The sequence below is a fragment of the Nocardiopsis sp. M1B1 genome (assembly GCF_052466615.1).
The window spans coordinates 1-229,057 of sequence record NZ_CP196194.1; the positions used below are offsets into that span (position 1 = coordinate 1).

185 protein-coding genes, 5 tRNA genes, 6 rRNA genes and 1 pseudogene (1 of these 197 cut by a window edge) are annotated in these 229,057 nt (G+C 71.4%); 105 read left to right on the forward strand and 92 right to left on the reverse strand.

All coding sequences use genetic code 11. The features are described from left to right. Positions 1-27 precede the first annotated feature (27 nt). From dnaA to ACSTA4_RS00045, 9 genes are all read left to right on the forward strand, one after another. Positions 28-1,944 (forward strand): chromosomal replication initiator protein DnaA, encoded by a 1,917-nt coding sequence (gene dnaA, locus ACSTA4_RS00005; protein WP_444964307.1) that lies wholly within the window; start codon positions 28-30, stop codon positions 1,942-1,944. Between the two features lie 1,148 nt (positions 1,945-3,092). Continuing rightward, entirely contained in the window at positions 3,093-4,232 is a 1,140-nt protein-coding gene (gene dnaN, locus ACSTA4_RS00010) for a DNA polymerase III subunit beta (RefSeq protein WP_274975588.1), read from the forward strand. A gap of 98 nt (positions 4,233-4,330) precedes the next feature. Next, a complete protein-coding gene (gene gnd, locus ACSTA4_RS00015) occupies positions 4,331-5,230 on the forward strand; it encodes a phosphogluconate dehydrogenase (NAD(+)-dependent, decarboxylating) (protein WP_416026025.1) in 900 nt (299 codons plus the stop codon). Between the two features lie 104 nt (positions 5,231-5,334). Continuing rightward, on the forward strand, positions 5,335-6,468 hold the full coding sequence (recF, locus tag ACSTA4_RS00020; protein ID WP_444961978.1) for a DNA replication/repair protein RecF: 1,134 nt from the start codon (positions 5,335-5,337) through the stop codon (positions 6,466-6,468). Positions 6,469-6,547: 79 nt separating this feature from the next. Next, on the forward strand, positions 6,548-7,021 hold the full coding sequence (locus ACSTA4_RS00025; protein ID WP_444961979.1) for a DUF721 domain-containing protein: 474 nt from the start codon (positions 6,548-6,550) through the stop codon (positions 7,019-7,021). A gap of 466 nt (positions 7,022-7,487) precedes the next feature. Beyond that, positions 7,488-9,425 carry a DNA topoisomerase (ATP-hydrolyzing) subunit B gene (gyrB, locus tag ACSTA4_RS00030; RefSeq protein ID WP_130395903.1) on the forward strand — a complete coding sequence of 646 codons (1,938 nt, stop codon included), beginning with the start codon at positions 7,488-7,490 and terminating at the stop codon, positions 9,423-9,425. Between the two features lie 88 nt (positions 9,426-9,513). Continuing rightward, positions 9,514-12,126 (forward strand): DNA gyrase subunit A, encoded by a 2,613-nt coding sequence (gene gyrA, locus ACSTA4_RS00035; RefSeq protein WP_444961980.1) that lies wholly within the window; start codon positions 9,514-9,516, stop codon positions 12,124-12,126. Positions 12,127-12,237: 111 nt separating this feature from the next. Next, on the forward strand, positions 12,238-12,996 hold the full coding sequence (locus ACSTA4_RS00040; RefSeq protein WP_444961981.1) for a DUF3566 domain-containing protein: 759 nt from the start codon (positions 12,238-12,240) through the stop codon (positions 12,994-12,996). A 182-nt stretch (positions 12,997-13,178) separates the two neighbouring features. After that, positions 13,179-13,252 (forward strand) — tRNA-Ile (locus ACSTA4_RS00045). A 166-nt stretch (positions 13,253-13,418) separates the two neighbouring features. On the opposite strand, the gene ACSTA4_RS00050 is transcribed toward ACSTA4_RS00045, so the two are convergent. From ACSTA4_RS00050 to ACSTA4_RS00060, 3 genes are read right to left on the reverse strand one after another with little or no spacing between them, the layout of a single operon-like run. Next, positions 13,419-14,816, reverse strand: coding sequence for an extracellular solute-binding protein (locus ACSTA4_RS00050; RefSeq protein ID WP_444961982.1), 1,398 nt, complete (start codon positions 14,814-14,816; stop codon positions 13,419-13,421). Positions 14,817-14,845: 29 nt separating this feature from the next. After that, positions 14,846-17,410 carry a trypsin-like peptidase domain-containing protein gene (locus tag ACSTA4_RS00055; RefSeq protein ID WP_444961983.1) on the reverse strand — a complete coding sequence of 855 codons (2,565 nt, stop codon included), beginning with the start codon at positions 17,408-17,410 and terminating at the stop codon, positions 14,846-14,848. Next, the gene (locus tag ACSTA4_RS00060; RefSeq protein WP_444961984.1) at positions 17,410-17,733 is read right to left on the reverse strand and encodes a trypco2 family protein; all 324 of its coding nucleotides are present in this window, start codon (positions 17,731-17,733) and stop codon (positions 17,410-17,412) included. The genes ACSTA4_RS00055 and ACSTA4_RS00060 overlap by 1 nt, the downstream gene beginning before the upstream one ends. A gap of 526 nt (positions 17,734-18,259) precedes the next feature. Here ACSTA4_RS00060 and ACSTA4_RS00065 point away from each other — a divergent pair. Beyond that, the gene (locus tag ACSTA4_RS00065) at positions 18,260-19,630 is read left to right on the forward strand and encodes an MFS transporter (RefSeq protein WP_444961985.1); all 1,371 of its coding nucleotides are present in this window, start codon (positions 18,260-18,262) and stop codon (positions 19,628-19,630) included. Between the two features lie 113 nt (positions 19,631-19,743). On the opposite strand, the gene ACSTA4_RS00070 is transcribed toward ACSTA4_RS00065, so the two are convergent. After that, positions 19,744-21,558, reverse strand: coding sequence for a glycoside hydrolase family 15 protein (locus ACSTA4_RS00070; protein WP_444961986.1), 1,815 nt, complete (start codon positions 21,556-21,558; stop codon positions 19,744-19,746). A gap of 52 nt (positions 21,559-21,610) precedes the next feature. Beyond that, positions 21,611-23,410 carry a thiamine pyrophosphate-requiring protein gene (locus ACSTA4_RS00075; protein ID WP_444961987.1) on the reverse strand — a complete coding sequence of 600 codons (1,800 nt, stop codon included), beginning with the start codon at positions 23,408-23,410 and terminating at the stop codon, positions 21,611-21,613. A 383-nt stretch (positions 23,411-23,793) separates the two neighbouring features. Here ACSTA4_RS00075 and ACSTA4_RS00080 point away from each other — a divergent pair, with 383 nt between their 5' ends. Then, positions 23,794-24,258, forward strand: a complete 465-nt coding sequence (locus ACSTA4_RS00080; RefSeq protein WP_444961988.1) for a DUF4383 domain-containing protein — start codon at positions 23,794-23,796, stop codon at positions 24,256-24,258. Positions 24,259-24,417: 159 nt separating this feature from the next. On the opposite strand, the gene ACSTA4_RS00085 is transcribed toward ACSTA4_RS00080, so the two are convergent. Both ACSTA4_RS00085 and ACSTA4_RS00090 read right to left on the reverse strand, forming a co-directional pair. Continuing rightward, positions 24,418-24,885 carry a hypothetical protein gene (locus ACSTA4_RS00085; RefSeq protein WP_444961989.1) on the reverse strand — a complete coding sequence of 156 codons (468 nt, stop codon included), beginning with the start codon at positions 24,883-24,885 and terminating at the stop codon, positions 24,418-24,420. Positions 24,886-24,895: 10 nt separating this feature from the next. Further along, positions 24,896-26,554: a catalase gene (locus ACSTA4_RS00090; RefSeq protein ID WP_444961990.1), complete on the reverse strand. Its 1,659-nt coding sequence runs from the start codon at positions 26,552-26,554 to the stop codon at positions 24,896-24,898. A 364-nt stretch (positions 26,555-26,918) separates the two neighbouring features. Between ACSTA4_RS00090 and fdh the strand changes: the two genes are divergently transcribed. Genes fdh through nrfD form a run of 3 tightly spaced genes read left to right on the forward strand, consistent with a single transcriptional unit; the run spans position 26,919 to position 32,160 of the window. Beyond that, positions 26,919-30,173 carry a formate dehydrogenase gene (gene fdh / locus ACSTA4_RS00095; protein ID WP_444961991.1) on the forward strand — a complete coding sequence of 1,085 codons (3,255 nt, stop codon included), beginning with the start codon at positions 26,919-26,921 and terminating at the stop codon, positions 30,171-30,173. Further along, positions 30,170-31,060 carry a 4Fe-4S dicluster domain-containing protein gene (locus tag ACSTA4_RS00100; RefSeq protein ID WP_274975614.1) on the forward strand — a complete coding sequence of 297 codons (891 nt, stop codon included), beginning with the start codon at positions 30,170-30,172 and terminating at the stop codon, positions 31,058-31,060. Before fdh ends, ACSTA4_RS00100 begins: the two co-directional genes overlap by 4 nt. Then, positions 31,060-32,160 carry an NrfD/PsrC family molybdoenzyme membrane anchor subunit gene (gene nrfD, locus ACSTA4_RS00105; RefSeq protein ID WP_444961992.1) on the forward strand — a complete coding sequence of 367 codons (1,101 nt, stop codon included), beginning with the start codon at positions 31,060-31,062 and terminating at the stop codon, positions 32,158-32,160. The genes ACSTA4_RS00100 and nrfD overlap by 1 nt, the downstream gene beginning before the upstream one ends. Before the next feature lie 77 nt (positions 32,161-32,237). On the opposite strand, the gene ACSTA4_RS00110 is transcribed toward nrfD, so the two are convergent. After that, positions 32,238-32,735 carry a phosphoribosyltransferase gene (locus ACSTA4_RS00110; RefSeq protein ID WP_444961993.1) on the reverse strand — a complete coding sequence of 166 codons (498 nt, stop codon included), beginning with the start codon at positions 32,733-32,735 and terminating at the stop codon, positions 32,238-32,240. A 280-nt stretch (positions 32,736-33,015) separates the two neighbouring features. On the opposite strand from ACSTA4_RS00110, the gene pdhA reads away from it, so the two are divergent. From pdhA to ACSTA4_RS00125, 3 genes are read left to right on the forward strand one after another with little or no spacing between them, the layout of a single operon-like run. Further along, positions 33,016-34,101, forward strand: coding sequence for a pyruvate dehydrogenase (acetyl-transferring) E1 component subunit alpha (gene pdhA, locus ACSTA4_RS00115; protein WP_444961994.1), 1,086 nt, complete (start codon positions 33,016-33,018; stop codon positions 34,099-34,101). Position 34,102: 1 nt separating this feature from the next. Further along, positions 34,103-35,095: an alpha-ketoacid dehydrogenase subunit beta gene (locus tag ACSTA4_RS00120; RefSeq protein WP_444961995.1), complete on the forward strand. Its 993-nt coding sequence runs from the start codon at positions 34,103-34,105 to the stop codon at positions 35,093-35,095. Next, on the forward strand, positions 35,092-36,507 hold the full coding sequence (locus ACSTA4_RS00125) for a dihydrolipoamide acetyltransferase family protein (RefSeq protein WP_444961996.1): 1,416 nt from the start codon (positions 35,092-35,094) through the stop codon (positions 36,505-36,507). Before ACSTA4_RS00120 ends, ACSTA4_RS00125 begins: the two co-directional genes overlap by 4 nt. Before the next feature lie 187 nt (positions 36,508-36,694). Here the strand turns inward: ACSTA4_RS00125 and ACSTA4_RS00130 are convergent, their stop codons facing one another. Together ACSTA4_RS00130 and ACSTA4_RS00135 are read right to left on the reverse strand one after the other, a co-directional pair. Then, positions 36,695-37,852: a M20 family metallopeptidase gene (locus ACSTA4_RS00130; protein ID WP_444961997.1), complete on the reverse strand. Its 1,158-nt coding sequence runs from the start codon at positions 37,850-37,852 to the stop codon at positions 36,695-36,697. A 58-nt stretch (positions 37,853-37,910) separates the two neighbouring features. After that, a complete protein-coding gene (locus ACSTA4_RS00135) occupies positions 37,911-39,431 on the reverse strand; it encodes an AbgT family transporter (RefSeq protein WP_444964308.1) in 1,521 nt (506 codons plus the stop codon). Positions 39,432-39,633: 202 nt separating this feature from the next. Between ACSTA4_RS00135 and ACSTA4_RS00140 the strand changes: the two genes are divergently transcribed. Beyond that, complete coding sequence (locus ACSTA4_RS00140; protein ID WP_444964309.1) at positions 39,634-40,650, forward strand: Lrp/AsnC family transcriptional regulator; 1,017 nt, start codon at positions 39,634-39,636, stop codon at positions 40,648-40,650. Between the two features lie 161 nt (positions 40,651-40,811). On the opposite strand, the gene ACSTA4_RS00145 is transcribed toward ACSTA4_RS00140, so the two are convergent. Both ACSTA4_RS00145 and paaZ read right to left on the reverse strand, forming a co-directional pair. Further along, on the reverse strand, positions 40,812-41,801 hold the full coding sequence (locus ACSTA4_RS00145) for an MBL fold metallo-hydrolase (protein ID WP_444961998.1): 990 nt from the start codon (positions 41,799-41,801) through the stop codon (positions 40,812-40,814). 209 nt (positions 41,802-42,010) lie between these two features. Then, positions 42,011-44,044: a phenylacetic acid degradation bifunctional protein PaaZ gene (gene paaZ, locus ACSTA4_RS00150; protein WP_444961999.1), complete on the reverse strand. Its 2,034-nt coding sequence runs from the start codon at positions 44,042-44,044 to the stop codon at positions 42,011-42,013. A 262-nt stretch (positions 44,045-44,306) separates the two neighbouring features. On the opposite strand from paaZ, the gene ACSTA4_RS00155 reads away from it, so the two are divergent. Continuing rightward, positions 44,307-44,900, forward strand: a complete 594-nt coding sequence (locus ACSTA4_RS00155) for an RNA polymerase sigma factor (RefSeq protein WP_444962000.1) — start codon at positions 44,307-44,309, stop codon at positions 44,898-44,900. Beyond that, a complete protein-coding gene (locus ACSTA4_RS00160; RefSeq protein WP_444962001.1) occupies positions 44,897-45,994 on the forward strand; it encodes a CU044_5270 family protein in 1,098 nt (365 codons plus the stop codon). The genes ACSTA4_RS00155 and ACSTA4_RS00160 overlap by 4 nt, the downstream gene beginning before the upstream one ends. A gap of 195 nt (positions 45,995-46,189) precedes the next feature. On the opposite strand, the gene ACSTA4_RS00165 is transcribed toward ACSTA4_RS00160, so the two are convergent. Together ACSTA4_RS00165 and ACSTA4_RS00170 are read right to left on the reverse strand one after the other, a co-directional pair. Beyond that, the gene (locus tag ACSTA4_RS00165; RefSeq protein WP_212642032.1) at positions 46,190-46,708 is read right to left on the reverse strand and encodes a YbaK/EbsC family protein; all 519 of its coding nucleotides are present in this window, start codon (positions 46,706-46,708) and stop codon (positions 46,190-46,192) included. A gap of 78 nt (positions 46,709-46,786) precedes the next feature. Beyond that, positions 46,787-47,749 (reverse strand): ADP-ribosylglycohydrolase family protein, encoded by a 963-nt coding sequence (locus ACSTA4_RS00170; protein ID WP_444962002.1) that lies wholly within the window; start codon positions 47,747-47,749, stop codon positions 46,787-46,789. Positions 47,750-47,870: 121 nt separating this feature from the next. Between ACSTA4_RS00170 and ACSTA4_RS00175 the strand changes: the two genes are divergently transcribed. Beyond that, entirely contained in the window at positions 47,871-49,739 is a 1,869-nt protein-coding gene (locus ACSTA4_RS00175) for a PASTA domain-containing protein (RefSeq protein ID WP_444962003.1), read from the forward strand. A 144-nt stretch (positions 49,740-49,883) separates the two neighbouring features. On the opposite strand, the gene ACSTA4_RS00180 is transcribed toward ACSTA4_RS00175, so the two are convergent. After that, on the reverse strand, positions 49,884-50,726 hold the full coding sequence (locus tag ACSTA4_RS00180) for an SDR family oxidoreductase (RefSeq protein WP_444962004.1): 843 nt from the start codon (positions 50,724-50,726) through the stop codon (positions 49,884-49,886). 287 nt (positions 50,727-51,013) lie between these two features. On the opposite strand from ACSTA4_RS00180, the gene ACSTA4_RS00185 reads away from it, so the two are divergent. From ACSTA4_RS00185 to ACSTA4_RS00210, 6 genes are all read left to right on the forward strand, one after another. Then, positions 51,014-52,189, forward strand: coding sequence for a substrate-binding domain-containing protein (locus ACSTA4_RS00185; protein WP_444962005.1), 1,176 nt, complete (start codon positions 51,014-51,016; stop codon positions 52,187-52,189). A gap of 2 nt (positions 52,190-52,191) precedes the next feature. Then, a complete protein-coding gene (locus tag ACSTA4_RS00190; RefSeq protein ID WP_444962006.1) occupies positions 52,192-53,079 on the forward strand; it encodes an ABC transporter ATP-binding protein in 888 nt (295 codons plus the stop codon). Then, entirely contained in the window at positions 53,076-53,969 is an 894-nt protein-coding gene (locus tag ACSTA4_RS00195; RefSeq protein WP_444962007.1) for an ABC transporter ATP-binding protein, read from the forward strand. The genes ACSTA4_RS00190 and ACSTA4_RS00195 overlap by 4 nt, the downstream gene beginning before the upstream one ends. Then, complete coding sequence (locus ACSTA4_RS00200; RefSeq protein WP_248772929.1) at positions 53,966-54,865, forward strand: branched-chain amino acid ABC transporter permease; 900 nt, start codon at positions 53,966-53,968, stop codon at positions 54,863-54,865. Before ACSTA4_RS00195 ends, ACSTA4_RS00200 begins: the two co-directional genes overlap by 4 nt. Next, the gene (locus tag ACSTA4_RS00205; RefSeq protein ID WP_444962008.1) at positions 54,862-56,124 is read left to right on the forward strand and encodes a branched-chain amino acid ABC transporter permease; all 1,263 of its coding nucleotides are present in this window, start codon (positions 54,862-54,864) and stop codon (positions 56,122-56,124) included. Before ACSTA4_RS00200 ends, ACSTA4_RS00205 begins: the two co-directional genes overlap by 4 nt. Positions 56,125-56,192: 68 nt before the next feature. After that, on the forward strand, positions 56,193-57,218 hold the full coding sequence (locus ACSTA4_RS00210) for an alpha/beta fold hydrolase (protein WP_444964310.1): 1,026 nt from the start codon (positions 56,193-56,195) through the stop codon (positions 57,216-57,218). Positions 57,219-58,121: 903 nt separating this feature from the next. Here the strand turns inward: ACSTA4_RS00210 and ACSTA4_RS00215 are convergent. Both ACSTA4_RS00215 and ACSTA4_RS00220 read right to left on the reverse strand, forming a co-directional pair. Then, complete coding sequence (locus ACSTA4_RS00215) at positions 58,122-60,098, reverse strand: helix-turn-helix domain-containing protein (protein ID WP_444962009.1); 1,977 nt, start codon at positions 60,096-60,098, stop codon at positions 58,122-58,124. Continuing rightward, positions 60,083-60,916: a 3-hydroxybutyrate dehydrogenase gene (locus ACSTA4_RS00220; RefSeq protein WP_416025958.1), complete on the reverse strand. Its 834-nt coding sequence runs from the start codon at positions 60,914-60,916 to the stop codon at positions 60,083-60,085. Before ACSTA4_RS00220 ends, ACSTA4_RS00215 begins: the two co-directional genes overlap by 16 nt. A 300-nt stretch (positions 60,917-61,216) precedes the next feature. On the opposite strand from ACSTA4_RS00220, the gene ACSTA4_RS00225 reads away from it, so the two are divergent. Further along, complete coding sequence (locus tag ACSTA4_RS00225; RefSeq protein WP_444962010.1) at positions 61,217-62,398, forward strand: extracellular catalytic domain type 1 short-chain-length polyhydroxyalkanoate depolymerase; 1,182 nt, start codon at positions 61,217-61,219, stop codon at positions 62,396-62,398. Here ACSTA4_RS00225 and ACSTA4_RS00230 read toward each other — a convergent pair. The 5 genes from ACSTA4_RS00230 to sigK form a co-directional block, all read right to left on the reverse strand. After that, entirely contained in the window at positions 62,395-62,628 is a 234-nt protein-coding gene (locus tag ACSTA4_RS00230; protein ID WP_061083424.1) for a hypothetical protein, read from the reverse strand. The genes ACSTA4_RS00225 and ACSTA4_RS00230 overlap by 4 nt on opposite strands. A 207-nt stretch (positions 62,629-62,835) precedes the next feature. Continuing rightward, positions 62,836-63,330, reverse strand: coding sequence for a MarR family winged helix-turn-helix transcriptional regulator (locus ACSTA4_RS00235; protein WP_444962011.1), 495 nt, complete (start codon positions 63,328-63,330; stop codon positions 62,836-62,838). 374 nt (positions 63,331-63,704) lie between these two features. Further along, positions 63,705-65,345, reverse strand: a complete 1,641-nt coding sequence (locus ACSTA4_RS00240; RefSeq protein ID WP_444962012.1) for an AMP-binding protein — start codon at positions 65,343-65,345, stop codon at positions 63,705-63,707. Between the two features lie 377 nt (positions 65,346-65,722). After that, positions 65,723-66,448: an anti-sigma factor gene (locus ACSTA4_RS00245; protein ID WP_444962013.1), complete on the reverse strand. Its 726-nt coding sequence runs from the start codon at positions 66,446-66,448 to the stop codon at positions 65,723-65,725. Then, positions 66,445-67,050 carry an ECF RNA polymerase sigma factor SigK gene (gene sigK / locus ACSTA4_RS00250; protein WP_444962014.1) on the reverse strand — a complete coding sequence of 202 codons (606 nt, stop codon included), beginning with the start codon at positions 67,048-67,050 and terminating at the stop codon, positions 66,445-66,447. Before sigK ends, ACSTA4_RS00245 begins: the two co-directional genes overlap by 4 nt. A gap of 134 nt (positions 67,051-67,184) precedes the next feature. Here sigK and ACSTA4_RS00255 point away from each other — a divergent pair, with 134 nt between their 5' ends. Together ACSTA4_RS00255 and ACSTA4_RS00260 are read left to right on the forward strand one after the other, a co-directional pair. Then, a complete protein-coding gene (locus ACSTA4_RS00255) occupies positions 67,185-68,768 on the forward strand; it encodes a molybdopterin-dependent oxidoreductase (protein ID WP_444962015.1) in 1,584 nt (527 codons plus the stop codon). 69 nt (positions 68,769-68,837) lie between these two features. Then, positions 68,838-69,152, forward strand: coding sequence for a hypothetical protein (locus ACSTA4_RS00260; RefSeq protein WP_444962016.1), 315 nt, complete (start codon positions 68,838-68,840; stop codon positions 69,150-69,152). 141 nt (positions 69,153-69,293) lie between these two features. Here the strand turns inward: ACSTA4_RS00260 and ACSTA4_RS00265 are convergent, their stop codons facing one another. The 3 genes from ACSTA4_RS00265 to ACSTA4_RS00275 all read right to left on the reverse strand — a co-directional run bounded on the left by ACSTA4_RS00265 (position 69,294) and on the right by ACSTA4_RS00275 (position 71,190). Further along, positions 69,294-69,965 carry a hypothetical protein gene (locus ACSTA4_RS00265; RefSeq protein ID WP_444962017.1) on the reverse strand — a complete coding sequence of 224 codons (672 nt, stop codon included), beginning with the start codon at positions 69,963-69,965 and terminating at the stop codon, positions 69,294-69,296. A 164-nt stretch (positions 69,966-70,129) separates the two neighbouring features. Then, positions 70,130-70,498 carry a DUF6114 domain-containing protein gene (locus ACSTA4_RS00270; RefSeq protein ID WP_444964311.1) on the reverse strand — a complete coding sequence of 123 codons (369 nt, stop codon included), beginning with the start codon at positions 70,496-70,498 and terminating at the stop codon, positions 70,130-70,132. Between the two features lie 71 nt (positions 70,499-70,569). Then, positions 70,570-71,190 carry a DUF6230 family protein gene (locus tag ACSTA4_RS00275; protein ID WP_248772942.1) on the reverse strand — a complete coding sequence of 207 codons (621 nt, stop codon included), beginning with the start codon at positions 71,188-71,190 and terminating at the stop codon, positions 70,570-70,572. Positions 71,191-72,146: 956 nt separating this feature from the next. On the opposite strand from ACSTA4_RS00275, the gene ACSTA4_RS00280 reads away from it, so the two are divergent. From ACSTA4_RS00280 to rrf (ACSTA4_RS00290), 3 genes are all read left to right on the forward strand, one after another. Continuing rightward, positions 72,147-73,679: ribosomal RNA gene (locus tag ACSTA4_RS00280) — 16S ribosomal RNA — on the forward strand. Between the two features lie 318 nt (positions 73,680-73,997). Continuing rightward, positions 73,998-77,095: ribosomal RNA gene (locus ACSTA4_RS00285) — 23S ribosomal RNA — on the forward strand. 104 nt (positions 77,096-77,199) lie between these two features. Continuing rightward, positions 77,200-77,315 (forward strand): 5S ribosomal RNA (gene rrf / locus ACSTA4_RS00290). Together the 16S, 23S and 5S rRNA genes form the textbook arrangement of a ribosomal RNA operon. Before the next feature lie 929 nt (positions 77,316-78,244). Here the strand turns inward: rrf (ACSTA4_RS00290) and ACSTA4_RS00295 are convergent. Continuing rightward, complete coding sequence (locus tag ACSTA4_RS00295; protein ID WP_047869472.1) at positions 78,245-78,553, reverse strand: hypothetical protein; 309 nt, start codon at positions 78,551-78,553, stop codon at positions 78,245-78,247. Positions 78,554-79,337: 784 nt separating this feature from the next. On the opposite strand from ACSTA4_RS00295, the gene ACSTA4_RS00300 reads away from it, so the two are divergent. From ACSTA4_RS00300 to ACSTA4_RS00320, 5 genes are all read left to right on the forward strand, one after another. Then, the gene (locus tag ACSTA4_RS00300) at positions 79,338-80,195 is read left to right on the forward strand and encodes a helix-turn-helix domain-containing protein (protein WP_444962018.1); all 858 of its coding nucleotides are present in this window, start codon (positions 79,338-79,340) and stop codon (positions 80,193-80,195) included. 183 nt (positions 80,196-80,378) lie between these two features. Beyond that, entirely contained in the window at positions 80,379-80,501 is a 123-nt protein-coding gene (locus ACSTA4_RS00305) for a DLW-39 family protein (protein ID WP_014912962.1), read from the forward strand. A gap of 259 nt (positions 80,502-80,760) precedes the next feature. Beyond that, a tRNA-Ala gene (locus ACSTA4_RS00310) sits at positions 80,761-80,833 on the forward strand. Positions 80,834-81,737: 904 nt separating this feature from the next. Continuing rightward, positions 81,738-82,184: a WhiB family transcriptional regulator gene (locus tag ACSTA4_RS00315; protein ID WP_444962019.1), complete on the forward strand. Its 447-nt coding sequence runs from the start codon at positions 81,738-81,740 to the stop codon at positions 82,182-82,184. A 241-nt stretch (positions 82,185-82,425) separates the two neighbouring features. Continuing rightward, a complete protein-coding gene (locus ACSTA4_RS00320; protein WP_444962020.1) occupies positions 82,426-83,067 on the forward strand; it encodes a DUF1707 and DUF4870 domain-containing protein in 642 nt (213 codons plus the stop codon). Positions 83,068-83,315: 248 nt separating this feature from the next. On the opposite strand, the gene ACSTA4_RS00325 is transcribed toward ACSTA4_RS00320, so the two are convergent. Further along, complete coding sequence (locus tag ACSTA4_RS00325; RefSeq protein ID WP_444962021.1) at positions 83,316-83,948, reverse strand: hypothetical protein; 633 nt, start codon at positions 83,946-83,948, stop codon at positions 83,316-83,318. A gap of 407 nt (positions 83,949-84,355) precedes the next feature. Here ACSTA4_RS00325 and ACSTA4_RS00330 point away from each other — a divergent pair, with 407 nt between their 5' ends. Next, a complete protein-coding gene (locus ACSTA4_RS00330; RefSeq protein WP_444962022.1) occupies positions 84,356-84,880 on the forward strand; it encodes a peptidylprolyl isomerase in 525 nt (174 codons plus the stop codon). Between the two features lie 37 nt (positions 84,881-84,917). Further along, the gene (locus ACSTA4_RS00335; protein ID WP_444962023.1) at positions 84,918-85,838 is read left to right on the forward strand and encodes a rhomboid family intramembrane serine protease; all 921 of its coding nucleotides are present in this window, start codon (positions 84,918-84,920) and stop codon (positions 85,836-85,838) included. Positions 85,839-86,140: 302 nt separating this feature from the next. Here the strand turns inward: ACSTA4_RS00335 and ACSTA4_RS00340 are convergent, their stop codons facing one another. The 8 genes from ACSTA4_RS00340 to ACSTA4_RS00375 form a co-directional block, all read right to left on the reverse strand. Beyond that, on the reverse strand, positions 86,141-86,395 hold the full coding sequence (locus tag ACSTA4_RS00340) for a cell division protein CrgA (RefSeq protein WP_013156232.1): 255 nt from the start codon (positions 86,393-86,395) through the stop codon (positions 86,141-86,143). A 246-nt stretch (positions 86,396-86,641) separates the two neighbouring features. After that, positions 86,642-88,483, reverse strand: coding sequence for a Stk1 family PASTA domain-containing Ser/Thr kinase (gene pknB / locus ACSTA4_RS00345; protein ID WP_444962024.1), 1,842 nt, complete (start codon positions 88,481-88,483; stop codon positions 86,642-86,644). A gap of 78 nt (positions 88,484-88,561) precedes the next feature. Then, the gene (locus tag ACSTA4_RS00350; protein ID WP_444962025.1) at positions 88,562-90,067 is read right to left on the reverse strand and encodes a protein kinase domain-containing protein; all 1,506 of its coding nucleotides are present in this window, start codon (positions 90,065-90,067) and stop codon (positions 88,562-88,564) included. Next, positions 90,067-91,521 carry a peptidoglycan D,D-transpeptidase FtsI family protein gene (locus tag ACSTA4_RS00355; RefSeq protein ID WP_444962026.1) on the reverse strand — a complete coding sequence of 485 codons (1,455 nt, stop codon included), beginning with the start codon at positions 91,519-91,521 and terminating at the stop codon, positions 90,067-90,069. The genes ACSTA4_RS00350 and ACSTA4_RS00355 overlap by 1 nt, the downstream gene beginning before the upstream one ends. Further along, positions 91,518-92,927: an FtsW/RodA/SpoVE family cell cycle protein gene (locus tag ACSTA4_RS00360; RefSeq protein WP_444962027.1), complete on the reverse strand. Its 1,410-nt coding sequence runs from the start codon at positions 92,925-92,927 to the stop codon at positions 91,518-91,520. The genes ACSTA4_RS00355 and ACSTA4_RS00360 overlap by 4 nt, the downstream gene beginning before the upstream one ends. Before the next feature lie 6 nt (positions 92,928-92,933). Further along, the gene (locus tag ACSTA4_RS00365; protein WP_444962028.1) at positions 92,934-94,283 is read right to left on the reverse strand and encodes a Stp1/IreP family PP2C-type Ser/Thr phosphatase; all 1,350 of its coding nucleotides are present in this window, start codon (positions 94,281-94,283) and stop codon (positions 92,934-92,936) included. After that, complete coding sequence (locus ACSTA4_RS00370; protein WP_200904095.1) at positions 94,280-94,795, reverse strand: FHA domain-containing protein FhaB/FipA; 516 nt, start codon at positions 94,793-94,795, stop codon at positions 94,280-94,282. Before ACSTA4_RS00370 ends, ACSTA4_RS00365 begins: the two co-directional genes overlap by 4 nt. 257 nt (positions 94,796-95,052) lie before the next feature. Next, the gene (locus ACSTA4_RS00375) at positions 95,053-95,820 is read right to left on the reverse strand and encodes an FhaA domain-containing protein (RefSeq protein WP_444962029.1); all 768 of its coding nucleotides are present in this window, start codon (positions 95,818-95,820) and stop codon (positions 95,053-95,055) included. Between the two features lie 230 nt (positions 95,821-96,050). On the opposite strand from ACSTA4_RS00375, the gene ACSTA4_RS00380 reads away from it, so the two are divergent. After that, positions 96,051-96,133, forward strand: a tRNA-Leu gene (locus tag ACSTA4_RS00380). Between the two features lie 567 nt (positions 96,134-96,700). Here the strand turns inward: ACSTA4_RS00380 and ACSTA4_RS00385 are convergent. Then, positions 96,701-99,121, reverse strand: coding sequence for a beta-xylosidase/alpha-l-arabinosidase (locus tag ACSTA4_RS00385; RefSeq protein ID WP_444962030.1), 2,421 nt, complete (start codon positions 99,119-99,121; stop codon positions 96,701-96,703). Between the two features lie 341 nt (positions 99,122-99,462). Between ACSTA4_RS00385 and ACSTA4_RS00390 the strand changes: the two genes are divergently transcribed. Beyond that, positions 99,463-100,086 carry a TenA family protein gene (locus ACSTA4_RS00390; protein ID WP_130395953.1) on the forward strand — a complete coding sequence of 208 codons (624 nt, stop codon included), beginning with the start codon at positions 99,463-99,465 and terminating at the stop codon, positions 100,084-100,086. 321 nt (positions 100,087-100,407) lie between these two features. On the opposite strand, the gene ACSTA4_RS00395 is transcribed toward ACSTA4_RS00390, so the two are convergent. Continuing rightward, complete coding sequence (locus ACSTA4_RS00395) at positions 100,408-100,935, reverse strand: SSI family serine proteinase inhibitor (RefSeq protein WP_444962031.1); 528 nt, start codon at positions 100,933-100,935, stop codon at positions 100,408-100,410. Positions 100,936-101,013: 78 nt separating this feature from the next. Here ACSTA4_RS00395 and ACSTA4_RS00400 point away from each other — a divergent pair, with 78 nt between their 5' ends. From ACSTA4_RS00400 to pheA, 7 genes are all read left to right on the forward strand, one after another. Next, positions 101,014-101,346: a rhodanese-like domain-containing protein gene (locus ACSTA4_RS00400; RefSeq protein ID WP_274975643.1), complete on the forward strand. Its 333-nt coding sequence runs from the start codon at positions 101,014-101,016 to the stop codon at positions 101,344-101,346. 74 nt (positions 101,347-101,420) lie between these two features. Next, positions 101,421-103,406 (forward strand): PAS domain S-box protein, encoded by a 1,986-nt coding sequence (locus ACSTA4_RS00405; protein WP_444962032.1) that lies wholly within the window; start codon positions 101,421-101,423, stop codon positions 103,404-103,406. A gap of 124 nt (positions 103,407-103,530) precedes the next feature. Further along, positions 103,531-104,145 (forward strand): ATP-binding protein, encoded by a 615-nt coding sequence (locus ACSTA4_RS00410; RefSeq protein WP_444962033.1) that lies wholly within the window; start codon positions 103,531-103,533, stop codon positions 104,143-104,145. A 108-nt stretch (positions 104,146-104,253) separates the two neighbouring features. After that, positions 104,254-104,610, forward strand: a complete 357-nt coding sequence (locus ACSTA4_RS00415) for an STAS domain-containing protein (RefSeq protein WP_013156254.1) — start codon at positions 104,254-104,256, stop codon at positions 104,608-104,610. Positions 104,611-104,621: 11 nt separating this feature from the next. Beyond that, complete coding sequence (locus tag ACSTA4_RS00420) at positions 104,622-105,470, forward strand: glycosyltransferase (protein WP_444962034.1); 849 nt, start codon at positions 104,622-104,624, stop codon at positions 105,468-105,470. A gap of 36 nt (positions 105,471-105,506) precedes the next feature. Next, positions 105,507-106,805, forward strand: coding sequence for a DUF4446 family protein (locus tag ACSTA4_RS00425; protein WP_444962035.1), 1,299 nt, complete (start codon positions 105,507-105,509; stop codon positions 106,803-106,805). Positions 106,806-106,906: 101 nt separating this feature from the next. Then, on the forward strand, positions 106,907-107,854 hold the full coding sequence (pheA, locus tag ACSTA4_RS00430) for a prephenate dehydratase (protein ID WP_444962036.1): 948 nt from the start codon (positions 106,907-106,909) through the stop codon (positions 107,852-107,854). 128 nt (positions 107,855-107,982) lie between these two features. On the opposite strand, the gene ACSTA4_RS00435 is transcribed toward pheA, so the two are convergent. Further along, the gene (locus ACSTA4_RS00435; protein WP_444962037.1) at positions 107,983-108,156 is read right to left on the reverse strand and encodes a mechanosensitive ion channel; all 174 of its coding nucleotides are present in this window, start codon (positions 108,154-108,156) and stop codon (positions 107,983-107,985) included. 111 nt (positions 108,157-108,267) lie between these two features. On the opposite strand from ACSTA4_RS00435, the gene serS reads away from it, so the two are divergent. Continuing rightward, entirely contained in the window at positions 108,268-109,539 is a 1,272-nt protein-coding gene (gene serS / locus ACSTA4_RS00440; RefSeq protein WP_444962038.1) for a serine--tRNA ligase, read from the forward strand. A 98-nt stretch (positions 109,540-109,637) separates the two neighbouring features. Here the strand turns inward: serS and ACSTA4_RS00445 are convergent, their stop codons facing one another. Next, positions 109,638-110,183 carry a bacterial proteasome activator family protein gene (locus tag ACSTA4_RS00445; RefSeq protein WP_444962039.1) on the reverse strand — a complete coding sequence of 182 codons (546 nt, stop codon included), beginning with the start codon at positions 110,181-110,183 and terminating at the stop codon, positions 109,638-109,640. Between the two features lie 33 nt (positions 110,184-110,216). Further along, on the reverse strand, positions 110,217-111,191 hold the full coding sequence (locus tag ACSTA4_RS00450; protein ID WP_444962040.1) for an NAD(P)H-quinone oxidoreductase: 975 nt from the start codon (positions 111,189-111,191) through the stop codon (positions 110,217-110,219). A gap of 180 nt (positions 111,192-111,371) precedes the next feature. Between ACSTA4_RS00450 and ACSTA4_RS00455 the strand changes: the two genes are divergently transcribed. From ACSTA4_RS00455 to ACSTA4_RS00465, 3 genes are all read left to right on the forward strand, one after another. Next, positions 111,372-113,447, forward strand: coding sequence for a nucleotide-binding protein (locus tag ACSTA4_RS00455; protein WP_444962041.1), 2,076 nt, complete (start codon positions 111,372-111,374; stop codon positions 113,445-113,447). 107 nt (positions 113,448-113,554) lie between these two features. Beyond that, positions 113,555-114,463, forward strand: coding sequence for a universal stress protein (locus ACSTA4_RS00460; protein WP_416030037.1), 909 nt, complete (start codon positions 113,555-113,557; stop codon positions 114,461-114,463). A gap of 190 nt (positions 114,464-114,653) precedes the next feature. Further along, positions 114,654-115,580, forward strand: coding sequence for a universal stress protein (locus tag ACSTA4_RS00465; protein WP_444962042.1), 927 nt, complete (start codon positions 114,654-114,656; stop codon positions 115,578-115,580). Positions 115,581-115,667: 87 nt separating this feature from the next. Here ACSTA4_RS00465 and ACSTA4_RS00470 read toward each other — a convergent pair whose 3' ends face one another. The 3 genes from ACSTA4_RS00470 to ACSTA4_RS00480 all read right to left on the reverse strand — a co-directional run bounded on the left by ACSTA4_RS00470 (position 115,668) and on the right by ACSTA4_RS00480 (position 116,593). Further along, the gene (locus tag ACSTA4_RS00470) at positions 115,668-116,042 is read right to left on the reverse strand and encodes a VOC family protein (RefSeq protein WP_444962043.1); all 375 of its coding nucleotides are present in this window, start codon (positions 116,040-116,042) and stop codon (positions 115,668-115,670) included. Positions 116,043-116,116: 74 nt separating this feature from the next. Continuing rightward, entirely contained in the window at positions 116,117-116,320 is a 204-nt protein-coding gene (locus tag ACSTA4_RS00475) for a hypothetical protein (protein WP_444962044.1), read from the reverse strand. A gap of 27 nt (positions 116,321-116,347) precedes the next feature. Further along, complete coding sequence (locus tag ACSTA4_RS00480; RefSeq protein WP_026338583.1) at positions 116,348-116,593, reverse strand: GntR family transcriptional regulator; 246 nt, start codon at positions 116,591-116,593, stop codon at positions 116,348-116,350. A 208-nt stretch (positions 116,594-116,801) separates the two neighbouring features. Between ACSTA4_RS00480 and ACSTA4_RS00485 the strand changes: the two genes are divergently transcribed. Both ACSTA4_RS00485 and ACSTA4_RS00490 read left to right on the forward strand, forming a co-directional pair. Continuing rightward, a complete protein-coding gene (locus ACSTA4_RS00485) occupies positions 116,802-117,104 on the forward strand; it encodes a hypothetical protein (protein WP_444962045.1) in 303 nt (100 codons plus the stop codon). Next, positions 117,101-117,334 (forward strand): hypothetical protein, encoded by a 234-nt coding sequence (locus tag ACSTA4_RS00490; RefSeq protein ID WP_444962046.1) that lies wholly within the window; start codon positions 117,101-117,103, stop codon positions 117,332-117,334. Before ACSTA4_RS00485 ends, ACSTA4_RS00490 begins: the two co-directional genes overlap by 4 nt. 194 nt (positions 117,335-117,528) lie before the next feature. On the opposite strand, the gene ACSTA4_RS00495 is transcribed toward ACSTA4_RS00490, so the two are convergent. Next, on the reverse strand, positions 117,529-117,753 hold the full coding sequence (locus ACSTA4_RS00495; protein WP_444962047.1) for a hypothetical protein: 225 nt from the start codon (positions 117,751-117,753) through the stop codon (positions 117,529-117,531). Between the two features lie 136 nt (positions 117,754-117,889). Continuing rightward, positions 117,890-118,384, reverse strand: a complete 495-nt coding sequence (locus tag ACSTA4_RS00500; RefSeq protein ID WP_444962048.1) for a hypothetical protein — start codon at positions 118,382-118,384, stop codon at positions 117,890-117,892. Positions 118,385-119,100: 716 nt separating this feature from the next. On the opposite strand from ACSTA4_RS00500, the gene ACSTA4_RS00505 reads away from it, so the two are divergent. Beyond that, entirely contained in the window at positions 119,101-119,961 is an 861-nt protein-coding gene (locus tag ACSTA4_RS00505) for an abortive infection family protein (protein WP_444962049.1), read from the forward strand. A gap of 509 nt (positions 119,962-120,470) precedes the next feature. Here ACSTA4_RS00505 and ACSTA4_RS00510 read toward each other — a convergent pair. From ACSTA4_RS00510 to ACSTA4_RS00530, 5 genes are all read right to left on the reverse strand, one after another. Then, positions 120,471-121,376 (reverse strand): HNH endonuclease, encoded by a 906-nt coding sequence (locus tag ACSTA4_RS00510; protein ID WP_444962050.1) that lies wholly within the window; start codon positions 121,374-121,376, stop codon positions 120,471-120,473. 107 nt (positions 121,377-121,483) lie between these two features. Next, entirely contained in the window at positions 121,484-121,870 is a 387-nt protein-coding gene (locus tag ACSTA4_RS00515) for an NUDIX hydrolase (RefSeq protein ID WP_444962051.1), read from the reverse strand. 116 nt (positions 121,871-121,986) lie between these two features. After that, complete coding sequence (locus ACSTA4_RS00520) at positions 121,987-122,535, reverse strand: flavoprotein (protein WP_444962052.1); 549 nt, start codon at positions 122,533-122,535, stop codon at positions 121,987-121,989. After that, positions 122,528-123,766, reverse strand: a complete 1,239-nt coding sequence (locus ACSTA4_RS00525; protein ID WP_444962053.1) for an XRE family transcriptional regulator — start codon at positions 123,764-123,766, stop codon at positions 122,528-122,530. Before ACSTA4_RS00525 ends, ACSTA4_RS00520 begins: the two co-directional genes overlap by 8 nt. A gap of 563 nt (positions 123,767-124,329) precedes the next feature. Then, positions 124,330-124,418 (reverse strand) — tRNA-Ser (locus ACSTA4_RS00530). Positions 124,419-124,562: 144 nt separating this feature from the next. Between ACSTA4_RS00530 and ACSTA4_RS00535 the strand changes: the two genes are divergently transcribed. After that, complete coding sequence (locus ACSTA4_RS00535) at positions 124,563-125,021, forward strand: hotdog fold domain-containing protein (protein ID WP_444964063.1); 459 nt, start codon at positions 124,563-124,565, stop codon at positions 125,019-125,021. A gap of 259 nt (positions 125,022-125,280) precedes the next feature. Beyond that, positions 125,281-126,423 (forward strand): DNA polymerase III subunit beta, encoded by a 1,143-nt coding sequence (gene dnaN, locus ACSTA4_RS00540; RefSeq protein ID WP_444964064.1) that lies wholly within the window; start codon positions 125,281-125,283, stop codon positions 126,421-126,423. A 212-nt stretch (positions 126,424-126,635) separates the two neighbouring features. On the opposite strand, the gene ACSTA4_RS00545 is transcribed toward dnaN (ACSTA4_RS00540), so the two are convergent. From ACSTA4_RS00545 to ACSTA4_RS00555, 3 genes are all read right to left on the reverse strand, one after another. After that, positions 126,636-127,439: a DUF2786 domain-containing protein gene (locus tag ACSTA4_RS00545; RefSeq protein ID WP_013156283.1), complete on the reverse strand. Its 804-nt coding sequence runs from the start codon at positions 127,437-127,439 to the stop codon at positions 126,636-126,638. Between the two features lie 87 nt (positions 127,440-127,526). Beyond that, positions 127,527-127,946 (reverse strand): hypothetical protein, encoded by a 420-nt coding sequence (locus tag ACSTA4_RS00550; RefSeq protein WP_248772971.1) that lies wholly within the window; start codon positions 127,944-127,946, stop codon positions 127,527-127,529. A gap of 196 nt (positions 127,947-128,142) precedes the next feature. Further along, a complete protein-coding gene (locus tag ACSTA4_RS00555) occupies positions 128,143-128,655 on the reverse strand; it encodes an NUDIX hydrolase (RefSeq protein WP_444964065.1) in 513 nt (170 codons plus the stop codon). Between the two features lie 865 nt (positions 128,656-129,520). Between ACSTA4_RS00555 and ACSTA4_RS00560 the strand changes: the two genes are divergently transcribed. Together ACSTA4_RS00560 and ACSTA4_RS00565 are read left to right on the forward strand one after the other, a co-directional pair. Then, positions 129,521-129,700 (forward strand): hypothetical protein, encoded by a 180-nt coding sequence (locus tag ACSTA4_RS00560; protein WP_248772973.1) that lies wholly within the window; start codon positions 129,521-129,523, stop codon positions 129,698-129,700. A gap of 132 nt (positions 129,701-129,832) precedes the next feature. After that, the gene (locus tag ACSTA4_RS00565; protein ID WP_444962054.1) at positions 129,833-132,820 is read left to right on the forward strand and encodes an AfsR/SARP family transcriptional regulator; all 2,988 of its coding nucleotides are present in this window, start codon (positions 129,833-129,835) and stop codon (positions 132,818-132,820) included. 9 nt (positions 132,821-132,829) lie between these two features. On the opposite strand, the gene ACSTA4_RS00570 is transcribed toward ACSTA4_RS00565, so the two are convergent. Both ACSTA4_RS00570 and ACSTA4_RS00575 read right to left on the reverse strand, forming a co-directional pair. Next, positions 132,830-133,687, reverse strand: coding sequence for an oxygenase MpaB family protein (locus ACSTA4_RS00570; protein ID WP_444962055.1), 858 nt, complete (start codon positions 133,685-133,687; stop codon positions 132,830-132,832). A gap of 216 nt (positions 133,688-133,903) precedes the next feature. Then, a complete protein-coding gene (locus tag ACSTA4_RS00575) occupies positions 133,904-134,959 on the reverse strand; it encodes a DUF4037 domain-containing protein (protein WP_444962056.1) in 1,056 nt (351 codons plus the stop codon). A gap of 601 nt (positions 134,960-135,560) precedes the next feature. Between ACSTA4_RS00575 and ACSTA4_RS00580 the strand changes: the two genes are divergently transcribed. Both ACSTA4_RS00580 and ACSTA4_RS00585 read left to right on the forward strand, forming a co-directional pair. Next, positions 135,561-136,079 carry a lytic polysaccharide monooxygenase auxiliary activity family 9 protein gene (locus ACSTA4_RS00580; RefSeq protein ID WP_444962057.1) on the forward strand — a complete coding sequence of 173 codons (519 nt, stop codon included), beginning with the start codon at positions 135,561-135,563 and terminating at the stop codon, positions 136,077-136,079. A gap of 253 nt (positions 136,080-136,332) precedes the next feature. Then, positions 136,333-137,874, forward strand: a complete 1,542-nt coding sequence (locus ACSTA4_RS00585) for a serine hydrolase domain-containing protein (RefSeq protein ID WP_444962058.1) — start codon at positions 136,333-136,335, stop codon at positions 137,872-137,874. A gap of 237 nt (positions 137,875-138,111) precedes the next feature. On the opposite strand, the gene ACSTA4_RS00590 is transcribed toward ACSTA4_RS00585, so the two are convergent. Both ACSTA4_RS00590 and ACSTA4_RS00595 read right to left on the reverse strand, forming a co-directional pair. Beyond that, positions 138,112-138,185, reverse strand: a tRNA-Pro gene (locus tag ACSTA4_RS00590). A gap of 73 nt (positions 138,186-138,258) precedes the next feature. After that, positions 138,259-139,179: a metallophosphoesterase gene (locus ACSTA4_RS00595; protein ID WP_444962059.1), complete on the reverse strand. Its 921-nt coding sequence runs from the start codon at positions 139,177-139,179 to the stop codon at positions 138,259-138,261. A gap of 158 nt (positions 139,180-139,337) precedes the next feature. Here ACSTA4_RS00595 and ACSTA4_RS00600 point away from each other — a divergent pair, with 158 nt between their 5' ends. Then, positions 139,338-139,793, forward strand: coding sequence for a GatB/YqeY domain-containing protein (locus ACSTA4_RS00600; protein ID WP_061082867.1), 456 nt, complete (start codon positions 139,338-139,340; stop codon positions 139,791-139,793). Between the two features lie 103 nt (positions 139,794-139,896). On the opposite strand, the gene ACSTA4_RS00605 is transcribed toward ACSTA4_RS00600, so the two are convergent. Beyond that, positions 139,897-142,266: a penicillin-binding protein gene (locus tag ACSTA4_RS00605; RefSeq protein ID WP_444964066.1), complete on the reverse strand. Its 2,370-nt coding sequence runs from the start codon at positions 142,264-142,266 to the stop codon at positions 139,897-139,899. A 440-nt stretch (positions 142,267-142,706) separates the two neighbouring features. On the opposite strand from ACSTA4_RS00605, the gene ACSTA4_RS00610 reads away from it, so the two are divergent. Next, a complete protein-coding gene (locus ACSTA4_RS00610; RefSeq protein ID WP_061083180.1) occupies positions 142,707-143,030 on the forward strand; it encodes a WhiB family transcriptional regulator in 324 nt (107 codons plus the stop codon). A 14-nt stretch (positions 143,031-143,044) separates the two neighbouring features. Here ACSTA4_RS00610 and ACSTA4_RS00615 read toward each other — a convergent pair whose 3' ends face one another. Together ACSTA4_RS00615 and ACSTA4_RS00620 are read right to left on the reverse strand one after the other, a co-directional pair. Then, a complete protein-coding gene (locus tag ACSTA4_RS00615; protein WP_444962060.1) occupies positions 143,045-144,190 on the reverse strand; it encodes an ArsA family ATPase in 1,146 nt (381 codons plus the stop codon). Further along, positions 144,187-145,233, reverse strand: a complete 1,047-nt coding sequence (locus ACSTA4_RS00620) for an ArsA-related P-loop ATPase (RefSeq protein ID WP_444962061.1) — start codon at positions 145,231-145,233, stop codon at positions 144,187-144,189. Before ACSTA4_RS00620 ends, ACSTA4_RS00615 begins: the two co-directional genes overlap by 4 nt. A 151-nt stretch (positions 145,234-145,384) precedes the next feature. Between ACSTA4_RS00620 and ACSTA4_RS00625 the strand changes: the two genes are divergently transcribed. The 4 genes from ACSTA4_RS00625 to ACSTA4_RS00640 all read left to right on the forward strand — a co-directional run bounded on the left by ACSTA4_RS00625 (position 145,385) and on the right by ACSTA4_RS00640 (position 147,872). Beyond that, the gene (locus ACSTA4_RS00625; RefSeq protein ID WP_013156298.1) at positions 145,385-145,558 is read left to right on the forward strand and encodes a DUF4177 domain-containing protein; all 174 of its coding nucleotides are present in this window, start codon (positions 145,385-145,387) and stop codon (positions 145,556-145,558) included. Next, positions 145,558-146,019, forward strand: a complete 462-nt coding sequence (locus ACSTA4_RS00630) for a RidA family protein (RefSeq protein WP_444962062.1) — start codon at positions 145,558-145,560, stop codon at positions 146,017-146,019. Before ACSTA4_RS00625 ends, ACSTA4_RS00630 begins: the two co-directional genes overlap by 1 nt. Positions 146,020-146,090: 71 nt before the next feature. Continuing rightward, positions 146,091-146,984 (forward strand): NUDIX hydrolase, encoded by an 894-nt coding sequence (locus ACSTA4_RS00635; RefSeq protein WP_444962063.1) that lies wholly within the window; start codon positions 146,091-146,093, stop codon positions 146,982-146,984. 81 nt (positions 146,985-147,065) lie between these two features. Further along, positions 147,066-147,872 carry an MBL fold metallo-hydrolase gene (locus ACSTA4_RS00640; RefSeq protein ID WP_444962064.1) on the forward strand — a complete coding sequence of 269 codons (807 nt, stop codon included), beginning with the start codon at positions 147,066-147,068 and terminating at the stop codon, positions 147,870-147,872. Positions 147,873-148,241: 369 nt separating this feature from the next. Here the strand turns inward: ACSTA4_RS00640 and ACSTA4_RS00645 are convergent, their stop codons facing one another. Beyond that, entirely contained in the window at positions 148,242-148,928 is a 687-nt protein-coding gene (locus ACSTA4_RS00645) for a Crp/Fnr family transcriptional regulator (RefSeq protein WP_013156302.1), read from the reverse strand. Positions 148,929-149,217: 289 nt separating this feature from the next. On the opposite strand from ACSTA4_RS00645, the gene nth reads away from it, so the two are divergent. The 3 genes from nth (at position 149,218) to ACSTA4_RS00660 (ending at position 152,197) form a co-directional block, all read left to right on the forward strand. Continuing rightward, complete coding sequence (nth, locus tag ACSTA4_RS00650; RefSeq protein WP_444962065.1) at positions 149,218-149,964, forward strand: endonuclease III; 747 nt, start codon at positions 149,218-149,220, stop codon at positions 149,962-149,964. 379 nt (positions 149,965-150,343) lie between these two features. Then, positions 150,344-150,997: an NUDIX hydrolase gene (locus tag ACSTA4_RS00655; protein ID WP_444962066.1), complete on the forward strand. Its 654-nt coding sequence runs from the start codon at positions 150,344-150,346 to the stop codon at positions 150,995-150,997. A 21-nt stretch (positions 150,998-151,018) separates the two neighbouring features. After that, on the forward strand, positions 151,019-152,197 hold the full coding sequence (locus ACSTA4_RS00660) for a MarP family serine protease (protein ID WP_444962067.1): 1,179 nt from the start codon (positions 151,019-151,021) through the stop codon (positions 152,195-152,197). A gap of 302 nt (positions 152,198-152,499) precedes the next feature. Here ACSTA4_RS00660 and ACSTA4_RS00665 read toward each other — a convergent pair whose 3' ends face one another. Next, positions 152,500-153,048, reverse strand: a complete 549-nt coding sequence (locus ACSTA4_RS00665) for an ATP-binding protein (RefSeq protein WP_017568447.1) — start codon at positions 153,046-153,048, stop codon at positions 152,500-152,502. A gap of 13 nt (positions 153,049-153,061) precedes the next feature. After that, entirely contained in the window at positions 153,062-153,409 is a 348-nt protein-coding gene (locus tag ACSTA4_RS00670; protein ID WP_013156307.1) for an STAS domain-containing protein, read from the reverse strand. A 233-nt stretch (positions 153,410-153,642) separates the two neighbouring features. On the opposite strand from ACSTA4_RS00670, the gene ACSTA4_RS00675 reads away from it, so the two are divergent. From ACSTA4_RS00675 to ACSTA4_RS00695, 5 genes are all read left to right on the forward strand, one after another. Further along, positions 153,643-155,937 carry a DEAD/DEAH box helicase gene (locus tag ACSTA4_RS00675; protein ID WP_444962068.1) on the forward strand — a complete coding sequence of 765 codons (2,295 nt, stop codon included), beginning with the start codon at positions 153,643-153,645 and terminating at the stop codon, positions 155,935-155,937. Positions 155,938-156,176: 239 nt separating this feature from the next. Beyond that, positions 156,177-156,314, forward strand: a complete 138-nt coding sequence (locus ACSTA4_RS00680) for a DUF4244 domain-containing protein (RefSeq protein WP_071623111.1) — start codon at positions 156,177-156,179, stop codon at positions 156,312-156,314. Then, positions 156,292-156,642, forward strand: coding sequence for a TadE family type IV pilus minor pilin (locus tag ACSTA4_RS00685; RefSeq protein WP_444962069.1), 351 nt, complete (start codon positions 156,292-156,294; stop codon positions 156,640-156,642). Before ACSTA4_RS00680 ends, ACSTA4_RS00685 begins: the two co-directional genes overlap by 23 nt. 5 nt (positions 156,643-156,647) lie before the next feature. Continuing rightward, a complete protein-coding gene (locus ACSTA4_RS00690) occupies positions 156,648-157,004 on the forward strand; it encodes an Rv3654c family TadE-like protein (protein ID WP_212641949.1) in 357 nt (118 codons plus the stop codon). Positions 157,005-157,468: 464 nt separating this feature from the next. Beyond that, positions 157,469-157,657 carry a hypothetical protein gene (locus ACSTA4_RS00695; protein ID WP_444962070.1) on the forward strand — a complete coding sequence of 63 codons (189 nt, stop codon included), beginning with the start codon at positions 157,469-157,471 and terminating at the stop codon, positions 157,655-157,657. A 48-nt stretch (positions 157,658-157,705) separates the two neighbouring features. Here the strand turns inward: ACSTA4_RS00695 and ACSTA4_RS00700 are convergent, their stop codons facing one another. From ACSTA4_RS00700 to ACSTA4_RS00720, 5 genes are all read right to left on the reverse strand, one after another. Beyond that, a complete protein-coding gene (locus ACSTA4_RS00700; RefSeq protein WP_444962071.1) occupies positions 157,706-158,416 on the reverse strand; it encodes a type II secretion system F family protein in 711 nt (236 codons plus the stop codon). Positions 158,417-158,752: 336 nt separating this feature from the next. Further along, a complete protein-coding gene (locus tag ACSTA4_RS00705) occupies positions 158,753-159,433 on the reverse strand; it encodes a type II secretion system F family protein (RefSeq protein ID WP_444962072.1) in 681 nt (226 codons plus the stop codon). Next, entirely contained in the window at positions 159,418-160,569 is a 1,152-nt protein-coding gene (locus ACSTA4_RS00710) for a TadA family conjugal transfer-associated ATPase (protein WP_444962073.1), read from the reverse strand. The genes ACSTA4_RS00705 and ACSTA4_RS00710 overlap by 16 nt, the downstream gene beginning before the upstream one ends. Further along, positions 160,566-161,960, reverse strand: coding sequence for a septum site-determining protein Ssd (gene ssd, locus ACSTA4_RS00715; protein ID WP_444962074.1), 1,395 nt, complete (start codon positions 161,958-161,960; stop codon positions 160,566-160,568). Before ssd ends, ACSTA4_RS00710 begins: the two co-directional genes overlap by 4 nt. Positions 161,961-163,012: 1,052 nt before the next feature. Continuing rightward, positions 163,013-163,825: a hypothetical protein gene (locus ACSTA4_RS00720; protein WP_026115380.1), complete on the reverse strand. Its 813-nt coding sequence runs from the start codon at positions 163,823-163,825 to the stop codon at positions 163,013-163,015. 241 nt (positions 163,826-164,066) lie between these two features. Here ACSTA4_RS00720 and acs point away from each other — a divergent pair, with 241 nt between their 5' ends. From acs to rrf (ACSTA4_RS00765), 9 genes and pseudogenes are all read left to right on the forward strand, one after another. Next, positions 164,067-166,037 (forward strand): acetate--CoA ligase, encoded by a 1,971-nt coding sequence (acs, locus tag ACSTA4_RS00725; RefSeq protein WP_416029976.1) that lies wholly within the window; start codon positions 164,067-164,069, stop codon positions 166,035-166,037. 246 nt (positions 166,038-166,283) lie between these two features. Then, positions 166,284-166,760: a phage holin family protein gene (locus ACSTA4_RS00730; RefSeq protein ID WP_047867802.1), complete on the forward strand. Its 477-nt coding sequence runs from the start codon at positions 166,284-166,286 to the stop codon at positions 166,758-166,760. 114 nt (positions 166,761-166,874) lie between these two features. Continuing rightward, positions 166,875-167,624 (forward strand): annotated as a pseudogene (locus tag ACSTA4_RS00735) (alpha/beta fold hydrolase); the annotation flags it as partial. 96 nt (positions 167,625-167,720) lie between these two features. Beyond that, entirely contained in the window at positions 167,721-168,254 is a 534-nt protein-coding gene (locus tag ACSTA4_RS00740; protein ID WP_444964067.1) for a DUF309 domain-containing protein, read from the forward strand. 608 nt (positions 168,255-168,862) lie between these two features. Next, positions 168,863-171,283 carry a sodium-translocating pyrophosphatase gene (locus ACSTA4_RS00745; protein WP_248774751.1) on the forward strand — a complete coding sequence of 807 codons (2,421 nt, stop codon included), beginning with the start codon at positions 168,863-168,865 and terminating at the stop codon, positions 171,281-171,283. Positions 171,284-171,483: 200 nt separating this feature from the next. Beyond that, positions 171,484-171,957 carry a SixA phosphatase family protein gene (locus tag ACSTA4_RS00750; protein ID WP_444962075.1) on the forward strand — a complete coding sequence of 158 codons (474 nt, stop codon included), beginning with the start codon at positions 171,484-171,486 and terminating at the stop codon, positions 171,955-171,957. Positions 171,958-172,528: 571 nt separating this feature from the next. Continuing rightward, positions 172,529-174,061: ribosomal RNA gene (locus ACSTA4_RS00755) — 16S ribosomal RNA — on the forward strand. A 318-nt stretch (positions 174,062-174,379) separates the two neighbouring features. Continuing rightward, positions 174,380-177,475 (forward strand): 23S ribosomal RNA (locus tag ACSTA4_RS00760). Between the two features lie 104 nt (positions 177,476-177,579). Then, a 5S ribosomal RNA gene (rrf, locus tag ACSTA4_RS00765) occupies positions 177,580-177,695 on the forward strand. 231 nt (positions 177,696-177,926) lie between these two features. Here rrf (ACSTA4_RS00765) and serB read toward each other — a convergent pair. Together serB and ACSTA4_RS00775 are read right to left on the reverse strand one after the other, a co-directional pair. After that, the gene (serB, locus tag ACSTA4_RS00770; RefSeq protein ID WP_444962076.1) at positions 177,927-179,186 is read right to left on the reverse strand and encodes a phosphoserine phosphatase SerB; all 1,260 of its coding nucleotides are present in this window, start codon (positions 179,184-179,186) and stop codon (positions 177,927-177,929) included. A 101-nt stretch (positions 179,187-179,287) separates the two neighbouring features. After that, the gene (locus ACSTA4_RS00775; RefSeq protein ID WP_248772997.1) at positions 179,288-179,941 is read right to left on the reverse strand and encodes a DUF1707 SHOCT-like domain-containing protein; all 654 of its coding nucleotides are present in this window, start codon (positions 179,939-179,941) and stop codon (positions 179,288-179,290) included. Between the two features lie 366 nt (positions 179,942-180,307). On the opposite strand from ACSTA4_RS00775, the gene ACSTA4_RS00780 reads away from it, so the two are divergent. Further along, entirely contained in the window at positions 180,308-181,885 is a 1,578-nt protein-coding gene (locus tag ACSTA4_RS00780; protein WP_444962077.1) for a serine hydrolase domain-containing protein, read from the forward strand. Between the two features lie 8 nt (positions 181,886-181,893). Here ACSTA4_RS00780 and ACSTA4_RS00785 read toward each other — a convergent pair whose 3' ends face one another. Next, positions 181,894-182,673, reverse strand: coding sequence for a hypothetical protein (locus ACSTA4_RS00785; RefSeq protein ID WP_444962078.1), 780 nt, complete (start codon positions 182,671-182,673; stop codon positions 181,894-181,896). 56 nt (positions 182,674-182,729) lie between these two features. Between ACSTA4_RS00785 and ACSTA4_RS00790 the strand changes: the two genes are divergently transcribed. The 3 genes from ACSTA4_RS00790 (at position 182,730) to ACSTA4_RS00800 (ending at position 185,832) form a co-directional block, all read left to right on the forward strand. After that, the gene (locus tag ACSTA4_RS00790) at positions 182,730-183,515 is read left to right on the forward strand and encodes an ABC transporter ATP-binding protein (RefSeq protein WP_212641937.1); all 786 of its coding nucleotides are present in this window, start codon (positions 182,730-182,732) and stop codon (positions 183,513-183,515) included. A 402-nt stretch (positions 183,516-183,917) separates the two neighbouring features. Further along, entirely contained in the window at positions 183,918-184,841 is a 924-nt protein-coding gene (locus ACSTA4_RS00795; RefSeq protein ID WP_444962079.1) for an SPFH domain-containing protein, read from the forward strand. A gap of 232 nt (positions 184,842-185,073) precedes the next feature. Next, on the forward strand, positions 185,074-185,832 hold the full coding sequence (locus tag ACSTA4_RS00800; protein ID WP_416027362.1) for a sulfite exporter TauE/SafE family protein: 759 nt from the start codon (positions 185,074-185,076) through the stop codon (positions 185,830-185,832). Positions 185,833-185,917: 85 nt separating this feature from the next. Here the strand turns inward: ACSTA4_RS00800 and ACSTA4_RS00805 are convergent, their stop codons facing one another. The 3 genes from ACSTA4_RS00805 to ACSTA4_RS00815 all read right to left on the reverse strand — a co-directional run bounded on the left by ACSTA4_RS00805 (position 185,918) and on the right by ACSTA4_RS00815 (position 188,206). Further along, on the reverse strand, positions 185,918-186,541 hold the full coding sequence (locus ACSTA4_RS00805) for an HD domain-containing protein (RefSeq protein WP_017563491.1): 624 nt from the start codon (positions 186,539-186,541) through the stop codon (positions 185,918-185,920). A 211-nt stretch (positions 186,542-186,752) separates the two neighbouring features. Beyond that, complete coding sequence (locus ACSTA4_RS00810) at positions 186,753-187,622, reverse strand: alpha/beta hydrolase family protein (protein ID WP_444962080.1); 870 nt, start codon at positions 187,620-187,622, stop codon at positions 186,753-186,755. After that, positions 187,616-188,206, reverse strand: a complete 591-nt coding sequence (locus ACSTA4_RS00815) for a TetR/AcrR family transcriptional regulator (RefSeq protein WP_444962081.1) — start codon at positions 188,204-188,206, stop codon at positions 187,616-187,618. Before ACSTA4_RS00815 ends, ACSTA4_RS00810 begins: the two co-directional genes overlap by 7 nt. A 400-nt stretch (positions 188,207-188,606) precedes the next feature. Here ACSTA4_RS00815 and ACSTA4_RS00820 point away from each other — a divergent pair, with 400 nt between their 5' ends. Beyond that, positions 188,607-190,064, forward strand: a complete 1,458-nt coding sequence (locus ACSTA4_RS00820) for an aldehyde dehydrogenase (NADP(+)) (protein WP_416027366.1) — start codon at positions 188,607-188,609, stop codon at positions 190,062-190,064. 234 nt (positions 190,065-190,298) lie between these two features. On the opposite strand, the gene ACSTA4_RS00825 is transcribed toward ACSTA4_RS00820, so the two are convergent. Further along, positions 190,299-190,979, reverse strand: coding sequence for a hypothetical protein (locus ACSTA4_RS00825; RefSeq protein WP_444962082.1), 681 nt, complete (start codon positions 190,977-190,979; stop codon positions 190,299-190,301). A 94-nt stretch (positions 190,980-191,073) separates the two neighbouring features. Here ACSTA4_RS00825 and add point away from each other — a divergent pair, with 94 nt between their 5' ends. After that, positions 191,074-192,132, forward strand: a complete 1,059-nt coding sequence (add, locus tag ACSTA4_RS00830; protein WP_444962083.1) for an adenosine deaminase — start codon at positions 191,074-191,076, stop codon at positions 192,130-192,132. Between the two features lie 274 nt (positions 192,133-192,406). Here add and ACSTA4_RS00835 read toward each other — a convergent pair whose 3' ends face one another. Beyond that, entirely contained in the window at positions 192,407-193,531 is a 1,125-nt protein-coding gene (locus ACSTA4_RS00835; protein ID WP_444962084.1) for a CapA family protein, read from the reverse strand. A 994-nt stretch (positions 193,532-194,525) separates the two neighbouring features. On the opposite strand from ACSTA4_RS00835, the gene ACSTA4_RS00840 reads away from it, so the two are divergent. The 3 genes from ACSTA4_RS00840 to ACSTA4_RS00850 all read left to right on the forward strand — a co-directional run bounded on the left by ACSTA4_RS00840 (position 194,526) and on the right by ACSTA4_RS00850 (position 197,685). Continuing rightward, positions 194,526-195,578: a chaplin family protein gene (locus ACSTA4_RS00840; RefSeq protein ID WP_444962085.1), complete on the forward strand. Its 1,053-nt coding sequence runs from the start codon at positions 194,526-194,528 to the stop codon at positions 195,576-195,578. A 202-nt stretch (positions 195,579-195,780) separates the two neighbouring features. Beyond that, positions 195,781-196,728, forward strand: coding sequence for an SURF1 family cytochrome oxidase biogenesis protein (locus ACSTA4_RS00845; protein WP_444962086.1), 948 nt, complete (start codon positions 195,781-195,783; stop codon positions 196,726-196,728). A 129-nt stretch (positions 196,729-196,857) separates the two neighbouring features. Next, a complete protein-coding gene (locus tag ACSTA4_RS00850) occupies positions 196,858-197,685 on the forward strand; it encodes a class I SAM-dependent methyltransferase (RefSeq protein ID WP_416027377.1) in 828 nt (275 codons plus the stop codon). A gap of 51 nt (positions 197,686-197,736) precedes the next feature. Here ACSTA4_RS00850 and ACSTA4_RS00855 read toward each other — a convergent pair whose 3' ends face one another. Further along, entirely contained in the window at positions 197,737-198,285 is a 549-nt protein-coding gene (locus ACSTA4_RS00855) for an RNA 2'-phosphotransferase (RefSeq protein WP_444962087.1), read from the reverse strand. 184 nt (positions 198,286-198,469) lie between these two features. After that, positions 198,470-199,099: a MerR family transcriptional regulator gene (locus ACSTA4_RS00860; protein ID WP_444962088.1), complete on the reverse strand. Its 630-nt coding sequence runs from the start codon at positions 199,097-199,099 to the stop codon at positions 198,470-198,472. Between the two features lie 110 nt (positions 199,100-199,209). Here ACSTA4_RS00860 and ACSTA4_RS00865 point away from each other — a divergent pair, with 110 nt between their 5' ends. The 4 genes from ACSTA4_RS00865 (at position 199,210) to ACSTA4_RS00880 (ending at position 202,179) form a co-directional block, all read left to right on the forward strand. Beyond that, positions 199,210-200,244: a hypothetical protein gene (locus tag ACSTA4_RS00865; protein WP_444962089.1), complete on the forward strand. Its 1,035-nt coding sequence runs from the start codon at positions 199,210-199,212 to the stop codon at positions 200,242-200,244. Between the two features lie 108 nt (positions 200,245-200,352). Then, positions 200,353-200,808, forward strand: coding sequence for a GNAT family N-acetyltransferase (locus tag ACSTA4_RS00870; RefSeq protein ID WP_444962090.1), 456 nt, complete (start codon positions 200,353-200,355; stop codon positions 200,806-200,808). Between the two features lie 111 nt (positions 200,809-200,919). After that, complete coding sequence (locus ACSTA4_RS00875; RefSeq protein ID WP_013156341.1) at positions 200,920-201,171, forward strand: Smr/MutS family protein; 252 nt, start codon at positions 200,920-200,922, stop codon at positions 201,169-201,171. Between the two features lie 210 nt (positions 201,172-201,381). Next, the gene (locus ACSTA4_RS00880) at positions 201,382-202,179 is read left to right on the forward strand and encodes a VOC family protein (RefSeq protein ID WP_444962091.1); all 798 of its coding nucleotides are present in this window, start codon (positions 201,382-201,384) and stop codon (positions 202,177-202,179) included. A gap of 64 nt (positions 202,180-202,243) precedes the next feature. Here ACSTA4_RS00880 and ACSTA4_RS00885 read toward each other — a convergent pair whose 3' ends face one another. The 3 genes from ACSTA4_RS00885 to ACSTA4_RS00895 all read right to left on the reverse strand — a co-directional run bounded on the left by ACSTA4_RS00885 (position 202,244) and on the right by ACSTA4_RS00895 (position 205,817). Beyond that, positions 202,244-203,815 (reverse strand): long-chain-fatty-acid--CoA ligase, encoded by a 1,572-nt coding sequence (locus tag ACSTA4_RS00885; protein WP_444962092.1) that lies wholly within the window; start codon positions 203,813-203,815, stop codon positions 202,244-202,246. Between the two features lie 133 nt (positions 203,816-203,948). Beyond that, positions 203,949-204,932, reverse strand: coding sequence for an amidohydrolase family protein (locus tag ACSTA4_RS00890; RefSeq protein WP_444962093.1), 984 nt, complete (start codon positions 204,930-204,932; stop codon positions 203,949-203,951). Between the two features lie 45 nt (positions 204,933-204,977). Then, positions 204,978-205,817: an EamA family transporter gene (locus ACSTA4_RS00895; protein WP_444962094.1), complete on the reverse strand. Its 840-nt coding sequence runs from the start codon at positions 205,815-205,817 to the stop codon at positions 204,978-204,980. 565 nt (positions 205,818-206,382) lie between these two features. Here ACSTA4_RS00895 and ACSTA4_RS00900 point away from each other — a divergent pair. Then, positions 206,383-206,679, forward strand: a complete 297-nt coding sequence (locus tag ACSTA4_RS00900; RefSeq protein ID WP_444962095.1) for a DUF4287 domain-containing protein — start codon at positions 206,383-206,385, stop codon at positions 206,677-206,679. A gap of 556 nt (positions 206,680-207,235) precedes the next feature. Beyond that, positions 207,236-208,528: an MFS transporter gene (locus tag ACSTA4_RS00905; RefSeq protein ID WP_444962096.1), complete on the forward strand. Its 1,293-nt coding sequence runs from the start codon at positions 207,236-207,238 to the stop codon at positions 208,526-208,528. A gap of 170 nt (positions 208,529-208,698) precedes the next feature. Here ACSTA4_RS00905 and ACSTA4_RS00910 read toward each other — a convergent pair whose 3' ends face one another. The 4 genes from ACSTA4_RS00910 to ACSTA4_RS00925 all read right to left on the reverse strand — a co-directional run bounded on the left by ACSTA4_RS00910 (position 208,699) and on the right by ACSTA4_RS00925 (position 212,664). Then, a complete protein-coding gene (locus ACSTA4_RS00910) occupies positions 208,699-209,439 on the reverse strand; it encodes an anti-sigma factor (protein WP_444962097.1) in 741 nt (246 codons plus the stop codon). Continuing rightward, the gene (locus ACSTA4_RS00915; RefSeq protein WP_248773016.1) at positions 209,436-210,047 is read right to left on the reverse strand and encodes a sigma-70 family RNA polymerase sigma factor; all 612 of its coding nucleotides are present in this window, start codon (positions 210,045-210,047) and stop codon (positions 209,436-209,438) included. Before ACSTA4_RS00915 ends, ACSTA4_RS00910 begins: the two co-directional genes overlap by 4 nt. 246 nt (positions 210,048-210,293) lie before the next feature. After that, positions 210,294-210,944, reverse strand: a complete 651-nt coding sequence (locus ACSTA4_RS00920) for a fasciclin domain-containing protein (RefSeq protein WP_444962098.1) — start codon at positions 210,942-210,944, stop codon at positions 210,294-210,296. A 76-nt stretch (positions 210,945-211,020) separates the two neighbouring features. After that, the gene (locus ACSTA4_RS00925; RefSeq protein WP_444962099.1) at positions 211,021-212,664 is read right to left on the reverse strand and encodes a molybdopterin-dependent oxidoreductase; all 1,644 of its coding nucleotides are present in this window, start codon (positions 212,662-212,664) and stop codon (positions 211,021-211,023) included. 351 nt (positions 212,665-213,015) lie between these two features. Between ACSTA4_RS00925 and ACSTA4_RS00930 the strand changes: the two genes are divergently transcribed. Continuing rightward, a complete protein-coding gene (locus ACSTA4_RS00930) occupies positions 213,016-214,620 on the forward strand; it encodes an OmpA family protein (protein WP_444962100.1) in 1,605 nt (534 codons plus the stop codon). A gap of 90 nt (positions 214,621-214,710) precedes the next feature. On the opposite strand, the gene ACSTA4_RS00935 is transcribed toward ACSTA4_RS00930, so the two are convergent. The 5 genes from ACSTA4_RS00935 to ACSTA4_RS00955 all read right to left on the reverse strand — a co-directional run bounded on the left by ACSTA4_RS00935 (position 214,711) and on the right by ACSTA4_RS00955 (position 221,601). Continuing rightward, entirely contained in the window at positions 214,711-215,424 is a 714-nt protein-coding gene (locus ACSTA4_RS00935) for a hypothetical protein (RefSeq protein ID WP_444962101.1), read from the reverse strand. A 186-nt stretch (positions 215,425-215,610) separates the two neighbouring features. Further along, entirely contained in the window at positions 215,611-217,014 is a 1,404-nt protein-coding gene (lpdA, locus tag ACSTA4_RS00940; RefSeq protein ID WP_444962102.1) for a dihydrolipoyl dehydrogenase, read from the reverse strand. A gap of 198 nt (positions 217,015-217,212) precedes the next feature. Then, positions 217,213-218,160, reverse strand: a complete 948-nt coding sequence (locus ACSTA4_RS00945; protein WP_444962103.1) for a VTT domain-containing protein — start codon at positions 218,158-218,160, stop codon at positions 217,213-217,215. A 222-nt stretch (positions 218,161-218,382) separates the two neighbouring features. Beyond that, complete coding sequence (locus ACSTA4_RS00950; RefSeq protein ID WP_444962104.1) at positions 218,383-220,368, reverse strand: hypothetical protein; 1,986 nt, start codon at positions 220,366-220,368, stop codon at positions 218,383-218,385. Between the two features lie 117 nt (positions 220,369-220,485). Beyond that, positions 220,486-221,601, reverse strand: coding sequence for a winged helix DNA-binding domain-containing protein (locus ACSTA4_RS00955; protein WP_444962105.1), 1,116 nt, complete (start codon positions 221,599-221,601; stop codon positions 220,486-220,488). A gap of 215 nt (positions 221,602-221,816) precedes the next feature. Here ACSTA4_RS00955 and ACSTA4_RS00960 point away from each other — a divergent pair, with 215 nt between their 5' ends. Further along, positions 221,817-222,413: a GNAT family N-acetyltransferase gene (locus ACSTA4_RS00960; RefSeq protein WP_416027405.1), complete on the forward strand. Its 597-nt coding sequence runs from the start codon at positions 221,817-221,819 to the stop codon at positions 222,411-222,413. 260 nt (positions 222,414-222,673) lie between these two features. Further along, a complete protein-coding gene (locus tag ACSTA4_RS00965; protein WP_444962106.1) occupies positions 222,674-223,339 on the forward strand; it encodes a hypothetical protein in 666 nt (221 codons plus the stop codon). A gap of 113 nt (positions 223,340-223,452) precedes the next feature. Here the strand turns inward: ACSTA4_RS00965 and ACSTA4_RS00970 are convergent, their stop codons facing one another. Next, positions 223,453-225,813: a trehalase-like domain-containing protein gene (locus tag ACSTA4_RS00970; protein ID WP_444962107.1), complete on the reverse strand. Its 2,361-nt coding sequence runs from the start codon at positions 225,811-225,813 to the stop codon at positions 223,453-223,455. A gap of 489 nt (positions 225,814-226,302) precedes the next feature. Next, the gene (locus ACSTA4_RS00975) at positions 226,303-226,959 is read right to left on the reverse strand and encodes a response regulator transcription factor (protein WP_444962108.1); all 657 of its coding nucleotides are present in this window, start codon (positions 226,957-226,959) and stop codon (positions 226,303-226,305) included. A gap of 102 nt (positions 226,960-227,061) precedes the next feature. On the opposite strand from ACSTA4_RS00975, the gene alr reads away from it, so the two are divergent. Further along, complete coding sequence (alr, locus tag ACSTA4_RS00980) at positions 227,062-228,270, forward strand: alanine racemase (RefSeq protein WP_444962109.1); 1,209 nt, start codon at positions 227,062-227,064, stop codon at positions 228,268-228,270. Continuing rightward, positions 228,263-229,057: the 5' portion of a D-alanine--D-alanine ligase family protein gene (locus tag ACSTA4_RS00985; protein ID WP_444962110.1), read on the forward strand. It continues 258 nt past the right edge of the window; the window shows 795 of its 1,053 coding nt (coding positions 1-795); it begins with the start codon at positions 228,263-228,265; its stop codon lies beyond the right edge, outside the window. The genes alr and ACSTA4_RS00985 overlap by 8 nt, the downstream gene beginning before the upstream one ends.

Genomic DNA, 229,057 nt, shown 5'->3' on the forward strand with positions numbered 1-229,057 from the left:
TTGGCTGACGCGCAGGTCAACCTCGCAGTGGTCTGGTCCAGCGTCCTGGACGGGATCGACAACGACTCCCTCCCCGCGCACCAGCGCGCATGGCTGCCGCAGACCCGCCCGCTGGGCCTGATCGAGGACACCGCGCTCATCGCGGCGCCCAACGAGTTCACCAAGAAGGTGCTGGAGACACGCCTGTACCCGGCGATCAGCAAGGCGCTCTCCGCCCACCTGGGCCGGGAGATCCGGGTCGCGGTGACGGTCGACCCGACCGCGGTGCCGACCCCGCCGCCCACCCCGACGCCGCCCGCCGCCCCGGGGCCGCAGGGCCCGCGGAGCGTGGAGGGGCACACCGCGCCCGCATTCTCCCCCGTCGTGCCGGGCACCGCCCCGGGCCCGGCCCGGCCGACGGCTCCCCAGGCGGCGCCCGCGGACGCCCAGCGGACCGCGCCCGCCTCCCGGGGACAGCACGCGCGCCCGTCCGCCGAGACCGCCGAGCCGCCCGCCCCGTGGCCCCCGGCCCCTGAGCAGGCCGACCTGCTGGGCCCCACGCCCCCGGCCGACCCCCCGCCCGCCGACGAGGAGCCGCACACGGTCCGCGACGCGCCCGCGCCCTGGGTCCAGCAGACCTTCGCCTCGCCCCAGGAGACGCCCACCGCGCCCCCGCTGTGGGAGCAGCCCTCGGCGCTGGAGCGGCCGCAGGAGCCCGCGGGGTGGCAGCAGCAGGCCTGGACCGACCCGGAGTGGGACCGGCCCAACCGCTGGGAGACCCCGCGGGAGGAGGCGCCCGCGCCGGGGCCCGAGGCGGCGGAGGAGGCCACGCCGCCCGCTCCGGAGGCCGCGGAGGCCCCCGTGGAGGACGAGGCCCCGAAGGCCCCCTCCTCTCCCCCGGGGCGCTCGCAGGAGGTCCCGCCGGGCGAGCACGCGCGACTGAACCCCAAGTACACCTTCGACACCTTCGTCATCGGCTCCAGCAACCGCTTCGCGCACGCGGCGTCGGTGGCGGCCGCCGAGGCCCCGGCCAAGGCCTACAACCCGCTGTTCATCCACGGCGGCTCGGGGCTGGGCAAGACCCACCTGCTGCACGCCATCGGGCACTACACGCACCGCCTCTACGAGGGTTCGCGGGTGCGGTACGTCAGCTCGGAGGAGTTCACCAACGAGTTCATCAACTCAATCCGGGACGGCAAGGCGGACGGGTTCCGCCGCCGGTACCGGGACATCGACGTGCTCCTGGTGGACGACATCCAGTTCCTGGAGAACAAGGAGCAGACGCAGGAGGAGTTCTTCCACACCTTCAACACGCTGCACAACTCCGACAAGCAGATCGTCATCTCCAGCGACCGGCCGCCCAAGCAGCTGACCACGCTGGAGGACCGGATGCGCAGCCGGTTCGAGTGGGGCCTGCTCACCGACGTCCAGCCGCCCGAGCTGGAGACCCGGATCGCCATCCTGCGCAAGAAGGCCGCGCAGGAGGGCCTGGCGGCCCCGCCCGAGGTGCTGGAGTTCATCGCGAGCAAGATCTCCACGAACATCCGGGAGCTGGAGGGCGCGCTGATCCGCGTGACCGCCTTCGCCAGTCTGAACCGGCAGTCGGTGGACCTGGACCTGACCAGCCAGGTGCTGCGGGACCTGGTGCCCAGCACCGAGGTCCCCGAGGTCACGGCGGGGGCGATCATGTCCCAGACGGCCGCCTACTTCGGCCTGACGGTCGAGGACCTGTGCGGGACCTCGCGCTCCCGGGTGCTGGTGACCGCCCGGCAGATCGCCATGTACCTGTGCAGGGAGCTGACCGAGCTGTCCCTGCCCAAGATCGGGCAGCAGTTCGGCCGCGACCACACCACGGTCATGCACGCCGAGCGCAAGGTCCGCGGGCTGATGGCCGAGCGCCGGTCCATCTACAACCAGGTGCACGAGCTCACCAGCCGGATCAAGGACCAGCCCTCGCTGACCTGATCCGCGTACTGCGCGCGAACGCCGTGGGGCGGCCTCCGGGACGGGGGCCGCCCCACGGCGTTCGCGCGCAGTACGCGGCGGCGTGTCGGCCTGTGGACACGTCCACCTGTCGACACGTCCACAAGGCGGCACAGCCGCAAGACGGCCCGGTCCCGAGGCGGCACACGTTATCCACAGGGCTCCACCACGCCCGCGGCCGAGTTATCCACAGGCTTGTGCGCACGAACGCCCGCCTCTGGAGGGGTTCGCCGCCTCTGCCGACGTCCGGGCCGGTTCGTGCCCGGCACGCCCTGTTCTCCCTGTTCTCCAGGCCTTCCGAGGACGCTGTTGCCCTTCCCACACCTGGTCGGAGGCCTTTGCGCAGGTGTTCGGCGCGCGGAACGGGAGAAGCCCCTGTGGACAAACCTGTGCACAGACCCTTTGTCAGGGTTCGGGGGATCTGTGGAGGGGCCCGGAAAAAAATTTTGGCGTTCTCTCGCCCAAGTTATCCACAGGAGGGGGGTCAAATCTGTGGACAACCCTGTGGACAACCTGTGGAAAAGCGCGTCGAGCCTGTGGGTAACCACCCCTGTCCCTGTGGACGCCGCGGTGGGTCACCCGGTGACCGAACCACCGATCCCTGTGGAGAACCTGGGGAAAACCTGTGGACGACGCTGTGGACGGAGTGTGGAAAACCTGGGGACGGCCTCGTTCGTCCACAGGCGGGCCAAGTTACGCACAGGGTTACCCACAGGCCCTGTGGACAAAAATTCGCATGTTGACCTGCGAAAACAAGGGTTATCCACACTATCCACAGGCCCTACTACTACTGCGCACCTTCATTAACCAAGATGTGGCTTCACAACCGCTCCGCGGAAAATCTGTGGACAACTCTCCGAGACTGGCGCGACGACAGCCCGGTGCTGAGCTGTCAGCGGCAGCGGGTGAATCCGGGTAACGTGTGGTCTCGCCCCTGTCCTCCGCCGCCCGGATCCGAGCGGTGACCCCATACGGGATCCGAGGCAGCTCCCGGCGCCACCGGCGGTGCCCGCGCACCGGCGCGGCCTCCACAGCCCTGTGGACGGAGCCCTCGGCAGACCCACAGATCCACGAGCTGCAACGTTGAGGCTTCGACCGGCACGCCGGTCGTGCGGAAAGTGAGTCGGAAAGTGAAGTTCCGGGTCGAACGCGACGTACTGGCCGAGGCGGTCGCCTGGACCGCGCGCACACTCCCGACGCGCCCCTCGGTGCCGGTGCTCGTCGGCATCCTGCTGGAGGCCGGTGAGTTCGAGGGCCGCCAGCAGCTGCGCCTGTCCGGCTTCGACTACGAGGTCTCCACCCAGGCCGCGGTGGACGTCGATGTCGAGGAGCCGGGCACGGTCCTGGTCACCGGCAAGCTCCTGGCCGAGATCACCCGCAACCTTCCCGCACAGCCCGTGGAGATCTCCACCGACGGCGCCAAGGTCGTCGTCACCGGCGGCAGCGCGAAGTTCACCCTGACCACCATGCCGGTGGAGGACTACCCCACGCTCCCGGAGATGCCCGGTGTGAGCGGGACCGTCGGCAGCGACGCCTTCGCCGCCGCGGTCAGCCAGGTGGCCGTGGCCGCCGGGCGCGACGACACCCTGCCGATGCTCACCGGCGTGCGCGTCGAGATCGAGGGCGAGACCATCACGCTCGCCTCCACCGACCGCTACCGCCTGGCCGTGCGCGAGCTCACCTGGAAGCCGGAGAACCCCGACCTGTCCGCGGTCGCGCTGGTCCCGGCCAAGACCCTCCACGACACCGCCAAGTCGCTCACCTCGGGCGCCGAGGTCTCGATCGCCCTCTCGGACGGCGGTTCCGGAGAGGGCATGATCGGCTTCGAGGGCGGCGGCCGCCGCACCACGACCCGCCTGCTCGACGGCGAGTTCCCCAAGTACCGGGCGCTGCTGCCGGACACCTTCAACTCGGTGGCCGAGGTCAGCCGCTCCGAGTTCGTCGAGGCGGTCAAGCGCGTCTCGCTGGTGGCCGAGCGCAACACCCCGCTGCGGCTGTCCTTCAGCCAGGGCCAGCTGGTCCTGGAGGCGGGCACCGGCGAGGAGGCGCAGGCGGTCGAGGTCCTGGAGGCCGACCTGGACGGCGACGACATCCAGATCGCCTTCAACTCCGGGTTCCTCCTGGACGGGCTCGGCGCCATCGGCACCGACGTCGCCCGCCTGCACTTCACCACCTCGACCAAGCCGTCGATCCTGACCGGCAAGCCCGCGGAGGAGGGTTCCTCCCCCGAGTACCGCTACCTGATCATGCCGGTGCGTCAGCCGGGCTGATCCGCGACCGGTCCGATTGACTGGCACCTGCCGGATCCGGTCCGCGACCCGGGCCGGCCGGCGTCCATCCACAGGCGGCGAAGGGGAGCAGAGCAACCATGCAGCTCGGAATGATCGGTCTCGGCAAGATGGGCGGCAACATGGCCGCCCGGCTGCGGGAGAAGGGCCACGAGGTCGTCGGGTACGACGTCGCCTCGCCGGAGCGCGACGTCGACACCCTGGCCGGACTGGTCGAACGGCTGGCCGCCCCCCGGGTGGTCTGGGTGATGGTCCCCGCGGGCGACCCCACGGCCGCGACCATCGCCGAACTGGGCGAGCTCCTGGACGAGGGCGACCTCGTCATCGAGGGGGGCAACTCCCACTACGCGGACGACCGCGTCCGCGCCAAGGCACTGGCGGAGAAGGGCGTCGGCTACCTCGACGCCGGTGTCAGCGGCGGTGTCTGGGGCCGCCAGAACGGCTACGGCATCATGGTCGGCGGCCCGGCCGAGGACGTCGAGAAGGCCCGCCCGGTCTTCGCCGCCCTCGTGCCCGACGAGGGCGTGGGCTTCGTCCACGCCGGAGCGGTCGGGGCCGGGCACTTCGTCAAGATGGTCCACAACGGCATCGAGTACGGCATGATGCAGGCCTTCGGCGAGGGCTACGAGCTCATGGTCGCCTCCGGCCTCGTGGACGACGTCCCCGGCACGTTCGAGAGCTGGCGCGAGGGCACCGTGGTGCGCTCCTGGCTGCTGGACCTGCTCTCGCGGGCCCTGGAGGAGGACCCCGAGCTGTCGCGCCTGCGCGGCTACGCCGAGGACTCCGGCGAGGGCCGCTGGACCGTCCAGGCCGCCGTTGACCTCGCGGTCCCGGCCCCGGCGATCACCTCCTCCCTCTACGCGCGGTTCGCCTCCCGCCAGGACGACAGCCCGGCCATGAAGGTCGTGGCGGCCCTGCGCAACCAGTTCGGCGGGCACGCCGTGCACCGGGCCGAGACCTCCGACGACATCGACGTCTGAGGCGCCCCTCCCGCCCCGCCCCCCGACCCGGGGACGCAGCCCACAGGGCCGTCCCCGGGAGCGACCCCTTCCCCCGACCGCCGCCGCCCCAGGAGGAAGGCCGGATGTACGTATCCCACCTGCAACTGGCCGACTTCCGGTCCTACAGTGAGGCCCTCGTGGAGATGGGCCCCGGCGTGAGCGTCTTCGTCGGCGCCAACGGCCAGGGCAAGACCAATCTGGTCGAGGCGGTCGGCTACGTGGCCACCCTCGGCAGCCACCGGGTCTCCTCCGACACCCCGCTGGTCCGCCAGGGCGCCCCCCGCGCGATCGTCCGGGCCAAGGTGGTGCGCGACGAGCGGTCCATGGTCGTGGACCTGGAGCTCAACCCCGGCAAGGCCAACCGGGCCCGGATCAACCAGGCGCCCGCGGGCCGCCCGCGCGAGGTCCTCGGAATCCTGCGCACCGTACTCTTCGCCCCGGAGGACCTGGCCCTGGTCAAGGGCGACCCCGGCGAGCGGCGCCGGTTCCTGGACGACCTGCTGGTGGCGCGCGCGCCCCGGATGGCGGGCGTGCGCTCGGACTACGACCGGGTGCTCAAGCAGCGCAACGCCCTGCTCAAGTCGGCCTCCGGCCGGATGTTCCGCCAGCGCTCGGCGCCCGACCTGAGCACGCTGGAGGTGTGGGACTCCCATCTGGCGGAGACGGGCGCGGAGCTGCTGGCGGCGCGGCTGGACCTGGTGGAGGAGCTGCGGCCGAGGATCGCCGAGGCCTACTCCGGGCTGACCGACTCCGGGGGCCCGGCCGTCCCCGACTACCGCTGCGGCGCGGTCCCCGAGGGCGCCGAGCCGCCCACCGGCCGTCCACAGCTTGTGGAAACCCTGCGCGCGGCCATGGCCGAGGCCCGCGACCGCGAGCTCCAGCGCGGCGTCAGCCTGGTGGGCCCGCACCGCGACGACCTGGTCCTGCGGCTGGGCGGGATGCCCGCCAAGGGCTACGCCAGCCAGGGCGAGTCCTGGTCGTACGCGCTCTCGCTCAAACTGGCCGCCTTCGACCTACTGCGCTCCGACGGCGACGACCCGGTGCTGATCCTGGACGACGTGTTCGCCGAGCTGGACAGCGAGCGCCGCCGCAGGCTGGCCGAGCGCGTCGGCGACGCCGAACAGGTCCTGGTGACCGCGGCCGTGCCCGAGGACATCCCCAAGGAGCTGGACGGGGCCCGGTTCGGCGTGCGCGAGGGGGTCGTCACGGGTGAGTGAGCGTTATCCACACCCTGTGGACCGGGGCTCGGCCTCCGGCGCGGCCGACCACGGCGGCGGAGGACTCCGTCCACAGCCTGTGGACGGAGCGCGGCGCCCGCCGGAGTCGGGGCCGTCGGCCCCCCCGGCCCCGTCCGGGGCCGACCTGGCCCGCCAGGCGCTCGCCCGCGCCCGGGCCGAGGCCAAGGACCGCGGCGCGGTGCCCCGGGGGCTCCAGCGCTCGCGTCGGCGTGGCCGGTTGCGGTCACGCAACGAGCCCCAGATGTTCGGTGAGGCCGTGCGCACGTGGCTGATCGAGCACGGCTGGCAGGAGCAGGTGGCCATCGGCGGCGTGTTCGGCCGCTGGGCGGACATCGTGGGCGATTTCAACGCAGAACACCTCCGTCCGGAGAGCTATTCGGACGGGGAACTGGTCGTGGTGGCCGATTCGCCCACCATGGCGGCCCACGCGCGAGCGATGGTGCGCGATCTCATGCGCCGTCTCAACGAGGAGCTGGGCGACGGCACGGTCGTCGCCATCAAGGTCCGCGGCCCCGGTTTCCGGCGCCGCTGAGGCGCGCCCGCCCGGGCCGCGGGGCCGGGGTGCCCGTTTCCTCCACTTTCGCGGCCTGTGGATATCCCCAGGTGAACGCCGTTCCCGCGGGTGTCCGCCGATCCAGAGGAGGGGCCCGGGCCGCGTCGGGGCCGCCGGTCGCCGCAGGCGCCACTCAACCGCACCGGGACTTGCGCGCAGCCCCTCCCGCGTGTAGGGAGTCGTCTCCCTCCCTGAACGTTCGTTGTGAGGCGGCACAGGGCCGCCAATGCCACTTTGTCGCACCGTGCGGGGTATCATGGAGACGGTTCTTCAGACGCCTGTAGCCGGTCCCACGCCCCCAGAAGAGGGTGGGCGGACGGCCCCTGTGGCGAACGGTGATCCCCCAGGTGTCGCGGCACGCAGACCCTCCCGATCACCGTGTCACGGGTGACCGTCGCCGCTCGGCCGCGGTCGGCAGGCGTCCCCAGCAGGAGGGTGTTCCCACTTGGCCTACGACGCAGGTTCAATCACGGTTCTGGAGGGGCTTGAGGCGGTCCGCAAGCGCCCCGGAATGTACATCGGTTCCACAGGGGAGCGGGGCCTGCACCACCTGGTCTACGAGGTGGTCGACAACTCCGTCGACGAGGCGCTGGCGGGCCACGCCGACGCCATCGAGGTGACCCTGCTGGCCGACGGCGGCGTGTGCGTGGCCGACAACGGCCGCGGCATCCCCACCGACCTCCACCCGGTGGAGAAGCGCCCCGCCGTCGAGGTCGTCCTCACCACGCTGCACGCGGGCGGCAAGTTCGACGGCAAGTCCTACGCGGTCTCCGGCGGTCTGCACGGCGTCGGCGTCTCCGTGGTCAACGCGCTGTCCACCGCGCTGGAGGTGGAGATCCGCCTCCACGGGCACGTGTGGCGCCAGCGCTACGAGATGACCGCGCCCACCGGAGAGCTCGTCAAGGGCGAGAGCACCGACGAGACCGGCACCCAGATCACCTTCTGGCCGGACGGCGGCATCTTCGAGACCACCACGTTCTCCTTCGAGACGCTCGCCCGCCGCATGCAGGAGATGGCCTTCCTCAACAAGGGGCTGTCCATCACCATCCGCGACGAGCGGCCCGAGCACACCGACGGCGGACCGACGGTCAACACCTTCCACTACGACGAGGGTCTGTCGGACTACGTCCGCCACATCAACGCCAAGAAGGAGCCGGCGCACGCGTCGATCATCTCCTTCGAGGAGGAAGGCGAGGGCATCTCGGTCGAGATCGCCATGCAGTGGAACCAGTCCTACACCTCCTCCGTGCACACCTTCGCCAACACCATCAACACGGCCGAGGGCGGCACGCACGAGGAGGGGTTCCGCTCCGCGCTGACCACCCTGGTCAACCGGTACGCCCGCGACCAGAAGCTGCTGCGCGAGAAGGACGACAACCTCACCGGCGACGACATCCGCGAGGGCCTGACCGCCATCATCTCGGTCAAGCTGGCCGACCCGCAGTTCGAGGGCCAGACCAAGACCAAGCTGGGCAACACCGAGGCCAAGTCCTTCGTCCAGAAGGTCACCAACGAGCACCTGCGCGACTGGTTCGAGCGCAACCCCGGCGAGGCCAAGGACATCGTGTCCAAGGCCAGCCAGGCCGCCCGCGCCCGCGTGGCCGCCCGCCAGGCCCGCGACCTGACCCGCCGCAAGACCCTGCTGGAGACCACCTCCCTCCCGGGCAAGCTGTCGGACTGCCAGTCCACCAACCCGGAGGAGTGCGAGGTCTACATCGTCGAGGGCGACTCGGCGGGCGGCTCCGCGAAGGGCGGCCGCAACCCGCACAACCAGGCCATCCTGCCCATCCGGGGCAAGATCCTGAACGTCGAGAAGTCGCGCATCGACCGCATCCTCAAGAACGCGGAGGTCCAGGCGATCATCACCGCCCTGGGCACCGGCATCCACGAGGAGTTCGACGCCGAGAAGCTGCGGTACCACAAGGTCATCCTGATGGCCGACGCCGACGTCGACGGCCAGCACATCCGCACGCTGCTGCTCACCCTGCTGTTCCGCTTCATGAAGCCGCTGGTCGAGGCCGGGAACGTCTACCTGGCCGCGCCGCCGCTGTACAAGATCAAGTGGGACCAGAAGGGCAGCGACGCCAGCTACGCCTTCTCCGACGCCGAGCGCGACCGGGTCATCGAGGCCGGGATCGCCCAGGGCAAGAGGGACCCGCGCCCGCGCGACATGGTGCAGCGCTTCAAGGGTTTGGGCGAGATGAACGCCAACGAGCTGTGGGACACCACGATGGACCCGGACCGCCGCGTCCTGCTCCAGGTCAGCCTGGAGGACGCGGCCCAGGCCGACGAACTGTTCAGCGTGCTCATGGGTGAGGACGTCGAGTCGCGGCGCGCCTTCATCCAGCGCAACGCCAAGGACGTCCGCTTCCTGGACATCTAGCGCTCCGCGGATGTCCAGGGCCTCCCGGAGGACCCGGGCCCCGCTCCCACCCGTGCTCAAGCAAGCTTCGTAGAAGGGACCGACATCCGTGACGGATGCGAACAACCCCGACGCCCCTGAGGGCGGGGACTCCAGCGTGGAGGCCCCGCCGCGCGTGACCGACCGGATCGAGCCCGTCGACATCCAGGTCGAGATGCAGCGCAGCTACCTCGACTACGCGATGTCGGTCATCGTCGGCCGCGCCCTGCCCGACGTGCGCGACGGCCTCAAGCCGGTCCACCAGCGCGTGCTCTACGCGATGTACGACGGCGGCTACCGCCCCGACCGCGGCTACTTCAAGTGCGCCCGCGTCGTCGGCGACGTCATGGGCAACTACCACCCGCACGGTGACAGCGCCATCTACGACACCCTGGTGCGCCTGGCCCAGTGGTGGTCCATGCGGATGCCGCTGGTCGACCCCAACGGCAACTTCGGCTCGGCGGGCAACGACCCGGCCGCCGCCATGCGCTACACCGAGTGCAAGCTCGCGCCGCTGGCCATGGAGATGCTCCGGGACATCGACAAGGACACCGTCGACTTCCGGCCCAACTACGACGGCCGCTCCGCCGAGCCCGTCGTGCTGCCCGCCCGCTTCCCGAACCTGCTGGTCAACGGCTCCTCGGGCATCGCGGTCGGCATGGCCACCAACATCCCGCCGCACAACCTGCGCGAGGTCGCCGACGGCGTCAACTGGTACCTCGACAACCCCGAGGCGCAGGACGAGGAGCTGCTCGACGCGCTCATCGCGCGCGTCAAGGGCCCCGACTTCCCCACCCGCGGGCTCATCGTCGGCAAGCGCGGCATCGAGGAGGCGTACCGGACCGGGCGCGGCTCCATCACCATGCGCGCCGTGGTCGAGGTGGAGGAGGACAAGCGGGGCCGCCAGACCCTGGTCGTCACCGAGCTGCCCTACCAGGTCAACCCGGACAACCTCGCGCTCAAGATCGCCGACCTGGTCAAGGACGGCAAGATCACCGGCATCGCCGACGTGCGCGACGAGAGCAGCGGCCGCACCGGGCAGCGCCTGGTCATCGTGCTCAAGCGCGACGCCGTCGCCAAGGTCGTGCTGAACAACCTCTACAAGCACACCCAGCTCCAGGAGACCTTCGGCGCGAACATGCTCGCGCTGGTCGACGGGGTGCCGCGCACCCTGCGCCTGGACCAGATGATCCGGCACTGGGTCAAGCACCAGGTCGAGGTCATCGTCCGCCGGACCCGGTACCTGCTGCGCAAGGCCGAGGAGCGGGCGCACATCCTGCGCGCGCTGCTGCGGGCCATGGACCGCATCGACGAGGTCATCAACCTCATCCGGGCCAGCGCCTCCGCGGACCAGGCCCGCACCGGCCTGATGGACCTGCTGGAGATCGACGACATCCAGGCCCGCGCCATCCTCGACATGCAGCTGCGCAAGCTCGCCGCCCTGGAGCGCAACGCGCTGACGGCCGAGTACGACGAGCTCATGGCGCAGATCGCCGACTACAACGACATCCTCGAATCGGACACGCGCCAGCGGAGCATCATCCGCGAGGAGCTGGGCGAGATCGTGGAGAAGTACGGCGACGAGCGGCGCACGCACATCATCCCCTTCGAGGGCGACATGCGCATGGAGGACTTCATCGCGGAGGAGGACGTGGTCGTCACGATCTCCCGCGGTGGATACGCCAAGCGCACGCGCATCGACAACTACCGCGCCCAGAAGCGCGGCGGCAAGGGCGTGCGCGGGGCCCAGCTCAAGCAGGACGACATCGTCCAGCACTTCTTCGTCACCACCACCCACAACTGGATCCTGTGCTTCACCAACCAGGGCCGGGTGTACCGCACGAAGGCCTACGAGCTGCCCGAGGCCGCCCGCGACGCGCGCGGCCAGCACGTGGCGAACCTGCTCCCGTTCCAGCCGGGCGAGGAGATCGCGCAGATCATGGCGCTGCGCGACTACGAGGCCGCCCCGTACCTGGTGCTCGCCACCCGTGAGGGCCTGGTCAAGAAGTCCCGCCTGGAGGACTTCGACTCGGCGCGCGCGGCGGGCATCATCGCGATCAACCTGCGCGAGGGCGACGAGCTGATCGCCGCCCGGCTGGTCTTCCCCGACGACGACCTGCTGCTGATCTCCAGCGACGCCCAGGCGATCCGGTTCCCGGCCTCCGACGAGTCGCTGCGCCCCATGGGCCGCGCCACCAGCGGCGTGATCGGCATGCGCTTCCTGGAGGACGACTACCTGCTGAGCATGGACGTCATCCGGCCGGGCGACGGCTCCACGGACGTCCTGGTCACCACCGAGAACGGCTATGCCAAGCGCACCCCGTCCGACCAGTACCCGGTGCAGAACCGCGGCGGCAAGGGCGTGCTGACGGCCAAGGTGGTGGAGGCCCGCGGCAAGCTGGTCGGCGCCCTGATGGTCGACCCCGAGGTGGACGAGGTCTTCGCGATCACCTCCGTCGGCGGTGTCATCCGCACCGGCGCCGACGAGGTCAAGCGGTCCGGCCGCACGACCATGGGCGTCCGCCTGATGAACCTGGACAAGGGCAACAAGATCGTGGCCGTGGCGCGCAACGCCGAGGCCGCCGAGGAGGAGGCCGTCGAGACGGCCGAGGACGCGGGGGAAGCGGCCGCCGACACGGCCGAGGACGTGAACGAGAACGCCGAAGGCAACCCGGAGGCCTAGACTTCGCGTTAGGCCCCATATGGGCCGCGGGGTTCGTTTTGCGCGGACCCCGCGGACACCCTGGTCGCGCCAATCACCCGTTCTCAAGGAAAGTCCAGCGGTAACGTTTCTATGTCTGACAACCAGCGGAACACCACCACGAACGAAACCGACCCGGACACGGCGGAGAGCGCCAAGGGCGGGGACGTGGAGACGACCGAGAAGGACACGGCAGAAGCGGGGGCCGCCGTGACCACCGAGGTCGACGACAAGGCCGAGGCGGCGACGGGCGCCACCGAGGCCGACACGGCCGAGGAGTCCGGCGAGGAGTCGGGGAACAAACCCGGCGACGAGGACGAGGGTTCCGCCGACAGGGCGGACACCGGATCCGAGGCCGCCGCCGGACCGGCCGAACCCGTGGCGGAGGACCGCGCCGAAGCGGGGGGAACGCCAGTGTCCGAATCGAAGACCTCGGTGCCTGAGGGCCCGAACGCCGTGAAGGCCAGCCTGTCCAGTCGTAAGGCACACCTGTCGGTCTCCCGCGTGGAGCCGTGGTCGGTGATGAAGTTCAGCTTCGTCGTCTCCCTGGTGTGCTTCATCATCCTGTTCGTGGCGATCGCGGTGATCTACGCGACGCTCTCGATGCTGGGTGTCTTCGACGAGCTGACCAACATGCTCACGGCGCTCCTGGAGGGCGACGGGACCGAGGACGAGCTCGGCCTCGACCCGGCCTCCTGGTTCTCGCCGGGTCGCGTCCTGGGGTACACCGGCGTGGTCGGCGCGCTGAACATCGTGCTGATCACCGCCCTGTCCACGGTGGGCGCCATGCTGTACAACCTCGTCGCCGACCTGGTCGGCGGCGTCGACGTGACGCTGTCCGAGGCCGAGTAGCACCGCCGTGAGGGCCCGGTCCCCGCTGGGGCCGGGCCCTCACGCGTCGGTTCCGAGCACTTCCGCGCCCGGGTAAAATGGGAGGTGGAAAGGGACGCGTGCGCCGCGTCCCGCCTCGCGTCCGCCCCGGATCACCGGTTCGCCCCGGTCCCGCCGATGCGGTAGAGTTCCACACGCAGCAAGGGCGTATAGCTCAGTCGGTTAGAGCGCATCCCTGATAAGGATGAGGCCCCAGGTTCAAGTCCTGGTACGCCCACACACGAGAAGGCTCCCCACGGGGGGCCTTTTCCCATGTCCGGGCGTCACACGTGTGTCAGCACCGTCCGGCGCGCGGCCCGGACGAGTCGCCGTGTCGACAACGGGACGTGTCGACCTGTCGACTCGTGCACGTATCGACTCGGGGACCTGCCGCCCCGGGGCCGTCAGCCGCACGTGCTGACCCTCCCGGTGAGCGCGGCGTTGAGCTCGCACACCATGTCCTCGGGGTGCGGGTCGGTCGAACCCGGGCGGATCTGCGTGTCCACGTGGTCCCGCAGCACCTCGCTCACGTACGGGTAGTAGGGGGTGCGCGGCCGCAGCAGGCCTTCGCCGACGGCGTCGCGCAGCTCCTCCCAGTACCGCACGTCCCTGTCCTCGGCTCCGCTCAGCCGGTAGCCGCTGCCGCGGGCGGGGAGCAGCCCGGCCTCACGGAACTCCGCCTGGACCTCCTGCCCGGTCATGGCCGCGACCAGGCTCCAGGCCTCGTCCCGGTGCGGTGAGTCCCCGGTGACCGCCAGGCTGTTGCCGCCGAGCACGGCCGCGGGCAGCCGGAGCACCCCGAAGGCGGGGTCGCCGCCCTCGGCCTCCCCCGCCCAGCCGACCCAGCGCAGCCCCTCCCGGAGCGTCTCGGCGCTCTCGGAGTCGGCCTGGAGCTGGGGCACGACCCGGGGCCAGTGGCGCATGAACACCACCTCGCCGCCGCGGAACCGGTTCAGGCTCTCGGTCTCGGTCTCCTCCAGGGCCGCGCGCGGGATGACGCTCCCGGCCTCGGGGTCCAGCCCCGCCTCCAGCACCTCCAGGCCCTGGAACTCCCCGCTCGCACCGGCGGACGTGGCACAGCCCTCCTCCGCCCCGCCGCCGTCCGCCCAGCCCGCTCCGTCCGCACCGTGGAAGGTCCCCCGGCTGTCCGCCTCCAGGCCGGGGTGCCCGCCCAGGACGAACTCCAGGGCGTTGACGGTCAGGCCCTCGTAGTCGCCGAACTGGCCCGTGTACCCGTGGTCCAGGCCGTGCTCGTCGCGCACCTCGCCCGCGAGGCCGAGCAGCCCGCGCCAGCCGTCCTCCTCGATCCGGGCGGTGACCTCCTCGGGGCCGACCAGGTCGGCGCGGTAGTAGAGCAGGCCCACGTCCATGTGGAACGGCACCGCCCGCGCCCGGCCCTCGTAGCACACCGCGTCCCGGGCGCGGCCCAGGAAGCCGTTCCACGCCAGCGGGCCGTCTCCCCCGGTGTCCACATCCGCCAGCCAGCCGCGTTCGTGGAACTCCGGCACCCACTGGTTGTCGAGGAGGAGGACGTCGTAGGCCGCCGGGTCGGCCTGCATCGCCACGACCATCTGCGAGCGCTGCTCGTCCGCCCGGGGCGAGAGCCACTGGACGTCGACCTCCCACCCCTCGTTCCGCGCCTCCCAGCGCTCGATGAGCCGCGTGTACACTCCGCCCCCACCCGCGTCCCCCGTGGCGGTGACGTCCACCGGGAGGGCGACGCGCAGGACCCGTTCGTCCCGCTCGCCCCGTGCGTCGCAGGCGGCGGAGCCCAGCAGCAGGAGCGACAGGAGCGCGCACACGACCGGCCTCAGCGGCCCCGGGCGGGCCCTCACGGGGTCGCCGCCCTGGTCCCGGCCACGATGCCGTAGACGACCTGTTCGAGTTCGTCGGCGCGCGGATGGTGGCACTCGGCCCCCGCTCCCGCCAGCCGGCTGAGCAGCCCGTCCCCGCCGCACCCCTCGTTGCCCACGGACACCACGTGCACCCGCACGCGCTCGTCGAGGTCCTCCAGCACGGCGGCCACGTCGTCAGCCCGCGCGCCGCCGCGCGGTTCGGGGAGGGCGACGCCGTCGGTGAGGACGACCAAGGCGCAGGCGCCGGGCTCCCCCGGCCGGTCGGCGCAGGACTCCAGCTCCTCGGCGCCGTCGCGGATCGCGTCGGCCAGCGGGGTGGCCGGGAACTCGGCGCTCAGCGCGTCGACCGCCTCGCGTGCCAGCTCCTCCCGGCGCGAGTCCATGCCCGGTTCCGGGGGCAGGACGCGCTCCTGGCCGGTGACGTCGTTGCCCGGCCCGCCCTCGGGGAAGGTCCAGACCCCCACGGTGTCCTGCTCCCCCAGGAGGCCGACGGCGGTCCGCGCCAGCCGCTGCGCGGTCGCCAGCCGGGTGCCGCCCGTGCCGGGGCCGCTCATGGAGTCGGAGCGGTCGACCACGAGCAGGACCTCGACCGGGGCGCGGGAGCGCTCCTGCTGCCGCAGCCCGGACTCCAGCCGCTCCCGCCACCGCTCGTCCCCCAGGGCCGAGTCCAGGTGCGTGACCTCCATCAGGGACCGCTCCGCCTCCCCGCCGATCATGGCGCCCTCCACCGTCCGGTAGCCCTGGAAGGCCGCCGTCCCCCGGGGCTGACGCATCCACTCCCCGAACGCCTCCACCTCCCGTTCGACCCCGTCGCCGCCCCAGTCCAGCCGTACGAACGGGTGGTCCAGGCCGGGCGTCTCGGAGAAGTAGACCGGGACCAGGGGCTCGTCCGGTTCCTCGCCCGCCGGCCCGCACCCGGGGCCGAGCTGCCCGCCCGTGTTGTAGGCGTCGACCGCGTACTCGGTGCTGAACACCCCGACGGAGGAGGGGTCGGCGCTCCCGCCGCGCAGCGCGCACAGCAGGCCCAGGTTGCCCTCGGCGTCGAGCCCGGCAGAGGTCGCGCGGGCCTCCGCGATCTGGATCTCCTCGGCGCCCCCGTCCCCGTACGCGGAGTACAGGGCCTCGGTCTGGATCAGCGCCGAGACCGAGTCCTCCGGCGAGGGGCGGGCCAGGAGGAGCCCGGCCTCCGCCGCCGCAGCCGTGCAGACGACGAGGTTCGAACGCGCTCCGCTCGGGTCGGTCCCCGAACACGCGGGGATGTCACCCGCGGACTCGGGCAGCCCCAGCACCACGGGGGTGAGCCTGGTGGCGCTCCCCTCCCCCGCCTCCAGGCCGGGCGCGTCGCCCGGGTCCCCGCGCAGCAGGGCGACCTCCGCGCTGGAGTCCGGCAGCCACACGTGCGGGCGGGGCCCCGCCCGCAGGTCGGTCCACCCCTCGCGCAGCAGCTCGCGCGTGCGCGCGGCCCCGCCCGCGACGGTGACGCTGACGCGCACGGGCACGCAGCCGCTCCTCTCGTTCCGGCCGCCGAGGTGGGCGGAGAAGTCGTCGGCGGCCCGCTGGACGACGGCGTGCTGGTCCGGGGTGGTGAGCACGGTGAGCTCGGTGGGCGGGGCGCACGGCAGGCCCGGCCCCAGGTGTCCGTTGGCCCGCAGCCAGTACACGCCGTTCGGGACGAGGGTGAGCAGCGCGACGGCGGCGACGGCCAGGGGCCACACCGGCCGCCCGGCCCCGCGTCCATCCCCAGACGGCCTCGTGGGGCCGCCTTCCCGGGCGGAAGGGCTTCTCATCTCCTGCCCGCCCTCGTTGTGCCTACGCGCGGGCCTGCGGACGGCTCGTTCACGCCAGGCCTCCCTCACAAAGGAGCGTCGCGCGTAGTAGAAGCGCATGGCGGCGGCATGCGCCCTCTCGTAGCGCGAGGGGTCGTCCGCGGTCTCGATCAGCAGCGGTTCCCCGGTGTCCTCCTCGACCAGGCGGACGAAGTCCGGGTGTGCGGCGAACCGCGAGGCGCACCGGGCGTGCAGGTAACCGGTTTTCTCCTGGTGTCGGAAGACCACACCCACCAGCAGGCCATGGGTGAACACGGCGGTGCCGGAGAACCCCTCCCAGGAGACCTTGTTGACGTACTCGTGCTGGATGTCGAGCCTGAGTTCCCTGTTGATCTCGCCCTCGAGGGGGCGCAGGGTCCCGTTGAGGTGTTTCAGCTCCGGAATCCGGTCACTCAGCACGAGGTCGGGATAGCCGGGCGCGTCGTACTCCTGCTTCCTGTACCCGGAGAACCCGCCCCAGCGCACCCGGGGCCGCGGCTGCCGTACATCCAGCCGCAGCAGGGCGATGTCCATCGTCTCGTCCGACCAGAGGACGGTGCACCCGACGAGCTTCCTGGGGTGTGCGGTGCCCAGGTACACGCTGACACGGGCGTGGTCGACGACCACGTGCGCCGCGGTGAGGACGAGTGTGGGACCGACGAGGTAGCCGGTTCCGCCACCCCCCTCTCCTCCGCGCGTCGTGACGCGGACGTCCGCGATGAGCTTCTTGTCCACTAGCGGTCCGAGGTCTCGTCGCCCTCCGGAACGGGCCTGTTCCGGGAGGAGATCGCGAGGTTCCCTCCGTCCGCGTCGGTCAGGGCGAGCTTCAACGTGATCCTGTGCGTGTTCTTGCGGCTGACCTTCCCGTCAGCCCCGAGGGAGACCACGCCGAAGCTCACTCCGGCCTTCCCCGCTCCCTCCCCGCGCGCCTCCAGGAGAAGCTCGACCTCGGCCTCGACGATCTCGATGCCGATTCCATTCTCCTTCTTCTCCCTCTGCGCCGCGGTGAGTTCATCGCGTAGTTCCTTGATGGCCTGGGACAGTCCGATGGTGGGCACCTGATGACTCCCTGGGGGGCGTTTCGTCGTGGGGACGGCGGGAACAGAGCCGTGGCCTAGATCACATATCGGGTGTGATAGTCAGTTTTCCACGCCGGTCCGTCGCTAACCGGGTGTTTTCCGCTGTACATAACCGCTCTCGGACGGGGTGCCCCGCTTCTCCCTGCTCACGGCGCCCCTCTGCCGGGAAGCCGACTCGGCGCCATGTCGACTCGTCGATCCGCCGACATGTCGTCCGACCGGCGCGGGGTCGTGGCTGGTCACGGGCCGCGAGCCACCGACAGTGCCATCCATCTAACCGACCGTTCGGTCAGGACATGGCTTTCGAGCTGGGAAAAGTAGCCCCCGGTGTAGAAAGTGCCTTGGGTCACATGGCATGGTGTCCTGGGGCTCAGTCCGGTGTCGGACATGTCCTTCCTGCCGCTTGTGCGACTGGAGGGGCGGGTGGTCGTCACCGTGACTGCCGATACCAGGAGCCCACGAGCGGAATCCGACCCCCGGTCGGCAGAGAACATACGGAGCACCAATGGCAACTTCCGACTCGACGGCCCCAGGGCCGGGCGGCGCGATCGAGACCAGGGAGCGGCGGCGCGTCCTCGCCGGGACCATGGTCGGCACCACCATCGAGTGGTACGACTTCTTCATCTACGCGCAGGCCGCCGGCCTCGTGCTCGCGCCCCTGTTCCTGTCGCCGCTGACCGAGGACAGCCCGGGCCTGGCCCAGATCCTGTCCTTCGCGACCATCGGCATCTCCTTCCTCTTCCGGCCGCTCGGCGCGATCGTCGCGGGCGCCCTCGGAGACAGGTTCGGCCGCAAGCGCGTGCTCGTGGCGACCCTGGTCATGATGGGACTCGCCACCTGCCTGATCGGCGTGCTGCCCACCTACGCCCAGATCGGCGTGGCCGCACCCGTCCTGCTGATCGTCCTGCGCATCCTCCAGGGCTTCTCCGCGGGCGGCGAGTGGGGCGGCGCGGCGCTGATGTCGGTGGAGCACGCGCCGGTCGGCAAGCGCGGCTTCTTCGGCGCCTACCCGCAGATCGGCGTTCCCTGCGGCATGATCCTGGCGACCTTCGTCGTCTGGGTGATCACCGCGTCCATCGGCCCGGAGGCGTTCCTGGAGTGGGGCTGGCGCATCCCCTTCCTCCTGTCCTTCCTGCTGATCATCGTCGGCCACCTCATCCGCAAGTCCGTGGAGGAGTCCCCGGTCTTCAGGCTCATGCAGGCGCGCAAGGCCGAGGCCTCCGCCCCGCTGGGCCGCCTGTTCCGCAAGCACACCCGTGAGGTCGTCCTCTCCGCGCTGATCTTCATCGCCAACAACGCAGCCGGGTACCTCGTCATCGCCTACCTGGCGACCTACGCCTCCCGGCCGGTCGAGGACTTCGGCCTCGGCATGGACCGCGGCCCCGTGCTCCTGGCGACCACCCTCGCCTCGTTCGGCTGGCTCATCTCCACGCTCTACGGCGGCATCCTGAGCGACAAGCTCGGCCGGGTGCGGACCTTCCAGCTCGGCTACGTGCTGCTGGCCGCCTGGTCCGTGCCGATGTGGTTCATGGTCGACACCGGCAACATCTACCTGTACTTCGCGGGCGTCTTCGTCTTCACGCTCACCCTGGGCCTGAGCTACGGCCCCCAGTCGGCGCTGTACGCGGAGATGTTCCCGGCCGAGGTCCGCTACTCCGGCGTGTCCATCGGCTACGCCCTCGGCGCGATCCTCGGCGGCGCCTTCGCGCCCACGATCGCCGAGCTGCTGCTCACCGAGACCGGCGCCTCGTGGTCGATCGGCGTCTACATCGTCGTGGCCTGCGCGGTCTCCTTCCTGGGGGTCACCCTGGTGAAGGAGCCCAAGGGCGTGGACCTGTACGCGGACGGCACCAAGCCGACCACGATCGGCACGTAGGCGGCGACGGGGCGGCGGACCGGTCCGCCGCCCCGTCCCCCGTCCCCTGTCGCTTTGTCGCCGCGTCTCCTTGTCGCTCCGTCGCCTTGTCGACCCGCCGCCCCGGGACGCGGTCACCGCCCCCGCGACTCCGCGCGCTGGCTCGCCGGGCCCCGGCGGCCCCGGTCCAGCTCGTAGGCGGTGTTGACCAGGGCGATGTGGGACAGCGCCTGGGGGAAGTTGCCGACCAGCCGCCGCGCGCCGGTGTCGTACTCCTCCGCCAGCAGCCCCACGTCGTTGCGCAGGCTCAGCAGGTGCTCGAAGATCCCCCGGCCCTCGTCCACGCGGCCCTGGAGGACGAGGTTGTCCACCAGCCAGAACGTGCAGGGCAGGAACACGCCCTCACCGGGGGGCAGGCCGTCCACGTGCCGGGTCCCCTCGTCCATGGAGTAGCGCTGGACCAGGCCGCCGCTGCACAGCTCCTGCTGGACGGCGTCCACCGTCCCCCGCATGCGCTCGTCGGTGGCCGGGAGGAAGCCGACGGCGCTCGCCATCAGGAGCGAGGCGTCCAGGGACTCGGAACCGTAGTACTGGGTGAAGGTCCGCCGACCGGGGTCGTACCCGTGCTCGCACACGTCCCGGAAGATCTCCTCCCGCAGGCGCTTCCAGTCGTCCACCGGGCCCTCCAGCCCGAACCTCTCCACGGCGCTGACGGCCCGGTCCGCCGCGGTCCACGCCATGATCTTGGAGTGCGTGAAGTGCCGCCGGGGTCCGCGCATCTCCCAGATCCCGTTGTCGGGCTCCCGCCAGTGCGACTCCAGGAAGTCCATCAGGTGCCGCTGGAGCCGCCAGGCCGGCTCCCGCGGCGGGATGCCGTGCTCCCTGGCCTGGTGGAAGACGTCCATCACCTCGCCGTAGACGTCGAGCTGCCACTGCTGGGCCGCCTCGTTGCCGATCCTGACGGGGCGGGCGCCCTGGTAGCCGGACAGCCAGCCCAGCTCCAGCTCGGGCAGCCTGCGCTCCCCCTCGATCCCGTACATGATCCGCATCTGCGCGGGCTCACCGGCCACCGCCCGCAGCAGCCACTCGCGCCATTCGGCCGCCTCCCGTTCGTACCCCGACTCCAGCAGCGAGAGCAGCGTCAGCGTCGCGTCGCGTATCCAGCAGTAGCGGTAGTCCCAGTTGCGCACGCCGCCCAGCTGCTCGGGCAGCGAGGTGGTGGCCGCGGCCACCATGCCCCCGCCGGGCGCGTGCGTCAGGGCCTTGAGGGTGATGAGCGACCGGACCACCGCGTCGCGGTACTCGCCCCGGTAGGTGCACCTGGACGCCCACTCCCGCCACACCTCCTCCGTGTGCCCGATGAGCGCGCCCACGTGGGGCGGGTCCGGCTCGGGGGCCCGCACCGGCGCCCACACCAGGGAGAAGTCCACGCCGTCCCCCGCGGCGACCGTGAACTCCGCGACCGGCCTGGACGGGGCCGCGACCTCGAACTCCACGTCGGAGTCCAGGTAGCAGCTGTCCGGACCGGCCACCATGTGCAGCCGCCGCCCGTCCTTGCGCACCCACGGGACGATGGACCCGTAGTCGAAGCGCGGCACGGCCTCGGTCCGCATGCGAACGCGGCCCTCCACCCCCTCGACCCGGCGCACCAGACCGGTCCCGTGCGCGCCGATGGGCATGCAGTCCACGACCCGCACCGCGCCGTCCGCGCACCGGAACTCGGTCTCCAGCACCAGGCTGTCGGAGCGGTACCGCCGCGCCGAGACCCGGTGCTCCCCGACCGGGGCCATGGTCCAGCGCCCGTTGCCCCCGTCGCCCAGCAGGGCGGCGAAGCAGGCGCCGGAGTCGAACCTGGGCAGGCACAGCCAGTCCACGCTCCCGTCCCTGCCGACCAGCGCCGACGTCCGCATGTCGCCCAGAAACGCGTAGTCCTCGATGGGCGGAGCCACGTCCCGCCTCCCTTCCGTCCCCGGGCGGATGCCCGCGTCCCCCGATCCCGCGTCAGCGGTCTCCCCGCCCGCCTCCGGGCAGGAACTCCTGCGCCTTGGACACGACGCCCCGCTTGACCACGGACCACGCCTCGGGGTCGCCCTTGGCCAGGGCCTTGGCCACGCTCTCCATCTGGTCGAGCGTCGCGTGCGGCGGGATCGGCGGGACGGCGGGGTCGGTGACGAACTCGACCACGCAGGGCCGGTCCGCCGACAGCGCCCGCTGCCAGGCGTCGCGCACGTCGGAGGGGTCTTCCACCCTGATCCCCCGCAGGCCGATGCTCTCGGCGAACCCGGCGTAGGGGAAGTCGGGGATGCGCTGCGAGGGGAGGAACTGCGGCGCGCCGCCCATCGCGCGCAGCTCCCAGGTCACCTGGTTGAGGTCGCGGTTGTTGAGGACGGCGACGACCACCCGCGGGTCCTCCCACTCCCTCCAGTAGTGACCGATGGTGATCAGCTCGTTGATGCCGCTCATCTGCATGGCGCCGTCCCCGACGAGCGCGACCACCGGCCGGTCGGGGTGGGCGAACTTCGCCCCCGTGGCGTAGGGGACGCCGGGGCACATCGTGGCCAGCGTGCCCGACAGCGACCCCCGCATGCCCTCGCGGAACACCAGGTGGCGCGCGTACCAGTTGGCCGCCGAACCGGAGTCCGCGGTCACCATCACGTCGTCGGGCAGCAGCGGGGACAGCTCGTGGAAGACGCGCTCGGGGTTGACCGGGTCGGCGTCCACGTGGGCGCGCCGTTCGAGGACCTGTTTCCACCGCGCGACGTCGTCCTCGATCTTCTCCCGCCAGGAGCGGTCGGTCTTACGGTCCACGAGCGGCAGCAGCATCCGCAGCGTCTGCGCGGAGTCGCCGACCAGGTTGCACTCGAACGGGTAGCGCATGCCGACCATGGTCGGATCGATGTCGATCTGGACGGCGCGCGCCTGGTCGAACTCGGGCAGGAACTGGCTGTACGGGAAGCTGGAGCCCACCACGAGCAGGGTGTCGCAGTCCCGCATCATCTCGTAGGAGGGCCGGGTGCCGAGCAGACCGATCGACCCGGTCACGAAGGGCGGGTCGTCGGGGAGGACGTCCTTGCCCAGCAGCGCCTTGGCCACCCCCGCGCCGAGCCTGTCCGCCATCTCGACGACGGCGTCCGCCGCTCCCCTGGCCCCCTGCCCGACCAGCATGGCGACGCGCTCGCCGGAGTTGAGGATCTCGGCGGCCTCGGCCAGCCCCTCCGGGGACGGCGTGGACCGCGGAGAGGGGAGGCCGAGGCTGGAGGGCACCATCTTGAACTCGTGCTCGGGCGGTGAGTACTCCAGGTCCTGGACGTCGGCGGGGATGATGACCGCCGTGACCGTGCGCCTGCTCGCGGCGATCCGGATCGCCCGGTCCAGCACGTTGGGCAGCTGCTCGGGGACGGTCACCATCTGGAGGTAGTCGCTGGCCACGTCCTTGTACAGCGACATCAGGTCGACCTCCTGCTGGTAGGAGCCACCCATCGCGCTGCGCGCGGTCTGGCCGAGGATCGCCACCACCGGCACGTGGTCGAGCTTGGCGTCGTAGAGGCCGTTCAGCAGGTGGATGGCGCCGGGGCCCGAGGTGGCCGCGCACACCCCCACCCGGCCGGAGAACTTGGCGTACCCCGTGGCCTCGAAGGCCGCCAGCTCCTCGTGCCGTGACTGGATGAAGCGGGGCTGGTCGCCGGCCCGCTCCCACGCGGCGAGCAGGCCGTTGATGCCGTCGCCCGCGTAGGAGAAGACGCGCTCGACCCCCCACTCGCGCAGACGTTTCAGTACGTGGTCGGACACCAGTTCCGCCATGACCGCTTCCCTCCCGGGTTCGACGCCGTCGGCCGGCACCGTTCCCCGCGGCGCCGCGTCCGCCGCGCGCGGGGCCCCGCCCCGCCGGCTCACGGCCCCCGGTCCACCGCGGGAGTGCCTCGCTGGCGCGACTACCCCGACTCCCGCGTCCGCACTCACCGCGCCTGCGGCGCCCCGCCCGCCCGCTCCCGCGCCCCGGTCACCGCTCCCCCCCGTGCCGGGGGCCGGACGTTTGTCCCTGCCCGGGGCCGGTCAGTGGCGTGTGGCGGTGGGCGGCACCGCCCGTCAAGGTGAGTGATCTGCATCACATCGGGTAATGGTTCACCATCAGCCCCTTGCATCACAGGGACCCATGAAACGGACGCGACACGGTGGAGGTGACCATGTCCAACCGGACATCGGCCCAGGGCGTGACCAGGATTCCCGGAAAGCCGATCCGTATCGCCGCGCTCGTCTACGGCATCGTCTTCCTGCTGGTGGGCGTGCTGGGCTTCATTCCCGGACTGACCACGAACTACGACCAGATGCAGTTCGCCGGACACCACTCCGAGGCCATGCTGCTGGGGATCTTCCAGGTGTCGATCCTGCACAACCTGCTCCACCTGATCCTCGGCGTGGCCGGGGTGGCGATGGCGCGCACCGCCGGTCTGGCGCGCGTCTACCTCATCGTCGGCGGCCTGGCCTACCTGGTGCTGTGGGTCTACGGGCTGCTGGTCGAGTCCGGCGACCCGACGAACATCGTGCCGCTCAACAACGCCGACAACTGGCTGCACCTGGTGCTGGGGGTGAGCATGCTGGCGCTCGCCATCGTCCTCGCACCCTCCCGGCGCAGCCGCGCCGGGCGCTGACGCGTCCGCGCGGCTCCCGCCCGGAGCGGGAGTGACACGGTGACGGCCGCCGCCCCGCACGGGGCGGCGGCCGCGTCGCGCGGGGCGGCCGCGCCCGCGCCGGGGACGCACGCGTCCGGCCCCGGTCCCTCACGGGGACCGGGGCCGGACGACCGCGGGTCAGCGCCGGTCGAGCCACTCGTAGGCGGCGCTGGTGGCGCAGGCGTACACCGTGTGGTGCAGCAGGTCCACGCCGACCTCCTTGGCGCCCCACTTCCAGGCCGGGGGCGCCGTGCCCGTGGCCGGGAGGGCGACCTGCTCGCCGCCCCACACCAGTGCCAGGTGCGCGGCCGCCGCCGCGGTCCCGTGCAGCCCGATGGCGCCCAGCAGCCCCCGGACGGCCCCCCACGAGGCCCCGTATCCCCAGTGCACCGCGGTGTTGAACCGCTGCTCGCCCGAGGGGCCCTCCGGCCGCACCCCGAGCACCTTCCCGGCGGCGTCGGCGGGCGAGGTGCTGCCTCCCCTGCCGCGCAGCTTGGCCTCGGCGGTGCTGGAGACCGTCATCGCCGCCGTGCCGACCACTCCCGCCAGCAGTCCCCTGCCGACGGCGGACGAGGCGTGCGCGAGGGCCCGTGCCAGCCGTTCCACCACGCCCGCCTCAGCGCTCCACCACGTGCCGCTTGTTGGGCACGCAGTGGGTCATCGTCAGCCCCGACACGTCCCGGGGGCCGTTCTCGCCCAGGTTGGCCATGCGCTGGCGCTCCCCCTCGTCCAGGGTCTGACTCTGCAGCGGCTCCAGGTGCGCCACGTCGCCCGGGCCGATGCCCAGCCCCTCGCCGACGCGCAGCCCCAGGTCGTCGTCGACCATGAGGAAGTGCCAGACCATCCGCTCCTGGATCGGCCGGTCGCACTGGGAGAGCTGCCCGGTGAAGTTGCGCACCAGGTCGTCGCGCTCCCACTCCTCCATCAGCGTGTACCGCTGTCCCGCCTGCTGGTAGTCGTTGGTGCGGGAGATGCGCTTACGGGTCATCCGCCCCCGGATCTCCGGCCCCTGCTCGTCGTGCGTGGGGTACTGCCCCTCGCGCAGGCCGCCGTTGATGGACGGCTCGTAGTTGACGTGCGGGTTCTCGCCCCCGGAGTCCTGGTGGTAGGCCATCAGGCCGTCGCGCTGGTTGGTGCGCACGCCGGCGTTCTTGGCCTGGTTCACCGGCAGCTGGAGGTAGTTGGGCCCCACCCGGTAGCGCTGCGTGTCGCTGTAGGAGAAGGTGCGCCCGACGAGCATCTTGTCGTCGGAGAAGTCCAGGCCGTCCACGAGCACGCCGGTGCCGAAGGAGATCTGCTCGTTCTCCGCGAAGTTGTCCGACACGTTCCGGTCGAGCACGATCCGCCCCACCGCCTTGGGCGGGAAGTCCTGCTCCGGCCAGGTCTTGGTGTCGTCCAGCGGGTCGAAGTCGAGCTCGGGGTGCTCCTCGTCGCTCATCATCTGCACGAGCAGCTCCCACTCGGGGTACTCGCCGCGGTCGATGGCCTCGTGCAGGTCCTTGGTCGCGTGCCCGGTCTCGTCCGCCTGGAGGTTGGCGGCGTCGGCCTCGGTCATGCTGCGCACGCCCTGCTTGGGCATCCAGGTGTACTTGACCAGGACGGTCTCGCCCACGTCGTTGACCCACTTGTAGGTGTTGACGCCGAATCCCTGCTGGTGCCGGTAGTCCGCCGGGATGCCGCGCGGGCTGAACAGGTTGACCAGCATGTGCATGCACTCGGGGGTCTGCGACATGAAGTCGAAGATGCGGTTGGGCTCCTGGCGGAAGGTCACCGGGTCCGGCTTGAGGGAGTGGATGACGTCGGGGAACTTGATGGCGTCGCGGATGAAGAACACCGCCAGGTTGTTGCCCACCAGGTCCCAGTTGCCGTCCTCGGTGTAGAACTTGATCGCGAACCCGCGCGGGTCGCGCGCGCACTCCGAGGAGTCCCTGCCCCCGATGACCGTGGAGAAGCGCAGCGCGATGTCGGTCCGCTTCCCCTTGCCCTGGAAGAGCTTGGCCCGCGTGTAGCGGCTGATCGGCTCGTCGCCCCACGCGCCGTAGGACTCGAAGTAGCCGAACGCGGTCGCCCCGCGCGCGTGCACCACCCGCTCCGGGATGCGCTCCCGGTCGAAGTGGCTGATCTTCTCCAGGAACTGGTAGTTCTCCAGCGTCGCCGGCCCCCGCTCGCCGACCGTGCGCTGGTTCTGGTTGTCGTAGACCGGGTGTCCCTGCCGGTTCGTGAGCACCTCGCGGTCGTCTCCCGGCGCGGATCCCTGGCTGGATACGTCGGTCATGGAACTGGTCCCCCACCACGTCGTCATGATCCCTGTCCCGGTGCCCCCTGCCCACTGCCGCGGTGCCGGACGCACGGCGGGGGAAGTTCTTACCAACTGGAGGGAGTACCGCAACCCTTCCCCCGCCTGGGAAGTCCGTAAAGGGGGATTTTCGGTCCTCTCCTCCCCCGGTGTTTCACGTGAAACACCGCCGCCCGGGCCGCGTCACAAAAGCCCCATGGAACCGCCACGGGCGGCGTGTCCCCGTCCTCCCGGAGTCGCGCCCGGCGCACGGTGGGAATCCGGACCCATGCTCCCCCTCGTCCGTGGGTAGCGGCAGACCTGGAGACCATCGACGGGCCCCGGGCCCGGGGCGGAGGCGAGCATGGGCGTACGCACGTGGATCGAGTCGTGGCCGGTGTACCGGCAGTTCACAGGGGACGACCCGACGGGGCGCGGGGCCGCCGCGAAGTCCCGACGGTCAGAGGACCTCAGGTCCCGCACCGAGGAGGCCGACCGGGTCGTGAAGTCGGTCTGCCCCTACTGCGCGGTGGGATGCGGGCAGAACGTCTACGTGAGGGACGAGAAGGTCGTCCAGATCGAGGGCGACCCGGACTCGCCGATCAGCCGCGGGCGGCTGTGCCCCAAGGGGTCGGCCAGCCTCCAGCTCACCACCGGCTCCGCGCGCGAGGAGAAGGTCCTGTACCGGCGCCCCTACGGCACCGAATGGGAGGAGATCGACCTCGACACCGCCATGCGGATGGTCGCCCACCGCGTGGTCCGCACGCGCGAGCAGACCTGGGAGCGGGAGCACGAGGGACAACGGGTGAACCGCACGCTGGGGATCGCCAGCCTCGGCGGCGCCACACTGGACAACGAGGAGAACTACCTCATCAAGAAGCTCCTGACCTCGCTCGGCGTCGTCCAGGTGGAGAACCAGGCCCGCGTGTGCCACAGCTCCACGGTCGCCGGGCTCGGGACGTCCTTCGGGCGCGGCGGGGCGACCATGTTCCTCCAGGACCTGCAGAACTCCGACTGCATCATCATCGAGGGGTCCAACTTCGCCGAGGCCCACCCGGTCGGCTTCCAGTGGGTCATGGAGGCCAAGGCCCGCGGCGCGGTGGTCATCCACGTCGACCCCCGCTTCAGCCGCACCAGCGCGCTCGCCGACATGCACGTGCCCATCCGCGCGGGCACCGACATCGCCTTCCTCGGCGCGATCATCAACCACGTCCTCACCGAGGAGAAGTACTTCCTCGACTACGTGCGCACCTTCACCAACGCCGCCACGATCGTCGGCGAGGACTTCCAGGACACCGAGGACCTGGACGGCCTGTTCTCCGGCTTCTCGGAGAAGGACAAGAGCTACGACGCCAGCACCTGGAGCTACGAGGGCGCGGAGGTCGCCGCCGCCTCCGGCAACCGCGACCAGTTGTTCAAGGAGCGGCTGGAGGAGAACCTCGGCACCAGCCACTCCGGGCGGCCCGAGCAGCAGGGGGCGGGCGGCGCGGTCATCCGGGAGAAGCCCAGGGAGGACCCGACGCTCACCGACCCGCGCTGCGTGTTCCAGGTCCTCAAGCGCCACTACGCGCGCTACACGCCGGAGCTGGTCGAGCAGGTCTGCGGCATCCCGCAGGAGACCTTCCGGAGGGTGTGCGACCACCTCACCGAGAACTCCGGCCGGGACCGCACCAGCGCCTTCTGCTACGCCGTGGGCTGGACGCAGCACACGGTCGGCTCCCAGTACATCCGGGCCGCCTCCATCCTCCAGCTGCTGCTCGGCAACATCGGCCGTCCGGGAGGAGGCATCCAGGCGCTGCGCGGACACGCCAGCATCCAGGGCTCCAGCGACGTGCCGACCCTGTTCGACCTGCTGCCGGGCTACCTGCCGATGCCCCACGCGCACGAGGAGCAGTCCCTGGAGACCTACGTCCTGGCCGCGGGCAAGCCCAGGAAGGGGTTCTGGGACGGGATGCAGGCCTACACCGTCAGCCTGCTCAAGGCGTGGTGGGGCGAGCACGCGACGGCCGAGAACGACTACTGCTTCGACCACCTGCCCCGGCTCACCGGCTCCCACAGCCACTACGACACCGTGATGGGGCAGATCGCCGGGAAGTGCAAGGGCTACTTCCTCATGGGCGAGAACCCCGCCGTGGGTTCGGCCAACAGCAGGGCCCAGCGCATGGGCATGGCCGAGCTGGACTGGCTGGTCGTGCGCGACTTCTCGCTGATCGAGAGCGCCACCTGGTGGAAGGACGGGCCGGAGATCGAGTCCGGTGAGATGCGCACCGAGGACATCGGCACCGAGGTGTTCTTCTTCCCGGCCGCCGCGCACACCGAGAAGTCGGGCACCTTCACCAACACCAACCGGCTGCTCCAGTGGCACGATCAGGCCGTCAGCCCGAGCGGTGACCAGCGCAGCGACCTGTGGTTCATGTACCACCTGGGCCGCGAGATCCGCGGCATCCTCGCCGGCTCCGACGACCCCAAGGACCGCCCCGTCCTCGACCTCACCTGGGACTACCCCCTGGAGGAGGACGGCGAGCCCGACGCCGCCGCGGTCCTGCGCGAGATCAACGGCCATGACGCCGAGGGCCGCCCGCTCACCGTCTACACCGAGCTGCGCGACGACGGGTCGACCTCGTGCGGCTGCTGGATCTACTGCGGAGTCTTCAAGGACGGGGTCAACCAGGCGGCGCGCAGGAAGCCCCACACCGAACAGGACTGGATCGCCGGGGAGTGGGCCTGGGCGTGGCCGGACAACCGGCGCGTCCTGTACAACCGCGCCTCCGCCGACGAGAACGGGGAGCCCTGGAGCCCCCGCAAGAGCCTCGTGTGGTGGGACGCGGAGCGGGAGCGCTGGGTCGGGCACGACACCCCCGACTTCGAGAACCGCAAGGCCCCCGACTACGTGCCGCCGGAGGACGCCGAGGGCGTCGCGGCGCTGACAGGCCGGGACGCCTTCGTCATGCAGGCCGACGGCAAGGGGTGGCTGTACGCGCCCGCGGGCCTCAACGACGGCCCGATGCCCACGCACTACGAACCGCAGGACACCCCGTTCGAGAACCCGCTGTACGGGCACCAGCGCAACCCGACGCGCCTGCTGTACCCGCACGAGTACAACCGCTACCACCCCGCCCCCGGCACGCCCGGCTCCGACGTCTTCCCGTACGTGGTGACGACCTACCGGCTCACCGAGCACTTCACCGCGGGCGGGATGACCAGGTGGACGCCCTACCTGGCCGAACTCCAGCCCGAGTTCTTCTGCGAGGTCGGGCCCGAGCTGGCCGAGGAGCGTGGGCTGGAGCACGGCGGCTGGGCCACCGTCGTCACGGCGCGCAACGCCATCGAGGCACGGGTCATGGTCACCGACCGGATGGCGCCGCTGCGGGTGCAGGGGCGGGTGGTCCACCAGATCGGGATGCCCTACCACTGGGGGCCCAACGGGTACACGACCGGGGACGCGGTCAACGAGCTGATGCCCATCGCGCTCGACCCCAACGTGCACATCCAGGAGGTCAAGGCGATCACGGCCGACATCCGGCCGGGGCGCAGGCCCCGGGGCGCCGAGCGCCTCGACCTGGTGCGCGAGTACAGGGAGCGGGCCGGAATCACGGAACAGACGGGACTGGAGGTGTGAGCGTGTCCGCGGAGAGCAACGGGGACGGCAGGCACGAGAGGGTCGGCTTCTTCACCGACACGAGTGTGTGCATCGGCTGCAAGGCCTGCGAGGTCGCCTGCAAGGAATGGAACATGGTCCCCGAGGACGGCCTGGACTTCACGTCCATGTCGTTCGACAACAGCGGCGGACTGAGCGCGGACACGTGGCGGCACGTGGCCTTCGTCGAACAGCGCGAGCCCCTGGGCCACCAGGACCCGGGCGTGGGACGCCCCGGGGCCGTGGACCTGGGCATGCCGTCCTTCGAGCTGCCCGGCGCCGCCACGGGCGCCGACGAGCGCGGCGAGTTCCGTTGGCTGATGTCCTCGGACGTGTGCAAGCACTGCACCAGCGCCGCCTGCCTGGACGTGTGCCCGACCGGCTCGCTGTTCCGCACCGAGTTCGGCACGGTGGTGGTGCAGGAGGACATCTGCAACGGCTGCGGGTACTGCGTTCCGGCCTGCCCCTACGGGGTCATCGACAAGCGCGAGGAGGACGGCCGGGTCTGGAAGTGCACCCTGTGCTACGACCGGATCGGCGACGGCCTGGAGCCCGCCTGCGCCAAGGCCTGCCCCACCGACTCGATCCAGTTCGGCAACCTCGACGAACTGCGTGCGCGCGCCGAGGCGCGGGTGGCCGACCTGCACGAGGCCGGGGTGTCCTCCGCCCGCCTGTACGGCGAGGACCCCGAGGACGGGGTGGACGGCGCGGGGGCGTTCTTCCTGCTGCTGGACGAACCCGAGGTCTACGGGCTGCCGCCGGACCCGGTGGTGACCACCCGGGACCTGCCGTCGATGTGGCGGCACGCAGGTGTCGCTGCGGCGGCGCTGGTGGTCGGAGCGGCCGCGACGTTCGTGGGGAGGCGCTGATGAGCTCGTCGGACGTGACCAAGGAGGGCATGCGCGGGCAGCGCCCCGGGCGGGAGGCCGTCACTGGGGCCGCCGACGTCGTCGGGGAGGAGCAGCGCCGCGAACACGGGGAGGGGCGGCGCAGGAAGAAGGGGCGCGGCGAGCCCACGCGGGTGCCCGACGCCGAGTTCCGCTCCTACTACGGCAAGCCGGTCCTCAACCAGATCGTGTGGAAGGCCTCCGACATCGGCGGCTACCTGTTCCTGGGCGGGCTCGCCGGGGCCTCGTCGGTGCTGGCCGCCGGCGCCGAGCTGACCGGCCGCCCGGAGCTGGCCCGCCCCCTCAAGTACACGGCCCTGGGCGCGATCTCCGGTTCGACGGCCGCGCTCATCCACGACCTGGGGCGCCCCGAGCGCTTCCTCAACATGCTGCGGGTGGTCAAGCCGACCTCGCCGATGAGCGTCGGGTCCTGGATCCTCATGACCTACGGCCCCCTCGCCGGGGTCGCCGCGGTGACCGCCGCGACCGGGTGGTTCCCGCGGATCGGCCGGGCGGCCACCCTGGGCGCCGGGATGGTGGGCCCGCTCGTGGCCACCTACACGGCGCCGCTGGTGTGCGACACCGCCGTGCCGTCCTGGCACGACGGCTACCGGTACATGCCGTTCGTGTTCGCCTCCTCGGCGGCCTCGGCCGCGGGCGGGATGGGCCTGGTCACCGCGCCCCTGGCGCAGAGCGGTCCCGCGCGCCGCGCCGCGGTGGGCGGCGCCCTGGTGGAGACGGCGGTCTCCGGCGCCATGGAGCGTCGGATGGGGCTGTCCGGCGAGCCCTACCGGCAGGGGAAGGCGGGCGCCCTCATGCGCGCGGCCAGGACGCTCACCCTGGCCGGTGCGGCCGGTGCGGTGCTGGGCCGCCGCAGCCGGGCGGCCTCCGCGGTGAGCGGCGCCGCCCTGCTGGCCGGTTCCGCGTGCACCCGGCTGGGCGTCTTCCAGGCGGGCAAGCAGTCCGTGGCCGACCCCAAGTACACGGTGGTGCCCCAGCGCCGCAGGCTGGCCGAGCGGGAGGCGGAGCGCGGGGGCTCCGACGCGGCCGCAGTTCCGCAGGCCCGTACGGCCGGGGACTGAGGAGCGGCCGTCCTCCTCCCCGCGGCTCGGGCGGGGGAGGAGGACGGCCGTGCGGCGGTCGGGGCCGCCGGGTGCGGTCAGGCGTCGCGGACCTGGTCGGGGCGGCTGACCACCGGGGGCTCCACCGACCAGGGGAAGTTGATCCACCGGTCGGTGTGCCGCCACACGTACTCGCACTTGACCAGGGACCGCGGCTTCTCGTAGATGACCGCGCTGCGGACCTCGGCGACGTGCTCGGCGCAGAAGTCGTGGACGAGCCTGAGGGTCCTGCCGCTGTCCGCGACGTCGTCGGCGACCAGGACCCTCTTGCTGCCGAGGTCGACCACGTTGGGCACCGGGGGGAGCATGACGGGCATGTCGAGCGTGGTGCCGACCCCGGTGTAGAACTCCACGTTCACCACGTGCAGGTTCTTCACGTCCAGCGCGTACCCCAGGCCGCCCGCCACGAAGAGGCCGCCGCGCGCGATGGAGAGGATCATGTCGGGCTCGAACCCGTCGTCGGCGATCGCGCGGGCCAGGTCGCGGATCGCGGTGCCGAAGAGCCCGTAGTCCAGGTTCTCGCGCTCGTCGCTCACGAGGTCCCCTCTTCCCGGTGGTGTGGTGTGCGCAGCGGCTCGGTACCGCCCCAGGCTAACCACCGCGGCGCCGCTCCGTGCCCGCGCGGGGACGCGGCGCGGCGGTTCGGGCCACTTGTCCACACCGGGGGGTGTTCTGGGTCACACGATTGGACGTGTGGCCAGGAATCCGGGCGAAATCCTCGACGTTTTCTTGAGTTTTGCGTGGTTGTGGCGAACAGATGGCAATGAACAGCACCATGTGTCTGAACACATCTTTCTGACACAGGAGGCTGGCGCCATGGCTGATGACCGGGACCTTCTCCCCTCCGAGCAGCCGGTCCGGCTGCTCGACGAGACCGGAAGCCCGGTGGACGGGGCCGCCCTGCCGTTCCCGGACCGGGAGCGGCTGCTCGCCGCGTACACATCCCTGGTGATCGGCCGCCGCGTCAACGACCAGGCCAGCGCCCTCGTGCGGCAGGGCCGCCTGGCCGTGTACCCCTCCTCGCACGGGCAGGAGGCCTGTCAGACGGGCGCGGCCATGGCCCTGGCGGAGGGCGACTGGCTGTTCCCGACCTACCGCGACACCGCCGCCGTGGTCGCGCGCGGGGTGGACCCGGTACAGGTGCTCACCCTGCTCAAGGGCGACTGGCACTCGGGCTACGACCCCTACGCGCACCGCGTCGCCCCGCAGGCCACGCCGCTGGCCACCCAGCTCCTGCACGCGGTGGGCGTCGCGCACGCCGCCCGCCTGCGCGGTGAGGACACCGTGGTCATGGCGCTGTGCGGCGACGGCGCCACCAGCGAGGGCGACTTCCACGAGGCGCTGAACTTCGCGGCGGTGTTCCGGACCCCGGTCGTGTTCTTCGTGCAGAACAACGAGTACGCCATCTCCGTCCCCCTGGCCCGCCAGACCGCCGCCCCCTCGCTCGCCCACAAGGGCGTCGGCTACGGGGTGAACGCGGAACGGGTGGACGGCAACGACACCCCCGCCGTGCTCGCCGTGCTCGACCGGGCCGTGGCCGCAGCGCGGGCGGGCGAGGGCCCCCAGCTCGTGGAGGCGCACACCTACCGCATGCAGGCGCACACCAACGCCGACGACGCCACCCGGTACCGCACCCAGGAGGAGGTGGACCCCTGGGAGGCCCGCGACCCCCTGCTGCGCATGGAGGCCTACCTCACCAGGAAACGCGTCCTCACCAAGGCCCGCAAGGCGCGCATCGCCGAGGACGCGGAGGCCGTGGCCGCCGCCATGCGCGAGGGCGTCGCCCGGGACACCGACCCCGAGCCCGCCGAGCTGTTCGCGCACGTGTTCGCCACCCCCACGCCGCAGCTGGACGAGCAGGCCGCCTTCCTGGCCGACGAACTGAGCAGAGAGGGCAACTGACATGGCGACCGACCCCACCAAGCTCTCCATGGCCCAGGCCCTCAACCGGGCCCTGAGCGACGCCATGGCCGAGGACCCCGCGGTGTACGTCTTCGGCGAGGACGTCGGCCCCCTCGGCGGCGTCTTCCGCATCACCGACGGCCTCACCGCCGAGTTCGGCGAGGACCGCTGCTTCGACACCCCGCTCGCCGAGTCCGGGATCGTGGGCATGGCCGTGGGCATGGCGATGAACGGCATGCGCCCCGTGGTGGAGATGCAGTTCGACGCGTTCGCCTACCCGGCCTTCGAGCAGATCGTCAGCCATGTGGCCAAGACGCGCAACCGCACCCGCGGCCGGGTCGGGCTGCCCATGGTCATCCGCGTCCCCTACGCGGGAGGGATCGGCGGCGTCGAGCACCACTGCGACTCCTCCGAGGCCTACTACGCCCACACGCCCGGCCTGACCGTGGTCACCCCGTCCACGCCCGCCGACGCCTACTTCCTGCTGCGCGAGGCGATCGCCTCCGACGACCCGGTCGTGTTCATGGAGCCCAAGAAGCTCTACTGGGGCAAGGACGAGATCGACCTGGCCGCGCCCGAGCCGCCCATCGGCCGCGCCGTGGTGCGCCGCCCCGGCACCGACGCCACCCTCATCGCCTACGGCCCCTCGGTGCCCACCGCGCTGGAGGCGGCCGAGGCCGCCGCCCAGGAGGGCCGCAGCCTCCAGGTGGTGGACGTGCGCTCCCTCGTCCCCTTCGACGACGCCACCGTGTGCGAGGCGGTCCGCTCCACCGGGCGCGCCGTCGTGGTCGCCGAGGCCAGCGGGTTCGCCAGCGTCGCCTCGGAGATCGTCGCGCGGGTGACCGAGCGCTGCTTCCACTCCCTGGCCGCGCCGGTGCGCCGCGTCACCGGCTTCGACATCCCCTTCCCGCCGCCGAAGCTGGAGCGCTTCCAGCTCCCGGGCGTGGACCGGATCCTGGACGCCGTCGACGACCTTCAGTGGGAGGACCAGTGACGACGCAGACCTTCGACCTCCCCGACCTGGGAGAGGGGCTCACCGAGGCCGAGGTGGTGCGCTGGCTCGTGGCCGTCGGCGACACCGTGGCCCTGGACCAGCCGATCGTGGAGGTGGAGACCGCCAAGTCGATCGTGGAGGTCCCCTCCCCCTTCGCGGGCACCGTCAGCGAGCTGCACGGCGAGGAAGGCCGGGTCGTGGAGGTCGGGCGCCCCCTGATCAGCGTGACCGACGGTCCCGGGTCCGACGCCGCGTCCGGGTCCGACGCCGCGAGGGCGTCGGCGGAGGGGGAGCGCTACCGCGAGGAGGAGCGCGCCGGAACGGGTTCGGGCAACGTGCTGATCGGCTACGGGACGCCGGAGGCAGCGGCTTCCGGGCGCCGTCGGCGTCCGCGTGAGCGCCCGCCCGCGCGCCCGGCGCAGCCCGCCGCACCCGCCTCCGCCGCACCGGCCGCCGCGGCCCCGGTCCGATCCACCGCACCCGCCGCTCCCGCGTCCGTGCGGCCGCCGCTGGTCACCTCGCCCCTGGTGAGGCAGATGGCCCGTGAGGCGGGGCTGCGGATCTCCGAGGTCTCCGGGAGCGGCCCGGGCGGACTCATCACCCGGCGCGACGTGCGCGAGGCGATAGATGCCGCGCGGGCCCCGGCTGCCGACCCCGCCGCCGACCCCGCCGCTCCCGCCTCTGGTCCGGAGCCCGTCGCACCGGGGTTCGTGGACGCCCGCACGGGACTGGCCGAGTCCCGGCGCGTGGCCATGAGCGGGTTCCGCCGCAGCGTGGCGGCGTCGCTGTCCCGCAGCCGCAGCGAGATCCCCGAGGCGACCGTCTGGGTGGACGTGGACGCGACCGAGCTGGTCCGCCTCCGGCAGTCCGACCCGTCCGGACCCGGCTTGATGTCCTACGTGGCACGGTTCGTGGTCGCGGGCCTGCGGGCCCACCCCGAGCTCAACGGCAGGGTGGACGCCGAACGCGGTGAGCTGGTCCAGTACGACGGGGTCAACCTGGGCCTGGCGGTGCAGACCGAACGGGGCCTGGTCGCCCCGGCCGTGCTGGGCGCGCACCGGCTCACCACGACGGAGCTGGACGGCGAGATCCGGCGGCTCACCGCCGCCGCACGGGAGGGCAGGGCCTCCTCGGCCGAGATGACCGGCGGCACCTTCACCCTCAACAACTACGGGTCGCTGCGTGTGGACGGCAGCGCCGCCATCATCAACCACCCGCAGGTGGCGATCCTGGGCCTGGGCCGGATCATGGACCGCCCGTGGGTGGTGGACGGAGAGCTGACCGTCCGCAAGATCACGCAGCTGTCGTTCGCCTTCGACCACCGCGTGTGCGACGGCGGGGCCGCCGCGGGCTTCATGCGCGTGGTCGCCGACGCCATGGAGAACCCGGCCGCGGCCGTCGCCCGCCTGTAGGCCGGGACGGAGCGGGCGCCCCGGGACCCGGTGTCCCGGGGCGCCCCCGCGCGTGCCGGTCCGGCCGCCGCCGGAGCGGTCGGTCCCGCGCTCGTCGGACCGCCGCGTGTCGACTCGTCCACATGGCGACTCATCCCCATGGCGACCCGTCCACATGTCGTCCCGGGCGGGGCCGGGCGCTGCCGCCCTACCTGCCCGCGATCCGCGCCATCAGGCCCGCCACCAGGGCGACCTGGTGCGGCGTCCCGCCGACCAGGACGTGCTCGTCGCGCGAGTGCGGACCGGCGCCCACCGCGCCCAGTCCGTCGAGCACCGGGCGGCCCAGCGCGGAGACGAAGTTGGCGTCGCTGGCCCCGCCCACGGAGACCTCCTCCAGGGACGCGCCCAGTTCCCCGGCCACCTCGCGCAGCAGACCGAACGCCTTCTCCGAGGGCGGGTTGGGGTTCATCGGAGGACGGTTCCACCCGCCCGTGACCGCGACCGCCACGCGCGGGTCGGCGGCGGCGAGCGCGGCCAGCCCGGCGTCCACGCGGGCCATCTCGGCGGGGTCCTGCACCCGCACGTCCACCCCGCAGCGGGCGTGCCCGGCGACGACGTTGTACCCGGTCCCCCCGGAGACCAGGCCCACGTTCACCGTGGTGCCCGCTTCCGGCGCGGACAGGGCGGTGAGCGCGGGCACGACCTGGGCCAGGGCGTGCACGGCGCTCGCCCCGGCGGCGGGGTCCAGGCCCGCGTGGGACTCCACGCCGCGCACGTCCACGTCGAAGATCCCCATGCCCTTGCGCCGGGTCTTGGGCATGCCCTCCCGGCTGGGTTCGAGGACCAGGGTCAGGTCCACGTCCTCGCTGGCCCGCTCGATGTGCGGGCGCGACGCGGGGCTGCCGATCTCCTCGTCCCCGGTGAGCAGCATCCGCACGGTGGGCCGGGGCAGGTCCAGTTCGCGCAGGAGCCGCAGAGCCCAGGCGCTCTGCACGATCCCGGCCTTCATGTCGAAGCAGCCGGGGCCGCTGAACCGGTCGCCCTCGACCGTCACCGGCCACTCGGCCAGGGTCCCGGCGGGCCAGACGGTGTCGTAGTGGCTGACGAAGAGCACGGTCCCCGCCCCGGTGCCGGGGTAGGACACCTCCAGCACGTCGCCGAAGGAGCCGCCGTCGTAGCGGACCCGGGTCTCGGGCGCGCCCAGCCGCCGGGCCAGCCACCCCTCGATGCCGTCCAGCCCGGCGGACAGCAGGTCCCTGTCGCCGCTGGGGGTCTCCAGCTCCACGAGGGCGCGCAGGTCGTCGATCATGCCGGGCAGGGCGCGCTCGGCCGCGTCCGCCAGTCTCGCGGTCACCGTCTGGCTCATCTGTCACTCTCTTCGTTGCGGTGGGCAGGGGACCCCGCCCGGGGCGGGAGGGAGGTGGTCAGCGCACCGGGACACCCGGTCCCAGCGGGATGCCGAGCGTCCACCAGCCCAGGAACAGCAGGGTCCAGCCGACCAGGACGGTGAGGCACAGCGGCAGCGTCAGGGAGATCAGCGTGCCGATGCCCGCGTCCCGTCGGTAGCGCTGGAGGAAGCCCAGCGCCATGACGAAGTACGGGCTCATCGGGCTGATGACGTTGGTGCTGGAGTCGGCGATGCGGTAGACGGCCTGGGTCGTCTCGGGCGGTACGTCCAGGAGCATGAACATGGGCACGAAGACCGGCGCGATGAGGGCCCACTGCGCCGAACCGCTGGTGATGAGCAGGTTCAGCACCGTGGAGAACACGATCATGCCGAGGAAGAGCACCAGGGGGTGCACCCCCGCCGAGTCCAGCAGCGCGGCGCCGCGGATGGCCACGACCTCGCCGATCCCGGTCCATCGGAAGTAGGCGAGGAACTGCGAGGCCGCGAAGAACAGCACGACCACCGGCGCCAGGTCCCGCACTCCCGCGGTCATCGCCTCGGGGACGTCCCGCGCCGAGGCCACGGTGCCCGTGGCGCGCCCGTACACGACTCCGGCGAGCAGGAACAGGATGCCCAGCACGTAGGCGACCCCGGTGATGATCGGCGAGCCGAGGACCGTTCCGTCCTCCCCGCGCAGGGGCGAGGCCGGGGGCGCGAGCGCCGCCGCGAGGACCGCCACGGCCGCCAGCACGGTCAGCCCGGCGTTGCGCAGCCCCCGGCGCTCGGCGTCGGTGAGGGTCATGGAGCCCAGCTCCCGCGCCTCCCGGTCCCCCTCGCCGTCGCCGTCTTCGGTCAGGCCCTCGGAGCGCCTGCTCAGCAGGAACTCGGTGACGAGGGTGATCAGGGCGGCGAGCACGACGGCGGAGACGACGCTGAAGAAGTAGTTGTCCAGCGCCGTGACCGTGTAGCCGGGGTCGATGATCGAGGCGGCCTCGGTGCTCAGGGCGGCCAGGAGCGCGTCGGTGGGCGTGATGAGCAGGGACGCGTTGTATCCGGCGGAGACGGAGGCGAAGGCCACGACCAGGCCGAGGACGGGGCTGCGGCCCGCGGCCTTGAAGAGCAGGGCGCCCAGCGGGATGAGCACGACGTAGGCGGCGTCGGAGGCGACGCTGCCGGTGATGCCGGTCAGCGCCACGGCGAAGGTCAGCCACCGGGCCGGGACCCTGGTGACGCTGCCGCGCAGCATCGCGTTGAGCAGGCCGCTGCGTTCGGCGACCGAGACCCCGAGCATGACCACGATGATGATCGCCAGCGGCGGGAAGGTCGCGAAGTTGTCGATCGCGTCGCCGACGATGGTCTGCACGCCCTCGGGCGAGAGCAGGCTGCGGACCGCGATGCGCTCGCCGTCCACCGGTGAGACCGCGGAGACGCCCAGCGCGTTGAGCAGGGCGCTGAGCGCGATGACGATCCCGGCCATGATCGTGAACAGCCAGAACGGGTGGGGCAGCTTGTTGCCCACCCGCTCGACCACCTGGAGGGAGCCCAGGAGCAGCCGCATCGGCAGCCTGGGGCGTGTGGAATCGGTCGTGGTCACCCGTGCTCCCCTGACGTCCGGGCGGGCTGGCGCCCCTCCCTCGCTGCGTTGACCAGTACATTGCATGTGTGGTGGATGGATATGTCAACCACCAGCGATAAAGTGGTGGAATCATTCATCCCATGCGGCATATTTGGTGACAGCGGTCTTGGCGAAGGCGGAAGCGGTGCTGGACGAACTCGACATGGACCTGGTCGCCGCCCTCCAGCTGGCGCCCCGGGCGCCGGTCAGCGCCCTGGCCGAGGCGGTGGGGAGTTCGGCGAGCACCGTGGGGCGGCGGCTCCAGCGCCTCCAGTCCGAGCGGTCCGTGCGCGTGGTCGGCCAGGTGGACTGGCCGCTGCTCTCCGACGCCCACCCGCACCACGTGTGGATCACCACCGCCCCCGGCCACTCGCGGCGGGTGGCCCGCCGCCTGGCGGAGCGGCCCGAGACGCAGTTCACGGCCGTGACCAGCGGCGGGTCCGACGTCTACTGCGTCGTCCACCCCTTCCGCCGCGACCGGGCGGCGGACCTGCTCGCCGACGGGATCCCCTCGGTGGAGGGCGTGGCGGCCACACGGTCCGACCTGGTCCTGCGCGCGGTGAGCCGTGCCGACTCCTGGCGGCTGGGCCGGCTCGACCCCGCGCGGTCCCGGGCGCTGGACCCCTACACCGACACGGGGGAGAACGGGGCGGCGGAGGGGCCCCGCGGCCCGCTCGGCGCGCAGGAGGCGCTCGTGGTGCGGATGCTGCACCGCGACGCGCGCGCCGGTTCGGGAGAGGTCGCCCGCGCGCTCGGGGTCAGCCAGTCCACGGCCTACCGCCTCGTCCAGTCCGTGCTGGAGCGCCGCATGGTGCGCCCCCGGGTGGAGGTGGAACCCGCCCTGCTGGGCATGGGCGTGGAGGCGGTGCTGGCCCTGGAGGTCAGCCCGCGCGAGATCGGCGGCGTCGCCGACGCGCTGGGGGCGCACCCCTCCGCGCGCTACGTCTCGGTCGTGGCCGGGACCTCGTCCGTCATCCACCACGCGGTGTTCCGCGACGAGGCCGGGCTCGCCGACTTCCTCTCCGCGGACCTGGGGCGCCTCTCGGGCATCACGGGCCTGCGGGTCTCGGTGGTGCTGGACGTGCTGCGCCGCTACTGGACGGCGCGCGAGGGGGCGCGGCTCGGGCCGCCCGGCCCGTCGGCGCTGCTGGACGGGGAGTGAGCGGTGCCCCCGGCCACGCCACCGCCGGGGGCACCGCCTGTCGGCTAGTCGACATGTCCGTTCGCCGCCGCGTCTGTTTGACGACGTGTCTACTTACCGACATGCCTGTCTGACGCTGTTCCTGCTTGCGGGCGCGTCCGTTCGCCTGTACGGCGACGGACCTACTCCTCCCCGCCGTCCCGGGCATCGGCGATCCAGCCGCGCAGCATGAGGTCCAGTACTGCCATGAACCGGTCCGTCCGTTGTCGGCCGATCACGAAGGGGTTGTCTGCGCCGGGCTCGTTGCGGACCTGCTCGGCACGCGCGAGTCCGTCGTCGATGGGGTGGTTGGCCAGTTCCACGTCCACCCCGGCCCTGCGTATCCGGGTGCGGAACGAGTGGATGGACGACAGATAGGTACGCAGCTCCGTGAGAGTCCCGGGCGGTCGGGTACCGCCCCACAACATGGCCGTGTGGCTCTCGGAACCCGCCCGTACCGGGAAGACGGGCGAGACGGTACCTGCGGTGTGCCCGGGGGTGTCGTACAGGCGGATGGTCGTGCCCCCGAGCGTGAGGCGTTGGCCGTCCGTGGTCTCCAGGTCCCGGACGGGGGCGTGGTCCGGGCGGGTGCGTTCGAGCAGATCCCAGTCGGCCGGTGACATCAGCACGCGTGAACCGTAGCGGTCGGCGAGATACTGCGCTCCGCCGAAGTGGTCGTAGTGGCCGTGGGTGACGACGACGTACTTGATCGTCTCCGGATCGGCTCCCAGTTCGCGCAGCCCCGGGACGATCACGTTCTCGGCGTCCTCGGGGGACCTGAGCGCGTCGATCAGCACGATTCCGTCGTCGGTGAGCACGGCCATGGCGTGTACGAACCCCACACTCAGCATGGCCAGGTCGTCGAACAGCTTCACCGGGGCCGGGGCGGGCAGTTCGGGAGGAACAACGCCGGGGGTCAGAGCCGTCACGAGTTTGCTCAGCACCGGGTCGTCCCCGGCGAGTCTGGCCGCGCGGTCGAAGTGGACCCGGCCGTCCGTTCGTGCGGCCGCAGGTGACGATGGGACGAGAGCGGTCGCTCCGATGCCTGCCGCGAACCCGAGGGACGCGATCCGGGCGAAGCGGCGCCGGGAGAGGGGTGGGTTGCCGTACTCACGGTGGGGCGATGGCGTCATGGCGGTCCTTCTGTCTGCCGGTGAACGGGAGGGGACGAGGGGAGCCGGTACGGCCCCTCGCCCCCGTCGCTGTCTGATGCCGTCCGTCCGCCCCCGGTTCGGTTCCGGGGGTTTTCCGCCCGGCCGGGGCCCTGGCATGACGCGGCGTCCTGTCGGCAGGACGGGATGACGACAGGACACCTTGTCGACAGGCCGACTCGTCTCCCCGCCTACTCCTCGCCCTTGGCGACCAGCGTGAGCACGTCGTAGGTGGCCACGGCCTCGCCGTCCTGGTCGGTGACCAGGGCGTCCCAGCGCACCTCGCCGTAGTCGGCGTTCGTGCGCGGGGTGATCTGCTTGGCGGTCAGCGTCACCCGGATCGTGGCGTCCTCCTTCACGGGGGTGAGGAAGCGCAGGTTGTCCACGCCGAAGTTGGCGAGCACCGGGCCCGGGGCCGGGTCCACGAACAGGCCCGCCGCCAGCGACACCACCAGGTAGCCGTGCGCCACGATCCCGCCGAACAGCGGGTTGGCGGCGGCGGCCTCCTCGTCGGTGTGCGCGTAGAACGTGTCGCCGGTGAACTCGGCGAAGTGGTCGATGTCGGCCCGGGTGACGGTGCGCTCCGCCGACCGGATCGTGTCGCCGATCCGCAGCTGCGACAGGTCCTTGCGGAACGGGTGCACGTCGCCCACGGTCCGCTCGGAGCCGGTGGTCCAGTGGCCGGTGATCGCGGTGACCATGTCCGGCGGGGCCTGCACGGCGGTGCGCTGCATGTGGTGCTTGACGCCGCGCACACCGCCCATCTCCTCGCCGCCGCCCGCGCGGCCGGGGCCGCCGTGCACCAGCACGGGCAGCGGCGAACCGTGCCCGGTGGACTCCTTGGCGTCGTCGCGGTTGAGCACCAGGATGCGCCCATGCCAGGGCGCCAGCCCCAGGACGACCTCGCGCGCCACGTCGGGGTCGCGGGTGACGAGCGAACCCACCAGGCTGCCGCTGCCCCGGGCCGCGAGCTCCACGGCCTCGGCGACGCCGTCGTAGGTGATCACGGTGCTGACGGGACCGAAGGCCTCCACCTCGTGCGGCTCCCGCGCGCCGGGCTCGGCGCGCAGCAGGATCGGGGACATGAACGCGCCCGTCTCGTCGTCGGCCCCGGCCACCTCCACGCTCTCCGGGTCGCCGTAGACGACCTCGCTGGTGGCGCGCAGGGCCTTGACCGCCTTGCGGACCTCCTCGCGCTGGTCGAGCGAGACCAGGGCGCCCATCCGCGTGTCCGGGTGGTCGGCCGCGCCGACCACCACCTTGGCCAGGCGCTCGGTCAGGGCCCCGGTGACGGCCTCCGCCATCGCCGCGGGCACGATGACGCGGCGGATGGCGGTGCACTTCTGTCCGGCCTTGACCGTCATCTCGGTGACGACCTGCTTGACGTAGAGGTCGAACTCGGGGTCCTCCTCGGTCACGTCCGGGCCGAGGATCGAGCAGTTGAGGGAGTCGGCCTCGACGTTGAGCTGCACGCCTCCGCTGACCACGTTGGGGTGGTTGCGCAGGATGGCGCCGGTGGCGGCGGACCCCGTGAAGCCCACGACGTCCTGCGGGCCCAGGGCGTCGAGCAGGCCCCGGTGACTGCCGACGAGGAGCTGGAGGGAGCCCTCGGGCAGCAGACCCGACTCGACCATGCGCCGCACGACCGCGACGGTGAGGTAGGCGGTCTGCCCGGCGGGCTTGACGATGCTGGGCATCCCCGCGAGGAAGGCGGGGGCGAGCTTCTCCAGCATGCCCCACACCGGGAAGTTGAAGGCGTTGATCTGCACGGCCACGCCCGGTCGGGACGTGTACACGTGCTGGCCCACGAACGTGCCCTGTCTGCCGAGCGGCTCCAGGGGCCCGTCCAGGATGACGGTGGAGTTGGGCAGCTCGCGGCGGCCCTTGCTGGAGAAGCTGAAGAGCGTGCCGAAACCGCCGTCCACGTCCACGGCGGTGTCCCGGGCGGTCGCGCCGGTCCGGTGGGAGAGGGCGTAGAACTCCTCCTTGTACCCCGTCAGGTGCTTGGCGACCTCCTTGAGGATGTTCGCGCGCTGGTGGAAGGTGAGCGCGCGCAGCGCGGGGCCGCCGACGGTCCGCGCGTGGTCGACCATCCCCGCGACGTCGGGGCCGACGGACGAGATCCGGGCGATGGTCTCACCGGTGTTCGCGTCGGCCAGGGGCGCGCCCTCGTCCGCGGGGGTGAACCATGCTCCCCGCGCGTAGCTCTGGAGTGTTTCGGGCACCGGACGGTCCTCTCCTCGGGCTGTGCTCTCTGACGAACAGTATTACAGACCGATCGGTCAGTAAATAGTCCCGGGGGAACCGCGCCGCTTCCCACCTGCCCTTTCCCCCCCGTTGTCCACAGGTCCGCGCGGAGGGCTGGCCCGGACCCCCGGATCGCCGACGGGAGAACCCGTGCGCCCGCGCGCGCAGAACCCCGGTCCGACCCTGTAATACGGAGGCCCCACCGGACAGAAGGGGGTGAGACCGCACGGAAGGAAGTCGATGAGCAGTGAGGACACGGACACGGAGGAACCCGCGAAGAGCGAGTTCACCCGGTTCTTCGAGCGCTACCACGGCGACGTGTACCGGTACGCCGTGCGCCGCCTGGGCCCGGACCTCGCGGACGACGTCGCCGCCGAGACCTTCGGCGTCGCCTGGCGCAGGTACGACCGCCTGCCCAAGGAGCAGCCCCTGCCCTGGCTCTACGGGGTGGCGCGCAACGTCATCCGGACCCGGCTGCGCGGCGAGCGCCGACGAGGCGAGGTGCTCAGCGCCGAGACCGCCGCGGACGTCCCCGGCACGGCCGACACCGTCCACCAGGTGGAGGAGCGCGACGCCGCGCTGCGCGCCCTGGACCAGCTCAGCGCCACCGACCGCGAACTGGTGATGCTCCTGGCCTGGGAGGGCCTGGAACCGGCCGAGGCGGCCCGGGTGCTGGGCTGCACCACCGCCACCGTGCGCGTGCGCCTGCACCGGGCCCGCCGCCGGATCGAGCGCTTCCTGGACTCCTCGTCCCCGACCGGCCGGGACCAGTCCCCACCGCGTCCGGCGACGCCGGGCCCCACGCACGTCCGAGTTCCCGTGGAGGAGAAGTGAACCGTACCCCCGCCAGCCGCGGCTTGCGCGGCGACACCGAAGCCGTGCGCGGGATGCTCGCCGCGCACGACCCCGCGGCCTCCGTCCGCCCCGACCCCGTGGCCCGCGACCTCGCCCGGATCGAGGCGATCGCCTCGGGCGACCGCCTCCGGGTCCGCGGCCTGACCCCCCGGCGCACCGCCCCGCGCCTGGCGCTGGGCGCCGCCGCCGCGTTCACCGCCGTGGCCGTGCTCGGGACCCTGGGCTGGAACTCCGTCCAGCCCGCGTACGCCGGTCCGCCCCCCGCGCCGCTGGAGGTCCCCCTGGCCGCCGACGCGCCCGCGGGCCGCGAGCACCTCCTCGCCCTGGCGGAGGCCGCCGAGGAGCAGCCCCCGCCGCCCGTCGGGGGAGAAGTCGCCTACGTGCACACCGCGGAGTGGACCTTCACCTACTCCCAGGACGCCGACACCGGCGAGGCGGGCTGGGGCGTCCTGCCGACGGACGAGCAGGTCTGGCGCACCCCGCACCAGTCCGGGCGCAGCGTCTCCACCCCGAGCCTCCCCGAGCACGGGGGCGGCGACCCCGCCCCGCTCCGGTGGCTCTTCGAGAGCGGGCCCGAGGAGTTCGAGTGGGGCGGCGGCGAGGGCGGGAACGGCATGTTCTTCACCTTGGAGCCCGGCAGCCTCACCGCGGACCCGGACCAGCTCGCTGAGCAGCTCCTGGCGGTCGGCGGCCAGGCCTCCGGGGCCACGCGGGACCCCTCCCCCGCGGTCGGGCTCGTGTACGCCCTCCAGTTGCTGTACGAGGAGGCCCCGGTCGGCCCCGACGTGCAGGCCGCCGCGCTGCGCGCGCTCGCCGCGCAGGAGGACGTGCGGTACGCGGGCACGGCCAGGGACCGCGAAGGGCGCGAGGGCGAACTGTTCCTGGTCGAGGAGGACGCCGGGGACGGCATCGTCCTGGAGCGCAGGATCATGTTCGACGCCGACACGGGCGCACCGCTCTACCACGAGACGGTCGCCGTGGAGTCCCCCGGAGAGGAGGGGCTGCCGAGGGTGAACAACTACACCGTGCTCGTGGAGACCGCCTGGGTGGCGGAGGTCGGCGCCGCCCCCTGACCGGCGCTCCCGACGCCGGGACCGGCACCGGACGCACACCGCTCGGTACCAGCTCGGAACCAGCCGCAAACCGGGGCGGAGCACGCCGAAACCACACATCGATTTGTCGACATTCGTGCCCGCACGGAGACGAATCCGCATGTGGACGTGTCGACACGCGGCCGGGCGACCCGCCCGGCCGCGTGGCCGCTCCCCCTACCTGGTCAGCGCCAGGACCTCGGCGCCCGGCAGGTCCGCGAGCAGCTTGCCGGGCACCAGCAGCTTGGAGCGGCGCACCCCGCTGCCCACCACGACCTCGGCCTCGGCGGCGACCGCCTCGTCCACCAGGACCGGCCACCCCTCCGGCAGGCCGAGCGGCGTGATGCCGCCGTACTCCATCCCGGTCAGCCCGGTGGCCTCGTCCATCGGCGCGAACGAGATCTTGCGGGCGCCGAGGCGGCGGCGGACGATCCCGTTGACGTCGGCGCGCTGGGTGGCCGGCACCATGCACGCCGCGTAGGACACCTCGCCGCCGCGCCTGGCCGCGACCACCACGCAGTTCGCGCTGGTGGCCAGGGGCATCCCGTACCGTTCGCAGAACTGCGCCGTGTCCGCGAGCTCCGGGTCGATGGGCGCCACACGCGCGTCCTCACGGCCGCGCACCGCGGCCAGGACCGGGTCGGCCAGCAGCTCCGGGTGCTCGTCCGCACGTACCCAGTTCAGTCCACCGGACATGGCACACCTCGATGTCGTCGTGAAGGTCGTTCGGAGGGGGTCCTCCGACGAGGGGACACCGCCAGGCTAACCGCCGCCTCAGCGGCGCCCGGCGATCCGCAGCGCCAGTTCGGCCAGGTCCCCGGCCCGGTAGCCGGGCCACCCGTGCACCGCCTCCAGGTACTCCCCCGGGATCGCGCCCGCGCCCCACCGGGCGCCGAGCAGCGCCCCGGCGATCGCGGCCACGGTGTCGGTGTCGTCGCCCGCGCGCACGGCGGCCCGCAGCGCCGGGGTGAACCCGTCCGGCTCGCGCACCACGGCCGACCACGCCGCCTGGAGGGCGGTGACCACGAACCCGTTGGGGTTGAAGGCCCGCGGCGGGCGCTCCTCGGCCTCGTCCAGCCACGCCGCCCACGCTCCGCGCCGCTCGGGCGGCAGCAGCTCCAGACCCGCGCGCACGCCCGCCAGGTCGCCGTGCGCGACCGCGTGCCGGATCCCCTCGCACCACAGCACGCAGGCCTCGGAGGCCAGCGGGTCGCCGTGGGTGAGGCGGCTGTAGCGGTCGGCCGCCGCGGCCAGGCCCCGCGGGTCGTCCGGGTAGGCCAGGGCCAGCGGCCCCGTGCGCATGAGCGACCCGTTGCCCGCGCTCGGCACCCCCTCGGCGAAGCGCTCCGCCGCCGCCCGCTCCATCACCTCGGCCACCTCCGGACGCCGGTAGGCGTGTCCGGCACGGCGCATCACCCACGCCGTCTGGTTGCCGATGTCGGTGGCGCCCTCGTTCCTCCAGCGCAGGAAGGCGTCCGCCGTGTGCCGCAGCGCCTCCGCCGACAGCGGGTCGCGGTGCTCGCGCAGGGCCTCGGCGATGCACACGGCCATCTGGGTGTCGTCGGAGTACTCGCCCGGGGCGTAGGGGCCCAGACCGCCGCCGACCATCTTCGGGACCCTGTCCTCGGCGAGCGGCGGACCGAACTCGTAGGGAACGCCCAAGGCGTCGCCGCACGCCGCGCCGAGCAGGACGCCGACCGCGCGGTCCTCGCGGGTTCCGGGGGAGGGGAGGTTCACAGGGGCCTCACAACGTTTCGGTACCAGGGGTGCTGCGAGTCGACCCTACTGTTCGGCGCATGTCCGCATATGACCCGGGAACGTGGGATTCGGAAGGGTGTGGGGGAATAGAATCCGTCCCATGGAGACCCCCACTCCCGATCCCCTCTTCGGCATCACGCTGCACGAGCGCTACATCCTCGGGAAGCGGCTGCGCAGCGGCGCCTCGGGAACCGTCCACGTCGCGCACGACCTCGGCGGCGACCAGACCGTCACGGTCACCGTGCTGCACCCCTGGCTGGTGGGCGACCACGGCGCCGTGCACGCGTTCCTGGACCGCGCCCAGACCCTGGAGAGCCTGTCCCACCCGGGGATCGCCCGGGTCCTGGGCCACGGCCGCGACGGTGACCACGTGTACGCGGTCGGCGAGTACCTGTCGGGGCACACCCTCGCGGAGGCGCTGGGCGAGGGCGGCGGCGGGCTGCGCTACCCGGTGCAGGCGGCGCTGGCCATCGTGGCCGGGACGCTCACCGCGCTCGACGCCGCCCACGGCGCGGGCGTCGTGCACGGCGCGCTCGACCCCCACACGGTCGTGGTGGACGGTGCGGGAGGCGTGCGGGTCACCGGTTTCCCCCTGCTCTTCGACGCGGAGGAGGACGCCGGTCCCGAGACCCGTACCGACGTGCACGCCGTCGGGCGGCTCCTGTACACGCTCCTGACCGGCGTGCCCGCGGACCCGGAGGCCCATCCTCTGCGGCCCTCGGCCGTCGTCCCCGGCCTGCCGTCCGACCTGGACATGCTGGTCGCCAACGCCACTGACCCCAACCCGCGCTACCGCCCGCGCGACGCGGGACAGTACCTCACCGTGGTCGAACAGGTGCTGCGGTCGCTGCCCGGGGCCCCGGTGAACACCGCCGACGTCGACACCCGGCCCATCCCCGTGATCACCGACGCCCCGCCGGAGCTCCGGGAGGAGCGCGCCGCGCCGGCCCCGCTGTGGCGGCGCGTCCCCGTGCTGGTCACCGCGGGCGTGCTGGTCCTGGTCCTGTTCGCGGCCGGGTGGGCGCTGGTCCCGGACGGCCGCGTCGCGCTGCCCGACCTCGTGGGCGCCTCCAGCGAGCAGGCCGAGGAGCGGCTGGCCGGGCTGGGCATGGACCTGGCCGTGCGCTTCGAGGACGCCTACAGCGACAGCGTCGGCGCCGGGGCTGTCGCCGACAGCACGCCCGCGCCCGGCAGCGACGTGGCGCGGGGGGCCGAGGTCCTGCTGCACGTCTCCACCGGGCCGCGGCACTCCGAGGTTCCCGACGTGGTCGGCGGCACCGAGAACGAGGCGCGCGAGACCCTGCGCCAGGCCGGGTTCACCGGTATCGAGATCGTCCAGGAGCACTCCCCCGACCAGCCCCCGGGCACCGTCCTGTCCACCGAGCCCGCGGCGGGCGAGGAGGGCGACCGCGAGGAGCCGGTCGTGCTCAGCGTGAGCGAAGGCGTCATCGTCCCCACGCTGGTCGGTATGGGCCAGGAGGAGGCCGCGACCGCCCTGGCCGGGCTCGGCCTGGTCGTACAGGTCACCGAGGAGCACCACGACACCGCGCCCGTCGGCGAGGTCAGCGGGCAGACCCCCGAACCCGGCACGATCCTGCCGGAGGAGGCCGCCGTCTCCCTCACCGTCTCCCTCGGCCCGGAGCCGGAGGAGGAAGAGGAGGAGTCCGAGGAGGAGGCCTCCCCCTCCGACGAGGACGACCCCCGTGCCGACGAGGAGGAGCAGGACGGCCGGGGCGGCCAGGACGGCTGGGGCGGCCGGGGAGATGACGACGACGGCCGCGGACGCGGCGACGGAGGCGGCGGAGGCGGCGGCTCCTGCGACGCCCCCCAGTGGAACGAGGGCACCGTGTACGACACCGGCGACCGCGTCCAGCACGAGGGCCGCGAGTACGAGGCGCGCTGGTGGATCCATGGCTACCCGCCGAGCAGCGACCAGTGGGGCGTGTGGGAGGACAAGGGCTCCTGCTGAGGCGCGCCGCCGCCCCGTGCCGGGGCGCTTCCGGTGCCGGGGCGTTCCCTGTCCCGGCGGCAGTCGGTCCCGGCGGCCGTCACCGGGCCGTCCCCGGGCTGTTTGGCGCGACGCGTGCCGGGCCCGGGGCCCAGGGCCCGGGGATCAGGCCGACGAGCCCGCGGTGAACTCCCCGGCGCGCTCGCGCGCCCACGCGCGGAAGGTCAGCGCGGGCCGGCCGGTGACCGCCTCGACGTCCCCCGAGACCGGCTCGGGGGCCTCGACGAGGGAGGCCCAGTAGGCGAGCCCGGCGGTGGCGAAGTCGGCGCCCATGGTCTCGGCGATCTCGGCACGGGCCTCCTCCTCGGGCTGCTCCTCCCAGCGCACCGGCCGCCCCGTCTCCTCCCCGAGGATCCGCACCTGCTCGGCCTGGGTCAGCGACTCGGGCCCGGTCACCGTGTAGGCCCTGCCCGCGTGCCCCTCGTCCAGCAGGGCCCGCACGGCGACCGCCGCGACGTCGCGTTCGTGCACCAGCGAGCGCGACGCACGGCCGTAGGGAGCGCGGACCGCTCCGGCGCGGACCTGTTCGGCCCAGACCAGGGTGTTGGCGGCCATGCCCGTGACGCGCAGGAAGGTCCACTCCCGTCCGGAGGCGCGCACGGAGGCCTCCACCCTCCCCCACACGCTGTCGGCGTCCTCCCCTGCCGCGACCGCCGAGAAGTAGACGACCCGGCGCACGTGCCCGGTCAGGGCGGCCACGGTCTCCTCGATCCCCTCGGTGCCGTACCCCGGCCAGAGCAGGTACGCCCCCGCCGCTCCCCCGGCGGCGGCGGACACGGCTCCGGGATCGGTGATGTCTCCCTCGACGACCTCGACGCCCTCGGGCAGCCGCGCCCTCCCCGGATCCCGCACGAGAGCCCGCACGGCGACCCCCTCCGCGAGCAGCCCCGCCACCACGTGGCGGCCGGTGTTGCCCGTGGCCCCGGTGACCAGGATCGTCTCGGCCATGGTTCTTCTCCCGTTCACGACGGCGGCCCGGAACCCGGTCCGGGCGGGCCCCGGCGCGGCGCCCGGAGGCCACTCTTCTACCTCAACAAATATTGAGGTCAAGGGGGAGGGTCGGCGCTCGTACGGCCGTGCGGCGCCTGTGGGCTCCCCGTACACCGATTCGGGACCGAATGTATGTGCCCGCTACATGTGAAACGGGTCACCCCGGTTCTACCTTCGGGTTGGCACCCCATCCCCCAGCTCGGGCGGTTGTGTCGGACAGGCGGGTGCCGACTGGAGGAACAGTAATGCGCAAGACCCCCCTGACCGCCGCCTCCTGCGCGGTCGTCCTCGCCGTGACCGCCTGCGGAGCCCCCGGCGAGGCCGCCGGGGGAGGCGGGGACGCGCCCATCAGGGTCGGCATCGTCTACTCCGCCACCGGCCCCCTCGCCACCTACGGAGAGCAGTACCGGCAGGGCTTCGAGGCCGGGCTCGACCACGCCACCGGCGGCACGATGGAGATCGACGGCCGCCCGATCGAGGTCGAGTACATGGACGACGCCGGCGACCCCACGAAGGCGGTCACGGCCACCCGCGACCTCATCGGCACCGGCCACGACATCATCGCCGGGTCCACCGCCTCCGGCATCGCCGTCCAGGTCGCCCCGCTCGCCGAGCAGAACGACATCCTCTTCATCTCCGGGCCCGCCGCCACCGACGCCGTCACCGGCGTCAACGACCACACCTTCCGCTCCGGGCGCCAGACCTACCAGGACATCCTCACCGCCGGAACCTTCATGGACGACCCCGAGGGCGCGGAAGTCCTGGTCCTGGCCCAGCAGAACGCCTTCGGCCAGGACAACGTCGCCGCCGTCACCGACGTCCTCGGGGCCGAGGGGGCCGATGTCGACAGCGTCCTGGCCCCGCCGGAGACCACCGACCTCACCCCGTTCGCCGAGCAGGTCAGCCAGGCCGAACCCGACCTGGTCTTCGTCGCCTGGGCGGGAGAGACCGCCTCCGCCATGTGGCGGGCCCTGGACCAGCAGGGCATCCTCGACTCCACCGAGGTCGTCACCGGACTGGACATCAAGCCGTCCTACCCGGTCTTCGGCGAGGCGGGCGGCAGCATCTCCTTCCTCTCCCACTACTTCGACGGCGCCTCCGACACCGAGCTGGCCCGGACCATGAAGGAGTCCGTCGAGGAGGCGGGCGGCACCGTCGACCTCTTCACCCCCGACGGCTTCACCGCCGCGCAGATGGTCGTGCACGCCGCCGGGGCCGGGGACGGCGTCCGGGAGCGCATCGACGCCCTGGAGGGCTGGACCTTCGACGGCGTCAAGGGCGAGCTCACCATCCGCGCAGAGGACCACGCCCTCCTCCAGCCCATGTACCAGGTCGAACTGGTCGGAGAGGGCGAGGACGCCCATCCCGAACTGGTCGCGGAGATCCCCGCCGCGGACGTCGAGCCCGCGGTCGCGGAGTAGGCATGGCCACCGGACACACCGGTTCCACCGGTCCCATCGGATCTGCCGGACACACCGGTTCCACCGGACCTGCCGGGCACACTGGTTCCACCGGGACCGCGGTCGCCGAGGCCGCCGCCTCTCTTCCTGCCCCCGCCCCCGGCGCCGTCCCGGTCCTGGCCCTGGAGGACCTGACCTGGTCGGTCGGCGGCGCCCTCATCGTCGACGACGTCACCATGGCCGTGGACGAGGGCGAGTTCGTCGCCCTCATCGGGCCCAACGGCGCGGGCAAGACCTCCCTGTTCAACCTGGTCTCCGGCCTCACCCGGCCCACCGGCGGCAGCGTCCGCCTCGCCGGGACCGACATCACCCGCCACGCGCCCCACCGCCGCGCCCGGCTCGGCATGGGCCGCACCTTCCAGACCTCCAGCGTCTTCGGCGACCTCACCGTCGGCGCCAACGTCGGCCTGGCCGTCCAGGCCCGCACCGGGGAGTCGCGCCGCTTCTGGCGCCCGGCCACCCCCGACGGCGGCCCCGAGGCCGCCGCCGTCCTGGACCTGGTCCGCCTCTCCCACCGGGCCGACGCCCTCGCGGGCGACCTCTCCCACGGCGACAAGCGCAAGCTCGAACTCGCCCTCCTCCTGGCCCGCCGCCCCCGCCTCATCCTCCTGGACGAGCCCATGGCCGGGGTCAGCGCCGGAGAGGTAGGCGAACTCACCACCGTCATCCGGGACGTGCACCGCGAACAGGGCTGCACGGTCCTCATGGTCGAACACCACATGGAGGTGCTCCTCGACATGGCCGACCGCCTGGCCGTGATGCACCACGGCGCACTACTGGCCCTCACCGACCCGGACTCGGCAATGGCCGACCCCGAGGTGCAGGCCGCCTACCTCGGGGACGGGGCGTGAACGCCGGGGGGCCGCTGCTGGACGCGGCCGACCTGCACGTGTGGATCGAGGGCTCGCACATCCTCCAGGGGGTGTCCCTCGCCGTGCCCGGCCGGGGCGTCACCGCGCTCCTGGGCCGCAACGGCGTCGGCAAGACCACCACCGTCAAGGCGCTGCTCGGCCTGGTTCCCCGCACCGGCCGGGTGTCCTTCGACGGCGCGGACATCACCGCTCGCCCCACACACGCCATCGTCACCATGGGCATCGGCTACGTACCCGAGGAGCGCGGCGTCTTCTCCGCGCTCACCGTCGCCGAGAACCTGCGCCTGGCCGAGCGCCGCCCCGGCGAACCGCGCTACGGCCTCGTCCACGAGCTGTTCCCCGAACTCCGCGAACGGGCCGACCAGCCCGCGGGCACCCTGTCCGGCGGCCAGCAGCAGATGCTCGCCATCGGCCGCGCCCTGCTCAACGACAACAAGCTCCTCGTCGTGGATGAGCCCACCAAGGGCCTCGCCCCCCGCATCGTCCGCGAGGTCGCAGACGCCGTCGCCCGCGCCGCCGAACAGGTGCCGGTCCTGCTCGTGGAGCAGAACCTGTCCCTGGTCCGCCGGGTGGCCGAACGGGCCGTGGTGCTCGACGCGGGCCGCGTGACCCACACCGGACCCGCCCGGGAGCTGCTCGACGACGCCGACCGCGTCCGCGGGCTGCTGGGCGTCTCCCGTACCGCCGCTGCCACTGCTACCGCCACTGCTACCGCCACCGCCACCGCCAGCGCCACCGCCACTGTCGAAGCCGAAGCCGGAACCGAACCCGCTGAACCCGTCGAAGCTGAACCCGCCGAAGCCGGACCCGCCGAAGCTGAAGCCGCCGAAGCTGAAGCCGTCGAAGCCGAAGGGAGGCGGACCGCGTGAGCACCGTCGTCCTGCTCGTCATCACCGGGCTCGGCCTGGGAGCCCTGTACTTCCTCATCGCCTCCGGGCTCTCGCTCATCTTCGGCCTGATGGACGTGCTGAACTTCGCCCACGGCGCCTTCCTCGCCCTCGGTGCCTACGGCACGTGGTGGGCGGCCGAGCACCTCCCCGGCGCCGGGCCGGACGGGTTCGGCTTCCTGCTCGCCGTCGCCTTCGGCGTCGGCGCGGGCACCCTGGCCGCCACCCTGGTCGAACTCTGCGTCATCCGCCCGCTCTACGGCAGGCACCGCGAGCAGATCCTCGCCACGGTCGGCCTCAGCCTGGCCGTCCCCGCACTCATCCAGGCGGTCTGGGGAGCCGACCCGCTCACCTTCCCCAAGCCCGAACTGGTGAGCGGCACCGTGGCGGTCCTCGGCGTGAACATCCCCCGGGACCGGTTCCTGCTCATCCTGGCCGCCGCCGCCGTGTTCGCGGCCCTGTGGCTGTTCAACTCGCGCACCCGCTACGGGCTCGTCGTGCGGGCGGGCGTGCAGGACCGCGCCATGGTCACCGCGCTGGGCATCGACGTGCGCAGGTCGTTCACGCTGGTGTTCGCCATCGGCGGCGCCGCCGCGGCACTGGCCGGGGCCCTGGGCGGACTGTACTTCGGCGTGGTCACCCCCACCCAGGGGATGTCCCTGCTGGTGTTCGCGTTCATCGTCGTGGTGATCGGCGGCACCGCCTCGCTCACCGGCTGCGCGATCGCCGCCGTCGCGGTCGGCCTCATCCAGCAGTTCGCCAACTACTACACCGTCGCCGGACTCGGCGACATCGCCGTGGTCATCGTCCTGGCGCTCGTGCTGCTCACCAGGCAGGGCGGCCTGACCGCGAAGAAGTCAGCGGAGAGGGTGGCATGATGACCGACACCGACGTGGGTTCTCGGGGCTCACAGGGTTCTCGGGGTTCACAGGGTTCTCGGGGTTCTCGGGGCTCTTGGGGTTCCTGGGGTTTCCGGGGTCCCTGGGGTTCCCGGGGTTCTCAGGGCTTCCGGGGCACCGAGTCCCCCGGAGCGGCCTCCGGGGGGAGCGCACGCGTGCGCCGCCTGCCCCGCTGGGCGGTCCCGGCCGCCGTCCTGGCGGCGGCGCTCTGCCTGCCCTTCTCCACCCTGCGGGTCCCGGGACTGTTCGAGGGCGCCCTCAACAGCCCGCCGACCCTGCACCTGCTCGCGTTCTGCCTCGTCTTCGGCGGCCTGGCCACCAGCTACGACCTGCTGTACGGCAGGGTGGGCCTGCTCTCCTTCGGGCACGCCCTCTACTTCGCCTGCGGCGCCTACACCGCCGCCCTGCTCATGCGGGTGGTCGAACTCCCGCTCGTGTGGGCGGCGCCGGTCGCCGTCGCGGGCGGCACCCTGCTGTCCCTGCTCCTCGGCGCGGTCTCGCTGCGGGTCAACGGCATCGCCCTGGCCATGGTCACCCTCGCCTTCGCCCAGGCCGGGTCGATCCTCATCTCCCGCGACCCCGGACGCCTGACGGGTGGAGAAGAGGGGCTGTCACTCAACACCGACATGGTCCCGGACGCGTTCGTGGGCGTGGCCAACACCGTCAACCTGTACTGGGCGGCCGTCGCCTTCGCCGCGTTCGCCGTCGGCGTGGTGTGGTGGCTGACCTCCTCCCCCGTCGGCCGCGTCTGGCAGGGCATCCGCGTCAACGAGCAGCGCGTCGCCGTCCTCGGCGTCAACCCCTACCCCTACAAGCTGGCGGCGTTCACCGTCGGCGGCGGCCTGGCCTCCCTGGGCGGCGTCGTCTACCTGCTCGTCACCGGGGGCGTCACCCCCGGCATCACCACCGCCGAGTTCACCCTCACCCTGCTGGTCATGGTGGCCCTGGGCGGGGCGGGCACCCGCTGGGGACCGCTGCTGGGCGCGGCCCTGTACACCTACGCCGACCACCGCCTCCTCCAGTTGGGCGGCTCCGAGGCCTTCGCCGCCCTGCCCGCGTGGATCGCCGCGCCGCTGTCCCAGCCCCTGTTCATCCTCGGCACGCTGTTCGTGCTGATGGTGTTCTTCTTCCCGGGCGGTCTCGTCGCCCTCCCCGGGCGCGTCCGTTCGGTACTGCGCGTCCGTTCGGTACTGCGCGACCGCTCGGCACTGCGCGACAGGAAGGACGCACGGACATGACGGACGGCACGGGCATGGCGGATGGCACGGATATGGCGGATGGCAGGGGCATGACGGACAGCACGGGTATGACCGACGTCTGGACCGACGGGGACGAGTACACCGTCCCCGTCGCCGGAGGAGACCTCGCCGTCACCCGCTGGGGCGGCCGTTCCACGATCCCCGTCCTGGCCGTCCACGGCATCACCGCCAACGGTCATTCGTTCGCCCGGGTGGCCGCGGAGTTGGGAGGGGCCGGTCTGGCTGCTCCTGAGTTGGGCGGGGTTGGTCTCAGTGGACACCCGGGCGGGGTTGGTCTCAGTGGACACCTGGGCGAAGTCGGTCTGGTCGCCCCCGACCTGCGCGGGCGCGGCTTCAGCGGACACCTGGGCAAGGTCGGTTTGGTCGCCCCCGACCTGCGCGGGCGCGGCCTCAGCGGACACCTGGGCGGACCGCGCGGACTGGCCGCGCACGCCGACGACATGATCGCCGTGCTCGACGCCCACGGGGTGGAACGGACCGTTCTGGTCGGCCACTCCATGGGCGCGTTCGTGGCCTGCCTGGCCGCCGTCCGCCACCCCGAACGGGTGTCTGGACTGCTGCTGGTCGACGGCGGGTACGGGCTGCCCGTCCCGCCGGGGACCGACATCGACGCCGTGCTCGGACCCGCCATGGCCCGTCTGCGCATGACCTTCGAGGACCCCGACCACTACCGGGAGTTCTGGCGGGGGCATCCGGCCTTCGCCGGACGCTGGAACACCTGGACCGACCACTACGTCCTGCGCGACCTGGTGGGGGAGCCGCCCGCCATGCGTTCGGCCTGCGACGAGGAGGCCGTGCGCGCGGACGGGGCCCAGGTCCTGGCCGACCCGGACGCGCTCGGCGCCGTCCACAGGTTGCCTTGTCCCGCCCGCCTGCTCTGGACGGCGCGGGGACTCCTGGACGAGAGCCCGGGGCTGTACACGCCCGAGCGCCTCGCCGGGCTCCCCGAGGGCGTGGTGACCGTCGAGCTGCCCGACGACAACCACTACAGTCCGCTGTTCTCCCCGACCGCCGGTCTGGTCGCAGAGCACGTCCGAGCGCTCGTCGGGGGTGGTTCGCCCGGTGTTCCGTAGCGCGGGCTGGTGGTGCGCCGCGCCGGTTGCCCTGAAACCCTGTTGGGTCCATCGTCAGACCGGGTTCTACGGGCGGGTGGTCGCTGACGCAGGCACCGTCACCGGCAGGCTCTACGCCAACCCCGTTGTCCCCAGCGCCAGCCCGGGCTCTACGGGTGCGTGGTTGCTGACGCAGGGAGGCTCTACAACGTGCGGACCCCCTACGACGCGCGGTCACGCGCGGGGCTTCATGGTCGCTCTTGGCCGGAACCGTGTACCCCCCACCCCAGATGGCTGAGGGAGATTCCCGGTGGGCGTTCCCACCGGCGACCTCCCGAACCCCTTCGTGACGCCCACCAGACACCTCAAATGACCGGCGTGCAGGGATCTCCTTCGGCAAGTTCGCTGGGCGAACTTGCTCTCAGTCGGTCCCCGCCCCCAGCACTCAACCTCGAAGCCAGAACCCACCACGACCACCCACCCCCCAGGGGCGGATGGGGAACGCGCACGCCCTACGGGTGCCTGGTCGCCGTCACCGGCACGCCCTACGCCAACCCCCCAGGGGTGAACGACCACAGGACGCTCCACCCCGACCCCTACGGCGCACCGCCACTGTGCGCTCTACGGGCGGGTGGTTCGGCTTTGCGAAGGGCTCAACCCCCTGCGGCGCACCACCGCGGGATGCTCTACCCCGTCTTCGGCATGCCGCTGCTGTGCGCTCTACGGGCGGGTGGTTCGGCTTTGTGGAGGGCTCAACCCCCTGCGGCGCACCACCACGGGACGCTCCACTCGACCCTCTACGGCGCACCGCCGTTGTGCGCTCTACGGGCGGGTGGTTCGGCTTTGTGGAGGGCTCAACCTCCTATGGCGCACCACCGTGGGAGGCTCTACCTTGACTTCCTAGGGCATGCCGTCGCTGTGCGCTCAACCGCTGCTCTGGTCGCCCAGAAGGTCCACGCCCCGGTCCAGTAAACCGTGCAGGTGCAGGGCCAGCTGGAGTTCCAGCGCCCGGCCGGGGCGCTGCCAGTCAGCTCCGATCAGCTGGCCGATCCGCTCCAGGCGCTGCGCCACCGTGTTCACGTGGATGTGCAGGTCCTCCTTGGCACGCGACAGGTTGCCCCCGGCCGCGAAGTACGCCCGCAGCGTCTCCACCAAAAGCGTGCCCCGTCTGGCGTCGTACTCCAGCAACGGCCCGAGTGTCGCCGACACGAACCCCGGCACGTCCCGGTCCTGGCTCAGCAGCAGTCCCGAGAACCCCAGGTCCCCCGTGGTCGCCACGTCTCCCTCCCGTCCCAGCGCACGCAGCGTCTGGAGGCACCGGGCCGCCTCGGTGAACGCGTCCCCGAACGAGGCCGGACCCGCTGTCGGACCGGCCGATCCCGCTGTCACCGGGCCGTTCACCGCACCGGAGAGCTCGTCGGCCACCCGTCGGCCCACCGCCGACGGGTCCCTCCCGGGCAGCGCCAGCACCAGGCGGCCCGACCGGCTCCCGGCCAGCCCACCGGTGGTCTCCGCGACGTGGGTCGCCGCCGAGCGCAACCGCCCCGGGTCTCCGCCCGGGGCCTCGGCCACCACCAGCACGTGCGGCGCGTCCAGGTCCGCGTGCAGCAGCGCGGCCCGCTGGCGCAACGACGCCGGATCGCGCGCGGGCACCTCCAAGAGCTCGTCGAGCAGGTCCCCGCGCAGCCTGTGCTCGGTCTCGCTCACCGAACGCCGGATGAGCAGCAGCAGCGCCGTCACCATCGCCGACCGCTCCAGCACGCGCTGGTCGGTGGAGTCCAGCTCCACCCCGCGCAGCACCAGCGTTCCCAGCGGTTCGGTCCCGGCCGCCGCCGTCGCCACCCACGCCCGGCCCGCCCGCACCGCGCGGCCGCTGGCCAGCGACGAGCGCACCGCCTCGGCCAGGTCCCCGTCGCCCGCGTCCCACGGGGCGCCCTCCCGCATCACACCCTCCGGGCTGGCGGTCACCGAGGAGTCCGAGGTCGTGTCGTGGATCAGCACCGTGCCGCCCAGCACCTCGGCCACCGCCGCCGCCACCTCGCGTACGCCTCCGCCCCGCAGCACCAGGTCGGTCAACCGGTCGTGCGCCGCCGCCGACCGCTCCACCGACGCCGTGTGCCGCTGCAACCGCTCGTTGACGGTGTGCAGTTCGTCCAGGGCGCGCCGGGTGTCGTCGATGAGGTTCGCGCTGTCGATCGCGATCGCCGCGTGCGCGGCCAGCGACGACAGCAGCGCCACCTCAGAGTGGGCGAAGGGGCGCTCGCGCCGGTTGGCGGCGAACAGCACGCCCACGTCGCGCCCGTTCATCTTCAGCGGCACGCCCAGGATGGCCACCAGGCCCTCGTCGCGCACCGCGTGGTCGATGTTCTCCGCGTGCGTGAACCGCGGGTCGGTGAAGTAGTTCGCCGTCACGTACGGCAGGGCCGTGGTCGCCACCAGCCCGCCCAGCCCCTTGCCCGGGGCCAGCCGCAGCCGCTGGAACGCCGCCGACACCGACCCCGACGTCACCCGCATGTACGTGCCGCCCGCCTCCGGGTCGCTCAGCGTCAGGTACGCGGTGTCGGTGCCCAGCAGGTTGCGGGCCCGCTCCACGATCGCCCGGAGCACCTGGTCCAGGCTGCGCATGCCCGCCAGGTCGTTGGCGGTCTCGAACAGCGCGCTCAGCTCCGACTCGCGGCGCCGCCGGTCGCGCATCACCGACCGCACCCGCAGCGCCGTCATCTTCGCGGCCTCCAGGGCGGCGACCACCTCCGGGTCGTCCCCGCGCGCCCGCGCGCGCAGCACCGGGCGCTCGTACTCCACGGCCGGGGCGTCGCGCAGCAGCAGGTCCAGGAACAGGGCTTGGCCGTCGGCGGGGGTACCGGTCGAACCGGAAGCGGTGGTGTTCAGCTCGCGCTCCATGCTCCGTCCACGGGCAGGGACGCGCCGTTGACGAACGACGCGTCCTCACCGCACAGGTAGGCGACCAGCTCGGCGACCTCGGAGGGCTCGATCAGCCGCTTGAGCGGGCTCCGGGCCAGCAGGACCTCCGAGAGCACCCGCTCCTCCGGAATGCCGTGCGCCGCCGCCTGGTCGGCGATCTGCCTCTCCACCAGCGGCGTGCGCACGTATCCGGGGTTCACACAGTTGGAGGTCACCCCGTGTGCGGCGCCCTCCAGGGCCACCACCTTCGAGAAGCCCTCCAGGCCGTGCTTGGCGGTCACGTAGGCCGACTTGTAGGCCGAGGCGCGCAGCCCGTGCACCGAGGAGATGTTGACGACGCGGCCCCACCCCCGCGCGTACATGTGGGGCAGGGCGCCGCGCACCACGCGGAACGGCGACTCGACCATGAGACGAAGGATGAGGGAGAAACGTTCCGGAGGGAAGTCCTGGACGGGCGCGACCGTCTGGACGCCCGCGTTGTTGACCACGACGTCCGCGCCCCGCGCGGCCTCCTCGGCGGCGTCCAGGTCGGTCAGGTCCAGCTCCACCGCCTCGCCGACGCCCCGGTCGGCCAGCTCGCCCAGGGCCCGCCCGTCGAGGTCGACCATCCGGACCCGGGCCCCGGCTTCCGCCAGGCGCAGGGCGCACGCCCTGCCGATGCCGCTGGCCGCACCGGTCACCAGCGCGGTCCTCCCGGTGAGGTCGACCCGGGTGGTGTGGGGGTTCCCCGCCGTTCCGGGAACGGGGGGCTGGGTGGCCTGCCGCGCCGTGCCCGACAGGAACTCGTGCGTCGTCATGGCAGCAAACTAGGCGCGCCTCCGCGAGCGGGGGATAGGGGCGCCGGACACACCCCCGGGCGCGGACATGTGTCCCGCGCCCATGGGCCGGAGGGCGGCTGTGGGTTCCCCACCGACGGCGGGGCTGTGACCGTGGTCTCCGCTACATGTCGCTTGGGTCACATCGGGGCTAGGCTCCCGGCCAGATCCCCCGCTCACCGACCGGATCACCGGAGGCAACCCCCATGGACTCCACGGCACCCCCCCGTCGGCCGCCCCCTGCCGGCGACCGTCCTCTCCCTCGCCGCGACCCTGGCCACCGTGGCCGTCGTGGTCGCCGCCCTGCTGATCGCCCTGGCCCCGCGCGCCTCGGCGGCCACACTCACCCCGGTGCCCTCGTTCGGCACCAACCCCGGCAACCTGGCCATGTACGCCTACGTCCCCGACGGCCTGCCCGCCGACGCGCCCCTGGTCGTGCTCCTGCACGGCTGCGCGCAGAACGCCGCCGCCTACCACGACCACTCCGGCTGGGCCGGGTACGCCGACGAGCACGGCTTCGCCCTCGTCTACCCCGAGCAGAAGTCGGCCAACAACGCCACCGGCTGCTTCAACTGGTTCCAGCCGGGAGACACCGCGCGCGACTCCGGCGAGGCCCGGTCGGTCCGCTCCATGGTCGAGCACGCCGTGTCCGCCCACGGCCTGGACGCCGACCGGGTGTACGTCTCCGGGCTCTCCGCCGGAGGCGCCATGGCGGGAGAGCTCCTCGCCGCCTACCCCGACCTGTTCGCCGGAGGCAGCATCGTCGCGGGAATCCCCGTGGGCTGCGCCGACAGCATGATCGACGCCTTCGGCTGCATGAACCCCGGCAAGACGAGGACCCCCCAGCAGTGGGGCGACGAGGTCCGCGCCCAGAACCCCGGCTGGGACGGGCCCTGGCCGCGCGTCGCCGTCTGGCACGGCACCGCCGACACCACGGTCGCCCCCGCCAACGGTGAGGCGGGCGTGAGCCAGTGGACGAACGTCCACGGGCTGTCCGGCACCCCCGACGCCACCGAGCAGTTGCCGGGCTCCACCACCGCCGCCTACCACGGCGGCGACGCGGCCACCGCTGCCGTCGCCCACTACACGGTCTCCGGCATGGGCCACGGCACCCCCGTCGACCCGTCCGCGGGCTGCGGCGCCGCGGGCGCCTACTTCCTCGACACCGTCTGCTCGACCGGGTACACCGTCGACTTCTGGGGCATCGGCGACGGCAGCGGCGGCCCCGGCCCGGACCCCACGGACCCGCCCACCGAGGAGCCGACCGACCCGCCGACCGACCCGGGGACGTGCGTGAGGGACAGCAACTACGACCACGTGTCGGCGGGCCGCGCCGTCCAGCGCTCCGGGCTGGTCTACGCGGTCGGCTCAGACGACGCGCTCGGCCTGTGGAACGTCTTCGTCACCACGTCGCTCACCGAGACCTCACCGGGCCACTGGGAGCACACGCCCGGAGCCTGTTAGGCCCCGCTCCCGCCGCGCGCCAGTCGCCCGAAGTGGCTCACCGCCGCGCCCAGGGCGAAGTGCGCGGCCTGGTGCTCGGTCATCGGGACCACCCCGGCCGGGACGGTCACCCGGAAGGGGAACTCCTCGTCCGGCCGGATGCGGAAGTCGTCAATCACTCCCTGGGACAGGAGCATGGTCAGGGCCTCACGGACCTGCCCGCTGCGGTTGTCTGACGCCCAGATCGACATGTCCCCAACCCTAGCCCGGCGGCGGCCCTCCCCCGGGTGGAACGGTGAACACTCCCCCGGGCCGACAACGGAGACGGGCGGGCCGCGACCGCGACCCGCCCGTGCTCCGGAGGACGGACACGACCCCCGTGGTGTCCGTCCCCGCCGCCCGCCGCTGCCGTCCGTCGTCCCCCGACGGCGGACGCGGCGGACGGAGTCCGTGGCGCCTCAGCCGCCCTCGGGCAGCTGGGCCTGTCCCGCGAGGACGTTCGCGGTCAGGCGGCGCAGCGCCAGCCTGGTGGCCTCGAACTCCTCCTCGGGGAGGTCGATGACCCTCCCGATCGCCTCCGGAATCCCCTCGGCGCGCTCCCTGAGCCGCCCGCCCTCCTCCGTGAGGGCGACGAGGACGGAGCGCTCGTCCCGCGGATCGCGTCCCCGGACCAGCAGTCCCCGGGCCTCCAGCCGCTTGAGCAGCGGCGTGAGGGTCCCGTAGTCCAGTTGGAGCACGGAACCGAAGTCCTTCACCCAGCACTCGCCGCGCTCCCAGAGCAGCATCATCACCAGGTACTGGGGATAGGTCAGCCCCAACGGCTCCAGCAGCGGCCGGTACAGGTTGGTGACCGCACGCGACGCCGCGTAGAGGGCGAAGCACATCTGCTCGTCCACTGCGGGAAGAGGGAAGCCGCCCGCGGGGGCGGGGGATCGGTCGGCCATCGCCACCATCGTAGTTACCCCGCGCCCGATTTCCAAAGCCCGCAATTACCTTGCGCACAAAGAAAAGTGGTACGGGGTCCCCCATATGCGCCGAACGGGATCGTCGCAGGTCGGAACGGGCGCCGTCACCGCGTACCGGAGTCCCAGCCGCCACCCGCCGTCGCACGGGCACCTCCGCGCGAGGACGGCACGCGTCCATGGAGGGCGGTGCGCCCCCGGCGGACGCCGGCGGCGCGGTGTCCCCCACCCCGTGTCCGTCCCCGCGCCCGCGCACCCGGCTGTCCCCGAAACCGTGCGGTCGGCCGGGCGGTCACGCGCTCCACCCGCGTGGAGTCCTCCGCACCCGCGCGTCCGGCCGGGCGGGCACGAGGACCCCCACCGGTCTATCCGCGCTCCTCCCGGCGGGGCAGCAGGCGCTTGACCACCTTGCCCGTAGCGTTGCGCGGCAGCTCGTCCACGACCACCACGTCGCGCGGCACCGAGAACCGCCCGAGCACCCGCCGCACGTGCATCCGCACCCGGTTCGGGTCCACTCCCCGGCCCTCGTGCGGCACCACGTACGCCGCGAACCGCTGCCCGAACTCCTCGTCGGGCACACCCGTCACCACGACCTCACGCACCTCCGGAAGCGTCACGATCGCCTCCTCCACCGGCCGGGGGAACACGTTCTCCCCGCCCGAGACGATCATGTCGTCGTCCCGCCCCGCCACGTGCAACAGCCCGCTCGCGTCCACGTGACCCCGGTCGCCGGTCTCCATCAACCCGTCCGCGACCCTCCTGCTCCGACCGTCCGTGTAGCCGTCGAAGAGCATGTCGTTGCCGACGTGGATCGACCCCTCCGTCCCCGGAGGCACCTCCGCCCCGCCGGAGTCCAGGACCGCGATCCGCGTCCCCAGGGGCGGACGGCCCGCCGTCGTCGGCGACAGCCGCATCTCCCCGGGCGTCGCGATCGTCGCCCACGACACCTCGGTCGACCCGTACAGGTTGTAGAGCACGTCACCGAACGCGTCCATGAAGCCCGTGATCAGCTGCGGGCTCATCGCCGAGCCGCTGCACGCCACGATCCGCAGCGACGACGTGTCGTACCGCTCGCGCGTGGACCGGGGCAGGTCCATGATCCGCCGCAGCATCACCGGCACCGCGAACAGCGCCGTGCACCGCTCCTCCTGGACCGTGCGCAGCGCGTCCTCCGGCTCGAACAGCCGCCTCGTCACCAGCGTCGCCCGCATCGACATGCCCAGCTGCACGCCCGCCAGCCCCCACGTGTGGAAGATCGGCGCCGACACCAGGATGCGGTCCGAGGAGCGCAGCGGGATGCGCGACAGCACCGACGCCGCGTCCTGCGGACCCCTCGGAGTGGGCCTTCGCGCCCCCTTGGGCGTGCCCGTCGTCCCCGACGTCAGCACGACCAGCCGACCGGGGCGCTCCGGCGGCTCCGGATCGGCCTCCGAGACCTCCCGCGCCCGCCACGGCAGCCCCGGGCCCCCGTCGGAGGGCTCACCCCAGGCCGTCACCCGCACGACACCGGGACCGAGCTCGGCGCACACCCCCTCGAACTCGGCGTCGGCGACGACCACCGACACCCCGTTGTCCCGCACGGTCGCGGCCAGCTGGCCCGACGACAGCCCCGTGTTCAGCAGCACGGTGTCGGCTCCCAGACGCCCGCAGGCCACCATCGTCTGCACGAAACCGCTGTGGTTGCGGCACAGCACGCCCACGCGCGCACCCGCGCCCACACCCGTGCGGCGCAGGTCCCGGGCCAGTTCGCGGCCGCGCAGGTTCATCTCCCGGAAGGTCGTGGGACCCCGCTCGTCGACGACCGCGACGGCGTCGGGCACGCGCTCGTTCGCGGCGGCGTAGCCCCCGGCGATCGTGGCGCCCCACACGCGCAGCGCGCGGAGCTGGCGGACGACCCTGTCGGGGCGTCCCGGGCTGAGCACACCGGCGCGGACGAGCACCCGCACCGTTTCCAGGACGTGTCGCGTGCGGGAGGGGGCGGGCGGGCCTTCGGCGTTGGGCGCCATGGTGTCTCCGAGGGGCCGACGGGGACGGGCGAAGCGTTCCGCGCCTCACCGGGGAGCCTTCGCCGCGTGACTCCCCGGAAGTACTGCGACCGTAGGCGAGGAACCCCCGCCGTTTCTCCGTCCCCGGATGAGTCCCCGCCGGCGCGCGGTTGTCACCCCCGTACGAAGGACGGGTGCGCGGGAACCCCTCGGGCACCGCGGCGGGCCGCCGCGCGCACCGGGCGCCCGCGAACCCCGGCCGCCCGGCGGCGTTCCTCCCCGTCCCGGGCGGCGTCGCCCGCCGCGCACGGTTTCCGAGAGCCGAGGGGACCCCGCCCGGTCCACCGGCCGACGCGCACGGGCTCCGGCCCGCGGGAGGAGTACGAGACCCGCCCGGTTCACATGTCGATGACCATCTGCTCACCGGTCGGCTCCGCGCTCCCCGCCTCCGCCTCCAACGACACGCGCAGCTCGTCCGGGTGCCCCATGTCGTCGGCCATCCCCGCGTGCCTGCCCTCCGCCGACGGCTCCAGCGTTCCCGCGGGGCGCACACCGCCCTCGTCCGCCCACCACATCCGGTAGGTCATCCCGGACGGAGCCGACGGCAGTCCCTCCACCATCAGCACCGCCGCGTCCTTCTCGTAGGAGGCGAAGACCGTGGCCCGCGCGTCCCCGAGCGGAGCCTCCATCATGTTCGTGTCGGAGGCCGCGAGCAGCGCCTCCAGTTCCGCCGCGTGCCGGGTCTGGGATTCCAACCGCTGACTCACGGACACCAGGGAACCCGCCAGCACCACCGCGACCAGAGCGCACGCCGCCGCCAGGGTCCACGGAAGCCAGCGGGCCCGACCGCGCAGCGGCACGACCCGGGCGCCCGCGGGCCGCTGCGCGGCGGGCGGCAACTGCCGGGTCCGCAGGGCGTCCGAGCGGATCGCCTCCCACACCCGCGGACGCGGCTCCCGCGTCTCGGCGGCGGCCAGGAGCAGCGCGGTCTCCCGGAAGTCCGCCAGGTCGCGGCGGCAGTCCTCGCACGCCGCCAGGTGCCGCTCCGCGGCCTCGGCCTCCTCACGCTCCAGGGCGTCGACCGCGTACCCCGCCGTCAGCCCGTGCACGTCCGCCTCGTTCACACGCCCACCCCCAGGCAGTCGCGCAACCGGATCAGGCCGTCGCGCAGCCTTCCCTTCACCGTGGTCAACGGAACCTCCAACAGGTCGGCGGCCTGCCGCTGCGTGTATCCCGTGTAGTACGTGAGCCGGACCGCCTCGCGCTGGGCCTCGGTGAGCCCGTGCAGGCACCTGCGCACCCTCTCCCGCTCCAGACGGTGCTCGACCTGGTCGGGTACCGCGTCCGGGGACGTCGCCCCGGACTCCAGGCGCCCGGCGGCGGCGAGCCGGGACGACGCCGCCTGCTCCGAGCGCACCCGGTCCACGGCCCGCCGGTGCGCGATGGTCAGGACCCACGCGGCCACGCTCCCCCTCGACCGGTCGTAGCGGGAGCAGGTCCGCCAGACCTCCAGGAACACCTCCTGGCAGACCTCCTCCGCCTGGGCCTCGTCCAGCACCACCCGCCGGGCGATCCCGAACACCCGGCCCGACAGCTCCCGGTAGACCCCCTCGAAGGCCGCGAGATCACCCGTCGCGGTCTGCTGGAGGAGCCGCGCCAGGGGATCGCCCTCCGCTTCGTCGGGGAGACCGGGCTCTCCCCGGTCCCACTCGGCCGTACGCTCCATCGGCCACCACCTCTTCTCCGACCTCCCCCCGCATTCGGTACCGGAGGGAGCCCGGCGACTCCAGCCTGGCGTACGTTATGCACCCGTTATGAGCATTGCCGTCGCCTCCTCCGGACCGGCGCCGAACCGGGGGCATGCCCGACACCACACGCAGCACCCGCCGGGGACCGGCCGCGCTCGCCGGACTCGTGGCCGCCGCGTCCGCGCTGGCCGTGGCCGAGGTCGTCGCGGCGGCTCTGTCCCTCCCCGCCAGCACACCCCTGCTGGCCGTCGGGGACGCGGTCGTCGACCTGGCCCCGCCGCCCGTGAAGCAGTTCGCCGTGGACACGTTCGGCACCGCGGACAAACCCGCCCTCCTCCTGGGGACCGCCCTCCTCCTGGCCACGGCGGCCGCCCTCCTCGGCGCGGCCTGCGCATGGCGCAGGGCCGTCGGACCGGTCGGCGTCACCGTCTTCACGGCCGTGGGCCTGGCCGCCGTGCTCACCCGCCCCGCGAGCGGCCCGCTCGACGCGCTGCCCACCCTGGCGGGCGGCGCCGTCTGCGTCGTCGTCCTGCTCCGGCTGGTCCACGCCGCCACTCCCAAGGGAAACGCCGCGAACCCGGTCACCGGGACAGCGGACGGCAGCGGATTCGACCGGCGCCGGTTCGCCCTGCTCGCCGGAGCCGCGGCCGCCGCCTCCGCGGGCGCGGGGGTCGGCGCCCGCCTCCTGACCGCGTCCTCACCCACCGCCCGGCTCACCCCCGCGGACGTGGTGATCCCGCGCCCCGCGGACCGGGCCGCCCCGCTCCCCGAGGGAGCCGACCTGGAGCTGGACGGACTCTCGTCCTTCTTCACGCCCAACGTCGACTTCTACCGGATCGACACCGCGCTGTCGGTACCGCGCGTCGACGCCGCCGCGTGGTCCCTGCGCGTCCACGGCCTCGGGGTCGAACGGGAACGGGTGTTCACCTACACCGACCTGCTCGACCACCCCGGGCTCAGGGAACGCGACATCACCCTCGCCTGTGTGTCCAACCCGGTCGGCGGACCCTACGTCGGCAACGCGCGCTGGATCGGCGTGCCGCTGGCCGCCCTCCTCGCCGAGCTCGGCGTCCGTCCCCCCGCGGACGGCGGCCCGGCCGACCAGCTCGTGGCGCGCTCACAGGACGGAATGACCATCGGCACGCCCGTCGCCGACGTCATGGACGGCAGGGACGCCCTGCTCACCGTCGGCATGAACGGCCATCCGCTTCCCTACGAGCACGGGTTCCCCGTCCGCATGGTCGTCCCCGGCCTGTACGGATACGTGTCCGCCTGCAAGTGGATCACCGACATCGAGCTGACCACGTTCGACGCCTTCGACGCCTACTGGGTGCCCCGCGGCTGGTCCGAGCGCGGCCCGGTCAAGACCCAGTCCCGCGTCGACACGCCCCGGGACGGCGCCGCTCTGAGGCCCGGTCGCGTCATGGTCGCCGGGGTGGCGTGGGCCCAGCACACCGGCGTCGACCGGGTCGAGGTGCGTGTCGGCGACGGCCCGTGGACCCCCGCCCGGCTCGCGGAGGAGGACAGCGCCGACACGTGGCGGCAGTGGGTCCTCGACTGGGACGCCGAACCCGGCGAACACCGGATCTCGGTCCGCGCCACCGACCGCGACGGCGTCACCCAGACCCGCGTAGGGGCGCCGGTCGCTCCCGACGGGGCGACCGGCCACCACACCGTCACCGTGACCGTGGCCTGAACCCGGTCGCCACAGCAGACCCCCGGGCCGCACCGGTCCGGTCCACCCATCACGAAGGAGAAGGACGACATGCGCACGATCACCAGGGGACGGCTCAACCGGCTTCTCGCGTCCGGGGCGCTGAGCCTCGTCGCGGCGTTCGGCCTCGCGGCGTGCAACGACGGTGCCGCTGGGGAAGGCGACACCGTGGAGAGCCAGGAGATGTCGGAGGAACCCATGGAGGAAGGGGCGTCCGAGGAGCCGATGGAGGGGGAGATGTCCGAGGAGCCGATGGACGAGATGGACGAGGAGTCCATGGAGGAGGGGATGTCCGAGGAGTCCATGGACGAGATGTCCGAGGAACCCATGGACGAGGACATGGAGATGGAGGACGAGGGGATGTAGGGCGCTCCCTTCGCACCCGCGGCGGGGGCGGGGGCTGGCGGTCGCCGCTCCCGCCCCCGCCGCTTGGGGCACCGGGCGCCTCGGCGGGGCCGCCGCGCGCACCGCGCGGCGGCCCCGGGCAGCTGCCACGGTCGGTGGGAGCTAGCCGGTCACTGTGATGGGTGAGGACGGGTCGTCGGCGTTGGTCACCTCGTAGACCGCGCTGAAGGGGGCCTCCGTCGCGCTCGTCGGGCAGCCGAACCCGCCCGTCACCTCGACCGGGGCCGCGGTGTCGAAGGCCAGGGTCGAGGAGGGAGAACCGTTGGTCCACGTGCCGCCGATGGCGGCGGGCGCGTCAGGGCTGACCGTCGCGGTGCACGAGGCCAGGCCGCTCGTGTTCACCACGATGCCCCCGGCGGGGATCACCATGGTGCCGACGGTCGGCGACCCGTGCTGCATGGTCATCTCCCACACGGGGTCGGCCACGGTGACCGTCGCGGACACGAAGGGGACGTTGGTCGAGCAGTCCGTGAAGCCCGGCGCGTTGATGGTCGAGGAGACCGCGCCGCCGGGGTTGTGGTTGCCGGGAGCCGCGGGAACCAGGTTGTTCCCGTTGCCCGGAGAGGTGGACGACGCGTCGCAGGTCACCACGACGCCGCCGGCGGTGAAGGTGGCGCTGCCGCTCAAGGCGGCCTCGAAGGCCGCCCCGGCGGGCGTCACCGTGGTCGGGCCCTGCTGGGCGGAGGCGCTGCCGCCCCAGGCCAGGGCCAAGACAACCGCCGCGGCCGTCGCCAGGAGGGCGCGGGCGGGGGATATCGGTCGCGGAACCGACATGGGTACTCCTTGTGTGTGACGGCCGGACGGCACACGGATGCGCCGCACGGCGGGGTCGGGGGGTTGTACGCGCCGAATCGGTAGACGTGGTTTTCCTGTGGCCTCCGGGAACACACGGGCCCGTGACGCTCTCCGCGCGTGTCCCCGGTGGTACGGGGGCCGGTTCAGTCCCCGGCGCGGGGGTCCGGAGGGGCCTCCGCGCCCTCCTCCTCCCGGCGCCTCCGCCCTCTTCCCCTCCGCCGGGGCGGCCGGGCGACCGGCCGCCAGGAGAAGGCCAGACCGCCACCGGCCAGCGCCAGCAGGGTGCCGACCACCAGACCGCCCAGGTTGGACAGGATGAGCGCGCCCAGACCGAGGAACCCCGCCAGCGAACCGGTGATGACGTGCTGGTTCGGGGTGAACCAGGTGACCAGGCCCAGAACGGCGAGCATGCCGCCGAACATCAGCGAGGAGACCCCGCCGACACCGGTCTGGATCATCAGCTCCACCGGCATCGCGACGAGCGAGGCCATGACGGCGCCGGAGAGGATCATCAGGAGCCCTCCCGCGAAGGGGCGGCGCTTGCGCCATCCGCGCCAGCGCGCACCCGCGCTCCGCGACGGCTTCAGAAGCACTCGTCGTCCCCCATGCTGATGCCCAGGCTCAGGCCGGAGAGGCGGAAGGTCCCGGCGCTGGCGGCCCTGGCCGTCTGCTCCAGGTCCTCGATCACGATGGTGTCGGACTGCATGCCGAACAGGTCGTTGAACCCCCGCGACCCCTCCGGGCCCTGGTCGAGGGTGCCCGCGTCGCGGCCGATCTCGATGTTCTCGAAGGAGGCGTTGCCGTCCATCTGCGACATGTCGATCACCAGGTTCTCCGCGACGACCGGGGTGCCCTGGTCACCGGCGGTCAGCCGGAGCGAGATCTGCCCGACGATGGGGAACTCGGTCAGGACCGACTGGCACAGCCCCTGGATCTCGGCCTCCCGGATCCCGGCGACGGCCACCGGCACGGCCTCCTCGCGGACCGTCTGGTCCAGCCAGCCGTACTGGACGAAGCCCTCGCCGTTCAGCTCCTCCGCGGAGATCTTGAAGTCCTGACCGGAGACGGTGAAGGAGGCGGCGAGGGCGCCCTGGGCCATGGCGACCAGGATGCCGCCCACGGCCACGCCCGCCGGGATCGAGAAGAGCGCGAAGCGCTTCCAGCTGGTGTGGCTCTCGGGGGTGTCGGGGGATGTGGTGTCCATGCGTGTCCTTCCGTGTGTGCATGGCCGCGCTGCGCCTGCCGTCCCCCCGAACCTTCGGCACGCGGCCTGGTCGCGGTCGTCCCCGCCTGTCGGGGCGCCGGACCAGAGTCCGTTCCGGTAACGCTGCACATCATGTATTGCATCCGAGGGGATTTCAAGGGTGTTCTCCGAACTTTCCCGCCTTTTCCGATTTTCACGCCAAACACGGGTATGGCACTGTTGGCGGCTGTCCTGAGCTGCGCGAACGTGCGAATGTGCTTGTCGGGGGCGCGGCGCGGCATTTGTCGGGGAGCGCTCTTTGTCATTCCGGTGAGCGTTCTTCCGCGCCCGTCTTCTCAACCGGGTGAGTCGTCGGTGGCTGCTCCCGTGTCCGTGCCCGGGTGCGCGCGTGGGTCGATGTGTGAGCGGCGACACGTGGGCTGCGGTTTGCTCGGTGTTCACGAGGGGGGTAGTGTTCTCCGAGTCGCCACGGGACGGCGAGCGGCCCTCGGGCCGACTCGGAACCGGACCGGGTCCGGCGACAACCCTCCTCCTCTCAACCGAACCGGTTCGAGCACTGCTCTTCATCGGCTAGGCTTCGGGAGGCGCTTCCAAGGAAACACGGAAGCGAAACAGGAAACGGGCTTTACCCCGATCAGAAACACCACAAACCGCCGATTTGGCGGGGCGCGGAACACCTGATAAAGTAAAGACACAACAAAGCGGAAACGCACAACGCCTTCGGCGGAAAAGCTCACAGCAGCTTGTACACGAAGAGCGGTTGTTTCTTGAGAACTCAACAGCGCGTGTTTGATTTTCTTTAAGCCATGTTTGTTTTGGCCCCGTCACGCAGAACCATCCCGGTTCGTGTGCGGAGGTTCCTTTGATTAGCCGGGGTAACCCGGTTGGTCAGGATTACTTCTAGGTTTACCCGCCCGAACGGACCCTCCGGGGGACGCGGGTTGGGTTGAGTGACCTTTATGGAGAGTTTGATCCTGGCTCAGGACGAACGCTGGCGGCGTGCTTAACACATGCAAGTCGAGCGGTAAGGCCCTTCGGGGTACACGAGCGGCGAACGGGTGAGTAACACGTGAGCAACCTGCCCCTGACTCTGGGATAAGCGGTGGAAACGCCGTCTAATACCGGATACGACCCGCCACCTCATGGTGGAGGGTGGAAAGTTTTTCGGTCAGGGATGGGCTCGCGGCCTATCAGTTTGTTGGTGGGGTAACGGCCTACCAAGGCGATTACGGGTAGCCGGCCTGAGAGGGCGACCGGCCACACTGGGACTGAGACACGGCCCAGACTCCTGCGGGAGGCAGCAGTGGGGAATATTGCGCAATGGGCGAAAGCCTGACGCAGCGACGCCGCGTGGGGGATGACGGCCTTCGGGTTGTAAACCTCTTTTACCACCAACGCAGGCTCGAAGTTCTCTTCGGGTTGACGGTAGGTGGGGAATAAGGACCGGCTAACTACGTGCCAGCAGCCGCGGTAATACGTAGGGTCCGAGCGTTGTCCGGAATTATTGGGCGTAAAGAGCTCGTAGGCGGCGTGTCACGTCTGCTGTGAAAGACCGGGGCTTAACTCCGGTTCTGCAGTGGATACGGGCATGCTAGAGGTAGGTAGGGGAGACTGGAATTCCTGGTGTAGCGGTGAAATGCGCAGATATCAGGAGGAACACCGGTGGCGAAGGCGGGTCTCTGGGCCTTACCTGACGCTGAGGAGCGAAAGCATGGGGAGCGAACAGGATTAGATACCCTGGTAGTCCATGCCGTAAACGTTGGGCGCTAGGTGTGGGGACTTTCCACGGTTTCCGCGCCGTAGCTAACGCATTAAGCGCCCCGCCTGGGGAGTACGGCCGCAAGGCTAAAACTCAAAGGAATTGACGGGGGCCCGCACAAGCGGCGGAGCATGTTGCTTAATTCGACGCAACGCGAAGAACCTTACCAAGGTTTGACATCACCCGTGGACTCGCAGAGATGTGAGGTCATTTAGTTGGCGGGTGACAGGTGGTGCATGGCTGTCGTCAGCTCGTGTCGTGAGATGTTGGGTTAAGTCCCGCAACGAGCGCAACCCTTGTTCCATGTTGCCAGCACGTAATGGTGGGGACTCATGGGAGACTGCCGGGGTCAACTCGGAGGAAGGTGGGGATGACGTCAAGTCATCATGCCCCTTATGTCTTGGGCTGCAAACATGCTACAATGGCCGGTACAATGGGCGTGCGATACCGTAAGGTGGAGCGAATCCCTAAAAGCCGGTCTCAGTTCGGATTGGGGTCTGCAACTCGACCCCATGAAGGTGGAGTCGCTAGTAATCGCGGATCAGCAACGCCGCGGTGAATACGTTCCCGGGCCTTGTACACACCGCCCGTCACGTCATGAAAGTCGGCAACACCCGAAACTTGCGGCCTAACCCCTTGTGGGAGGGAGTGAGTGAAGGTGGGGCTGGCGATTGGGACGAAGTCGTAACAAGGTAGCCGTACCGGAAGGTGCGGCTGGATCACCTCCTTTCTAAGGAGTCTTTACAGGTCGGCATTACTTCTACAGCCGGCCGGACTCGAAAGTGGACCTGGTGCTGCGTGCAGTATCCAGGATGGCTCAAAGACGAATCGAACTTGACCTCGGGCGACTAGAAGCGTCCGGGGGCGCGCTGTTGGGTGTCTGAGGAAACAACCTCTGCTCCGGTTTGGAGTGGGTGTTGGTTCCCGCGGACCGCCTCTGAGAACTCTCGGTTCCTTGCCGTTGTGGCTGAGGATGTGAGTGGTGTTGGGGTATGCGGTTGGTGTTTTGATTTGTGAATAGTGTGCGCGAGCATCTTATTATCTGTAGTGGCCAAGTGATAGTGGCACACGGTGGATGCCTTGGCACCAGGCGCCGATGAAGGACGTGGGAGGCCGCGATAGGCCACGGGGAGCTGTCAACCGAGCTGTGATCCGTGGGTGTCCGAATGGGGAAACCTAGCCCGAGTTGTGTCGGGTTGCCGCCATCTGAATGTATAGGGTGGTTGGTGGTGACGCGGGGAAGTGAAACATCTCAGTACCCGTAGGAAGAGTAAACAACAGTGATTCTCCTAGTAGTGGTGAGCGAACGGGGAAGAGGCTAAACCGTAGGCGTGTGATAGACGGCAGTCGTTGCGTTTGCGGGGTTGTGGGATGCGTCTGTCTGGGTCTGCCGATCCAGAGCGCTGAGTGGTTCTTGTAGCTGAAACCGTTGGGAAGCGGTACCGGAGTGGGTGAGAGTCCCGTAGGTGTAGGAAGAACCTAGGTGTTGGATGTATTCCCGAGTAGCGCGGAGCCCGTGAAAGTCCGTGTGAATCTGGCAGGACCACCTGCTAAGCCAAAATACGTCCTGGTGACCGATAGTGCACTAGTACCGTGAGGGAAAGGTGAAAAGTGCCCCGGTGAGGGGTCGTGAAATAGTACCTGAAACCGTGTGCTGTCAAGCCGTCAGAGCTGAACTTCGTGTTTGGTGATGGCGTGCCTTTTGAAGAATGAGCCTGCGAGTCATGGTGTGTGGCGAGGTTAACCCGGGTGGGGTAGCCGTAGGGAAACCGAGTCTGAATAGGGCGTTTGAGTCGCATGCTGTGGACCCGAAGCGGAGTGATCTACCCATGTCCAGGGTGAAGCGGGGGTAAGACCTCGTGGAGGCCCGAACCCACCAGGGTTGAAAACCTGGGGGATGAGGTGTGGGTAGGGGTGAAAGGCCAATCAAACTCCGTGATAGCTGGTTCTCCCCGAAATGCATTTAGGTGCAGCGTCGCGTGTTTCTTGCTGGAGGTAGAGCTACTGTTTGGCTGATGGGCCCGACAAGGTTACTGACGTCAGACAAACTCCGAATGCCGGTGAAGTGAAGCGCGGCAGTGAGACTGCGGGGGATAAGCTTCGTAGTCGAGAGGGAAACAGCCCAGATCATCAGCTAAGGCCCCTAAGCGTGTGCTAAGTGGGAAAGGTTGTGGAGTTGCTGAGACAACCAGGAGGTTGGCTTAGAAGCAGCCATCCTTTAAAGAGTGCGTAATAGCTCACTGGTCAAGTGGTTCTGCGCCGATAATGTAGCGGGGCTAAAGCACACCGCCGAAGCTGTGAAGCTCAAGACTAGATTCTTGGGTTGGTAGGGGAGCGTCGTGCGTCCGGTGAAGCTGCCGAGTGATCGTGTGGTGGAGGGCGTGCGAGTGAGAATGCAGGCATGAGTAGCGAAAGCAACGTGAGAAACGTTGCCGCCGATTGACTAAGGGTTCCTGGGGCAGGTTAATCCGCCCAGGGTGAGTCTGGACCTAAGGCGAGGCCGACAGGCGTAGTCGATGGATAACGGGTTGATATTCCCGTACCCGTGCACGAGCGTCCAGTACTGAATCAGGTGATGCTAACCACGCTGACTCCTTCTTCGACCTTCGGGTTGAGGTTGGTTGTTGGTCTGGGAACCGAGCTTGTAGTAGGTAAGTGATGGGGTGACGCAGGAGGGTAGCTCTACCCGGCGGTGGTTGTCCGGGGGTAAGCGTGTAGGCCGGTGTGTTGGCAAATCCGCACACCATGAAGGTTGAGACGTGATGCCGAGCCGTTTTTGGTGAAGTGAGTGATCCCATGCTGTCGAGAAAAGCCTCTAGCGAGTTCGTGTGTGGCCAGTACCCTAAACCGACGCAGGTGGTCAGGTAGAGAATACCGAGGCGTTCGGGTGAACCATGGTTAAGGAACTCGGCAAATTGTCCCCGTAACTTTGGGAGAAGGGGAGCCCTGTCTGGTGACGGATCTTGCATCCTGAGCTGGGTGGGGTCGCAGATAGCGGGGGGAAGCGACTGTTTATTAAAAACACAGGTCCGTGCGAAGTCGTAAGACGCTGTATACGGACTGACGCCTGCCCGGTGCTGGAACGTTAAGAGGACTGGTTAGTGGGGGTTTACCCTTGCGAAGCTGGGAATCTAAGCGCCAGTAAACGGCGGTGGTAACTATAACCATCCTAAGGTAGCGAAATTCCTTGTCGGGTAAGTTCCGACCTGCACGAATGGCGTAACGACTTCCCCACTGTCTCAACCATGGGCCCGGTGAAATTGCACTACGAGTAAAGATGCTCGTTTCGCGCAGCAGGACGGAAAGACCCCGGGACCTTCACTATAGCTTGACATTGGTGTTTGGGATGGTTTGTGTAGGATAGGTGGGAGCCGGTGAAGCTGTCACGCTAGTGGCGGTGGAGGCGTTGGTGAAATACCACTCTGACTGTTTCGGGCATCTAACTTTGGACCGTGATCCGGTTCGGGGACAGTGTCTGGTGGGTAGTTTAACTGGGGCGGTTGCCTCCCAAAGAGTAACGGAGGCGCCCAAAGGTTCCCTCAGCCTGGTTGGTAATCAGGTGTTGAGTGTAAGTGCACAAGGGAGCTTGACTGTGAGACGGACGTGTCGAGCAGGAGCGAAAGCTGGGACTAGTGATCCGGCACCGGCGTGTGGAAGCGGTGTCGCTCAACGGCTAAAAGGTACCCCGGGGATAACAGGCTGATCTTCCCCAAGAGTCCATATCGACGGGATGGTTTGGCACCTCGATGTCGGCTCGTCGCATCCTGGGGCTGGAGTTGGTCCCAAGGGTTGGGCTGTTCGCCCATTAAAGCGGCACGCGAGCTGGGTTTAGAACGTCGTGAGACAGTTCGGTCCCTATCCGCTGTGCGCGTTGGAGACTTGAGAAGGGCTGTCCCTAGTACGAGAGGACCGGGACGGACGAACCTCTGGTGTGCCAGTTGTCCTGCCAAGGGCATGGCTGGTTGGCTACGTTCGGGAGGGATAACCGCTGAAAGCATCTAAGCGGGAAGCTTGCTTCGAGATGAGGTCTCCTGCCTCCTTTGAGAGGGTAAGGCTCCCTATAGACGATGGGGTTGATAGGCCGGGTGTGGAAGCCCTGTGAGGGGTGGAGCTGACCGGTACTAATAGGCCGAGGGCTTGTCCGCTGCAGATAATTGGATGTTCGCGCACATTGTTCACGGAGCTTGCTGCTCGCTGTGATTCCCTGCCCTTGTGGGGTGGGTGGAGTCGGGTGGGTGGTGTGTGGTTTCCGTGGTGGTTATTGCTGGAGGGTCACACCCGGTCTCTTTCCGAACCCGGTCGTTAAGTCTCTTTGCGCTGATGGTACTGCCCTGTGGTGGGGTGGGAGAGTAGGTCGCTGCCACGGTTTTTCTTGAAGGGGGTCGCCTGTGGGCGGCCCCCTTTTTTTTGCTGGTGTTTGTGCGTTTGTGAACGCGGGGGTGGGCGTGTGGGGGTGTGGGTGCTTGGGTGGGCCCCCCTTGTTTCCAGTCAACCGGATGCGGGCCGGGCAGGGCTAGAGCCTGTTCCGTGCTGTGGACAACCCACACCAGCCCCTCGTCGGGAGGCGCGCGGGCTGACGCCGCACCCGGGAGGCGGGACATAGCAGCCTCCGCCTACTGCGCCGTCCAGGTGAGGAACGGACTCTCGTCGCGGCACGGACGGCCGCTGGGCGCGCTCGTCCTCCTCGCCCGACCCGACGACAGGCACGCCGGGGAGCGCAACACGGAGGCGCGAGTCACGGAGGCCCCTTCGCGGCGCACGCTGAGCACCGCGGTCACGGCCTCGTCGTGCGCCTGGGGGTGAAGGGTGGAGGACCCGCGTCGGGGGGACTGCCTCTGGTTAGTCCTCGTCGGCTTCCGGAATGTCGATGAGCTGCCGCAGCAGCGCAAAGAAGTCTTCTTCGCTCATCGCCGACCAGTCCACGTACTCGTTCATGGTCTGCGATTTTCCCCAACCCGGGGCTGATAAGCCTGTGTTCGCCGTATTGGTTCGGGAAGTCTCGGTTAACGAGCCGTTAGCGCAGGTGGTCGGCTTGGTCCTCGGAAGCCTGGAGGACCTGCCGGATCGACTGGAGGGCCTACCGGATCACACGCACGACCCCGGCCGAAAGAAACCGAAACCTGTCCCCGACCGCTCCCCCCGGCGATGCGCCCAGACGTACGGGACACCAGGACGCGGCGCGGGAACGGTCGGCTGTTCGATCGACACGCCGTTCGGACTCCCGCCGGTCAGGTGTTCGCTCCCGCCGCTGCTCTCCGCCGCCGGTGGTGCCTCCGAACCCCCCTCGACACCGCCTCAGACGCGCTGCTGGAGCGCTCCCCGGCACTCGGGGCACCGGCACCGCTTGTTGTACCCGGTGACGGTCCCGTGCGGCAGGGAGGGGTCACGCTGCTCGGTGAGCGTGAAGTCGAGCTGGTCGCCGAAGGCCGTGAGGATACGGCCGGTCGAGAAGACCTGGGCCGGGCTGACGTCGAGTTCGGCCGCGGCCTCGTCGATGTGCTTCCCCATCCGGAGTTTCGCGATGAGACGGGAGCGGGTGCTCGGCGGCATCTCCGCCTCCGCGTTCGCGATCAGCTGCTCGGCGTCGTCAATGGGGTAGCTCATGGGTTTCCTCTATGTGTACGGTTACGCCCGCCGAAGCAGGCACCTCAAGCATCGTACGCGGTTTCTCCACGCTGGCATCAAGGTGAGACATACAGGACAGGAGTAAGCAGGCGCCCCTGCCATCTCTTCGATCACCGCGCCTCTGGGGCACCGCGGCTCTCAGTTCGCCGTTCACCGCTCCGCCGAGGACACCGGGTCCGCCGGATCGCGGTCCCGGAACAGGCCGACAGAGCCGGGGCATACCGGCGGTCACGACCCTCCCCGGAGTTTCGGTCGTGTTCTGGGAACCCGGATTTCACGAAGGCCCCAGAACCCGGCGGCCGATGTGATTCCTGGTGCACTGGCCTGGTGCGCTTGTTATTACTGTTACCCCTGTTGTTCCCGTTGCTCCTGTTCCTCAAGTTCCCAGAGAAACACCCTTCCATCCTCCTCCTCCAGCCTTCCACGTCCTTGCCGCCACTCGTCCTCGCCCCCACCGCTGTTCCGCTCAGGCCTTCGCCGCCACTCGCCGTTCCGTTTCCCTCCGCAGCTCCGCTCCCCTGTCACACCCACCGGGACCTCGTCCGCCTCCGACCCCGCTCCACTCTCCCCCCGCTCCCCCGCCAGGGCTCCCCCGCTCCCCGCCCTCATGACGAAAGGTGGGTTTGCCGTTCCACCGCCCGGGTTTCCGCCCTCCGTAATGCATCGAATCGGCAGCTGTTTTCTAGAAACTCATTGCTAGATGCTAGGTGGCGTGTTTCGCTGGTGGTACACCTCCGCCACTCTGCGTCATGGGATCATCGTTATGGCCAGTCCCACGGTCCGTCGTCGACGGCTGTCCGCCGAACTCCGCCGCCACCGCGTACGGGCGGGTATGACCCTCAGCGATGTCGCGGACGAGCTGGAGTGGTCCCCGGCCAAGCTCGGCCACATCGAGACCGGCATCCGCAAGTGGCCGTCGGTCATGGAGATCTCCGCCCTCCTGCGCCTGTACGGCGTCACCGGAGGGCAGCGGGAGGCCATCCTGACCCTCGTCCGGGAGTCGCGCCTGCGTCCCTGGTGGACCGAGTACGAGGACGTCCTGTCCTCCGCGTACGTGGGCAACGAGGCGGGCGCCGTCTCCGTGCAGGCCTACGCGGGCATACTCGTCCCCGACCTCCTCCAGGTGCCCGACTACACCGCGGCGGTGGCGCGGGCCCTGGGCCACGGCGAGCGCACCGTCGAACGCATGGTGGCCGCCTACCTCAAGCGCCAGGAGGTCCTGGACCACGGCGGCCCCGACCTCGGCTCCTCCGGAGGCCTCGTCCGCTACCACGCCATCGTCGAGGAGGACGCCCTCCAGCGGGTGTCCGGGAACCGCGAACTGCTGCGCGCGCAGACCAGCCGCATCGTGGAGCTGGCCACGGGCTCCGATCGGGTGACGGTCCAGCTCCTGCCGACCTCGGCGGGCCCGCACCCCGGCGTCGCCGGGCCCTTCTCCGTCCTGGAGTTCGACGAGGACGAGGCGGCCCTGGTCTATGTCGAGGCCACCCAGGGCGGCTCCATCGTGGAGGCGGAGGAGTCGGTCGCGGCCTGCAAGCGGGTGTGGTCCGAACTCACCCGGATCGCTGCTTCTCCGCAGGCCAGCCTGGGTATCCTGCGCCGGATGGCACTGCTGACCTGAGGTCCCGCCTGCGCTCCTCACGTATCGGGCGCAGAAGTTGGTGGAAATCGGTCCACTGTGGCGGGGACCGCTCCCGACGGCTTGCTAGTCTGCTTGGTGACAACCTCATAAAGTTCTCTGCGGAGCCCCCGTCCCGGACGGGAGCCCGCGTTGACGCACCGGATTAACGAAAGGGTCCAGACAGTGAAGAAGATCATCGTTCTGGCGCTGGTGGCCCTCGGGGCTTTCGCCGTCTACCGCAAGATCCAGGCGGACCGCGCCGAGCTCGACCTGTGGACCGAGGCCACGGCGGCCAGCGAGAGCTGACCGACGGACCTCCTGGCCGCCCGAGCGGCCATGGGGCTTCCACAGGGCGAACCGGGGACCGGCGTGAGCCGTCCCGGCCCGCTCGTGAGTGACACGAAGACGTGGGTGGGCCGATGATCCCGAGGTGCGACCCACGGCTTTGTGCTGCTCCCGAGCTGCGAACCGTGGCTCCGCGTGCGGGATCCCGGCCGGGTGAGCGGGACCGCCCTCCGATGAAGGTATGCTCTCCAGAGTGACCAGGGCTCGCGCCCGGGTTCATGGGGCCATAGCTCAGCTGGCAGAGCGCCGGTTTTGCATACCGGAGGTCAGGGGTTCGACTCCCCTTGGCTCCACCCAGGAAAAGCGCGGAACAGGCGTTGTGACGGGGACTCCCTACGGGGGGTCCCCGTTTTCCGTTGCGGACGGCCGGGCCGGACGCGGGCCGTGTGGCGGCGGTGCCCGTCGTCCCCGGAGGCCTCCGGGATCTCCCTTCCCCCGCGCTCCGGGGAACCGCGGGTGCTCACGCGGCGCCGGGTCCGCGGACACGGCCGGGTCCTCGTCGTGCTCCCGACGGAGGACCTTCCGGCCCTTCCGCGCGGGCGGCGCGGCTCTTGGAAGATACGTCACGAAAAAGCGGAATGGGCGTTTCGCGCTGACCCGTAAAGGCCCTTCCGCCGTCGAAGTCCACGCAACTGATTTTGTTACTAATCGGTAGTCCCGGTTCGTCCGCCAAGGTGGGAAATGGGGGGCGGGTGTGGTCGCACGGTACGTACGACCGAGGGGTCCGTATAGCCCGTTCGGATGACATGGATGACGCAGAGTCCACTTCGCCCGGTCGCGCCCGGGTACCCGGTCCCACCGTGTCAGCACTATGAATCCGCAGGTCATCACCCATGTAATGGAAAGCCGGGGAGGTGCCTTCACGTCTTCGCGCATCGGGCTCGCCTCTACCATATGCAGTTACTCTGCGTGTGTGTATGATGACACTTCCCCTTAGTGCAATGGTCCTACTGGGCCATATGAGAAATAGGCCTCTTGGGGTCTGTTGGTGAACTGGGACGAACCGTAGTTTCGACACCAGCGACAACGAGGAAGACAGCGCGCCGAAACGATCGACCCCCGAAGGCGAGCCTGGCGGCCCCCGCCCGGCCTCGTAACACCGTCCTCGGATCGGCCCGCTTCTCCTCACCCGCCGGCGGTCGCGCCAGCCGGCGGATTTCCGATCACCACACATGCTGATCTTGGGAGTGGGGCAACATGTGGAATGAGAAGATGGCGGCCCGTGCCAAATGCCGCGAGATCGACCCGGACGCGCTGTTCGTGCAGGGCGCTGCGCAGAACCGCGCCAAACTGATCTGCCGGGGCTGTCCGGTCCGGACACAATGCCTGGCGGAGGCGTTGGACAGCCGTATCGAGTTCGGTGTCTGGGGAGGCATGACCGAACGCGAGCGCCGCGCCCTGCTGCGCCGGCGCAAGGACGTCGCCAACTGGTACGAGCTGCTCACCAGCGCCGAGCGCCAGTACGAGCGGGAGCAGGCCGAGCAGGAGCCCCCGTCCCTTCCGAGCCCGGTCGAGGCCCCGGCCCTGACCTCCTCCCCCGCTCCGGAACCGGCGTCGGTTCCCGCCCCGGACCCGGTCGCGGACCCGGCCAGGGCCGTCGCGCCGGTCCCGACCCGGATCGCCTCCGCCGTCGCCGCCAGGTGACGACGGGCTCCCGGGGAGGGGAGCCCCAGCGACCCGGGGCACCGGGCCGTGGCGGCCCGGCGGCCCGGCGGCCGGGCCGCCACAGACGAAAGTCGATGCGGCCTCCACCGAAAGGGGGAGGACCGGATCAGGGGAGGATCAGGGACGGCCCCGATAGCCGTAGCCGTTCCTATGGCGCATCATGAGGGGAGTACGGCCGATCCGTGCCGTACTCCCGTCGCCGTTGGGAGTGGGAGTGGCTGTGCAGGACCCTCAGTATCCGGCGAGGCGCCCCTGGGAACCGCAGGCCAGGCCGCAGATCCGCCTCACCGACGCCGAACGCGACGCCGCGATCACGGTTCTCCAGGAGGCCTTCGGCCGCGGCCAGCTCGACGAGGAGGAACTCGACGAGCGCACCGACAGGGCCATGCGGGCCAAGTTCGGGGCCGATCTGGCCCCCCTCACCGAGGACCTGGGCGTCACCCCGGCGGGGACGCCCCAGGCGGCCCCCGGCCCCTTCGGCCGGTTCACCGGTCAGGGCGGCCGCCAGAAGGCGGACTCACGTGAGCCCCTGCCGAGCACCCCGGTCGACCGGGTCGTGGCCGCGGTCGGGCACGCGGGGAACTACTTCCTCCCCGTCATCGCCCCCCTGCTGCTCCTCCTCGTGAGCGACAGGATCTCGCCCTACGTGCGGCGCCAGGCCATGGAGTCGCTCAACTTCCAGCTCTTCTGCGTCATCGCCGGACTCACGAGCCTGGCCCTGTTCTGGCTCGTCGCGCCGCTGCTGGTGACGCTGGCGGTCGCCCTGGGCTGGGCGATCCTCCCGGCCATCGCCAGCATCTCCAGCCTCTTGGGCAACAACTGGCGCTACCCCTTCATCGTGCGCGTCCTCAAGGACTCCTGAGAGCCCGGCCGGAGGCGGGCCGGGGGCGCGTCGGGGAACAGCCTCCGAACGCCCCGGAGCCGCGCGCTGCGGACCGCACGGACGCCCGGGGCCGGGCTCCTCGGTCCACGCGCACCCCGCCCGCGGACACGCCCCCGACACGACGAAGCCGGGACGGAAGGATCCGTCCCGGCGGAGGGAGGGTAGCCAGTCCGGGGTCGGGGTCTCCCCCGCACGGCACGGCTGTCCGTCTCTCGTCGCTCCCGCGGTCAGCCCTGGTGTCCGGGCTTGCCGTTCTCCTTGGCCCGGTTCTCGCCCGCGGCGGTGCGAACGGTCTCCTTGGTCTTGTTCTTCGCGGTCTTGGCCGCCTTGGCGGTCTCCTCCGCGGCCTCCGTGGCCTTGTCCGCCGTCGCCGAGGCCCGCTCCTCCAGGTTCTCCCGCGTCTCGCGGACCTGGTCGCGCGCCTGGTCCAGGTGCTCCTGCCACTCGGCGTCCTGAGCCGCCTGGCGCATGCGGACCAGCGAGTACACCACGATGCCGCCGACCACGGCGGCGCCGCCGATCAGGACTCCCCGGGGGACCCGGCGGTTGCCCCGCCGGAGCAGCATGAGCCCGCGACGACCCGGGTTCGGGTCCACGCGGTGGGCGGCCGCGGTGAGCACCTCGGCGACCCGCGGAGCCACGGTGTCCTCCACGCGCAGCGCGGCGTTCTCCAGCCGGGGTGCGGTCCAGCCGCGCGCCTGGAGGAGCTTCAGAGCGGCCTGGTCGCGTGCCTGGTCGGCGTACGGTCCCAGCCGTTCGGCCTGTTCCCGGGCTTTCTCCCGGGCCATGCCCTGCAGGCGAGCCAAGCTCGCCTCAGTCTCTTTCTTGCGTGCCTTGAGTCGCTTGGAAGAGGTAGGCACGTCGTCAGCTCCTTCGGTCGTTCACCGGTTCTGCGGTCTCCACCCGGTGCGGCCGACGCTCGACGCCACACGGATGGTTCCTCCGTCGTCCTTACCCGTTACCCGGGTGTTATCTCAACATACGTCCTCTCCGGGTGTGATCTTCGTTTCGACACCGGCCGAGGGTTTTTCTCCTGTCCGCCCGCCGCGAACGGAGGGCCCGGGAGGAGGAGTCACCACCCTCCGGTTCCGAACGGACGCCCGGAGTGAGGGAGGAGTCCGTCCCGAGGCGGATGGAGTCCCGGGCGCCGCGGGCGGAGGAGGGGCGAGCTGCCCGGACACCGCGCGGCCGCGGCGGATCCAGGACGAGCCCGGGGGACGGACGGGTAACGTGAGCACGTAAACGAAGTCGACCGAAAGGCACGTAGGTGTCCGACTCCACGGCTCAGCCCACCGCGCGGCTGAACACCTCCAAGGGAACCATCGTCATCAGGCTGTTCGAGAAGGAGGCGCCGGAGACGGTCGCCAACTTCATCGGCCTGGCCGAGGGCTCGAAGCAGTGGGTGGACCCCACCACGGGCAAGCCCTCCAACAGCAGCCTCTACGAGGGCACGATCTTCCACCGCGTCATCGACGGTTTCATGATCCAGGGCGGCGACCCGCTCGGCACCGGTCGCGGCGGCCCCGGCTACAAGTTCGGTGACGAGATCCACCCGAACCTGCGCTTCGACCGCCCGTTCCTGCTGGCCATGGCCAACGCGGGTCCCGGCACCAACGGTTCGCAGTTCTTCGTCACCGTGGACAAGCCGTACTGGCTCGACGGCCGCCACACCATCTTCGGTGAGGTCGTCGAGGGTGACGACGTGGTCACCGCGATCTCCAAGGTCGCCACCGACTCCCAGGACCGTCCCACCGAGGACGTGGTGATCAACAGCGTCGAGATCACCCGATAGCGGTGACGGCGCCCCGGCTCCGAGGAGGAACCCGCCCATGACCGCATCCCCACCGCCGTCCGGAGCGGCTCCGGAGCCGGAGCGCCCGGCCCCGCGCACCTGCTACCGCCACCCCGACAGGGAGACCGGGGTCAGCTGCAGCAGGTGCGAGCGGCCGATCTGCCCGGACTGCATGGTCGAGGCGTCCGTGGGCTTCCAGTGCCCCGGGTGCGTCTCGGAGGGGAACCGCGGGGTGCGCCGGGCCAGGACCGCCTTCGGAGGCAGGGCCGTCGCCAAGCCGTACGTCACCTGGACGATCCTCGGCATGATGGTGGCCGGGTTCCTCGCCCAGCTGGGTACGTCCACCCCGATCGGGCAGGCAGGCGCCTCACCGCTGGTCTGGGAGTTCGCCATGCTCGGCATCGGCCGGGTCGAGGACGGAACCCTGCTCGGGGTGATCCCGGGCGAGTGGTACCGGCTCCTCACGGCCGCGTTCCTGCACGGCAGCGTCTTCCACCTGCTGTTCAACGGGTACGCCATGTACCTGCTGGGCACGCAGCTGGAGCGCTGGCTGGGACACGTCCGCTTCCTGACCCTGTGGGTGCTCGGCGCGCTCGCGGGATCGGTGCTCAGCCTCCTGGCGGAGCCCAACCAGTTCTCAGTCGGCGCCTCCGGAGCGATCTTCGCCCTGTTCGGGGCGGTGCTCGTCATCGGCAGGCGGCTGCGCCTGGACCTGCGCATGATCGGCGTCCTGCTGGCGGTCAACCTCGTGCTGACCTTCGTGGTCCCCAACATCTCGTGGACCGCGCACATCGGCGGTCTGGTCGCCGGGCTCGTGCTCGGCGCGGTGTTCGCCTACCTGCCCGGAAAGTCCGCCGGGAACCGGGCCCGTACGGTCACGCACGTCCTGCTGGCGGCGGCGTTCGCCGCCCTGCTCGTGGCCCTGGTGGCCACGGCGCCGCTGATCATCCTCCGCTGAGGGCGGAGGGGTCGGGGCCCGGAGGAAGCCTCCTCCGGGCCCCGACGTCCGCGGACACCCCGCACCGTCCCGGGCGAGGGGCCGCGCGACGACTCCTGCCGGTCCCGACGTCCGCGGACACCCCCGCGCGGCCTCCGGCCCCCGGTGTGCGGGCATGACGAAGAGAGCTACCCACAGCCTGTGGATAACTCTGTGGAAAACTCGTGTCGCTGCTGTTCACCCGGGTGCGGACATGCCAGTGGAGAGCACCCGGAGGGAGGGTCCGCCGTCGTCGCCGGGCGATCCGACCGCCCGGCCGGGGGTCAGTGCCAGCGCGTGGACAGGATGACGGCCACGATGATGCCGCTGAAGCCGATCAGCAGGTTCCAGTTCTGCCAGTCCTGCATGTAGGGGATCTGGCTGCCCGCGATGTAGTAGACGGCGATCCACAGGATGCCCAGCGTGAAGAAGCCGAGCATCGCCGGTGCCAGCCAGCGCGGACTGACCTTGGGCTTCTCCTTCGAAGGAGGCGGCGTGTAGACGGCCTTCTTCTTGCGATCGCTGCGGGACTTGGGCACGGTCGCTGCTCCAGTACGTGGGGCGGGTTCCTGAACGAGAACACAGTCTACGCCCCGGGGGGAGCCCCCGTCACCGGCGGGAGGGTACCGGTTCCGCGTCGGCTTCCGGAGGCGCCGGGTCGCTCCCGCACAGCCCGGGGGAACCCGCCCACGGCGGCTGCCCCTCCTCCCCGGACGGGCCCCGCATACGACGGCGGGCCGCCCCGTGCTGTCGCACGGAACGGCCCGCCGTCACGTCCGGTCCGCTCAGTCCCTGCGCATGGACGGGAACTCGAAGCCGTCGTCGCCGCCGGGCGGGGTCTGGCCCCCGTCCTCACCGCCGGGAGGGGTCTCCCCGCCCTCACCCGGAGGGGACTCGCCGCCGTCGTCGCCGCCGGGCGGCGGCTCCTGCGTGTTCGGTTCGGTGGCGAGCACGACGTTCACCGTGCTCCCGGGAGCCACGTTCTGCCCCGCCCCCGGCTCCTGCCGGATGACCGTGCCGACAGGGCCCTCCCCGCTCGGCTCCTCGGAGAAGGAGGCGCTCAGGTCCCTCTGCGCCAGCGCCGACTCCGCGCCCTCGCGGGTCATGCCGACCAGGTCGGGCACCTGCACCTGGTTGGGGCCCGAGGAGACCAGCAGCGTGATGTCGGTGTCCGGTGCGACCGACTCCCCGGCGGCCGGGTCGGTGCCGATCGCCTGGCCCTCGGGCACGCTGTCGTCCGCCCTCTGTTCGGAGGTGACGTTCTCGAAGCCCGCGTCGTTCAGGGCGCCGGTCGCGTCGGACTCGGACTGGCCCTGCACGGACGGGATCTCCAGGGCGTCCGGGCCGCTGGAGACGTACAGGACGATCTCCTCGTCCACCGGGACCTCGTCGCCGGCGGGCGGGTCGGTCTCGATGACCTGGCCCTCCTCGACGTCCTGGCTCGCCTGCTGCTCCTGGGTGACGCTCTCGAAGCCCGCCTCGCTGAGGGAGGACTGGGCCTCCGCGACGGTGGACCCCGCCACGTCCGGTACCGCGGCGGTCTCCGTCTCGGGATCCCCTCCCTCCAGGTTCATCAGCACGAACACCAGGATCAGGGAGGCGATCACGCCGACGCCCAGCAGGACCCACAGCGCGGCCTTGCCGCGGCCGTCCTTCCCGCGGTCGTCGTAGCGGTCGTCGTAGTCGTCGTCGTAATCGTCGTAGTCGTCGTACCGCTCGGCGGGCGCGGGCGGCATCGCCGTCGTGGCGCCGGCGGCGGCCATGGCCATGGTGCCCGCCTGGGTGGGCATCCCCGCCAGGCCGCGCTGGATGTCGGCGCGCATCTCGGCCGCGTTCTGGTACCGCTCCTCGCGGTTCTTGGTCATCGCCCGGAGGGTGACGTCCTCCAGCCAGTGGGGAATCTGGGGGTCGATATCGCTCGGCGGGACCGGCTCCTCCCGCACGTGCTGGTAGGCGATCGAGACGGGCGAGTCGCCCGTGAACGGCGGACGGCCCGTGAGCAGCTCGTAGAGCACGCAGCCGGTGGAGTAGATGTCGCTGCGCGGGTCCACCCGCTCACCGCGCGCCTGCTCCGGGGACAGGTACTGGGCGGTGCCGATGACCTGCGAGGCCTGCGTCATCGTCGCCTGGTTGTCGTCCATGGACCGGGCGATGCCGAAGTCCATCACCTTGACGTCGGCGTTGCGGGTCAGCATCACGTTCGCGGGCTTGATGTCGCGGTGGACGATCCCGTTGTCGTGGCTGTACTCCAGCGCCTTGAGGATGCCGTCGACCAGCTCCGCCGAGCGCTCCGGCAGGAGGCGTCGGTCGTCGTCCAGCAGCTCCTTCAGGGTCCGCCCGTCCACGTACTCCATGACGATGTAGGGGATGGACACCCCGTCGATCATGTCCTCGCCGGTGTCGTACACCGCGATGATGGCCGGGTGGTTCAGGGAGGCGGCGGACTGCGCCTCCCGTCTGAACCTGGCCTGGAAGATGTGGTCCCGGGCCATGTCGTGTCGGAGGGTCTTGATGGCGACGAGCCGGTCGAGACGCAGGTCGCGTGCGCGGTAGACCTCGGCCATGCCGCCGCGCCCGACGATGGTGTCGAGCTCGTAGCGTCCGCCGAGGAGCCGGGGCTGGGACATGTCGTGTAGTGATCCTCGTGTCTTCCGGAGGCCGCCCGCGGGCCGCCGCCTACCCTGAACGTCTCTCGCTCACGGTCTCTAGGTGGTGCCTACTTCTTCTCCGCCGCCGTTTCCGCCGCCGCTGCCGCCCTCGTTGCCGCCACCGTCACCGCCGCCGTTGGCCGGGGGAGTCTCCTCGCCCCCTGGCGGTCCCGGGGTGCCGTTGTCGGGCGGAGGGCTCTGGCCGCCCTCGGAGTCGTCGTCCTCGCCGTCCTCGGGAGCGTCGCTCTCCTCGTCGTCATCCTCCGGGGAGGGGGGCGGGCTCTCCACCGGGTCCTGCGGCTGTGTGTTCCAGCCGGTGTCGCCCTCCGGAGCCGCGGGGACGTCCGCCGGGGCGGACTCCACCGGCTCCTCGGTCTCCTCCGGGGAGGAGGAAGGGGTCGCCGCGGGAGGGTCGACGGTGTCGCGCATGTTGCCCACCTCGGACCTCCCGTTGGACAGGAATCCGGCCACCACCGCGGCCGCGATGATGATCGCCGCGGCCGCGGCCGCGAGGATCACGGGCACGCTGACGCGGCGGCGCTCCGGTGCCCCGGCCAGCCTAGCCGACGCGTCCTCCTGACCGGCGACGGCGGTCGGCTGGCCCCCGGTCCGGTACGTCATCGCGCCCGAGCCGGGCCCGGTCACCGCTCCCACCACGGCGGTCTGCGCCATGCCCTGGAACCCGGTGGAGGGCGTGGGCGGACCGGTCCCGGCGTTGGAGCGGATCACCGCGGCCGTGTGCGCGACCTCGCTGGCCGACGCGGGCCTGTCCTCGGGCTCCTTCAGCAGAAGGGAGGACACCAGGTGGTCGACGTCGTCGGGCACGTCCTCGGGTAGCTCCGGCGGCTCCTCGCGGGTGTGCGCCAGAGCGAGCGCCACCGGGGTGTCGCCGGTGAAGGGCGGTGTTCCGGCCAGGCACTCGTAGGCCACCACGCCGAGGGCGTACAGGTCCGAGGAGGAGGTCGCGGGCCTGCCCGAGGCCTGCTCGGGGGAGATGTACTGGGCGGTGCCCATGACCATGCCGGTCTGGGTGAGGGTGACCGACATGTCGCCGCGGGCGATGCCGAAGTCGGTGAGCTTGAGCTGGCCGTCCGGGGTGACCAGCAGGTTGCCCGGCTTGATGTCGCGGTGCACCACGCCGCGCGCGTGCGCGGCGGCCAGGGCCTTGGCCGCCTGGTACACGAAGTCCAGGGTCTGGTCCGCGCTGAGGTGGCCCTGCTCTCGCAGGACCTGCGAGAGCGGTTCGCCGACCACGAGTTCCATGATCAGGAAGGCGCGGCCGTTCTCCTCGCCGTAGTCGTAGACCTGGGCGATCCCGGGGTGGGATAGGCCGGCGGTGATCCGGCCCTCGGTGCGGAACCGCTCCCTGGCCGTCGGCTCGGCCATCTGGGAGGGGTGCAGCAGCTTGACCGCCACGGGCCGGTTGAGCAGGGTGTCGGTGGCCTTCCAGACCGTGCCCATGCCACCGGAGCCCACCTGCTCCTCCAGGCGGTAGCGGTCGCTCAGAACGGTCCCGGTGAGGTCACCGGGACCGTTCTGGGAAGACGGTTCGTAGGCGCTCACTACTGAACCACTGCCTCCATCATCTGCCTGGCGATCGGCGCGGCCAGCTCGTTGCCGCTGCCGCCGCCGAACTCGACCACGACCGCGACCGCGACCTGCGGGTCGTCAGCCGGGGCGAAGCCGATGAACCAGTTGTGGGTGGGGTTTCCTTCGCCGGTCTCGGCCGTACCGGTCTTGCCCGCGACCTCCATACCGGAGATGGCCGCGTTGGTACCCGAGCCGCCCGGGCCGGTGACCAGGGTCATCATCTCGGTGAGGTCCTCGGCCGTGCTGGCGCTGACCGCCTGCGAGTAGCTCTCCGGGCTGGTCTGGGTGACCACGGACAGGTCCGAGTCGCGCACGGTGTCCACCGCGTAGGGCTTCATGACCTCACCGGAGTTGGCCACGCCCGCGGCGACCATCGCCATCTGGAGCGGGGTCGCCTGCACGTTGGACTGGCCGATGCCGGCGCGGCCCAGGATGTTGCGGTCGGTCTCCACCGGTGCGCTGCTCGGGATCACCGACAGCGGGACCGTCAGCTCCTCCTCGCGGTTGAACCCGAACGCGGTGGCCTGCTCCGACAGGGCCTCGCCGCCCATCTCGATCGCCCAGTTGGCCATCGAGGTGTTGCAGGAGATCTGGATCGAGTGCGCCAGGGTGTCGGGCTGACCGCCGTTGCAGGTCCCGCCCGGGGTGGCGTTGGGCAGCGTGCCGCCCAGCTCCAGCACGTCGGGCGCCTCCTGGGTGGTCTCCGGGGTGGCGCCCATGTGCTCCATGGCCGCCGCGGCGGTCACCACCTTGAACGTCGAACCCGGCGGGTAGAACTCGTGGAGGGCCCGGTTGAGCAGCGGCTTGCGCGGGTCGGCCTCCAGCTCCGTGTAGTTGGCCACGGCCGCCTCGGTGTCGCTGATGCTGACGACCTCGTTGGCGTCGTAGGACGGGTAGGACACCGCGCCCAGGATCGCCCCCGTGCTGGGGTCGAGCGCCACGGCCGCGCCGTTCTTGTCGCCTAGGCCCTGGAAGGCCTCGTACCCCGCCTGCTGCACCTCCGGGTCCAGGGTGAGCTGGACCTGGGCGCCCTCGGGCTCGCGGCCGGTGATGATGTCGCGGAAGTTGCGCACCGCGAGCCGGTCGTCTGTGCCGTCGAGGAGCGAGTTCTCGGTGAGTTCGATGCCCGAGGCGCCGTAGGTGCGGAAGGACCCGACGATCGGCGTGTACACTCCGCCGCCCTGGTACATGCGCTGGTACTCGGGGGACTGGCCCTCGTCGGCGACGTTCTCCGAGTAGGCCACGTTGTCGTCCGCGACCAGGATGGGGCCGCGGGCCTCGCTGAGCCGTTCGGTGAACTGGCGCCGGTTGAGCGGGTCGTCCTTGATCGCCTGCGCCTGGAAGCCCTGGAGCCAGGTGACGTTGGCCATCAGGATCAGGATCAGCAGGAAGGCGAAGATGCTGAGTCTGCGGATCGGTGTGTTCATCGTTGGATCACCTGTGTCGCGCCCTCGTCCTGGATGGCCTGCGGTGCCGGGCGCCTGGCGTTGTCACTGATGCGGAGCAGGATCCCTATCATGACCCAGTTCGCCATCAGCGCGGATCCGCCCGCCGCCATGAAGGGCGTGGTCGAGCCGGTCAGCGGGATCACCCGGGTCAGGCCGCCCAGGACGATGAAGACCTGGTAGGCCAGGAGGAAGGCGACACCGCTGGCCAGCAGCTTGTTGAACGCGCCGGTGGTCGCGAGCGCCATGCGCATGCCGCGCTCCACCAGCAGGCCGAGCACCATGAGGATGGCGAGCAGGCCGGTCAGGCCCAGCTCCTCGCCGACCGTGGCGAGGATGAGGTCGCTGTCGGCGGCGAAGGTGTCGTACAGGGCCCCCGCGCCGAGGCCGGTGCCGAAGAGGCCGCCGTAGGCCATGGCCACCAACCCCTGCACCAGTTGCGCGCTGCCGCCGACGGCGTCGTAGACCTCCTGGTCGAAGGCGTTGAACCAGATGTTGACGCGGGCCTGGACGTGCCAGAAGAGCAGGTAGGCCACGAACGCGCCGCCGACGAACAGGACCAGGCCGATGGTCACCCACGAGGAGCGCTGGGTGGCCACGTACAGCATCGCCAGGAACGTGCCGAACAGCAGCAGCGAGGTGCCCAGGTCGCGCAGGAGCACCAGCATGCCGATGGCCAGCACCCAGCCGACCAGGATCGGCGCCAGGTCGCGCGCCCGGGGGAGTTCGATGAGCGTGAAGCGGCCGATCTTGATCGGCTTGCCGACGATCTGCAGGACCTGGCGTTTGCTCATCAGATAGGACGCCAGGAAGATCACCAGGGCGATCTTGGCGAACTCCGACGGCTGCATGGTGAACGGTCCGATGCCGATCCACAGCCGGGCGCCGTACACCTCCTGGCCCAGGCCGGGAACGATCGGCAGCGCGAGCAGGATGATCGCGACCAGGCCGCTGATGTAGGTGTAGCGCTGGAGGACCCTGGGGTCCTTGAGGAAGATGATGATGAGGAAGCACAGGACCAGGCCGACCGCGGTCCACATCACCTGCGAACCGGCCCCGGCGCGCTCGATGTCCTCGGCCTCGCCGGCCTGGATCCGCCAGATCATCGCCACGCCGATCCCGTTGAGGAACAGCGTGCAGGGCAGGATCAGCGGGTCGGCGTAGGGCGCCACGAAGCGCATCGCCACGTGCGCGGCGGCGGACAGGGCCGCGAAGGTCAGGCCCACCGTCCACATCGCGCCGGGGACCTGGCCGTTGAGGTTGACGCCCGCGATCGCGATGCCCGCCATGGTGATGACGATGGCGAAGAGGATGAGGACCAGTTCGGCGTTGCGCCTCTTGACGGGCGGCAGCGCGGTGGGCGCCTCGGGTTCGGAAGCCTTACTCACGCGGGCTCACCCGGACCCTTCCTCGGTCCGGGCCCCGGACGTGCCCTCGCTCAGCACGTCCACGCTCGCCCGGGCGTCGTCCAGGCTCTCGGCGGGCAGGGTGTTCTCCACCGAGCCGCGGTCGGCCTCCGAGAGCGAGTCCAGGGTGATCCGGGTCTCCTCCACCTCCTCCGACAGGCTGAAGCCCGCGATGTCGGTGTTGATGCCCTGGTAGATGCTGACGGTGTCCCCCGAGGGGGAGGGGCCCACGTAGTACTGGCTGTTCACGTAGCGGCTGCCGAAGTAGTACGTGGCTCCCGCGACGACGGCAACCACGACCACGAACACCAGCACCATCGGCCACCAGCGCCTGCGGCGGTACTCGGGTTCGGGACGGCCCCGCCGGTCGGCCGGCGGGGCCTCGTAGTCGTCGTATTCGCCGTTGTAGGGCTCCTGGTAGGCGCCGCCCGCGGCGTAGGCGTCCGGGCCGGGCTCGTCGCGGACGGGGTCCATCTCGGCGGTGTCGCCGGATCCCCCGCGCAGTTCCTGCGCCCGTCTGGCGGGTGTGTCGTTGCCCTGGTCGACGTTCTCGCGGCGCTGGTCGGCGGCACCGACCACCTGGGAGGTGCGGGTGGGCCCCTCGCTGTCGGTTTCGGCCTCGATGACGTCGGCGACGACCGCGGTGATGTTGTCCGGGCCGCCTCCGCGGATGGCCAGCTCGATGAGCTTCTTGGCCGCGCCGCGCGGGTCGGCCTCGGTGGCGAGGGTCTCGTGGATGGTCTTCTTGCTGACCACGCCGGAGAGCCCGTCGGAGCAGAGCAGGTAGCGGTCGCCCGCCTTGGCCTCGCTGATGGAGATGTCGGGGTCGACCGGGCTCTTGCCGTCCAGGGCGCGCAGGATGAGGGATCGCTGCGGGTGGGTGGCGACCTCCTCCTCGGTGATCTTGCCCTCGTCCACCAGGGTCTGCACCAGGGTGTGGTCGTGGGTGATCTGCTCGAAGCGGGGGCCGCGCATGAGGTAGGCGCGGGAGTCGCCGATGTGGATGAGCGCCACCCGCGGACCGGCCCAGAGCATGGCGGTCAGGGTGGTGCCCATGTTCTCCAGCTGGGGCTCCTCCATGATCCTGCGCGACAGGGAGGCGTTGGCCTGCTCGACGGCGCGCTGGAGGACCTCGGCCATCTCGTCGGACCGGGGCGGCTCGGAGTCGAGGCGGCGGATCGAGGAGATCGCGATGGAGCTGGCCACCTCGCCGCCCGCGTAACCGCCCATGCCGTCGGCGACCGCGAGGAGGTTCTGGCCGGCGTAGCCGGAGTCTTCGTTGCCTTCGCGGAGGCATCCTACGTCGGAGTACGCCGCGTATCGGAGAGCGATTGTCATTTGCGCAGTTCCAGGACGGTTTTGCCGATACGGATGGGCTGTCCCACCGTGATGGGCTGGGGGCGGTTCAGCTTCTGCTGGCCGAGGTAGGTGCCGTTCGTCGAGTTCAGGTCCTCCACGAACCAGCGGCCGTTGTCGGAGTAGACGCGCGCGTGGCGGCCGGACGCGTAGTCGTCGGTGATGACGAGAGTGGAGTCCGGGGCGCGTCCGATGAGGATGGGCTGCGAGGCGAGGTCGACGCTGGTGCCCTTGAGCGACCCCTGGGTGACGACCAGGGCCGTGGGCTCGTTCCGGCGCGCGCGGGGCTGCCGTGGCGGCCGGGCGGGCTGCGCCGACGAGTACGACGCGGAGGGGTCCTGGTCCCGGCGCGGCGCCGCCGGGCGCGGTTTCCTCCGGGGCTTCTTCTTGGAGCCGAAGAGATCCGTGCGGATCACACCGATCGCGGTGAGGACGAACAGCCAAAGCCCCGCGAGATACACGATCTTGATCAGTATGAGGGTCAAGTTGGACATCGAACTGCTCTTCAGCCCCTGTCGTGCTTCGGCCGGGATGGCGGTCATCTGCGCCGCCACCGTGTCTGCCCACCTTCGGGTCGGTGAGTCTCGAGGTCGCTGGACGCGGCCTGCGGCCGCGGCCATTGTGCCCGATCGGTCAGGTCTTCGCGGAGACTACCTTCCCGGCCGGATATCCGACAGCGGGCCTGAGCCCGGCCCGCCCCTTGTCAGACGCCGGCGGAACCGCGTTGGTTTTCCGGTTCCGCCGCCGGTCGTCAGTCGCGGCGGAACGTCATGGTGGTGCGGCCGAGGCTGATCCTGCTGCCGTCCACCAGGCGGGCCTGCCTGACCTGCTGTCCGTTGACGAAGGTCCCGTTCGTGGACCCCTTGTCCACGAGGATGGCCTCGTCGCCGTCCAGCCGGATCTCCACGTGGTGACGGGAGACGCCGTTGTCGACCAGGCGCAGGTCGCAGTCGGTGCCGCGGCCCAGGAGGGTGACCGGGGTGGTCAGCTCGAAGGACTGCTGCATCCCGTGGCTGGCGATGGCGCCCTCGGCGGCGGCGCCGCCGGGGGAGATCAGCAGGCGCGGACGCCCGGCCTGCTGCTGGCCCCCGCTCGGACCGGGGTCGCCGACGGGCTGGCGGACCTCGCCGTCCTTGCCGACCATGGTGCCGCGCACGACGCCGGAGCGGATGCGGAAGCGGCCGGTCTTGAGGCCTTCGTCGGACCTGAAGTGCACGCGGACCGGACCGACGAAGGAGTAGCCCTGCTCCGTCGCGTAGTCGCGTGCCAGCTTGGACAGCTCCTGCCCCAGGCTGTCGGCGTAGACTTCGAGGCGCTCCTTGTCGCTGCTGGCCAGCTCGACGATGAAGTCGTTCGGAACCAGGGTGCGGCCCTGGGCGACGATGGCCGCCCGCTCGTCCATCTCACGCTGGACGGCGCTCGCCACCTCGACCGGTTGGAGCTCGGACTTGAAGGCCATCGCGAAGGTGCCTTCGATCATGCCCTCAAGCCTGCGCTCGAAGCGTTGGAGCACTCCCACGAGGTACCTCCCTTTGTACTCCACTTCGTATGTGTAGACGATCGTAACCGGGTAAAGGTGCCCCTGGTTTCAGGCGCACCCCCGGGACGGCCGCCTGAGGGCCGCGGACCGGTGGTCCGAAAAGCGTGTGCGACCCACCTTCAGACCGTGCTAGCCTTATGCATGTCGCCAGGGGGAAACGGACGAAAAGCCCGGTTCACTTGGCAACACAACTGAATGGCATGTCACTCGGGCGGGTGGCGGAACGGTAGACGCGCACGGTTCAGGTCCGTGTGTCCGAAAGGATGTGAGGGTTCAAATCCCTCCTCGCCCACGTTGCGCGGGTTGCTGCTCGCTGACCTTCGGTCAGCTCGCGGCAGCCCGCGGTTTGTTTTTCGGGGGGCGACCCCCGTACCCCCGACTGGCGCGGGTCGCTGCTCACCGGCCTCCGGTCAGCTCGCGGCAGCCCGCGGTTTCTTTTTCGGGGGGCGACCCCCGTACCCCCGACTGGCGCGGGTTGCTGCTCACCGGCCTCCGGTCGGCTCGCGGCAGCCCGCGGTTTGCTTTTCGGGGGGCGACCCCCGTACCCCCGACTGGCGCGGGTCGCTGCTCGCGGTCAGTCCTGGGGCACGACTTCTTCGTACCCCGGTGGCGTCAGGTTACCCGGCGAAGGTCGTTCGACCCCTCCACCGGTTTCCCGTTCCTCCTGGTCTCCTCCCCGGCCCCGCGGTCGGACCGGGAGCGCACCACGGGCCGGAACCGGGCGGCGTCCCCGCCCGGCCCGGTCCCGGTGCCCGTGTCCTCAGCCCCGGTCCTCCCTCTCCCCTCGGTCACCCACTCCAGCCGTTCGCGGATCGAGACCCGTTCCGGTGAGGCCTCGATCCGGTCGAAGGAGCGGCGCTCAGCCGCGTGCGGCGACCTCCTCCCGGTCGGACCCGCCGGGCCGGTCGACGGGGTCGAGCTGGACACCGCAGGCCAGGCGCCGGGTGTGGTCCACGACGCGCGTGGGCCCGTCGAGCAGGACCGGCACGGTGTGCCGGACGTCCTCGCTGGACGCGGACAGCAGCAGCTCCAGGCGGCCGGGTTCGACGAGGCGCCGCCCGTCCGGGCCGGTGTAGGAGGCCAGGTCGGCGTGGACGGAGAAGTCCACCGCCCGTGCCTCCCCGGGCTCCAGGTGCACCCGCGCGTAGCCGACCAGCTGTCTGCGGGGCCTGGCCACCTGGGCGACGGGGTCGTGCAGGTAGAGCTGGACGACCTCGGTCCCGGCGGCGCCGCCGACGTTGCGGACGGTGCAGCCGACGGTGACCTCGCCGTCGGTGCCCACCCGGGGGACCTCTTCCGGTCGGACGGCGCCCGCGTCCACGCGCGGGTCCTCCCAGACGAACCGGGTGTAGGACAGGCCGTGGCCGAAGGGGTGGCGCGGGGTGGGGTCCACCGAGCTGACCTCGCTGCGGTGGGCCAGGTCGGGGCCCAGGTAGGTGGTGGGCTGGCCGCCGGGCGCGCGCGGCACGGACACCGGCAGGCGCCCGCTGGGGTTGACCCGGCCCGAGAGCACCCCGGCCACGGCGGGCATGCCCTCCTCGCCGGGCAGGAAGGCCTGGACGACGGCGGCCAGCCGGTCGGCGACCGGGCCCAAGGCGTAGGGCCGTCCGGACACCACCACCGCGACCACGGGGGTGCCGGTGTCGGCCAGGGCCTCCAGGAGCTCCTGCTGGACCCCGGGAAGGCGCAGGTCCTCGGCGTCGCAACCCTCGCCTGAGGTGCCCCGGCCGAACAGGTCGGAGCGGTCGCCCACCACGGCCACGCACACCCGGGCGCGCCCGGCCGCCGACACGGCCTCGGCGAAGCCGTCGGTGGAGTCGCCGTCCACCGAGCACCCGGCGCGGTGCTCGACGCGGACGCCGGGCAGTTCGGCGCCCAGGGACTCCAGCAGGGTGGGGATCTCCACCCCGACGGCGGTGCCGGGGTGGCGCCTGCCCACGTGGGCGGGGAAGGAGTAGCAGCCGAGCACGGCGTCGGCGGTGTCGGCGAGCGGGCCGACCAGGGCCAGGTCCCCGGTGTCGGCCAGGGGGAGCGCGTCGTCGGTGTTGGAGAGCAGGACCACCGAGCGCTCGGCGAGCTCGCGGGCCAGCGCGCGGTGTTCGGCGGGGTCCAGGTCCACGGGGACGGCGGGGTCCCCGGGCTCCGGGGACCAGTCGGCGTCGAGCAGGCCCAGCTGGCACTTCTGCGTCAGCACGCGCCGGGCGGCCCGGTCGACCAGTTCCTCGGGCACCTCGCCCGAGCGGACCAGGGCGGTGAGCCGGTCGCCGTAGCAGTGCACGGTGGGCAGTTCGACGTCCACGCCCGCGGTCAGGGCCAGGGCGCCGGCCCGCTCGGCGGAGTCGGCGACGCGGTGCAGGGTCTGGAGGAAGGCGACGCCGAAGTAGTCGGCCACCACGGTGCCCTCGAAGCCCCACTGGTCGCGCAGCAGGCCGGTGAGCAGGCGCGTGTCCGCGGCGGCGGGCACCCCGTCGTTGTCGTTGTAGGCGGACATGACCGACCCGGCGCCTCCGTCGCGCACGGCCATCTCGAAGGGGGGCAGCAGGACGTCGGCGAACTCGCGCGGGCCGATCGAGACCGGCGCGAGGTTGCGGCCGCCGCGGGAGGCCGAGTAGCCCGTGAAGTGCTTGAGGGTGGCCACGATCCCGGCGGACTGGAGGCCGCGCACGTAGGCGGTGCCCACGGTCGCCACGAGGTGGGGGTCCTCGCCGATGGTCTCCTCGGTGCGGCCCCAGCGGGGGTCGCGGGACACGTCCAGCACGGGGGCCAGGCCCTGGTGGACGCCGACCCGGCGCATGCTCGCGCCGATCTGCGCGGCCATCCGCTCGACCAGGTCGGGGTCGAAGCTGGCGCCCCAGGCCAGGGGGACCGGGTAGATCGTCGCGGTCCAGGCGGCGAACCCGGCCAGGCACTCCTCGTGGGCCAGGGCCGGGATGCCGAAGCGGTTGGCGGCCATGATCTCCCGCTGGCTGCGGGCCAGCGACGCCCGGCCGGCGGCGGGGTCGACCGGGGTGGTGCCGAAGGGCCGGGTGAGCTGGCCGAGGCCGTGCTCGATGACCTTCTCCCAGGCGGGGGGCTCCTGGGTGAGGTCGTGCTGGTGCGGTGCGACGGCCTCGCCGGAGGCGTCCGCGCTCACCCACACACCGTGAAGCTGGGCGACCTTCTCCTCCAGGGTCATCGATCCCAGCAGTCGCTCGACGCGCGTCGCGCCGGGGAGGGAGGGGTTCCGCCAACCGTCGTCGGCGGCCTCCCGGTCCGCGACGTGTTCCGAGGGTCCGGTCATGTGGGTGGGCCTTTCTGTGCTCAGTGGGGATGCGGGGGAGTGGTGTGTCCGGATGGTGGCCCGCGCGCCATGGAACTCCGAAACTTTCGAATTTAGTATCGAAACTTACTGACGGAGAATGTACGTAGTCGCGGTAGGCAGGTCAACCCCCGTGAGAGATATACGTCACAGGAAAGTGGTGACCTGCGGTGCCGAAAAGGGGGCCTGTGGGCAGCGGGGAAGGGGTTTCGTCAACCGCGTCCAGGGAAACCCGAAGAGGCTCGAAACTTTCGGAAAAGCGGCCGAGGCCAGCCGTCCGGGCCGCCCGGAATCTCGGAAGGGGCGGATGGGACACTTCGGGCGTGGGAATTCTCGAACGACTCCATGAGATCGGGCGGCCGCTGGTCGCCGAGCAGCTGGCGCACCCGACCGTCGCCGGGATCGCCCGGGGCGACCTGGACGAGCGCGCCTTCCGGTACTGGCTGGAGCAGGACCACCTCTACCTGCTCGACTACGCGCGGGCCTTCTCCCGGCTGGCCTGGCAGGCCCCCGACGGGCACCTCGCCGACCTGGTGGGCATCGCGCACAGCACCCTCAACGAGGAACTGGAGCTGCACCGCTCCCTGTCCGGGGAGTTCGGCGCCGACCTGACCACCCGGGACAAGGGCCCGGCGTGCGCGGCCTACACCGCCTGGCTGCTCGACGCCGCCGCCGACTACCGCGACGGGCTCGCCGCGGTGTACCCGTGCATGTGGGGCTACAACCAGCTCGGGCTCGCGCTCGCCGAGAGCCGCCCGGAGGAGCCGCGCTACCGCCGGTGGGTCGACACCTACGCCGACCCGGAGTTCACCACCCTCACCGAGCACTACGGACGGATGCTGGAGGAGGCCGCCCCGGAGCCCGCGCGCGCCGAGCGCCTCTTCCTGGAGGGCATGCGCCACGAGGTCGCCTTCTGGGACACGCCCCACACCGCGCGCACCGCCTGAACCGCGCGCACGCGCGCCAGGGTTCGGCTCCGGGGCGGTCGGGCCGTCGACTCCCACCGGTCCGCGCGCACGCGCGACGGGAAGCCCGCGGTCGTCCACAGCACGGAGAACGTTCTGGTGCCGCCTGTCGGCGGGCGCCTAGCCTTGATGCGGGGGGCCAAGTTCCGCCGACGGGCGCCTCACACGCCCCCGTGTCCATGGTCTCCCGGTCGGCTCCTCGGAAGCGATCCCCTTCCGCTGCCTGTGGACGAACGGCACACGCGCGACGGGGAGCCGGGCGGCGCGGCCCGGCTCCCCGCTCTGCCGTCGGGTGCCGCCCCGTCAGGGGTTGAGTACCGTGGACAGGGTCTCGAAGCGCTCGATCTCGCAGCCGTTGCGCTTGTTGAACTCGGTGTCGACCTCGGTCCCGCCGACGTGCCCGGTCACGTGGACGACCTCGGGGCCGCCCACCTGCATCGTGCACATCATGTCGGAGGTGTCGCCGCTGCTGAAGGGGCCGGTGCCGACCTCCTCGATCTCGGCGCAGGCCGCCTCGGGGTCGGGGTGGTCGCCGCCCGCGGGGGAGCAGGTGAGGGTCCACACCCCCTCCTCGTAGCCCTCCGCGGGCTCCAGGCCCTCGTCCCCGCTGAGAGTGCGTTCGATGGTGAGGCTGGTCTCGGCCTCCCCGCCGCCGGTCTCCCCCGGGGACGGGGAGGCCGCGTCGGAGGCGGAGGAACTGGTGTCGTCGGATGCGGACTCGGGTGCGTTCACCTCGGCGGGTTCGTTGCCGCAGGCCGTGAGGAGCAGGCCAAGGGCTGCGAGGGCGGCGAGGCGGACCGGCAGGGCCGTCGCGAAGGTGTGCTGAGCCATACAGTTCGGACGCGGGGGGTTTCCGACGGGTTCCCCCGCTTCTCACATTTTTCGGAGTACACGGATACAGGGGGTCACATGTTCGGCAGCGGTGTTCCGGAGGCCAACGCCACCGAGGTGCCCGAGGGCGCCTACCTCCTCGACGTCCGCGAGGACGACGAGTGGAACGCGGGCCACGCGCCCGACGCGACGCACATCCCGCTCGGCCGGCTCAACGAGCGCGCGGGCGAGATCCCGCGCGACCAGCGGGTCTACGTCGTCTGCCGCGTGGGCGGCCGCTCGGCGCAGGCCGTCGCGGCGATGAACCAGGCCGGGTGGGACGCGGTCAACGTCTCCGGCGGCATGCAGGCCTGGCAGCACGCCGGACGCGACATGGCCGCGGAGGGCGGCGCGGAGCCCCGGGTGATCTAGCGCGCCGGGGCCGATTTGGCTCCGATTGCGCAAAGCCCTGCCCCCGGGCCGCTTCCGGGTGGCACTATGACGTCGTGAGTTCCGAGCGCGCGCCCCTCAGCGCCGAAGCCGTGCTGGCCGCCTCAGCGGACGCGGTGGTCTGCGTCGACAGCGAACTCCGAGTCACCCTCTGGAACCCGGCCGCCGAGCGGTTGTTCGGCTGGCGTGCGGAGGAGGTGCTCGGGGGCGAGCTGCCGATCGTCCCCGCCGAGCTGAGGGCCGAGCACGGCGCGGTGCTCGAACACGTGCGCGCCGGAACCCCGCTGTCCATCCACACCCGCCGGGTGCGCAGGGACGGCGCGGTCGTCGACGTGCGGATCAACACCAACCGGGTGCCCGGCGCCGACGGCGGCGTGGCCGGGTGGGTGCTCAACCTCTACCCCTCCGACAGCGACGTGCAGGCCCGCTCCTCGGCGATGGAGCGGGCCCGTCTCGTGCGGCGGCTCACCGACGTGGTCGTCGACATCAACGCCGACCTCAGCCTCAAGACCGTGCTCGACCGCATCTCCCGCGGCATCACCGAGCTCACCGGGGCGGACGCGGGCGGCTTCGTCCTGCTCAACGAGGACCGCGTGGAGCTGGTCAGCATCTCGGAGCTGTCGGAGGACCTCCAGGGGTTCAGCTCGGCGCTGGACGACAGCCTGTTCGGCGAGCTGCTGCGCAGCGGCAAGTCCGTGCTGCTGGCCAACGAGGACACCCGCGGCCTCCAGGACCTGGTCTGGGCCGACCTGCCCGGGCTGCACACCATCGCGCTGGGCGTGTCCAACGTGCACGGCCGTCCCTACGGCGCCCTCTACGCGCTCTACAGCCAGCGCAAGGTCGGGCACGTGGAGCTGGAGCTGCTCGAACTGCTCGCCGCGCACGCCGGGGTGGCGATCGGCAACGCGCTGGCCTACGAGGAGCTCAACCGCCAGCGCGTCCACGAGCAGGCCGTGGCCGACTCCAGCGCCGACGGGATCGCCGTGCTCGACTTCGGCGGCCGGGTGCGCAAGTGGAACCGGTCGGCGGTGGAGCTCACCGGCTACCCGGCCGAGGTGATGGAGGGGCGCCACCCGCCCTTCCCGCTGCCCGCCTGCCACGGCCAGCCCGTCAAGCACAAGCTCCGCGACGGCCGCTGGCTGGAGATCCTGATGGCGCAGATCCCGCGCACCCACGAGTGGGTGGTGGACTTTCGCGACATCACCGCGCAGAAGGCCATGGAGGACGAGCGCGAGGAGTTCCTGGCCACGAGCGGACACGAGCTGCGCACACCCATCACCGTCATCCACGGCTACGCCACCACTCTCCTGCGCAAGTGGTCCCGGCTCAGCCCGGACTCGCAGTACCAGGCCGTCGGCACCATCGCGGAGCGCTCCTCCGCCCTGGCCGCGCTGGTGGACCGGCTCCAGCTGGGCTCGGACGTGGCGCGCGGCGAGATGCGGGTCGGCCGCGACCGGTTCGACCTGCCCGAGGTGCTGCGGCAGGCGGTCAGCGCCTTCCGGCCCCTGTCCGACCGGCACGACGTCACCCTGGACGACCTGCCCGACCTCCCACCCACGGCGGGAGACCCGCTGGCCACGAGCATGATCATGGACCAGCTGCTGGACAACGCCCTCAAGTTCTCGCCCCGGGGCGGGGCCGTGCGCGTGAGCGCGTGGGAGGAGGGCGACGCCGTCGCGGTCGTGGTCGACGACGAGGGCGTGGGGCTGCGCCCGGGCGACGAGGAGCGGATCTTCGACCGCTTCGTGCAGTCCGGGGTGCGCGGCGAGGAGTCCCGCTTCGGAGGGCTCGGTCTCGGCCTCTACATCGTGCGCCAGCTGGCCAGGGACCAGGGCGGCGACGTGACCGCCCAGCGCCTGGAGCGCGGGACGCGCATGCGGTTCACCGTGCCGCTGCACTCCGGCGGGGGCACGGGGCCCTCTGCGCGCGGCGAACCGCTCCACAGGCAACCTGAGTCCCAGGAAACAACAAAAACCTCACCAACCCCCGAACCCCTGTCCCGTCAGCGATCCCCGCGCCGACGTGCGAGCCGTACGCCGTGATTCACTTCTCGGTGGGTTTCCTCCCGAGGTGAACGGGGCATTTCCACCCCTGGTGGAATTCGCTGGCACACATCGGGCGGGTTCCGGACGGCCCGAGAAAGCACCAACGCGCAGGGATTTCGACGTGTCAGGAGACCACACCCCACTCGACGCGGGGGACAGCCCGCACAAGGTCGAGCGGAGCGTCACGCTCCCCCACACCCCCGCCACCGTGGCCGGTGCCAGGCAGCGGCTCTGCCGCGACCTCCGCGCCATGTGCGTCAGCGAGGAGTGCGTGGACGACGCGGCCCTCGTCCTCAGCGAACTCGTCAGCAACGCCCTCCGCCACGCCCGCCCCCTGCCCACCCCCGAGAACCCCGAGGACAGCGTCGGTGTGTCCTGGCGGGCCGAGGTGGACCGCGGGTCGGGGGCGTGCGGCTGGGTGGAGATCGCCGTACGCGACGGCGGCTCCAGCACCATGCCCCGGGTGGCGCGGCCCTCGGTCTCCGGCCTGGGCGGCCGGGGCCTGGGCATCGTCCAGTCCCTGTCCGGCCGCTGGGGCACCGAGATGGACGCGACCACCACCACGGTGTGGGCGGTCCTGGAGATCCCCGCCGAGGGCTCCGCCGCCGAGGAGGAGGACACGTCCCGGGGGCTGCCGGAGGGCTTCGGGGCGAACCCGTACCCGGACGCCGCCGACGTCGTCGAGCTGCGGCTGGGCGCCGCCGAGGACACCAGGGCCCGCAGCGCCCTGCTCTGAGGGAGGCCGCCGCGCGGCGGCGCCGCCAGCGCGGAGGAACGTCACCGATGTCGCGAAACACCGCCAACGAGGTGGCCCGGCGCTGGTGGGGCCGCTACAGTCACGACTGTGGAGTTGAAGATATCAAGCCGGTCTCAGCAAGACGTCGCGGTGGTAACCGTTGGCGGTGAGATCGACCTGTACACGGCACCCCAGTTGCGTGACGAGCTCATCGGAGCCCTGGAGGACGGGGCGCGACGGCTGGTCGTCGACATGTCGCGGGTGGAGTTCTGCGACTCGACCGGCATCAGCGTGCTGCTCTCCGCCATGAAGCGCTCCCGCGACAAGGACGGCGACCTGGAACTCGTGGCTCCGAGGCCCGCGGTGACCAAGGTCCTGGAGGTGACCGGGCTCGACGCGGTGTTCGTCATCCACCCCGACCTCGACGCGTTGCCGGTGGCCGCGGGAACCGGCACCGCCCAGTAGACGGGACGCGCGTGCTTCGTGGGGAGGGCGCCGGTCCCGAGGGGACCGCGATCGCCGTGGTCATCGCCGCCAAGGATGAGGCGGCGCGCGTGGGCAGCACCGTCGAGGCCGCCCGCGCACTGCCCGGGGTGGACCTGGTCGTCGTGGTCGACGACGGCTCCGCCGACCGCACGGCCGAGCTCGCGCTCGACGCCGGGGCCCGGGTGATCAGGCACAGCCGCAACCGCGGCAAGGGGGCCGCGATGGAGACGGGCGCGGAGGGCGTCCGGCTCATCGAGGAGCACGAGGCGGGGGACGGGGCCCCGCGCTCCCCCCGACACCTGCTGTTCCTGGACGCCGACCTGGAGGCGACCGCCGCGGAGGCGGCGCCGCTCGTCGAACCGGTCCGCGACGGCAAGGCCGACATGACCATCGCCCTCTTCCCCGCGACCCGCATGCGCCTGGGCGGCCACGGGTTCGTGGTGCGCCTCGCGCGCGGCGGCGTCCGCAAAGCCACCGGGTGGGAGCCCGAGCAGCCCCTCAACGGCCAGCGCTGCCTCACGCGCGCGGCCTTCGAGGCGGCCAGACCGCTGGCCCCCGGCTTCGGTGTGGAGACCGGTCTGACCATCGACGTGCTGAGGGCGGGTTACCGGGTGCTGGAGGTGGAGGTGCCGCTGGAGCACCGGGCCACCGGCACCGACCTGCGCGCACAGCTGCACCGGGCCCACCAGTTCGCGGACGTGGCCCGGGCCCTGGCGGTGCGCGAACTGCGGCCCACCGTGCGGCGCGGGTGGGACCGCACCCGTGAGCGCACACGCACGGCGGGACGGCAACTGTCCCGCAAAATCGGGCACATGACTTGGAGAAACCGCCCGAAGTAGCCACATGGGTGCACTGTGTAGCTATACGCTCGCTCCGTGTTCACTACGATCCTGGCTTTGACGGGAATGCTCTCGGGACTGGGCGCGCTCGCCCTCGGCTGGCACGCGCTGTCCAGTGCCCGTGTGGCCGGCAGCGAGTCCCGGGCACTCGCCCAGCGGGCGGCCGCGGTCAGCGCCTCGGGCGTGGACCCCTTCGCCGTGCGCGACGTGGCGGTGCTCCACTACGACGCCCTGGAGGAGATGTCGGGCGCCCGCTCCTTCTCCCTGGCGCTGCTCAACAGCGAGGGCGACGGCGTCGTCGTCACCTCCATCAACGGGCGCACCGAGTCGCGCACCTACGCCAAGGCGGTGGTGGGCGGGGAGTGCGACACCCTGCTCAGCCCGGAGGAGTACCGGGTCGTGCGGTCGGCCCGCCTGGGGGAGGGCGTCGGCGCAGCCGCGACCGCGGGAAGTCCGTCGTCGCAGGGGGTGTCCTCCGCCGGGGTCCGGCCGACGCCCCCGTCCGCCGCCCGGGAGGAGCCCGGGTCCCCGTCGTCCCGGGACGGGGAGCGGGGCGCGCGTGAGGACGCGGAGGCCGTTGACGCGGGTCCGGTCCGGGAGTGGGACGAGGCCGTCCCGGCAGCCTCAGCCGTCCCGAACGGCACGGGCGTTGGACCCGGTCCGACCGCCCCGGCTGTCCGGACCGCCTCAACCGCTCCGACAGCCTCAGCCGTCCCGAACACCACGGGTGCGACCCGAGAGAACGTGGAACCGGCTCCGGCGGGCCCGTCAGCACGGACGTCCCGCGCCACCGAACCCGTCGCGGATGACAGCCGAGAGGCACCGGACGCCGCTCCGGTCTTCTCGAACGCCACGGGTGATCAGCACGGCGCTCCGGCCACCGGAGCTACTGCGGACCCGGAAATTCCAGTCGCCTCTGAGGTCGCGGACGACGGCCGAGAGGACGCCTCCGTGGCCCCGGCCGACCCGGCCGTCCGGCCCGCCTCAACCACTCCGTCAGCTTCGTCCAACCCGGCAGTCCCGGGCGGCGACCGGGAGGAGCAGGAGCCCCGCGGCCTCGTCTCCGTGATCCGCAGGACCATCGGGCGCGTCGGCGCCGACCGTCGGCCCCCCGTCGCGGCCGTGCGTTCGGGCGTCGGAGCGGCGAGGCCGATCGCCTCCGCCAACGTCACGGTACGGCCGGGGCCCTCCGCCACCGCTGCGGGGAGCACGGGGACCCCGGACACCGGGAACGCGACGGCCGCCCAGCCGGGCCCGGAGGCCCCGGCCGACGAGGAGGCCGGCGGGGAGGGCGCCCGGGAGGCGGACGCCCCCGCGTCGGAGGCGCGCAGGTGACCGCTCCGACACGGCCCGGACTCCGGTCCGACCCCGGACACGGGCCCGCGCCGCGTCCCGAACCGCCGCACCCGGCGCACCGGTCCGTATAGCCTGGTGTTATGCCCAACCGCTACGCCTACCTCGGCCCCGAGGGCACCTTCACCGAAGCCGCGCTGCGCAACCTGCGTCCGGACGCGCCCGACGAGGCCCGCGTCCCCTGCGAGGGGGTCGCCGCGGTGTTCGACGCGGTCCGCTCCGGCGCGGTCGACGGCGGAGTCGTCCCCCTGGAGAACTCGGTCGAGGGCGGTGTCACCGCGACCATCGCCGAACTCGTCAACGGCGCCCCGCTCCTCGTCACCGGCGAGACCGCGGTCCCGGTCGAGTTCTCCCTGTTCGCGCGGGGCGGGACGGTGCTTGAGGACGTCAAGCGGGTGGCCACCCACCCCCACGCCCTCGCCCAGTGCCGGGGCTGGCTCTCCCGCAACCTGCCCGACGCGGACACGCACACCGTCTCCTCCACGGCCGCCGCCGCGCGCGCCGTCTCCGAGCCCGGCGCGCCCTACGACGCGGCCATCTGCGCCGTGATCGCCGGGGAGCGCTACGGCCTGCACGCCCTGGCCTCCGGTATCGGCGACCGCTCCGACGCGGCCACCCGATTCATCTACCTGTCCCGGCCCGACGTCCTGCCCGCCCCCACCGGGGCCGACCTGACCTCGCTCGTCGCCTTCATCGCCGACGACCACCCCGGCGCCCTGATCGAGGTCCTCAACCAGTTCGCCGTGCGCGGGGTCAACCTCACCCGGCTGGAGTCGCGCCCCACCGGCGACCGGCTCGGCAGCTACTGCTTCTGCATCGACGCCGAGGGACACGTGGCCGAGGCCCGGGTCGGCGAGGCCCTCATGGGCATCCGGCGGGTCTGCCGGGACGTGCGCTTCCTGGGCAGCTACCCGCGCAGCGGCCGGACCACCGAGAACGACCCGCCGCTGCGGCCCCGACCGGCCACCGACGCCGACTTCGCCGAGGCCGAGCAGTGGCTGGCGCGCATCCGCGCCGGCCAGGTCGACTGAGGCCGGGCCCCGGCTCCGCCGACGGCTTCCCGCGCGGCGCGCGAGCGCGGGCGGCCCCGACCGCTGGCCGCCCGCTCCCGCCCGATCCCGGGTTCGCGCTCCCCACGGGCCCCCGGGACCGGCGGTCCTCAGACCCGGACCACCTCCCTCGGGGCGCCCCGGCGGACCTCCTCCCCCGCGTCCGCGCGGTCCAGCTCCAGGCACAGCGCCAGCCTCAGCGCGAAGTCCTCGGGACGCGTCGCCCCCAGCACCTCCAGCGCGCTGCTGAGCTCCTCCGCGGTCATCTCGTTCAACGGCTTCACGATCGTCCCCCTCCTCGGTCTTTCACGTGAAGGACGAGGTCAGCGGGCATCCATGACGCGGTTGCGGAAAAGATGTCGGGAGGATCGGGCCCGGACGGTAACCTGCAAGACGTGATCGACCTTCGCGCTCTTCGAGAAGACCCCGAACGACTCCGCGCCTCGCAGCGGGCACGGGGGGAGGACCCCTCCGTCGCCGACCGCCTGCTCGGGCTCGACGCCGACCGCCGCTCCGCGCTGTCCCGGTTCGAGACCCTGCGCGCCGAGCAGAAGAGCGTGGGCAGGTCCGTCTCCAAGGCCTCCCCGGAGGAGCGCGAGGAACTCCTGACCCGCGCCAAGGCCCTGGCCGCCGAGGTCAAGGAGGCCGAGGCCGAGGCGGGCCGCCTCGCCGACGAGCTGGACGCCCTCCTGTCCGGCGTGCCCAACCTCGTGGAGGAGGGCGCGCCCGAGGGCGGCGTGGACGACTTCAGGATCCTGGAGACCGTCGGCACCCCCCGCTCGTTCGACTTCACCCCGCGCGACCACCTGGAGCTGGGCGAGATGCTCGGCGCCATCGACATGGAGCGGGGAGCCAAGGTCTCCGGAGCCCGGTTCTACTTCCTCACCGGCGTGGGCGCCCAGTTGGAGCTGGCGCTGCTCAACATGGCCATGAACCAGGCCGTCCAGGCGGGCTTCACGCCGATGATCCCACCGGTGCTGGTGCGGCCCGAGACCATGGAGGGCACCGGGTTCCTCGGTTCGCACGCCGACGAGGTCTACCACCTGCCCGCCGACGACCTCTACCTCGTGGGCACCTCCGAGGTGCCGCTGGCCGGGTACCATTCGGGGGAGATCCTGCCCGCCGACGCCCTGCCCAACCGCTACATCGGCTGGTCGCCGTGCTTCCGCCGCGAGGCGGGCTCCTACGGCAAGGACACCCGCGGCATCATCCGCGTCCACCAGTTCAACAAGGTGGAGATGTTCGTCTACACCCACCCCGACCAGGCGCACGAGGAGCACAAGCGGCTGCTCGCCTGGGAGCGGGAGATGCTGGACAAGCTGGAGCTGCCCTACCGCGTGGTGGACATCGCCGGCGGCGACCTGGGCACCAGCGCCGCCCGCAAGTACGACTGCGAGGCGTGGGTCCCCACCCAGGAGACCTACCGGGAGCTGACCTCCACCTCCAACTGCACCGACTTCCAAGCCCGCCGCCTCAACGTGCGGTTCCGTGACGAGGACGGCAAGCCCCGCTTCGCCGCCACCCTGAACGGCACGCTGGCCACCACCCGCTGGATCGTCGCCATCCTGGAGAACCACCAGCGCGAGGACGGCTCCGTGGTGGTCCCCGAGGCGCTGCGCCCCTACCTGGGCCGCGACGTCCTGGAGCCGGTCGCCAAGGGCAGGTAGCACCCGGGGCCCGGCACCCGCACACGCGGGCCGCGGGGCCCCGGCGCCGGACACACGAGGAGCCCGCCCCCGGCCGGGGGCGGGCTCCTCGTTCGGTGCTACAGGTACGGGCCGGAGCCGTGCCGCTCCTCGTCCAGGCCGCCGGGGACGCCGGGCCCCTGGGCCTGCAGACCCGCGACGCCGGGCGGCAGGGCCTTGCGCATGTTCTCCAGCTGGGCGCGGGCCGCCATCTGCTGGGCGAACAGGGTGGTCTGGATGCCGTGGAACAGCCCCTCCAACCAGCCCACCAGCTGCGCCTGCGCGATGCGCAGCTCGGCGTCGCTGGGCGCCGAGCCCTCCGCGAACGGCAGGGTCAGCCGCTCCAGCTCCTCGATCAGCTCGGGGGCCAGACCGTCCTCCAGCTCCTTGATGGACGAGGTGTGGATCTCCTTGAGCCTGGCCCGGCTCGCCTCGTCCAGGGGAGCGGCCTTGACCTCCTCCAGGAGCTGCCGGATCATGCTGCCGATCCGCATCACCTTGGCGGGCTGCTCCACCATGTCGGCGAGGGTGCGCGGCTCCTCCGCGCCCTCCTCGCCGTCCCCGTCGCGGTCGGTTCCCATGACCAGGATCCGAGCCTGCTCCTCCGGGTTCTCTGCGCTGCTCATCAGTCCCCTTACGTGGATGTCACCGGCACGCCGTCAACGGGGAAGAAGGATCTTTCCGGTGTGCGCGCTCGTTTCCATGACGCGGTGCGCCTCCGCCGCGTTCCGCATCGGGACCGAGCGGTCGACGACGGGGCGGACGACTCCCTGTTCTACCAACGGCCACACCTGCTCGCGTACTCCCGAGACGATGGCCGCCTTCTCCTCCAGGGGACGGGAACGCAGGGTCGTCGCGTGGACGGAGAGCCTCTTCGCGAGCATACGCCCCAGATCGGCCTCGGCGCGGCGCCCGCCCATCAGCGCGATGATCACCAGGCGGCCGTTGGTGGCCAGCGAGCGCAGGTTGGCGTCCAGGTAGGAGCCGCCCATGATGTCGAGGACGAGGTCCGCGCCGCCCGCCTCGCGCATGCGCTCGGTGAAGTCCTCCTCCTTGTAGTTGATCAGAATCTCCGCGCCCAGTTCACGGCAGCGCTCCAGCTTCTCCCCGCTGCCCGCCGTGACCGCCACCCGGGCGCCCAGGGCGCGGGCGAACTGGACCGCGAAGGTGCCGATGCCGCTGCCGCCGCCGTGGACCAGGACGGTCTCCCCGGCGCGCAGGCCGCCGACCATCACCAGGTTGGACCACACGGTGCAGGCCACCTCGGGCAGCGCGGCGGCCTCCACCAGGTCCACGCCCGCGGGGACGGGCAGCAGCTGGCCCACCGGAACGGCGACCTTCTCGGCGTAGCCGCCCCCGGACAGCAGGGCGCACACCCGGTCGCCCACGGACCAGCCCGAGTCCTCGGTGCCGGGGCCGAGCTCGGCGACGGTGCCCGAGCACTCCAGCCCGGGGTACTCGGAGGCGCCGGGCGGGGGCGGGTAGTTGCCCTGGCGCTGGGAGACGTCGGCCCGGTTGGCCGCGCTCGCGGCCACGTCCACCAGGACCTCCCCCTCGCCGGGGACGGGGTCGGGAACCTCGGTCCAGGCCAGGACCTCGGGTCCGCCCGGTTCACTGATACGGATCGCGTGCATGAGCCAGACAGTACCCGGGGAGGTTCCGCGGCAGGCAACGGAATCCTCTGTTCACCTGCTCGTAAGGATGCTTCGGTGGGGGCGGGCGGGTAAGAGTGATCCCAGGGAGCGGATCCCGTCTCTTCCCCGCTGGGGTATCCCTCCCTCCACAGCACGCCCCCTTCAAGCAGGAGAACTCCGGTGGCACACCAGGAACACAACGGGTCGGGTCGAAGCTCTGAGACGGGCCCCGGATCCACGGTCGGGGAGCACGACGAACCGGACCGCTCGGCGGGTGACCCGGAGGAGCACGACCCGGACGCCGCCGCGCCGGGGGCGACCGCGCCCGAGCCCTCGCCCCACGACCAGTGGTTCGGCGGCTTCGAGGGCGAGGCGCCGCCTCCGCCGCCCTACGCCAGACTGCCCGAGGACACACCGCTGCTGGGCATGGGGCACCACACGCCGCCTCCGCCGGACGGGGCGGGCGGGGCGGAGGGGTTCGGCGGTGAGCCGGAGCGGTCGGCCTCCGCTGCTCCCGAGCCTTCGGGGCTTTCCGCCGTCCCCGAGCCGGAGGGGCCCGAGCCGGAGGGGCTGTCGGAGGTGCCCGAGGCCGATGTTCCGCCGGCCTCTTCCGGTGCTCCCGGGATTTCCACCGGGACCCCTGAGGGACCCGACGCCCCCGGGCCTTCCAGAACGTCCGAGCCCCTGCTGCCCCCGCGGACCCCCGGAGCCTCCGGGCCCTCGGAGTTCCTGGCGGGTTCGGAGGCCGCCGAGACCGCCGCCGCTGCCGAGGCCGCCGACGACAATGGCGACGGCGAGGAGGAGGGCACGGTCCGCCTGATGCCGGGGGCCGCGCGCAGACGTCCGCAGCGCCCTCAGCGGCAGCGCCTCCAGCGCCCCACCCGCCCGGGCGAGGACCCGTTGGCGCCCCGCAGGCTGCGCCGCGACCCCGACGTGCCCGAACCGGAGCAGCTGCCTCCCCTGGAGAACGAGCGCGACGACGCACGCGGCGGACCGCGGACCACGGAGCCGGTCCCGATGGAGACGGGATCGGGTCCGCTCGCCTTTCGGGCACCCGGTTCGAGCCCCGTCCGGGGACCGGGGGACGGTGGACCGGGCACGGACTCCGAGCCCCGGACCGCGCGGGACACGGGGCTGGGCGCGTGGCTGGACGAGGACTCCGGGCCGTTCCGGACCGCGTCGCCACCGGGCGAGCCCGCCCGTCCGGCGCCGTCCCGCACCCCCGAACCGCCGTCCGCGCTCACCGGGCCCCGGGCCGACCTCGCGCCGCCACCGCCCCCGCCCGCTCCCCCGGCTTCACCGGACCGGCGCCCCGAACAGGAGCGGCAGACCTCCGACGCGCTCAACGCGGCCACCCTCGTGCGCAACCGGCGCCAGGGCCCCAGCGGCGGGTGGCGCCGTGCCGTGCACGCCGCCACCCTGGGCCTGGTCAACCCGGGGGAGTCGGCCAAGGTGCTGCGCCAGCGCGAACTGGTGGCCCGCGCGAGCACACCCGTGGCCGCCGGGCACCACCGGGTGGCCGTGCTCAGCCTCAAGGGAGGGGTGGGCAAGACGACCACCACGGTCGCCCTCGGCGCGACGCTGGCCTCCCTGCGCGGCGACCGGGTGCTCGCGGTGGACGCCAACCCCGACCGCGGCACGCTGTCGGACAAGGTGCGGCTGGAGACCGCGGCGACCATCCGCGACCTGCTCAACGAGCGCCACCTGGTGTCGCGCTACGCCGACATCCGCGGGTTCACCTCACAGGCGCCCAGCCGGCTGGAGATCCTGGCCTCCGACCGCGACCCGGCGGTCTCCGAGGCTTTCAGCGACGCCGACTACCGGGAGGTCGCCCGGATCGTCGAGCACTTCTACTCCATCTGCATCACCGACTGCGGTACCGGCCTGCTGCACTCGGCGATGCGCGGGGTGCTGGGGCTGGCCGACCAGGTCGTCCTGGTCAGCTCGGCGTCCGTGGACGGGGCCCGCAGCGCCAGCGCCACCCTGGACTGGCTGGAGGCGCACGGCCACGGCGGCCTCGTCCGCGACGCCGTGGTGGTGCTGTCGATGGTGCGCTCCGACAGCAAGAGCAGCGTGGACCTGAACCGGCTGGAGGAGCACTTCGCCGGGCGGTGCCGCGACGTGGTCCGGGTGCCCTGGGACGGGCACCTGGAGGAGGGCGCGGAGGTGGACCTCGAACGGCTCGCCCCTGCCACACGGGACGCCTACCTCCAGCTGGCCGCGTCGGTCGGGGAGGCGTTCGCCTGGCAGAGGTGAGGCGGTCGCGGGCGGGGCGCGGCGCGCGCGGCCCTTCCCCCGCCCCCGCCCTGGTTTTCCGGAGCCCGCTTCCGGACAGGGGAAGGGCGAGGGGGAAGGGGTTGGGGATGAACGCACAGGAACGCCCGCCCGCGGTCGTGGTCGGCGTGGACGGCACACCCGCCTCCCACGCCGCCCTGGTCTGGGCGACCGAGGAGGCGGCCAGGCGCGGCACACAGCTGCGGATCGTGCACGGCCTCGGGATGCCGGTGGTCATCGGCGCCTACGGGGCCGCCGGGCGCACGGCCGTCGAGGACCAGCGTGAGGCGGGGCACGACCTGCTCACCGCGGGTGCCGCGTACGCGCACCGGGCCCGGCCCGGCCTGGACGTGGCGACCGTCCTGGCGCCGGAGGACGCGCCCGCGGTCCTGCTCAACGACGCCCTGCCCGAGGACGTCGTCGTTGTGGGGTCGCGGGGCCTGGGCGGTGTCCGGGCGATCATGCTGGGCTCGATCAGCGTGCGGGCCTCCTCCCACGCGCCCTGTCCCGTGGTGGTCGTTCCCAACCAGGAGAAGCCGCCGCCGCGGCGCGGCCGCGTCGTGGTGGGCGTGGACGGGTCCGAGTCCTCCCGCCGGGCGCTGCGCTTCGCCCTCCACGAGGCGCTGTTGAGCGGCTCGGAGGTCGTGGTGGTCAACAGCTGGGAGGTGCCGCTGCCCGCGGACGCCGAGTCGCTGGCCGCCGACGCCCGGGCCCTGCACGAGGAGATGTTCGACCGCCAGTCGGAGGAGATCGTCGCGGGCCTGCTCGCGGAGGTGGTCGACGAGCGGACCGAGCACCTGGAGATCAGTGCGATCAGGACGCAGGCCAACCCCGTGGACGCCCTTCTGGAGGCGGGACGGGACGCGGACCTGCTGGTGGTGGGCTCGCGCGGACGCGGAGGCGTGCGGGGACTGGTGATGGGATCGGTCAGCCAGGGGGTGCTGCGGCACGCGCCGGTGCCCGTGGCCGTCCTGCCGCCGCTGGCGGAGGACGAGTGACCGGAGGGACGAGTGACCGGCGGGGGCGGCGGGGAGCGGCGGATGAGCGAGGGGAGCGATCGGGAGAGAACGGCGGCCTGAGGGAAGTGGGCGGCCCGGGGAGGGCAGGCGGCCCGACGCGGAACCGTGCCGTTCCCGGGGACGGCCGCCCTCCCCGGCGATGATGGACAGCGTTACCAAGGGGGAAACCATGCCAAGCAACGAGGAGCACTCGCCCAGGGTCGTGGTCGGCGTCGACGGCTCCGAACACTCCCGGGCGGCGCTGGAGTGGGCGGCCGCCGAGGCGGAGCGCAGGGGCGTGCCGCTGCGGGCCGTCCACGCGCTGGGAATGCCGCTGATCGTGTCGGCCGGCTCCGTACCCGCCCGTTTCGACCCCACCGCGGAGATCTCGGACCAGGCCGACGAGGTGCTCACCAAGGCCGCGGAGCACGTGCGTCGCGTCCGGCCGTCGGTGACGGTGGAGACCGAGACCGCCCTGGAGGAGCCGCCGCTGGCGCTGCTGAGCCACAGCCGGACGCACGACGTCCTCGTGCTCGGCACACGGGGCTTGGGCACGTTCGCGTCGGTGTTCGTGGGCTCGGTGAGCGTCCGCGTGGCCGCCCAGGCGGCCTGCCCGGTCGTGGTGGTGCCCTCGCACGGGGGCAGCCCCGTGACGACCTCGCTCGGCCGGGTCGTGGTCGGCGTGGACGGTTCCGGGAACGCCCGCCGGGCGCTGCGCCTGGCCGTGGACCTGGTGCGGGAGAGCGGCGGCGAACTCGTCGTGGTCAACAGCTGGGAGGTGCCCTACCCCTACGACCCGATCGCGATGACCTCCATGGGCTACGAGCCCCAGGAGAAGCTGTTCGACCGCAAGTCCGAGGAGCTGGTGGGCGAGATGCTGCTCGACGTCACCGGCAGGCGGCGCGAGGACCTCGACTTCGACGTCAGCGTGGTGCGCACCCAGGACAGCCCGGTCAACGCGCTGATGGGGGCCGCCGAGGGGGCCGACGCGATCGTGGTGGGCTCCCGGGGCCGGGGGAGCGTGCGCGGACTGCTCCTGGGCTCGGTCAGCCAGGGTGTGCTGCACCACTCCGAGATCCCGGTGGTGATCCTTCCGCACCACGCGGAGGAGGAATAGCGAGTAGCCGGGGGCACCCGTCCGGGCCGCGCCCCGGACGGGTTAGGCGTCCCTGGTGCCTCAGCCAGCTCAGGCACCTCAGGCACCTCAGGCGCCTCCTGCGGCGTACTCCAGACAGAACGGGTGCCCGGCGGGGTCTGCGTAGACCCGGAACAGGTCGCGGGGGTCATCCTCGGCGACCGCGAGCCTGCGCGCCCCGAGTGCCAGCACGCGCTCCTCGGCGGTCTCGATGTCCTCCACCCAGACGTCGAGGTGCGCCTGCTGGGGCCGCTCGGGGTCCGGCCACGCCGGGGCCTTGTGGTCGGGCGCGTGCTGGAAGGCGAGCCGCGGCCACTCCTCCCCGACCACCACCCAGTGCTCCTCGCGCTTGGTGACGGGGAGCCCGAGCAGCTCGGCGTAGAAGTCCGCGAGCGCGCCGGGGTCGGGGCAGTCCAGGGCGATGGTGTGCAGTCGTCCGATCATGGCTTGCACCTGCCCAGCCCCGTTGGAACGATGCGGCGACATGTCGACACGTCACCAGGGCGGTCGGGCGCCGGTCACCGCCCGCCGTGGGGCTTCCTCGGTCTGGTGCGGCCGTGGACGGCGAACCCCAGGCAGACCAGCCAGGTGATGAGGACGTCCCAGGCGAGGAAGGTCAGCCAGCCGCCCAGGTCGGGGCCCACCGCGATCCACGCTGCGCTGCACGCGGCAAGGGCGATGCTGAGGATCAGGAACCAGGGGCGCGGCCGCTCAGGGCGCATGTCGTGGGGACTCCCGAAGTCGCAGGACTACTTCCGGAACGTGCCCCGCTGGGGCACGGTGAACACCAGCCCCTCCTCCACGAGCACCGCGATGGCACGTCGCACCGTGGAGCGGGCCAGGCCGTACTGCTGGGTCAGGTCCGTCTCACTGGCCATGCGGCGACCGGACTCCCAGTCCCCTCTCGCCATCCGCGCACGCAGGATGCCAGCGAGCTGCTTGTACTCCGTGAGCGGCGCTTCCGGATCGATTTCTGCGTCAGGGTCGAACTCCATGGACACGAAGCTATTCGTGTCGAGTCAAGACCACTTCAAGAGATACGTCTGCCCACGTCTAGATACAAGGAGATACAAGAAGGTACTATGAAGCTCCCGCGCACAGCGGGACCCCGCGACGCGCGCCAACGCGTCCGGGGCCGTGGTCAACGCTTTCTGGAGCGCCGACATGCACCACCTTATGGATCTGTTGCCCCTGTTTCTGCGAATGCTTCGTCCGGCACGGGGCCTCCACGCGGCACCGCGCGTCCTCGCTGGAGAACTGCGCGCGGAGGCCCGCAGGCGCCGCGCCTCCCGGGTGCGCCGCTACGCCGCCGATCCCGGCACGGTCGCGAGCGTGCCGACTTCCCCTGCGGTCCCCGCTCCGCGCCGGGCTCCCGACGACACCCGGCGTGCCCCGCTGCCTCCGGTCGATCCGCCGGAGGCCCTCGTACGCGGTTACTACCTGGCCCACGAGGCGCGGCGTGGGCCGGTGGGAGACCTCCTGATGGGTCTGGGGGTGGTCTCGTGAGTGTGCCGATTCCGCCGGACCGCCTCGGGCCCGCACCCGGATCGGACACCGCCACGGACCTGTACGACACCCTGTCCGAGGCACTCCGGACGCGACCGCGTCACGCCGGTGAGGCCTACTCGGCGCTGCACGAGGCCGACCGGCTGCTGACGCTGCTGGACATCCACCTGCGCGCGGGCGGGCCGCTGCCCGAGCCGTGGCGCACGGCAGGCGGCCGTCGCGACGGGTAGCGACCGGGACCTGCCAAGAACACCTGTGGTCGACGAAGGTTTCCCGACGAACTGACAGATGGGATAGGGGCCCTCGGCTCCGCGGGGTTATGGGATACGAACCCACGAAACCCTGCTGTACCGAGGGCCTTAACCACCTGTCGACAAAACGACGAATCGGCTGGTGGATGGGTGCGTGTACACGGTGGCGGAGGTCATGTCGAGGACGGCGTGGAGGAGCGAGCCGTGCCCTCCCCGCCGCGATCGGCCTGCTGCCTGTGCGCCCACCGGTACCAACGGACGCTCGCGATGGCGCTGCAGACCGCCGCCACTCCCGTCAACACCGCCAGCAGAAGATGGCCCTGGACCACGTTCGCCGCTGTGAGCAGGCCCAGTAAGGTCGTGCTGATGAGGTTCGTCAGGCCGGTCAGGGCTTTCATGGCGCCTCTGGTTCTCGGGGATAACGCCGACGCCTACGCGTAAGCCCACCCGTGCCGAACGCTTCGCGCAACCGCTGCCCCGTCAACCGGCTGAGCGAACAAGCCCCGGCCACGGTGCGCGCTGCTGCGGTGCCGTCTACGGCTCAGGCCAGAACTGCGCCAGGTACTGCTCGCGACCTTCGAGATCGCGCTTGGCGGCGGCGAAGCCCGATCCGCGTATGTCGTCGAACCTGTCGAAGAGAGCCATGTAGGCCTCGCTGACTAGGCGGCGGTTGCGGTGCGCGATCCGAATTCGGTAGCGGCCCGGTGCGGGGAGGGTGAGCAGGTCGTGCTGCGCTCCGTACGTCAGCTCGCTGACGCCGATCACGCCGCTGGGGAGGGTGATGACGGTGGTGTGGTCAGCTTCCCACTCCCCGCCCAAGGTGGGAGGTTCAGATCGCCAGGACTCCAGGTCGAGGCGGACGCGAAGGTTGGTCTGGAAGCTGCGGAGGAACACGGAGCGCTCACCAACGCTGAAGTCGTCGTGTCCGGGCAAGGGGGCGTCCGGCTCGTCCTGTGCGCAGTCGATGATTTGGAAGATCCCGTAGTCGGGGTAGACGAGTGCGTAACGCGTGGATAGAGGGCGGTTCACAGCGCTCTCCCGTCCTTATAGGGGGCATGGGACACCGAGAGTAGGCTCTGTTGCCGTCAGAACGCCTCGTGAACCCCGCTCATGAGATAGCTACGTATGCTCCCCGTCCCCGCTGTCCGTTTCCGTTCCCACAGCGTCTGGTCCGGTCTTGGAAACGCCGAGGACCGATGGGCCCGAGCCATGACAGAGGCTGGACCCATCGGCCCTGGTCACTGCGGAGGGTGTGGGATTTGAACCCACGAAGTCCCGTTGTGCCGGGGGGACTTGGCGACCTGTCGACAAACCGACGAAACGCCTTGTGACCTGCGCGGATGTTCCGGGGGCTTCCCAGTGGTTCCGGTCCCTTCCCGGAGCCATATGCGATGAATGTGCGATGCGGTGGGGGCGCTGCTGTGGCCTTGGCTACACGCGCGGATGGCGGTGACGTCCTTCGCTCGGGAAGCCGAGAGCACCTATGGCGGTTGTCCTCGTGACTCGCTCACCTGCGCTGACGCGGATCGTCTGTCTGTGAGCCCCCGTGGTTTCCCGCTGTTGACCACCCTGCGTAGCACGGAACCATGATGGTCGTCGGTCAATGATTGTGCCCGAGGGTGACAGCTGAAGGACATGAGGAGTCCGAAACGCTGACATGCCAGAGCCTCCACCGTATCTAACATGAAACAGTTGCTCTGAAAAAGTCTATGACGCTGTCAGGGTCTGCTTCTATGCTTCACGTCATGACTGTCACCGTGCGGCGGGAGCTCGTGAGCCCTGCGACTCGCAACGCCTTCCGATCTCTTGCCACAGACTTGACCATACGGATTGTGGCCGAGCTATGGGAGGATCACGGGTTCGCCCCCATCCCTCCAGACGAGCTGAAGTACCAGGACTCAGGCCAACGGCGGACCGAATTTATGCTCTATGCAGAGGGGGTTGACTGGTCGGATCCGAACCAGGTTCGACGTGCTCTCCTGGTCTTCGAGGACTTCATCCGTGCTCATAGAAGCCCGGACGAACAAGGAATGCCGAAGTGGCTGGACGACATCAGGGTCCGTTTGGAGCGGGATGGGTTAACTCTGGACAAGGATGGGAAAATATCCTGGTCCAATCCTCCTGTGCTAGTTCGTGATCTTAGCAACCTGAGTGAAGCATCCGGGATCATGATCGAGTTGGAGCGTATTCGGAGGGATCTGAATGCTGACCCATCTGGGGCCATTGGTGCGTCCAAGCAACTCATCGAGGCAACAGCTAAGACCGCTCTCCGAGAGATGAACATCGAAGTTGGCCGAAATACTGCGCTCCCAACTTTGATCAGCACTGTCCAGAAGGCACTAAAGCTCGACGCTGGCTCAGCTCCTGAAGGGCCTGACGGCAGTAAGGCTGTGAAGAAGATACTTTCAGGTTCAGTGAATATCGCGGTTGGGGTCGCTGAACTGCGTAACCAAGGCTTCGGCAGTGGTCACGGTCAGGTGAGCGCACCCTCCGGGCTTGGAGTGCGCCATGCCCGTCTGACGGTAAATGCTGCTGTAACCTGGTGCGAACTGATTCTTGACACGCTCTCTGACCCTGCCGCGCCGTGGCGCGGGGCTAAGATATAATCGCCCCCAGAAGCTCTCGATCCAGATCAGAATGCATCTGTGGTCACATCTTCTGGAGTGGTTTAAGTTGGTGGGGCCTCATTCTTTGAGGGCCCTCATTTCAGTGGACAGAACCACCGTTTCGGTCCCGCGCGGGTTCTGGCGTGAACCTACTGAACCCACTGCACGCCCTGGGCGCGCCAGGTTCCGTGCGGGTTCGGGGGATCCATGGGGCGCAAGCCCCTGGTTCCACCAGCGCTCAACCCCAGTAACCACGAGTTTACCGAGGTTGGGATGACAGGAGCTGGACTGCCAGCGTTGCTCCCAAGAACCGAAACAACCTTTCGTGGGGAGCATCAAGTTGGAAACAGCACGGCCGACGGCCGTGCTCGGGACCGGGCGGTAGCCCGCAGCCCGAGCAGTGGCCGGAGGCCGCTGCGACGGCGCTTGCGCCGTCGCCTTGATCCCATACAGCCCAACTCGGCAACGGTTTCTATTGTGCCGAGAGTTTGCGACTTAATCATTTTCCTCTACTCTGGGTACCATCTTTGGTAATATTCGCCCGGGCGAGCCATTTTGCTGCTCTTTTTATTGTTGCATTCGATGCAGAGTAGTTGCAGGTTGCTAACGTCATTCAATCCGCCTTTGTCCAGAGGAATAATGTGGTCGAAATTTGCTTCGTTGATGGGTGTGTGAATTGGAGAGAGATCTGCCAGGCAGAAGGTGCATCGGCATCGGTCCCTAAATTCTATGGAGCGCCTAGCCCATTGCGGAGGAGATGCTCGCTTGAGGCGCGAATTCCCGTCTTTCCCCTGTAGTGCAATTCCTCCATTTTCGAGCTCGCCTTCCTCGATAAATTGGACGAAAGTAGACATCATGTAGTTGAAATTATATAGGAAGTCTCGATTGTTGAACAGTACGAAGAATGCGTCGTTGGCCATCGTGTCTAGAAGAATTTCATAGTTTACTTCGGACAGGGTAAGCTCGCTGTAGTATTCATCGTACTCATCTGCGAGTTCCGTCGATAGCTTCTCTCTGTGGAAGTTCGGTTCAAGCTCCTTGAGTCCTCGTTCTTCCCTGAATTGCCTAAAGGTTATGTGGTCGATATTATGTTCTTCGAATGCGACCTCAACGGGAAGTACCCAGACAGCTTCTTCGAAGGTGTGTGTACTAGAGAATTTCTGCACACCGCTGGGAACCAGGGTGACGGGCGTGTCGACGTCGCTTGAAAATAGATATTCGATTAGATTCGAAAGAAAAATGTGAAGTGCACTTCTCTTTCTGAAGGGGGCTGCATATTCTGCGGTGGATTCGTCTCCCAAGAGCTCGGATAACTGGCGTATGTATGTGAAATGATCGCTAGTGATCCGGTTGGCTATCTCGGCAATCCTGTATGTGTCGAAATGTCTGGGTTTGAAGAAGTTTTCAAGCTTCATTTAAAATGGCCTCTTTTGCTATTTAATTTGGTTGCAATTTTTGACTTCTCCGGTTTGGGGTGTTCTGGATTGGGAAAATTGTTGATGCATGCAAGACTTGGCTTATATTAATCAATATGTGTCTGCCTTGTAGGGGTCATTCGTATGCCGTCGTGGCTGCGAACGCGGGGCCCGTTGGTCTCAAGGGCGTCCAAGAGGCGAATCGCGTAGGCCTCGGACATTCGCTCTGGTGCCTGGTCGGGGGGCATCCATTCAACTGCCACGGACTCGGAGGTTATGAGCTCTTCGCCGCCAGACGGCTTGCAGCGGAAGACTAGGGCGACGACTCCACGGATCATGTTCTTGTAGACGCCCGTGAGCTGTTCCACCTCGACGTGGATACCGGTCTCCTCCAAGACCTCGCGGACAACACCTTCCTGCGGGGTCTCGTCCAACTCCAGCACTCCGCCCGGTGGCTCCCAGTTGCCGTTGTCCCTGCGCTTGATCACCAGCATCCGCCCGTCCTCGCGGATGACTGCTCCCGCCACGGACACGGAGTGCAACGGGGTTGATGAGCGTCCGTCGCTATCACGGTTCATGCGTTGCAGACCTGAGTTCCAGTTCTATTGCTCTAGAGAGAGTTCTCCGCCTGGTCTAGAGCAAGCCGCCATGGGAAGGCATCGTACGCGCTCGTTCCGCTTCCGGCTTCGTGAGGGACGAACGCCTCTGGTCCGATCAACACGGACACCTCTTCGGCTTGGAGCTTCCTGACGCTCTCCCGGAACGGCGCTCTGCTGGCGTAGGCCGAGTTCACGAACGGGAGGATGACGGTCGGCACTCCGAGGCCGATGGCCTCGTTCACCACATCCAAGGCGTAATTGTCGGCGATCCCGTTGGCCAGCTTGTTGATCGTGTTGAACGTGGCCGGAGCGATGATGATGGCGTCCGCCTTGGGGGAACGCGAGTCTCCCGGAGTGCGGTGCTGGCTCCGCACCGGCCTGCCGGTCTGCTTCTCCAGCGCCTCGACGTCGATGAAACTCACCGCTGATGGTGTGGCCATGACCTGAACGGTCCAACCCTGCTCTTGGGCCAGATCGACCAGCTTGCCGACATCCGAAGCCGGACCTGCCGCGCACACCACCACGTAGAGAGTCTTCCGCTCGCTCACTGAGTCAGGCACCGACCCTTTCCGCTAGTTCGCTGACGTTGTCGTACAGGTGACCATTCGCCCGGGTACGGATGTCATTGATCAACTGGTGCACCACCGGACGGGCGGTCAACTCCTCGCTCGCCATCTCCTCGGCGTTGCGCAACGCGTGGTAGGCGTGCTCGGTCTTGCCCCACTGCTGGTACGCACGGGCCGCGTCGATGAACAGCGTCACCCGGCGTTCCATCACGTCGATGTTGTCCAACCGCACCTGGCGCGCGTAGTCGATCGCGCTGCCCGCGTCGCCCAACTCGACGGCCGCACTCACCCGGTGCAGCAGGACGTTGGTCGGCCCGAAGGCGGTCCACTGGTAGTTGAAATCCCCGCCGAGCCGTTCACCCGCGTCGCTGGCCTCGTCGAGCAGGCTGAGCGCCTGGCCCCGGTTTTCGCGCTTGGCCGCAGAGACCGCGCCGCTCAGCAGAAGCGATCCGTACACCGAAAGGGATTCCGGTGTGGCCTCGTCCGTGGCGCTGTCCACCCGTTCGGCGGTGCTCGTCGCCAGCCCTGTCGCCGCCTTGTAGTGGCGCTCACGCATCAGTGCCCGGGTGAACGCCCTGGCGCTCGCACCCACGACCGCGGGGCTCTCGCTCGCCTCGGCCGCGCGCATGCTTCGGTCGGCCGCGAGGTAGGACAAGCCGCGTTCCTCGCACTTGAGCAGGAGGCTCGCCACCACGTGGTACGCCTCCGCCCGAAGCGCGTGCACCCGGGAGAGGTCGTCGTCTTCGACACCGGACACCGCGTCATCCAGGCCGCGCAGCAGCTCGGGTAGCCGCTTGGCCACCGCCGTGTAATGGCACGCCTGGTATCCGGCCTTGGCCGCGTGCGTCCGCTTGGCGAGCTCGCCGAGACTCGTCGCCGCTTGCACAGCCGACCGACGACCTCCCGCGTACCTGGTGAGTGCTGCGGCGATCTCGTCCATGTCCAGCACTGAACCTGTGGTGGCCTGGAACAGGGCGGTTCCGGCCAGTCCGACGAATGCGCGACGTCGCACCTTCTCATCCTCCCCCGGGCCCGGGCTCCTGGGTGCGGGTCGCCTCGGTGGTGCCGAGGACTCCGCGCTGTCGGATCCAGTGAACGTGCCGGGGTTCTTCGGTGCAAGGCCGAACAGCATCCGCGCGCGGTCGGGCATTCCGAAGCCGTCGGCGATCCGCTCGTACACCTCGAAGGCCGTGACGGTCTTGCGGCCGTTCAGCACCTCGCTCACCCGTCCCTGTGAGAGGCCGGTCGCCGCCGACATCACCGCCGTGGCCGATGACTATGGGGTGGGCTTGTCGTCGGATCGCGAGGTGAGTTGATGTCCGAGGTAGACGCGCCTGTCCCGCCGGTACTCCCGGACCGCTTTGACGAAGATGTACGTCCAAGGGAGCAGCAGCATCGCCAGCAGGAGGGGTGTATCCCCTTCGATCAGCAGACGTGTAAGCACCAAGTTGGTTGCGGCTGCGAGCGGCAGGCCGATCACAACAAGCGGCCATATTGACGGGGACTGGCGATGCATGCGGTGGGGGCTCCCGCTCCGTTGTTGTGGGGTGGGCTGATGCCGACGCCTACCGGTAAGACAACCCGGACCGAGCGCCTCGCGCAACCGCTCGCGCCTGAGGTGGCCGACGCGATGGACGCCGCCCGTCTGCGGGTCCTCGCCGCCTGACCGGTGAACGGCGAAGGCCGGTGGCTCCCCGGGCCGTGTGCGACGAATGTCTACGGGCCCGGACCACCGGCCTTCGCCGTGTTCCGTGGAAGCCCCCCACCTGGGGAAACTCCCTGATTCTGCGGAGGGTGTGGGATTTGAACCCACGAAGTCCCGTCAAGGACTTGGTGCTTTTCAAGAGCACTGCACTCGGCCGCTATGCGAACCCTCCCCGCGGAGAGCGGATCTCCGCCACGTCATGGTAGCCCACACCCCTCCGCCCGCGCGGCCCGCCCGGGAACACGTTTGCGTCCACCGACATCCAGGGGGTGGCGCCCATAGGTTACCCGGCAGTAACATGAGCGCCATGGCACACATGAACCCCGAGACGGCGGAGGCGGTCAAGGCCGGCTTCCTGGCCGCGGTCCCCTTCGTCCGGACCCTCGGCCTGACCTTCACCGAGCTGGACCACGGGCGCGCCGTCATGCGCCTGCCCGACAACGCCGACCACCACAACCACGTCGGCGGCCCCCACGCGGGAGCCATGTTCACCCTGGCCGAGTCCGCCTCCGGCGCCATCATCATCGGCACCTTCGGCGACCAGCTCGACCGCGCCGTACCCCTGCCGACCACCTCCACGATCGACTTCCTGAAGATCGCGACGGGCGACCTGACCGCCGAGGCCGTCCTGGGCCGCCCGCGCGAGGAGATCATCGCCGAGCTGGACGAGGGCAGGCGCCCCGAGTTCCCCGTCAACGTCGAGCTGCGCACTGAGGACGGCACCGTCACCGGTCGCATGAGCATCACCTGGACCCTGCGCCCGAACCGCAAGTAGAGCCGCTGGAGCCACAACCGTCACGTTCCCGGCCGGGCCCGCTCGCGCTCAGCGCCCGGCCGGAACCCGCGCCGGTGTCGGCCCCGTCCGATTCCCGGCCCCCGCCCTCCGCGGGCCGTGCCCGGTCAGCGCCTCGCAGCGCCTTCTCCCAGGTCGGAACCCACGCACGGTTCCTTCCGAGGAGCGACGAATGTCGTCACCACTGGGTACGTTGTCGGCAACGACAGCGCTACGAGGAGGCCTCACCGTGAAACTTCGAGTGGACCGCGACGCGTTCGCCGAGGCGGTCGCCTGGACGGCCCGGGCCCTCCCCACACGGCCCGCCGTCCCGGTGCTCTCGGGTATCCGCATGGAGCTCTCCCCGGACGGCGCCTCCCTGCACCTGTCGGGGTTCGACTACGAGGTCTCCACCCGCGCCTCGGTGGAGGTCCTCTCCGAGGAGTCCGGCGCCGCCCTCGTCCCCGGCCGTCTCCTGGCCGAGATCGTGCGCAACCTGCCCTCCGGTTCGGTGCACATCGACAGCGACGGCCCCAAGCTGCGCATCGTCGGCGGCGCCGCGCGCTTCACCCTCATCACCATGCCGCTGGAGGACTACCCCACCCTGCCCGGCATGCCCGGACGCATCGGCTCCGTCGCCGCGGACGCCTTCGCGGCGGCCGTGCGCCAGGTGGCCCCGGCGGCCAGCCGCGACGACACCCTGCCCATGCTCACCGGCGCCTACCTCGACTTCAGCGGCGACACCCTGAGCCTGGTCGCCACCGACCGCTACCGCATCGCCGTGCGCGAACTGTGGTGGAGCCCCGAGGACCAGGGCCTGGACGCGGCCGCCCTGGTGCCCGCGCGCACGCTGAGCGACACCGTGCGCGGTCTGCTCACCAAGTCCAACGTGGACATCGCCCTGTCCACGGCCGGCGGCGGCGAGGGCGTCGGCCTCTCCCCGGGCGAGGGCATGATCGGCTTCGAGAACGGCGAGCGCCGCACCACCACCCGGCTGATCGACAGCGAGTTCGTCAAGTACGCCGCCTGGTTCCCCAAGGAGTTCTCCGCGCGCGCCGAGGTGGCCGTGACGCCCCTGGCGGAGGCGGTCAAGCGCGTGGCGCTGGTCGCCGACCGCAACACCCCGCTGCGGCTGGCCTTCTCCGAGGGCGAGGTCGTGCTGGAGGCGGGGTCGGGAGAGGACGCCCAGGCCGTGGAGGCGATCGAGGTCGGCTACGAGGGCGAGCCCCTGCGGCTGGCCTTCCGTCCGGACTACCTCATGGACGGGTTGGCGGGCGTGGAGACCGACACCGCCCACCTCAACTTCACCGAGCCGACCAAACCCGCCGTGTTCACCGACGTGCCGGTCAAGGAGGGGGAGAGCCCCTCCTTCCGCTACCTGGTTCAGCCTTTGCGGGTGTCCTGATAAGAGGTTATGGACCCATTCTCAACCGGGCCGCCACCTTATCCACAGAGTTATCCACAGGAGGCCGTTCTTCCTGTGGATAACCCCGGGTAATCATCCCCGGGAACACCCGAACCGCCCCGATTGAACTCTCGCATTTCCGCTCTGACATGCGAGAACAACAATCGGGGCGGTTCTGTGCACAGCCTGTGGACAACTTCGCCGGGAGAGGCCTACTCGCTCTCGTTCAGCGCGGACGAACCACCGCTTCCCACCGGCGTGTCCAGCCCCAGTTCGGCCTGGCGCCCCCGCCGGTAGCCCGCCCGGTACCCCGCGGCGCTGTGCGTGCGCTCGGGCCGGTGCTTGCGCAACTGCGGGAACTGCTTCTGGAACTCCTCGCTCACCCGGTGCACGTCGTTGAGCAGCACCAGCTCCGCGCCGCGGGAGGCGTCCACACTCTCCCCCGACCCGCCCGATCCGCCCGGCGAGGCCATCTCCTGCAACCGCGCGCGGAACTCGCGGATGCGCTCGGCCACCGCCTGCCCGTAGGCGCGCACGAACGACCGGTAGTAGCGCTTGCGCTCGGTCTCCAGCTCCGAGCGCGTGTAGTTGCGCAGCTCCCGGATGTCGGCCACGTGCGACGAACTCATGAACTTCGCGGAGGCCTCCATCTGCATGGAGATCGACGGCAGCAGCATCCGCAGCGCGTCCAGCGCGCTCACCGTGCCCACGAGGATCATGACGCGCTCGGTGTTCTCGGAGTTGTTGCCCCGTACCGCGGACTGGCACCCGTAGGCGGCGGAGATGTCGGCCAGCGCGCGCACCCGTGCCTTGCCGTGGCCCCCCACCCCCGAGACGGTGTAGTCCATGCGGCTGATCGCGTCCGGCGCCTCGCCCCTCTCGGCGCGGGCCTCGGCCTCCGCGATCGCGTGGCGGGTCATCAGCTCGGCGGCCTTGGCGGTGAACGCCTGGCTCTCGGCATCAGTAACCGCGGGGTCCTCCGCCATGCGGAGGAGCCCGCGGACCCGCTCGACCATCTTCTGACGAGCAGATTCAGTCATCGGCGCCCGGTTGTCTCCCCTAGGTGAGTATCTGCCTTCCACCATCGGCGGAAGATACCGAGCCTAGGCGTTCTTGTTGCCGACCACCATCGCGATGAGACCAACGGTGATCCAGATCGCCGCCGCGACGAACAGTCCGCCGAACAGTCCGCCGATGATCGAGCCGGTGAAGATGCTGACCAGGGCGTACCCCGCGCCGCCGATCCCGGCGGGCACGGCCGCGTACCGGAACGGGTAGGTGGCGGCGTAGCGCTTGCCCCGGCGGTCGGCCTTGCTGCTCATCACGCCGCCCACGCCGCCGATCAGCGAGAAGAAGATCACCGCCGCGGTCAGACCGGAGGCGATCGCGCCCAGGCCCGAGCCCAGGTTGAGGAGGAAGAAGAGGGCACCGCCGGCGGCGCCCCCCAGCACCGAGGTGGTCCAGGGCCAGATCATCGTCGCCGAGGCGACGGGAGTGAATGCGTTACCGCGCTCCAGCGTCATGTCCACTGCTCCAGTCGAATAGCGTGACGACCGCTCTGCGCCGGGCCGTCCCCTTCAGCATGCGGGGCCGGAGCCCGGAGCACATCAGGGATCCGCCCCTGACATTCCCCCGAGACCGCCCTCCGGCACTCCGCCCGGACCCCGGTCCGGCCCGGGGGAGCGGGTGCGCGGAAGGCCCCTGCTCAGGGTCCAACGCTCAACCGGTCGCGGAAGTGCCCGGGCCGCGGCCGTTCTCCGAGAAGGCCGAGACCAGGTTCGCGTGCAGGTGCGGCCACGCGGCGCGGAACGGCGGCAGCAGCGGGAGCGAGTCGGCGGAGTCCACCGGCACCCAGCGCACCTCCTTGCTCTCGGAGTTGCCCGGCCGGAACGGCGCCAGCCCCGGCAGGCTCGCCATGAACGTGTCGTAGCGCCACACGGTCAGGTCCTCCTCGTGGACGCCGAGGAGGTCGTACCCGTCCAGGTCGCCCTCGACCTCCTCCTCGAACTCGCGCACGGCGGCCTCCAGGGGTGTCTCGTCCCGGTTGCGGGCGCCCCCGGGGATGCCCCAGGTGCCTCCCATGTGGGTCCAGCCCGCCCGGTGCTGGAGCAGCACGTGGCCCGCTCCGGCGGTGTCGGTGGCGTACAGCAGCAGCCCGGCCGCGCCGTAGATCCCCCACCTGCGGGTTCCGTCCGGCAGGCTCACCCAGCCGTTTCCGTCGCCCTCCAGCATCACGTCCTCCAACTTCGCGCCCTCCGGGACCGCCGGTGCCGTCCGATCGGCACGCTCCCTAGCAACCTATGGCCCGACACCGGGCTCGCGCAGCCCTCCTCCCGCTGTACGTGCCCGGTGCCACAGGGAGTTCCCGGCCGAGGGCGCGCGCACTCGGGACCTCGTGACCGTTCGGGCGTGTCGTGCTCTTCCGAAGGGGCGCCGGTCCGGGGGAGCGTTCGGTACACGAACGGGGAGGAAGAACGCAAGAGGCATGAAAGGCTTCGCAAGGGAACACCCGTCGCGTCCGGGGCGCGGGCTTTCCGGTGGACGGGAACGAGCGCGCCCTCCTGTGTCCGGGGATTCTCCGGATTTCGGCGATGAGGGGAACGTTCGGTTTTTCCCCGCCGTTCTCCGGAAGGTCGGAGAGGCAGCGGGAGCGGCCCGACGGAGGGTGTCCTCCCTGGTCGAAGCGCACTCGCGGGCGGCGTGCGCGTGGCACGCGGCAGCCGTCGCACACCAGGTGAACGGACTCTGACCGTCCGCAACCGGCCAATCGCTGGCCCCGGCGGACCCCGGTGGTCGATGATGGCGCGGTCCCCGAACCGCCGTCGCCGCACCGGTTTCAGCGCTGAAAGAAGACTGAAAGCGCAGTGGAAGAGGATCTCTCTAGTGTGGAACACGTTCGACGCGTTCGTACCCGCGAGAGGACGGCTCGCGGGTCCGACACAGTGCGACGTTCGTTGGACACATGCCACCCGTGGTGTGCTTTGAGGCGGAACCCGCCACGGGTGGCCAGTCCGCCGGAAGGCGGGGTCCCTTGATGCTTCGTAGACGTAGGGCTACCTTGCGGCTCTACGCGAGTGCCGTGAGAAGAGGAGTCCGAGTGCCGAAGATGCTGACCGTGGACGAGGAGTTCGAGGCGATCGTCGCCGGTGACCTCCGCGAGGTGCGCGCGGACAAGATGCGTCCCCTCCGTGAGCCGGACCCGTCGAAGCCCTCTCCCGAGGAGGAGACTCCCGTGGAGACCGTGCCCCTCGAGGAGAAGCCCGCCCAGGAGAAGTAGCCTCTTTTCCGGGTAGCCCAACGGTCACTCCGAGTACCTAGGTGGAGGGGGGTACTCGGAGCCGTTGGCGTGCCCGTATTCCTTATTTCATGCTTATAGCCCTTGCTAGGGTTGCTGATTGTGGAATTCGGCGTGCTTGGCCCCATCACCGTCTGGTCAGACGGTCGACCCGTCCCGGTCGGCGGTCCGCGCCAGCGCTGTGTGCTGGGAGCGCTGCTGGTCCACCTGGGCCGCGAGGTCACCGTCGACCAGCTCATCGGCTACCTCTGGAGCGACGACCCGCCCCGCACCGCACGGTCGGTGATCCAGGTCCAGATCTCCCATCTGCGCAGGGCCTTTCCGGACAGCATCTCCACGACCTCCGGCGGCTACGTCCTCGACGTGGATCCGGACTCGGTCGACCTGCACCGCTTCCGGAGCCTCCGGGACCGGGCCGCCTCGGCCGAGCCCAAGGCGGCCGTCGAGATGCTGGAACAGGCGTTGGAGTGCTGGCGGGGACTGCCCTTCTCCGGTGTCGGTTCGGAGTACCTTGACCACTCCGTCGTCGCACCCCTGCGGGAGGAGCGCTGGTCCTGCGTCGTCGCCTGGGCCACCTGTGCCCTGGAGCTGGGCAGGTATCCGGACGTGGTCTCCCGGCTGACGCCCCTGGTCAGCGAGGAACCCTTCAGGGAGCGTCCGCACCACCTGCTCATCACGGCCCTGTGGCGCGACAACGAGCGGGCCAGGGCGCTCTCCGTCTACGAGGAGTTCCGGGCCAGGCTCGCCGACGAACTGGGTGTCGACCCCGGGCCGGAGCTGACCGCCCTGCACACCCGGATCCTCCAGGAGGACTTCCAGGAAGCGGCCCAGGACCCGACGGCCGGAGAACCCGGAACGCGTTTCGTGGTGCGCAACGACCTCCCCCGGGACCTGCCCGACTTCACGGGGCGCCGCGACTCCCTGCGCCAGTTGGACGAGGTGGCGCGCACCGGGGAGGCCCGCGCGCAGGTCTGCGTCATCACTGGCAGCGGCGGTGAGGGGAAGACGACCACCGCGGTCCGCTTCGGTTACGAGGCGGCCAAGCGCTACCCCGACGGACAGCTGTTCATCGACCTGTACGGCTACACGACGGACAGGGAACCGCTCGACGTCGCCTCCGCGCTCGGCGCCCTGCTCCGCGCGGTCGGTATCGACCCCGAGGCGGTGCCCGAGTCCCTCGACGAGCGGTCGGCGCTGTGGAGGGCCACCCTCATGGGGCGCAGGGTCCTGGTCATCCTCGACAACGCGCTCAGCTACGCCCAGGTCAGCCCGCTCCTCTCCTCCTCCCCGGGGTCGATGACCCTCATCACGACCCGCAACGAGCTCTCCGGGCTCAGCGGCGCCCGCTTCCTGTCGTTGGGGGTGTTCGACGAGCAGTCCTCCCTGGAACTGCTCGGGCGCGTCCTGGGGGACGAACGCGTACGGCGCGAACCGGACCACGCCCGGGAGATCATCCGGATCTGCGGCGGCCTCCCCCTCGCCCTGCGCGTGGTGGCCGGACGGATGCTCAGCCGCCCCAGGTGGTCGTTCGCGCACGTCGCCCGCCGCCTCGGTGAGCAGAACCGGAAGTTCCGTGAACTCCAGGTCGAGGGGCAGAGCGTCGAGGCCGCCATCGACCTCTCCTTCCAGAGCCTCAACCGGGACCAGAGCCGGACCTTCCTCCTGCTGGGCCTGATGATCGGCAGCACGATCGACCTCGGCGGTGCGGCCGCCCTCCTGGACATGACCGTGGAGGACGCGGACGACATCCTCCAGGAGCTGGTGGGGGTGTGCCTGCTGGAGGAACCCCAGGGAGACGTGTACCGCCTGCACGACCTGATCGGCGCCTTCTCCCGGGACCGAGCGGCCATGCTCCTGACGGCCGAGGAGATCGACGCGGCGAGGCTTCGCCTGGCGGAGCAGTACATGGCCACGGCCCAGCACGCCGCCGACCTCCTGGGTCCTCGCGCACATGACGACACGGTCGAGGTGAACCAGGGTTACAGGACGGAGCTCTCCGGGCGGGAGGACGCCGGGAACTGGTTCACCCTGCACCAGGAGAACCTGGCGGACACGATCGAGTACTTCGCCTCGCACGACAACGGCGAGTACGCCTGGCGGATGGCCGACGCGGTGTGGCGCTTCTACGCCCTGCACGGCCAGATGGGCCTGCTGATCAGCTCCCACCAGAGGGCGCTCCAGATCAGTGACAAACAGGGGAACCGGCGCGGACGCGCGGTGACCCTCATCGGCCTGGGCATTGCCCACTGCCTCTCGGGACGCTTCGACGAGTCACTGGACCTCCTCACCGAGGCCCGGGACCTGCTGACCGCGATCGGCGACAGCAGGGGGATCATCCGGGCACTGTCCAATCTGGGGATGGTCTACGAGCGTGTCGGCCGCCTGGCCGACGCCGCGGAGGCCATCCAAGGCGTGCTGGACCACGCGATCGAGTTGAGGGACGTCCAGGTGGAGGCGTTGCAGTGGGGCAACCTCGCCGTCCTGAAACAGACGCTCGGGGCCTACGGGGAGGCGCTCCACTGCGCCGGGCGGTCCTTGGAGAAGTCGGTGGGGGAGGACCGGGACGAGACCAGGGCGTACGCCAAGCGCGTCATGGGGGAGGCCCGCATCGGACTCGGAGAGCTGGACGCGGCCTTCGACGACCTGAACGAGGCTCTGGAGCTGTCACACGAGCTGCGCCTGGTGGGCAACCAGGTCTACGTCCACAACTCCCTGGGGCTGGCCCACCGGGCCGCGGAGCAGTGGGAGCGGGCGGTGGAGTCCCACGCCACGGCACTGGACCTGGCCGAGCAGCACGGGCGCCGCAGCGGTGACGCCGAGATCCGAGTCGACCTGGGGATGACCTACGCGGCCGCCGGACGCCACGGCGAGGCCCTGGACGAGCTGGAGAGGGCCCACGCCATCGCGGTCGAGCGCAGCGAGCGCTACATGGTCGCCCGCGCCGCGCTCGCCCTCGGACGCCTGCCCGCACCGGTCATGGCCGCGGACCGGGCGAGGGGGTTCCTCAACGAGGCCGAGGAGATCTTCACCGAGCTGGGGCTGGCCGAGGCGGAACAGGCCAGGAAGTCCCTGAAGGAGCACCCGCCCGCGTCCCTCGGCTGACGGTCGCGGTCAGCCCCGGCCGACGGCTCCCCCGGCCCCGCGGCGGGGATCGGCCCCCGGACCCGAACGGCGCCGCGGCGGTCCCAGCCAGCGCGGACCCAGGGTTCCGCGCCGCATGGTCCACAGGCACAGCGTGGCGGGCAGGACGCGCACCGGCCGGGGGACGTACGGGTACACCGCGCGGGTCGTCCGCAGGATCCGGTCGAAGCGGCGTTGGCGCGCCCGCGACCACGGGATCGCGAACCGCTCGCGCAGCTCGGGCGGGAGCAGCCCGCCGGTGAGCAGGAGTTGGACCCGCATCAGCGGGCGCAGGGGCGCGCTCGCCGGGTGGAACAGCTGACCGGTGATGGCGCGGGCCTCCTCGCCCACCTCCAGCCGGGCCAGGGCGCCGTCCCAGTAGGCGGCGAACTCCTCGGGGGAGGCCGGCCACCTCTCCTCGGGCAGACCCAGGGCGGTGGCGAACGCCGACGCCTCACGCAGGTGCAGGGCGCGCTCCTCCTCGCCGAGTTCACCGAACACCATCGCGTGCAGCCGCGAGGCGGTCTGGAACAGGGTGGCGGCCACCCACAGCAGGAGGTCGTCGTCCAGGGCCCGGTACCCGGGGCCGTTCACCTTGCGGTGCAGTGCCCGCACGATGGCGTGCAGGCGCTTCCTCTCCTCCTCGGTGCCGTAGACCGTGCCGTACACGAAGTAGAGGGTGCCGAGCAGCCGGTTGAACGGCCGGGAGGAGAAGTCGCTGTGGTCGTGCACCCCGCGGGCGACGCTGGGGTGGGCGATCTGGAGCAGGACGGCGTACCCCGCGCCGCCGAGGACGCAGGCCTCCGCGCTGATCCGTCGCAGAGGTGATCGGTCGGACGGTCTCCCCATGCCTGGGATCGTACGGCACCCCGTCCGCGCGTGCGGGAGGGCCACGCCCTCGCGGGCGCACCCGCGGTGACGGGGCGGGCCGGGCGCGTGGGGGGTCCGAGGACGGGCGAGAAGGGGAGCAGTCGACCGGCTTGACGGCGGGCTTCCCGCCCGGGGCCCGGGGACGGGCGGGAGGGAGCCCGTCCACGGGGGTGCCTCCGTCGGCTGGGACGCGGCTCACGGCCCCAGGGCGCGGAACACCTCCGGTCGGGTCAGCGCGTCGGTGTTGTCCGCGAACTGGTCGACCGCGCCCACCGGCGGCCGTGCGGCCAGTCCGGGGTCGGTGATCCGCGCCAGCAGGGCACGGGCGAACCGGGCCGCGTCCAGCACCGGCCAGGGGCGCCCGTGGAACGGTCGGGGCCGGGTGTCCAGGGCGGCGGCGAGGCCGGTCCGGTTCTGCCGGTCGGCCACCAGGGCGGACGCCTCGGCGAGGGCCGCGGCGTCCGCGTCCAGCGCCCGCGCCAGGAGCGGGGTCAGCTCCGACGCCCCGGGCAGGCTGGCGAAGGCGCTTCCCAGCCACTTGGAGTAGGGCGGGTAGCGGCGCTCCAGCAGCAGCGCCAAGCGCATGAGGTCGCGGACCACCCGGGCCGCGACCACCCGCGCGCCCAGGCGGTCGCCCACCTCCGCGCAGCGGCCGACGAACGCCTCCTCCTGGGACACGCGCCGCCACTGGCAGGCCAGCACGTACCGCCACACGTCGTCCGGGTACCAGGCCAGGCGCTCCCTGGCCCGTGTGACCGCGCCGACGCCGTCGTGGAAGACAGCTCCGCCCACCACCTCGGCCAGCCGCTGGGTGGGCGTGGCGAGCCAGTCGGCGGTCCCCACCCCCTCACCCGGGTCGAAGCCGAGCCGGTCCCGCAGCCAGTCGCCGGATCCGCTGACCTCCACCCGGTGGCGGCCGTCGGGCGCGTCGGCGTCGGACCGCCAGGTCTGGGGAGGGCCGTCGTTCGGGCCGAACCGGACCGGCCAGCCGCGCACCCGCTCGGGCAGGCCCCCGGCGAGCAGCGCCAGCACGCGGTCGCGCTCATCGGGTTCGTCCACGAAGACCTGGAGCCGCGGGCCCCAGCCGTGGTCGGTGGAGCGCTCGGTGTCCAGTCCGAGGACCTCGGAATCGGCGCCGAGCAGCGCGGCGGCGTGCGCGACCGGCCGGGGCCCGCGGGCGAGCAGGGGCGCGACCGCGTCCGTGTACAGGGCCCGGGACAGTTCCAGGCCGGGGAGGAAGAGCGGGGGCATGCCCGAGAGCCTAGGTCCGGCCTCCGCGGGCGGCCACGCGTTTTCCGGCGCGGGCGCCGGTCCTGCCCGGGCCGCGGTCGGGCCGTCGCGGGGCCGCTGCCGGACCGCCAACGGATCGCCGTCGGACCACGCCGGAGCGGGGGTAAGGAGAATCTATCCATCTGGTTAGATCTGGTCCGGCAGGCGGTTCGGGTGCTCGGTGGACCACAACGTTTTACGACAGACCAGGGATCGCTACTGTAAGGTGTCTTTCCAGTTCGCGGCGCAAATGACGGAGGAAGTGCCGTCAGTACCAGTGCCGGAATGCGTCCGACCGGCCGAGTCGCCGGTTCGGTGGTACGCCGTCCCCGCGCGCAACAGGGGTATTGACGTGTAGTGACAGGGTCTTTACGGTCTACCGACAACAGGTGGAAGGAAATTCCGGGGACGCCCGGAATGGCCGGGACAACACTGTCCGGTGTCCGCGGGGGAAATATCCGAGCCCCCACGGACGCACTCCACTTCCTGGGCCGGAAACGGTCCGGGTCACCCCGCTACGAATCCCCCGCACCGCGCCGCGAGGCCGGCCGGGATCGTGACCCGAAAAGAAGGGCCCCGTTCAATGAAGACCCTCAGCAGGATCCGCTCCGCCTCCGCCGTCGCCGCGGCCACCGCTCTGATCTTCACCCTCATGCCCGCCAGCGCGGCCAGCGCGCACGGCTACGTCTCGGCGCCCATGAGCCGCCAGGCGCAGTGCGCCGCGGGCATGGTCCAGTGCGGCGGCATCCAGTGGGAGCCGCAGAGCGTGGAGGGCCCCAAGGGCCTGATGAGCTGTTCCGGCGGCAACTCCCGGTTCTCCGAGCTCGACGACGACAACCACGGCTGGCACGTCACCCAGGTCGGCACCTCGCTGAACTTCACCTGGACCCTGACCGTCACGCACGCCACCGCCAACTGGGAGTACTTCATCGGCGGTCAGCGCATCGCCAACTTCGACGACGGCGGGGCGCGGCCCAACTCGACCGTCCAGCACAACGTGGACCTGTCCGGCTACAACGGCCGCCACACGATCCTGGCCCGTTGGAACGTCGCCGACACCGGCAACGCCTTCTACGCCTGCGTGGACGTGAACATCCGCTAGCGGCCCGACGCCTCCCCCGGCCCGGTTCCCCGCACCCGGGCCGGGGTCGCGTCGTTCCCGGCCCACAAGGCCCCCTGTTCGGCCCCCGACACGACGAAGGCCGGTCCCGTAGGACCGGCCTTCGTGCTGGTCGGGGTGGGCCCCGCCCCACCTCCGGAACGGGGCCCACCCGTAGTGCTCCGCCGTGGTCCGCGGCCGTAGGTTCGGGCGAGCCCGGATCACCGACGACCCGGCCGGAGACGAGGAGACCCGAGTGACCGCGTCCGACCCCTCTGCCCGACACCATCCGCGCGGACCGTGGCGGTGGGCGATCACGGCACTGACCGCCGTCCTCGTCACCGTCGGCGCGGCCGCCGTCGCTCCGCGCCCCTACGAGCTCGGCGCGGAGTCCGACGGGGACACGGAGCTGGTCGAGCGCGTGCGCGGGGGGATCACCGACACCACGGGGTACCACGGCCTGTCGGTCGCGCTCGTGGAGACGGACGGAGACGGGGGACTCCGCGTGCGCACGGCGGGGCTGGGCAGCACCGGGGCCGACCGGGAACCGGTGGGGGAACACACCCGGTTCGGCTCCGCGTCGGTCGCCAAGGTGCTGCCCGGCATGCTGCTCGCCGACATGGTGGACCGCGGTGAACTCGCTCCGCACGCCCGGGTCGGCGATCTCCTGGAAGGCGTCGACTTCGCCGATCCCGTACTCGCCGACGTCACGGTGGAGGAGCTGGCGACGCACACCGCGGGCCTCTCCAGGGAGGAGACCAGCCTGCTCCAGACGTTGTGGCAGTTCGCGGCCAAACGCCACCCGGACCCGCCCGGCTCGGTCGAGGAGTTCCTGCGGACCGTGGCGGAGGACGTGCGGGTCGATCCCGCGCTGCGAGGCGGCAACCACTACTCCAACACCGGGATCGACCTGCTCGGGCACGCCCTGGCGGCGCACGCCGGGACCAGTTACGCCCAGCTCGTCCGGGAACGGATTCTCGACCCGTTGGGGATGGAGGACAGCGCGATCCGGACCACCGGTGACGGCGCCCCCTTCGAGGTGCACAACGCCGATCTCGGGCGTCCCCTCGTCCCGGAGGGCTCGGAGGCCTCCGGTCCGTCGGGAGGGCTGGTCACGACCGCGGGCGACCTCGGCCTACTCCTGGCGTCGGTGATGGAGGGCACCGCCCCGGGGGCCGCGGCCGTGCGTCCCGTGGCGCCGGGGGACGTCGAGCGCCGCGAACAGGGCCTCGGCTGGTACGTGGAGACGCTGGGAGGGGTGCCGATCACCGGCCACGGCGGCAACGCCACGACCAACGGCCACACGGCGTGGATCGGCTACACCGGTGACCGGGGAGCCGTGGTCCTGTCCAACACGCACCGGTTCAGCGAGGACATCGGCATCCGCCTGCTCGGAGTCGACGAACCGAGCCCCGACAACGCGGCGGGCGAGAGGATCTACGCGACCGCGACGGTCCTGCTCGCTCTCACCCCCGGTCTCCTCGCCCTGGGGTTCGCCTCACGGCGGCGCCCCGGCCGCTGGTGGCGCCGTCCCACCGACCGCCTGGGACTGGTGTCCCACTGGGTCGGCGGTGCCGCGGCGCTCACGTACGCGTTCCTCGCCGGATTCTGGCATCTGGTGACCCCGTGGGCGTGGGTCGCGGGTGTGCTCCTCTTGGCCGCCGCCGTCCTGGTGGGGGCGTACCGGTGGCCACTACTCCCGAGCGCGAGGGGCGCACGGCCGTGGGTCCGGTGGTCGCTGGCGGCTCCCGTCGCCGCGGGGAGCGCGGTCCTCCTGGTCCTGCTGGCCTCGGTCTAGCGGAGGCCGGGGCGGCGGTCGGCCCGGCCGGGTCGTGGGGACCGGAGGGCCGAAGGCGCTCGCCGCGCGAACCGGGCGGGTAGCTTCCGACGCACCGGTGACGCACCGGTGACGCACGGAAGCCGACAAGCCGACGGTTCCGGCCGTGCGTTCCGAGGGTGCGGAGCGGCAGGGGGAAGCCCCGGACCCGCGAAGACGAAGAACGGGTGCCCACCTGTGTGGACACCCGTTCCTTTGTCGGGGTGGCGGGATTTGAACCCACGACCTCTTCGTCCCGAACGAAGCGCGCTGCCAAGCTGCGCTACACCCCGAAGCAACGTCCACAAGTCTAGCGGACGCCCGGGAGTGCTCGCGCACGGTTTTCGGCCGGAGCGCCGAGGGGGGTCAGGAGGAGGCCACGAGGTCCAGCAGTGAGGCCTCCGGGCGGCAGCAGAACCGCACCGGGGCGTACGGGGAGGTGCCCAGGCCGCCGGACACGTGCAGCCACGCGTCCCCGTACTCGTGCAGCCCCCAGGCGCGCTTGCGGTCGATCCCGCAGTTGGTGACCAGGGTCCCGTAGAACGGCAGGCACAGCTGGCCGCCGTGCGTGTGCCCGGCCAGGAGCAGCTGGTAGCCGTCGGCCGCGAACCGGTCCAGGTTGGACGGCTCCGGCGAGTGCAGCACGCCCAGGCGCAGGTCCGCCGACGGGTCGGCCGGTCCGGCGACCTCCTCGTACCTGTCCAGCTTGATGTGCGAGTCGTGCACCCCGGCCAGGGCGACGTCGAGTCCGCCCGCCTTCAGCCCGCCCCTGCGGTTGTTCAGGTCCAGCCAACCGGCCGCGGTCATGGCCTCGCCCAGGTCGCGCCAGGGCAGGTCCGGCGTCCGGCGCTTGTTGTAGTCGGTCTTGCTGGTCCGCCACAGGTAGCGGGCCGGGTTCTTCGGCTGCGGCGAGAACAGGTCGTTGGACCCGTACACGAACGCGCCCGGCCGGTCCAGCAGCGGCCCCAGGGCCTTCGTGAACGGCCCCACCGCGTCCGGGTGCGCCAGCGAGTCGCCCGTGTTGACCACGAGGTCCGGCTCGTAGGCCTCCAGCCCCCGGATCCACTCGATGAGCATCTTCCGGTCGGGCGTCAGGTGCGCGTCGGACAGGTGCAGGATCCGCAGCCGCGGGCTGCCGGGGGGCAGCAGGGGCAGCTCGTAGCGGCGCAGCCGGAACCAGTTGCGCTCGATGACCGAGGCGTAGACCAGTCCCGCCGCTCCGACGGCGCCCGTGATCGCGGCCGCGCGCCCCACCCGGCGCAGGATTCGTCTGTTGTCGGCGCCCATCGCCCTCCTTCGTCGTCACAGAGATCGTCGCAGATCCACGGAGCACGCGTGTGCGAATCCCCGCCGCGGGCCGCCGGACCGATGTGAGCCGCGCCCGCACGGCGTCCGCGCGCGCAAACCGTTGGTGGCCCCGTGACGCCCCGCCGTAGGATCGGTTCATGTCCGAACTCAAAGCCCGTCTCAAGAACGACCTGACCACCGCCATCAAGGCGCGTGACAAGGTGCGCACCGGCACCCTGCGCATGGTCCTGGCCGCCATCTCCACCGAGGAGGCCGCCGGCAGCACCTCGCGCTCCCTCGGCGACGACGAGATCACCCGTCTGCTCACCCGGGAGGCCAAGAAGCGCCGCGAGGCCGCCGAGGCGTTCGACAAGGGCGACCGGCCCGAGCAGGCCGCGGCCGAGCGGGCCGAGAGCGAGGTCATCTCCGACTACCTGCCCAAGCAGCTCACCGACGAGGAGCTGTCGTCGCTGGTGGCCGAGGCCGTCACCGAGACCGGCGCCGACGGCCCCCGCGCCATGGGCCAGGTCATGAAGGTCGTCAACCCCAAGATCGCCGGTCGGGCCGAGGGCGCCCGCGTGGCCGCCGAGGTCAAGCGCCAGCTGGCCGGATGACCTGACCCGGCCGGGCCCGGCCCAGCCGTGCCCCACGCGGGAACGGCGGGGAACGCGAAGGGGCGGCGGTGCACGCACCGCCGCCCCTCTCGCGTGTCAGGCCTCAGTCGTCCTCCCGGCCGGGGGAGTTCGACGCGGGCGCGACCGGGAACCAGTCCTCGTCCTCCTCCGGCCCGCTGGCGGTTCCGCCGCCGCTGCTGAGGAACACGTTGACCGTGGCCCCCTCCGGCAGCCGCGTCCCCGGGTCCGGGTTGACCGCGGCCACGGTCCCCTCGGGCTCGGGGGAGCGGACCCGGGTCGAGGACACGTTCACCGTGTAGCCCGCGGCCTCCAGGACGCTCACCGCCTCCGGCTCGGACTGGCCGATCACGTCCGGCACGCCGCCGTCGTCACTGGCCGGGCTGGCGTCCTCCTCCGCGCGCGGGGCCGACGTGGAGCCGAACTGCGACGGCGGCGACGGAAGCTGCTCGACGTCCAGGCCCTCGTGGGCGCCGCGCATGGTCTCCTGCCAGATCGGGCCCGGGATCGTCGCCCCGTACACCACCCCGTAGTACCGGTCGCCGATGGTGACGTTGCGCAGCGGGTACTGCTGCGGGCCGCGCGGGTCGCCGACGAAGACCGCACCGGCCATCTGCGGGGTGAACCCGGCGAACCAGGCCGCGGCCGAGCCGTCGGTGGTACCGGTCTTGCCCGCCGCCGGACGGCCGATGCCCAGGGAGGCCGCGGTGCCGCCGTTGAAGGGCTGCTCCAGCAGGTAGCTGACCCCGTCGGCCACCTCCTCGTCGATCACCTGCTCGCACTCGGGCTCGATCTCGATCGTCTCGTGCGCGTGCTGGTCGATGATCTTGGTGATGGCCTGCGGCTCGCACAGGATCCCGCCCGAGGCGAAGACCGAGTAGGCGTTGGCCACCCGCAGCGGGGAGACCTCCTCGCTGCCCAGGGTGAAGCTGCTGTTGGCCAGCGTCCGCTCGTTCTCGGTGAACAGCGTGCCGTCCGCGCGCCGCAGCCCCAGGTCCTCGGTCATCTCCATCACGTCGCAGATGCCCACCCGCGCCTGGAGCTGCGCGAAGTAGGTGTTGGACGAGGCCCTCGTCCCGGTCATCATGTTGTGCGTGGTGTTGGAGTTGGTGTCACCGGAGTTGCTGGGCGACCAGGGACTCAGGGTGCCGCCGTTACAGCTGCGCTGCCCGGAGACGGTCACACTGGCCGGTGAGTTGAACGAGGTGCCGAACGGCATCCCCTCGGCCAGCGCCGCCGCCAGGGTGAACGCCTTGAACGTGGAACCCGCCTGGAAGCCGCTGCTGCCGCCCCGGTCCGCGTCGGTGGCGAAGTTGATGGAGGTCTCGCCCAGCTTGCTCTCGTCGGGCCCGTAGTTCCGGCTCTGCACCATGCCCAGGATGTGGCCGGTGCCCGGCTGGATGACCACCTCGGCGGCCACCTTGCGGGACTCGTTCTCGCGCGGGACCCACTCGTCCACGGCCTCCTGCGCCGACACCTGGGTCTGCGGGTCGAGCGTGGTGTGGATCTGGAGTCCGGCGGTGCGCAGCCAGCGCGCCCGCTCGGTCTCGTTCTGGCCGAAGCGCTCGTCCTTCTCGATCTCCTGGACCACGTAGTCGCAGAAGAACGGCTGGTCGCTGGGCACGCAGCCGTTGGGCGGGGTGGAGACCTCCACCTCCATCGGGACCTGCTTGGCCTCCTCGGCCTCCGCCTCGGTGATGGCGCCGGTGGCCACCATGCGGTCGAGTACGACGTTGCGGCGGTCGGTGGTCTGCTCGGGGAAGAAACGGGGGTTGTAGAGGTAGGGGTAGCGGACCAGGCCCGCGATGGTGGCGGCCTGGTGCAGCTCCAGGTCGCTGGCGGGCACCTGGAAGAAGTGCTGCGCGGCGGACTCGACTCCGTAGGCGCCGTCGCTGAAGTAGGCGATGTTGAGGTAGCCCTCGAGGATCTCGTCCTTGGTCATCCGCTGTTCCAGGGCGACGGCGTAGCGCAGCTCCCGGATCTTGCGGGCGATCGTCGTCTCGGAGGCCTCCTCCAGCTCCTCCTGGGTGGTGGCCGCCTCGATCTGGACGTTCTTGACGTACTGCTGGGTGATGGAGGACGCGCCCTGGGTGTCGCCGTTGAGCGTGCGGAGCGCGGCGCGCAGCGTGCCCGACACGTCCATGCCGCCGTGCTCGTAGAAGTGGGCGTCCTCGATGGCGAGGATCGCGTCGATCATGACCGGCGAGACGTCCTCGATCTCGACGAGTTCGCGGTTCTGGTCGAAGATCTCCGCGATGACGCCGCCCTCGCTGTCATAGATCGTCGATCTCTGAGGAGGCGGCGGAGTCTCCAGATTGCTGGGCATCTCCAGGAAGCCGCTGGCCACGTTGCGCGCCGTGATGCCCAGTCCCCCGACGGCGGGGAGCGCGAGCGCGGCGACGAGGAGTCCAGCGACGACGCCGACGACGACCAGTTGGCTGATTCTTTGAAGCAATGTCCCCTGACCCACCCCATCAGACTAGGTGACCACGTACGTACGAAGTGGTCCGATGTGGAACGGATAGTGCGCGAACGCGCGGAAATGACCCGCGTACCGCGGGCTGTGCCCCCATGCCATCTTTTCATGCCTATCGCCGGCCGGGCACTGACCGGTTCGGCGGCGCGGCACGCCCACCCCGTCCGATGCGGAGAGCCACCGGGCCCCCACGCAATGGCCCGAGCGGGCCATATTGGTGAGACGTGAAGGGGGTCCATCGGGTTCTGTTGGCGCGGCGAACGAATCCGTAACTTCTAGGCAACAGGGGTGGGCGTCGACCACCGCACCCCACGCGGCAGCGGGAGCCCACGGTGTTCTCCCCTCCGGCCGGGGCACGCGCGTGCCCCGGGTCCGGATCCGCTGGCGCGGGGACCGGGTGCGCACAGGGGAGTAGAGGCATGTGGACCGACCAGTGGACGACCAGGGCGCTGTGCCGGCGGGTGGACCCCGACGCGCTGTTCGTCCAGGGCGCGGCGCAGCACCGCGCCAAACTCATCTGCCAGGAGTGCCCGGTACGCACCGACTGCCTGACCGACGCCCTCGACAACCGGGTCGAGTTCGGCGTCTGGGGCGGCATGACCGAACGCGAGCGCCGCGCCCTGCTGCGCAAGCACCCCGGCGTCACCAGCTGGGGCCCGCTCCTGGAGGAGGCCCTCAGGGAGGGTGACGTCGACCTCGCCAGCTACGCGGCCGAGCACGCCGAGGGCACCTCGGCGGCCTGAGCGCCGGCAACTCCCTACCGGCCCCGGCCCGCCAGCTCCTCGCCGACGTCGCGCAGCCCCGCCAGGTCGTGCACGTCCTCCGGCATGGCGGCCACCTCGGCCACGCGCACACCGCCGTGCTCCGCCAGCAGGGCGTCCCTCAGCCGTACCTCGCGCCCGCGCGTGCGCACCCTCTCCGCGTGCAGCCGCAGGGCCGCCGAGGCCGGCGTCCGCGTGCCCGAACGCTCCAGAGCCTCCGCCGCGGCGACGGCCTCGCGCGCGTCCAGGGACCCGCCCGCCCCCTCGGGGAGCGGATGCGTCCGGTTGACCACCAGTCCGGCCAGCGGCATGGCGTCGGTGGCCAGCCGCTCCACGAAGTAGGCCGCCTCGCGCATCGCGTCCGTGTCCGGCACGGCCACCACCACGAAGGCCGTCCCCGGCGCCTGGAGCAACCGGTAGGTGCGCTCGGCGCGCTTCTGGAAACCGCCGAACACCGTGTCGAACGCGGCGACGAAGGACCGCAGGTCGTCGAGGAGCTGGGCGCCCACGACCTTGCTGACCGCCGAGGTCACCAGGTTGAACCCGGCGCCGATCAGCCGGAAGGCCCCCGTGCTGGCAGGGGCGCTCAGGAAGCGGATCAGGCGCCCGTCCAGGAAGCGGCCGAGCCTCTTGGGCGCGTCCAGGAAGTCCAGCGCGGACCGGCTGGGCGGGGTGTCCACCACGATCAGGTCCCAGTCCCCCGACTGGCGCAGCTGGCCCAGCTTCTCCATGGCCATGTACTCCTGCGTGCCCGAGAAGCTCGTGGAGAGGGTCTGGTAGAAGGGGTTGGCCAGGATCTGCCGGGCCCGCTCGGGGGCCGCGTGCTCCCTGACGACCTCGTCGAAGGTCCGCTTCATGTCGAGCATCATCGCGTGCAGGCTGCCGCCCGACCCCTCCGGCAGCGGGACCGGCCGCGGCGTGTCGTCCAGCGACTCCAGCCCGAGGGACTGGGCCAGCCGACGCGCCGGGTCCACGGTGATCACCACGGCCCGCCGCCCGCGCTCGGCGGCGCGCAGCCCCAGCGCCGCGGCCGTCGTGGTCTTGCCGACCCCGCCCGCGCCGCAGCACACGATGATCCGCGTGCCGGGGTCGTCCACGAGGGCGTCCACGTCCAGGCGCCCGGCCTCCACCGCCGCGCTCACAGCCGCACCCCCTGCTCGACCAGCCGCCGCGCCAGGGAGTCCAGCGCGGCGCGGTCCACACCGCCCTCCAGCAGCGGCAGCTCCAGCAGCGGGCGGCCCAGATCCTCCAGGTCCGAACGCATCCGGCGCTCCAGCCGCACCCGAAGGGCGTGTGCGCGCAGTTCCCCGGCCAGCGCAGCCGCGAGTTCGCGCGCGTCCTCCAGACGCGCCTCCTTCAGCCCCGCGGCCATCGCGTCCAGGTCGGTCTCCCCCTCCGCCGCGGCGGCGAGGTCGGCCTCGTCCAGCAGCGGCCGCCGCACCATGTTCACCAGCACCGCGCCGACGTTGAGCCCCAGCCCGCCGACCTCGGCTATCCCGTCCCGGGTCTCCTGGACGGGCATCTCCTCCAACAGGGACACGAAGTGCACCCGGGTCTGCCCCGAGCGGATGACCTCCATGACCCGGTCGGCGTGGTTGCGGATCGGCCCCACGCGGGCCAGCCCCGCCACCTCGGAGTTCACGTTGAGGAACTGGGCGATCCGGCCGGTGGGCGGCGCGTCCATCACCACCGCGTCGTAGTGGAAGGGGGCCGTCGGCGCGCCCTCGGCGGTCCTGCGGCGGCCGCCCCGGCGGCGCCGCACCGCCTCGGTGGCCTTGCCGGTGAGCAGGACGTCGCGCAGCCCGGGGGCGATGGTGGTGGCGAAGTCCACGGCGCCCAGCCGGTTCAGCGCCTGGCCCGCCCGGCGCATCCCGTAGAACATCTCCAGGTACTCCAGCAGCGCCGCCTCGGCGTCGGCCGCCAGCACGCTCACGCTGCCGCCGCCGGGCGCGGCCATCATCTCCCGCTCCTCGTAGGGCAGCGGCGGGCTGCCGAGGAGGGTGGCGACGCCCTGGCGGCCCTCCACCTCGACCAGGAGCACCCTCGCGCCGCCGGAGGCCAGCGCCAGCGCCAGCGCGGCGGCGGCCGTGGTCTTGCCGGTCCCGCCCTTGCCGGTGACGATGTGCAGTCGTGCTCCCGCGCAGGCCTCCCCCGGAGGCTTCGGTCCGTGCTCGCTCTCGCTCACTCCAGGCAGTCTATGCGGGCGTTCCAAGCGGGGCCGGGAGCGGTGCCGCGGTGGGCACGCGAGGGCACGCGGATGAGTAAGGTGGCGGCGTTGACGTGCGGCGCCCCGCCGTGGGGCGGTCCGCCGGTGAGAGAGCAAGGGTGAGGGACGCATGAGCAAGTGGGAGTACCAGACGGTGGCGCTGCTGTCGCACGCCACCAAGCAGATCCTGGACAACTGGGGCGCCGACGGCTGGGAGCTCGTCTCCGTCGTGCCCGCTCCGCTGCCGGAGGGCACCGACCCCCGCAACCAGCAGTACGTCGCGTACATGAAGCGGGAGCTGTGATGGCCACCCCCGAGGAGCGGATCGCCGAGCTGGGCCTGACCCTGCCCGAGGTGGCCGCGCCGGTCGCGTCGTACACGCCCGCGGTGCGCAGCGGCGACCACGTCTACGTGTCCGGCCAGCTGCCGTTCGTGGACGGGAAGCTCCCCGCCACGGGCAAGGTCGGCGCCGAGGTCACCCCGGAGGCGGCCAAGGAGCTGGCCGCGCGGTGCGCGCTGAACGCGGTGGCCGCGGTGCGCGCCGAGATCGGCGAGCTGTCCGGCGTGGTCCGCGTGGTCAAGGTGGGCGGCTTCGTGGCCAGCACCCCCGACTTCACGGGACAGCCCGGCGTGGTGAACGGGGCCAGCGACCTGCTGGCCGAGGTCTTCGGCGACGCCGGTGTGCACGCGCGCGCCGCCGTGGGCGTGGCCGCCCTGCCGTTGGACGCGCCGGTCGAGGTTGAGATGATCGTCGAGGTCCGCTGAGCGGGTCGCCCTCTTCCGGGGCGGCGGCCCCCGTTTCGCGGCGCTCTGTCCCCGAGGAGGAGGGTACGCCGATGCGCGACGCCCCGGCAGGCGACGGTACCGAGCGCGGGGGCGCGGCGCCGGGCGGCTCCGCGTCCGGCGGCGCCGTCGCACCCCGTCCGGCCGCCACGGTCATGCTCCTGCGCCCCCGCGGCGGCGTCCGGGACGGGGGCGCGGACGGCCCCGTGGAGGTCCTGCTCATGCGCAGAGTCCGCTCCATGGGGTTCGCCCCGGGCGCCTACGTCTTCCCCGGCGGCGGGGTGGACGCGCGCGACGCCGACGGCGACCTGCCCTGGACCGGCCCCGGCCCCGAGGAGTGGGCGCGCACGCTGGGCACCGACGTGCGCATGGCCCGGGCGCTGGTGTGCGCCGCGGTCCGCGAGACCTTCGAGGAGACCGGCGTCCTGCTGGCCGGCGAACCCGGGCGCGCGGGCGAGGAGGCCATCACGCTCGACACCACCTCCGAGGATTGGGAGCGGGACCGGCTGGGGCTGATCGACCGCTCCCGCTCCTTCACCGAGGTCCTGACCCTGCGCGGCCTCGTGCTCCGATCGGAGTGGCTGCGCGCGTGGTCGCGCTGGATCACCCCGAGGGCCGAGCCGCGCCGCTACGACACCTGGTTCTTCGCGGCCGAGCTCCCCCCGGGGCAGGCCTCGCGCGACGTGGGCGGCGAGGCCGACCTCACCCGGTGGACCGACCCCGCCGCCGTCCACGGCGAGTGGGAGGCGGGCCGGATGCCGATGCTGCCGCCCACGGTCGTGAACTGCGCCGAACTCGCGGACTGCCGGACCCTCCGGGGAGTACGGGAGGCCCGACGGGATATCGTCCCCATTGAGCCGGTTGTCCGGGAGGTCGGCGGCCAGTTGCGCGTCATGGCGCCGAACGGGGTGGACTACCCCCTCCCGAGGCCCGACGCGACCCCCTGAGGGGCCGCCGGGCGGCGGGGCCGCGCGTGCCGGACTCCCCGGCCGCTCCCCGGTCCGGTTCGGCGAGCGAAGCGAGGTGCGATGAGGATCGACGGTTCCGGGACACTGCGCGCCAGCTGCGTGCTGTGCCCCAATCCCGGCCCGATGACGCTGGAGGGCACCAACACCTGGATCCTGCGGGAGCCGGGCGCGCGCGGGGTCGTGGTGGTCGACCCCGGCCCCCACGACGAACGCCACCTGGAGCGCGTGGCGCGGACCGTGCAGGAGCAGGGCGCCCAGGTGCTGATGGCCGTGGTGACCCACCGCCACCCCGACCACGGGGAGGGCGCCCGGTACTTCTCGGAGCTGACCGGAGCCCCCGTGCACGCGGTCGACCCGGGGACCAGGGTCGGCGGACGCGGCCTGTCCGACGGAGAGGTCCTGGAGGCCGACGGCCTGCGGGTGCGGGTGATCGCCACCCCCGGCCACACCGAGGACTCCGTCTGCCTGATGGTGGAGGCCGACAACACCATCCTGACCGGCGACACGGTCCTGGGCCACGGCACCACGGTGATCGACGGCGACGACGGGCTGGGCCCCTACATGGAGTCGCTGTACCGGCTGCGCTCCCTGGTGCGCGAGCACGACGTGCGCACCCTGCTGCCCGGCCACGGCCCGATCATCACGGCCCCGTCGACGGTGCTGGACTCCTACGTCGACCACCGCGAGTCGCGCCTTGGGCAGGTCCTGGACGCGGTGCGCGCGGGGGCGACCGGGGTCGAGCAGATCGTCGACCGCGTCTACCCCGAAGTCACCGAGCAGATCCGGTTCGCGGCCGCCTCGTCGGTACGCGCCCAGCTGCGCTACCTCTCGGCGCGCGGCGAACTGCCCGAGGGCGTCGAGGCCTAGACGGCGAGCGCTCCCCCGGCCCTGGCGCCGGGGCGCTGCGGCCCCCGTACTCCGGGGCGCCAGGCGCTGCGTGCGGACGGCTCCGGACACGGCTGTGGCCGCCCACCCCGCAGGGGGGAGCGGCCACACAGCGTTCAGGCCCGGGGAAGCCCGGCACGGGGCGCGAACGTCGGCGCCCCCGGGAGTCCCCGCCCGAGGAACACGGTCCAGGGAGTGTTCCGCGGAGGCTTTCGGATCAGCGAGCGGCCGTCCGGGCAATCTCTCGCAAGACGGTTCGCGTAGGTCAGCCTGGTTGGCTTTTCAAGCGAAACCGGCGCAGCGAAAGGCAGCCCGGTGGTCGCGAGCCCGAAATGAGCCGGGGAACACGACCTAGCGGGCGCGGCGGCGCATCCGCTCGACGTCGAGCAGGACGACGGCCTTGGCCTCGATCCGCAGCCAGCCGCGCAGGGCGAACTCGGCGAGGGCCTTGTTGACCGTCTCACGGGAGGCGCCGACCAACTGGGCGAGCTCCTCCTGGGTGAGGTCGTGGTGGACGTGCAGCCCGTCCTCGCCCTCCTTGCCGAACTTGTCGGCCAGCTCCAGCAGCGCCTTGGCGACGCGGCCGGGCACGTCGGTGAAGACGAGGTCGGCCATCACGTCGTTGGTCCGGCGCAGGCGGGCGGCCAGCGCCTTGAGCAGCTGGAGCGACACCTGCGGGCGGCTGGACAGGAACGGGCGCAGGTCGTCGTGGCCCAGCCCCGCGAGCACCGAGTCGGTGACCGCGACGGCGCTCGCGGTGCGCGGGCGCGGGTCGAACAGCGACAGCTCGCCGAACATCTCGCTGGGGCCGAGCACCCCGAGCAGGTTCTCGCGGCCGTCCACGGCCGTGCGGGTCAGCTTCACCTTCCCGCTGAGGATGACGTACAGGCGGTCGCCCTCGTCACCCTCGCTGAACAGGGTCTGACCGCGGCCGAGACGCACCTCGTTCACCGAGGAGCGGAGTGCGGCCGTGTCCTCCTCGTCCAGCGCCTCGAACAGAGGGGCCTTCCGCAGCACCTCGTTGATCTCGTCCACCACACGTCCTCCTAAAACCTGACCGCCAACAGTGTGACGTATATCGCACCCGGGTGTGAAACCAGGTCGTGATCCCGGCTTGTCCGCCGAGAGACAACTGCCCACAACAGCCGACGTCAGCCCCTGCGATCCTAGCCGTCATCAGTTCTGTACCAGGGCTGTCCGCGCCGCGCCACCGGACATTGGTTACATAGCTCCGTCCGCCGGCGGTGGCGCGGCCCCGCTTCCGACGGCCGCGCGGACACGGACGCCGTGCCGGGGACCGCCCCGTCACCGGGACGCCTACCCTGTGATGATGCCCCGTGACACACCAGACGCGACCGAGCCGACGACCACGCCCACCGGTGAGAGCCGGCTCGCGCTGGTCCGCCGCGCCCGCAGGATGTACCGGGAGCTCATCGAGCTGTACCCGGACGCCCACTGCGAACTGAACTTCACGACCCCCCTGGAACTGCTGGTCGCGACGATCCTGTCCGCCCAGTGCACGGACAAGCGGGTCAACCAGGTCACCCCCGCCCTCTTCGCCCGTTACCCCGACGCGGAGGGCTACGCCTCGGCGCGGCGGGAGGAGTTGGAGGAGATGATCCGCTCGACCGGCTTCTTCCGGGCCAAGGCCAACAGCCTCATCGGACTCGGGCAGGAACTGTGCGAACGGCACGGTGGAGAGGTTCCGAGGAAACTCTCCGACCTGGTCAAACTACCCGGTGTAGGGCGAAAGACCGCAAACGTACTGCTCGGTAACGCCTTCGATGTGCCCGGTATCACCGTTGACACCCATTTCGGGCGGCTCGTCCGTCGTTTCGGGTGGACTGACGAGGAGGACCCGGTCAAGGTCGAGCACGAGATCGGCGGGCTCTTCCCGCGCCGGGACTGGACGATGCTCTCCCACCGCGTCATCTGGCACGGCCGCCGCGTCTGCCACTCCCGCAAGCCCGCGTGCGGGGCCTGCGGCCTGGCACGCCTGTGCCCCTCCTTCGGCGAGGGGCCCACGGACACCGCCACCGCGACCAAGCTGCTGCGGATGCGCTCCTTCTCCTGAGACCCCAAGGCCGCCCGCCCGGGTGCGCGGGGCGCCGACCCGGTGCCGGGCAACCCCTCCGGACGCCCGGTCGCGCACCGGGCGCCCGGGGCGGCCGGGAGGGCATCGGGAGCAGGCGCCGGAGGTTTGTACCCTGAGCACGTGAGTGTGCGCACATCGGCCCCGTCGCGGGCATCCCGGTCCGCGGCGCCCCGCACGACGGCGGCACCCCCGCCCGCCGGTGCCGGGGGAGGTCCGACGACGTGACGACTCCCCGGGAACGACGCGTTCCCCCGCGCGGCGCTCCCCCGGGCCCGGGCCCCGCGGCCCCGCGAGGAGCCCGGCGCACGGCCCCTCCGACCCACCGACGGCGCGACGACTCCCGGAACAGGTTCCCCGCATGAACTCGATCCCGCTCTGGCTGGCCGCGCTCGCGGACGCCGCCGAGACGATGACCGTGCCGCCGCCCATGCGGCCGCCCGCCGAGGGAGGGCGCGAGTCCGCCGTCCTCATCCTCTTCGGCGAGGGGCCCAGGGGCCCCGACCTCCTCCTCATCCAGCGCAGCGAGGGTCTGCGCCGCCACGCCGGACAGCCCGCCTTCCCCGGCGGCCGGATCGAGCCCTCCGACGCCTCCCCGGAGGCCGCGGCGCTGCGCGAGGCCGCAGAGGAGACCGGGCTCCTCCCCGAGGGGGTCGACGTCGTCGGCCGCCTCCCCGAGCTGTACCTGAGCTTCAGCGACTTCCGGGTGGCGCCCGTCCTGGGCTGGTGGCGCGAGCCCAGCGAGGTGCGGCCGACCGACCTGGGCGAGGTCGCCGCGGTCTCCCGCGTGCCCGTCGCCGACCTCGCCGACCCGGCCAACCGGGTCAAGGTGCGCTACGGGGCCGGGCCGCACTGGGGGCCCGGCTTCCGGGTGGAGGGCATGCTCGTGTGGGGCTTCACCGGCGCGGTGATCGACAGCCTGCTCGCCCTGGGCGGTTGGGAACTTCCCTGGCGCGACGAGGGTCTCACCGATGTGTTCGAAGCAACCCCGCAGGGCCTGCGGCCGGTCGGTTAGCGCTCACTCTTGGAGGGCAATGTGCTCGACGTGATCCTGCTCGTCCTGCTGCTGCTGTTCGCGGTGACGGGGTACCGACAGGGTTTCATCGTCGGTGTCTTCAGCTTCGCGGGCTTCGTCGGAGGGGGCGTCCTCGCCGCCCTGACGGCCCCGCAGCCCATCCAGGCGTGGGTGGACGACCCCGGCAGGCAGGCGCTGCTGGCGATCGCCGTGGTGTTCCTGTCCGCGGCGCTCGGCCAGTTCCTGCTCTCCTACCTGGGCACCTTCGTCCGCAACAAGGTGACGTGGGACTCGGCGCGGGTCCTGGACGCCATCGGCGGCGCCCTGATCAGCGGCCTGTCGGTGCTGCTCGTGGCCTGGTTCATCGGCAGCACGGTCGCCAACTCGGCGCTGCCCTTCGTCGCGGGTCAGGTCAGGGACTCGCGCATCCTCCACTCGGTGGACACGCTGATGCCCGAGGCCGCCCACAGCGGGTTCTCCACGTTCCGCCGGATCGTGGACCAGAGCGCCTTCCCGCAGGTGTTCAGCGGCCTGGGCACCGGTGAGCTCGCCGAGGTGGCGCCGCCGGACCCGGACGTGCTCACCACCCCGGAGCTGATCGAGTCGAGCCGCAGCGTGGTGAAGGTGCTGGGCACCGCGCCCTCCTGCCAGCGCCGCGTGGAGGGGACCGGCTTCGCCTACGCAGAGGACCGGATCATGACCAACGCGCACGTGGTCGCCGGGGTCACCGACGACCTGCGGGTGGTCACCCGGGAGGGCTACCAGCTCGACGCCACGCTGGTGCTCTTCGACGCCCAGCAGGACTTGGCCGTGCTGCACGTGCCGGGCCTGGACCTGGAGCCGCTGGAGTTCGACCACGAGGCCCCGCAGGGCGGTGACGCGGTCGTGGCGGGCTTCCCGCGCAACAGCGGCTTCACGGCCGTCCCGGCGCGCGTCCGCGCCCGCCAGACGGCGCAGGGGCCGGACTTCTACCACTCCCAGCAGGTGAGCCGGGAGATCTACCAGGTGCGCGCCGTGGTGCGCCCGGGCAACTCCGGCGGCCCGCTGCTGTCGCCGGACGGCACCGTGTACGGGGTGGTCTTCGCCGCCGCCACGAACGAGCCCGAGACGGGCTACGTGCTCACCGCCGACGAGGTCGCGGAGAACGCCCGGAGCGGCCTGGAGAACAGCGAGCAGGTCTCCTCCCAGGCCTGCGACTGACCGCGCGGCTCCGTCGTCCACAGGGCGCGTCCGGGGCTTTCGGGGACGTGCGGGAGGCGGTTGACTGGATGTACAGGGGGCCCGGGGGCACGGTCGGCACCGTGCTGCCCGCCTTCGCTCCGGGCCCCGCGCCCCACGGCCGCTCCAGGCCCTACGGCCGCCCCGGGACCCGCGGGCGCGTCGGCGCAGGTCTCGCGGTCACCACGGACCCACCGGCGCGGCGGGCGGCCCCGTGACGCACCGAGGGCGCCTCCCCGCGGGGAGGCGCCCTCGTGAGCGTTCGGGTACCGGCCCGGCCGACCCTAGTTGGAACTCGGGTCGGGCGAGTGCTCCGTGGCCAGCGGCCAGCTCATCCGCACCACGGTCCCCCGGTCACTGGGGTCGATCTTCACCTCGTCGGCCAGGCCCGTGATGACCGCCAGGCCCAGCCCCGGGGAGAACCCGGAGATCCCGCCGGGAGGCGTGTCCTCACCGTCCAGGAAGAGCCCGTCGAGCAGGGACGGGTTGGTGGGCTCCTCCGTGTCCTTGGCGGGGGCACGGTCGGAGACGACGACCTCGAAACGTTGCGTCGCGCTCCCGTTGGCGCGCAGGATGCTGCTCGTGGCGTCGGTGCGGGACTCCGACGCCGGATCAGGCCCGCTGCCGTCGATCAGCTGGAGCAGGATCGGCTGTGTGGGGCAGTGCAGCTTGTGCGCCGCCACCGCCCGGGAACACGCCTCACCGACCGCCAGCCTGATCTCGTCGATCGCTGAGGCGGCGATACCCGCCCGCCGCGCCACGGTGGCGGCCATGAGCCGCGCCGTGCGCACGTGAGCGGGGAGCGCGCTGATCGTGAGCGTGATGGTTGCCATCGCTCGCTCGGGGCTACTTCGCGGAACGCTTGTCGATGGCTTCCTGCACCGAGTCGTGGATACCGAAGACCTTGGTCAGACCGGTGATCCGGAAGATCTTCAGGATGCGCTCCTGGGTGCAGACCAGGTCGAGGGTCCCGTCGTGGGCCCGGACGCGCTTGAGCCCGCCCACGAGCACACCGAGGCCCGTCGAGTCCAGGAACTCCACCTTCTCCATGTTGACCACGAGGTGGAAGTTGCCCTTGTTGACCAGGTCGATCAGCAGCTCGCGGAGCCGGGGCGCGGTATAGACATCGATCTCACCCTCAACGACGACGATCTCGGTGTCGCCCTCGGTGTAATGATCAAGCTTCAAGTCCACTAGTCCTCCAGCGCCGAACCGCGAAAAACGCGAATGATCTCTGCCGGGCGTTACCCCACCAGCACGCATTCAACCACGCGTGTCGAGTGCGTCTTCCTGTGATGCACAGAAAAACCGTGACACCGCGCCACTGTTCCCCCGGATGTCACACTGAAACCAATGTCCCAGTGCTCCACCCTTGGGTAGGAGGCGCCTGCGGGCCTCGAACGCGTACCAGTGAGGAGGGGTCTCGGATGAGCCGACCGGAGCCCGTGCTTCCCGGTGTGTGGCGTGACGATACCCGGTACCCACAGGTGACCCACATCGAGCACGTGGCCCGCAACGACGGGGTGAGCGGGGAGTGGCCGGTGTGGACCGCGCCCCACCTGGTCGAACGGCTCGCCGACAGGGGGATCACGGGACCGTGGTCCCACCAGGCCGAAGCCGCCGACCTCGCACGTTCGGGCCGTGATGTGATCATAGCCACGGGCACCGCCTCGGGAAAGTCACTGGCCTTCCTCCTACCCGCTGTGGACGCGGTTGACGCGGGCGGAACCGTGCTCTACCTCTCCCCGACCAAGGCGCTCGCTCAGGATCAGCTGCGGTGGATAACGGACCTCTCCCTGCCGGGGATGCGGACAGCCGTCTATGACGGCGACACCTCGTCGGAGGAGCGCTCCTGGGTGCGCGAGCACGGCAACTACGTGCTCACCAACCCGGACATGCTGCACCACGGCATCCTGCCCCGGCACGGGGCGTGGGCGCGCTTCCTGCGTCGGCTGCGCTACGTGGTGATCGACGAGGCGCACCGATACCGGGGGGTTTTCGGTTCGCACGTCGCGCAGATCCTGCGTCGGCTGCGCCGCGTGTGCGCCCGCTACCGGTCACGCCCGGTGTTCGTGCTCGCCTCGGCCACCTCCGGCAGCCCCGCCGAGAGCGCCACCCGGCTGACCGGTGTGCCCGTCACGGCGGTCAGCCGGGACGGTTCCCCGCGTCCGGGGATGTCCGTGGCGCTGGTGGAGCCGGAGCTGACCGACCTGACCGGCGAGCACGGGGCGCCGATCCGCAGGACGGCGCCCTCGCAGGCCGCCGAGATGCTCGCCGACCTGGTACGCGACGGTGTGCGCACCCTGGTGTTCGTCCGCTCCCGGCAGGGCGCGGAGGTGGTCGCGCTGACCACCCAGCGCCTGCTGTCCGAGCGCGGCGACCACGCCCTGGCCGGGAGGGTGGCCGCCTACAGGGGCGGATACCTGGCCTCGGAGCGCCGTGAGCTGGAGGAGGCCCTGCGCTCGGGTGAGATCCTCGGCCTGGCCAGCACCAACGCCCTGGAACTGGGGGTGGACATCAGCGGCCTGGACGCGGTACTCATCGCCGGGTGGCCGGGGACCCTCGCGTCGCTGTGGCAGCAGGCGGGCCGCGCCGGGCGGCGCGGGGAGGACGCGCTCGCAGTGTTCATCGCCCGCGACGACCCTTTGGACACCTACCTGGCGCACCACCCGGAGGCTATTTTCGGCCGGTCCGTAGAAGCGACCGTTCTCGATCCGGAAAACCCGCACATCCTGGGACCGCACCTGTGCGCGGCCGCCCAGGAACTGCCGATCACCAAGGACGACTTCGACCTCTTCGGGGCGACGACCGAGAAGCGGCTCGCCGAACTCGTCGAGCGCCGCCTGCTGCGGAGGCGTCCACGGGGCTGGTTCTGGACGAGTAATGAACGGGCCAGTGACCTGGCCGATATCCGCGGGTCGGGCGGGCCGCCCGTACAGATCGTCGACACCGGCAGCGGCCAGCTGCTCGGCGAGGTGGACGAGCCCGCCGCCCACGGCACCGTCCACCCCGGCGCGGTGTACCTGCACCAGGGGGACACGTACCTGGTCGACGACCTCGACCTCGACGAGGGCGTCGCCCTGGTCCACCCCGCGGAGCCGCCCTACAGCACGTGGGCGCGCGACACCACCGACATCACGGCCCGTTCGGTGCTGCGCCAGGAGGAGTGGCCGAGCGGGGCCACCGTGTACTTCGGTGAGGTGCAGGTGGTGCGCCAGGTGGTCGGGTTCCTGCGCAGGGACGTGCGCACCGGTTCGGTCCTGGGGGAGCAGTCGCTGGACCTGCCCGAGCGCACCCTCGACACCCGCGCGGTGTGGTGGACGCTGCCCGCCGAGGGCGAGGAGCGGCTGCGCCGGGAGGACGTGGGGCTGCTGGGCGCCGCCCACGCCGCCGAGCACGCCGCGATCGGACTGCTGCCGCTGCTGGCGACCTGCGACCGCTGGGACATCGGCGGGGTGTCCACCTCGATGCACGCTGACACCGGCAGGCTGACGGTGTTCGTCTACGACGGGTACGAGGGCGGCGCGGGCTTCGCCGAACGGGGGTACGCGGCGGCGCGCGAGTGGCTGTCCGCGACCCGCGCGGCCATCGCCGACTGCGAGTGCGACCAGGGCTGCCCGTCGTGCATCCAGTCACCCAAGTGCGGTAACGGCAACGAGCCGTTGAGCAAGGCCGGTGCGCTGCGCCTGCTCGACGAGGTGCTCGCGGGCGGCGAGGACTGAGGGAGGGGTCCGGGGCCGTCCACAGCCTGTGGACGGAGTGCGGAGGCGCGGAGGAAGTTATCCACAGGCTGGGGAAGGGGCTTTCGCGTCGGCTCCGGCCCGCCGAACCTGGAGGAAGAGGGCCGGACCAGTCGGCCCCCACCAGGAAGGCCGCCATGTCCGCTCCCGCGCCCATGTCCGTTCTCGCTCCCGCTCCCACGCTCACGTCCGCCGCCGCGCCGCCCCCGCCGGACGCCGGGATGACGACATCCGAATACGCCTTCTGCACCATCGCGGCGGTCGCCTTCGCCGGGGTCCTCTACGCCGTGCTCACCAGCGGCGCGGTCGAGGACGTCCTCACTGATCTCGTGGTCAATGCGCTCGGCTCGGGTTTTTGACCGGGGCTCGGCCACCGCGGAGGCGGCGATGGTGCTGCCCTCCCTGCTGCTCGTCCTGGCCGTGGCCCTCGGCGCCGTCCAGGCCGCGTCGGCCCAGCTCTCCTGTGCCGACGCGGCGCGCGTGGGCGCCCGGGCGCTGGCCCGCGGCGAACCCCACGACCGGGCCCGCTCCCTGGCGCTGACCGCCGCTCCCGAAGGGGCGGACGTGCACCTGTCCGAGGGCGGGGGCCTGGCCCGCGTCACCGTACGGGCCCGGCTCCTGTTCGGCCCGGGGATCTCCCTGCCGGTGGACGGCAGCGCCGCCGTCCCCCTCGAACCCGGGAGCTGATCCCGGTGCGCTCCGACTCCGGTTCCGCCACCGTCTGGTGGGTCGCCCTGGGGGCGCTGCTCTGGTTCGTCACCCTCGCCGTCCTCGCGACCTCCGCGGCGCGGCTCGACCGCGACCGCGCCACCACCGCGGCCGACCTGGCCGCGCTCGCCGCCGCCGCCGAGGCCGTCCACGGAACAGAACGGGCCTGCGCGCGGGCCCGCGACACCGCCGAGGCCAACCGCGCCTCCCTCGAATCCTGCGTCCTCACCGGCTCCACCGTCGAGGTGGTGGTCGCGCTCCCCTCGTCTTTCATCGAACGGCCCGTCCGGGCGCGCTCCCTGGCCGGACCGGCCGCCGTCTCTTCCGAGGAAGTGGAATGAGTCCTGCCCCCGTCTCCGTGCTGATGTGCGCTCTCCTGCTGGGTGCCCCCGCCCAGCCCGGGGGCGCACCGCCCTGCCCCGCCTCGCCCGCGCCACAGAACACAGATCCCGTCGGTGCCGACCACTCCGGTGTTTCCATCGCTCCCGAGGACTCCGCGCACGCCCATGGTTCCGCCGGTCTCGTCCACGCCGTCGGACCCCGGGACAGCACGGGCACCACCGGTGCGGAGGATCCGGTCCACTCCATCGGGTCCGCCGATGCCGCGCGCTCCGGCGACCCCCTTCGCTCCGACGCACCCGTCGGCTCCGGAGCCCCCGCGGACTCCGGCCGAACGGCTCCTCCCACCGACCCTGAGCGGTGCGCCGAACCGTCACCGGCCCCAGCCGCCCCGGAACCCTCCCGCCCCGCGCGGGAGAGTCCACGCGACGCGACGGACGCGCCCTCGCCCGTCAGCGAAACGGTGGTGTACCGCACGGCCGCGGCGCCGACCCCGACCGGTACGGCGTTGCGGGTCGTCGGCAACGTCTCGACCGGAATCCTGGCGGTGCTGTGCGTCGTGGTGCCGGTGCTGCGCCTGTCCGTCGGCTGGCCCCGCTTCCCCGTCCCCTACGAAGGCCAGCGGCGGCGCGGCTCCGGGGACGGGCCACCCTGACCCCCACCGCGACACCGCGCCGCCGCGCACACGACCGGGCCCGGGGCCTCAACCGCCCAGGGCCCGGGACAGCAGCTCGGCGGCCATCGGCACGATGCCGATCAGCACGAACGCGGGCAGGAAGCACAGACCCAGGGGCGCCACCACCAGCACGCCCAGCCGCTCCACCCGGGCCGTCCCCCGGGCCCGCAGGGCCCGGCGCAGATCGACCGCGTGCCGGTCCAGGAGGTCGGCCACCGGTGCCCCGGTGTCGGCGGCCCGGGCCAGGTCGCGCCCCACCGGGACGAGGGGCTCGGGCAGCGCCGGACGCCGCCACGCCTCGGCGGGGGCGGCGCCCAGACGCAGTTGCTCGGCCACCGCCGCCAGTTCCTCCCCCAGCCTCCCCCGCGTCGCTCGGGACACCGCCGTGAGGCAGGCGGGCACCGTTGCCCCGGCGCGGATGCCCGAGGCGAGCAGACCGATCACCACGGGCAGGTCGGCGGTCACCGGCAGCCGTCGCGAGCGGGACCCGGCGCTCCCGCGGGCGCGTACCCACAGGGCGGCGCACACCCCGGCCACGACGACGCCCCCGGCCGCGCCGAACAGGGCCACCGCGACGGTCAGCGCGAACGCCCCCGCCAGCGTCGGCCCCAGCAGCCGGACCGGCGGCCCCGGCCCGGCCGGAGCACGGGAGGGCGGACGCAGTTCGCGCGCCGTTCCCCCGCCCAGCAGTACCCACACACACGCGGCTCCCAGGACCGCGGCGGCCGTCAGGAACATCCGTCCTCCCTCTTCCTTCTCTCCCGTGCTCCACAGCGGCCGGAGCGATGCCGACCGTGTCCAGCCGTTCCTCCCCCCGGGCCCGGCTCGACGGCCGGTGCCCCAGGCCCTGGTCCCGAGCCCCGGGCCCGGGTCCCCGGCCGAGGCGCCCGGACGGGGTTCCGGACAGTTCCTCGACCAAGTCCCGGGTCCGCCGTCCGGGCGTCCGACCCAGGTCTGCGGACCGGAGTCCGCCGACAGGCGCCCGGACCAGACCCCGGCCGAGGCACCCGGACCAGACCTCCGGTCAGCACCCCGGACCGGGGTCCGCCGCCCGAGTCCCGGGCCCGGGCTCCGTCAGGGAAAGGCGGTCGCCGAGCGCACCATGCGCAGCGTCCACCAGGCCCCCAGAACGTCCAGGGCCACCCCGCCCACCAGGCAGGCCAGCCCCAGCGGCGTGGTGAACAGGAACACCAGCGGCGATCCGCCCAGCCCCGAGGCCAGCAGCAGTCCGACGGCGGGCAGGGCGGCCAGCACGATCGCGGTGGTGCGCGGACCTGTGGTGCGCGCGGCGGCCTCCGTGCGCTGCTCCTCCTGCTCGGTGAGGTTCGCGGCCAGCGCGTCCACCACCTCGGCCAGACCCGCTCCGGTGTCCGCGGCCACCTCCCAGCACACCGCCAGGTAGGCCAGGGCCCACAGGTCCGGTTCGCGCTCCGCCTCGCGGCGCAACGACTCCGCGTCGGTCAGGGCGCCCACCAGCGGGCCCGCCTCGGCGGCGGAGATCCGCAGGGCCTCCTCCGGCGGCTGCCCGGCGCGCAGTTCGGCGGCCAGCACCCGGCACAGCACCACCACCGCGGCGCGGCGCCGGGCGCCCTCACCGGCACGGGCCGCCAGCGCCCGCCAGTCCACGGACCACGACACCGGGTGCCGGGGCCGGGGAAGGAGGGACGCCAACCGGCTGCGCCGCGTACCGGGGACCAGGCACAGCAGCACCAGGCCTCCCGAACAGGCCACCACCGCGGTCACCACCGGCGCCACCCCTCACCCAGGCGGGCGGCCACCTCGCCCGCCCCCGCGTGTTCCCGGCGGCTGCCGTCGGGGCCGAAGGACACCGCCGGCACCGCGTCCACCAGCCCGTCCGAACCGCGTCTGAGCACCCGCAGTTCGGCCAGGCGCCGTCCGCCGGAGCCCCGGACCAGGTGTACGACCATGACCCTGGTGGCGGCCAGCTGGCTGTGCACGGCGGCCCGGTCCAGCCCGGCCGCGCACCCCAGCGCCTCCACCCGCGCGGGCACGTCGCCCGCGCCGTTGGCGTGCAGGGTCCCCGAACCACCTTCGTGCCCGGTGTTCAGGGCGCCCAGCAAGGACACGATCTCCGGCCCGCGCGCCTCGCCGACCACCAGCCGGTCCGGGCGCATCCGCAGAGCCTGCCGCACCAGGACCTCCAGCGACACCTCGCCGCTGCCCTCGATGTTGGGCGGTCGGGTCTGGAGCCGGACCACGTGCGGATGCTCGGGCCGCAGCTCGGGGGAGTCCTCGGCCAGGACGATCCGCTCCCCCGGGTCCACCAGGGAGAGCAGGCACGACAGCAGGGTGGTCTTGCCCGTGCCGGTGCCCCCGCTGACCAGGAACGGCACCCGCGAGGCCACCAGGGACCGCAGCAGTTCGGCCCCGCACGGGGTGACCGTTCCCCGTTCGGCCAACCGCTCCAGGGTGAACACCCGCCGGGGCGGCAGCCGCAGCGACACGCACGCCCCGGCGGGCGCCACCGGCGGCAGCACCGCGTGCAGCCGCGCACCGTTGGGAAGCCGGGCGTCCACGTAGGGCACGGCCGCGTCCAACCGCCTCCCCGCCTGCGCCGCCAGCCGCTGGGCCAGTCGGCGCACCGCGTCCGCCGACTCGAAGCGCACCCCGGCCCGGCGCAGTCCCCCGCCGTCGTCCACCCACACCTCGTCGGGGCCGTTGACGAGGATGTCGGTGACTCCGGACGTCATGAGCTCCTCCAGCGGTCCCGCCCCGGACAGGTCGGCGGCCAGACGGCGGGTCATGGACAGCACCTCGGTGTCGCCCAGCAGACCTCCCTCGGCGCGCAGCGCCGCCGCGACGCTAGACGGGCTCACCGGCACCCCGGACGCCACCAGGCGGTTGCGCACGGCCTCCACCAGGGGGCTCACCGGAGCTTCTCAGGGGCGGGCAGGCCCGCCACGACCCGGTCGGCGAACCGGGCCAGGGGCGAACGGGGATGGCGGGCGGGCACGTCCCCCGCGGCCAGCGACCGGGCCAGCCCCGGCTCGGACGGCAGGTCCGCGCCCAGGTCCACCTTCAGGGTCCTGGACACCACGTCCGCGCTCAGTTCGCCCCGGGCGCCGCGCACCACCAGACGCACGGCCCGCGTCTCCTCACGCAGCCGGGCGACCGTCCTGGTCGCCGCCACCACCGAGGGCACGTCCGCCGGGACGACCACGAGCACCAGGTCGGACCGGTTCAGGAACACGGTGGTGGCCGGGTCGAAGGAGCGCGGCAGGTCGGCCACCACCAAGTCGGTTCCGTCCCTGGCCGAGGACAGCACCGCGCGCACGGCGCCCACGGGAAGGGGGCCGGTCGGCTCCCTTCCGCGCGTCCAGGTCAGCACCGACACCCGGGAGGTCCCCGGCAGTCCGGCGCGCAGGTCGCGCCAGCGCACCCGTCCGCGCCTGCGCAGCAGGTCTCCCCAGCCAGTCCACCGCTCGGGACCGGGGGAGGGGCTCCGGTCGCATCCGAGGTAGACGTCGGAGCCGCATCCGAACGGGTCGGCGTCCAGCAGGGCGGTGGAGCGTCCGGCGCGCTCACCGGCCAGGGCGATGGCCACCGCGAGCAGGCTGGCCCCGGCACCGCCCCGGCCGCCGACCACCGACACCGTGGGCGCCGGAGCCCGGCCGGGGGAGGACGCCTTCGCGATCAGGTCGACCAGCAGCGCCTCGTCCCGGGGCAGCAGGAGCACGCGTGCTTCCCGCGACCCCCGGGGGGAACCCTCCCCGGCGGCGTCCGGGGCCGGGTCCTCCACGGGAACGCCCGGCCGGTCCCCGGCCACGCGTGTGCCCGAGGCCGGGTGCTCCGCGGCGGGGCCCGGCCGATACGCCTGCGCGGGGACGTCCGGCCGATACGTCTCCGCGGGGAAGTTCGGCGAGGAGCGCTCCGCGGGAGTGCCCGGCCGGTACGCCACCTCCGGACCGCCCGGAGGGGAGCCCTCCGCGGGGACGCCCGGCGGGTACCCCTCTGGAGGAAAGCGCGGCCGGGGCACCGCGGCGACCGGTGGCGCGTCCCCCGACGGGCTCCCGTCGGCGGCGGCTTCCCGGGGGTCCCGTGTCACGACCACGTGGCGGCCCGGCGGAGGGTCGGCGGACCGCAGGAGTGCGCGCAGGTCGGCGCCGACCACGACGAGCGGGGCGCGCGGCCACAGGCTCAGTGCCCGGTCGAGCGTGTGGGCGACGGCGACCTCGGTGGAGGCGGCGGTGGCCAGCCTGAGGAGGTCGTCGAGGAGGAGGGGGTCGGCGGTCGCGAGCAGGGGCCGGTGCTGGACGTCCATGGGACCTCCCGGGTCGAGGGCTTTCCTCGACCTTCGCCGACCGGGCACGGCGGCGAAAGCCCCGATTCGAAGCTGTGGACAACGTCGGCGGGGCGGGTCCGTGCGGGGAGGCCGGGCGTCGCACAAGGCGGGCGACCAGGTTCGTCGGAGACCCGGACCAGCCGGTGCCGGGCCCGTTCGCGGTCCGGTTCACCTGACGGGCGGGATGCGTATACGGGGGCGGATACGCACCCCTGCCCGACAGGCGGGACGAGCGGACGCGGGGACTCGCCTCCACAGGGGGAGAAGGCCGCCACGCGGGGTCCGGTCCCGGGGGGTAGGACCGGGTCCGCTCTCTGGTGAGGGTCGGCGGAGAGACGTGCTCTCGCGACCACCGGAAGGCACACGGACGTCATTCGGCGAAGAGGGATACCACCGCAACGCGAAATGGGGCGCGTACGGCGGAGGCGTGAAGCGGCCCGCCCTCTTGGGAACGACGGGACAGACGTTACCACGCAGAGTTCCGTATCGGTTCTGGAATCAAGGGCAAAAATTCGGGTCAACCGCCTTTTCGGCGCCGGAACATCGGCGTAGAAAGAAAGCAGTCGGTGGCTGAGAACCACCCCGACACGACAACCGGGAACCCACGCGCCACTTGGCCCCGTGAGGCCCGTCTAGATCGGACAGGACGGTGTCCTGCCTGGTCAGGCTAGGGAAATGGACGCCTGCTAACCCGGCGGAACGTGTCGGAGGCGGCGCCCCGGGAGACAGGACGGGGCGCCGTTCGTCGTGTGCGCGCGCAAGGGCCGCGCGTCCCCCGTTCCCTTGCGGAACCGGCAAGCGTGATCGAACCGATACTTTTCCTGAACCTACCGGTCGGTAAATAAACGATTAGTGTTCAACCTTTCGGACACGCACAGTTGTCGGCCGTCAAAAGTTGTTGCCCTTTCCCGACTTCTCCGTGCGCCCCGCGTACCGCCGAGGCGTCCGACCCGTCCGTGCGCCCCGCACAACCCCGCCCGCCCCCGGACATCCGGCCCGGGAGCGGGGGAACGGGGACCGGAGCCCCGCGCTCAGCCGCGCTTGAGGGCCTCACAGGTGGCCAGCGAGTCCTGCGCCCCCGCGCGGACCGCGCGGCAGCAGTACGCCACCCACCCGGCGACGCCCTCCGGGGTGCCGCCCATGTACCCGCGCAGCGCCGGCCCGTACTCGTCCCGCAGCGTCCGGTGCCCGAGCTCCGAGGGCACCAGCGACTTGGGGTCCAGGCCCCGCTCCACCAGCGTCAACCGCTCGGCCGCGCGCGCCACCAGGCCGTCGCCCCACCCGAACGGCCGGACCGCCATCAGCTCCCCGTGCACCAGGGCCGACATCACCAGCGCGGGGACCGACGTGCGCACGCCCAGCAGCGAGTACAGCCCCTCCAGCCGGGCCATCGCCGTCTCCGGAGCCGGGGCCGGGCCCAGTCCCAGGGGGTCCTCGACGCGTTCCCCGGCCCTGCGGGGGCGCCCCAGCGCGTCCGCGGACACCGCGTCCGCTGCGGCCAGCGTGTGCAGCCGGGCCAGGGCCTGGCGCGGCGCCCTCGGCCAGGTGTCCACCAGGCCCCCCAGCTCTCCGGACACCCGCAGCGCGCCCTTGACGCGCGTGTCGTACACGTGCCCCTCGCGGATCTCCTCCATCGAGACCTCGGCGCCCTCCAGCGCCGCCGACGCGACCGCGCCGCGCAGCGCGGACTCCATGGACACGTCGCTGCTGCGGCGGCGCAGCACGCGGTGTCCCAACAGGCGGTCGACCAGGGTCCGTGTCTCGGCGACCGCGTCGGCCACACCGGGCAGTTCGGCGATCCGGGCCAGCGGGTCGGACGCGGGAGAAGAAGTCGGTTCGCTCACGGAGAACAACACTACGCGCCGGTAACACGGGAGGCCCACACCGGCGGGCCGGGTCGGCGGCCGCACCGACGGCAACGCGCGAACCGGCCCCCGCGACCGCTCGTCGCGGCAGGGCGACCGTTCGCCGCCCGTTCGTCGCGCGCCCGGCCTTCCCCGCCGCTGGACGCCACCCCGGCTGTTCACGGGTTGTCGCACCACATGATTAATTGGGTGTGAACCAGCCTACGTAAGGAGAATCACAGTGGCCGACAGCACTCCCGCGAGCCAGGAGACACTGTCCAACCTTCTCCACGAGACGCGCAGCTTCCCTCCCCCGGAGGCGCTCGCCGCCGACGCCAACGTCAAGGCCGACGCCTACGCCAGGGCCGAAGAGGACCGTCTCGGCTTCTGGGAGGAGCAGGCCCGCAGGCTCCAGTGGGAACAGCCCTGGGACACCGCCCTGGAGTGGAACCCGCCCTTCGCCAAGTGGTTCGTCGGGGGGAAGATCAACGCCTCCGTCAACTGCGTGGACCGCCACGTGGCCAACGGCCTCGGCGACCGGGTCGCCTACCACTGGGAGGGCGAGCCCGGCGATACCCGCACCATCACCTACGCCGAGCTCAAGGACCTGGTCTCCCAGGCGGCCAACGCCATGACCGGACTCGGCGTGCGCAAGGGCGACCGCGTCGCCATCTACATGCCGATGATCCCCGAGACCGTCGTGGCCATGCTCGCCTGCGCCCGGCTCGGCGCCGTCCACATGGTCGTGTTCGGCGGCTTCTCCGTGGACGCCCTGGGCCAGCGCCTCGACGACAGCCAGGCCAAGCTCGTGGTCACCGCCGACGGCGGCTACCGCCGCGGCAAGGCCAGCGCCCTCAAGCCCGCCGTGGACGCCGCCGTCGCCGACCGCCCCTCGGTCGAGAACGTCCTCGTCGTCCGCCGCACCGGCCAGGACGTCGAGTGGACCGACCGCGACGTGTGGTGGCACGACGCCGTGGAGTCCCAGAGCACCGAGCACACGCCCGAGGCGCACGACGCCGAGGACCCGCTGTACATCATGTACACCAGCGGCACCACGGCCAAGCCCAAGGGCATCCTGCACACCACCGGCGGGTACCTCACCCAGGTCGCCTACACCCACTGGGCGGTCTTCGACCTCAAGCCCGAGACCGACGTCTACTGGTGCGCCGCCGACATCGGCTGGGTCACCGGCCACTCCTACATCGTCTACGGCCCGCTCGCCAACGCGGCCACCACCGTCCTGTACGAGGGCACCCCGGACACCCCGCACAAGGGCCGCTTCTGGGAGATCATCGAGAAGTACAAGGTCACCATCGCCTACATGGCCCCCACGGCGATCCGCACCTTCATGAAGTGGGGGGACGACATCCCCGCCAAGTTCGACCTGTCCAGCCTGCGCGTCATCGGCTCGGTGGGCGAGCCCATCAACCCCGAGGCCTACGTCTGGTACCGCAAGAACATCGGCGGTGACCGCACCCCGGTCGTGGACACCTGGTGGCAGACCGAGACCGGCGCCGTCATGGTCAGCCCCCTGCCGGGCGTGACCTCCGGCAAGCCCGGCGCGGCCATGCGGGCCATCCCCGGCATCGTCGCCGACGTCGTGGACGAGCAGGGCGAGTCCGTCCCCGACGGCGAGGGCGGCTTCATCGTCATCCGCGAGCCGTGGCCGTCCATGCTCCGCGGGATCTGGGGCGACCCCCAGCGCTACAAGGACACCTACTGGTCGCGCTTCGAGGGTCTGTACTTCCCCGGTGACGGCGCCAAGAAGGACGTGGACGGCGACCTGTGGCTGCTGGGCCGCGTGGACGACGTCATGCTCGTCTCCGGCCACAACATCTCCACCACCGAGGTCGAGTCCGCGCTGGTCTCCCACCCGCGGGTGGCGGAGGCCGCGGTCGTCGGCGCCACCGACAAGGTCACCGGCCAGGCCATCGTCGGCTTCGTGATCCTGCGCGGCGGCGAGGAGGAGGTCCCCGAGGACCTGGTCCAGGAGCTGCGCAACCACGTCGGCACCTCGCTCGGCCCGATCGCCAAGCCCGCCCGCCTCCTGGCGGTGCCCGAGCTGCCCAAGACCCGCTCGGGCAAGATCATGCGGCGCCTGCTGCGCGACATCGCCGAGAACCGGGCCGTCGGCGACACCTCCACGCTCACCGACTCCTCGATCATGGAGGTCATCGCCAAGCAGTTGCCCTCCGCCAAGCGGGAGGACTGAGCCGAGGGGCCCGCGCGGGCCCCTCGTCCAGCGGTGAACGGCGCTCCGGACCGGGGCGCCGTTCGCTGTCTCCCCTCTCTCCCCCGCGTCATCCGGTCCGCGGACCCGTGGCCGCCGCGCCCGCCGCCCGTGCGACCGAAGGCGGCGGCGCCGTTGTGCGTGCCGTGAGAGACGTCCGAGACGGGGTATGTGCGAGGATGCGGAGGATCATCCGTGCGTTCGGACCGAGAGAAGGGAACCTCCACGATGGCGGAGAAGCCGGGTACCGGTGAACCTGGCGCCACCAGGGACACCGACCGTTCGATCAGCGAACTGGTCTCAGACGCCACGGGCAACATCTCCCGTCTGGTCAGCCTGGAGATCAAGCTGGCCAAGCTGGAGGCCAAGGCCGACGCCGCCAAGATCGGCAAGGGCGTCGCCGGTTTCGCCGTGGTCGGAGTCCTCGCCCACATCTTCGTCATCCTCCTCTCGGTGACCGGGGCCTTCGTCCTGTACGAGGTCGCCGGGCTCCCCGGCTGGGCCAGCTTCGGCATCGTCACCCTCGTCTACCTGCTGCTCGCCGCGGCCGTCGGGCTGTACGCGATCGCCACCCTGCGCAAGCGGGAGGGCCTCCAGCGCACCGCGCTGACCACCTCGCGCTTCGCCGGCATCCTGCGCGGCGACATCCGCCCGCCCTCGAACGCCGTCGAGACCGCCGAGGCGTCCGCTCCCGCGACCCGGTAGGCCCGCGCGTTGTTGGACGACTCGGCCGCCTACGTCGACGGCCCCTGGACCCACAGGACCGTCAGCGCGGCGGGGGCCCGGTTCCACGTCGCCGAGGCCGGTGACGGGCCGCTGGTGCTCCTCCTCCACGGCTTCCCCCAGTTCTGGTGGGCCTGGCGCGCCCAACTGACCGCGCTCGCCGACGCCGGTTACCGCGCGGTCGCCGCGGACCTGCGCGGCTACGGCGCCAGCGACAAGACCCCGCGCGGCTACGACCTCGTCACCCTCGCCCAGGACGCCGCCGGACTGGTCCGCGCCCTCGGCTCGCGGGACGCGGCCGTGGTCGGGCACGGCCTGGGCGGCCTCGTCGCCTGGACGATGACCGCCTACCACCCCGGCACCGTGCGAGCCCTGGCCGCGGTGTCGTCGCCGCACCCGCTGCGCGCGGCCCGCGTCCTGGCCTCCGGCGGCCCCGGCGTCCGCCACATGCTCCGGGCGCAACTGCCGATCCTCCCCGAGCACCGGCTCCTGAGCGACGGGTGCGAACGCGTGGGCGACCTGCTCCGGGCGTGGTCGGGCCCCGGCTGGCCCGACACCGAGGCCGAGGAGCACTACCGCCGCGCCTTCGCCATCCCCAAGGTCTCCCACTGCTCCCTGGAGAGCCACCGCTGGATCTTCCGGTCGCGCTGGCGCACGGACGGACTCCGCTACAACGCGCGGATGCGCCGTGCTCCCGTACGCGTCCCCGTCCTCCAGCTCCACGGGTCCCTGGACCCGGTGTGCCCGCCCGGACCGGCACGCGCCTCACAGGGCCTGGTGGCGGGGGCCTACCGTTGGAGGCAGGTTCACGGCGCGGGACACTTCCCGCACGAGGAACGGCCGGAGGAGGTCTCCCGCGCGCTCGTCGAGTGGCTCGCGGAGGTCTCGACGGGAAGGCGGACGGAGTCCTCGCAGGCGAGGGGGAACGGCGGTGGGGCACTGATGGCGACGGAGACCGCGGACGGACACCGGGAGTCCGGGGGCCGCGGAGGCGGGCGGGACCGCAACGAGACCGGGCAGGCGCAGAACCAGCGCCCCCGGGACCGGTACGGACGCCCGATGCCGCACGGGAGCAGGGGCGAGGTGGAGCGGGTACCCGACGACGCCGAGTTCTCCGCGGAGGAAGGTCTGGAGGAGGCCCAGCGGCTGCTCGACGACGGATACGCTTTCACCGCCCACGAAGTCCTCGAAGCCGTGTGGAAGTCCGCGCCCGAACCCGAGCGGGAGCTGTGGCGCGGCCTCGCCCAGACGGCGGTGGGGGTCACCCACGCGCAGCGCGGCAACATGATCGGCGCGGCACGACTGCTGAGGCGGGGCGCGGACCGCGTGGAGCCGTTCGGACCGGACGCCCCCCACGGGGTGGACGTGGCGGGGGTGGCGGCGTTCGCCCGCGCCCTGGCCGACGACCTCGACGCCGGGCGCGCCCGTTCGGGTGACGGGATCGACCCTTCGGGGATGCGCCTGCTCGGCGGGTAGCCGCCGAACAGCCCGTCCTCCGGCCGACGCGGCCGGAGGACGGGCGGGCGTCGGCGCACCCGCCCGCGACTCCCGCCGCGGACCGGCGGCGGGTCCCTCGGAGGGCCCCGTGGCACCAGCACCTCCTGTGAACAGTGAGGTCCGTGTGACCTGCGGGGCTTATTCCCTTTTTGTGGGCTTATGCACGCTTTAGCGTTAACATCGTATTGCAGCATTATGAGATGTTATATAAGCTGCATATCACCGAAAAAGACATTTATCCTTTTCCTGAGATCACCGGAAGATCACATCTTCGGATTTTCTTGAGGAATGGCGGGCTCGGCTCTCACCTTTCTTTGTCGCCGTGCGTAGACTCCCCGGATCACCGCCCGTGAACACGCGGCACGGGCGGTACGCACCACAACCAAAGGTGGCACCGCTTCGACCCCGCCAAGCGTGCCGTCGAGCCAGCTCAGGCTCCTTCCGGACGGCGGTACGTCCACGGCCGCGAGGACCGGCGCCCACAGGGCGAGCCGTTCCGCGCGTTCTCCCGTGGACGGGGCCGAAAAGGTCGTGCCCGTCTCAAGGAGGACGGATTGTCTGGGCTCAACCTCGCCGCTGAAGGCGGCATGGCCCTATCACTGGCAGGCACCGACTTCACCCTCGTCATCATCGTCATGGTGGTGGCCCTTCTGGCACTCGCCGTCGCGGGCGTGCTGGTACGTGAGGTCCTCGCCGCAGGGCAGGGCACAGAGCGAATGCGCGGCATCGCGCTCGCGGTGCAGGAAGGAGCGGCGGCCTACCTCAAACGACAGTTCCGCACCCTCGCGGTCTTCGTCGTCCTCATCCCGCTCCTGCTGCTCCTGCTCCCCGCCGACTCGTGGGCCATCGCGATCGGCCGGTCGGTCTTCTTCGCCCTCGGCGCCCTGCTGTCGGCGGCGACCGGCTTCATCGGCATGTGGCTCGCCGTGCGCGGCAACGTCCGGGTCGCCGCGGCCGCCCGCGGAGGTGACGACGCCTCCAACCGCACCGCCATGCGCATCGCCTTCCGCACCGGCGGCGTGGCGGGCATGATCACCGTCGGCCTCGGCCTGTTCGGCGCGGCCGTCGTCGTCCTCCTCTACCGGGGCGACGCCCCGATCGTCCTGGAGGGCTTCGGCTTCGGCGCGGCCCTCCTCGCCATGTTCATGCGCGTGGGCGGCGGCATCTTCACCAAGGCCGCCGACGTCGGCGCCGACCTCGTCGGCAAGGTCGAGCAGGGCATCCCCGAGGACGACCCCCGCAACGCGGCCACCATCGCCGACAACGTCGGCGACAACGTGGGCGACTGCGCCGGCATGGCCGCGGACCTGTTCGAGTCCTACGCGGTCGTGCTCGTCGCCTCGCTGATCCTCGGCCGCGTCGCCTTCGGCACCGAGGGACTCGTGTTCCCGCTCCTCGTCCCCATGATCGGCGTGCTCACCGCCATCGTCGGCATCTTCCTGGTCGCCCCCCGCGCCAGGGACAAGACGGCGATGTCGGCGATCAACCGCGGGTTCTTCATCTCCGCGGCGATCTCCGCCGTACTCGTCGTCGGCACCGCCTTCTGGTACCTGCCCTCCAGCTTCGACCAGCTCTCCGGAGTCAGCCCGCAGGTCCTGGCCGAGATCGAGGAGGCCGGGACCAACCCGGACCCGAGGATCCTCGCGGTCGCGGCGGTCCTCATCGGCCTCGTGCTCGCCGCCGCCATCCAGTTGCTCACCGGCTACTTCACCGAGACCGACCGGCGCCCCGTCCGCGAGATCGGCGACAGCTCCGAGACCGGCGCGGCGACCGTCATCCTCTCCGGCATCTCCGTCGGCCTGGAGTCGGCCGTCTACTCCGCCCTCCTCATCGCCGGAGCCGTCTACGCCGCGTTCCTGCTCGGAGGCGGCTCCATCACCCTGAGCCTGTTCGCCGTCGCCCTCGCCGGAACCGGCCTGCTCACCACCGTCGGCATCATCGTGGCGATGGACACCTTCGGACCCGTCTCCGACAACGCCCAGGGCATCGCGGAGATGTCCGGCGACGTGGAGGGCCCGGGCGCGGAGATCCTCACCGGGCTCGACGCCGTCGGCAACACCACCAAGGCCATCACCAAGGGCATCGCGATCGCGACCGCCGTCCTGGCCGCGACCGCGCTCTTCGGCGCCTTCCGCACCTCCGTGCAGGCCCAGCTCGGCGACGCCGACGAGGCGTTCTCGCTCTCGCTGGACCAGCCCGACGTGCTCGTCGGCGTCATCATCGGCGCCAGCGTGGTGTTCTTCTTCTCCGGACTCGCCATCATGGCGGTCGGCCGGGCGGCGGGCCGCGTGGTCATGGAGGTGCGCGACCAGTTCCGCACCCGTCCGGGGATCATGGACGGCACGGAGAAGCCCGAGTACGCGCGCGTGGTCGACATCTGCACCAAGGACTCGCTGCGGGAGCTGGTCACCCCGGGCCTGCTGGCCGTCCTCGCGCCGATCGCGGTCGGCTTCGCCCTCGGCTACGCCCCGCTGGGCGCGTTCCTGGGCGGCGCCATCGCCGCGGGTGTGCTCATGGCCGTCTTCCTCTCCAACTCGGGCGGCGCCTGGGACAACGCCAAGAAGCTCGTCGAGGACGGCCACCACGGCGGCAAGGGCTCGGAGGCCCACGCCGCCACGGTCATCGGCGACACGGTCGGCGACCCCTTCAAGGACACCGCGGGCCCCGCCATCAACCCCCTGCTCAAGGTGATGAACCTCGTCGCCCTGATCGTGGCGCCCAGCGTGGTGATCTACGCCGACAACGTCGTCCTGCGGGCGGGGATCGCGGCGGCGGCCGTCGCCGTGCTCGTCGGCGCGATCCTGTGGTCCAAGCGCCGCGGGGGAGGCACCGAGACCGACCTCGCCGAGACCGGCGGCCGGTCCGCGCCCAAGGGAGCCCCGGAGACCGGTGGAGGGGCCTCGCCGAAGGGTGGGGTCTCCGCGGCCGGGGACGGCGGTGTCGGCGAGGACACCGCCGACGGCGCCGACGACCGCAAGGAGGAGGCCCGCGCCGGAGAGGGGAAGTAGGAGGGAGCACCGACCTCCGCGGCCGCCCGGGTATCCCCCGGGCGGCCGCGCCCGTGTTCGGGCGGGGCCTAACCTGGGAACACAGCCGAGCGAGCGAAGGGGTGGTTCCCGGTGTCCGGGATGAAGGGACTGTTCGTCATCGTGGGTGTCATGGTGGCGTTCATCGCGGCCCTCTCCGTCGTCGCGACGGCGGTGTCCCCGTGAGCGGCGCGCGGCGGCTGCTGCTGATGCGGCACGCCCAGGCCGAGAACGGCTTCGAGGACTTCGAACGCGGTCTCACCGACCGGGGCCGGAGCCAGGCGGAGGCGGTCGGCCGCCTGCTCGCCGAGCGGGGGTACGTGCCCGACCACGTCATCTGCTCCGCGGCCAGGCGGACACGGCAGACGCTGGACGGTGTGCTCGGGGCCATGGAACCGGGGGTCCGCCCGGAGGTGGACTACTCCGAGGCGGCGTACTCGGCGGGGGTGGACACACTCCTGGAGCTGGTGAACCAGGTGGATCCCGGCGCGGGAACGGTCCTGGTCGTCGCACACAACCCGACGGTGGCCCAGCTGGCCGGTGCCTTCCTGGGGAGCCCGGCCGCCTACCCGCCGGCCACGGTCGCGGCCGTCGAGCTGGAGGTGGAGTGGCTCTACGCCGCCCCGGGAACCGGTTCCGGCACACTGCTGAACTAGTGTGACCCAGGACACGCCGACTTCGAGTTGCCAGACCCCCGGCCCGCGGGTAATGTACTCCGAGTCGCCTCCGAACGGCCCAAGGTCGAGAGGGGCTGCGACACCCTTCCGAGCGAAACGAACGCGATCTTCCGCGGGCGTGCCGGATACCCCTTCTTCCTCCGAATCACCGTTCCGAGCACTGCTTCGGTGCGGGTAAGCTCGGAGGGCGCTTCCAAGGAAACACGGAAGCGAAACAGGAAACGGGCTTTACCCCGATCAGAAACACCACAAACCGCCGATTTGGCGGGGCGCGGAACACCTGATAAAGTAAAGACACAACAAAGCGGAAACGCACAACGCCTTCGGCGGAAAAGCTCACAGCAGCTTGTAAACGAAGAGCGGTTGTTTCTTGAGAACTCAACAGCGCGTGTTTGATTTTCTTTAAGCCATGTTTGTTTTGGCCCCGTCACACAGAACCATCCCGGTTCGTGTGCGGAGGTTCCTTTGATTAGCCGGGGTAACCCGGTTGGTCAGGATTACTTCTAGGTTTACCCGCCCAGGCCTCACAGCCGGGTTGGGTTGAATGACCTTTATGGAGAGTTTGATCCTGGCTCAGGACGAACGCTGGCGGCGTGCTTAACACATGCAAGTCGAGCGGTAAGGCCCTTCGGGGTACACGAGCGGCGAACGGGTGAGTAACACGTGAGCAACCTGCCCCTGACTCTGGGATAAGCGGTGGAAACGCCGTCTAATACCGGATACGACCCGCCACCTCATGGTGGAGGGTGGAAAGTTTTTCGGTCAGGGATGGGCTCGCGGCCTATCAGCTTGTTGGTGGGGTAACGGCCTACCAAGGCGATTACGGGTAGCCGGCCTGAGAGGGCGACCGGCCACACTGGGACTGAGACACGGCCCAGACTCCTGCGGGAGGCAGCAGTGGGGAATATTGCGCAATGGGCGAAAGCCTGACGCAGCGACGCCGCGTGGGGGATGACGGCCTTCGGGTTGTAAACCTCTTTTACCACCAACGCAGGCTCGAAGTTCTCTTCGGGTTGACGGTAGGTGGGGAATAAGGACCGGCTAACTACGTGCCAGCAGCCGCGGTAATACGTAGGGTCCGAGCGTTGTCCGGAATTATTGGGCGTAAAGAGCTCGTAGGCGGCGTGTCACGTCTGCTGTGAAAGACCGGGGCTTAACTCCGGTTCTGCAGTGGATACGGGCATGCTAGAGGTAGGTAGGGGAGACTGGAATTCCTGGTGTAGCGGTGAAATGCGCAGATATCAGGAGGAACACCGGTGGCGAAGGCGGGTCTCTGGGCCTTACCTGACGCTGAGGAGCGAAAGCATGGGGAGCGAACAGGATTAGATACCCTGGTAGTCCATGCCGTAAACGTTGGGCGCTAGGTGTGGGGACTTTCCACGGTTTCCGCGCCGTAGCTAACGCATTAAGCGCCCCGCCTGGGGAGTACGGCCGCAAGGCTAAAACTCAAAGGAATTGACGGGGGCCCGCACAAGCGGCGGAGCATGTTGCTTAATTCGACGCAACGCGAAGAACCTTACCAAGGTTTGACATCACCCGTGGACTCGCAGAGATGTGAGGTCATTTAGTTGGCGGGTGACAGGTGGTGCATGGCTGTCGTCAGCTCGTGTCGTGAGATGTTGGGTTAAGTCCCGCAACGAGCGCAACCCTTGTTCCATGTTGCCAGCACGTAATGGTGGGGACTCATGGGAGACTGCCGGGGTCAACTCGGAGGAAGGTGGGGATGACGTCAAGTCATCATGCCCCTTATGTCTTGGGCTGCAAACATGCTACAATGGCCGGTACAATGGGCGTGCGATACCGTAAGGTGGAGCGAATCCCTAAAAGCCGGTCTCAGTTCGGATTGGGGTCTGCAACTCGACCCCATGAAGGTGGAGTCGCTAGTAATCGCGGATCAGCAACGCCGCGGTGAATACGTTCCCGGGCCTTGTACACACCGCCCGTCACGTCATGAAAGTCGGCAACACCCGAAACTTGCGGCCTAACCCCTTGTGGGAGGGAGTGAGTGAAGGTGGGGCTGGCGATTGGGACGAAGTCGTAACAAGGTAGCCGTACCGGAAGGTGCGGCTGGATCACCTCCTTTCTAAGGAGTCTTTACAGGTCGGCATTACTTCTACAGCCGGCCGGACTCGAAAGTGGACCTGGTGCTGCGTGCAGTATCCAGGATGGCTCAAAGACAAATTGAACTTGACCTCGGGCGACTAGAAGCGTCCGGGGGCGCGCTGTTGGGTGTCTGAGGAAACAACCTCTGCTCCGGTTTGGAGTGGGTGTTGGTTCCCGCGGACCGCCTCTGAGAACTCTCGGTTCCTTGCCGTTGTGGCTGAGGATGTGAGTGGTGTTGGGGTATGCGGTTGGTGTTTTGATTTGTGAATAGTGTGCGCGAGCATCTTATTATCTGTAGTGGCCAAGTGATAGTGGCACACGGTGGATGCCTTGGCACCAGGCGCCGATGAAGGACGTGGGAGGCCGCGATAGGCCACGGGGAGCTGTCAACCGAGCTGTGATCCGTGGGTGTCCGAATGGGGAAACCTAGCCCGAGTTGTGTCGGGTTGCCGCCATCTGAATGTATAGGGTGGTTGGTGGTGACGCGGGGAAGTGAAACATCTCAGTACCCGTAGGAAGAGTAAACAACAGTGATTCTCCTAGTAGTGGTGAGCGAACGGGGAAGAGGCTAAACCGTAGGCGTGTGATAGACGGCAGTCGTTGCGTTTGCGGGGTTGTGGGACATGTCTGTTCAGGTCTGCCGGCCTGGAGCGTTGATGTCGGTGGTAGTTGAAACCGTTGGGAAGCGGTACCGGAGTGGGTGAGAGTCCCGTAGATGAAGGTACCGGCTAGACGTTGATGTGTTCCCGAGTAGCGCGGAGCCCGTGAAAGTCCGTGTGAATCTGGCAGGACCACCTGCTAAGCCAAAATACGTCCTGGTGACCGATAGTGCACTAGTACCGTGAGGGAAAGGTGAAAAGTGCCCCGGTGAGGGGTCGTGAAATAGTACCTGAAACCGTGTGCTGTCAAGCCGTCAGAGCTGAACTTCGTGTTTGGTGATGGCGTGCCTTTTGAAGAATGAGCCTGCGAGTCATGGTGTGTGGCGAGGTTAACCCGGGTGGGGTAGCCGTAGGGAAACCGAGTCTGAATAGGGCGTTTGAGTCGCATGCTGTGGACCCGAAGCGGAGTGATCTACCCATGTCCAGGGTGAAGCGGGGGTAAGACCTCGTGGAGGCCCGAACCCACCAGGGTTGAAAACCTGGGGGATGAGGTGTGGGTAGGGGTGAAAGGCCAATCAAACTCCGTGATAGCTGGTTCTCCCCGAAATGCATTTAGGTGCAGCGTCGCGTGTTTCTTGCTGGAGGTAGAGCTACTGTTTGGCTGATGGGCCCGACAAGGTTACTGACGTCAGACAAACTCCGAATGCCGGTGAAGTGAAGCGCGGCAGTGAGACTGCGGGGGATAAGCTTCGTAGTCGAGAGGGAAACAGCCCAGATCATCAGCTAAGGCCCCTAAGCGTGTGCTAAGTGGGAAAGGTTGTGGAGTTGCTGAGACAACCAGGAGGTTGGCTTAGAAGCAGCCATCCTTTAAAGAGTGCGTAATAGCTCACTGGTCAAGTGGTTCTGCGCCGATAATGTAGCGGGGCTAAAGCACACCGCCGAAGCTGTGAAGCTCAAGACTAGATTCTTGGGTTGGTAGGGGAGCGTCGTGCGTCCGGTGAAGCTGCCGAGTGATCGTGTGGTGGAGGGCGTGCGAGTGAGAATGCAGGCATGAGTAGCGAAAGCAACGTGAGAAACGTTGCCGCCGATTGACTAAGGGTTCCTGGGGCAGGTTAATCCGCCCAGGGTGAGTCTGGACCTAAGGCGAGGCCGACAGGCGTAGTCGATGGATAACGGGTTGATATTCCCGTACCCGTGCACGAGCGTCCAGTACTGAATCAGGTGATGCTAACCACGCTGGTGGTCTTGGGTCCCTTCGGGGAGCTTTGACTTACTGGTCTGGGAACCGAGCTTGTAGTAGGTAAGTGATGGGGTGACGCAGGAGGGTAGCTCTACCCGGCGGTGGTTGTCCGGGGGTAAGCGTGTAGGCCGGTGTGTTGGCAAATCCGCACACCATGAAGGTTGAGACGTGATGCCGAGCCGTTTTTGGTGAAGTGAGTGATCCCATGCTGTCGAGAAAAGCCTCTAGCGAGTTCGTGTGTGGCCAGTACCCTAAACCGACGCAGGTGGTCAGGTAGAGAATACCGAGGCGTTCGGGTGAACCATGGTTAAGGAACTCGGCAAATTGTCCCCGTAACTTTGGGAGAAGGGGAGCCCTGTCTGGTGACGGATCTTGCATCCTGAGCTGGGTGGGGTCGCAGATAGCGGGGGGAAGCGACTGTTTATTAAAAACACAGGTCCGTGCGAAGTCGTAAGACGCTGTATACGGACTGACGCCTGCCCGGTGCTGGAACGTTAAGAGGACTGGTTAGTGGGGGTTCGCCCCTGCGAAGCTGGGAATCTAAGCGCCAGTAAACGGCGGTGGTAACTATAACCATCCTAAGGTAGCGAAATTCCTTGTCGGGTAAGTTCCGACCTGCACGAATGGCGTAACGACTTCCCCACTGTCTCAACCATGGGCCCGGTGAAATTGCACTACGAGTAAAGATGCTCGTTTCGCGCAGCAGGACGGAAAGACCCCGGGACCTTCACTATAGCTTGACATTGGTGTTTGGGATGGTTTGTGTAGGATAGGTGGGAGCCGGTGAAGCTGTCACGCTAGTGGCGGTGGAGGCGTTGGTGAAATACCACTCTGACTGTTTCGGGCATCTAACTTTGGACCGTGATCCGGTTCGGGGACAGTGTCTGGTGGGTAGTTTAACTGGGGCGGTTGCCTCCCAAAGAGTAACGGAGGCGCCCAAAGGTTCCCTCAGCCTGGTTGGTAATCAGGTGTTGAGTGTAAGTGCACAAGGGAGCTTGACTGTGAGACGGACGTGTCGAGCAGGAGCGAAAGCTGGGACTAGTGATCCGGCACCGGCGTGTGGAAGCGGTGTCGCTCAACGGCTAAAAGGTACCCCGGGGATAACAGGCTGATCTTCCCCAAGAGTCCATATCGACGGGATGGTTTGGCACCTCGATGTCGGCTCGTCGCATCCTGGGGCTGGAGTTGGTCCCAAGGGTTGGGCTGTTCGCCCATTAAAGCGGCACGCGAGCTGGGTTTAGAACGTCGTGAGACAGTTCGGTCCCTATCCGCTGTGCGCGTTGGAGACTTGAGAAGGGCTGTCCCTAGTACGAGAGGACCGGGACGGACGAACCTCTGGTGTGCCAGTTGTCCTGCCAAGGGCATGGCTGGTTGGCTACGTTCGGGAGGGATAACCGCTGAAAGCATCTAAGCGGGAAGCTTGCTTCGAGATGAGGTCTCCTGCCTCCTTTGAGAGGGTAAGGCTCCCTATAGACGATGGGGTTGATAGGCCGGGTGTGGAAGCCCTGTGAGGGGTGGAGCTGACCGGTACTAATAGGCCGAGGGCTTGTCCGCTGCAGATAATTGGATGTTCGCGCACATTGTTCACGGAGCTTGCTGCTCGCTGTGATTCCCTGCCCTTGTGGGGTGGGTGGAGTCGGGTGGGTGGTGTGTGGTTTCCGTGGTGGTTATTGCTGGAGGGTCACACCCGGTCTCTTTCCGAACCCGGTCGTTAAGTCTCTTTGCGCTGATGGTACTGCCCTGTGGTGGGGTGGGAGAGTAGGTCGCTGCCACGGTTTTTCTTGAAGGGGGTCGCCTGTGGGCGGCCCCCTTTTTTTGCTGGTATTTGTGCGTTTGTGAACGTGGGGGTGGGTGTGTGGGGGTGTGGGTGCTTGGGTGGGCCCCCTTGTTTCCAGTCAACCGGGTGCGGGCCGGGCAGGGCTAGAGCGTGTTCCGTGCTGTGGACAAAAGGCCCCGCTCCCACTCGGGAACGGGGCCTGGTGGTTCCGGGGAGCCGGTCGGGGACGTCAGTCGTGCGGCACCGAACTCGACACCGGCTCGATCTGCCCCCGCATGTCCGCGGCCTCGATCTCCTCCCGGGTGATCCCGAGGATGAACGCGATCGTGTCCAGGTAGGGCACGTTCACCGAGGTGTCGGCCTGCTGCCGCACGACCGGCTTGGCGTTGAACGCCACGCCCAGCCCCGCCGCCTGCAGCATGTCCAGGTCGTTCGCGCCGTCGCCCACGGCCACGGTCTGCTCCAGGGGCACACCGGCCTCCGCGGCGAACCGCTCCAGGGTGGTCGCCTTGCCCTTGCGGTCGATGATCGGCCCCACCAGTTCGCCGGTGAGCTTGCCGTCGACGACCTCCAGGGTGTTCGCTGCGGCGTAGTCCAACCCGAGGCGCTCCACGAGCACGTCCGTGAACTGCGTGAAGCCGCCGCTGACGATCCCGCACTCGTAACCCAGGCGCTTCAGGGTGCGCACCAGCGTCCTGGCGCCCGGAGTCAGCTGGATCTCCTCGCACACCTTGGGAATGGCGGAGGCGTCCAGGCCCTTCAGCAGCATCACCCGGCGGCGCAGCGACTCCTCGAAGTCCAGCTCGCCGCGCATGGCCTCCTCGGTGACCCGGGCGACCTCGTCCGCGCATCCGGCGTGCGCGGCCAGCAGCTCGATGACCTCGCCCTGGATCAGCGTGGAGTCCACGTCCATGACGATGAGGTGCTTGGCCCGCCGGTGCAGGCCGCTGGGCTGCACGGCCACGTCCACCCCCTGGGTGGACCCCTCCATGGCGAGCTCGGCGCGCAGCTGGTCGACGTCCCCGCCGGAGATCTCCATCTCCACGGACGTCACCGGGAAGCTGGACAGCCGCTCGATGCGGTCGATGTTCGCGCCCGCGCGCGCGACGCACGACGTGAGGGCGCCCAGGGCGCCGGGACGCAGCGGGTCGGCCAGGACGGTCACGTGCAGCCGGTCGTGGACGACCGCCTTCACACGGCCGTTGTCCTTCCCGCCGCCCTTGCCGTAGCCGACCTCCATGTCGAGGTCGATGGCGGTCTTGTCGAGCGCGTTGCGGACCTCCTCGAAGACCCGCGAGGGACTCACACCGGGAGCCACCCGCTCGTCCACCTCCAGGACCGCGCCCAGCACGAGGCGGCCCGCCAGGACCACCTGTTCCAGGTCGGCGATGGTCACCGGAAAGACGGAGAGGGTGCTCAGAAGACGAGCACTGATGCCCGGACGGTCGTGGCCGGTCACCGTCACCAACAGCGTGGATTTCTCATTCATGGCGGTGTCCACGGTACTCGGCCGCCTCGGAGGGGCGTCGCGCAGGGCTGACCCTTTTCCCAGCTAGTTCACTATGTGGACAGCTGGAGGCGCGACGTACGTCACCTGTCCTTCCGACTCTTTTTCTTTCGCTTGGGGCCCTTGGCCTTGACGTCCACCCCGCCCAGCATGCAGGTTCCCGTCAGACGGACGACCGGGGCGTTCGGGTCGGTGAGCTGGTCCGTTCCGTGCAGATCTGCGCCGCCCAGGATCCCGGACGTGTTGTTGATCACCCTGACCCCGTGGGGCACGACGATGTCCACCCCGCCCATGATCACCGCGACCTGGATGGTCACCTCGTGCTGGCTGAGCACCGCCTCGCGCAGGTCCAGTTCCACCCCGCCGCACAGCACGGACACGTTCGTGCGCGGCTCGACCAGCCAGCGGCCCTTGCGCTCGCAGCCGCCGAACACCGCGACCAGGTTCTCCGAGCCCTTGCTCTGTCCGGCCAGGTCGCGCGCCTCGCTGCCCAGGATCTCCATGCCGCTGGGCGCGTCGGAACGCCGTTCCATCGACGCGTAGTCGTAGCCGTGGCCGGGTACGGGCAGGTCCTCCACGATGGGGCCGAGCTCGCCCATGGTCTTGGCCCGGTAGAGGGTCTCCAGCCGCTCCTCGTGCTCGACCGGGGTCAGGCGGCCCTCGGCCAGCGCCTCGCGCAGCCGCTCGGCAACCTTGTCCCGGTCCGCGTCGGAGGCTCGGATGTGCTCGGGCTGCATGATGACGGGTCTCCTCGTTCCTTCCGTGGGGCCGGGGGTCCGGCCTGCCACACGTCCAGTATCGGCATTCTCCGCCTCCGCGGGATCAGGTAACGCCCCTGGCCCGACCCCGAGAATTCCGCTCCCCGTCCCAGGGTGTTCCCATCCCCCTCCAGAGTGGCCCGCGAGCCCACGCGGAACAACCCCCGCCCGTCCCCGCCCAACGCCTCCGCGTCGGCCGGACCCGGGACCGGCGGTCCGCGTGCCGGGGCCGGGCACGCGGCCGCGGGGTGGTGCGCGCCGCAGGGTCGCGGTGGCGGGGGCCGCAGGACGGTTCCGGGGCCCGCACCATGGAGGGCGCCCCGCCGCCCTCCCTAGCGTGGCCGCATGACTCCGGACCCACGCGCCCGCCCCCGCCCAGTCCCACACCCGGTACCGGCTCCATGCCCGGGGCCACGCAGCGGACACCGCGTCCTCCGCGTCCTCGGCCTCCTGGGGGCCGCCGCGCTGCTGCTCCCGCACGCGGCCCCCGCCTCCGCCGAACCCTCCCGGGCACCGGCCCCCGCCGCGGTCGACGCCCTCGTGGAGGAGTACCGGGAGGCCACCGGCCTTCCCGGCGCGGCGGTGGTCCTGACCCACGGCACGGAGGTCGTCCACGCGGAGGGGTACGGCACCACCCCAGGCGGGGAGCCCGTTACCGAGCGCACGCCCATGGCCGTGGCCTCGGTGAGCAAGTCCTTCACCGCACTGGCGGTCCTCCAGCTGGCCGAGGCGGGAGAGCTCGGCCTGGACGACCCGGTGCGGGAGCACCTGCCCGAGTTCACGATGGCCGACCCCCGCGCGGCACGGATCACCGTCCGCCAGCTGCTCGACCAGACCTCCGGCATGTCCGACTCCGAGTTCGCCTCCTACAGCCGGGGCCGGAGCACCCTCACCCTGCGCCAGTCCGTCGAGGACCTGCGAGACGCGGGCCTGGCCGCAGAACCCGGCACACGCTGGGAGTACCACAACCCCAACTTCCAGGTCGCCGCCCGCCTGGTCGAGGTGGTCAGCGGGCGGTCCTTCGCCGACCACCTGGACGAGCGGGTCCTCTCGCCGCTGGGGATGGACGACACCACCACCGTCGACACCGACCTCGACCTTCCGCCCGGCGCGCGCGGCCACATCAGCGTGCTCGGCCTCCCGGTCCCGGTGGACGAACCCCCCGGGTTCGGCAACGGCTCGGGCGGCGTCCTCAGCACCGCCGCGGACATGGGCGCGTGGCTCGTCGCGCACAACAACGGCGGTCGGGGCCCCGGCGGCGACCGGATCCTGTCCGAGGAGGGGATCGAGGCCCTGCACACCCCCTCGCCGGTCTCCGGGGGCTCCTACGCCCTGGGGTGGTCGACGGACGAGACCGCTTCGGGGGCGCCGGTGGTCGAGCACAGCGGCAACCTGATGACCGCCACCGCGCACCAGGCGCTGCTGCCCGACAGCGGCCACGGTGTGGCGGTCATGGCCAACAGCGGGTCGGCGGGCAGCGGAGCCTCCGGCCTGGCCGCCGCGCTCGTGGAGCTGATCGACTCCGGGCGGGCGCCCGCGCCGCCGACGGGCACGGTGGTGCTGGTCTCGGACGCCGTCCTGCTCGCCCTGGGCGCCGCCGCCGTGCCGCTGGCCTGGCGCGGCGTCCGGCGCGCGGGCGACTGGGCCCGTGCGCGCGTGGGCCGCCCGTGGTGGGCCGCGGCGGCGAGCCTGCTGCCCTACGCCGTGCCGCCGCTGCTGCTGGCGTTCCTGCACGAGGTGGTCGGGTGGCTCTACCGGGGCAGGGACGTGGCGTGGTTCCAGGTGCCCTACCTCTTCACGTCCTTCTGGGTGGCCCTTGTCATACTCGCGCTGGCCTGCGCGGCGGTCGCCTCGGTCCGCGTCGTCCGTCTGGTGTCGGTGCGCCGCGCCGCCGGAGGGGGCGCGGCGCGCGCGTCGGGTTGAGCGGCCGCTCAGCGCCCCGGCACGCCCCGGTCGGACGGGTCGATCGCGCCGTGCGCGGCCACCAGGGCCCTGCGCACCGCCGCGTCGAGCCTGCGCAGCCCCTCGGAGCGGGCCGTGGCCTGGTGGGCTGTCAGTCCCCGTCCCGAGGACGGCTCGGCCAGCTCCACCACCCCGGCCAACCGTGCCGCCTGCTCCGCCACCCGGTGCGCCCGGGCCGGGTACCCGCGCGCCAGCGAGGGCGAGCCGCCGCCCAGTTCGCCCAGCCGCCGGTGTACGTCCGGTGCGAACGGGGCGACGTCGTCCACGCCCTCCATGGCCCGGGCGGTCTCGATGAGGGCGAGCTTCAGCGCCTGCTCCGCCTCGGCCAGGCCGGGTACCTGCGGCAGCGCGTCGTTCGCCGGATACGGTGTCCACGAAACGCCCACATAGGATGAACCACGCCGGTCGGCGGAGGGCACCAGGCCCACCTGCCGGTCGGCGAGCCGCACCAGCACCCCCTCCCGCGCCTCGACGGCGGCCTGGTTGAGTTCCTTGGGGCCCACGAGCCCGAGGGGATCGCCCCAGGTGGGCAGGGCCAACCGGAAGGCGGACAGCCCCAGGCCGCGCAGCCGTGTCAGTGCGGCCCGCAGCGGTACGCCGCTGTCGAAGGGCAGGTCCACTGCCGGTACTGTCCCGATCAGGTTGGGACCACCGCGCCGCTCGACGGCGTCGACGGCCTCGTCGAGGCCGACGTGTCCGGCCAGCCAGGCGTTGCCCCAGGCGACGAGTGGTGCGGACGAGAGATGCATTGCTTCAGGGTAGGGCGGCCCGTGCACCGGCGTGGGACGTGACGTGAGGGAGGACGATGGACGGGCGTGTTCTGGGCCTGAGCGGGGTCACGGTGCGGAGGGGCGACGCCCATCTGCTGGACGGGGTGGACTGGACGGTCCTGGAGGGCGAGCGCTGGGTGGTCCTGGGCCCCAACGGCGCGGGCAAGACCACGCTGCTCAACGTGGCCTACAGCCAGACGCACCCGACCGCGGGCGAGGTGGAGATCCTCGGCGAGCGGCTGGGCCGGGTGGACGTGTTCGAGCTGCGTCCGCTGATCGGCTACGCGGGCGCCTCGGTGGCGTCGCGGATCGAGGAGGGCACCGAGGTCCTCGACATCGTGCTGAGCGCCGCCTACGGCTACGTGGGCCGCTTCCGCGAGGAGTACGGGAACCCGGACTACGGCCGCGCCCGCGCCCTGCTGGGCCACTGGGGCGTCGCCGACCTGGCCGACCGCCGCTTCCACACCCTCTCCGAGGGCGAGCGCAAGCGCGTGCTCATCGCCCGCGCGCTGATGTCGGACCCGGAGCTGCTGCTCCTGGACGAGCCCGCCGCCGGGCTGGACCTGGGCGGGCGGGAGGACCTGGTGCGCCGCCTGGGGAGCCTGGCCCGCAACGAGGCCGCGCCCGCGCTGGTGGTGGTGTCCCACCACGTGGAGGAGATCCCCGCCGGGACCACGCACGCCCTGCTGCTGCGCGGGGGCTCGGTGGTGCGGTCCGGGCCGATCGACGAGGTCCTGACCGCGGACCACCTGTCGGAGACCTTCGGGCTCGCGCTGAAGGTGGAGAGGGACGGCGACCGCTGGAGCGCCCGGGCCGTCTGAGGGAGCGCCCGTCCGGGGTCGGCGGCACGGGTGCGCCGGAGCCCGTCCGGGCGGACGCCCCGCACCGGGTCCCGGGCGTGCGCAGACCCGGTCGTCCGGGCACGTGTTCCGTCCGTGCGCATGAGCTCCCGACGACAGATTTCCCGTTATTGGATTGCGTTAACTGAGCAAATGTATTGACCATAAACAGTGTTTCTGTCCGGATGTGGTCGCCCCGGCGCATATGGGGTAGCGTCAGCGGACGGTGAGCGGATCGCTCCATTTCGGCGCGCTTTATGATCTTCGGGTGGGCGGGGCCGCCGGGCGCGGTCCGTGCCCGCCTGTCATCCCCGTCTGGAGATCCGGAGCTGCCCAGATGCCGATACCGAATGACGTCCTCCGTCCGGAAACCGGGGCGGCCCCATGACCATGATCATCATCGTGGCGCTTTTCGTCGCGGTTCTGCTGCTCGTCTTCTGGCGGAGCGTGCGTATCGTTCCGCACTCGATGGAGGACGTCGTCGAGCGTTTCGGTAAGTTCCACCGGACGTTGAGCTCGGGTTTCAACATCGTCGTCCCCGGTGTGGACCACGTGCGCGAGCGCATCGACCGCCGCGTCCAGGTCGTGAGCTTCCCGCCGCAGTCGGCCATCACCGAGGACAACCTCGCGGTCGAGGTCGACTCGGCGGTCTACATCAGGGTCGTGGACGCCTACCGGGCCACCTACGAGGTGGCCAACTTCATCCAGGCCGTCGAGCAGCTGACCCTGGCCACGCTGCGCAACGTCATCGGCGGCATGAACCTGGAGGGGACGCTCACCTCCCGCGACGCGATCAACCGGGAGCTGAAGGCCGTGCTGGACGAGGCCACCAGCGACTGGGGCATCGAGATCAGCCGTATCGAGCTCAAGGGCATCGAGCCGCCGTCCTCCGTGCAGGAGGCGATGGAGATGCAGATGCGCGCCGACCGGGAGAAGCGCGCCCAGCTGCTCAGCGCCGAGGGCGAGAAGCAGTCCGCGGTCCTGCGCGCCGAGGGCGAGCGCTCGGCCGCGGTGCTGCGGGCCAGGGGTGCGGCCGAGGCGCAGGCGCTCACCTCCAAGGCCGACGCCGAGGCCCAGACCACCCGGGCCCGCGGTGAGGCGGACGCCATCCACATGGTGTTCAAGGCCCTGCACACCAGCCGGGTCGACCCGGACGTGCTGGCCTACCACTACCTCCAGAAGCTCCCGGAGATCGCCCGGGGCGACGCCAACAAGGTGTGGGTCGTCCCGGCCGAGATGGGCCAGGCCCTCAAGGGGGTCGGCGCCGCGTTCGACCGGCTGCGCGACGACGTGGTCCAGGCCCCCTGACCCGGTTCCGCCGTCCGGTCGGCCGGACGCGCGTCCCGTGCGGCGGGGCCCGACCCGCGAAGCGGTCCCCCGGCGCCGGACCGGCCGTCTGAGGGCCGGACCGCGAGGGCCCGAGCCCGGTCCAGTACCGAGTTCGGGCCCTCCGCGCATCCCGGCATGATCATCCGATGACCCGCTCTCGTAGTCTGTTGTCGCCCTCGACCGTCGGGGGCGGACAGGGAGAGCTGGGCGGATGGAACTCTGGGAGGCCGCGGTCATCCTTCTCGCCGGTGTGGCCGCCGGCGGGATCAACGCCATCGCGGGGTCGGGGACGCTGTTCACCTTCCCCGTACTCCTGGCGCTCGGCTACCCGCCGATCACCGCCACCGTCTCCAACAGCATCGGCCTGGCCCCCGGGACGCTCAGCGGCACCATCGCCTACCGCCGGGAGCTGGCGGGCCAGCGCGCCCGCATCCTGCGGCTGGGCAGCATGTCCTTCCTCGGCGCGGTGACCGGCGCCCTGCTGCTGATCTACCTGCCCCCGGGCGTGTTCGAGGCCGTGGTGCCGTTCATGATCGGCCTCGCCTGCGTGCTGATCGTCCTCCAGCCGCGGATCACCCGGTGGGTCCGCTCGCGCAGGCCCGCCCACAGGGACGGCGGCCCGCTGCTGCCGCTGGGCGCCTACGCGACCGGAGCCTACGGCGGCTACTTCGCCGCCGCCCAGGGGATCATCCTCATGAGCATTCTGGGCACCGCCCTGGACGAGGAGATCCAGCGGCTCAACGCCCTGAAGAACATGCTCGCCACCATCGTCAACACCACGGCCTCGGTGTTCTACATCATCCTGGCCGAGCCCGCCTGGCCGGTGGTCGGCCTCATCGCCTGCGGGACCATCATCGGCGGATACCTGGGCGGGAGGTTCGGGCGCAAGCTCAGCCCGGCCGCCCTGCGGGTGTGCCTGGTGCTGGTGGGGCTGTCCGCCGCGGTCCAGATCCTCATGGGCCGGGTCTGACCCCGCCCCGCCCGACCCCCGCGCGGACTCGCGGCGACCGCCGCGGTGTCCCGCGAGGGGGCCTCGCGCCGGTCCCCACCGGGGGTCAGGTCCGGAAGTACCCGCGGCGGTCGGCGTCGTCCACCAGGGCGGTCGCGTAGGCGCCCAGCGCCTCCGACCCCTCCTGGATCAGCTTGACCTTCTCCATCACCTGCGCCCGGGTGATCCCGAAGCGCACCCACGTGCCGCCCTCGTTGTGCCAGTTGGCGAGCATGGGCGAGAGCCGGTCGACCGCGCGGGCGAACCGCGCCTCGGCGGTGGCGCGCGCCTCGAACTCCTCCCACAGCTCGCGGGCCCGCTCGGCCTGGTCCTCGGGCAGGAGGGGGAAGATGCGGTCGGCCGCGGCGCGCTCGCGCTCCGCCTGGGTCCGGGAGTTGACGGTGTCGAAGAGGAAGGTGTCCCCGGCGTCGATCTCGACGATGTCGTGGAGGACCAGCATCTCGACGACGCGGTCGATGTCGGTGCCCTCGGGCGCGTACTCGGCGAAGGTGCGGGCTGACAGGGCCAGGTGCCAGGAGTGCTCGGCCGAGTTCTCCCGACGGGAGCCGTCCACCAGGAGGGACTGCCGCAGGATGCGCTTGAGTTTGTCGACTTCCAGAAGGAAGCGGAGCTGCGCGTTCAACCGCTCGTTGTCGACCCCGCTGGCAAAGACCGGTGCCGGTTCCGTCACGTGGTTCGCCCTCCTGAAGGATGAGTCGAAACGGTCAGGTGGGCCGCTCGGTGCGGCCGCCACTGGATGATCCCATGGAACGCGCACCAGCTGTCGCGCCGGCGTCCGTTGAGGGGACGCGGGAGGAGACGCCGGGGTGCACCCGGTGAACGTGGGGTTTCGCACCGGGCCGGGGAGCGGACGGAGCGCCCGGCGGGGCCCGCCGGAGCCCCTACTCCGCCGTCCGGACCTGGTCGGAAGAGCTCAGGTGCTGGTGGAACCACTCGGCCAGCGCCCGGTCGGTGAGGACTCCGGCCGGGGTGAGCGGGCCGGGTCGCAGGCCCGGTTCCGGACCGATGGCGTGGGCCAGGTCGGGGACCACGATGTGACGGAGCGCATGCTCGGGCGCGTGGGCCGCCACGGCGTCGTGCAGCGACCGGCCGTGCTCGGGGGGCACGACCTCGTCCCGGCCCCCGCTGACGACGAGCAGGGGGACGCGGTCGCGGGAGACCTCCTCGGCGCGGCCGCCGAAGTCCAGCCAGTCGCGGGTGCTCAGGGCCTGCTCGGTCCACTCGTAGGCCGTGCCGGTGCGCCGCTCCCGCGCGGCGATGACCAGGGCGGGGTCCACGACCGGGTTGACGACGGCGGCGGCGCCGACGGGCAGGCGCCCCTCGGCCAGGGTGAGCAGGACGGCCGCGGCCCCGGCGCCCACGCCGACCAGCCCGACGGGTGCGTCGGTGACGGGGAAGGCGGCGCGCAGTTCAGCGGTGACGCGGTGGAGCTCGGCGGCGGCCTCCTCCACAACCGGGCCGAACAGCTCGACGAGGTAGTCGCGTTCGCCGCGCCGGTTGATCTCGGCGACGCCGCCCTCGGGGAGCCGGGCCCCGAACAGGGGCAGGCCCAGGTAGACCCGCCAGGCCGGGAGCGGGGCCATGGGCACGGTTCCGGCCAGGGCGGCCTCGGCCCGGGGCGGCTCGAAGGCGTGCAGGCCCAGTACGAGCGGGGCCGGGACGTCACCGCTGGCGGGCGGCAGGGCTAGGAAGGGCACTCCGGCGGCCGTTCCGGTGACGGGTCGGGAGAGGGTGCCGGCGTCGGCTACCACGGATGGTCGCCTCCGTTGCGTTGGGAGAAGTGGGACAGGTAACTGCTGACCAGGTGCTTGGCCTCGCGGACGAGCGCGGGGTCGCCCTCGGGGTCGTCGCGGAAGGCGAGCTTGAGCACCGCGTCCGCGGCCTCGACGGCGACGTCGATGGCCCGGTCGAGCTCCTCATTGTCGGGGATGCCTGTGACAGAGACGATGATCCTGCGCAGGCGGATGGAGATGACGCGGTTGTTGTCGGCGCCTCCGTTGAGGAGGCGTGGGTCGACGATGTCGCCGAAGTGCAGGCTGCGAAAGCCCGGCACGTGGCGGTGCATGTCGATGTACTCGTCGACCACCGCGTCCACGGCCAGGGTCCAGTGGCTGAAGGAGGCGTCGGCGAGGCGCTCGGTGACGCGCGTGCCGAACTGGTCGAGGAAGCGCAGACCGAGGGCCTGGGTGATGGCCTTCTTGTCCGGGAAGAACTGGTAGACGGAGCCGATGGCGACCCCGGCGCGCTCGGCGATCCTGGTCGTGGAGAGGTTGTCGTAGCCGACCTCGTCGAGGAGTTCGGCGCAGCAGTCGAGCATGCGCTGGACCCTGAGCATGCTGCGCTGCTGGGCGGGCAGCCTCCGCAGCGGCGCCTGCGCGAAGGCGAGTTCGTCGTGGGCGACGCTGGCTCGTCCACGGCCCTCGCGTGACGCGTGCTCACCCCCCGTACTGCCTGGGGAGCGTCGTGACCGCGGGGGTGTTGAGCTTCGGGAGTTTGTCGTCACAGCTCCTATGATGCCTTTCCGGAATCACCTGGTTCCGGGGAAATTCCAGTTTCGTTCCCCCGCCCCCCGGAGCGCGGCCAGCGGTCCGGAGCGAGGGGGACCCCGGCCGGGGCCTCCCGGGCACTGCGCGCGCACAGCGCGCCCCGGGTTTGGATAGCGCTTTCCTGATCGGCTCTGGCATGGTTGGATCAGGGCCGACGCAGCGTACACACCCTCCTGGAGGCTGAGAGCCATGACCACCGCCCCGGACACCACGCCGGAGGAACTCGACGCCGTCATGGAACGGGCCGCCGCCGCGGCGCCGCTCCTGGCCGCCCTCACCCCGGGCGAGCGCGCCGCGCTGCTGCGCGCCGTCGCCGACGCCCTGGACGGCGCCGCCGACGAGCTCGTGCCGATCGCGATGGAGGAGGCGCACTACCCCGAGGCGCGCTGCCGGGGGGAGCTGGGCCGCACCACCTTCCAGCTGCGCCTGTTCGCGCAGACCCTGGAGGAGGGCTCCTACCTGGAGGCCGCCGTGGACCCGGCCGACCCCGACTGGGGCACCCCGCGCCCGGACGTGCGCCGCCTGCTGGTCCCGCTGGGTCCGGTGGTGGTGTTCGGGGCGAGCAACTTCCCGTTCGCGTTCGCCACGGCCGGAGGGGACAGCGCCTCCGCCCTGGCGGCCGGATGCCCCGTGGTCGTCAAGGCCCACCCCGGGCACCTCCGGCTCGCCCGGCGCACCGCCGAGACCGTGGTCGCGGCGCTCGAAGGCGCCGGTGCGCCCGAGGGCTGCTTCGCACTGGTGGAGGGGGTGGAGACGGGCAAGCGCGCCGTCACCCACCCGCTCACCCGGGCCGTGGGCTTCACCGGGTCCATCCCCGGCGGGCGGGCCCTGTTCGACCTCGCGGTCTCGCGACCGGACCCGATCCCCTTCTACGGGGAGCTGGGCAGCGTGAACCCGGTGTTCGTCACCCGCGCGGCCGCCGCCGCACGCGGCGACGAGATCCTGGGCGGGTACGCGGACTCGGCCACCATGGGCTCGGGCCAGTTCTGCACCAAGCCCGGCGTGCTGTTCGTGCCGGAGGAGACCAAGCTCGACGCCCTCGTCGCCGACTTCGGCGGGCGCGCGGCCGCCCCGCTGCTCAACGAGCGGGTCTCCGAGGGCTTCGTGCGCGGGCTGGACGCCCTGAGCGCCCACCCGGCCACCGAGGTGCTGGTCCAGGGCGTGCGCACCGGCGACGACTGGACCCCGTCCCTGCTGCGTACCGACCTGGACTCCCTGCTGGAGAACGCCGAGACCCTCCTGGAGGAGTGCTTCGGCCCGGCGACGCTCGTGGTCACCTACCCCGACGAGCGGCGGCTGCTGGAGGCGGCCGGGGTGTTCGGCGGCCAGCTCACCGTGACCGTGCACGGCGAGGAGGACGACGAGATCGCGCCCGCGCTGCTGGCGCTGGGCGCGTCCCTGGCCGGACGGGTGCTCTGGAACAGCTGGCCGACCGGGGTGGCGGTCACCCACGCCATGACCCACGGCGGCCCCTACCCGGCCACCACCGCGCCGCTGCACACGTCGGTGGGCACCACCGCGGTCCGGCGCTTCCTGCGCCCGGTCACCTACCAGTCGGTGCCGCAGTCGCTGCTGCCCCGGGAACTGCGCGACGACAACCCGCTGGGCGTGCCGCGCCGCGTGAACGGCGCCGCGCCCTCCGCCTGACCGGTCCGCCGGGCGCGTCGGCCGACGCGCCCGGCGGGTGCCGTGCCCACGGGGTGCGTCGTCGCGTGTGCTGACCGCGGACGTGCCGGACCCGGCTTCGGGTCGGTGTGTGGCGGGGGCCGGTCTCCCGGGCTGCCGCAGGGAACGGGACACCGTGCCGGGGGACGTGCCGGGCCGCCCCTTGGAGGGGGCGGTGCGTCGTGCGCGGAGTCGCCGGGGCGCGGTGAGCGGGTCCTAGGGGTGCCATCCTTCAGCGGCGTGGTGGTCGTAGGCCTGGCTCAACGCCTCGGCCCGGCGCCGTCTCCCGGCCGCGTCGGCTGGATGCCGCCATGCGGCCCACAGGCAGAAGACGGCGATGAGGGAGTGGACCATGACCTCGGGAACGGTCACCGGGGTAAGGCCCTCCACCACCAGGGTCCGGGCGGTCATGACCGCCACGCCCACCGAGGTCGCCGCCAGAAAGGCCTGCCAGGCCCGTGGAAAGCGCACGTCGACCTTGCGCGCCTCCTGGTCGGCCAGGATCCGGGCCAGCCAGTTGGTGCCGGGGTCGGGCCCCAGCATCCCGTCTGCCACCAGTCGTTCGGCCACCGCCACGCGTACCGGGTCGGCGTCGGCGGGGAGGGGGTTGCCGCGGACGAGCACGCGCGTCTCCCGGGCGGCGAGTTCACCGACGAGCGTGGTCACCCCGACGACCAGGATCAGCCCGACACCTGAGTAGGTCAGGAACTGCGCACGGGAGTCGGCGATTGCGCTGGCCGGGATCAGGCAGATCAGCCAGAGCAGGAGGAGGACGCTTCCGAAGACCAGGTAGGCGAAGAGGCGCGGCCTGTTCTGCGAGCGGATCATGTTGCGCGCACGGAACACGGCGGTGCCCGACGGCGGACGCGGAAACCTCGGCGGGGGCTGGGGGAGCACCCCCTCACCGTATCCGGGCCCGCTTCTGACGGACAGCTGTGAACTTGGCCTGCGAGGGCTTGGGGCGACCCCTCGGCACGCGTAACTTGTCGCCATGCACATCCACTCCACGCCTCCCGACGTCGAGGCGCTCGTCCGCGACCTGCCCAAGGTGGAACTCCACGTCCACCTCGAAGGGTCGATGCCCGCCGACACCCTGTTCGACCTCGCCCGCAGGCACGGCGTCACCGACGTCCCCGACACCCTGGAGGCGCTCCGGGACTGGTACGTCTTCACCGACTTCCCGCACTTCGTCGAGGTCTACCTCGCCTCGGTCGCGACCCTGCGCGAGGAACAGGACTTCGCACTCCTGGCCTCGGCGGTCGCCGAACGCCTGGCCGCGCAGAACGTGCGCTACGCCGAGATGCACGTCAGCCTCTACACCCACCTGATGCGCGGGGTGCCCGCCCGCGTGGTCTTCGACGGCATCGAGGAGGCCCGCCGCGCGGCCGAGAGCCGGCACGGCATCCAGTTGCGGTGGATCCCCGACTTCCCCGCCGACTTCGGACTGGAGAGCGCGGAGGCCACCGTGGAGGCGGTCCTGCGCGACGCGCCGCCCAGTGTCGTCGGCTTCGGCGTCGGCGGCGTGGAGACCCCGTTGGAGCAGTACGCCGGGGTGTTCGGCAGGGCCCGGGCCGCCGGGCTGGCCAGCCTGCCGCACGCCGGTGAGCACGGCGGCCCCGAGCGGGTGCGCGAGGCCCTGGACGCGCTCGGCGCCGAGCGGATCGGCCACGGCATCGACTCCATGCGCGACGAGGCGCTGGTCGGCCGCCTGGCGGAGGGGCGCATCCCGGTGGACGTCAGCCCCACCTCCAACGTGTGCACCCGCGCCGTGGCCGAGCTGGGCGACCACCCGCTGCCCCGCATGCTGGAGGCCGGTTTGCTGGTCACCCTCAACACCGACGACCCGACCATGTTCGGCACCGACCTGAACAACGAGTACCGCGCCGCGCACGCGCTGGGGCTGGACGCCGCCGACCTGGTCGGGCTCGCCGCGAACGGCGTGCACGCCTCCTATCTGGGCGCGGCCCGCCGCCACGCGCTGCTGGCGGAGATCGGAGAGGTCGCCGCCCGCCACGGCGTCGACCCGGCCAAGGTCGCGGCGCTGCGCTAGCGTCCCGGCCGGAACGGTCGCCGGTGTGGCGGTCGGGTGCGTGAACGGCCGCCGCGGTCCTAGGTCGTGTTCCTCGGATCATTTCGGTCCCGCCCGTCGCCCTCCACCACCCTCAACGGAGAGCCTTCGGCTCCGGTACTTCCGCGAGCACCGGGCTGCCTCTCGCTGCGCCGGTTTCGCTTGAGAAGCCAACCAGGCTGATCTGCGCGAACCGTCTTGCGAGAGATTGCCCGGACGGCCGCTCGCTGATCCGAAAGCCTCCGCGGAACACTCCCTAGGCGGGCGAGTCGGCCAGCGGCAGCCCGCACTGGGCGCGCATGTCCACCCAGGTCCGCGCGGCCTGTGCGGCGGCCTCGCCCTCGTAGGGGACGGGGACGCCGCCCCGGATCCGCGCCGGGGCCCAGTCCGACCGGACCACGCTGCCCTGGTCGAAGGTGAGGGTGAGCACGCCCGTCTCGGCGGTGGGGCCCTCGAAGTTGTAGAAGACGAAGTTGCCCAGGCCGTAGTGCACGTACGAGTCGCCCAGGAACCCGCCCGGGGACAGCACGTGCGCGTGGCCGCCCACGACGGCGGACGCGCCCGCGTCGACCAGCTCCTGGGCCAGGGTAGGGGCGTGCGGGAGCGGGCAGTGCGAGCCCTCCAGGCCCCAGTGCAGGAAGACCACCACGTTGTCGTGTTCCGCGGCGGCCTCCGAGACGGCGGTGAGCAGCCGCTGCTTCGTCTCGCCCTTGGTGGAGGCCAGGCCGGGCTTGCCCTCGCCCGCCGTCCACTCCGCCATGAGGTGGTCGTCCATGACGTCGGTGGCGCCGAACAGGGCGACGCTCTGGCCGTTGACCTCGGCGACGTGGGGCGTGTACGCCTCCTCCGCGTCGCGCCCGGCGCCGACCAGCGCCACGGGCGAGGCCTCGCCGTTCGCGAGGGTGTCGGCCAGCCCGTCCACGCCGTAGTCCATGCCGTGGTTGTTGGCGACGGTGGCCACGTCCACCCCGGCGGCGTCCAGGGCCTCCAGGGCGGTGGCGGGCGCGCGGAACGCGTACGCCTTGTCCGGGGCCGGGGTGCCGCCCTCGGTGACCGCGGTCTCCAGGTTGACCATGGCCAGGTCGGCGGCCGAGAGCTGCTGCGCGATCGGCGCGAGCGCGGTCCGCGGGTCGGCCAGGGCCGGTTCGAGCATGCCCTCGAACATCACGTCACCGCCGAAGGCGACGGTGAAGGGTTCCGGGGCCCCGGGTTCCGTGCCGGGCGACGGGGAGGCCGTGCCCTCGCCGGTGGGGGCGGTCGCGTCCTCGGACCGGTCCGGAGCCTCGTCGCCCGGGGAACAGGCGCTGGGAAGGAGGGCGAGGGCCAGTGCCGCGGCGCCGACCGCGGTGCGCGCGCGGGGGCGCGGGGATACGGGTTGCATGCATGCTCCAGAGGGGCGGGGGAAACGGGGCATGTCCTGATAATTGGGACGCACATCACACGCTTCCGGTTGGCCTTCGTGGCTGGAGGGATCCGGTTTCCTCGTTCCGTCACCGGCGATGACCACGGGTGTTCGCGCCCTTACCACAGGGGCGCGGTCGCCGAGCCCGGGTGTCGGCGGTGTCGACGGTCGGTCGGGTTCAGGGTAGGTGCGCGTGACCAGCGCTTTCGCTGTGTTTGTCCAGTTCAGGGGCCTGTCGGTCCCTGGAGTCCCTGGGGTTGAGGGGGTTCGCGCGCCCTGGTGACGAACGGCACGCACGTCTTCCGGCGGTCGCGGTCCGGGAGCGCGCGTCCTCGGCGGGCTCGTCCCCGGTTGGCGCGGACGCGGCGGCAGCGGTTCCGGTGGTCGCGGTTCCGGCGGTCGCGCCCTCCGGACGGCACGGCGCCCCGGCCGGATTCCGTGGGCTTTCCCCTCTTCTCCGGATTTTCGCCCACAAAGGAATTATCCGTGCACGGGAGAGGAAATCTGGCATAGGGTTTCGGGCGCCCGGGGGCGGCTCGGATGCGAATCTTCGAAGTTGCTTAGTAGGTTCGGATCTGGGGTTTACCGGGAAAATTTTATTTTCCGCTGGCAACCCAGAGTGGGTGTTTATAAGCACAGGGTAGTCAAAAGGGTGTGTTTTGAGCTGTGCTTATCACTCCATGTGTCTAATGCATTGCTGGCTGTACTTATACTGGGGAAGTGTATTTTCCGAAAACGCCTGCGAGCCTTCGACGGCTTGCTAACGTTTCGGTCCGTCGGCGGTTCCGCGAGCTTTCGAACCGCGACTTCACACACGCGGGTCACCCCGCCGCCACGCAGCCTTCCCTGCTGGCGGACCCGCCCCGCCGTGGACAGCCGGACCCGTGAGACGACACGGGCACCGGTCCTGTCGCGGGCCAGCGCCGCAACGGCGCGATCCCCAAGCCGTATCCGTGAAAGGTCACCTCCGCACATGCGCAACACACTCCGTTACTCCTTCGCCACCGTCATGACCGCCGGACTGGTCGTGGCGCCCGTCGCGGCGGCCTTCGCCGACACCACCACCAGCGGCTCCGGCGGGATCGGCAGCGGGAACCAGATCGTCGTGCCCGTGGACGTCGAGGCCGAGCTGTGCGGCAACTCGATCGCGATCCTCGGTATCTCCAGCGCCACGTGCACCCAGGTCTCCGAGGTCCTCTACGAGGCCAGCGGTCAGGGCGGGGCCGCCACGGACGGCTCCGGCGGTGTGGCCAGCGGCAACCAGATCATCGTTCCCGTGGACGCCGCCATCGACGCCTGCGGCAACTCGGTCGCGGTCGGCGGCATCAGCCAGGCCGAGTGCGTCGAGGTGGTCGAGGTCCTGGAGGAGGAGAGCGCCGACGCGCCCACCACCAGGACCGACGGCTCCGGCGGTGTGGCCAGCGGCAACCAGATCATCGTTCCCGTGGACGCCGCCATCGACATCTGCGGCAACTCGGTGGCCATCCTGGGCGGCTCCAGCGCCAAGTGCACCACCATCATCAACATCATCCAGGCCTCCCCCGAGAACGAGGGCGCCCCCGACACCGCCACCAGCGGCGCGGGCGGGATCGGCAGCGGCAACCAGGTCGTGGTCCCGGTGGACGCGGCCGTCGACATCTGCGGCAACGCCGTGTCCGTGCTCGGCCTGGCCGAGGGCTCCTGCATGGAGATCATCTCCGAGGAGGAGAAGCCGGAGGAGCCCGGCGAGGAGAAGCCCGAGGAGCCCGGCCAGCCCGAGGAGGAGAAGCCGGAGGAGGAGAAGCCCGAGGAGCCGGGTGAGGAGCAGCCCGAGGTGCCCCGCGAGGAGGACAAGGGCGAGGACGAGGGCGACTCCAGCACCGGCGAGGAGCCGACCGGGCCCCAGGCCGACGAGCAGCTCCCCGTGACCGGTGGCGCCCTGGCCGGCCTGGTCGCCGCGGGCGTCGCCGCGGTCGGCGCGGGCGGCGCCGGGCTGTACTTCGCCCGCAAGCGCAAGGCCGCCGCCGTGACCGGCGACGACGAGTAGCACGGTCGGAGGACTCGGGTCCACTGACCACACGCGGGGCCGCCGGTGACCGGCGGCCCCGTCCTCGTGCGGACCTCCGTACGGGTGCGGCGGTCGGCCCCGACCGGGGCGGCGGGTCCGGTCAGGCGGGACGGGGGCCGCGCGGTGCGTGGAGGCGAGGGGCGGTGCGAGGCGGCCGGAGGAGTCTCATAACCTCGAAGACGTGCTCAAAGTCCTGTTCTCGCAACGCATGCTGGCCTTCCACGCGCTGGTGCTGGTGCTGGTGCCCAGCTTCGTCTGGCTGGGCTTCTGGCAGCTGGACCGGGCCGGGCAGCGCGGCGCGGCGGTCGACCTCCAGCAGTCCAACCTCGCCGCCGACCCCGTGCCGGTGGCCGAGCTGTCCCGTGTCGGCGAGGACGTCGACCCCGACGACCGCTGGCGCACCGTCGAGGCCACCGGTACCTGGGACACCGAGCACGAGATCCTGCTGCGCAACCGCGACGGCTCCGGGGGCGTGGGCTTCCACGTGCTGACCCCGCTGGTCACCGAGGAGGGGACCGCGGTCCTGGTCAACCGCGGATGGGTCGAGCGCGGCGAGACCGCCCTCGACCAGCCGGAGGTGCCGCCCGCGCAGGAGGGCTCCGTGGAGGTGGCCGGGCGCCTGCACTACTCCGAGACCGAGGAGAACACCGGGCTGCGCAACCGCGACGACCTGCCCGAGGGGCAGCTGATGATGGTCGACGTGGACCGGATCGCCGCGGACCTGCCCTACCCCGTCTACGGCGGGTACGTCGACCTGACCCGGCAGGACCCGATGCCGGAGGCGGCGCCCGAACCGGTCGTCCTGCACGAGGAGGACGCGGGGATGAGCGCGTCCTACGCCGTGCAGTGGTGGGTGTTCGCCGTCGTCGCCGTCGGCGGATGGGTGTTCCTCGTCCGCCGCGAGATCCGGGACGCCCGAGAGGCCGAAGCGGGGGAGTCCGGTGCGACCCCGGAGGTCGCAGGGGCTGCGGAGACCGCCGAGTCCACTGAGACCGGTGTGAGCGCCGAGGCCACGGAGCCTGCCGAATCCGCCGAGGCCGTGGGGCCCAGCCGGAGTTCCGAGGGGCCCGCTGAGTCCGGAGAGGACTCCGGCGCGACCGCGGGCAGGGGCGGGTCCGGGACCGCCTGACACGGGGGCGCGTCCGTCGCGCCCGCGGGCTTCTGTCCGCGGGGTCCGGTCGCGGGGCGCCCGGCCGCCCGGTCCCCGTACACGCGCCGCGGCCCCGTGCACGCGCGCCTTTCTGGGAGGCTTGGCCCCATGAACGATGACGGCTATCCGGATCCCGGGCGCGTGGCGCGCCGCGCCGTGGACGCCGAGGAGAGCGCCCGCGCCGGACGCCGGTGGTGGGACGGCGCGGCCGACGCCTACCAGGCCGAGCACGGGGGCTTCCTCGGCGACGCCGGGTTCGTGTGGTGTCCGGAGGGCCTGACCGAGGCCGAGGCGCGCCTGCTCGGCGACCCGGAGGACCTCCTGCGGGCCCGGGTGCTGGAGGTGGGCTGCGGCGCGGGCCAGTGCGGGCGGTGGCTGCGCGCCCAGGGGGTGCGCGAGGTGGTCGGGTTCGACCTGTCCTTCCGCCAGCTCCAGCATGCGCGCAGGATCGACGAGGGGACCGGGCACGCGCTCGCGGCCGTGCAGGCCGACGCCCAGCGGCTGCCGTTCGCCGACGCCTCCTTCGACGTCGTGTTCTCCTCGTTCGGGGCCTTCCCGTTCGTGCCCTCGGCCGACGACGCCCTGGCCGAGGCCGCGCGGGTGCTCGGGCCAGGAGGGCGGCTGGTGTTCTCGGTGACCCACCCGGTCCGGTGGAGCTTTCCGGACGACCCCGGGGAGGACGGGTTCACCGTGAACCAGTCCTACTTCGACCGCCGCGCCTACGTGGAGGAGGATGACGGCGGGAACGCGGTCTACGTGGAGCACCACCACACGGTGGGCGACTGGGTGCGCGGGATCGCCCGCGCGGGCCTGGTGCTGCGGGACGTGGTCGAACCGGAGTGGCCCGAGGGGCTGGACCGGGTGTGGGGCGGTTGGGGGCCGGTGCGCGGCCGGATGATCCCCGGCACCGCGATCTTCTCGGCGGACCGGCCCTGAACCCGGCAGGGAACGGGGGTGGCGGCGCCCCGGCACTTCGCCGCTCCGGCCCTAGACGGGTTCGCCGAGGTACTCCGGGGGCACGGCGGGCACCAGCCACACCCCGTTGCCGGTGACCCGGAAGACGTGGCCGTCGCCGTGCATGCGTCCGGAGGCGACGGTGAGGACCACCGGTACGCCGCGCCGGGCGCCCACCCGGCGGGCGGTCCCGGCGTCGGGGGACAGGTGGACGTCGTGCCGCCGCATCGGTCGCAGCCCCTCAGCGGTGATGGCGGGCAGGAGTCGGCCCACGGTGCCGTGGTAGAGCAGGGCGGGTGGCGTGCTCGGCTCCAGCCCCAGGTCGACGTGGACGGAGTGGCCCTGCTGAGCGCGGATGCGGGCGCCGTCCGGACTCAGGACGAAGCGCTTCTTGTCGTTGGTGTCGACGACCTCCTGGAGGGCCGCGCGGCTGAGGCGCACTCCAGCCCTCCCGCAGCCCGCGAGGAGTTCGTCCACCCCGACCCAGCCCTGCGGGTCGAGCCGCACCCCCGCGCGGGCGGGGTCGTGGCGGAGCACGCGCGCCAGGAACCTGGAGGCGCGTACGAGTTCTCTCCGGTTCATGGTCGCGATGATCCCCGCCGGGCCTCCGGCGGGTCCAGGGTTTTTCGGTCGGGTACCGGGGCGGCGTCCGGATGCCCGAATCTCTGCGGTGACCGGGTGATCCGACCCCCGGGCGTGCCGGTGCACCGTGACGGGACGGTACGCGGAGCCTTCGAGGCGCTGCTGTAGCACCGGACCCGCCCGCTCAGCAGTCGCCGGTCGCCCTTCCCGACCTGCGGGCGGACTCGTCGGCCTGCGCGAGCCTGCGCAGGACGGCCAGCAGGGTGTCGCCCAGGACGGTGCGCACCACGGCGCTCTCCAGGATCGCGTCGGTCTCGCCGATGTCCTCCAGGACGTCGAGGTCCACCCGTGCCGCCTGTTCCGCAGCCGCCGCGTAGCCCTCGAACTCGGCGTCGCCGAGCGGGTGGCCCGCACTCCGGTAGGCGGCGACCACCCCGGCCAGGTCGGTGACGGCCCGTTCGCCGGAGTGGACGTGCCAGCCCAGGCGTTCGACCAGGGCCCGTACCCGCTCCAGGTCCTCCTCCGCACCCTCGAACCCCTGTGCGGCCGGGGTGAGGTCCCTCAGGGCGCGGCCGAGGAGTTCGTGGGTGGTGGGCTCGGGAGCGTCCACGTGGGCGATGATCTCGCGGACGGCGGCGATGGACAGCCCGCCCACGTCGGTCAGGGCGCGCACCAGGCGCAGCCGGCGCAGGTGTTCCTCGCCGTATCTGGCCTGGTTGCGGCCGGTGCGCTCGCCCCGGGGAAGCAGGCCCTCCCGCAGGTAGTACTTCACCGTCGGCACCGGGGTGTCCGACCGCTCACTCAACTCGGCCATGCGCATGGGCCCGCCCTCGCTCTCGTCTCACGTCCCTTGCGGTGTCCACCTTATTTGGATACTACTAGTATCCGTAGTGGATAGCCGCAGTATCCAGATAGAGGAACACCATGGACACCCCCTCACCCTCCCCCGTCCGTTCCCGGACCGGTCTCCTCCGCCGGGCCCTCCCGACCGCGCTGGGCCGACACCGCCCCCTCGCGGCCACCACCGCCCTGTGCCTGGCCCTCCTGGCCGTGGCCGCGGTCGGTCTCCTCCTGGACGACCGCGTCGTGCACGGCGACCCGGTCTGGCTCAAGCCCGCCAAGTTCGCCGTGTCCATCGGGGTGTACAACGTCACCCTGGCCTGGCTGCTGTCGCTGCTCACCCGGTGGCGGCGCACCGGCTGGTGGCTGGGCACGGTCACGGCGGCCATGCTCGCCGGGGAACTCGTCGCGATCGTGATCCAGGCCGTGCGCGGCGAAGCCAGCCACTTCAACTACGCGACGCCGTTCGACTCGGCCGTCTACAACGCCATGGCCGCCATGGTCGTCGCCGTGTGGGTCGCCAACCTCGCCATCGGCGTCCTGCTGCTCACGCAGCGGCTCGACGACCGCTCCACCACCTGGGCGCTCCGGATCGGTATCGCGATCGGGCTCGTGGGCATGGGCCTGGCCTACCTGATGACCTCCCCCACCGCGGAACAGATGACCACCATGCGGGATGGAGGTGTCGCCGAGGTCATCGGCGCGCACACGGTCGGATACGCGGACGGCGGACCCGGGCTTCCGCTCGTGGGCTGGAGCACCGTAGCGGGTGACCTGCGCGTGCCGCACTTCGTCGGCCTGCACGGGCTCCAGGTGATGGCCCTGCTCGCACTGGCGCTGACCTCGTGGCGGGGGCGCCACCCGCGCCTGGCGTCGGACACGCTCCGGCTCCGGGTGGTCGCCGTGGTGGGCGCCTCCTACACCGCCCTGGTCGCCCTGACCACCTGGCAGGCGCTGCGCGGCCAGGCGGTCGTGCGCCCCGACGCCCTCACCCTCGCCGTCGCCGGGGCGCTGGCGGCGGCCACTCTGCTCGGGCTGTGGTGGGCGCTCCGGCGGAGGAGGGAGGAGCGGGGCGAGCCGAGCGCGCCGGTTCCGGAGCGGGGGTCCGGCCGCCCCTGAGCGGTGCCCCGCATCCGGAGCGGACGGGTCCGCGGAAGGGGTTCGCGGACCTGTCGGCGGGTATTCCGGGCCCGGAACACCCCTCCGACGACGACCAGGAGCCCCCGCGTGACCGACGCCCGTGTCCGGACCGCCCTTCCCTCCGACCACCCGCGCATCCTGGCGGTCTGCGACGACTGGTGGGGTCGCCCCGTGGCGCACATCCTCCCCCGGCTCTTCCTCGACCACTTCCACACCACCAGCCTCATCGCCGAGGCGGAGGGGGAGCTGGCGGGCTTCCTGATCGGCTTCCCCTCGCCGTCCGTGCCCGAGGAGGCGTACGTGCACTTCGCCGGGGTGGCCCCGGGGCACCGCAGGACAGGGCTCGCGAACGGGCTGTACCGGCGCTTCACGGACGGGGCGCGGGAGCGCGGGTGCACGGTCGTGCGCGCGGTCACCTCCCCCGCCAACGAGCGCTCGATCGCCTTCCACCGCGCCCACGGCTTCACCGTCACCGGACCGCACGCCGACTACGAGGGGCCGGGCGTGGACCGGATGGTCTTCACCCTGTGCCTCGGAGAGTGACAGGGGACGCGCGGACACAGGTCCCGGGCGCCGGGGGGAGGGCCGCGCCGCGGCCCCGGCGCGCGGCCCCGCGCCGCGTATGATCCGGCTACCGGACGCGGAGGAGGCACGGTGCGGCTCAAACTCGACCTGCACGACATCTTCAACAAGGGACGGGACATCGACCGGGCCCTCAACGACATCATGGACGAGGCCGAGCGCACGGGCGCCAAGAGCATCGAGATCATCCCCGGCAAGGGGTCCGGTCAGCTCAAGAAGCGGGTGCTGCGCTTCCTCGACCGCAAGGACGTCAAGGCCCGCTACCACCGGGTCGAGAAGGACTCCAAGAACTTCGGGCGCCTGTTCGTGCACTTCAGGCACTGAGCGCGTCCGTGCCTCGGTCGGCAGCGGGTCGGCGCGGGCGGAGCCGCCGGACCCGCGCGACCCCGTACCCTGCGGCGGGCGCGTCGCGTGCCGTCCGCGGGCTGGCCCGGCAACGGCGAGTTGTGTGAGTCTTTGCCCCTCCGATCCCCGAAACCTCCCTCACCAGGGAAGGAACCGAAGGGTGGTGTGCCGTCACGGAGAGGGACAGCGATGATCAGTACGGATTTCACACCCGGGTCGCCCTGCTGGGTCGAGGTGTCCTCACCCGATGTCGAGGCCTCGACAGCCTTCTACGGGCACGTGTTCGGCTGGAGCTCCGAGACGCACATCCGGCAGCTGGAGGGCTACAAGTTCCTGTGCGGTGAGGGGCTTCCCGCGGCGGGCGTCAGCCCGGTCATGGGGGAGAGCGACCGCCCCTCCTGGACCGTGTACTTCGCCGACTCCGACATCGAGGACACCATCACACGTGTGGAGCGGCTGGGCGGCACCCTCCTGGTGGAGCCGTTCGACATCTTCGATCTGGGCCGTCAGGCGCTGTTCCGCGACCCCCAGGGCGCCTCCTTCGGCGTCTGGCGGGGGGAGATGTACCTCGGCCTGGTGGGACGGGTCAACAGCCTCTGCTGGGTGGAGCTGCGGACCACCGACGCGCGCGGCGCGGCCGAGTTCTACACCGGGGTCTTCAAGTGGGACCTCAGCCCGTTCGACCCGTCCCTCGGCGGGGAGGAGGTCGGCGGGTACACGGTCCTGCGCCCCGCGGGAACCGGTGACGAGCGCACCCACGGGGGCATCCTGCAGGCGGGACCCGGGCACGGGGGCCGGTTCGGCGGGGAGGAGGACTGGCACCCGGTGTTCGCGGTGGCCGACTGCGACGCCGTCGCGCGCAGGGTCGTGTCCGCGGGCGGACGCGTGCACGCGGAGCCGGAGAACATCCCGGGTGTGGGGCGCCGCATGGTCTGCTCCGACCCCTTCCAGGCCGGGTTCGTCCTGCTCAACTGGCCGCCCGGGTGATCCGGACGCCGCCCGGCCGGGGCCCGCGTCCTCCGTGGGCGCGGGCCCCGGCCGGACCCGGCGGCTACTGCCGCGACACCGCGGACGCGCCCCCGCGCAGCACGAACTTCTGGATCTTGCCGGTGGCCGTCTTGGGGAGCTGCTCCACGAACTCCACCCGCGTGGGCGCCTTGAAGTGCGCCAGGTTGTCGCGGGCGAAGGCGATCAGCTCCTCCTCCGTGGCCGCGGCGCCCTCGCGCAGCACCACGGACGCCTTCGGCGTCTCGCCCCAGCGCTCGTGCGGCACGCCCACGACGGCCGCCTCCAGCACGGCCGGGTGCCGCAGCAGGACCCCCTCCACCTCGACGGAGGAGATGTTCTCCCCGCCGGAGATGATGACGTCCTTGATCCGGTCCTGGATCTCCACGTACCCGTCCGGGTGGGTGACCGCCGCGTCGCCGGTGTGGAACCAGCCGTCGCCCATGGCCTTCTGGGTGGCCTCCGGGTCGTTGTAGTAGCCCTTCATCACCACGTTCCCGCGCACGGTGATCTCCCCGACCGTCGTGCCGTCCCAGGGCACCTCGACGCCGTCGGCGTCCACCACCCGCAGCTCGCCGGAGGTGATCAGCTCGACCCCCTGGCGTGCCTTGACGGCGGCGCGGTCGCGCGGGGACAGGCCGCCGTGCTCGGCTCGCGGCTCGCACACGGTGATGAACGGCGTGGTCTCGGTAAGCCCGTAGACATGGGTGACGGTCCATCCGAAACCGTCCTCCAGGCGCTCGATGGTGTCGGCGGCGGGGGAGGCCCCGGCCGTCACCACGTGCACGCCGGACGGGACCCCGCCGCGTACCTCCTCGGGGGCGTTCGACAGCATGATCAGCACGGTGGGGGCCGCGCACAGCCAGGTGACCCCCTCGGAGCGGATCAGCTCGTACACGGCGGCCGGGTCCATCGCGGGCAGGCACACGTGGGTGGCGGCCGCGGCGGTCACCGTCCACGTGTAGGTCCAGCCGTTGGCGTGGAACATCGGCAGCGTCCACAGGTACCGGTCGTCGATGCCGATCCGCAGGTGCAGCAGGGTGCCCACCGAGTTCATGTACGCGTTGCGGTGGGTGATCATCACGCCCTTGGGCCGGGCCGTGGTGCCGCTCGTGTAGTTGATGGTCAACAAGTCGGTCTCACCGATCTCGGGGCGGACGTAGTCCGCCGCGGCCTGCGCGACGAGGGTCTCGTAGTCCTCCCAGCCCGGACGCGCCCCCTCCAGGGCGACGAACCGCTCCACGCCCGGCATCTGGTCGCGGACGCCGTCCACGGCGTCGAGCTGGTCGGCGTGCACGCACAGGACACGTGCCCCGGAGTGGTTGACGATGTAGACGAAGTCGTCCGCCGACAGCCGGAAGTTGACCGGTACCAGCACCGCGCCGAGCTGCGGCACGGCGTAGAAGGACTCCAGCTGGGCGTGGGTGTTGGGGGAGATGTAGGCGACGCGGTCGCCCTTGGACACCCCCATGCCCTGGAGGGCGGAGGACCAGCGGTCGCAGCGGTCGAAGAACTCCTCGTAGGTGAGCCGGAGGCCACGGTCCACCACCGCCTCGCGCCGGGGGTGCAGTCTTCGGGTGCGGCGGGCGAACTCCAGGGGAGTCAGGGCGAGTTCCATGGTGCCGGGGTGCCTTTCCGCGTCGGTGATGGTGGGCGGTGGTCGGGGCGGAGGCCGAAGGCGGTCGCCCCACGACCACCATCACCGGACGGTCGTCGGCTGTCCAGCGTCGGGCGCCGGAAGTCGGCGGCCCTCAGAGTCCGAACAGCCGGGCGGCGTTGCCGTACAGCACTCCCCGAAGCCAGTCGTCACCCAGACCGAGCCAGGCGAGGGCCTCGATCTGTTCGAGATAGGGGTACGGGATGTTCGGGAAGTCCGTGCCGAACAGGATCCGGTCCGCGACACCCTTCAGGCGGGGCACCTCCCCGTCGGGGAAGGGCGCCCAGTCCTTGGAGAACTCGGTGAACACCATCGTGGTGTCCAGGTGGACGCGCTCGTGGTGCTCGGCCAGGTCCAGGAACGCGCGGTAGTCGGGAGCCCCGGCGTGGGCGATGACCGCGGTGAGCCCGGGGTGGGCGCGCAGGGTCTCGGCGAAGGGTTCGGGGCCGGTGAAGGGGCCCGCCTCCGGGCTCGAACCGCAGTGGATCACCACGGGCGTGCCCGCGTCCGCGATCAGCCCCCACACGTCGGCCAGCAGCGGGTCGCGCGGGTCGTAGCGGCCGACCTGGAGGTGGGCCTTGAACACGCGGGTACCCGCTTCCAACGCCGCGGCCACGTAGTCGCGGGCCTCCGGCTCGGGGTAGAAGGTGGCGCTGCGCAGGCAGTCGGGGTTGCGGTCGGCGAAGTCGCCCGCCCAGTCGTTGAGCCAGGCGGCCATGCCGGGGCGGTGCGGATAGGAGAGGGCGGTGAAGTGCCGCACCCCGAAGCCCCGGAGCAGGGACAGGCGTTCGTCCTCGTCGAAGCGGTAGGTGATCGGCCACAGGCCGCCGAGGGCGTCGAAGTGGGCCCACACCTTGCGCAGCACGTTGTCGGGCATGAAGTGGGTGTGGACGTCGATGAGTCCGGGGAGCCCCAGGCCCTGCCAGACCGCACGTACGGCGGCGGACTCGGGCCCGTGTTCGTGCGCGGTATCCGTCGTGCGGGAGGACCCGGGATCGGTTCCGGCGGCGGTGTCGGAACGGGTTTCGGTGCCGGTGTCCGTTGCGGCGGACCCGGAGAAGGACGAGGCTCGTGTCACGCCGGAAACGATACGGGTAAGCGCTGGTCAGAGTCATGAAGACGCTCAGAAAGCCAGGAGGATTACTCCGGTCACGACGATGACGGACGCGGCGACCCGCACCGGGCCGAACCGCTCCCCGAACAGCAGCGCGCCCAGCACCGCGGCGAAGACGATGCTCGTCTCGCGCAGCGCGGCGATGCCCGCGACCGCGCCGGTCAGCTGCGCCCACAGCACGAGCCCGTAGGCGACCGCGCTGACCACGCCGCCCAGGACTCCGAACTTCCAGACCGGCTTGAGCTGGCGGGGGAGCGCGCCGCGGCGGGTGAAAACCGCCACCACGAGGAACACCGGTCCTTGAAGGATCATGAGCCACGTGATGTAGCCCAGCGGGTCCTGGGTGAGGCGGACCCCGTGGGCGTCGACCACGGTGTAGACGGCGATGCTGACGCCGGTGGCGAAGGCCGCCAGCAGCGCCGGGAGCTGTGCGCGGGAGGGGCGGCCGCCCGCGAACACCAGCGTCGTCAGCCCGGCGGAGACGACCAGGACCCCGGCCAGGTCGGACGGGGGCATCGACTCGCCGAGCAGGAGGATGCCGGTCAGGGCGACCACCCACGGCGCCGTGCCGCGTGCCATCGGGTACACCTGGCCGAACTCGCCGGTCCGGTAGGAGAGCATCAGCAGGCTCATGTACAGCAGGTGGGTGGCGAGGGATGCGAGCAGGACCGGCCAGGCCTCGCGCGGAGGCGGCCCCACGACCGGGAGCAGGGGGAGGGCGGCGAGCATTCCGCCGAGGCCGATCAGGGCGAACCCGAGCAGGCGGTCGGTGATGGAGTGGGCGATCGCGTTCCAGCCCGCGTGCAGCAGCGCCGCGAGCAGGACCACGGCCACGACCCACGGCGTCACGGGGTGGAGGCGGGGGATGGGGAAGGGGCAGGGGGCGGGGAGGAGGCCCGGCAGCGCGGGGGCGGAGGAGGCGGGCCCGGGGGAGGTGGCCGGTGGAGCGAGCGCGGAGGGAACGGGCTTGGGGAAGGCATCCGGTGGAGCGAGCGCGGAGGAGGCGGGGGCGAGGAAGACTTCTGGCGGAGCGCGGGCCGAGTGAGCGGGGCTGGAGAGGGCGTCGGGGGTGGAAGGGGCATCCGGCAAGGCTAGGAGGTCGTCCACAGGCCGGGGAGCGCGGGGTGGCGCCGGGATCGCGGCGGGCATATCTGTCATGGGGGACGTGTTCCACGGCGCGGAGGCCGGGGATCCCCATCAACAGCATGCCTCTCCCGGGAGCCGTCCACCACCCCGCTGCCGCGCCTGTGGACAACCCTCCTGCCCGCTGTCACGCCTGCGGACAACCCCCGCCTGAGCCCGCGCGCTCCGGCTCCTGCGGCGCGGCTGGGGCCGCCTCGGCGGTCGGTGCCGCTGCCGCCGGAATGTCGCAGGCACGTGTGAGTATCGGGGCCTGCCCAGTCGAGGAGGCCCCATGTCGTTCCAGGCTTATCTGGATACCGTCGAGGACAAGACCGGTCTGACCCCGCGCACGCTGGTCGACCGTGCCAAGGAGAAGGGCTACGACGACCCTTCGGTCAAGGCGGGCACCATCGTCCAGTGGCTGGCCGAGGACTACGGGCTGGGCCGCGGCCACGCGATGGCCCTGGTCCACGTCATCAAGAAGGGCCCGCAGATCAGCGCCAAGCACGTGGGCACCACCGGTTCCCACCGGGACGCCTCCACCGAGCTCTGGCTCGACGGCAAGGCGACCAGACCGCAGACGGTCTGAGACCGCGCGCCCCTGCCCGGCGGGGATTCGGTCGGCATCCGCCGGTCCCCGCGCGCCCGGACGCCGCCGAGACCCCGTCCGGCCGCGCGGACCCCGGAACCGCCCCGGCCGAAAGCCCTCCCGTGGCCGCATTCGGCCACCTCAGGCCCGTGCACCGCGACGGCCTTACGCGCCCTTACCCGCCGTCGGCGCTGGCAGCCGTTCCCCGCTCCCTTTCACCCCAGGAAAATCACCTTTCACGCGGAACCCGACGCGTTTCGCTTCCCACTCCTGCCACGTGTCAGCCCACCCCGGCTCGTACCGGCGCGGAATCCGCGTTCGCACTGTCCAGGGCACATGCGAGGGCGGGAATGCAGTCACACGAGCCCCAACCCACCCTTGCGTGACACGGGGACTACACCACTCCCGGAGTGGATTTTCCCGCTGATCTCTACCGTGTGCAGTACAGAACCAACAAAGCTCACTAATGCGGGCAATGCGCGCATAATTACGAAATGAGAACCACACCCCTCGAAAGGTCCGCCGCGCGGGCCCGCGGACGGGGCAGACGATCGCGATGACGGCGGAACAGGACCGCCCGTCCCGACCCGCCGGCCAGAGCCCGCCGGTCCCCGGCGCGGAGCGGTTCGTCCCCCTCGCCCGCAACCGCGACTTCCAGGTGCTCTGGACCAGCCGGTTCCTCGCGGGGCTGGGCAAGGAGAGCGGAGAGGTCGCCTACCCCCTCCTCGCCCTCCTCCTCGCGGAATCGGCGGCGCAGGCGGGCGTCATCGGAGCGGCCCAGGTCACTACGGCCATGGTCGCCGCCGTCCTCGGCGGTTCGCTCGCCGACCGGACCAACCGCCGCACGGTGCTGCTGTGCTGCGACCTCGGACGGCTCGCGCTGCTCTCCCTCTTCACCGTTCTCCTGCTCACCGGGAACGTCACGTTCACCGTCATCGTGGGTGTCGCGGTCGGCTCCGCCGCGCTGATGGGCGTCTCCAACCCCGTCGCGATGGCCTCCGTCAAGCAGTTGGTCCCGGCCTCGCAGATGGCCGAGGCCTCCGCCCAGAACCAGATCCGCCTCTTCAGCACCACCGCCCTCGGCGGACCCTTCGCCGGAACCCTGTTCGGAGTGGGCCGGGCCTTCCCCTTCGCCGCCGAGGCCCTCGCCTACCTGGTGTCGGCGGCCCTGGTGCTGCTCATCCGCCGCCCCATGCAGACCCACCCGCCCGACGTGCGCGAACCGTGGACCCTGCGCGAGGCGGTCAGCGGCTTCGCCGTGCTGGCCAGGCACCCGATCCTGCGGCCGATGATCTCGTGGATCGTCGGGTTCAACCTCACCTTCACCCAGACGGGCGCCTTCCTGGCCCTCATCGCCACCGCCCAGAGCCAGGGCGCCAGCCACCTCCAGACCGGGCTGACCGTCTCCCTGGCCGGGTCCGGCGGCCTGCTCGGCGCGCTCTGCGCCGGGGCGGTCGTCAGGTGGGTGCGGCCCTCGGCCATCTTCCTCACGGCGGCCTGGGCCGCCCCGGTGTGCGCGCTGGGGCTGCTGTTCGCGCCCAACGTGATGTTCCTCGGGGTGCTGGTGGGCTGCGTGTTCGCCATCGTGCCCTGCGTGAACGCCGTGTTCTACGGCTACGTCGCCGCGTCGGTCAGCGACCGCTACCAGGGCCGCGTCCTGGGCGCCGTCACGTTCATGGCGCTGGTGTCGCAGCCGGTGGGCATCCTCGGTATCGGGGTGATCTTCGACCACGCCGGACCCGCCTGGGTCTTCCTGACGATGGCGCTGGTCTCGGCGCTCGCCGCCCTGTTCAGCCTCTCCCCCGTCATGCGCGACCTGCCCCGGCCCGAGGAGGTGGCCGTGGCCTGACCGCGGCCCCGCCCCCCGAAGGGGCCGAGCGGTCGGGCCACGGCCGGTCAGGTGCCGCACCGCCGCCCGGGTGACGGGGGGCGGCCCGGCCAGGGGACCGGTCATCGGCCGTCCGACGACCGGCGTGAAACCGGTCGCCGCCCGGCCGGGGGCCGGACGGCGACCGGCCCTCAGCCCTCGAAGGGCATCGCCATCAGCGGATCGGAGGTGGGCTGCTCGGAGCCGCCCTCGGGCTCGACGGTGACGGCCACGCCCCCGGTGGCCTCGTCCTGCGGCGCGGCCAGCACCGGGAGCACGAAGCCCGACTCGTCCACGGAGAGCACCCCGGCCGAGTAGACGCTGCCGTCGTCACGGGTCAGCCAGAGCTGGTAGTCCTCGTCCTCCAGCCGCTCCAGGCCGTGGGCGCTGAACACGAGCCGCCCGCTGCTCTCGGAGTGCACCACGGTCACGGACACGCCCTCCATGGGCTCGGCCGTGGTGTAGTCGGCGTTCGGGTCGGAGAGCACCGCCGCGATCTGCCGCTCGTTCTCCCGCAGGTCCCGCACCTGGCGCACCTGGTCGATGACGACAGCGCCCAGCGCGACCATGACCGCCAGGCAGGCGGCCAGCACCAGTCCCAGGCCCCGGGACCAGCGGCCCCGGCGCGGCGCCGGCAGGCGTTCGGGAGCGGGTGCGAGCTGGCGGGTGCGCGCCACCTCCTCCAGTACGCGCCCGCGCAGTTCGGCGGGCGGCGTACCGGCGGCCGCGGTGCCCAGGAGCGCGACGGTCTCGGTGAAACCGCGCGTCTCCTGCACACAGGAGTCGCATTCGGCCAGGTGGTCCTCGAACCGCACGCTCTCACTCGGGGACAGGGCGCCCAGGGCGTAGGCTCCCGAGAGGATGTGCGGGTCCTGGCCCAGTGTCCTCCTCACCACTCCACCCCCAAGCAGTCCCGTAGCCGGATCAGACCGTCGCGCATCCGCGTCTTCACGGTGCCCAACGGCGTCGAAAGCAGGCGGGCCACCTCACGATAGGTGTATCCGCCGTAGTAGGCCAGACGCACGGACTGGCCCTGGAGTTCGGTCAGCGTGTCCAGACAGCGGCGCACCCGCTCGCGTTCCAGACGGTTCGTGGCCTCCTCGGCCACCTCGTCGTAGGGACGCTGCGTGTTCGCCGCCGCCACCCTGGCCTCGCGGTCGGTGGCGGCCTGCTCGGAGCGCACCCGGTCCACCGCCCGGCGGTGCGCGAGCGTCATCACCCAGGCCTGGGGGCTGCCGCGCCGCTCGTCGTAACGGCAGGCGGTGCGCCACACCTCCACCATCACCTCCTGGGCGACCTCCTCGGACTGGGCGGGGTCGCGCAGCACACGACGGACCAGCCCGTACACCGACGGGATGACCAGGTCGTACACCTCGCCGAACGCGCTCTCATCACCCCGGGCCACCTGGCGGAGCAGTTCCGTGAGCCGCTGGGCAGGCGGAACCGGCGGCTCCGCCTCCGACCCGCGGGGGCCCCGGGGTATCGCGGCGTGCTCGTCCATCCGCTCCTCTTCCTGGTGGTCCTGCGTAGCTCGCCCCGTCAGTGCGCTGGCGGGCCCGGGTGTGTCCCGAAGGACCCCGACCCCTCCAGAGTCGCACGTCAGCCGTACCGTTCGGCTGTTCTCGCGCAGTGCGCCCGTCGGGGCCCCGTGGAGTCCACGGAGCCCCGTGCGCCCTCGGGGACGCTGGCGGCCCCGGACGGCCCGGCCTCAACGCTCGGACCGCCCGGGGAGCGCACCGTGCCGGAGTTACTCGGCGGGCATCAGCACGCCGTCGATGATGTACACCGTGGCGTTGGCGGTCTGCACGTTGCCGCAGATGACGGACGCCTCGCCGTTCACCGTGAACTCCTCGCCGGAGCCCTCGGTGGTGACCTCGCCGCCCTGGAGCGAGGTGAACGTGCCGTCCTCCAGGTCGGCCGGGGTCTGGCGGCCCTCGACCACGTGGTAGGTCAGCACCTCGGTGAGCTGCTCCTGGTCGGCCAGCAGCGCGTCGAGGTCCTCCTGCGGGATCGCCTCGAAGGCAGGGTTGGCCGGGGCGAAGACCGTGATGTCCTCGGCCGAGTTGAGCGTGTCCACCAGGTCCGCCTCGGTCACGGCCGTCACCAGCGTGGACAGCACCGGGTTGTTGGACGCGGCGGTGGCGACCGGGTCGTCCGCCATGCCCTCGAAGCTGCCCTCGCCGTCGGCGGGCACCTCGGCGCAGCCGGAACCGAAGTTCTCGCCCGCCATCTCGGTGGTGCCCTCCTCGCCGCCCATGTCGCCGCTCTCGGTCTCGCTCGCGGTGGGCGTCTCCTCGGCGGCCTCCTCCTCGCCGCCCATGTCGCCGCCGCAGGCGGTCAGACCGAAGGCGAGCGCGGCAGCGGCGGCCGTGATGGTGAGGCTGCTCTTGCGGATCATTGTTTTCTCCTTCAACTTGGTTAACTTCTGTTTGCTCACGTCACCGACTTGCGCCGGTGTTGGTCGAGGGGTGCGTCTACTCGGCGGTGAACCGGATGCTGTGCCAGCCGGTGGCGCCGTCGGGCACGGGATCCACCCGTTCGGCGGACTGGGTGGCCCCGGTGGCGTCGGTGGCCCGGACCTCCACGGAGTGCTGGCCGGGTTCGACGGTGGTCTCGGCCACCCACTGGACCCAGGTGTCGATGCCGGGGACCGCGGCGAGTTCGGCTTGCTGCCACTCGCCTCCGTCCACCCGCACCTCCACGGCGTCGACCCCGCGGTGCTGCGCCCAGGCCACTCCGGCCAGGACGACCTCTCCGGCGTCCACCCGGCTCAGGGGCGCGGGCACGTCCACGCGGGACATGGTCTTGATGGGGGCGCGCACCGCCCAGCCGCGCTGCGCCCAGTAGGCCTGCTCGTCGGCGAAGCGGGTCAGCTTGATGTCGGTGACCCACTTGGTGGCGCTGACGAACCCGTAGAGGCCGGGGACGACCATGCGCGCCGGGTAGCCGTGCGCCTGGGGGAGGGGCTCCCCGTTCATGCCCACGGCCAGGAGCGCGTCGCGCCCGTCCATGACGACCTCGGTCGGCGTGCCGCAGGTCCAGCCGTCGTCGGAGGTGCTGAGGATCTGGTCGGCACCGGACCGCACGCCCGCGCGCCGCAGCAGGTCGGCCAGGGGGAAGCCCAACCAGCGGCTGTTGCCCGCGAGGTCGCCGCCGACCTGGTTCGACACGCAGGTCATGGTGATGTCGGCCTCGACGAGCTCCTCGGCGAGCAGTTCGTCCATGTCGATCTCGAAGGGGCGGTCCACCATCCCGTGCACCCTCAGCGTCCACCGGGTGGAGTCCAGACGGGGGACGGTGAGGGCGGTGTCGATCCGGTAGAACTCCCGGTTGGGCGTGGTGAAGGGTGTCAGCCCCGGAACGCCCAGTTCGGTCGCGGCGGGCAGCGGCGGCAGCGGGTTCGCCGCCGGGGGAAGGGCGAGGGCGGAGCGTGAGCCCGCACCATCGCCGAGGGTCGGCAGCAGGCGCCCGAGGGCACCGGCGGTGCCGGACACGGCCAGGACGCCCGCCGCGGTCAGCACGAAACCGCGTCTGCCCGGGCCCCGGTCCGGTCCGGCAGCGGGAGGAGGAGGAGCCTCCTCCGCGTCCGCCGGTGTCCTCGGATCACCCATCCCTTGTGGTCCGGAGTCCGCTTCGGGCCGGAGCGTCCCGCGCGCGCCGCGCACCAGGAGCGCCAGGGCCAGGGCCCCCGCCACCGCCCCGACGAGCACGGGCACCGGGGCGCCCGGGTCGTCGGAGCGGTGCGGAAGCACGGCGGCCAGCCCGACCGCGGTGAACACCGCCAACCCCGTGTACCCGACGACGGGCCGCCGGAGCGACGCCGTGCCGAGTACGGCCCCGACACCCAGGAGAACGGCGATGATCCCGGCCACGAGCACGACCTTGTCGGCTCTGCCCAGCAGATCGATCGCCGCCTCCACCAGGGAGGGCGGTGTGATGTCGACGACCGTGTCGCCGACGGCGATCACCGGAGACACGGTGCGGAGCAGTCCTGCGGCCAGCTCGGCGGTGCCCAGCGAGGCGCCGACCGTGAGCAGCCCCACGACTGATCCGACGACGACCCGTCGCCTGTCGCGTGGCGGGGTGTTCCCGCGTGTCTCGGTGGTCACGTCGGTCATTCGGGGCCGAGGCGGGGGCGGATGGGTGTTTCCGCGGAATTTTTTTCGGTCCGCGCGAAGAAGTCCCTGAACTGCGGTGACGCGGTGCCGCCGACGGGCGCCGGGGCGCTCCTCGCGCGTCCGCCACCCATCCGGCACCCGTCCGCCGCAGGTCCCGGACTCCTCCGGGACCCGTGCCCGTCATCCGGCCGGGACCCGTCCGGGGGTCCCGCGCCGACGGGACCGCCCCGCACCGGGCACCGGCCGCCAAGCGGACGTAACCCGCCAACAGCGGGCAGGGCGGTCGGTTCCGCCCCACACGTACAGGAGGATGTTGCCCGTACGTCTCCTCAACGATCGGAGTTCCCCCACATGGCGAGGAAGTCGCCCCTACCCCTGGTCGCGCTGGCGGTCTCGGGCAGCCTCCTGCTCAGCGGCTGTACGGTCACCGAGGGGGTGACCGACTGGTGGTCCGAGACCTTCGGAAGCGCGTCGGGCCCGCCCGAGGTCAGGGAGGAGTTCCCCTACGTCCGCGAGGGCCGCATCTTCCAGGACACCGGCCGGGACAACGAGATGCGCTTCGCCGTCACCGGTCTGGAGCGCACCGACGACTACACCGTCATGTACTACGAGGTCACCTACCTCGACGAGTTCACCGGGCCCAACCGGAACATGAGCATGGCCCACACCCTGGTCGATCCGCTCACCGGTCGCGTCTACCGGCAGTTCCTGGACGAGGAGGGCCTCAAGTACGGCTCCGAGAGCCCCAACCAGGACGGCCTCTACCCGGTCCACGACGGGGTCACCAACGAGTACGTGCGCTACTTCCCGCGCCTGCCCGACGAGGTCCGGCAGGTCACGTTCGTCGGCAGCGGGCTCGGGGCCATGACCGGCATCCCGGTCGTGGACGTGGAGGAGGAGCGGGCCGACCCGCAGGACCCCAACGGGGCCGACCACCTCACCCCCGACGACCCGCCGCCGAACGGGGAGAACCTCACCTTCGCCAACCGCCGCCCGGACGAGGACGCCGTGGCCGACGAGGGCTGGGTGCAGAGCTTCGTGGACTCCGAGATCGCCTCCACCACCCGCGACGGCGACCGGGAGATCATCTCCCTGCACTCCGACGTCATGTTCGAGTTCGACCGCTCGGACCTGACCCCCGAGGCCGAGGACGTGGTGCGCCGCGCGGCCACCAGCCTGGCCCGCAACGTCGACCCCGATGAGCCCGTCATCACGGTCATCGGCCACACCGACAGCATCGGCGACGACGCCTACAACGACAACCTGTCGGTGCAGAGGGCCGAGAGCGTGCGCGACCTGCTCGCCGAGGAGCTGGGCACCGACTACACCCTGGAGGTGGAGGGCCGGGGCGAGCACGAGCCGATCGCCCGCGAGGGCGGCCCCGACGACGACGAGGCGCGGGCGCGCAATCGGCGCGTGGAGTTCTCCTACGTCTTCAACACCACCGTGGAGGCCACGGAGGAAGAGGAGTACGACGACGACGCCCTCGGCGCGGCTCAGCGCAACGTCACCTGGCCCGCGCCCTACGACGACGACCCGGGGTCCGTGGTGGCCGAGGGCGAGCTGGACGGGGTGCGCCTGGAGGTCTACCCGCTGCGCCGCGACGGCGCGTACGTGATCGGCACCGTGGCGCTGACCAACACCACCGACGAGCCGACCATGCCCGACATGGGCGGGCAGGAGGCCATCCAGGCGGGCGGCCCCGAGCAGTTCAACAAGGGCACGCTCGGCGGCTTCCAACTGCTGGAGCCGGAGAGCGGCCTGGTGCGTTACGTGGCCCAGATGGACTTCGGCGAGGGGCGCTACAGCAGCTTCGCCGAGGAGGTCCACACGCTCCAGCCCGACAACACGTACAGCCTGGTCGCGGTCTTCCCCGCGCCGCCGGTGGACGTGGAGGAGCTGACCCTGCGGGCGGGCCCGTTCGGTGAGTTCGAGGAGATCCCCGTGGAGTACTAGGGGAGCCGCCCCGGGCTCGGGGCCCGGGGAACGTCCGAACACGCGAGGGGGCCGCCCACCGGCGGCCCCCTCGGTCGTTCGCGTCGCGGGTCAGCCCCGGATGCGCTCCGCGGCCAGCATGACCACCCGCTCCAGGTCCTCGCGCGGCACCTCCTCGCCGTAGGCGATGGCGGTGACGTACAGCTCGTCGGGCAGCGCCAGGTACAGGTGGCGGCTGGAGCCGTCCACGGTGCCCACGTACTCCAGGTCGCCGCCCAGGGAGTCGGACTCCTCGGTGTGGTAGGTGTCCACGTCCACGTCGATGTCCACCTCCCAGTTCATCTGCTCCTGCTCCCCGGGCACCCGCACCACGTCCGGGTTGGCGCTCGGGTCGGCGTTCAGGGTGAACACCAGCGTGAACGAGGAGGCGCCGGGTCCGGTGCTCCCGTCGCTGAACGAGCACACGACCTGTTCGGCGCCGTCGACGCCCTCCACCTCACCGACCTCCTCGGTGAGCACCTGGCCCGGGGCCAGCTCGCCGACCACCTCCGCGGCACCGGCGGCCGCGCACGACTCGGGCAGCCCGTACTCCGGCGCGGCCTGCTCAGGCTGCTCCTCCTCGGGACCGGGCGAGGCCCCGGCCTCCCGCTCCGGCGCCTCCTCACCGTCCCCGAAGGGCAGGTCCACGCCGTCTCCGAAGGACAGGTCCATCTCGAACTCGTCGAGGTCGATCACGCCGAAGCCGACGAGGACGAACCCGCCGACGACGGCGACGGCGGCGGCCGTGCCCAGGCACGACAGGGGAGTGGACGGGATCAGGCGCATGGATGGCTTTCGGTCGGGGGAGCACCGGAGTTCGGGGTGGGGATCCGGCGGGGACACACGAAACTTAGCAAGTCCGCGGAGCGCCCGAGGCAGGGGTCGCCGCCCGACTCCGGCGGACGGCGCCCGCGCGGGTACGGCGCGGCCCCGCCGCCCTCCCGGGGCGGCGGGGCCGAGGACGCCGGTGCGTCACATGTTGATCATGTGACCGGCCAGGCCGTGAACGGCCTCCTTGACCGCCTCGCTGAGCGTGGGGTGCGCGTGGATGTTGCGCGCGACCTCGTGCACGGTCAGGTCCCACTGCTGGGCCAGGGTCAGCTCGGGCAGCAGCTCGGTCACGTCCGGGCCGATCATGTGCGCGCCGAGGAACTCCCCGTACTTGCCGTCGGAGAGGATCTTGACGAAACCGCGTGTGTCCCCGAGGCCGTGCGCCTTGCCGTTGGCCATGAACGGGAACTTGGCGACCTGGACGTCGAAGCCCGCCTCCCGCGCCTCCTTCTCGCTGTAGCCGAAACTGGCGATCTGCGGCTGGCAGTAGGTGGCGCGCGGGATGAACCGGTAGTCGATCTCCTGGGTCTCGGCGTCCGCGATGGTCTCCGCGGCGACGATGCCCATGGCCTCGGCGGTGTGGGCCAACATCAGCTTGGCGGTGACGTCGCCGATCGCGTAGATGTGCGGGACGTTGGTGCGCCCCCGGGAGTCGATGCCGATCGCGCCCCGGTCGGTCAGCTCCACGCCGGTCTTCTCCAGACCGTAGCCCTCCACGTTGGGGGCGAAGCCGATGGCCTGGAGGAGCTTGTCGGCCTCCAGGGTCTGCTCCTTGCCGTCGCTGCTGACGGTGACGCGCACGCCCTCGCCGGTGTCCTCGACCGACTCCACACGGGTGGAGGTCATCACCTTGACGCCCAGCTTCTTGTAGGCGCGGCCCAGCTCCTTGGAGACCTCCTCGTCCTCGGTGGGCACGAGGCGGTCGAGGAACTCCACGATCGTCACGTCCACGCCGTAGTTGGCCAGGACGTAGGCGAACTCGACGCCGATGGCGCCCGCACCGGCGATGACGATGCTCTCCGGCAGGGTGTCGGTGAGGATCTGCTCCTCGTAGGTGACGACCCGCTCGGACAGCTCGGTGCCGGGCAGCAGCTTGGTGGAGGAGCCCGCCGCGATCACCGCGTGGTCGAAGGTGACGGTCTCGGTGGCGCCGTCCTCGCCGCTGACCTCGACGGTGTGGTCGTCGGTGAAGGTGCCCCGGCCGTTCAGCTCGGTGATCTTGTTCTTCTTCATCAGGTAGTGGACGCCCTTGACCCGGCCGTCCGCCACCTCGCGGCTGCGGCTGTGCGCCTTGCCGAAGTCGAACTCGACCTTGCCGTCGACCTTGATGCCGAAGAAGTCGGCCTCGTTCTGGAACAGGTGGGCGAGTTCGGCGTTGCGCAGCAGCGCCTTGGAGGGGATGCAGCCCACGTTGAGGCAGACCCCGCCCCAGTACTTCTCCTCGATGACGGCGGTCTTCAGGCCGAGCTGGGCGGCGCGGATGGCGGCCACGTAGCCGCCGGGGCCCGCGCCGAGAACCACCAGATCGAAGTGTCGCTGTCCCATGACGGGATCTCCTTGAGTGTGTTTGTGACGCACCCAGCGCAGTCGGCTTGCCCGGGTTGTCGGATTGCCGAACGCCAGCCTAGTCGGGTGCCCCCGGCACGTGGGTGACCAGTCGCTTCCTTCACGGTACTTTCCGTGGAAGCGCCTGGTCACAGGGGGTCGCACGCGTTCGGCCGCGGGAGATCCCGGTCCGCGGTGTCAGTCCCGGGGGTCCTGCGCCCCCTCGTCGCCCCGTGCCGCCCCGGCTCCTTCGGCGGCCCCGGCATCCTCGGCCGCCTTGGCCCGCTTCTGGGCGCGGTTCTGCTTGAACACGGGGACGAAGGCCATGACGACGACGATGCCCAGGGTGAACCAGAGGGCGTACCTGTCGACCAGCAGGACGATGTCCACCCCGGTCTGGCCCGCCGCGTAGCCGACGGAGGCCACTGACGCGGTGAGGACCAGGGCCCCGAGGGCGTCCAGGAGCAGGAAGGGCACTAGGCGCATCCCGGTCCAGCCCGCGATGACGAGGACGAACACGGTGGGGATGCCCGGCAGGTAGCTGAGGACGAGCGCGACCGGCATGATCCACGGGCTCATGTCCTGCGCCCGGTCGGCGAAGCGCTGCGCCCTGTCGCCCGGCGCGATGAGGTTGACGAAACCGCGGCCCCAGCGCCTGCCGACCCACCAGAACAGCCAGTCGATCTTCACCTTGCCGACGACGCCCGCGACCACGACCAGCCAGAGGGGGATCTCCCCGATCCGCGCGAACGCCGCGGCCGCGCCGACCGCCGCGTTGCTGCCGGTGACGAACTCCAGCAGGACCGGGTGGTGGGCGATCAGGAAGGGCTTGAGCGGCGTCAGCGCCATGAAGAAGAGGGGGACGCCGACGAAGGCGGCCATCAGCGCCTTGTCCTGCCGCGTCGCCCTGCCCTCCCAGGGCTTGAGCGCGCGCAGGGCGGCCCGGGCCTCCTCCTTCTGCGCCTCCCTCTCGGCGGCCTTGCGCTCCTCCGCCGACAGGGGGGTGCCGTCCGCGCGCGGGGTGTCCCCGTCGGCGTGCGCGGTCCCGGACGCGGACACGGTTGCGGACTCGGACTCGGAGCCGGAACCCGTTCCGGCTCCGGACCGGGCGCCGGTGCCGGGGCGGTCGCTGTTCAACGTCGTCATACCCCCAAGCTTGGCCGACCGGGGAGGCCCGCTCCCAGACGCAGGAGTCACCGGGTCGGTGTGAGAGCCGCCGGTGCCGCGGCATGACACCTGTCATACGGCGCTACCGGTACGGGGCCCGGGGCGGCTGTCCCGGACACGCACCCCGCACCCGTGGCCGTCACCCCGTTGGCCGTCACCCCGTCCGCGGCCGGGAAAGCCCTCCCCGGCCGCGGGCCGTACTCAGTCGGACGAGCCGGGCGGCGCGGGCCACTTCCAGCCCGGAGCCCACGCCCAGCTGTCCGAGACGCCCGGAGGCATGGGCGGCAGCAGACGGGCGCCGGGGCGCCTGTCGTCGCCGTCGTCCCCGGAGTCCGCCGTGTTCTCCGCCTCCGCCGGATCCGCCGCGTCCAGGGGCTGGGCAGGGGCCGCCGCCCGGTCCTCCGGAGCCTCCGGCCGCCCCCAGGCGCCCAGCGGGTCCTCCGGCGCGGCGGGGCTCCAGGACTGGTCCCGGCCCGCCCGCTCCTCGGGTTCCGCGGAGGGGCGGGAGTCCAGGGGTTCGGGGCTGCGCCAATCACTGATCGGCTCCGCGGGCTCCGCGGCGCTCCAGGAGTTCTCCGAAGCGGCCAGGGGCCAGGGCTGGGCCCGGTCCGTGCTCTCGTCGGCCTCCGTGGGGGTCCGGAAGCCCAGGGGCTCGGGGCTGCGCCACTCGCTCATCGGCTCCGCGGGCTCCGCCGCGCCCCAGGAGTCCGGTCCCTCCACCGCTCCTCCGGACCGCCAGGGCTCCCTCGGGCCCGAGAGCGGGTCCGAGAAGGGGTCCGAAAGCGGGTCCGCGAGCGGGTCCCCGGCCCGGGGGGCCTCCGTCGGTTCCGGAGGCGTGCGGGAGGGCAGCGGGTCGGCGGCCCACGGGTGGGGTTCGGGCGCTTCGGTCCCGGACGGCTCGCCCCGGTCCTGCGGCGGGTCCCCCCACGGCTCCGGCGGGGACTGCGGCCGCTCGGCCGCGGCGCCGGTCTCCCCGGTGAGCAGGTCGTCATCGGCCTCCGGTTCCAGCGACCGGAACGAGGCCGACATCGGACCCGAGTCCACCTCGGCGAAGTGCGCGGCCACACCGAAGTGGCGGGGCGCCTGCGTCCGGTGGGTCCCGGTCTCGTCGTGCTCGATCGGCGGCGCCATCGGATGGCGCACCGAACCGGCCATGTGGATGCGCGTCCACCACGCGGCCGCGTCCTCGTGGCGCAGCTCCTCCAGCACCTCCAGCGACCCCGGGATGTGCGGGTGCCTGCGCCCGGCCCGCCAGGAGTGGCTGAGCGACTGCGGCTCCAGCACCAGCACCCGCGTGCCGTCGACCAGCGGGATGTCCCCGGGAAGGGCCTCGTTGCCCACCCACGTGCCGTCGCCGCCGACCAGGTCCCACTCGCCGCGCACCACGTCCGCCAGCGGGTCCACCGGCGCGTCCAGGCACGCGGCGGTCCACCGGGGGTCGGGCCGGGTGCCGGGCACCAGCCGCCCCTCCTTGCCGATCAGCGCGTCCGCGAGCAGAGTGTGCAGCTGGAAGTTGTCGCCGATCCCGTCGAAGCGCACCTGGAAGCCCCGGCGCGAGGTCCGGTCCAGCACCAGGAGCGTGCTCGCCTCCGCCATCCGCAGCAGTTCGTTCACCTCGACGAACTCGCTGAGCTGTGTGGACAGCGCGTGCACGATCTGGGTCAGCCCCTCCAGGGCGCTGGAGTCGGCGCGCACGGCCGCCCGCACCCCGGGGTCGCCCAGCATGGCCTTGGCCGCCAGCCCGTAGCGCAGGGACGTCCACCAGCCCACGGTGGCCAGCGGGGCGTTCTCCCCGAGGACCTCCTCGACGCGCTGCTCGTCGGCCGCCGACACGTCGTTGGGCGCGGGCAGCTGCCCGCCGCCGGTCTTGTCCCACGCGTGCATGAAGGCGACCGCGGCCTGACCGTAACTTCCCAGCTGGCGCAGCACCTCCAGCCCCACCTGTCCCGCGGGCGCTCCGGCCTCCACGAGGGCGCCGGCCAGGACGGCGAGGTCGGCCGCGATCCCGGCGACGGGTTCACTGTCGCCCAGGACCGGGGCCAGCGCCTCCATGGCGATGGCGAGTTCTTCGACGGGCACCTGGGAGGACAGCCGGAACACGTCGTGCACGGCCGCCGGAAACGCGGGTGCCTGGCTGGCTGCGGTGTCGAGCACGCGTTGGAACGCGGCACGGAACTCATCGGTCACCTGTGAATCCTTCCATACCCACACGTAGTGTCCGTGGTCCGGTCACATGCGTCGATGTCGGACACCGGAAGAACCCCGTCGGAAGGACCCGTCCGCGTCCACGGGTACGTGCGGCGGTCAGGCGGGCGACGTGAACCGGACCTCGTGCGCGTCGCGCTCCGGCGCCAGGAAAGCCAGCAGCCGCAGCCCCTCGGCCTCGGCCTCCTCGCGGTCGGCGGCCCCGATCGGCCGGAACGGCGTCACCTCCACGGCCGCCGTCCTCCTGGCGCGGACCACCTTCCAGGAGCCGCGCACCCGGCCGTCCACGAGCACCGTGGCGGGCGGCATCCCGTTGCGGGAGGCGAGTCGCCCCAGGTCCTCGGCGGAGAGCATCCGGCCGCGGTCGGCGTGGCCGCGCAGCACGTTGTCGAAGTCGTAGAGGAAGCGGACCGGCGCCGGGACGTCCGGTCCCGGGCGCGGGGCGTCGGGGAGGTCGAACAGCTCGGCGCCGTCCTCGCCGCGCAGGACCACGAGCCGCTCGCGCAGGCGGTCGACCACCGCGCGCAGCCGGGTCAGCCCCGACCAGGCCTGCACGTCCTTCACGGTGGCCGGTCCGAACGCGGCCAGGTAGCGCAGCACGAGCGCCTCCGGATCGGGCTCGGCGTCCATGGCCAGACCGGTCCAGGTGTCGGCGGGGGCGAACGCGGGCGGCCCGGAGGAGCCCCACACCCCGCGCGGGGGGATCTGGACGACGGGCAGCAGGGAGCGCACCGCGTAGGACAGGTCGTCGCCGGGGACCCCGGGCCACCGCTCGGCCAGGCGCGCGCCCAGCTGGCCGGGGGTGAGCGGCTCCTTCACCAGCAGGGCGCGCCCGGCGTCCGCCACGGCGTCCAGGTCGATTCCGGCGGTGGCCTTCCCGTGAGCGCTGTGCGCCAGGCCGCTGGCGATGACGGGCTGGACCGTGGGCCGCAGCGCGCGGAAGTCCTGGGGGGTGACCAGGTGCAGGGTGCCGCGCATGAGGGTGGCGCGGACGAGTTCACCGTCGGTGAGCTGGCGGCCGACGTCCTCGGGGGACGGGTCCTCGATCCGGTTCTGGAGCCCGACGTACCAGGTGTGCGTGGTCTGCGCCTGGAGGCCGACCAGGTGGGAGACGACCTCGGTCACCGGACGGTCCACGCGCCGCAGGAGGAACTGGCGGGCGAGGGTGGCGCGGTTGAGCGCACGCCGGGAGAGGACGGTGTCGGTGGCGGCCATCGCTCGGCTCCTCCAGGATTGCCGGTCGGTCGAGGCACACTACCGGCCGGGTCCGACAGGCGGGCGCCGCGCCCGGGGCGGCCCGGTGCGTCCCCGGAGGGCGGACGGGCGGCGAGCGGGGCGGCGGCCGTGTGGGGTACCCCACTCGACGGTCGGTCCGGGGGGCGACACTACAATCCGCAACGGACATAACGCCGTACACCGGAGGAGTGCCCATGTCGTGGTCCGAGCAGTCGCGTGTCCGGTTGGAGAACGAGCACGTGCTGCTCACTCCCCTCGTGGAGACGGACCGCGAGGGGTGGCGCGAACAGGCCATGGACTCCGACATCTGGACGCACTTCGTGGCCCGTGTGGACGACGAGGCGAGCTTCGTCCGGTTCTTCTACTCCTACCTGGCCGCCAGCGACGGCGGGGAGCGCTCCACGTTCACCGTCACCGACAAGGCGAGCGGGCGCATCGCGGGCAGCATGAGCTACGGGCACATGTCCGAGCCCGACCTGCGGTTGGAGGTCGGCAGCTCCTGGCTGGGGCGCGACTTCCGGGGCCGGGGGGTCAACCACTGGTCCAAGTACCTGCTGCTGCGGCACGCCTTCGAGGAGATGGGCGCGGAGCGGGTCGAGTTCAAGACCGACGTGCTCAACGAGCGGGCCCGGCGCGGCCTGCGCTCCATCGGCGCCACGGAGGAGGGCGTCCTGCGCAGCTACAACGTCATGCCGGGCGGACGCCGCCGGGACGCCGTGTACTACTCGGTGCTGCGCAACGAGTGGCCGGGCGTGCGCGAGCGCCTGGAGGAGGGCCCGCGCTTCCGGTGAGGTCCGCGGCCGCCGCGGACGGGTCGCCCCGCCCGCGTCGATCGGCGGACGGTTAGGCCGCCTGACAAAGGGAAGACACCACACTCAACACCGCCCCCCGGTGTCACGGGCGGCTCCCATCCCCTGGGAGCCGCCCGCTCTGTGGACGCGGGCCGAACACGGTCCCAGCCCGGGAGGGAACCGTTCCCGCCCCGCGGAAGTCGTAGATACGAAACATCCCTCGTCCCGCTCACGACCCCGACCGGGAAGGCTTCTCCCCCGTGAACCCCCACATCCCCGCACCCCCGATGCCCGGCCCGCTCAAGGCGGTCCGCGTCATCCTCATCATCAGGATCGTGCTCGCCGCCGTCATCTACTCCCTGGCCCTGATCGGCCTCGTCGCCATCGCCAACCTGCCCAGCGCGCAGGTCGAGGCGGAGATGGCCATGGGGGTGGGCGGCCTCGCGGCCATCCTGCTCCTCGGCCTGGCCCTCACGGCCTTCGAGGTCTACGTCGTGGTCGCCCTGGGCAAGGGCGGGAACAGGGCGCGCACGCTCGTGCTCGTCGTCGTGGCCCTGGGATTCGCCAGCGCGCTCCTCAACCTGCTCACCGACGCGTCCAACCCGGCCGTGGGCGTGGTCCTGATGGCGGTCATCCTGCTGCTCATCCGGACCGAGAGCGCCCAGGAGTGGTTCCGCGTGACCGACCCCGGCCACCAGCCCCTCCCGGGCGGTCACCCGGGCCAGGGCGGGTACCCGGGTCAGCCGGGCCACGGCGGACACCTCGACGGCGGCGGACAGCCCGGTCACCCCGGACACCCGGGCCAGCCGGGCTACGGCGGCCAGCCCGGCCCCGGCGGGTACCCGAACCAGCCCGGCCCCGGCGGGTACCCGGACCAGCCCGGCCGGGGTGGATACCCCGGTCAGACGGGTCCCGCCGGTCACTGACCGGTCCCGCCGAACGCCGCGGGTCCGTCCCAAGGCGAAGGGGCGCCCGCGGGTGCGCTCCCACGGCCCTCACGGGCCCGGGAGTGCGCCGCGGACGCCCCGGCGGGTCCTTCTCAGAGGCGGTCGAGCAGCTGGGCGCAGCGGATCAGGCCCAGGTGCGAGTACGCCTGCGGGTGGTTGCCCAGCGCCCGCTCGGTGACCGGGTCGAACTCCTCCGGGATGAGCCCGGTCGGTCCGGCGCAGTCCACCAGGTGCTTGAACAGCTCGTCCGCCTCCGCGCGGCGGCCGGTCAGCAGGTACGCCTCGATCAGCCACGCGGTGCACAGGTGGAAGCCGCCCTCGCCGCCCGGCAGGCCGTCGTCGCGGTGGTACCGGTACACGGTCGGGCCGCTGCGCAGTTCCGCCTCCACGGCGGTCACGGTGGCCTGGAAGCGCTCGTCGGCCGGGTCGATCAGCCCGGACAGGCCGATGTGCAGGGACGCGGCGTCCAGGTCGGTGCCGTCGTAGGCGGTGGTGAAGGCCTGCGCCTCCTCGTTCCAGCCCTTGTCCAGCACCTCGGCGGCGATGCTGTCGCGCAGGTCCGGCCAGGACGGGTCCACCTCGCGGCCGTAGGCGCGGGCCAGGGCGACGGCGCGGTCCAGGGTCACCCAGCACATCACCTTGGAGTAGACGCGCTGGCGGGGCTCGTCGCGCTCCTCCCAGATCCCGTGGTCGGGCTCGTGCCAGCGGCGGGCGACCGCCTCGGCCATCGACCGCACCAGGTCCCAGTCGCGGTCGGCCAGGGTGCCGCGCACCGAGGACAGCTTCTCGATCAGCTCCACGACGGGGCCGAACACGTCCAGCTGCACCTGGTGGTCGGCCAGGTTGCCGATCCGCACCGGCCGCGAGCCCGCGTACCCGGACAGCGACTCGATGACCTCCTCCGGGCCCAGGTTGGTGCCCCGCAGCGAGTACAGCGGGCGCAGCGTCTCCGGACCGGGCAGCGAGTCCACGACCCGGTGCACCCAGTCCAGGAACTCCTCGGCCTCGGCGGTCGAGCCCAGGGAGACCAGCGACTGCACGGTCAGTGCGCCGTCGCGCAGCCAGCAGTACCGGTAGTCCCAGTTGCGGACGCCGCCGATCTCCTCGGGCAGCGACGTGGTCGCGGCGGCCATCACGCCCCCGGAGGGGGTGCACAGGCCGCGCAGGGTGAGCGCGGAGCGCGCCGCCAGCTGCTGGGCGGTGTCGGGCAGGGTGAGGCCGTCGAGCCAGCGCGACCAGTGCTCGCCGGAGGTCCGCTGGCGCTCGGACTCGGGCAGCGTGCCGCGCACGAGGGAGTCGGTGCCGCAGCGCAGCTCCAGCACCACGGGCTGCTCCGAGCGCGGGTGGACGACCGCGCGGGCGATGTCGGAGACGCCGTCGTGGTCGATCTCCCACTCCACGCCGGGCGAGTACAGGGCCATCGGGAAGTCGGCGCCCTCGACGAGCAGGCCGTCCTCCCGCGGCGTGATGCGCACCGGCGCGCGGCCGAAGTCGGGCCGGGGGGCGAACTCCACCGTGGCCGGGGTGACGCCGCTGATCACCCGGATCAGGTCGGTGCGCCCCTGCGGGGTGCCGTGGGCGAGGTAGTCGGTGACGTCCATGCGCGACCAGCGGGTGCGCACGGTCATGGTGCCGGGCAGGTAGCGCTGGCCCAGCGGACGGCCGCCGTGGGCGGGGGCGACGGCGAACACGCCCGCCTGACGGCCGCCCAGGACCTCGGCGAACACGGCGTTCGAGTCGGGCTCGGGGTGGCAGAACCACAGCAGGCGCGCGTCCGGGCCGACGAGGGCCACGGAGCCCTGGTTGGAGAGCATCGACATGCGCTCGATGGGCGTGGGGCGCTCGCCGAAGACCCAGAAGCGGCGCTCGGCGGCCAGCGCGGACAGCAGGGCCGCGGCGGTCGGGGTGTCGGCCACCCGGTGGGAGGCCACTGTGGGCCCCTCGCCGACCCGCACGCCCGCGTCGGCGCCGGTCAGCCGCATGAAGACGGGCTCCTCGCCCTCGCCGCCGCCGATGTAGAGGATGGCGGTGGCCTCGACCTGGTCGCGCAGCAGCTCCAGGGCGGCGGCCTTGTCCGAGGGCGAGTCGGCGGTGCGGTGGTCGGGGTCGACGGTCACGTCGGTGTCGAACTCGGTGCCGTGGGCGCCCACGAGGCGCACCTCGGCGGGCAGGCGCGAGAGCGCGGCCAGGTCGCGCAGGGGGCGGCCGGAGATGACCGCGCACACGGTGCCGGGCAGGTCGGCCAGGTCGCGCAGCGCGCGCAGGGCCTCCGGCAGCGGGCGCCGGTCGGCCGGGTCGACCGTGGAGAGGGCGCCGTCGTAGTCGCAGGCGACCAGGAGCCGCGAGGTTCTGGCGAGGGCGGAGACGCGTTGCCGGACGTCCACGGGCATGAGCGCGGGAGCGGTGTCCTCCGGGACGTCCGGAACCGCTTCGACCGCTTGGGTGACCGTCACGCTGCCTCCTCCGTTGGTCCGCGTTGACCTGGGGAATCGGATGATCTGTAGGACTCCGCGCGCATGCTTCTGGTTCACTCTGATATGGGTGTGCACAAAGGTGAGCCCAGGGCTTGTGGCGCGGGATGGGACTTCCGGGGACGTCAGAGGGATCCTCAGGAGCTCTTCACGTGTGCGTGGGCGAGAGGTGGTGCCGAACGCAAAGATCCGGTCCGCAAGAAGTCAACGCGAGACTACCTGCGTCCCACTGGTACCTGCGACCTCAGATTCCAGTGATGCAGGTCACGAATCAGTCGCAAAACAGGGCAAAGGATGCGGAACCTGACTCGGGCGGGCCCGTGATCACCCACCGTCGCGAAGGATCGGGACGGCGGAGGGGAGCGCGTGCGCTCCGTCGGCGCGGGACGTGCGATGGGACACGTCGGCGCTCGGCGGCGGACCCCCGGCCACCGCCCGGCCCGGTGGTCCCCGTTCCGCCCGGGACCCGGGTCATATCAGCCGGTAACCCACGCGGGGCACGGTCTGGATGGGGTTCGGGGCGCCCAGCTTGCGCCGCAGGGAGCGGATGGTCACGCGTACGATCGTGGTGAACGGGTCGATGTTCTCGTCCCACACCCTCTCCAGCAGCGCCTCCGCCGACACCGGGGCGCCGTCGGCGCGCAGCAGCTCCTCCAGCACCCCGAACTGCTTGGGCGACAGGTGCAGCGGTCTGCCGTCGCGGGAGGCCTCGTAGCGGGTGGAGTTGAGCCGCAGACCCGACCGCTCCAGAACCGGCGGTTCGGCCCGGCCGGGCCGCCGGGCCAGGGCGCGGACCCGTGCGATCATCTCCTCGCGGTCGAGGGGCCTGATGAGGTAGTCGTCCGCGCCCAGCTCGAAACCGGCGAGCCGCTCCTTCGGGCTGGTGGGAGAACTCACCATGAGCACCCGCACCTGGCCGTGCAGGGTCGTGGCCGCGCGGCACACCTCGTTCCCGCTCAGCCCCGGCAGCGTCCGTTCGAGCAGCATGACCCCGTACTCGTTGACGGCGAGCTTGTACAGCGCCGTCTCCCCGTCCGGGGCGGTGTCCACGGCGAAACCGGCCTCCCGCAGCCATGAGGCGGTCGGCTGTGCGGGGTCCTCTCCGTGGTCCACGACCAAGACCCTCATACGCTCTTCCTTCTCCCTCCGCGCTCGGCGGGCGTCTTCCGGGGGCGGGGCGGGGGCGGCGCTCACGCTCTGTTCACAGCGCGTCGTGTCTACTTCTTGGTCATGCCGTCGACCGACCCCGGGGAGCACTCGCTCCACGCCCCCGGACACCCGGCCTCACCCCTGGGTGAGGCCCTCGTTGATATAAGCGCGATCGCCCACAATGTACGGTTCATGGCAAAGCGGACCAATTCCGAAATTCTTGCCGTCGTCAAGGCGAACGGCTTCGGCCACGGGGCCGTGGAGGTGGCCCGCGCGTCCCTGGAGGCCGGAGCGACCTGGCTGGGCGTGACCTCCCTGGAGGAGGCGCTCGCCCTGCGCCGCGCCGGGCTGCGCGCCCCCGTGCTGTGCTGGCTGCACCGTGCGGACCAGGACTTCGACTCCGCCGTCGCCGCCGACGTGGACCTGTCCGTCCCCTCGGTCGGCCACCTGCGCGCCGTGGCCGACGCCGCCGTGCGCACGGGCCGTGTCGCGCACGTCCACCTCAAGGCCGACACCGGGCTGAGCCGCAACGGCGCGCCGCCGGAGGCCTGGCCCGGACTGGTCGGTCTGGCCCGCGTGCTGGAACTGGACGGCCTGGTCCGGGTGCGCGGCGTCTGGTCGCACCTGGCCTCCGCCGACCTGCCCGGCGCGGCGACCACCGCGCAGCAGGTCACCGCCTTCGAGGGGGCGCTCTCCCAGGCGCGCGCGGCCGGGCTCGACCCGTCGCTGCGGCACCTGGCCAACACGGCCGCGATCCTCAACGAACCCGCCACGCACTTCGACCTGGTCCGGGCCGGGGTCGGCCTCTACGGAGTGGAGCCCGTCGAGGGCAGGCGCTTCGGCCTGCGCCTGGCCATGACCCTGCGCGCCCGGGTGGCCATGGTCCGCCGGGTCCCCGCGGGGACGGGCGTCAGCTACCACCACGCCTACACCACCTCGCGCGAGAGCCTGCTCGCCCTGGTCCCGCTCGGCTACGCCGACGGCGTGCCCCGGGCGGCGGGGGACCGGGCCTACGTGTGGATCGCCGGACGGCGGTGCCCCGTGGCCGGACGCATCGCCATGGACCAGTTCGTGGTCGACGTCGGCGGCATGGACGTGCGCGAGGGCGACGAGGTGGTCGTGTTCGGCCCCGGCGACCGCGGCGAGCCCACCGTCGAGGAGTGGGCCGACTGGGCCGGAACCATCCCCCACGAGATTCTCACCGGCGTGGGCGCGCGCGTGCCCCGCCTCCACCAGGACCTGGCGCGGCCCGTGCCGCGCGTACCGAGCAAGGAGAGATCGAGTGCCTGAGGCAAGGACACGCGTCGCCGTCGTCTTCGGTGGACGCAACGGGGAGTACGACGTCTCGTGCGCGTCGGCGTTGTCGGTTCTCGCCCACCTGGACCGCGACCGGTACGAGGCCGTCCCGGTGCGGATCACGCGCGCCGGGGCGTGGGTGGTGGGCACCGACACCGACGACCCCGCCGCGCTGGACGCCGAGCGCCTGCTGGCCCTGACCCCCGAGCCCGGCGGAGAGGGGGAGCGGCGCACGGGCGACGGCCTGGGCGAGGCGATCCTCGCGCTGGGCGAGGCGGACGTGGTCTTCCCCGTCATCCACGGCCCCTACGGCGAGGACGGCACGATCCAGGGGATGCTCGAACTCCTGGGAGTGCCGTACGTGGGCAACGGCGTGCTCGCCAGCGCCGCCGGTATGGACAAGGCGACCACCAAGACGCTGCTGCGCGCGGCCGGGCTGCCGGTCGCGCGGGACGTGGTGCTGCGCGGACCGGACGACGAGGTCTCGCCGCGGGAGCGCGCCGAGCTGGGGCTGCCCGTGTTCGTCAAGCCCGCGCGCAGCGGCTCCAGCCTGGGGGTGACGCGGGTCGGCGACTGGTCGGAGCTGGAGGCCGCCGTCAAGACCGCGCGCGAGTTCGACACCAAGGTCCTGGTGGAGGAGGCGGTCGTCGGCCGCGAAGTCGACCTGGCCGTCCTGGAGCTGCCCGACGGCGCGCTCAAGGCCGGTCCGCCGCTGGAGATCCGGGTCGCGGACGCGGAGCGCTTCTTCGACTACGACACCAAGTACGGGGGCGACGCGGTC

Excerpts from the sequence above, each read along its gene's own strand:
- ACSTA4_RS00885 (WP_444962092.1), bottom strand. The coding sequence starts at position 203,815 with ATGGAACTCGCCCTGACTCCCCTGGAGTTCGCCCGCCGCACCCGAAGA.
- serB (WP_444962076.1), bottom strand. The coding sequence starts at position 179,186 with ATGAATGAGAAATCCACGCTGTTGGTGACGGTGACCGGCCACGACCGT.
- ACSTA4_RS00230 (WP_061083424.1), bottom strand. The coding sequence starts at position 62,628 with ATGTCGATCTGGGCGTCAGACAACCGCAGCGGGCAGGTCCGTGAGGCC.
- ACSTA4_RS00685 (WP_444962069.1), top strand. The coding sequence starts at position 156,292 with ATGCGCTCGGCTCGGGTTTTTGACCGGGGCTCGGCCACCGCGGAGGCG.
- ACSTA4_RS00135 (WP_444964308.1), bottom strand. The coding sequence starts at position 39,431 with ATGCGGCTGCTCCTGGGCTCCCTCCAGGTGGTCGAGCGGGTGGGCAAC.
- ACSTA4_RS00475 (WP_444962044.1), bottom strand. The coding sequence starts at position 116,320 with ATGCGCCCTGAGCGGCCGCGCCCCTGGTTCCTGATCCTCAGCATCGCC.
- lpdA (WP_444962102.1), bottom strand. The coding sequence starts at position 217,014 with ATGGGACAGCGACACTTCGATCTGGTGGTTCTCGGCGCGGGCCCCGGC.
- ACSTA4_RS00925 (WP_444962099.1), bottom strand. The coding sequence starts at position 212,664 with ATGACCGACGTGACCACCGAGACACGCGGGAACACCCCGCCACGCGAC.
- ACSTA4_RS00400 (WP_274975643.1), top strand. The coding sequence starts at position 101,014 with ATGTTCGGCAGCGGTGTTCCGGAGGCCAACGCCACCGAGGTGCCCGAG.
- ACSTA4_RS00945 (WP_444962103.1), bottom strand. The coding sequence starts at position 218,160 with ATGACGACGTTGAACAGCGACCGCCCCGGCACCGGCGCCCGGTCCGGA.
- ACSTA4_RS00935 (WP_444962101.1), bottom strand. The coding sequence starts at position 215,424 with ATGCGCCTGATCCCGTCCACTCCCCTGTCGTGCCTGGGCACGGCCGCC.
- ACSTA4_RS00445 (WP_444962039.1), bottom strand. The coding sequence starts at position 110,183 with ATGAGCAGCGCAGAGAACCCGGAGGAGCAGGCTCGGATCCTGGTCATG.
- ACSTA4_RS00680 (WP_071623111.1), top strand. The coding sequence starts at position 156,177 with ATGACGACATCCGAATACGCCTTCTGCACCATCGCGGCGGTCGCCTTC.
- ACSTA4_RS00575 (WP_444962056.1), bottom strand. The coding sequence starts at position 134,959 with ATGCCCCCGCTCTTCCTCCCCGGCCTGGAACTGTCCCGGGCCCTGTAC.
- ACSTA4_RS00450 (WP_444962040.1), bottom strand. The coding sequence starts at position 111,191 with ATGCACGCGATCCGTATCAGTGAACCGGGCGGACCCGAGGTCCTGGCC.
- ACSTA4_RS00865 (WP_444962089.1), top strand. The coding sequence starts at position 199,210 with ATGGACACCCCCTCACCCTCCCCCGTCCGTTCCCGGACCGGTCTCCTC.
- ACSTA4_RS00120 (WP_444961995.1), top strand. The coding sequence starts at position 34,103 with ATGGCGACCGACCCCACCAAGCTCTCCATGGCCCAGGCCCTCAACCGG.
- gnd (WP_416026025.1), top strand. The coding sequence starts at position 4,331 with ATGCAGCTCGGAATGATCGGTCTCGGCAAGATGGGCGGCAACATGGCC.
- ACSTA4_RS00880 (WP_444962091.1), top strand. The coding sequence starts at position 201,382 with ATGATCAGTACGGATTTCACACCCGGGTCGCCCTGCTGGGTCGAGGTG.
- ACSTA4_RS00165 (WP_212642032.1), bottom strand. The coding sequence starts at position 46,708 with ATGTCCGGTGGACTGAACTGGGTACGTGCGGACGAGCACCCGGAGCTG.
- ACSTA4_RS00385 (WP_444962030.1), bottom strand. The coding sequence starts at position 99,121 with ATGACCGGACCCTCGGAACACGTCGCGGACCGGGAGGCCGCCGACGAC.
- ACSTA4_RS00090 (WP_444961990.1), bottom strand. The coding sequence starts at position 26,554 with ATGACCGACGTATCCAGCCAGGGATCCGCGCCGGGAGACGACCGCGAG.
- ACSTA4_RS00210 (WP_444964310.1), top strand. The coding sequence starts at position 56,193 with ATGACCGACGTCTGGACCGACGGGGACGAGTACACCGTCCCCGTCGCC.
- ACSTA4_RS00365 (WP_444962028.1), bottom strand. The coding sequence starts at position 94,283 with ATGACAATCGCTCTCCGATACGCGGCGTACTCCGACGTAGGATGCCTC.
- ACSTA4_RS00795 (WP_444962079.1), top strand. The coding sequence starts at position 183,918 with ATGACCATGATCATCATCGTGGCGCTTTTCGTCGCGGTTCTGCTGCTC.
- ACSTA4_RS00240 (WP_444962012.1), bottom strand. The coding sequence starts at position 65,345 with ATGGCGCCCAACGCCGAAGGCCCGCCCGCCCCCTCCCGCACGCGACAC.
- ACSTA4_RS00640 (WP_444962064.1), top strand. The coding sequence starts at position 147,066 with ATGAGGATCGACGGTTCCGGGACACTGCGCGCCAGCTGCGTGCTGTGC.
- ACSTA4_RS00465 (WP_444962042.1), top strand. The coding sequence starts at position 114,654 with ATGCCAAGCAACGAGGAGCACTCGCCCAGGGTCGTGGTCGGCGTCGAC.
- ACSTA4_RS00215 (WP_444962009.1), bottom strand. The coding sequence starts at position 60,098 with ATGGAGCGCGAGCTGAACACCACCGCTTCCGGTTCGACCGGTACCCCC.
- nrfD (WP_444961992.1), top strand. The coding sequence starts at position 31,060 with ATGAGCTCGTCGGACGTGACCAAGGAGGGCATGCGCGGGCAGCGCCCC.
- ACSTA4_RS00485 (WP_444962045.1), top strand. The coding sequence starts at position 116,802 with ATGCTTCGTCCGGCACGGGGCCTCCACGCGGCACCGCGCGTCCTCGCT.
- ACSTA4_RS00730 (WP_047867802.1), top strand. The coding sequence starts at position 166,284 with ATGGCGGAGAAGCCGGGTACCGGTGAACCTGGCGCCACCAGGGACACC.
- ACSTA4_RS00740 (WP_444964067.1), top strand. The coding sequence starts at position 167,721 with ATGGCGACGGAGACCGCGGACGGACACCGGGAGTCCGGGGGCCGCGGA.
- ACSTA4_RS00960 (WP_416027405.1), top strand. The coding sequence starts at position 221,817 with ATGTCGTGGTCCGAGCAGTCGCGTGTCCGGTTGGAGAACGAGCACGTG.
- ACSTA4_RS00955 (WP_444962105.1), bottom strand. The coding sequence starts at position 221,601 with ATGGCCGCCACCGACACCGTCCTCTCCCGGCGTGCGCTCAACCGCGCC.
- ACSTA4_RS00840 (WP_444962085.1), top strand. The coding sequence starts at position 194,526 with ATGCGCAACACACTCCGTTACTCCTTCGCCACCGTCATGACCGCCGGA.
- ACSTA4_RS00555 (WP_444964065.1), bottom strand. The coding sequence starts at position 128,655 with ATGCTGGAGGGCGACGGAAACGGCTGGGTGAGCCTGCCGGACGGAACC.
- ACSTA4_RS00175 (WP_444962003.1), top strand. The coding sequence starts at position 47,871 with ATGGAGACCCCCACTCCCGATCCCCTCTTCGGCATCACGCTGCACGAG.
- ACSTA4_RS00780 (WP_444962077.1), top strand. The coding sequence starts at position 180,308 with ATGACTCCGGACCCACGCGCCCGCCCCCGCCCAGTCCCACACCCGGTA.
- ACSTA4_RS00600 (WP_061082867.1), top strand. The coding sequence starts at position 139,338 with ATGTCCGAACTCAAAGCCCGTCTCAAGAACGACCTGACCACCGCCATC.
- ACSTA4_RS00820 (WP_416027366.1), top strand. The coding sequence starts at position 188,607 with ATGACCACCGCCCCGGACACCACGCCGGAGGAACTCGACGCCGTCATG.
- ACSTA4_RS00335 (WP_444962023.1), top strand. The coding sequence starts at position 84,918 with ATGACCGCATCCCCACCGCCGTCCGGAGCGGCTCCGGAGCCGGAGCGC.
- ACSTA4_RS00675 (WP_444962068.1), top strand. The coding sequence starts at position 153,643 with ATGAGCCGACCGGAGCCCGTGCTTCCCGGTGTGTGGCGTGACGATACC.
- ACSTA4_RS00610 (WP_061083180.1), top strand. The coding sequence starts at position 142,707 with ATGTGGACCGACCAGTGGACGACCAGGGCGCTGTGCCGGCGGGTGGAC.
- ACSTA4_RS00495 (WP_444962047.1), bottom strand. The coding sequence starts at position 117,753 with ATGAAAGCCCTGACCGGCCTGACGAACCTCATCAGCACGACCTTACTG.
- ACSTA4_RS00595 (WP_444962059.1), bottom strand. The coding sequence starts at position 139,179 with ATGGGCGCCGACAACAGACGAATCCTGCGCCGGGTGGGGCGCGCGGCC.
- ACSTA4_RS00975 (WP_444962108.1), bottom strand. The coding sequence starts at position 226,959 with ATGAGGGTCTTGGTCGTGGACCACGGAGAGGACCCCGCACAGCCGACC.
- ACSTA4_RS00855 (WP_444962087.1), bottom strand. The coding sequence starts at position 198,285 with ATGAACCGGAGAGAACTCGTACGCGCCTCCAGGTTCCTGGCGCGCGTG.
- ACSTA4_RS00075 (WP_444961987.1), bottom strand. The coding sequence starts at position 23,410 with ATGGCGGAACTGGTGTCCGACCACGTACTGAAACGTCTGCGCGAGTGG.
- ACSTA4_RS00905 (WP_444962096.1), top strand. The coding sequence starts at position 207,236 with ATGACGGCGGAACAGGACCGCCCGTCCCGACCCGCCGGCCAGAGCCCG.
- ACSTA4_RS00665 (WP_017568447.1), bottom strand. The coding sequence starts at position 153,048 with ATGGCAACCATCACGCTCACGATCAGCGCGCTCCCCGCTCACGTGCGC.
- ACSTA4_RS00155 (WP_444962000.1), top strand. The coding sequence starts at position 44,307 with ATGAGCAGTGAGGACACGGACACGGAGGAACCCGCGAAGAGCGAGTTC.
- ACSTA4_RS00065 (WP_444961985.1), top strand. The coding sequence starts at position 18,260 with ATGGCAACTTCCGACTCGACGGCCCCAGGGCCGGGCGGCGCGATCGAG.
- ACSTA4_RS00775 (WP_248772997.1), bottom strand. The coding sequence starts at position 179,941 with ATGCAGCCCGAGCACATCCGAGCCTCCGACGCGGACCGGGACAAGGTT.
- ACSTA4_RS00505 (WP_444962049.1), top strand. The coding sequence starts at position 119,101 with ATGACTGTCACCGTGCGGCGGGAGCTCGTGAGCCCTGCGACTCGCAAC.
- ACSTA4_RS00570 (WP_444962055.1), bottom strand. The coding sequence starts at position 133,687 with ATGGGGAGACCGTCCGACCGATCACCTCTGCGACGGATCAGCGCGGAG.
- ACSTA4_RS00395 (WP_444962031.1), bottom strand. The coding sequence starts at position 100,935 with ATGGCTCAGCACACCTTCGCGACGGCCCTGCCGGTCCGCCTCGCCGCC.
- ACSTA4_RS00920 (WP_444962098.1), bottom strand. The coding sequence starts at position 210,944 with ATGATCCGCAAGAGCAGCCTCACCATCACGGCCGCCGCTGCCGCGCTC.
- ACSTA4_RS00515 (WP_444962051.1), bottom strand. The coding sequence starts at position 121,870 with ATGCTGGTGATCAAGCGCAGGGACAACGGCAACTGGGAGCCACCGGGC.
- ACSTA4_RS00470 (WP_444962043.1), bottom strand. The coding sequence starts at position 116,042 with ATGATCGGACGACTGCACACCATCGCCCTGGACTGCCCCGACCCCGGC.
- ACSTA4_RS00930 (WP_444962100.1), top strand. The coding sequence starts at position 213,016 with ATGGCGAGGAAGTCGCCCCTACCCCTGGTCGCGCTGGCGGTCTCGGGC.
- ACSTA4_RS00275 (WP_248772942.1), bottom strand. The coding sequence starts at position 71,190 with ATGGACACCACATCCCCCGACACCCCCGAGAGCCACACCAGCTGGAAG.
- ACSTA4_RS00915 (WP_248773016.1), bottom strand. The coding sequence starts at position 210,047 with ATGGACGAGCACGCCGCGATACCCCGGGGCCCCCGCGGGTCGGAGGCG.
- ACSTA4_RS00130 (WP_444961997.1), bottom strand. The coding sequence starts at position 37,852 with ATGAGCCAGACGGTGACCGCGAGACTGGCGGACGCGGCCGAGCGCGCC.
- fdh (WP_444961991.1), top strand. The coding sequence starts at position 26,919 with ATGGGCGTACGCACGTGGATCGAGTCGTGGCCGGTGTACCGGCAGTTC.
- add (WP_444962083.1), top strand. The coding sequence starts at position 191,074 with ATGCACATCCACTCCACGCCTCCCGACGTCGAGGCGCTCGTCCGCGAC.
- ACSTA4_RS00800 (WP_416027362.1), top strand. The coding sequence starts at position 185,074 with ATGGAACTCTGGGAGGCCGCGGTCATCCTTCTCGCCGGTGTGGCCGCC.
- ACSTA4_RS00580 (WP_444962057.1), top strand. The coding sequence starts at position 135,561 with ATGAAGACCCTCAGCAGGATCCGCTCCGCCTCCGCCGTCGCCGCGGCC.
- ACSTA4_RS00835 (WP_444962084.1), bottom strand. The coding sequence starts at position 193,531 with ATGCAACCCGTATCCCCGCGCCCCCGCGCGCGCACCGCGGTCGGCGCC.
- ACSTA4_RS00235 (WP_444962011.1), bottom strand. The coding sequence starts at position 63,330 with ATGGTGGCGATGGCCGACCGATCCCCCGCCCCCGCGGGCGGCTTCCCT.
- pheA (WP_444962036.1), top strand. The coding sequence starts at position 106,907 with ATGCCCAACCGCTACGCCTACCTCGGCCCCGAGGGCACCTTCACCGAA.
- ACSTA4_RS00265 (WP_444962017.1), bottom strand. The coding sequence starts at position 69,965 with ATGTCGGTTCCGCGACCGATATCCCCCGCCCGCGCCCTCCTGGCGACG.
- ACSTA4_RS00205 (WP_444962008.1), top strand. The coding sequence starts at position 54,862 with ATGATGACCGACACCGACGTGGGTTCTCGGGGCTCACAGGGTTCTCGG.
- ACSTA4_RS00785 (WP_444962078.1), bottom strand. The coding sequence starts at position 182,673 with ATGCATCTCTCGTCCGCACCACTCGTCGCCTGGGGCAACGCCTGGCTG.
- ACSTA4_RS00295 (WP_047869472.1), bottom strand. The coding sequence starts at position 78,553 with ATGAGCTACCCCATTGACGACGCCGAGCAGCTGATCGCGAACGCGGAG.
- ACSTA4_RS00185 (WP_444962005.1), top strand. The coding sequence starts at position 51,014 with ATGCGCAAGACCCCCCTGACCGCCGCCTCCTGCGCGGTCGTCCTCGCC.
- ACSTA4_RS00545 (WP_013156283.1), bottom strand. The coding sequence starts at position 127,439 with ATGGTCGAGCGGGTCCGCGGGCTCCTCCGCATGGCGGAGGACCCCGCG.
- pknB (WP_444962024.1), bottom strand. The coding sequence starts at position 88,483 with ATGTCCCAGCCCCGGCTCCTCGGCGGACGCTACGAGCTCGACACCATC.
- ACSTA4_RS00355 (WP_444962026.1), bottom strand. The coding sequence starts at position 91,521 with ATGAACACACCGATCCGCAGACTCAGCATCTTCGCCTTCCTGCTGATC.
- ACSTA4_RS00860 (WP_444962088.1), bottom strand. The coding sequence starts at position 199,099 with ATGGCCGAGTTGAGTGAGCGGTCGGACACCCCGGTGCCGACGGTGAAG.
- nth (WP_444962065.1), top strand. The coding sequence starts at position 149,218 with ATGATGCCCCGTGACACACCAGACGCGACCGAGCCGACGACCACGCCC.
- ACSTA4_RS00655 (WP_444962066.1), top strand. The coding sequence starts at position 150,344 with ATGAACTCGATCCCGCTCTGGCTGGCCGCGCTCGCGGACGCCGCCGAG.
- ACSTA4_RS00510 (WP_444962050.1), bottom strand. The coding sequence starts at position 121,376 with ATGAAGCTTGAAAACTTCTTCAAACCCAGACATTTCGACACATACAGG.
- ACSTA4_RS00630 (WP_444962062.1), top strand. The coding sequence starts at position 145,558 with ATGGCCACCCCCGAGGAGCGGATCGCCGAGCTGGGCCTGACCCTGCCC.
- ACSTA4_RS00480 (WP_026338583.1), bottom strand. The coding sequence starts at position 116,593 with ATGGAGTTCGACCCTGACGCAGAAATCGATCCGGAAGCGCCGCTCACG.
- ACSTA4_RS00460 (WP_416030037.1), top strand. The coding sequence starts at position 113,555 with ATGAACGCACAGGAACGCCCGCCCGCGGTCGTGGTCGGCGTGGACGGC.
- ACSTA4_RS00300 (WP_444962018.1), top strand. The coding sequence starts at position 79,338 with ATGGCCAGTCCCACGGTCCGTCGTCGACGGCTGTCCGCCGAACTCCGC.
- ACSTA4_RS00190 (WP_444962006.1), top strand. The coding sequence starts at position 52,192 with ATGGCCACCGGACACACCGGTTCCACCGGTCCCATCGGATCTGCCGGA.
- ACSTA4_RS00850 (WP_416027377.1), top strand. The coding sequence starts at position 196,858 with ATGAACGATGACGGCTATCCGGATCCCGGGCGCGTGGCGCGCCGCGCC.
- ACSTA4_RS00745 (WP_248774751.1), top strand. The coding sequence starts at position 168,863 with ATGGCCCTATCACTGGCAGGCACCGACTTCACCCTCGTCATCATCGTC.
- ACSTA4_RS00790 (WP_212641937.1), top strand. The coding sequence starts at position 182,730 with ATGGACGGGCGTGTTCTGGGCCTGAGCGGGGTCACGGTGCGGAGGGGC.
- ACSTA4_RS00270 (WP_444964311.1), bottom strand. The coding sequence starts at position 70,498 with ATGATCCTCTCCGGCGCCGTCATGGCCTCGCTCGTCGCGATGCCGGTG.
- recF (WP_444961978.1), top strand. The coding sequence starts at position 5,335 with ATGTACGTATCCCACCTGCAACTGGCCGACTTCCGGTCCTACAGTGAG.
- ACSTA4_RS00550 (WP_248772971.1), bottom strand. The coding sequence starts at position 127,946 with ATGACGCTGGAGCGCGGTAACGCATTCACTCCCGTCGCCTCGGCGACG.
- ACSTA4_RS00635 (WP_444962063.1), top strand. The coding sequence starts at position 146,091 with ATGCGCGACGCCCCGGCAGGCGACGGTACCGAGCGCGGGGGCGCGGCG.
- ACSTA4_RS00700 (WP_444962071.1), bottom strand. The coding sequence starts at position 158,416 with ATGTTCCTGACGGCCGCCGCGGTCCTGGGAGCCGCGTGTGTGTGGGTA.
- ssd (WP_444962074.1), bottom strand. The coding sequence starts at position 161,960 with ATGGACGTCCAGCACCGGCCCCTGCTCGCGACCGCCGACCCCCTCCTC.
- ACSTA4_RS00180 (WP_444962004.1), bottom strand. The coding sequence starts at position 50,726 with ATGGCCGAGACGATCCTGGTCACCGGGGCCACGGGCAACACCGGCCGC.
- ACSTA4_RS00625 (WP_013156298.1), top strand. The coding sequence starts at position 145,385 with ATGAGCAAGTGGGAGTACCAGACGGTGGCGCTGCTGTCGCACGCCACC.
- ACSTA4_RS00220 (WP_416025958.1), bottom strand. The coding sequence starts at position 60,916 with ATGACGACGCACGAGTTCCTGTCGGGCACGGCGCGGCAGGCCACCCAG.
- ACSTA4_RS00370 (WP_200904095.1), bottom strand. The coding sequence starts at position 94,795 with ATGTCCAACTTGACCCTCATACTGATCAAGATCGTGTATCTCGCGGGG.
- alr (WP_444962109.1), top strand. The coding sequence starts at position 227,062 with ATGCCGTCGACCGACCCCGGGGAGCACTCGCTCCACGCCCCCGGACAC.
- ACSTA4_RS00315 (WP_444962019.1), top strand. The coding sequence starts at position 81,738 with ATGTGGAATGAGAAGATGGCGGCCCGTGCCAAATGCCGCGAGATCGAC.
- ACSTA4_RS00080 (WP_444961988.1), top strand. The coding sequence starts at position 23,794 with ATGTCCAACCGGACATCGGCCCAGGGCGTGACCAGGATTCCCGGAAAG.
- ACSTA4_RS00260 (WP_444962016.1), top strand. The coding sequence starts at position 68,838 with ATGCGCACGATCACCAGGGGACGGCTCAACCGGCTTCTCGCGTCCGGG.
- ACSTA4_RS00040 (WP_444961981.1), top strand. The coding sequence starts at position 12,238 with ATGTCTGACAACCAGCGGAACACCACCACGAACGAAACCGACCCGGAC.
- ACSTA4_RS00255 (WP_444962015.1), top strand. The coding sequence starts at position 67,185 with ATGCCCGACACCACACGCAGCACCCGCCGGGGACCGGCCGCGCTCGCC.
- pdhA (WP_444961994.1), top strand. The coding sequence starts at position 33,016 with ATGGCTGATGACCGGGACCTTCTCCCCTCCGAGCAGCCGGTCCGGCTG.
- ACSTA4_RS00815 (WP_444962081.1), bottom strand. The coding sequence starts at position 188,206 with ATGCTCAGGGTCCAGCGCATGCTCGACTGCTGCGCCGAACTCCTCGAC.
- ACSTA4_RS00145 (WP_444961998.1), bottom strand. The coding sequence starts at position 41,801 with ATGACGCCATCGCCCCACCGTGAGTACGGCAACCCACCCCTCTCCCGG.
- sigK (WP_444962014.1), bottom strand. The coding sequence starts at position 67,050 with ATGGAGCGTACGGCCGAGTGGGACCGGGGAGAGCCCGGTCTCCCCGAC.
- ACSTA4_RS00900 (WP_444962095.1), top strand. The coding sequence starts at position 206,383 with ATGTCGTTCCAGGCTTATCTGGATACCGTCGAGGACAAGACCGGTCTG.
- ACSTA4_RS00535 (WP_444964063.1), top strand. The coding sequence starts at position 124,563 with ATGAACCCCGAGACGGCGGAGGCGGTCAAGGCCGGCTTCCTGGCCGCG.